This window comes from Sphingomonas sp. 22R3R2A-7 (assembly GCF_036856055.1).
GTDB lineage: Bacteria > Pseudomonadota > Alphaproteobacteria > Sphingomonadales > Sphingomonadaceae > Sphingomonas.
Window position 1 is genome coordinate 1,973,037 of record NZ_JASPFR010000001.1, and the last position, 229,010, is coordinate 2,202,046.

Below are 229,010 nucleotides of genomic sequence, written 5' to 3' on the forward strand. Positions count from 1 at the left end.
GTACGCCGCACCGGCGCCGCAGGCGACTGCGGCCGATGCCGCACCGGCGGGCGCTGCCCAGGCCACGCCTGACGCGGCGGCCCCGGCACCGCAGGCCGCAGCAGGCCCGGCGGGCGTGTCGAACACCGCCCCGACCACCGCTGCCGCGACACCGACCGCCGATCCGGCAAGCCCCGCGCTCGCGGTCGACGGCGCCTATGGGCTGACCGCGACGCCTGGCGTCGGCCAGCCGACCCCGGGGGTCGTCGGGCTCCAGCCGCAGGTCACCAAGAACGGTGTGTTCGCGCACTGGATGCACAACGCGATCCTGATGCCGACGATCACCGCAGTCTCGCTGCTGGTGCTCGCTTTGCTGTTCTGGGTGGTGTTCCGCTATCGCCGCGCCGCCAACCCGGTGCCGTCGAAGACCAGCCACAACACCGTGATCGAGATCATCTGGACGCTCGCGCCGGTCATCATCCTCGTGCTGATCGCGGTGCCGTCGATCGGGCTGCTCTCCGCGCAGTTCAAGCCCGCGCCCGCGGGTGCGGTGACGATCAAGGCGATCGGCAACCAGTGGTACTGGACCTACCAGTATCCGGATAACGGCGGCTTCGAAGTCACCGCGAACATGCTAAAGGAAGCCAAGGACGTCGGCGCGGGTGAACGCGCGCGCACCGATGCCGACGGCCCCCGCCTGCTCGCGACCGACAACCGCATCGTGCTGCCGGTCGGCGTACCGATCCGCCTGATCACGACCGCGAACGACGTCATCCACAGCTGGGCGGTCCCCGCCTTCTGGATCAAGCTCGACGCGATCCCGGGTCGCCTGAACGAGACCAGCTTCACGATCGACAAGCCGGGCCTGTATTTCGGCCAGTGCTCCGAGCTGTGCGGCGCACGCCATGCGTTCATGCCGATCGCGGTCGAGGCGGTCTCGCCCGCACAGTTCGCGGCGTGGGTCCGCGCCAAGGGCGGCACGATGCCCGCTCCGGGCAAGGCATCCGACAAGGTCATCCCGCAGCCCGGCGCCGACGGCTCCGCGGCGAAGGTCGAGGAGGCGGAGGATACCGCCAACGCCACCGGCCCCGTCGAGAACGTGACGACCCCCGCCAACGCAACCGCCCCTGCCACGACGCAGGGCGCCACCTCCAATCCGGCCGGCGCCGGTAACGCGGGACAGTAAGATGACCGACACCGCTCTCAACCCGTCGGCATTCGTTGCCCATGATGCGCACGAGCATCACCACGATGCCGATCACAAGCCCGGTTTCTTCGCGCGTTGGTTCATGTCGACCAACCACAAGGACATCGGCACGCTCTACCTGATCTTCGCGATCGTCGCGGGGATCATCGGCGGCTCGGTCTCGGGCCTCATGCGCGCCGAGCTCGCCGAGCCCGGCATCCAGTATCTGCAGGGCTGGGCCGGCATGCTCCACGGCGGCAGCGCCAGCCTCGACGAATCGCTCCACCTCTGGAACGTGCTCATCACCGCGCACGGCCTGATCATGGTGTTCTTCATGGTCATGCCGGCGATGGTCGGCGGGTTCGGCAACTGGTTCGTGCCGATCATGATCGGCGCGCCCGACATGGCGTTCCCGCGTATGAACAACGTGTCGTTCTGGCTGCTGATCCCCGCCTTCACGCTGCTGCTCGCCTCACCGTTCTTCGGTGGCGCTGGCAATGGCTGGACGCTCTACGCCCCGCTCTCGACCTATGGTGAGCCCGGGCCGTCGACCGACATGGCGATCCTCGCGCTGCATCTCGCGGGTGCGTCGTCGATCCTCGGCGCGATCAACTTCATCACGACGATCTTCAACATGCGCGCGCCGGGCATGACGCTGCACAAGATGCCGCTGTTCGTGTGGTCGATGCTCGTCACCGCGTTCCTGCTGCTGCTCGCGCTCCCGGTCCTCGCGGCCGCGATCACGATGCTGCTGACCGATCGCAACTTCGGCACGACGTTCTTCGATCCGGCCGGCGGCGGCGATCCCGTCCTCTACCAGCATCTGTTCTGGTTCTTCGGCCATCCCGAAGTCTACATCATGATCCTGCCGGGCTTCGGCATCGTCAGCCAGATCATCTCGACGTTCAGCCGCAAGCCCGTCTTCGGCTATCTCGGCATGGCCTATGCCATGGTCGCGATCGGCGTGGTCGGGTTCGTCGTCTGGGCGCACCACATGTTCACCACCGGTCTGTCGGTGAACACCAAGATGTACTTCACCGCGGCGACGATGGTCATCGCGGTCCCCACCGGCATCAAGATCTTCTCGTGGATCGCGACGATGTGGGGCGGGTCGATGACCTTCAAGACGCCGATGGTGTGGTCGATCGGCTTCATCTTCATGTTCACCGTCGGCGGCGTGACCGGCGTCGTGCTCGCCAATGGCGGCATCGACGACTACATGCAGGACACCTATTACGTGGTGGCGCATTTCCACTACGTGCTGAGCCTCGGCGCGGTGTTCTCGCTGTTCGCGGGCTTCTACTACTGGTTCCCCAAGATGTCGGGCAAGATGTACAACGAGTTCCTCGGCCAGTTGCACTTCTGGGTGTTCTTCATCGGCGTGAACGTGATGTTCTTCCCGATGCACTTCCTGGGCCTCCAGGGCATGCCGCGCCGTTACCCGGACTATCCCGACGCCTACGCGCACTGGAACTATGTCGCGACGGTCGGCTACATGATCATGGCCGCGGGCATGGCGATCTTCTTCGTCAACCTGATCTGGTCGCTGATCGCGGGCAAGAAGGCGGCGGACAATCCGTGGGGCGAAGGCGCCACGACGCTCGAATGGACGATCTCGTCGCCCCCGCCCTATCACCAGTTCGAGACGCTCCCGAAGATCGACTAAGGCGGATCAGGGCATAAAGCCCCCGCCCGGCCGGCGCGGCAACGCCGCGTCCGACGACACGGGACTAGCTCCCGTGTCGGGGCCAGCCAGGACAAAGAACGCCTCGGGGAAACCCGGGGCGTTTTCCATTTCCAGCCCCCCCCACCGGTCATCCTGACGAAAGTCAGGACCCAGAGCCACGCACGCCCCGGCCTCCCGGAAAATCCGTCCCACCCCGGCACGCCCGGAAATCCCCCGCTAGCCAAACCACCCCGGCGTCCCCACACAGGGCGGATGCCCACCCGCCAGCATCTCGCCGCCACGATTCTCGGCCTCACGCTCGCCGGCGGCACCGCGATCGCGCTGACCGGCGCGCGCCCCGTGACCGCCGCGCCCGACCCCGCCTCGCCGCGGATCGCGCCAAAGCCCGCCCCGCGCTGGCCACGGCCACCGCGCCCGCGCAGAGCCCCTCGGCGGCTCCCGCCCCCGACCCCGCCGCCTACACCGTCAAGCGCATCCTCCAGATCCCAGGGCCCATGCGGCAGGGCGACCATTACTGGGACGAGACCGGCGCGCCCCCGGGCCCCGTCGTCGTCACCGTCGACCTCGCCGCGCAGACCGTCTCGGTCTTCCGCGCCGGCTACGAGATCGGCACCGCGGTCATCATCTACGGCGCCGACGACAAGCCGACCCCGCTCGGCGTCTTCCCGATCACGCAGAAGGACGCGGATCACGTGTCAAACCTCTACAATGCGCCGATGCCGTACATGCTGCGGCTGACCAATGACGGCATCTCGATCCATGGCAGCGAGGTCGGCGACGGCTATGTCACGCATGGCTGCATCGGCGTGCCCAGGGCGTTCGCGAAACGGATCTTCGACGCGGTGAAGCTCGGCGACCGGGTGATCGTCACGAACGGCGAACGGCTCGATCTGGGCCAGCCGATCACCGCCGCCTGATCGCCGTCCGGCCGGACACCATACCCGGTCTTCGATTTATCGCGCCGAACCATGGCTTTCCCCCGAGGCCCCGGTCGCGTATAGCCGTCCGCAATCATGACCACCGCGACGCCCCTGCTTCCCCCGCCGAATGGCGCGACTTCCTGGCGCTGACCAAGCCGCGGGTGATGACGCTCGTCGTGTTCACCGGGCTGTGCGGCATGCTCGCCGCCCCCGTCGGCATCCATCCCGTGATCGGTTTCACCGCGATCCTGTGCATCGCGCTCGGCGCAGGCGCGGCGGGCGCGCTCAACCAATGGTATGAATCCGATATCGACGCGGTGATGCGCCGGACGCAGAAGCGCCCGCTTCCTGCGGGCCGGATGGATCGTCAGGCCGCGCTGCATTTTGGCGTCGGGCTCGCAAGCTTCTCGGTCCTGCTGATGGGGCTCGCGGTCAACATCGCCGCGGCTGCGATCCTGACCGTCTCGATCCTCTTCTACGTGCTCGTCTACACCGTCTGGCTCAAGCGCCGCACGCCGCAGAACATCGTGATCGGTGGTGCGGCGGGCGCGTTCCCGCCGCTGATCGGCTGGGCCGCCGCGACGGGCGACGTGGCACTCCTCCCGCTGCTGCTGTTCGGGCTCGTCTTCCTGTGGACGCCGCCGCATTTCTGGGCGCTCGCGCTGTTCGTGAAGACCGATTACGCCAATGCCGGCGTGCCAATGCTCCCCGTCGTCGCGGGCGAGCGCGTCACCCGGACGCAGATCGGCCTCTACACCATCCCGATGGCGGCCGCCGCGGTGCTTCCCTGGCCGCTTGGTCTGGTCGGCAACTTCTACGGCGTCGTCGCGACCGTCCTGACGGGCATCTTCGCCTGGCTCGTGGTCGTCGTCGCGACGCGCACGACCGGCCCCGACGACGCGATGAAGCCCGAGCGGCGGCTGTTCAAATATTCGATCCTGTATCTCTTTGCGATGTTCGGCGCGCTCGTCGTCGATAGGTGGCTGGCATGAACGACGACAAGACCCGCGAAGACCTGATCCGCCGCCGCCAGAATGGCCGCGCCAGGGTCATGGCGCTGCTGCTCGGCGCGTTCGTCATCCTCGTCTTCGCCATATCGATCGCCAAGATCCAGGCGGGGATGCCGCACTGATGCGCATCGAACGCACGACGCGGACCGCGCTGCTCGCGGTGCTTGGCATCTGCTTCATGACGGGGCTCGCCTTCGCCAGCGTGCCGCTCTACCGCCTGTTCTGCCAGGTGACGGGGCTCAACGGCACGACGCAGCGCGGTCTCGCCGCGCCCGGCGCGACCGATCGCCAGATCCGCGTCGATTTCGATGCCAATGTCAGTCCTAAGCTCCCGTGGAAATTCGCGCCCGAAAACCCGTCGGACACGATCGCGGTCGGGGCACGCGACATGGCGTTCTTCACCGCGACCAACACGTCGAACCGCCCGGTCACCGGCACCGCGACGTTCAACGTCACGCCCGCGCAGGCCGGCAAATATTTCACCAAGATCCAGTGTTTCTGCTTTACCGAGCAGACGCTGAAACCCGGCGAGACCGCGCGGATGCCGGTGATCTTCTTCGTCGATCCGAAGATCCTGAAGGATCCCGACGCGGCAGATATCCAGACGATCACGCTCAGCTACACGTTTTACCCGGTGGATTCCGCGAAAGACGCAAGCTAGGACAGCCGTTAAAGAGAATAGGGGAGTTACATGGCCGGCGCCAAGAACCACGATTATCACATTCTTCCCCCCAGCGTCTGGCCGCTGGTCGGATCGATGTCCGCGCTCGTGATGGCGGTCGGCGGCATCATGTGGATGCATGGCGGCCATGTCGACAAGCCCAATGGCGGCGGCTGGATCTTCTTCATCGGCCTCGCAGGCCTGCTCTTCACCTTCTACAGCTGGTGGGCGCAGGTCATCGCCGAGGCACGCGCGGGCGACCACACCCCCGTCGTCCAGCTTCATTTCCGCTACGGCATGATCCTGTTCATCGCCTCCGAGGTCATGTTCTTCGTCGGCTGGTTCTGGGCGTTCTTCGACTTCTCGCTGTTCCCGACCGCGATGACGATCGTCGATGGCCAGGTCGAACGTGCGGTCGAGGGTGCGGCCGCGGTCGCGGCGCAATGGCCGCCAAAGGGCCTGACGGTCATCAACCCGTTCGAGCTCCCGCTGCTCAACACGCTGATCCTGCTGACCTCGGGCACCACCGTCACCTGGGCGCACCATGCGCTGATCCACAACCAGCGCGGCGGCGAGAAGACCGGGCTGTGGGGCATGATCGGCGTCGGCAACCGCGACGGCGTGCTCAAGGGGCTGTGGCTGACCGTCATCCTCGGCGCGCTGTTCAGCGCGATCCAGGCCTATGAGTATGTCCACGCACCGTTCCCGTTCAAGGGGATCAACTTCGGCGCGGCGTTCTTCATGGCGACCGGGTTCCACGGCTTCCACGTGCTCATCGGCACGATCTTCCTGATCGTCTGCCTCGTGCGCGCCTATAAGGGCGACTTCACCCCGCGCCAGCATTTCGGCTTCGAGGCCGCCGCCTGGTACTGGCATTTCGTCGACGTCGTCTGGCTGTTCCTGTTCGTCACCGTCTATGTCTGGGGCGGCTGGGGCGCCCTCGTCCACGGCGGTTGAGCACCGCCCGTTCCACTAGCCTCCCCCCGGCGAAGGCCGGGGTGGTGACACCTGGCGAGACACGCGCCCTCCCACCCTGTTCTCCCGCGCAGGCGGGAGCCCAGTCTGGATCCCCGCCCTCGCGGGGATCCACGGACGGACACGCTGACCGCATGACCGAAGACCCCTACCCCCTCGCCGCGGCCCCGCCCGTCGCGGAGGTCGCGCTCAAGGGCCTCTGCCCGCGCTGCGGCAAGCCCACGCTCTTCGCCAGATGGGCCGAATTCGCCGAGCGCTGTCCGAATTGCGGTCTCGATTTCAGCAAGTTCAACGTCGGTGACGGCCCTGCCGCGTTCCTGACGCTGATCCTCGGCGCGATCGTCGTCGCGCTCGCGATCACGCTCGAGCTGACGCTGCATCCGCCGCTCTGGCTGCACATGCTGATCTGGATCCCGTTCACCGCCGGGGGCGTCATCCTGTCGCTCCGCGCCGCCAAGGGTGCGCTCATGTCCGCCGAATATCGCAACGCCGCGCGCGAGGGCCGCAGCCAGCCGTGACGACGACCCGGCGTTTCCCCATCCTCCCGACGCTGCTCGTCACGCTCGCGGTCGCGGCGATGATCGCGCTCGGCCTGTGGCAGCTGCTCGACCGCCTCCCGAAGAAGGAGGCGTTCCTAGCCCAGCTCGCCGCCAACCCCGCGCGCCCGCCGATGGCGTTCCCGCGCTTTCCCGACGAGACACTGCTGTTCCGCCGCGCCTCGGGCGTCTGCCTGCAGCCGACCGCGATCCGTCTCGCCGGCGCGGGCAAGGCGGGTTTTCGCGTCATCGCCGACTGCCGCACCGGCGCCGAGGGCCCCGGGATGATCGTCCAGCTCGGCACGACGCGCGACCCGAAGCTTAAAGTCCAATGGCCCGGCGGCCCGGTCTCGGGCTATATCACCCACGCCCCCGACGGCCGCTCGCTGATCGGTTCGCTGTTCGACCCGACCCCGGCGCGGCTGATGCTCGTTGCCGACACGCCGCCCGCCGGTCTCGCCCCCAACGGCAAGCCCGACCTCGACGCGGTTCCGAACAACCATCTCGCCTATGCCGGCCAGTGGTTCTTCTTCGCTGCCATCGCCGCCATCATTTATGTCCTGGCACTGGGCAGACGCGGCAAACTTGTGTCGAAAGCTGCGTCCCGCTAACCGGCTTGGCCATGCGTTACATCAGCACCCGCGGCTCGGCCCCCGTCCTCGATTTCGAAGCGGCGACGCTCGCCGGTCTCGCATCCGATGGCGGGCTCTACCTCCCCGAGACATGGCCGACGATGACCCGCGACGAGATCGCCGCGCTCGCGGGCCTCTCCTATGTCGACACCGCGGTCGCGGTCATGGCGCCGTTCGTCGGCGACGCGATGACGCGCGACGAGCTGACGGCGCTCTGCGAGCAGGCCTATGGCCGCTTCTCGCACGCCGCCGTCGTCCCGCTGGTCCAGCTCGACCACGACCAGTGGCTGCTCGAACTCTTCCACGGCCCGACGCTCGCGTTCAAGGACGTCGCGCTCCAGCTGCTCGGCCTCTTCTTCGAGCGCTTCCTTGCAGGCACCACCAAGCGCCTCACGATCGTCGGCGCGACCAGCGGCGACACCGGCTCGGCGGCGATCGACGCGGTCGCGGGGCGCGAGGGCATCGACATCTTCATGCTCCACCCTGCCGGCCGCATCTCGGAGGTGCAGCGCCGCCAGATGACGACGGTGCTCAGCCCCAACGTCTACAACATCGCGATCGAAGGCAGCTTCGACGACGCGCAGGCGCTCGTGAAGGCGATGTTCAACGACCCCGCCTTCTCGGACCGGTTCGCGCTGTCCGCGGTGAACTCGATCAACTGGGCGCGGCTGATGGCGCAGGTCGTGTACTTCTTCTACGCCGCGGTCCGCCTCGGCGCGCCCGACCGCGAGGTCGCGTTCGCGGTCCCGACCGGCAATTTCGGCGACGTCTTCGCGGGCTATGTCGCCGCCCGCATGGGGCTTCCCGTCGCGCGGCTGATCGTCGCGACCAACGTCAACGACATCCTCCACCGCGCGCTCAGCAGCGGCGACTATTCGAAGAGCGGCGTCGAACAGACCCCGACCCCGTCGATGGACATCCAGGTCAGCTCGAACTTCGAACGCCTGTTGTTCGACCTCGGCGGCCGCGACGGCGCTGCGCTCGCCACACAGATGGCAGGCTTCGAATCCTCGGGCGCGATGCGCCTGACCAACGCGCAGTCGCAGGGCGCCGCGGCGCTGTTCCAGAGCGACCGTGTCGATCTCGACGACATGACGCTCGCGATGCGCTGGGCGCACGAGCATGCCGGGCAGGTGATCGACCCGCACACCGCGATCGGCCTCGCCGCCGCGCTGCGCACCGAGGTTCCGCCCGGCACCCCGATCGTCACGCTCGCGACCGCGCATGCCGCCAAGTTCGGCGACGCGGTCGAGCGCGCGACCGGCGTCCGCCCCTCGCTGCCGGCACGCGTCGGAGACCTGTTCCAGCGCGAGGAACGCTACGTCACGCTCCCTGCGACCTTCGACGCGATCACCGCCTACATCGCCGACCGTGCAAAGCCGTCGGCATGAAGACGCTCGACACGCTCATCGGCGAGCCCTGGGCGGATTACGGCCTGATCGATTCGGGCCACGGCAAAAAGCTCGAACGCTATGGCCGCTTCCGCTTCATCCGCCCCGAACCACAGGCGATGTGGGCGCCCGCCTCGACCGACTGGAAGGCACAAGGCGAATTCGTCCCCGGCTCGGACGAGGATGGCGGCGGCCGCTGGGAGTTCTCGGAGCCCGTGCCCCGCGAGGGCTGGACGCTCAAGTGGAACGAGGTGTCCTACACCGCGCAGACCACCCCCTTCCGCCATCTCGGCTTCTTCCCCGACATGGCACCGGTGTGGAGCTGGATGCGCGAGCGCGTCGCGGGGCTCGACAGCCCCGAATGCATGAACCTGTTCGGCTATACCGGCGTCGGCACGCTCGCGATGGCGACCAAGGGCGTCCGCATGGTCCATGTCGATGCGTCGAAGAAGTCGGTCGAGGCGGCCAAGGCCAATGCGCGGCTGTCGGGCATGGCCGACGCGCCGATCCGCTGGATGACCGACGACGCCGCGAAGTTCGTCGCGCGCGAGGTGCGGCGCGGCCGCCGCTATGACGGCATCCTGCTCGACCCCCAAAATATGGCCGCGGTCCCGAGGGCGAAATCTGGCGGCTCGAGGAGGACTTGCCCCGCCTCATCGCCGACTGCCGCAAGCTGCTCGACGAGAATTCGCGCTTCCTGTTCCTGACCGTCTACGCGGTCCGCATGTCTGCGCTCGCAATCGGCGAACTGCTCAACCAGGTCTTCGCCGACCTGCCCGGCAAGGTCGAGGCGGGCGAACTCGGCGTCCGTGAGGAAACCCGCGGTCTCACCCTCCCCACCGCCATCTGGGCCCGCTGGTCCCGCGACTGACGCGGGACCAGCCCCAAACCGTTCGTGCTGAGCGAAGTCGAAGCACACCCCGCCCCAAACCCCACGATCCGTTCGTGCTGAGCGAAGTCGAAGCACCTGCGACAACCCCAACCTACTCCATCCCGGCCCGCATCGCCGCCCCCGCCACGAACGGCGCCCCCGCGACGAGCACCAGGCTCACCGCGCCAAGCAGCTTGAACGCCCCCGCCCCGCCGACCGGATCGAGCGCGCCTGCGCCAAAGATCAGCAACGGCACCGCAAGCGGCAGCATCACCAGCCCCGCCACCGCGCTCCCGCTCCGCAACCCCGCGACCAGCGCGCCGGTCGTCACCGCTAGCGCCGCGAGCCCCGGCGTCCCGATCGCGAGCCCGATCTCGACCCGCGCCAGCGTCGCCCCCGACAGATCGAGCAACCCCGCCGCGATCACCGCCGCGAGCATCAACGGCGGCGCGAACGCGATCCAGTGCGCAACGATCTTCGCCGCCGCGACCAGCGCCAGCGACACCCCGCGCACGCGCAGCTGGTCGAGCACCCCGCTTTCCAGGTCGGGCGCAACCAGCCGCTCGACCGGCAACAGCGCCGCGAGCAACGCCGCCGCCCAGATGACGCCGCCCCCGACGCGCGCGAGCACGACCGCGTCGGGCCCGATCGCGAACGGAAACAGGATCGTCACGAGCAGGAAGAACGCGACGACCAGCGTCGCGCCACCCCCCGCATAGCCCCGCTGCACGTCGCGCAAGGTCAGCGCGAGCATCACGCCGCCCCCTCCCCCGACAGGCTGATGATCCGCGCATCGGGCATGGCAAGCGGTAGATGCGTCGCCGCGAGCACGATCCCGCCCGCGCCACGATGCCGCGCGATCAGCGCCTCGAGCTGCCCGAGCGACGCCGCATCGAGCCCGTTGCCCGGCTCGTCGAGCAGCCAGATCGGCGCGCCCGACGCGACCACGCGCGCCATCGCCACGCGCCGCCGCTGCCCAGTCGACAGCATCCGCACCGGCACGCCCGCGAGCGCCGCCAGCCCGACATCGTCGAGCGCACGCGTCACCGCCGCCGCATCCGCGCCGTCGAGCTTTGCCCAGAACCGCAACGCCTCGCATACCGTGCGCTCCGCATCGAGCGCCGCCGCCCCGACGAGCAGCGCGATGCGCCCGGTCACCGCGACTTCCCCCTCGGCGGGCGACAACAGCCCCGCGGCGATCCGGATGAGACTCGATTTGCCGACGCCGTTCGGCCCCGCGACGACCGCCGCCTCGCCCGCCGCCAGTGCGAACGACACCCCCTCGAACAGCCGCCGCGCGCCGCGATCGCAGGCGACACCGCGAAACGCCAGGCTCACGCCGCGGCGTCTTCCAGCGCATGCATGTCGTCGTCGCTCAGCCCGAAATGATGCCCGATCTCGTGGATCATGACATGCGCGACCAGATCGTCGAGCCGCACCCCCGTCTCGATCCATTCCTCGAGGATCGCGCGGCGATACAGGACGATACGGTCGGGCATCGCGCCTGTATCCATCGACGATTTCTCGCCAAGCGGACGCCCGTGATACAGCCCCGACAGGTCGAGCGGATGCTCGATGCCGAGCGCGGCCAGCGTCTCCTCGTCGGCGAATTCCTCGATGGCGAAGACGATGTCGCCCAGATGCACGCGAAATTCGGCAGGCAGCCGCGCGATCGTCGCGCGCCCGATCGCCTCGATCGCAGCCGCATCGGGCGCGAGCCCCTGCGTCCTGGGCGCGAGCCCCTGCGTCCTGGGCGCGAGCCCCTGCATATCATCATGGATTGTCGCTTGCTCGCTCATGGCTCCAGCCATACGCGTTGGCGATCCATAGCTGCAAGGGTACGCGAATGATCGAGGCACTGAACGAGACCGAGCGGGCCGAGGCGCTCGATGGGCTCGACGAGTGGGATTATGACGATGCGCGCGACGCGATCACGCGGACGATCGTGTTCGCCGATTTCGTCGAGGCGTTCGGCTTCATGACCCAGGTCGCGCTGATCGCCGAGCGCGCCAACCATCACCCCGAATGGAAGAACGTCTGGAACCGCGTCGAAATCCTGCTGACGACGCACGACGCAGGCGGCCTGTCCCCGCGCGACATCGAAATGGCCGAAGCGATCGACGCGATCGTCGGCGACGCCTGACGGCCCCACCGTCATCCTGACACCCCTCCCGTCATCCTGGCGAAAGCCAGGACCCAGAGCCCCAGGCGGCAACGTCCGTGACCCTGGGTCCCGGGTCAAGCCCGGGATGACGGACAGGGCGCAACGCCCCCACCCCCGTCATCCTGACGAAAGTCAGGATCCAGAGCCCCAAGCGACAACGTCCGTAACCCTGGATCCTGACTTTCGTCAGGATGACGCAACGCCCCCTACCGCGCACGCCCCCGTCGCATCTGCTTGCGCAGCGCGCCGGGCATCCAGCGGGCGGCGAACGCCATCCGCCGTGCGGTCTTGCCGACATAGGTGTGAACCGTGTCGCCGTGCACCGCCGCCCAAGCGGCTTCGGCGACCGTGTCGACCCCGGTCAGCTCGAGCCCCGCCCCCGTCACCGTCTCGCGGATCGACCGGTTGGTCCCCGCCGTGCCCGCGTTGAGCAGTGGCGTGTCGATGAAACTCGGCACGAGGTCGCGCACCTTGATCCCGTCCGCCGCCCATTCGCCGTCGAGCGCCTCGGTGATCGCGCGCACGCCGAACTTGGTCGCCGAATAGGGCGCGAGCCCCGACGAGCCATAGATCGCCGACGCCGACGCGGTGTTGAGCAGGCACGATCCCGGCGTCCGCTTCAGATACGCATGACCGATCTTCGCGCCGTTGAGCACGCCGACCAGATTGACCCCGATCACCCGGTCGATCTCCGCGAAATCGGTCAGCACGAGCGGCCCGCCGGTGCCGATCCCGGCATTGTTGAACAGCACGTCGAGCCGCCCGCCCGTCGTCGCGGTGAACGCCTCCAGCGCCTCGCTCCACGCGTCGCGGTCGCGCACGTCCATGACATAGGTCGACGCGCCCCCGGGCAACGCCGCCGCGGTCTCGGCCAGCCCCGCGACGTTGACGTCGGCGAGCCCGACGCGCCAGCCCTTGCGCGCGAACAGCAAGGCGGTCGCGCGCCCTATCCCCGACCCGCCACCGGTAATGAATATGCTTTGCTGGCTCATGGCCGATCCTCTCCGTTTGATTTTGCGGTATGTTTCCCGCATCCTGCGCTCAGATGCCAGATCATTCTCCAGCGCTCGCTTTCGAATGCGTCACCAAGCGGTTCGGCGCGACCACCGCCGTCGATGCGGTCTCGCTGGACATCGCCGGGGGCAGCTTCGTCGCGCTCGTCGGCACGTCGGGATCGGGCAAGTCGACGCTGCTGAAGACGATCAACCGCCTGATCGAGCCGAGCGACGGCCGCGTCACGATCGACGGCACCGACGTCGCGGCCGGGCCCGCGTCCGACCTGCGCCGCCGGATCGGCTATGTCTTCCAGAATATCGGGCTGTTCCCGCACATGACGATCGCCGAGAACATCTCGATCGGGCTGCGCATCGCGGGTCGCGCACAGGAGGCACGCATCGACGACCTGCTCGACCTCGTCGACCTGCCGCGCGCCATCGCCGGACGGCTCCCCGACGCGCTCTCGGGCGGTCAGCGACAGCGCGTCGGGATCGCGCGCGCGCTCGCGCCGGGGGCAAGGCTGCTGCTGCTCGACGAGGCGTTCGGCGCGCTCGACCCGGTGACGCGCGACGCGCTCGGCACGCGGATCCGCGATCTCCACGACCGGCTGGGCCTCACCACGATCCTCGTCACGCACGACATGGCGGAGGCGCTGCTGCTCGCCGACCGCGTCCTCGTCATGAAGGCGGGCCGGATCGTCGCCGACGCGACGCCCGCCGATCTCGTCGCGGGCAAGGGCGGCGACGACGCGCAGGCGCTCGTCCAGGTCCCGCGCGCGCAGGCCGAACGCCTCCAGGCACTCGTCGCATGAGCGCGTTCCTCGACGCGCTCACCCGCGTACCGCCGCTGCTCGCCAGTCACGTGCTGCTGTCCGCGGCCGCGCTGCTGCTGGGGATCGCGATCAGCCTGCCGCTCGGCGTGTGGGCGGCGCGCAACGCCGCGGTCGCGCGCGTGGCGCTGGGCTTTGCCAGCCTCGTCCAGACGATCCCCAGCCTCGCGCTGCTCGCGCTCTTCTACCCGCTGCTGCTCAGCCTGTCCGCGCTGGTCGGCGGCGGCATCCCCGCTTTGGGCTTCCTGCCCTCGCTGATCGCGCTGACGCTCTATGCGCTGCTGCCGATCCTGCGCAACGCGGTCGCGGGACTGCAGGGGATCGACCCCGCGATCGTGCAGGCGGCCGACGCGGTCGGCATGACGCGCGCGCAGAAGCTCCGCCTCGTCGAGGCGCCGCTTGCCGCGCCCGTGGTGATCGCCGGCATCCGCACCGCCGCGGTCTGGACGATCGGCGCGGCGACGCTGTCGACCACCGTCGGCCAGCCGAGTCTGGGCGACATGATCTTCGCCGGGCTCCAGACGCAGAACTGGGCGCTCGTTCTCGCCGGCTGCCTGTCCGCCGCCGCGCTCGCCTTGTGCGTCGACGCGCTGATCGGCGGGATCGAATTCGGGATCCGCACGCGCCGCCGCTGGCTCTGGATCGCGAGCGCCATCCTGCTCGTCGCGGGGGCCGCGGCCGCCACCGCCCCGCTCTGGCCGCGCGGCGGCGGCGGTGACCGGACCGTCGTCGTCGGCGCGAAGAACTTCGCCGAGCAATATATCCTCGCGCGCCTGATCGGCGACCGGCTCGAGCGCGCGGGCTACACCGTGCAATACCGCGACGGGCTCGGCTCGGCGGTCGTCTTCGGCGCGCTCGCGGGGGACGATATCGACGTCTATGTCGATTATGCAGGCACGATCTGGTCGAACGAGATGAAACGCCGCGACGTGCCCGATCGCGGCGCGATGGTCAGCGCGATCGGCGACTGGGCACGCCGCACGCACGGCGTCGGCCTCGTCGGCGCGCTCGGCTTCGAGAACGCCTATGCGTTCGCGATGAAACGCGACCCCGCGCGCGACCAGCGGATCGCCAGCCTCGACGACCTCGTCCGCGCCGCGCCGCGGCTCGCGCTCGGCAGCGATCTCGAATTTCTCGAACGGCCCGAATGGGCGGCGGTCAAGCGCGCCTATCCGCTGCGCTTCGCCCGGACGACGCCGTACAGCCCGACCTTCATGTACCGCGCGCTGCAGAGCGGGAACGTCGACGTGATCTCGGCCTTCTCGTCCGACGGCCGGATCGCCGCCGACCGGCTGACCGTCCTCACCGATCCGCGCCGTGCGATCCCGGGCTATGACGCGATCCTGATGGTCGCCCCGGCGCGTGCCCGCGACGCCGCCTTCCTCGCCGCGCTCAAGCCGCTCGTCGGCCGCGTCCCCGTCGAGGCGATGCGCACCGCCAATTATCAGGTCGACCGCGACACCGACAAACAGACACCCGAGGCCGCCGCCCGCTGGCTCGCGGCGAAAATCGGTCTGTAACCAGAAAGGTGACCTGCCCCCTCCTCCCGTCATCCTGACGAAAGTCAGGATCCAGAGCCAGGCAGGACAAAGCTCCGTCATCTGAAATCCCGACTTTCGTCAGGACGACGTCACGGACGACGGCCTCAGAAGAACAGCTTGCGCACGCTCAACCGCACCGTCCGCCCGAGCGGATCGAGATACCCCGGCTGATAGGTGTTCGGCACCACCCCCGTCGCGTCGGTCACCTCCTGACGCGTGTTGAACAGGTTCGCGACCGCCAGGCTGACGCGCATCCCGCGCAGCCACGGCCGCGCCTTCACCCATTCGAGCCGCTGCCCCAGATCGACGAACAGCCGTGCATCCGCGGTCGCGAGCCCGCCGAAATTGAGCGTCTCGGGCGCCGCCGCGGTCCCGCCATCGACCGTCGTCCCCGTCGCATAGCGTCCCGACAGCCGCACGCCGATGCCGTTGTTGCTATACCCCGCCTGCGCCTCGAACTCATGCCGCGCCTGCCCGCCAGTATTGCCGATCGCATCGCCGTTGAGCAGGTCGAGCCGCGGCCCGCCCTCCTGCACCAGCACGCGGTCGGTGAAGTGCCAGGTATGGTAGAGCGCGAACTGGACGCGCCCGCCTGCCTGTCCGCCGCGACCCCCGCCGCCGCGACCGAAGCCCCCGCCCCCGCGGCCGCCGCCACCACCGGGACCGCCACCGCCAGGACCGCCGCCCTCACGCGACGCATTCGCACCGCGCGCGCCGGGGGCATCGCCGCCCTCGCCGCGACGCCGCCCACCCGGCGGCTGCATCCCCTCGAACGGATTGGGGCCGGTCCCCGCGCGAAACGCCTCGAGCTCGCGCTGGACCTTCGACTTCAGCGGCGCGGAAAAATTGATCCCCCAGCGCAGTTCGGACCGCTCGCTGCGCGCGAAGTTGATCGGCCGCCGGTCGATCCGGAGCAACGCGCCCGATCCATCGCGCGTGAACCGGTCGGGGAACGCCGCCTCGATCGCCGCGGTCGCGGTCGGAAACGCCGCGATCGGATCGTCGGTGCGGCTGTCGACATAGTTCGCGGTCAGCGTCACGTCGCGCTCGCTCCACGGCTTGAGCGTCAGCCCGAGCTTCTTCACGCGGTTATTGTCCGCGATCAGCCCCGGATTGCCGCCGCTGATCGTCGTGACCGTCGCGGTCGTCCCCTGCACATAGTCGAATACGCGCACGTTGGGCGTCGTGATCGACGGGTTGCCGAGCTGTTGCGCGCTCGGCGCCTGGTCGGTGTCGGTCACCGATGCGATCACGCGCAGCGCGGGGATCGGCGACCAGTTCGCGCCATAGCCGAGCGTCGTCAGGGTCCCGAAGTCCGACAGGTGATCCTTCGCCAGGTTGAGATTGGCCGACAGCGTGCCAAGGAACGGCAGCACGTCCTTCGACCGGCTCGCGATCGGCAGATCGAGATTGACCTGCCCGTTGACCGTATCGCGCGACACCTCGCCGCGCTGCGTCAAGCCCGCGCGATACGAGCGGCTCTCGAACCCGGCGGTCTCCGCGCCCAGCTTGATCGTCGTCGAGACCGCGCCTGCGGGCAGCGCGAACAGGCTGCCATTGACCACCGCGTCGACCCCGCCGCTGTTCTGCGAGGCATAGGCGCGGTTGCCCGCCGCCGCGCCGATGTCGCCCGGCGTCAGCGGTCCGAACGGCTGCGCGCCCGGATCGCCCGCCGCGAGCCGCGCGTTGAACGCGGTCGCATCGACGCCGGTGTCGGTGAAGGTCTGCGTGTCGCTGCGATCGTAATTCCCCGTCAGCGTCCAGCGCCACGTGCCGACGTCGCCGTTCAGCGTGGTCCCCAGATGCGCCGCGATCGACGACACGCGCTGCGCGAGCGGCAGGAACCCGTCATCGTCGAGCGCGCGGTTGACGCTGCTCCCGTCCGCCAGCGTCAGCGCGGCGATCGGCAAGCCGTTCAGGCTGCGCGTGTCGGTCGATTCGACGCGTCCGTTGATCGTCGCGCCGACATTGCCGAAGATGTTGCGCGCATAGACGCTGTTCGCGGTAAAGGTGTTGCTCGACCCCAGCAGCGTCCGGAACGGCGTCGGGTCGACGACCGCCCCGCCCGCACCGACCGCCGCGCCCCCGCCGACCGCCCCGCTCGTGCCCCCGCTGTTCCCCGTGACGGGGACGATATCGCGCTCCGCCTCGGTCAGCGCCGAGGTCGAGCTGTATTCGGCGTGCAGGTTCACGCGCCGGTCGCGCGCGATCGTCAGCAGGTCGAGCTTGGCCTCCGGCGTGCTGCTGCCCCTCGGTCGGCATCCGGCCGATCGCCTCCGCGGTCACCGCACGGAAGCGGCGGCGCAGCACGAAGTTCACCACCTTCTGATCCGCGCGATAGCCGTATTTCAGCGCGACCTCCTCAGGCAGGATCTCGACGCGCTGGATCGCCTCGGTCGGGATGTCGCGGATCTCGGAAAAGCTCGAGATGCGCCGCCCGTTGAGCAGCACCACCGGCGCCCCCCGCTGCCGCGCCCGCTCGTCGTCTGCGGGCTGAGCTCAGTCAGCAGGTCGGAGATCGAGCTGACGCCGTACGACCGGATCTCCGCCTGCCCCAGCGTCTGGTCGGGCGGGATGTCGCCGACCACCGACCCCGGCAGCTTGCGCGATCCGGTGATGACGATCTCGTCCGCCTCGCCCGCCTCTTCGGCCTCCCCCGCCTCGGCGCCCGTCTGCGCCGCAGCCCCAGTCGCAGCCGGTGCGGGCACCGGCGCCTGTTGTGCCGCCGCGATCGAGGGCAGGCTCGCCACCAGCATCAGACCGAATTTACGCATATACTGGCACCCCGTTCGTCGAGCGCCCCGGCTAGCGGCCAATTGTCGCAGGATTATGCCCGACGCGCGGCACGCGCCCTCACGGCGCGACCGACGGCACGACGGACACCGGCGGCGCCGCGATCAGCTCCATCTTCGTCGTCGTCGTGCCGAGGTCGATCCCCGCCTCGCGGAACTGGCGCAACAGCGTGAACAGCAGGTCGCTGCGCACCGGATAGGTGTCGCGCGGGCTCGCGACATAGGCAAAGCAGTTGAGCTTGACGCGGCCCGCATCGATCGAGATCGATGAACACCTTGACCTCGGGATCGTCGAGCACCTCGGGCTTTTCCGCAAACGCCGCGAACAGCATCGTCCGCACCGCGTCGATGTCGCTTTCGAGCGGGACGGAGAATTGCAGCTGGATCCGGCCGATCGGCGCGGCGAGCGTCATGTTCTGGATCGTCTTGGTGATCAGCTCCGAATTGGGGACGATTAGCGTCGACCGGTCCGCGACCTGGATCTCGGTCGAGCGCACGTTGATCCGCTTCACATCGCCCTCCTGGTTGCCAATCCGCACCCAGTCACCGATCTTGACCGGCCGCTCGGCGAGCAGGATCAGACCCGAAACGAAGTTCTGCGTGATCGCCTGCAACCCGAAGCCGATCCCGACCGACAGCGCGCCGAGCACGACCGCGAGCTTCTCCATCCCGATGCCCAGCGCAGCGAGCGCCCACAGCACCGCGGCGATGATCCCCGCATAACGCGCGACCATCGTCACCGAATTCTGCGCGCCCGCATCCATCGCGGTCGTCGGCAGATAGCTGTTGACCAGCCAGTGCTGCAGCCCGCGCATGATCGCCAGCGCGACGAACAGCACCGCGAACGACCGCAGCACCGCCCCCGGCGAAATCGTCACCTCGCCGATCGTGACGCCGCCCGCGACCGTCCCGAACAGCTCGAAGACCGAGGTCACGCCCGCGCCGAACGGCGCCATCACCGCGCCGATCGCCAGCATGATCAGCACCAGCCGCAGCGCCGCCGACACCAGCACGCCGATCTGGTCGACCGTCCGGTTGCCGACGCCGAAGCCGCTGTTCGCGGTCCGCCCGATCCGGTTGGTACTCGACAGCGCCGCGCGCGACGCGTCGTCGGTGAACGTCATCAACAAATACAGCGTCGCGCCGACGATCGCGCCCCACAGCATCCACTGGCCGATCTTCAGCCCAAAATTGACATAACCGATCAGCGTCGCGACCAGCGCGACGACGACCGCGATCCACACCAGCAGCGCGACGATCGCGAGCACGCTGTTGCGCGCGGGCTTTTCGGGGTCGGGCAACGCCGCCGCGCGCAGCCGGCCGAGCGCCATCAGCACGCTCGCGATCAGCCCGAGGTGCAGCACCGCGATCAGCGCGTTCGCCGCGGTCGACGCCGCCGCGCTCGCGCCGATCAGCACGTTGCCCGCGATCAGCAGCTGCCCGGCAAAGATCAGCGCCGCCGCCGCCCAGGTATAGGGCCTGAGGCGCTGCGCGGCGGTATCGCCGATCGGCAGCAGCCGCCACGTCGGCTGCGCGCGCAGCAACAGTGCGCCGCCGAGCGACGACAGGAATGCGGTGAAGAACGACAGCCCGACGAAGCTCGACGCCAGCGTGTTCCACGGCGTCGACAACAGCGCCGACCAGCGCAGCGACGTCACCAACGCGAGCGCCGCGAACCCCGGCAACAGCGTCCCGATCACCACCAGCCACAGCGCATAGGCCGACCGCCTTATCCGCCCGCCCGGCGCATGGTTGGTCGCATAGCCGCGCCCCATCCGGTGCAGCGCGCCGCGTACCGGCCAGAGCAGCACCAGCGCGGCGAGCAGCCCGGCGAGCGCGATCGTCGCGGCGCGGCTGTCGAACCGCTGGACGAACTGCCGCGCCCCCGGCGGCGAACCGGTTGAGCCTGGCGGTGTCGCGCGGCAGGTGATCGACGATCGCGGTCCACAGCGTCGGCGACAGCGGCGACGGCGATTTCTCGGAGAGCTGCTGGCCGAGTTCCTCCGCCTCCGCCGCACCGATATCGTCGATCTGCTGCTTGGCCTCGACCCCGATCAGCCGTGCGCGCTTGATCGCCGAATCGAGCGCCGACTGGCTCTGCGCGAGCAGGCGGCGCTGCTGGCGGATCTCGGGTGCCTCGACCACCCCGGGCGTCGTCGCGCCGAGCTCGGTCACGCGCGCCTGGACCAGCGCCATCTCGGGCGTCAGCACGCGGACCGCGTCGGCGGCGGTCGCCTGCACCGCCTGCGCGCGCACGCGCAGCGCCTGCCGCGCCGCGTCGTCGCGCGCATCCACCGCCGCATCGTCGATCGCCTGGAGTTCCGCCGACGCGCGCGTCAGCCCCGCCGCGACGGTCGCGACCTTGGGCTCGTCCTGCGCCGTCGCAGGCAGCGCGGACACGAGAAGCAGCACCGCGGCAAGATAACGAAAAACGCTCATCCGTCCGGCTCTACAGCCTCGCGGTCAAAAACGGGAGGGGCAGCCGCGATGGCGCCCCGCCCTTACCCACCGCGCCCCTGTTCTCCCGCGAAGGCGGGAGCCCAGTCTGGGTCCCCGCCTCCGCGGGGACACAAGCCGCGTCTCCCCCTATTCCAGCTCGAGGATCACCTGATCCACCGCGAGGCTGTCGCCCGTCTTGGCCGCCACCGCCTTCACCACGCCCGTCTTCTCCGCGCGCAGGATATTCTCCATCTTCATCGCCTCGACCACCGCGAGCGCCTGCCCCGCCTCGACCCTGTCCCCCGCCGCGACGTCGAGCCGCACGAGCAGACCCGGCATCGGGCAGATCAGGAATTTCGACAGATCGGGCGCGACCTTCTCGATCATGTGCGCGGCATAGGGCGCGACCCGCGCGGGCAGCACGCGCGCGACATGGCTCGCGCCGCGCGTCGTCAGCTTGAACCCCGCGCGCGCCCTGGCGATGCGGATCGTGAGATGCTCGTCGCCCTCGACCACCACCATCCGGTCGCCCGGGGTGTATTCGAGCGACATATCGAGCTCCTCGCCATCGACCGCGATCCCGTCGGTCGACACCGAGACCGCATGGTCGACCGTGTCGATCGTCACCACCCAGTCGGCGGGCGGACGAAGCCGCTTGCCGAGCTGCCCGTCGACCCGCCGCGCGCGATCGGCCTCCGCGGTGGCGGCGAACGCGGCGACGGCGGCAAGCGTCCTGAGCAGGTCGGCATCCGCGGGCGCGCCGTGGAAGCCGTCGGGATATTCCTCGGCGATGAACCCGGTCGTCAGCGCCCCCGACTGGAAGCGCGGATGCTGCATGATCGCCGACAGGAAATCGATGTTGTTGCCCGGCCCCTCGAGCTCGAACGCGTCGAGCGCCGCGATCTGCGCCGCGACCGCCCCCTCGCGCGTCGGCGCCCAGGTGATCAGCTTGGCGATCATCGGGTCATAGAACATGCTGACCTCGCCCCCCTCGCGCACGCCGTCGTCGACGCGCACGCGGGGTTCGGCGGAGGCATCCAGACGGTCCGTCACCCCAGCGAACGCTGGGGTCTCCCCGTTCGAGCCGCGCGTGTCCCCACCGGAAGACCCCAGCGTTCGCTGGCGTGACGTCGAAGTCATGGGGGACGTCTCGGGCGGATTATACCGCACCAGCCGCCCGATGCTCGGCAGGAACCCGCGATACGGGTCCTCCGCATAGACCCGGTTCTCGATCGACCAGCCGTTGAGCTTCACGTCGTCCTGCGCGAACCCGAGCGGCTCGCCCGCCGCGACGCGGATCATCAGCTCTACCAGATCAAGCCCGGTGATCTCCTCGGTCACCGGATGCTCGACCTGCAACCGCGTGTTCATCTCGAGGAAGTAGAATCCCTCGCCGCTCGTATCCGCGCCCGACACGATCAGCTCGACCGTCCCGGCCGAATAATAGCCGACAGCCCGCGCCAGCGCGACCGCCTGCTCGCCCATCGCCTTGCGCATCTTGGGCGTCACGAACGGCGACGGGGCCTCCTCGACGACCTTCTGGTGCCGCCGCTGGATCGAGCATTCACGCTCGTTGAGATAGACGATGTTGCCATGCTGGTCGCCGATCAGCTGGATCTCGATATGCCGCGGGCTCTCGATGAACTTCTCGATGAACACGCGGTCGTCGCCGAACGACGCCAGCCCCTCGCGCTTGGTCGCCTCGAACCCCTCGCGGACGTCCTGCTCGCCATAAGCCAGCCGCATGCCCTTGCCGCCGCCGCCCGCCGACGCCTTCATCATCACTGGATAGCCGATGTCGCCCGCGATCCGCACCGCCTCGTCGGTGTCCGCGATCTCGCCCAGATAGCCCGGCACGACGTTGACGCCCGCCGCCTTGGCGAGCTTCTTCGATTCGATCTTGTCGCCCATCGCCGCGATCGCAGCGGGCGGCGGCCCGACGAACGCGATCCCCGCCTCGGCGCACGCCCGCGCAAAGCTCTCGCGCTCGGACAGGAAGCCATAGCCCGGATGGATACAGTCCGCGCCCGTCTCCTTGGCCGCCAGCAGGATCAGCTCGGCCTTGAGATAGCTCTCCGCCGCGGGCGCGGGCCCCAGCCTTACGCTCTCGTCCGCCATCAGCACGTGCGGGCTGCGCACATCGGCGTCGGAATAGACCGCGACGGTCTTGATCCCCATCGCCTTGGCGGTGCGCATCACCCGGCATGCGATCTCGCCGCGATTGGCGACCAGGATTTTCTTGAACATCTCTCGCCCTAAACTGTGCCGTCTCCCCGGCTTGGCGCCGGGTGCGGACGTGTATTTACTGGTACCAGATCATCGATTTGAGCTGCGCGGTCCGTGCCTTGGTCAGGTCGGTGCGACAGCCGGCGACCGTCATCCCCTGCGCCGATCCGCCGGCATATTGCCCGCCCTCGATCACGCACTGCGTGTCGCGGAACTTGAGCCACGCGCGCTGGCTCTCGAGCAACGCCGCGGCATAGCCGAACCCGCCGCCGCGCGACCCGTCCTGCCCGTCGCGTTGCTTCATATAGGCATAGGTCCGCTTCCACTGCGCGGTCATCGCCGCGTCCGCCTGCGCATAGCTGCCGCCCGCGGACCGGGTCATCTGCGCCTGCGACTGCATCGGCGCGGCGGCCATCAAAAGTGCGATCAGCAGCATGTCTTGGCCTCGCGCATCGGTTCGGCACCCGTCATCGGCGTCATCCCCAGCTTCGCCAGCAACGCCGCATCCGCGCTGTCGCCCGCATTGCCCGTCGTCAGCAGCGTGTCGCCGGTGAAGATCGAATTCGCCCCCGCCATGAAGCACAAGGCCTGCGTCGCCTCGGACATGCTCTCGCGTCCCGCCGACAGCCGCACCATGCTCAGCGGCATCGTGATCCGCGCCACCGCGACGGTCCGCACGAATTCGATGTCGTCGATCTTGGCGAGCGGCGTGTCGGCGAGCATGTTGCCGAGCACCGTCCCCTTGACCGGCACCAGCGCGTTCACCGGCACGCTCTCGGGATGCCGCGGCAGCGTGGCGAGCGCATGGACGAAGCCGACGCGGTCGCCGCGCGTCTCGCCCATCCCGACGATCCCGCCGCAGCACACCGAAATCCCCGCATCGCGCACGTTGGCCAGCGTCTCCAGCCGGTCCTCGAAGGTCCGCGTGGTGATGACGTTGCCGTAATTCTCCGGCGAGGTGTCGATATTGTGGTTGTAGTAATCGAGCCCCGCATCGGCGAGCTGCCGCGCCTGCTCCGCATCGAGCATCCCGAGCGTCATGCACGTCTCCAGCCCCATCGCGCGCACGCCCTCGACCATCGCCACGACCTTCGGCATGTCGCGCGCCTTCGGGTTGCGCCACGCCGCGCCCATGCAGAACCGCTGCGAACCCGCCGCCTTGGCATGCGCCGCGTCGGCGAGCACGGCATCGACGTCCATCAGCTTTTCCGCCTTCAGCTGCGTATCCGCGCTCGCCGACTGCGAACAATAGCCGCAATCCTCGGGGCAGCCGCCGGTCTTGATCGACAGGAGCGTGCAAAGCTGCACCTCGCTCACCGCATGATGCGCGCGGTGCACGGTCTGCGCCCGGTACATGAGTTCGTCGAACGGCAGGTCGAACAACGCCGCGATCTCCGCCCGCGTCCAGTCCATACGCACCGTGCCCCCCTCCCCTTCAGGGGAGGGGCTGGGGGTGGGGCCGGTCCGCATATCCGACGCAGCGTTCGCGGCGGAACCCCACCCCAACCCGTCCCCTGAAGCGGAGGGGCTCGTGCGGATCATCGTATCGGTCATTCTGCGGCTTCCTCTTGCGGGCCCATATTATGGCCGAGGAGCTTCAACACGTCCTCGGCGGCCTGGATCAGGTTGGTGCCGGGTCCGAAGATCGCCTGGACCCCGGCATCACGCAGCGCCTGATAGTCCTGTGCGGGAATAACGCCACCCGCGATCACCTTGATATCCGCGCGTCCCGCCTCGCGCAGGTGGCCGATCAGCTCGGGGATCAGCGTCTTGTGCCCCGCCGCGAGGCTCGACGCGCCGACCACGTCGACGTCCTTGGCGAGCGCCAGCGCGGCGACCTCCGCCGGGGTCTGGAACAGCGCGCCCGGCACGATCTCGAACCCCAGATCGCCGAACATCGACGAGACGAGATTGGCGCCGCGGTCATGCCCGTCCTGCCCCATCTTGGCGACCAGCATCCGGGGCTTGCGTCCCAGCCGCCGCTCGGTCGCTTCGACCCCGTCGGTCAGCCGCGTCCAGCGCGCATCGTCCTCATACGCGCCGCCATAGACGCCCGACACCGGCGTCGGCTGCGTGCCATAGCGCCCGAACACATCCTCCATCGCCGACGAGATCTCGCCCAAGGTCGCCCGCGCCCGCGCGCACTCGACCGCGAGTGCGAGCAGGTTCTCGGACCCCTTCGCCCCGTCGCGCAGGGCATCCAGCGCCGCCCGGCACGCCTCCTCGTCGCGCGTCGCCTTCACGCGCGCGATCCGCTCGACCTGGCCGGCGCGCACCGCGACATTGTCGACGTCGAGGATCTCGATCGCGTCCTGTTCGGCGAGCTTGTACTTGTTCACCCCGACGATCACGTCCTCGCCGCGATCGACGCGCGCCTGGCGTCCCGCGGCGGCCTCCTCGATCATCGCCTTGGGCCAGCCTGCCGCGACGGCCTTCGCCATCCCGCCCTCGGCCTGGATCCGCTCGATCAGCGTCCATGCGCCATCGACGAGGCTCTGCGTCAGGCTCTCGATATAATAGCTGCCGCCGAGCGGATCGACGACCTTGGTCATCCCCGTCTCTTCCTGCAGCACGATCTGCGTGTTGCGCGCGATCCGGGCGGAGAAGTCGGTCGGCAGCGCGATCGCCTCGTCGAGCGCGTTGGTGTGGAGCGACTGCGTGCCCCCCAGCATCGCCGCCATCGCCTCGATCGTCGTGCGCATGACGTTGTTGTACGGGTCCTGCTCGGTCAGCGAGACTCCGCTCGTCTGGCAGTGCGTGCGCAGCATCTTCGACCGCTCGTCCTGCGCGCCCAGCTGCGTCATCGCACGGTGCCACAGCACGCGCGCGGCGCGCAGCTTGGCGATCTCCATGAAGAAGTTCATGCCGATCGCGAAGAAGAACGACAGCCGGCCGGCGAACTTGTCGATGTCGAGCCCGGACGCGACGCCGTATTTCACATATTCCATGCCGTCGGCGATCGTGAAGGCGAGCTCGTGGAGCTGCGTCGCCCCCGCCTCCTGCATGTGATAGCCGCTGATCGAGATGCTGTTGAACTTGGGCATCTCGCGGCTGGTGTAGCCGAAGATGTCCGAGATGATCCGCATGCTCGGCTCGGGCGGGTAGATGTAGGTGTTGCGGACCATGAACTCCTTGAGGATGTCGTTCTGGATGGTCCCGTCGAGCAGGTGCCGCGGCACGCCCTGCTCCTCGCCCGCGACGATGAAGAAGGCGAGGATCGGGATCACCGCGCCGTTCATCGTCATGCTGACCGACATCTTGTCGAGCGGGATGCCGTCGAACAGGATCTTCATGTCCTCGACGCTGTCGATCGCGACGCCCGCCTTGCCGACATCGCCCGTCACGCGCGGATGGTCGCTGTCATAGCCACGATGCGTCGCCAGATCGAACGCGACCGAGAGCCCCTTCTGCCCCGCGGCAAGATTACGCCTGTAGAACGCGTTCGACGCCTCCGCGGTCGAGAACCCCGCATATTGCCGGATCGTCCACGGCCGCCCCGCATACATCGACGCCCGCACCCCACGCGTGAACGGCGCGAACCCGGGCAACCCCGGATCCGCAGTCACGTCCTCCGCGGTATAGAGCGGCTTGACGTCGATCCCCTCGGGCGTCGCCCAGGTGAGGTCGGCGCCCTTCACCTCTTTCGCGGCAGCAGCCTCCCACTCGGCAAGCGTCGGGTTCGGTTTGTCAGTCATACTCTAGTTCCCCGGCGAAGGCCGGGGCCCAGCCCTAAAATAAATCGCGCGCGGCAGCGCGTTCGATGCTGCGCATCGAGCCTGGGCCCCGGCCTCCGCCGGGGAACGAGAAGCGCGCGTGGTCACGTCCCCGTGAACACCGGCTTGCGCTTCGTCAGGAACGCGATCCCGCCCTCCATCGAATCCGCCGACCCGCGCGCCGCCCGCTGGTTGACCGCCTCGGCCTCCATCGCGCCCGCATAGTCGCTCGCATACGCAGCCGTGATCGCACGCCGCATCAGCCCCAATGCCACCGTCGGCATCGCCGCCAGCCGCTCCGCCAGCGCGAACGCCTCCGCGTCGAGCGCGTCGTCCGCGACGACCTTGTGCACCATCCCCCAGTCGAGCGCCTTCGCCGCGGGCACGCGCTCGCCCAGCATCATCATCTCGGTCGGCGCGACGAACGCCTGGAGGAAATACGCGCTCTCGCTCGCAACGCAGAAGTCCGCGGCGAGCGCGAGGCTGCACCCGATCCCCGCCGCCGGCCCGCGCACCGCGCTCACCACCGGCACGCCCAGATCGGCGATCGCCGCCATCGCCGGGTTATAGCTCCCCGTCAGCGCCGTGTAGGTCGCCGCACCCGGATCATCCGACCCCAGCGCCCCGCTACCGACATCCGCCCCCGAACAGAACGCGCGCCCCGCGCCTGCGATCAGCACCGCCCGCGCACCGTCGAGCGAGGCGACCGCCGCGGCGATCTCCTCGAACATCGCCGGCGGCGCCGCATTCAGCCGGTCGGGGCGGTTGAGCGTCAGCACCAGCACGTCGCCACGCCGCTCGCTCAGGATATGCTCGGCCATCAGTGCCCCCCTTTCGGTGTTTCCATGAGTTCGACGAGCATCCCGCCAAAGTCCTTCGGGTGGACGAACACGATCGGCGTGCCATGCGCGCCGATCCGCGGTTCGCCGAGCACCGTCGCGCCCTTCGCCTTCAGATCCGCGACCGCCGCCTGGATGTCGGGCACCTCGAAACACACATGATGCTGCCCCCCGCCGGGTTCTTGCGCAAAAACCCCGCGATCGGCGAGCTGTCGTCATAGGGTTCGATCAGCTCGATCTGCGTGTTGGGCGCATCGATGAAGCACACCTTTACGCCCTGCGCGGGCAGGTCGAACGGCTCCCCGATCGCGGTCGCACCGAGCAGCACCCGGTACGTCTCGACCGACTTCGCGATCGACGGCGTCGCGACCCCGACATGGTTGAGGCGGCCCAGAGGCGTGGCAAGAGTCATGAAGGGGTCCAATCCACGGTCGGTAGCATCATCGGCCGACCAATCCGGCGACGCGTGCCAGAGCGAGCGGGTTGTAGCCGGTTATCGTCGCGAGCGGAGCGCCTGACCGATCGAACACCAATGTACGGGGGATGAGCATGTCGGCCGCCTTGGTCAGTGATCGGATCTGGCTGTCCGGCAGCACGGCATAAGCATCCGGCGCCATGCCGTATTCGACCATATAGCGCGCGAGATCCTCTCGCGACGCACCCGGATCGCGGACATTGAGATAGATCAGATTAAGATCGCTGCGGCCGAACCGACGGCGAAGGTCAGCGATTTTCGGCGCTTCGCTCCGACAAGGTCCGCACCAGCTTGCCCAAAGCGTAATGACCGTCGGGGCGCCCGTATGCACGAGATCGCGGAGCAGCGCCTTTCGGCCATCGGGAAGCGTGATCGGCAATTTTCCGATCACGGCAAGCGCGGGCGGCGGCGGACCGTCATCAAATGATCGTACGACCAGAATTCTGCCGACCAAGACGACCAGAAGCGCTATCACGACACAGCCGAGCGCTCGCCACCATCGACGGCGCGGCGCACCGGGCGCGTCGGTATCGATGTGACGGCGTTTCACTATTCGCCCTCCGCCGCGGGCGGGGCAGGCGGCGGCGGTGGCACGACGCCAAGCGTATAGCCGCACACGCCGAGCACCTGGCGGACCATCGCATCGCTCGCCGGCGCGGCGAAATTGGCCTGCACCGCAAAGCCCGCGCCGTTGGTCGTCTCGACGCGCAACGTCTTCGATTTGACGAGGAACGTCGTCAGCCGCGTGATCGCCTCGGGATCGATGATATACGTCCCCGTCCCCGGAAACTGCCAGTTATAGGTAAACGCCGGCCCGCCATCGAAGCGCACCGCGACGGGCTTATCCGCGCCCTGCCCGAGCGACTGCGGCTGGATGAACTGGATCGACACGATCGGCTCGGTGCCGACGTCGCACTTCACGACGAACCGCGACAGCCCGTCATTGCCCGTGACCGACGCGGAGATGCTGCGCACCCCCGCCGGATTGGTCCGGTCGGCGAGCTTCCACGCGGGCGTTGCCCCCCGTGCCCGTCGCGACCGCAGCCTGCGCAAGCAGAAGCGCGATCATTGCTCGATCCTCGGGGTCGGCCGTATCCCGGACCGCATTTCCTCGAACGTTTCCAGACGGATCAGGCGTCCGTTGATCTGGATGACCGAGTCGACCACCCGTCGCACCTGCCCGTTGGTCGCGGCGAGTTCCTCGTTCAACCGCTCGACCTTGCTGCGGAGCAGGATGACGGATCTCGATCGTCCGCATCGCGTCGCCGATCATGCCCATGCGGTATGCTCCGCGTCGGACAACCCGGCCTCGCGCAGCCTGGCGTCGATATCGGCGCGCAGACGCTGCTGCCCCTCGATCGCCGCGTCGAGCGCGGCGTGCATCGCCGGGAGCGCCTCGTCGAGTTCGTGGATCAACAGCTTGAACCGATCGTCCTCGGTCATGTCGCCCTCCACGACATAACGCGAGGTCGCCTCGCGAACGACATGCCCGACCGACATGCCGTTGCTCGCCGCAAACGCGTCGAGTGCCGCTTTGTGATCGGGCGTGGTCAGAAACGTCACGCGTTCGGTCTGCATGTCACGACTCCTTCGCATGACATGATAATGTGCTTGGCATGCCCCAACAAGCCGCCCCTTCAGAGCGGGATGTTGTCATGCTTCTTCCACGGATTCTCGAGTCGCTTGCCGCGCAGCTTGCGCAGGCCCAGCGCGATCCGCCGCCGCGTCGAATGCGGCTGGATCACCTCGTCGATGAACCCCTTGGACGCCGCCACGAACGGATTGGCAAAGCGCGCCTCATACTCCGCGGTGCGCGCCGCGATCTCCTCGGGCGTCTTGCCGCGGAAGATGATCTCGACCGCGCCCTTCGCGCCCATCACCGCGATCTCCGCGGTCGGCCACGCATAGTTGAGGTCGCCGCGCAGATGCTTCGACGCCATCACGTCGTACGCGCCGCCGTACGCCTTGCGCGTGATGACGGTGATCTTGGGCACGGTCGCCTCGGCATAGGCGAACAGCAGCTTCGCGCCGTGCTTGATGATGCCGTTATGCTCCTGCGCGGTGCCGGGCAGGAAGCCGGGGACGTCGACGAACGTCACGATCGGGATCTCGAACGCGTCGCAGAAGCGCACGAACCGCGCCGCCTTCTTCGAGCTGTTGATGTCGAGCACGCCCGCCAGCACCATCGGCTGGTTCGCGACGAAACCGACGGTGCGCCCCTCGATCCGGCCGAACCCGGTGATGATGTTGGCCGCATGCGCCGGCTGCGTCTCGAAGAAATCGCCCTCGTCGACGACCTTCCGGATCAGCTCGTGCATGTCGTAAGGCTGGTTCGCCGAGGCCGGCACCAGCGTGTCGAGGCTGTTCTCGATCCGGTCCCAGTCATCCGCGGTCGGCCGCTCGGGCACGCCCGCACGGTTCGATCTGGGGAGGAAGTCGAAGAAGTCGCGCGCCGCGAGCAGTGCCTCGATGTCGTTCTCGAACGCGTTGTCCGCGACCGACGTCTTGGTCGTGTGAGTCACCGCGCCGCCGAGCGCCTCCTGCGTCACGACCTCGTTCGTCACCGTCTTCACCACGTCGGGGCCGGTCACGAACATGTAGCTCGAATCCTTCACCATGAAGATGAAGTCGGTCATCGCAGGGCTGTAGACCGCGCCGCCCGCGCACGGCCCCATGATCAGCGAAAGCTGCGGCACGACGCCGCTCGCGAGCGCATTGCGCTGGAACACCTCGGCATAGCCGCCGAGCGAGGCGACCCCCTCCTGGATGCGCGCGCCGCCGCTGTCGTTCAGCCCGATGATCGGCGCGCCGACCTTCATCGCGCTGTCCATCACCTTGCAGATCTTCTGCGCATGACGCTCGCTGAGCGACCCGCCGAATACCGTGAAATCCTGGCTGAAGACGAAGACCAGTCGGCCGTTGATCGTGCCAGAGCCCGTGACCACGCCGTCGCCGGGGATCACCTGATCCTGCATGCCGAAATCGACGCAGTTATGCTCGACATACATATCGAGCTCCTCGAACGATCCCTCGTCCAGCAGCACGTCAAGGCGCTCCCTTGCGGTGAGCTTCCCCTTGGCGTGCTGCGCTGCGATCCGCTTGATACCCCCGCCCACTCTTGCGGCTTCGCGGCGTCGTTCAAGCTCTTCGATCGTCGATGACATCGTCTCTCCGTCCTGCTGATGGCCTTCACAGAGCGGGACGCTTCGCGCAAATGCAATGTTGCAAACTTGTAGCGACCATGTTTGCAAACTAGGTTCGGGGTATGACCACACCCCCCGCCGCCTCTTCGTCGGACACCGGCTGCGCGACCTTCGCGGGACGCTCGGGATCAGCCAGGCGGCGATGGCGGTCCGGATCGGCATCTCGGTCAGCTATCTCTCGCAGATCGAGAATGGCGACCGCCCGGTCAGCGAGGCGGTGCTCGTCACATTGGCGCGCGAATTCCCCGCCGACTGGGGCAGCATCGACGCCGCCGACGACACCGCGTTGCTCGTCGCGACATTGGAGGCCGTCACCGACACCAGCGTCGCCGCACCGACGCTCGACGAAAGCGCGATCCGCCGCGCGGTCAAGCACCAGCCTTTGCTCGCGCAACGCCTCGTCGCGATGCACGACGCCTATCGCCGCGCGCAGGAACAGTTGCGCGCGCTCGACGACCGTCTCGTCGCCGGCTCGGGCGCACCCGGACTGCTCCCCTGGGAGGATGTCCGCGACTGGTTTCACGCCGCGGGCAATTATGTCGACACGCTCGACCGCCGCGCGGAGGAAATCGGCGAGACGCTCGGCAGCGACCGGATCGCAGCCCTCGAGGCACGGCTCGCCGCACGCGGCGTCTCGGTGACAATCTCGGGCGCACTCGCCGCGCCGTTACGCGACTATGACGGCGCGACGTTGCGGCTCGACGGATCGCAACCGGGCGAGACCACGCTTTTCTCGCTCGCGCATCAGGTCGCGCGCAGCGAGTTCGCCGACCTGATCGCCGATATCGTCGCCGCCTCCGACATGGCGTCGGAGACCGCGCGCGCGCTGCTGACCGCAGGACTCACCAACTACGCCGCGGGCGCGATCGTCATGCCCTATACGCGCTTCCGTAGCGAGGCGCGCAGCGTGCGCCACGATATCGACCGGCTGCGGCGGATCTTCGGCACCAGCTTCGAACAGACCTGCCACCGGCTCTCGACCTTGCAGCGCCCCGGAGCGCTCGGCATCCCGTTCTTCTTCTGCCGCGTCGACATGGCGGGCAACATCACCAAGCGTCACTCCGCCACCCGCCTCCAGTTCGCGCGCTTCGGCGGCGCCTGTCCGTTGTGGATCGTCCACGAGGCGGTGGCGATCCCCGACCGCATCCTCACGCAGCTGATCGAGACGACCGACGGCATCCGCTACGTCTCGATGGCGAAGGGGCTGGTGAAACCGTCCGAGACCTACACGCGCCCCGCCCGCCGCTATGCGGTGGCGCTGGGCTGCGAGGAGGCGAACGCCTCCGAATTCATCTACGCCGACGCGCTCGGCACCGGCGGCATCGCGACCCCGATCGGCTCGTCCTGCCGCATCTGCCTGCGCCCCGACTGCGACCAGCGCGCGTTTCCGCCGGCGGCGAGCGAAATCCGCGTCGACCCCAACCGCCGCGGCGCGGTCCCATACGAAGTGATGTGAGCGGCCCCCGGCCGCCCCAAACGCCCCCCCGGCGAAGGCCGGGGCCCAATTGGGGGACGGAAATAACGAGGGGCAGCGCGCCGTTACCACGACCTCCCCAATTGGCCCCGGCCTCCCCGGGGAGGCAGCCGTCCTGTCAGAACGCTCGCCCGAAAACCGTCATCCCCGCGAAGGCGGGGATCCAGACCGGCGAACGGCACTGACGCCCACAAAGGCCAGCCAGTCTGGCTTCCCGCCTCCGCGGGAATGACGAGGCTTGGCGAGAAGCCTCAGTCCTTCGGAAAGAACCGCTCCACCACATTACTCGCCAGTCGCGACGGCCGCAGCGTCTCCGCATCGAGACAGCACCAGCTCGACTTCACCTCGGCGAGCACATCCTCGCCGCGCTTGATGATCGTCTCGTAGAACGCGCGCGCGCCCTGCACCTTTTCGAGCAGCACCGTCGCGATGACGTCGTCGTCGAGGAACGCGGGCTTGCGGTACGTGATCTCGTGTTTGAGCGCGACCCACAGATGCCCCGCCACCGCATCCGCAGGCGCAAGCCGCTGCCAGTGATCGATCACCGCCGCCTGTACCCACTTCAGATAGTTCGCGTTGTTGACGTGACCCATGAAGTCGATGTCGGCCGGCTCGATGCCGATGGCGTAGGTGTGGGGAATGGCTGTTGACACGCAGGACATATAGCACGCGAAGCTGAACATAGCGATGACGCGCCGGCTTCGATACCGACAATAAACGCTATTCCAGCCACCGCGCGCCGCGCCTAGCATTGCGACAGCGCCCGCCTCTTGTGTTGCCCAAATGCAACACCATGTCTTGGCCAACACCGAACCCATCCCACAGGAATGCGTCATGAACATCGACAAATTCACCGACCGCGCGAAAGGCTTTCTGCAATCCGCGCAGACCGTCGCGATCCGCATGAACCATCAGCGGATCGCGCCCGAGCATCTGCTGAAGGCGTTGCTCGAGGACGAACAGGGCATGGCCGCGGGGCTGATCGCGGCGGCGGGCGGCGACGCGAAGCGCGCGACGTCCGAGACCGATCTCGCGCTCGCGAAGATCCCCGCCGTGTCGGGCTCGGGCGCGCAGACCACGCCGGGCATCGACAATGACGCGGTCCGCGTGCTCGACCAGGCCGAACAGATCGCGACCAAGGCGGGCGACAGCTTCGTCACCGTCGAACGCCTGCTCGTCGCGCTCGCGCTCTCGCTCAACACCGCCGCGGGCAAGGCGCTCAAGACCGCGGGCGTCACCCCCGAGGGGCTCAACACCGCGATCAACACCGTCCGCCAGGGCCGCACCGCGGACACCGCGGGCGCCGAGGACCGCTATGACGCGCTCAAGAAATTCGCGCGCGACCTCACCCAGGCGGCACGCGACGGCAAGCTCGACCCCGTGATCGGCCGCGACGAGGAGATCCGCCGCACGATCCAGATCCTCGCGCGCCGCACCAAGAACAACCCCGCGCTGATCGGCGAACCCGGCGTCGGCAAGACCGCGATCGCCGAGGGCCTCGCGCTGCGCATCGCGAACGGCGACGTCCCCGATACGCTCAAGGACCGCCGCCTCATGTCGCTCGACATGGGCTCGCTCATCGCCGGCGCGAAATATCGCGGCGAGTTCGAGGAACGGCTCAAGGGCGTGCTCGACGAGGTGAAGGCCGCCGAGGGCGACATCATCCTGTTCATCGACGAGATGCACCAGCTGATCGGCGCGGGCAAATCCGAAGGCGCGATGGACGCAGGCAACCTGCTGAAACCAGCCTTGGCGCGCGGCGAGCTCCACTGCGTCGGCGCGACCACGCTCGACGAATATCGCAAATATGTCGAGAAGGATCCCGCGTTGCAGCGGCGGTTCCAGCCCGTCATGGTCGGCGAACCCACCGTCGAGGACACGATCTCGATCCTCCGCGGCCTCAAGGAGAAATACGAGCTCCACCACGGCGTCCGCATCACCGACGGCGCGATCGTCGCCGCCTCGACGCTGTCGAACCGCTACATCACCGACCGCTTCCTACCCGACAAGGCGATCGACCTGATGGACGAGGCCGCAAGCCGGATCCGCATGGAGGTCGAGTCCAAGCCCGAGGCGATCGAAAATCTCGACCGCCGCATCATCCAATTGAAGATCGAGCGCGAGGCATTGAAGCGCGAGACCGACGAGGCGTCGGTCGACCGGCTCGACACGCTCGAGGGCGACCTCGTCAATCTCGAGGAACAGTCCGCCGAGCTGACGACGCGCTGGAAGGGCGAGAAGGACAAGATCAACGCCGAGGCCCGGCTCAAGGAACAGCTCGACGCCGCGCGCCTCGAACTCGAGCAGGCGCAGCGCTCGGGCGATCTCGCGAAAGCGGGCGAGCTCTCCTACGGCACGATCCCCGGTCTGCAACGCCAGCTCGACGAGGCGGCGGGCGCGAGCAAGGGCGCGATGCTGCGCGAGGAAGTCACTGCCGACGACATCGCCGGCGTCGTCAGCCGCTGGACGGGCATCCCGGTCGAGCGGATGCTTCAGGGCGAGCGCGACAAATTGCTCGCGATGGAGGCGACGATCGGCAAGCGCGTCATCGGCCAGGCGCATGCGGTCAAGGCCGTCTCGACCGCGGTCCGCCGCGCGCGCGCGGGGCTTCAGGATCCGAACCGGCCCTTGGGCAGCTTCCTGTTCCTCGGGCCAACCGGCGTCGGCAAGACCGAGCTGACCAAGGCGCTCGCCGAATTCCTGTTCGACGATCCCTCGGCGATGGTCCGCATCGACATGAGCGAGTTCATGGAGAAGCACGCGGTCGCGCGGCTGATCGGCGCGCCTCCCGGCTATGTCGGCTATGAGGAGGGCGGCGTGCTGACCGAGGCGGTCCGCCGGCGTCCCTATCAGGTCATCCTGTTCGACGAGGTCGAGAAGGCGCATGGCGACGTGTTCAACGTGCTGCTCCAGGTGCTCGACGACGGCCGCCTGACCGACGGCCAGGGCCGCACGGTGGATTTCAGCAACACGCTGATCATCCTGACGAGCAATCTCGGCAGCCAGTATCTCGCGAACATGGCCGAGGGCGACGACGTATCGTCGGTCGAACCGCAGGTGATGGAGATCGTCCGGTCGCACTTCCGCCCGGAATTCCTCAACCGGCTGGACGAAGTGATCCTGTTCCACCGTCTGGGGCAGGCGCACATGGCGCCGATCGTCGACATCCAGGTGTCGCGCGTCGACAAGCTGCTCGCGGATCGCAAGATCGTGCTCGACCTGACCGATGCCGCGCGCGCGTGGCTCGGCCGCGTCGGCTACGACCCCGTCTACGGCGCACGGCCGCTGAAGCGCGCGGTGCAGCGCTACCTCCAGGACCCGCTCGCCGACATGATCCTGCGCGGCGAGGTCAAGGACGGCACCACGGTCAAGGTCGACGAAGGCGACGGCAAGCTCGTGCTGCACGTCGCCTGACCCCGCGCCTGACCCCGCGGTCCCGGGTCGACAAAAAAGGGGCGACGGATCGATGATCCGCCGCCCCTTTTTTGCTCCCGAAGGATCGCTTACATGTCGATCGTCAGGCCGACGAACAGGTAGCGACCGATCGCGTCATAGATGCCCGGATAGGTGTTGCCGTTGCCGAACGAGCCGATCGGCGATGCCGTCGCGCTCAGGATCGGCGGCGTCTTGTCGAGCACGTTGTTGACGCCGAGACGATAGGTCACCTTGTCCGCAACGCGGATCGTGGCGGCGAGGTCGAAATAGTCCTGCGCCTTCACACGCGCGTCGTTGACGAAGAACGGCCCGGCCAGATCCGAGATCGCTGCTGGTGCGCTCGAACTTGGTCGCCGACAGGTGACGCCAGTTGCCCGACAGGCCGATGCCGCTGAGCGTGGTGAGCGACAGACGCGCCTGGTGACGCCACTTCGACATCGGATAACCGCACTGCGCGCCATAAAGACCCGCGCAATCGAACTTCGCGCCGACCTTGTCCGACGTGAACTTGTCGACATAGGTGCCGTTGAACGACAGCCCGATCGTGCCGATGCTGTCCGACCGGTAGGTATAGCCCGCCGACGTCTCGATACCCTGCGTCGTCAGCGTACCCGCATTGACGTTGGTATCGACGATGAAGCCGGCGTTACCCTGCCACAGCGTACCGTTGGCATCGCGGTTGATCGCATCGCAGAACTGCTGCTCGGCGGTCTGGAGGCACTGCGCGATGATCGTGTCGGCGCCGATGACGCCGATCCGGTCCTTCAGCTTGATGCGGAAGCCGTCGACCGACAGGTTGAAGCCCGGCAGGAACGACGGACGCAGGATCACGCCCGCGGTGAACGTGTCGGCCTTTTCGGGACGCAGGTTCGGGTTGCCGCCGAGCAGGCCGTTATACTGCTCCGACGGGTTGGCGGCGATCAGGCCGAAGCGGTTCGCAGGAACGCCGGTGAGCGCGCACTGTGCCGCGGTGTTGCCGTTGACCAGCCCGTTGACGGCGGCACCGGCGCAGGGATCGGTCGCACCGTCGAGCTGGACCGACTGCTGGGCGAACAGTTCCTGCGTGTTCGGTGCGCGGACCGCGCGGTTGTAGCCGCCACGGAAGCGGACGTCGGAGACCGGCGCCCAGACCAGCTCACCCTTGTACGAATGCGCCGAACCCGCGGTGCTGTAGCTCGAATAGCGATAGCCGCCATTCACCGTCAGCTCGTTGAAGAACGGACGGTCGCTGACCAGCGGAAGCTGGATTTCGCCGAACACTTCCTTGACGTTGTAGCTGCCGCGGATCGGCAGCGTCGCACCGCCCTGGCCGGCGAGATCGCCGCTCAGGAACGCGTTGTCGACTTCGAGGCTCAGCGATTCCTTGCGGTACTCACCACCGACGTTCAGCGCGATGCCCTCGCTCGCGAACGGCGACTGCACGCCATATTCGGCGCCCTTGAAGGTGAACGACGCGTTGACGACCGTTTCCTTGTTCTCGCCCGACTGGAAGCCCGGGGTCTGGACATAGTTCAGGGCTTCCGGCGTGATCGCCGCCGCGCCGAAGATGTTGAGCGGGACGCAGTTGGGATCGGTGCCGTCGACGACCGAGCGGCAGACCGCCTGACCGGTCGTTGCCAAGCCGGGACGCGTGTCGATGATCGCGTCGAGCGCGCGCGTCGTGCGGGCGATCGAGAATTCGTTGCGATACACCTGGTTGAACACGGTGCTGCCGAACTGGCCATAAGCCTCGTACGAAATGCCCTTGTCGATGTCGCCGGTCGCGCCTGCGACGAAGCGATACTGGGTGTGGCGGAGATCCGCCTGACGCCCGCCGCCCTCGACGTTGCGACGACCGATCCGGACGTTCGCCTGCTGATACGGCGACCCGTCAGGGTTGGTCAGGTCGATCACCGCACCAGTGGCGTCGGTCACCAGGTTGGACGCGCGGCAGAAGGTCGAGACCTGCGCCGCCGACAGCAGCGGGTTGTTGCAGTTCAGCACCGACGTGTTGTTGAAATCACCCGACGGCGCGATCTGCGCGACCGAGCGATCGTCCATGAACATGAAGTCGGCATAGGGCTTGAACGCGTCGCTGACTTCATACTTTGCGAGGAAGCCCGCGGTGTAGCGCGTGTCCGGACGCTGATAATAGTTCAGCGGGTTGGCGTTATACAGCGTCGTGCCGGGGATCAGTTCGCCCGCAGCGTTCAGCGTGTAGCCGGTCGGCGGCCCACCCTCGACCGCATCGCCGAGCGAGAAGTTCGCGGGGAACGCGGTGGCCGATCCGCCGCAGACATAATCGTTGCCGACATTGCCCCGTGGCGCGTTCAGACCGCACGAGCTGTAGTCGCGCGACCCCTGAAGGATCGCGCCGATCTTGCGATAGCCGCCATAGCCCACGACATGCCCGCGGCCGTCGCTGGTGCTCGCACCCACCTTGAAGTTGATGTCGAACTGCGTGCCGTCGAATGCCTGGCCGCTCGGCGCGGGATAGCCGCTCGCCGCCGACAGCGCCTGGAAGCGCTCGCTGCGGTTGTTGTGGTTGTTGATGCCGCCCGACACGTCGACGCTGAAGCCTTCGTAATCGGTGTCGAGCACGAAGTTGACGACGCCCGCGATCGCGTCCGACCCATAGACCGAACCGGCGCCGCCGGTCAGCACGTCGACGCGCTTGATCAGCGAGGCGGGGATCATGTTGACGTCGGCGGCCGCACTCGCGGTGCTGCTCGACGAGGGGTTGCCCGGCATCAGGCGGCGGCCGTTGATCAGCACCAGCGTGCGCGATTCACCCAGGTTGCGCAGGTTGATCGTCGCGGTCCCGGTCGAACCGTTCGACACCGACGAGGTCTGCGTCGCGAACGACGCCGGCAGGCTGTTGAGCACGTCCTCGATACGCGTCGCGCCGCGCAGCTTGATGTCGGCGGCGTTCACGACCGTGATCGGGCTCGCCGACGTCAAATTGGGGTTCGAGATGCGCGAGCCCGTGACGACGATGTCGCTGCTCTCGGCGGTACCCGCTGCGGCAGGATCCTCGCTCGGCGTGTTCGACACTGCAGGCGTCGTCGCCGCGGCGCCATCGTCGCTCGTCGTGCCCTGCGGCGCGGGCGCCGGTGCGGGCGCCGGTGCGGTCTGGGCAGCGGCCGGAAGCGCCATCACAACGCCCGCGATCATCGTCGATGCAAGCAGGCAATCTCGAAACATGAGGTTTCGCATGTATTTAATCCCCTTCCGCGCCGTCGATCCCTGGATGACTGACGCGAGTTACTTATGCGCACTTCAGCGCGCGACCGGCGGCGATCTCGCAAGTGGCAGCAGCATTGTCCAAAAGAAAATTGCACAGAAGTAACGGGTCGTCGCATTACCGATTCATTGTCACAAAATTACAACATGCCGGAATGGTCTCTTTTTGGCCTGCGATCGCGCGAACCGCTTGTCGTGCGCGACACCCCGCCCTATCGCCTGCCACCGGTAAAAGGGCGGGTTCGACGATGCGGAAATTGACGGTCCTGGCGCTGTGCAGCGTGATCGCCTCACCGGTGTCGCCGGCCTATGCGGCGCGCAAGGCGGGTGCCGCTCGCGCGCCGCTGCTGGTCGCGGTGACGCGGTGCCGCGCGATTACCGAGCCCGCCGCGCGGCTCGCCTGTTTCGACGAGTCCGTCGCCGCGCTCGACACCGCCGAGACGCGCCGCACGATCGTCGTCGTCGACCAGCAGCAGGTCCGCGAAACGCGGCGGACGCTGTTCGGGATCGCGCTCCCTGATACCGGGCTGTTCGGCAACGGCGAGGATCTGCCGCAGATCGAGGCGATTCTCGCGAGCGCGTCGGTCGACGATTTCGGCCGCTGGAGCTTCGTGCTCGCGGACGGCGCGCGCTGGATCCAGACCGACGACACCGTGATCGCCCGACGCCCCCGCGCCAACGACAAGGTCCTGATCAAACGCGCCGCGCTCGGCAGCTTCAGGCTGAGCGTCGCCGGCCTGCCCTCCGTCAAGGCCAAACGCCTCAACTGAGGCCGCCTGCTTATGGCGCGATAGACGCTTCGCCGCGAGCAGGCGGCTGACGATTGCCCAGGCGCCGCAGATAAGCGACGTCGAATCCCTCATAGCGGCAAATCATCCTCGAACGTACAGCCATGGCCGGCCGATACGTCGGTCGCTCCGAGATGCTGGTTCGCCTGACACGCAGCCTCGGCAGCCGGGATCTCGTCGATAGAGGGGAAGACGACGACATGTCGGCGGCCGAGCCACACGTGAGCGAGATCGCCGGTCGCACGTCTGGCGCAAGTCTCCAACCGGCTCGACGATGTGATCCTGCGCGGCGAAGTAAAGTCGGTGCGACCGTTACGGTCGACGAACGTGACGGCAAGGCCGTGCCGGTCGGGGGTGAACAAAAAGGGGACCAGCTTGCGCTGATCCCCCGTCTCGTGTTTCGAGCAGCTGGTTAGAAACCAACGCCCAGCTGGATACGTACCGAACGCGGTGCCTGGTAACCCGTGATCGTGCCATAATCGCGGCGCGGAGCCCCGGTAACATCAGTGCCGCGCTCTTCAAGATCGGTGATCGCCGACGTGTTCAATACGTTGAACACCGAGAAGCGAAGCGTCGCATCGAAGATATCGGTCGGGATCTTGATAGCGGCATCCAGGTTCAGGATGCCGACCCAATCGCCGCGCTCGCCCGTACCACGCTGCACGATCTGACGTGCAGGCAGAACTTCGGCAGGGATGAAGCCCGGCTGGCCCACGGTGCCGACTGCTGGTGTTCCAGGAATGGTACGGACCGTACCGTCCGCGTTCAGGTTACAATATGTCCCCTGAGCACCATAGGTCGATGCGCCGAGATCGCGGCTTGGCGGCACCGTGCCGATGCACCCGAACTTCTTTTCCGACTGGATCGAAAGATTGGCGCCAAGGTTGAGCCAATCATTGACCTGATAGGAACCGAAGGCCTTCAGGTTATGCCGCACGTCGTTCGGCAAATATCCGTAGGTGCCGTCGCCGAGACCCGGGAAATCGAAGTCGACCGTCGCGCCCGTATCCGACTGTCCGGTCGCATCCGACCGGACGCCGCCCTCGGTGTTCCCGACGAGCTTCGAGAACGTGTACGAGATTTCCGCCGACCAGACACCGTCGAATTCGCGGTTCAGCTGGAACGTCATCGACCGATAGTCACGCTTGGCGCGCTTGAGGTCGAGCTGCTCGGGCGTCAACGTTACTGTCCGTGCCGTCGTCTCGTTGCCAACCAGTCGATCAAGCTCGAACGTCGCGCTGCTGCCAGGATTGAGCAGCACATACTGGATGTTGCCAAGCTCGTTGTACGCAGTAGCGCAACCCGCGATGTTGTTCTGCTGGCAATAGCGGATGACCGCGCCATTGACGCCTGCATCCTCGAGCGAATTGTTAAGCGAGCGGTACGTGCCGTACACGTTGAAACGCAACCGCTGACCAAGCCGACGCTCGAACCCGACGATATATTCGTCGAGCGCCTGCGGCTTGAGATTAGTGGAGATCAGGCTGGCCGTGCTCCCCGCGGTCCCATCGCTGGTGATTGCGCAGGTCCCGCCGCCCTCGATGCAGGCAACGCCACCGGTCGGTACGATCTGCGCACCGAGGATAGGCACGTTGTTCGCGTCCAGACCCGAGAACCGGTAGAAGGAATTCTGATCGAGTTCTGCACCACCGAGACGGTTGTTGGTGCTTGCAGCCACGGGGAAGAAATAGCGGCTGAACGATCCGTAGACCTTCGTCTGGCCATCACCGATCGGGTCGAAGCTCGCGCCAAGGCGCGGACCCCACTGGCTCCCCGACGAGAAGTAGCTGACGCCTTCGATATTCTTGTTGACGAACCGGTCGTTACGGATCCCGAGGTTGAAGTTCAGGCGATTGTTGAACAGCGACCAGTTGTCCTGAATGTAGAACGCTTCGTTTTTCGATTTGAAGGTTCCCCCGTTACGGAACAGGCGGATCTGGGCGTAATCCCCGCTCAGGATGCCATATTGGTTGTTCGCCGAACCCGTAAGCAGCGTGATGGCACCATTGCCCGTCGACTGGGTGACGATGTCCGTCGTCAGGTTTTCACGATCGTAGCCACCACGAATGTGATGCGATCCCAGAATGTTGAAGAACAGATCGACGTCGCCGCGATAGAATTCACGCTTGTCGGAATTCAACGAAACCTGGCCCGTCGGGTTGCCGATGGCCGAGCTGGCACCACCACGGCTGTCGGTGACCGCAGGCAGGTTGGACGTGCCTTCGGTCGTGTCGCGATCCTTGTTCTGACCATAGGCGGCAGACACGGTGATCCACGGCGCAAACGTGCCGGTGTAGCGACCGACATAGTTTATGCCACCGGTGCGAAATACCGTCGAGGCTGCGTAGTTGCCGGGTGCGTTCGAGACCGGATCATAGCGAAGGCCCGATGCCGCCGTCCCATAGACGTTGCGCGTGGTCACGCTCCGCGTGTCGAATACCGTTGCTTCGAGGCGCTGACCGTCGACGATGACCGCATCGATCTTGCCGCCCCAGAACGGGCTGGAGGTGCGGTCGACGAGGAATTGCGTGCCGAGGATGTTGGTCGAGATCGGCGGCAGCCCGGCACGAAGCGCGGTCGTACCCTGCTTCGATGTAACATCACGGGACTGGTAGATACCGTAGAAGAACAGATGGTCCTTGATGATCGGACCGGACAGCTGGGCGATCGTGTCATGCCGATCGATGAACCGCGCGTCGTTGTCCTGTGTCAGCGTGCTGGGATTGTCGTCGCGCAGATCATCCGGCTCCCAGTTGAAGGTCAGGCTGCCGTGGAAGGTATTCGTTCCCGATTTGGTCGTCGCATTGACCAGACCGCCCGTCAGACGGCCATACTCGGCAGTCAATCCACCGTTCTTGATTTCGACGGTCTGGTAGAAATCGAACGGCACCGCGACCGAACCAAGACCGGTACGGAAATTGGTGATGTTCAGACCGTTCAGGAAGAAGGCGTTCTCCGCGACCGACGCACCCGAAATGTTGGCGAGGTTGCCGAATGCGGCATCGCCCTGGGTGGTGCCGGGCGACAACCGGATGACCGAGCTGATGTCGCGCGCGACAGGAACGCGCGTCGCGAGCTCGCCGAGGTCGATGACGGTACCCGTCGTATTGCGATCGAAATCGACGACCTGCGTACGACCAGCCGTAACGACGATATCACCACCGGCAGCGGCGCCGACCGGAGCCAGCGTGAACTGGTTTGCGGCACCCGCCTGCGTCAGAGCAACGTTGCTGTCGGTGAAGCTGTCATAGCCGTCGGCTGCGATAGTGAAGGTATATGTGCCCTGCTGCAACGCCTGTGCACGGAACGTGCCGTCGCCCCCGTCGTCACGGTCCGGCTCGTACCCTGCGCGTTCGACGTGATCGTCACCGTCGCGCCGGCGATCGGCTTGCCGTCGGTGCCCTGGATGCGGCCGGTCGCATTGACCTGGCTGTAATCCTGCGCCGATGCCGGTGCCACGACGGACAGCGCGGCCACGCCGGCCCCCATCAGCGCAAGCGCCTGCAGCGCGCTTCCGCCGCGCAGTGCCTTGCGTACGAAATTCGAAGTCCTGATCACGATTGGTCCATCCCTCGTTTGACCCTTGCAGCCGTTGTGACGGTCCGCAGCCGGTGTCTTTTCGCCCCTCCACCGCACACGTCGTGCGGCGCCCAAGAGACATGTGACATGGGATGAAGCGGTGCTCGAACGCTGTAAAGCGAGCATTCATCTCCGATACAGCTTTCCCGCATTGCTGTAGCGAAAATGACACAAGAATGGTGCAGTGCACCCGACGCACGCCTGTTTTTGAGGCAAATCCCTGCCGCGACGCACAATAATTAGGCTTTCGGCCTAACGCATCGCACCAGCGGCGAGCAGCGGATCGAGTTTCGCGTCACGCCAGCGCAGGCTCCAGTGGAGATGCGGCCCGGTCGCGCGGCCGGTCCTGCCGACCGCGCCGACGGGCTGGCCGCGCCGCACCGTGTCGCCGACGCGCACGTCGATCCGCGACAGGTGGAGGAACGCGCTGTTGAGCCCCATGCCGTGGTCGATCATCAGCAGGTTGCCCTCGAGCGTGAACGGGTGGTCGGCCGCGAGGATCACGACGCCGTCCGCGGGTGCGACGACCACCGCGCCCGTCTCGCGCGCGACGTCGACGCCCGAATGATAGGACCCCGCCTCGCCATTGGCATAGATGCGCTGCGACCCGAACAGCGTCGAGATCCGCCCGGTGACCGGCCATGCGAACGCCTGCCGCCATCCGTCGGACACCGAATCGCGCGCGCGTGCCGCGACGATCTGTGCGAGCTCGGGCGGGCGCAGCCGCGTGAACAGCGCCTCGGGGACGGGATATTTGGGCAGGCTCGACAGCCGCGAGATGGTCCACGCGCGCGGCGCGATCGCGAGCGGCTGGCGGACTTTTCCCCCGTCGCCGCGCGCATCCGCCAGCGTCGCGACCAGCACGGCCTCGGGCGGCGCATCGCGGTCGAACCCGACCACGAACCGGCCGTCGGTCGCGACCGCGACGGGGCGCGAATCGAGCGTCAGCGTGCGCGTCCCGCGCGGCGCGGTCCCGACGATCATCCCGCCCTGGCTCAGCGTCCCCGTCCACCGGAACGCCGCATCCTGCGCCCTACCCTGCGCCTCGGCGGGCGCCTCCGCGATGCCGGCCTCCGGCGGCAGTCTGGATGGCGGCAGCTGCGCGAAGACCGGCGGCGTCGCCAGCAGCATCGCCAGCATCGCCGCCCGCCCCGCGCGCCCCGCCGCTCCGCTCATCGCGGCGCCATCGCCTCGGTCGCGGCGGCGGCGGTGGCATAGGCCTCCTGCCCCGTGACGCTCCAGTAGCGCAGGTCCTCGAGCGCGATCCGGTGGCCGGTGACCGCGCACACGACATGGTCGCCCGGGTTCAGCACGCGGAACCCGTTGGCCATATAATGCAGCCGCGCGACGCGGTCGGTGTTGGACATCAGCATGATCGGACTTCCTTCTCTTACAGGTCGTTAAACAGCGTCGGCTGTGCAGGCGGGCGCACCGCCGCAGGTCTGGCGCGCGGCGCGTCGGCGGGTCTGGCCGGCGCGGGCGCGCGGGGCGACGCGCTGCCGTCGTCGACCAGCGCCTCGACCACGCCGTCGCGGAAGTGCAGCGCGAGCGCCCCCGCCGCGCGCGTGGCCCCCGCCGACGACAGCGTCGCACCGCCGTCGCGCGCGGTCACCCGCGCATAGCCGCGGTCGAGGATCGCATCGGGGTTGAGCGACTGGACCAGCCGCCACGTCGCGTCGAGCCGCGCGCGCGCGCCCTCGAGCTTGCGCTCGAGCGTCGCCGGGCGCAGCGCCGCCCCCGACCGGTCGAGGCTCCCGCGCGCGATCGTCAGCCGGCGTTCGAGCCCGCGGTCGAGCCGCTGCCCGAAATCGTCCGCGCGCTGCCGCTGCGGCCCGAGCAGCTGGTCGCGCTTGGGCAGATGCCGCGCGAGCGCCGCGAGCTGCTCGCGCCCGCGCTCGACATAGCGCCGCGCGCACCGCTCGGTCCGGTTGCGGTGGCTGTCGATCGTCAGCCTGAGGTCGGCGAGCACCGGCACCGCGATCTCGGCCGCCGCGGTCGGCGTCGGCGCGCGCAGGTCGGCGGCATAGTCGCACAGCGTCGTGTCGGTCTCATGGCCCACCGCGGAGATGATCGGGATCGAGCAGGCGGCGACCGCGCGGACGACGACCTCCTCGTTGAACGACCAGAGATCCTCGACCGACCCGCCGCCGCGCGCGACGATCACCAGGTCGGGGCGCGGCACCGGGCCGCCGGGCGCGATCGCATCGAACCCGCGCACCGCCGCGGCGATCTCCGCCGCCGATCCCTCGCCCTGCACCTTGACCGGCCAGACGACGACATGCGTCGGACAGCGATCCTCGAGCCGGTGGAGGATGTCGCGGATCACCGCGCCCGTTCCCGACGTGACCACGCCGATCACCTGCGGCATGAACGGCAGCGGCTTCTTGGCGGCGGCGTCGAACAGCCCCTCGCCCGCCAGCTTCGCCTTCAGTTTCTCGAGCAGCGCCATCAGCGCGCCCGCACCCGCCAGCTCCATCCGGTCGATCACGATCTGGTATTTCGACCGCCCGGGATAGGTCGTCAGCTTGCCCGTCGCGATCACCTCGACGCCGTCCTGCGGGACGAAGGCGAGCCGCGCCGCGCTCCCTTTCCAGATCACGCCGTCGATCACCGCCTGATCGTCCTTCAGCGCCATGTAGCAATGCCCCGACGCGACGCGCTTCCATCCCGAAATCTCGCCGCGCAGGCGGACATGGCCGAATTCGCCCTCGACCATCCGCTTCAGCTTGAACGCGAGTTCGCCGACCGACATGGCGAGTGCGTTGTCGCCGGCGACCGGCTCGGCTACCAGCCGCCCCATATCGCTCGCCAGCATGTCGCTGGACACGACGTCATCGGAAAAGGGATCGGGCATGAACGTCCTGCTGTTGGGCTCGGGGGCCGCGAACATGCGCTCGCGTGGAAGCTGGTGCAATCGGCCAGCTTTTCTCCAGGCCTCGATACGCTCTATGCCGCGCCGGGCAACCCCGGCATCGCGAGCCTTGCGACGCTCGTGCGTCTCGATGCGACGGATCACGCGTCCGTCGTCGCGTTCGTCCGCGACAAAGCGATCGGCCTCGTCGTGATCGGCCCCGAGGCGCCGCTCGTCGACGGCCTCGCCGATACCCTGCGCGCCGCCGCCATCCCCGTCTTCGGTCCGTCGAAGGCCGCAGCCCAGCTCGAAGGGTCGAAGGGCTTCACCAAGGATCTGTGCGCGCGCGCAGGCATCCCGACCGCGGGCTATGTCCGCGTGTCGACCCGCGCCGACGCCGATATCGCGCTCACCCGCACCTTCTCGCTCCCCGTGGTCATCAAGGCCGACGGGCTCGCCGCGGGCAAGGGCGTCGTCATCGCCTTCACCCGCGCCGAGGCCGATGCCGCGCTCGACGCGCTGTTCGCGGACGGCGAGGCCGAAGCGGTGATCGAGGAATTCCTCGAGGGCGAGGAAGCCAGCCTCTTCGTCCTCACCGACGGCACCACGCTGATGCCGTTCGGCTCCGCGCAGGATCACAAGCGCGTCGGCGAGGGCGATACCGGCCCCAACACCGGCGGCATGGGCGCGTACAGCCCCGCCCCCGTCCTCACCGCCGACCTCGAACAGCGCGCGCTCGACGAGATCGTCGCCCCCACCGTCGCGGCGATGGCGGCGGACGGGATCCCGTTCAGCGGCGTCCTCTATGCCGGCCTCATGCTCACCGCGCAGGGCCCCAAGCTGATCGAATACAACGCGCGCTTCGGCGATCCCGAGACTCAGGTGCTGATGATGCGGTTCGAGGGCGACCTGATCGCGACGATGCTCGCGGTGGCAGAAGGCCGGCTCGCCGACCTCCCGCCCGCGCGCTTCAGCGACGCCACCGCGCTGACCGTCGTGATGGCGGCGCAGGGCTATCCCGGCACGCCAAAAGCCGGCGGCGCGATCGTCGGCCTCGATTCGGCGCGCGCGGCGGGGGGCACCGTCTTCCACGCCGGCACGCGCCTCGAGGATGGCGGCCTCGTCGCCGCCGGCGGCCGCGTCCTCGCGGTCACCGCCACCGGCGACGACCTCGCCGCGGCGCAAGCCAACGCCTACCGCGCGGTCGGGGCGATCGATTTCCCCGAAGGCTTCTACCGCCGCGACATAGGCTGGCGCGAACTTACGAGGTAACCCGAAGCAAAAAGCCCCTCCCCTTCAGGGGAGGGGTTGGGGGTGGGGCGCATCCCCAACCGCACCACCAGCGATAGCGCCGAGAACCGCGCAATAAGTCTCGCCCACCCCGATCCACCCCGCTACTACAGGCAAATGAACGAAACTTCCGCGACGTCCGCCTCGGGCGACAGCCTGCTCCCCGACGGCATCACCACGCTGACGACGATCCATTTCGCGATCATCGCGGTGCTCGCGCTCTTCGTGATCGCGGGGCTGCTCTGGGGCATCAAGGCCAAGCGCAGCCGCGTAAAGGCCTCGCGCGACGTCATCGCCAACGCACGCGAAGCCGGCGTCGAGCCCGAACCCGCGCCTGAGCCAACCGCCGACAGCCCCGCGACGCCGCCCCCCGCCGCCGCCGCCCGCGAGACGCCCCCCGCGCCGACGCCAGCCCCGAAACCGACCCCGGCACCCAGCCAGTCGCAGGTCCAGACCGCGCCCACCCCGGTCGCGGCACCGGTCGCCCCTCCGGCCCCGATCCCGGCCCCGATCCCGGTTGCGCCCGCACCGCCGCCGATCGCCGACGCCCCCGCGCCGGGTCTCGCGCCCGCGCCGCTGTCCGACGAGCCGATCGCCGCCGCCAGCTTCGACGCCAACCCCGCCGCCGAGGCCGTCACCCCGACCGAGACGCCAGCCCCGGCACCCGCGCCGACGCCAGCGCCCGTCCCGGCGGTCGACCACGCCGCCGCCCCCGTCACGCTGCTCAAAGGCCTCGGCCCCAAGGTCGCCACTCGCCTCGCCGAGCTGGGCGTCACCACCGTCGGCCAGATGGCTGCGCTCTCCGAAACCGAAGCACAGAACATCGACGCGCAGCTCGGCGCCTTCACCGGCCGCATGGGCCGCGACCGCTGGATCGAACAATCCCGCCTCCTCGCCGCCGGCGACAAGCCCGGCTTCGAAGCCGTCTTCGGCAAACTCTGACGCACGGGCCGCGCGTCAGCGTTTTGCATCACGACTGAACATGGTGGGCGGGCTGGAAAGCTACCGAAGCGCCGCCTAGGGTGGCATATGGACTTCTTGGGCCTCCTTCTAATCCCCCTCGCGGCGGTCATTACCGCCTGCTGGATCGTCGGCGCCGCCCTACTGTCGAAACGACCGCCCAAGCTCCGGGGTCCGTTCCTGTTTGCTTATGGGCTTGGTGTACTTTCCATGCAGCCTTGGCTGATTTCGTCATGGCAGGACGCCGGCATGACGGGGCTCATGTTACTAATACTGGTGCTCTGGATAGCGGGTGGGTGCCTGATCGGCGCGATTCCCGGCATGCTTATCGTTGCGCTGGGTTCCAAGATCGGACGCCAACTGCATAGGTAAAGTTGATCCAAAACTTTGAGTTTTGCATCACGAACGGCTGGGTTTGGCGACTAAAGGACGTTGGCCGTGCAACCTCCTCCTGCTCATTGTTTGACGCGTCACAGGTAGGTCTGGAGAAATTGCATGGACGTTGGCCGTTCTGTTACCAAGACGATCGACGAGATCGAAAATGGCGATCTCGAGTCCGCAATGCTTCACGCTTGCAACGCCGTCGACGGTACCGCCGCCAAGGCGCTGCCGTTGATCCGTCGGTCCAACGAGCGGTTCACGGAATTTCTGCGCAGCAACTATGCCATTCTCGGGGCGACGGGCATGCCGGGGATCAATCTGAATGAGACCAGATTTCCGGTAGAAATGAAAAGCCCCACGGCATCGGGCGGCCAGCCCGACTTGGCCGATGTATTGTATAAAATACATCGCTGCACGCACGGACACGGTACAGAGATGCCAAAGGGTTTCGAGCTCATTCCAGACTTCGGGTCTGATTCCAAAGTTACGTCCGCCCTAATCGAAAAAGGCCGCATTCGCTTAAGCGACCGGATACTTTTCGGGTTGCTCGCAGTGGCAATCATGGCCCCCGAGAATATCGGACAACAGACGCCATCTGGCTATCATCTAACACTTGCTGGCGTGACCTATCAAATCAACGACTGGTGGGGAAAGCGCGTCGAGTTTGAAGAGGTGTGTAAGCCACTCAATGCGGTTCAGGTGAGAATGGATTTTGGTGACTGGATGACGTGATATGAGCAACGGAGTATTGCTTAATCACGGCAATTAGGCGTCAGCCGACCAGTCGCGTCGCGTCTTTGCGTGATGCACAACCACCAAGCCCCGCACCCCCAACCTCAAACCTCACTGACGAGCAGCTTGTCGATCCGTCGCCCGTCCAGATCGACGATCTCGAACTTCCATCCCTGCTCGACGAAGCTCTCGCCCTCGCCCGGCAAATGGCGGAACACCGCGAGCGCCAGCCCCGCGACGGTCGCGTAGTCGCGGTCCTCGGGCAGGTCGATGCCCAGCCGGTCGGCCAGCGCATCCGCCGCCATCGTGCCTGCGACCAGCAGCGAGCCGTCGTCGCGCACCACCACCGACGGCGAATCGTCGGGGTCGGCATCCGACTTGAACTCGCCCGCGATCGCCGCGAGCAGGTCGGCGGGCGTCACGATCCCCTCGAAATGCCCGTATTCGTCGTGGATCAGCGCCATCGGCACCTCGGCCTGGCGCAGCGCGATCAGCGCGTCCATCGCGTCGATCTGGTCGATCACCACCGGCGCCTTGCGCATCAGCACGTTGAGGTCGAGCGGCTCGCCGCGGAACAGCGCGGCGGCGATGTCGCGCGCCTGCACCACGCCGCGCACGCGGTCGATCGACCCGTCGCCGACCGGCAGTCGCGTATGCTGCGACGCGAGCAGCGTGTCGCGGATCTCGTCGGCATCCCAGTTGCAGTCGAGCCAGTCGATATCGGTCCGCGGCGTCATCACCTCGCGCACCGGCCGGTCGGCGAGCCGCACCACGCCCGAGATGATCGAGCGCTCATGCTCCTCGATCACGCCCGACTTTGACGCCTCGGCGACGATCAGGTGGAGCTCCTCGGCGGTGACGTGCTCCTCCGATCTCGCGGTTGAGGCGCAGCGCCTTGAAGATCAGCGCGCTCGTCGAATCGAGCACCCACACGATCGGCGCGGTGATGATCGCGAGCCAGCGCATCGGCAACGCCATGAACGAGGCGATGACTTCGGGCGATCGCAGCGCGAACTGTTTGGGTACCAGCTCGCCGATGATCAGCGACGCATAGGTGGTCAGCCCGATCACGATCGCGAAGCCCGTGGTCTCCGCCGTGCTCGCGCTCAGCCCCAGCGCCTGCAGCCGCGCCGCGGTCGGCGTGCCCAGACTCGCGCCCGAATAGGCGCCCGCGAGGATCCCGATCAGCGTGATGCCGATCTGCACGGTCGACAGGAACTTGCCGGGGTCGGCGGCGAGCAGCAGCGCGGCGCTCGCGCCCTTGCGCCCGGTCCGCGCCAGCGCGTCGAGCCGCGCACGCCGCGACGACACGATCGCGAGCTCGCTCATCGCGAATACGCCGTTCAACGCGACGAGCGCAAGGATGATCGCGACGTCGATCCAGGGAAAGGGGGAAGCGGTGCCATTGGCTCGATCGTCTCTTGGCGCACAATCGCGCGCTTCACAACCGGTCTCGACACTTATCGTAATCAGGAGTTCAGTGCGCAGGTGGAACAATCGCCGAATATGCCGGGTTATCTGCGGCATGATCAAAAGGGACAGAGACATGAAGGCCAAGGGTTTATTCATCGGCGCAGCGCTCGCCGCACTCGTCACGACGTCGGCCTGCACGACCGATCCGGAGACGGGCCAGCGCACGATCTCGAAGACCGCGCTCGGCGGCATCGGCGGCGCGCTCGGCGGCTATCTGCTCGGCGACATCGTCGGCGGGCGTAACGACCGCACCGAGAAGCTGCTCGGCGCCGGCATCGGCGGCCTCGCGGGCGCGGGCGTCGGCGCGTACATGGACAAGCAGGAGCGCGACCTGCGCGCACGCACCGCAGGCACCGACGTCCAGGTGATTCGCCAGGGCGACGACCTCGTCCTCAACATCCCGTCGGGCATCACCTTCGCCTATGACAGCGCGACCGTGCAGCCGCAGTTCCAGCGCACGCTCGACCAGGTCGCCTCGACGCTCGGCCAGTACAACCAGACCTATATCGACGTGTACGGCCACACCGATTCGACGGGCAGCGACGCGTACAACCAGACGCTGTCCGAACGCCGCGCACGCTCGGTCGCGGACTATCTGTCGAGCCACGGCGTCCAGTCCGCGCGCATCGGCACGCGCGGCTACGGCAAGACGCAGCCGATCGCCTCGAACGACACCGACGCCGGCCGCGCCGCCAACCGCCGCGTCGAGGTGAAGATCGTCCCGATCACGCAAAGCGACCTGCGCTAACCGCCACACCGGCCGCCCCCACCCGTCACCCCCTCCCGTCATCCCGGCGAAAGCCGGGACCCAGGGTTGCGAACGGACACGCTCCTGGCTTCAGGATGACGGGCAAGGGCGGAAAGACAGAAGAATTGGTTCACGCGGAGGCGCGGAGCCGCGGAGAAGATGCGGACGTCGCGGAGCGACCGCGCGATCACGTCCGACAGTGCAGAAGGTCAGGGTCTCCCGACCGAAGCGCTTGATGCACCCCTCCGCGGCTCCGCGTCTCCGCGTCTCCGCGTGAACCAATTCTTCTCAACGACTAAAAGCCCCCACCCACACCCGTCATCCCGGCGAAAGCCGGGACCCAGGGTCGCAAGCGCAAACACACATGGCCCTGCATCCCGGCGTCAGCCGGTTGAACAAGCGCAAGCCACGAGACAGAAGAAGTTTGGTTCACGCGGAGCCGCGGAGCCGCGGAGAGAATAGGCGTGTCGCGAAACGACCGCCCGATCACCTCCGGCAGCACGAAAGGTCAGGGTCTCCCGACCGAAGGGCTGGATGCATCATCTCCGCGCCTCCGCGCCTCCGCGCGAACCCATTCTTCCTCTACGGACGCCGCCCCCGGAAAAACCCCGTCAGCAACGCCGCGGCCTCGCCCTCGCCGATCCCCGCATAGACCTCGGGCCGGTGATGGCACGTCGGCTGCCCGAAGAACCGCGCCCCATGCTCGACCGCGCCGCCCTTCGCATCCGCCGCCCCGTAATAAAGCCGCGCGATCCGGGCGTGCGCGATCGCCCCCGCGCACATCGCGCACGGCTCGAGCGTTACCCACAGGTCGCAGTCCTCGAGCCGGTCGCGCCCCAGTGCCTGCGCCGCCGCGCGAATCGCGAGCATCTCGGCATGCGCGGTCGGATCGCACAGCGTCCGCGGCGCATTCGCCGCGGTCGCGATCACCGATCCGCGCAGCATCACGACCGCGCCGACGGGCACCTCGCCCGCCGCGGCGGCGGTACGGGCCGCGTCGAGCGCGCGGCGCATCGGATCGGGGAGCGGGAACATCGTCCCGCCCTGCCCCGCCGCCCCGTCAAGGTAAAGCGGCGGGGCGCGCACTCAGTTCGCCGGCGCCTGGCTGTTGGCGGGCTTCTCGACCGAGATCGTCGGGACCGCGACGGTCTTGGTCTCGGTCCCCAGCCGCACCTTGGCGACGTCCGCCTCGAACTTGGGCGTCTGGATCGCGCCCGACCGCGTCTGGTCGATGTTGATGATCCCGAAATACATCAGCGCGACGACGACGAGCGCGGCGATCGCGACGAGAGACAAGAGCATACGCATTGGACTTCCCCTTATATAAGGCCGCATCCCTGATAGCAGGCGACCGGTTCGATGGCGTAACAACGTCGCTCGAGCCCCGCCGGTTGCAAGCGCCGTTCGCCCGCCGTCAGACTGCCGATCGGCCGCGGCATCCACGGCGGCCCGTCGCCAAAAACGGGTGAATCGGTTGACGCGGGCGCTCGTGCCAGCTATCCGCGCGCCTTTCCGGGGTTCCTCCCGACACTTGATAGGTAGACAGATGTCGCGCATTTGCGAACTGACCGGCAAAGGCCGGATGGTCGGGAACAACGTGTCCCACGCCAACAACAAGACCAAGCGTACGTTCCTGCCCAACCTGCAGAACGTCACGCTGATCTCCGACGCACTCGAGCAGAGCGTGCGCCTGCGCGTCTCGACGCACGGCCTGCGCTCGGTCGAGCATAATGGCGGCCTCGACAACTGGCTGGTCAAGACCGCCGACGACAAGCTCTCGCTCAAGGCGCGTCGCCTGAAGCGTGACGTCGTCAAGAAGATCGCCGCCGCCGCCTAATCGCGACGACGTCCGAGTCTCCAGCGGCCCGTCCTCCCCAGCGGAGGGCGGGCCGTCGGCGTTTGTACGGCTCCTGCACGTCCTTTACGCCTGCTACCGCTCCAGCCGGAACTTCAGCAGCAGCGTGCGCTCGAGCACGGTCTCGTTGTCGTCCGACACGATCCACACCACCGTGTCGCGCGCGCCGGTCGCGCCACGCGGTTCGAGGCTGACCGCGATCCCCTCGAAATTGTCGTGGACCAGCGGCGCCGCGAGCCGCGCGATCTCGCGCCCGCGCACGACCGCGCCCGCGCAGAATCGCCCCGCGCTCGATCACGCTGATGCTGTTCGAAAAGGCGAAGGGCGGCGCGAACGCGCGGTTGAGCACGATCAGCCGCCCGTCGGGCAACGCCGCGACATCGGCGGGGCTGAACCCCGTCGGCGGCATATAGATAAAGCCGACCGGCTGAGTCGCGAGCGGATCGCCTGGAAACAGGATCGCGCGCCGCCCGGGGCCGCGCGTACCGTCCGCACGCCGGGGCCGCGCGGTCTCGGCGATCACGACGAATCGCCCGTCGCGCAGCCGGACCATGCTTTCGGGTCCGCCATTGTCGGGCCAGTCCGCCATCGCCTTCGGCCGCACCAGCCCGTCGAACCGCACCAGCGGCGTCCCGTCCCCGCTCGCGCGATAGCGCCCGATCGCGTTCCAGTGCTCGAACCCGACCCAGCCGGTCTGCGTCGCGGGATCGATCGTCAGCGATTCGCTGTCGCGGTCGCGCTTCGACCAGCCGCGTCCCGGCCCGCCGGGCAGCGCTGAGAACGCGATCGCGTGCGGGCGCCAGTCGGCGTCGAGGCGAAAGCGGACGATGTTGCCGCCGTCGCTCAGCAGCGTGACCTGCCCGCGATCGACCACCAGCGACGAATAGCCGCCGAACGCCGGATCGCGGCTGCGCAGCACCGCGCCGCCGAGATAGGTCAGCCCGTCGAGCCGACGCCGCGTCGGATCGACCGGGTCGAGCGGGACGCGCGTCACCGTCATCTCCGCCTTGTCGCGCAGCAGCGGCAACCGCGATTCGCCGCTCCACGCGGGGACGACCGCTTGCACGCTGACGAGCACGAACAGGATGATCGGGGCGCGGTGCACGCCGCCTCATACCCGCTGTGCCGCGGTGCGGAACCCTGAACCGTTGATAACGAGCGCATTCAGGCTCGGCTCAATGCGACTCGACCATAAGGCTGTCATCAGGATCGAAGGGCCCGCCTCCAGCGCGCATCCCGAGGTCCCAAATGGGAGACGCACGATGTTCAAGACTTTCACTCTCGCCCTCAGCGCGCTCGCAATGGGCGCCTCGACCCTGGTGCCGGTTGCTGCCGAGGCGCAGCGCTACGGCTATGATCGCGGCTATGACGGCCGGGGCTATGACCGCGGTTACGACCGGCGCGGCTACGACCGTCGCGAATATCGCGGCAACGACCGTCGCTACAATTACCGCAACGACCGCAACAACCGCCGCGGCTGCGACAACACCGGCGGCACGATCGTCGGCGCGCTCGCGGGCGGCCTGCTCGGCCACACGGTCGCCGGTCGCGGCAACGGCACGATCGGCGCGCTGCTCGGCGCAGCGGGTGGCGGTCTCGCCGGCAACGCGATCGATAAGTCGGACAACCCCCGCTACTGCCGCCGCTAACCGCGGCGCAGGCGCCCAGTTCCCCAGTTCCCTCGCGTAGCGTATCGAGGGCAGAGGCCGGTTTCCGCAAGGAAGCCGGCCTCTTGTTCGTCCAGGGGGCAGCGCGAGCGGCGTATGCGCCCCTCAACGGCCCGGCGAATGACGCCCGCACCAACCGGACCGACGCCAAGCCTGCCTAAGCCCAACCCTCCCGTCATCCCCTCCCGTCATCCCGACGAAAGTCGGGACCCAGGCTACCACCCGCAACGCCCGCGGCTCTGGATCCTGACCTTCGTCAGGATGACGGCGTGATGTGATGAATGTGACGCCCCCCCACGTCATCCTGACGAAAGTCAGGACCCAGAGCCCAACAGCGCCACCCCTCGCAACCCTGGGTCCTGACGGTCGTCAGGATGACGCGCGAAAAGACGGCGATCCCCGTCATCCTGACGAAAGTCAGGATCCAGGATACCACCCACCGTCCCAACCGCGCATCGACGCTTCCGCAACCACGCCGTCCGTCCTACGCTGCAACCGCCCCGCAGCCGGAGACGCCCGTGACCCGCACGCTCCTCCTCGCCAGCCTGTCGATGCTCCCGATACTCGCCGGCTGCGCGGCCGGCCGACAGCGCGAAAAGCCCGTCCTCACCGCGCGAGCGGTCGCGCGGATCGCCGCGCAGTGCGGCGCGGTCCGCAGCAAATTCCACCCCGGCCGGACCGGCCTGCCGAGCGCTGATTTCACGCTGCACGCCGGCGACGACGGCGATGCCGAATCGTCCCCCGCGGTCCGGTGCATCGGCGCCGCGCTCGACGCCTACCGCCACGCCTATTTCGGCTTTCGCCCCGACACGGCCCCATCCCCGTCATCCTGACGAACGTCAGGAGAGCCCAGGCCACCGCCCCCGGCCGGTTGACCGACGGGTGCCCCGCACCCGCCGCTCGCCCGTCAGTACATATGCTGCCCGCCATTGATGCTCAGCGTCGAGCCCGTCACGAACCCGCCCTCTTCCGAACACAGGAACGCGACGCCGCGCGCGATCTCGCTCGCCTGGCCGAGGCGGCCGACCGGGATCTTGGCGACGATCTTTTCCAGCACGTCCGCGGGCACCGCCGCCACCATGTCGGTGTCGATATAGCCCGGCGCGATCGCGTTGACGGTGACGCCCGCGCGCGCGCCCTCCTGCGCCAGCGCCTTGGTGAAGCCGTGGATCCCCGACTTCGCCGCGGCATAGTTGACCTGGCCATATTGCCCGGCCTGCCCGTTGATCGAGCCGATATTGACGATCCGCCCCCATTTGCGCGTCCGCATGCCCGGGAACACCGCCTTGGCCATGTTGAAACAGCCGCCCAGATTGGTGTCGATGACCGCCTTCCAGTCGTCGTGGCTCAGCTTCAGGATCGTGCCGTCGCGCGTGATTCCCGCGTTGTTGACGACGATGTCGACCTCGCCCAGCTCCGCCGCGACCTTCGCGCAGCCCGCCTGGCAGGCGTCGTAGTCGCCGACATCCCATTTATACACCGCGATCCCGGTGCGCTCGGAAAAGGCCTGCGCGCGCTCGTCATTGCCCGCATAGTTCGCGGCGACCTCGATGCCCATGTCCTGCAACGCGAGGCTGATCGCCTCGCCTATGCCGCGCGTGCCTCCGGTTACGATTGCCACGCGTGCCATGCTTCTCTCCTGTCTTTTTTTACAGTCGTGGCGAGGCTAACCGCGTGCGACCCAACCTTCAAGCTCGCGTGCAAGCAGCGCGCGCAGCATCGCGAGTCCCGCCGGCCCGTCGTTGAGGCACGGCAGATACGCGAAGTGCGTCCCCCCGGCCTCCTCGAAGCTCTCGCGCCCGCGGATCGACAGCTCCTCGAGCGTCTCGAGGCAGTCCGCCGAAAAGCCCGGTGCGAAGATCGCGACCCTGGTCTTGCCCGCCTGCGCGAGCGCGACGAGCGTTTCGTCGGTCGCCGGCCCCAGCCATTTCTGCGGCCCGAACCGCGACTGGAACGCGATCGTCAGGTCGCGTCCGGTCTTCTCCGACAGCAGCCGCGCGGTCTTCTGGCAATGGCAGTGATAGGGATCGCCGAGCTGCAGCGTCCGCTTGGGCATCCCGTGAAAGCTCGCGATGATCGCGTCGGGGGTGAAGTCGAGCGCGGCGAGCGACGTCTCGAGATCCTCCGCGAGCGCATCGATGTACAACGAATCGTCATAATAAGGCGGCAGCGTCCGGATCGCCGGCTGCCAGCGCAGCCCCGCCAGATACGCAAACGCCTTGTCGTTCGCGGTCGCGGTCGTCGCCGCGCAATATTGCGGATACAGCGGCGCGAGCAGGATGCGCTCGCATCCCGCCGCCTTCATCGCCGCGAGCCGGTCGGCGATCGCCGGATTGCCATAGCGCATCGCCCAGTCGACGAGCACCTCGGGCCCGAACGCGTCCTTGAGCGCGGTCGCCTGCAACCGCGTGATCGCGGCGAGCGGCGATCCGTCCTCGCGCCACACCTGGCCATAGGCGTGCGCCGATTTCTTGGGCCGCGTGTTGAGGATGATCCCGCGCAGGATCGGCTGCCATGCGATCGCGGGGATCTCGACCACGCGGCGATCCGACAGGAACTCGCCCAGATAGCGTTTGACCGACCGCGCGTCCGGGCCGTCGGGCGTGCCGAGATTCATCAGCAGGACGCCGATCCGGGGCTTGGGGATGGCGGGATGATCGGGGGGCATAATCATGCCGATGGTCTTAAAGGCAAATTGCGGATGCGGAAGCCCGTTGCCGAGAATAGCGCGTTGGCGATCGCGGGGGCGACCGGCGGCACCGCCAGCTCGCCGACCCCGCCCGGCGCCTCGTCGCTGCGGATCAGCTCGACGGTGATGTCGGGTGTGTCCGCCAGCCGCGGCAGCGCGAGGTCGGCGAACCCGCGCGCGTCCGCGAGGTTGCGCGTGAACCCGGTCGCCGCGCCCAGCGCGGTCGCCATCCCGAAGATCAGCCCGCCCTCGATCTGCTGGCGGATCAGGTCGGGGTTGATGTGCGCGCCGCAATCGACCGCCGCGACCAGCCGCTCGACCACCGGCCGCCCGTCCGCGCCCGGATGCGCCTCCGCCATCACCGCGATGAAGCTCCCGCGAAAGGCGTGGCAGGCGATCCCCTGCCCGCTGCCCGCGACCCCGCCGTCCCAGCCGCCCAGCGACGCCGCGGTCGACAGGCATCGTGCCAGCCGCGCGCCGCCGCCCAGCATGCCGATCCGGTACGACATCGGCTCGGTTCCCGCGACGCGCGCGAGCTCGTCGACGAACGATTCGGTGAAGAACGCGGTATAGCCATGCGCCCCGCCGCGCAGGTGCCCCGTCGGCACGCCGAGATCGGCGACGTGGTGGTCGATCGCATAGGCGGGGATTGCATAGGCCGGCAGCGCGCCGCCGACCGCATAGGCATCGCCGCGCGCCATCGCCGTCGCCGCGCGCGTCGTCGCGCCCGGCATGATCCGCCGCGCGAGCTCGGCGCCCGTCGACGGCGCCGCGATCTGCGCGCGCCATGCCAGGATCCGGCCGTTGGGCGCGAGCCGCGCCGCCATCCGCGCCGCCGCCGCGGGGCGATAGCGGTCGTGCAGCAGGTCCTCGCCGCGCGACCAGACAAGGCTGACCGGGCGCTTGAGCGTGACCGCGAGCACCGCCGCCTGCTCCGCCGCGTCATGCTCGAGCGCGGCGCCGAACGACCCGCCGACCGGCATCGGGTGCACCACGACCTGCGCCTCGGCAATCCCCGCCGCGCGCGCCGCCGCCGCGCGCGCCAGCCCCGGTGCCTGCGTCTGCACCCACAGCTCGAGCCGTCCGTCGCGGTACGACGCGGTCGCACTGCGCGTCTCGATCGCGGCATGCACGCCCAGCGCGACGCGGTACGCCGCGGTCACCACGCCCGCGCCGCGCAGCGGTCCCGCGACGTCGCCCGCCTTCGCCATGCCGATCCCGGGCGCATCGAGCGCCGCGGTCAGCGCGCGGTCGATCGACGCGCTGTCGACCACCCCGCCGCGACCCGGCTCGAGCCCAGTCGCGAAACGCGGGTGCATCGCGTCGAGCGCGCGCTGCGCCGCCCAGCCCGTGGTCGCGACCGCCGCGACCCAGCGCGGCGTCTCGACCACCTGCACGACGCCGCGGATCCGCTCGGCGGCGGCGCGGTCGACGCCGACCAGCCGGCTGTCGCCGACGGGGCCCTGCCGGATCGCGGCATGCACCATGTCCGCCAGCCGCACGTCGCCCGCGAAATTGGCCGATCCGTCGACCTTGGCGGGTGTATCGATCCGCGGCACCGACGTCCCGACCAGCCTGCCCGCGCCCTGCACCCCGAAGGCGAGCGGTTCGGGCAAAGTCTCGCGCGCGGCCTCCTCGGCGAGTGCGGCGAACCGGAGCTTTTTCGCGCCCGCGACGACGAAGCCCGCCTCGGTCCGGCACTGCGCCCAGTCCGCGTCCCAGCGCCGCGCCGCCGCCTTGCACAGCAGCACGCGCGCCGCCGCGCCCGCGGTCCGGCACGCCTCCTCGAACATCCGTATCGTGCTCGACCCGCCGGTCAGCATCGGTGCCGGGCCCGCGACCGCATCGGGGATCGCGCCGAGCATCCCCTCGAACAGCGCGTTCAGCCCCACCGGATTGGCATAGAGCGGGTTCAGCGGCGCGGGCTCGACGCCGACCGTCCGCCAGTCCGCGCCAAGCTCGTCGGCGACGATCTGCGCGAGCGCGGTATAGGCGCCCTGGCCGTGCTCGGCCTGCGGTACCGCGACCGTGACATGCCCGTCGCTGCCGATCTTCAGCCACGCCCCGAACGCGGTCTCGCCGGGATTGGCGACGAGCGTCGGCGCATAGTCGCGCGGCCACAGCCCCCAGGCGACGACCAGCCCGATCCCCGCACCGCCCCCCGCCACGATCCCCCGCCGACTGATCATCCCGCGCCCCTACCCCGTCTCCCCCCGGGGTGAAGCCGCCACAACGCCCCTGCGGCGACGCAGACCAACAGGCGGCAATTCTGCCGGACCCTGGATCCTGACTTTCGTCAGAATGACGGAAGAAACGAGGCATCCCCACACACCCCGTCATCCTGACGAAAGTCAGGATCCAGAGCCCCAAAACGCCACACCGCCGCACCCCGAAACCCGCCCGCGCCCACCACCTCAAGCCAGCGCGCGATAGCGTTCCCGGATCGTCACCTTGTCGATCTTCTCCGTCCCCAGCCGCGGCAGCGGCGCGTCCGCGATCCACACCCGCTGCGGCACCTTGAACGCAGCGATATGCTGGTGGAGGAACGCGCACAAATCGTCGGGCGTCAGCGTTTCGCCGTCGCGCAGCACGACCACCGCGCCCGGCACCTCGCCGAACCGCTCGTCCGCCAGCCCGAACACCGCCGCCTCCGCCACCGCGGGGTTCTCGTACAGCGCCGCCTCGACCTCCTGGCACGAGATGTTCTCGCCGCCACGGATGATGATGTCCTTCTTGCGGTCGACGATGAACAGATAGCCGTCCTCGTCGAGAAACCCGATATCGCCCGTCCGGAAATAGCCGTCCGCGGTGAACGCCGCCGCGGTCGCCTCGGGCCGGTTCCAGTAGCGGGTGAAGTTGCACACGCTGCGGATGCACACCTCGCCGCGCACGCCCGCGGGCTGCGCGCGCCCGTCGTCGTCGAGGATCGCCAGATCGACCAGCGGCGCGCTCGCCCGCCCCGCCGAATTGGGCTTGGCGAGATAGTTGCTCCGCCAGTTGCCCGTCCCCACCGCGTTCGTTTCGGTCAGCCCATAGCCGATCAGCGGCGCGCTTCCGCCCATCTCCTCGCCCAGCCGCCGGACATGCTCGACCGGCCGCGGCGCGCCGCCCGCGGCGAAATCGGTCACCGTCGACAGGTCGTAGTTCGCCCGATCGGGATGGTTGAGGATCTCGAAGCTCATCAGCGGCACGCCGACGAAATAGGTCACGCCCTCCGCCGCGATCAGCCGCATCGCCTCGCGCGCATCCCATTTGGGCATCAGCACCAGTTTCCGCCCCATCGCGAAGCTCTGCAGGAACACCGGCACCTCGCCGGTGATGTGGAACAGCGGGATCGTCAGCAGCGTGACCGGCTGGCCGACCGGCGGATTGCCCTGCGCGGTCGCGATCCCGACCATCATCATCGCCTGGCCGAGATAGTTGAACACCGCCTGCACGATCGCGCGGTGCTCGCACACCGCGCCCTTCGACTGCCCCGTCGACCCGCTCGTGAACAGGATCGTCGCGTGATCGTCGGGCGCCAGCATCGGCAGCGCGGCCGCGTCGTCGTCCTCGGCCAGCACCGCGGCAAGCGCGGTCGCCAGCGGCTGCGTATCGTCGATCTCGACCACCGGCGCGCTCAGCCCCGCGATCTGCGCGAGCCGCCTGACGCGCGGCGGGTCAGCGAACACCAGGCCGCAGTCGACGTCGCGGATCGCCGCCTCGAGCTCCTCCGACTGCCACCAGCCGTTGAGCAAGGTCGCGATCCCGCCCGCCATCACGATGCCCATGTACAGCACGATCCACGACGGCGAATTGCGCATCGCGATGCCGATCCGGTCGCCCTTCGCGACGCCGTGCGCCGTCACCAGCGCGCGCGCGACGCGCGTCGCCGCGGCATGCACCTCGCCGAACGTCAGCCGCTCGTCGCCCGCGACCAGGAACGTCAGATCGCGGTGCTCATTGGCATAATGCGCGAAATAATAGCTCAGCGCAGGCGGTGCCGCGGCGATCGTCGGCAGCGTGACCCCGAACCGCTCGACCGACCCGAGCGCGAGCGGCGCGCCCTCGGCGGTCAGCGCGGCCATCGTCGAATCCATCGCCGCATCCAGCTCGGTCCGCATATCGCTCTCCTACTTGGTCTTATCGTTGACCACCTTTATGCAGGCGCGAACGCACGGGGAAAAGCCTTTGATCTTGCCAACCATTACGGCTGCCGCCGGCAGCCATATCCGCTTCGAGGACCTGGGGCTCCACCCCGACGTCTTCTCGATCGGCTTCTTCACGCTGCGCTGGTACAGCCTCGCCTATATCGGCGGGATCCTGCTCGGCTGGTGGTATCTGCTGAAACTCCTCGCACAGCCCGGCGCACCGATGGCGCGGCGTCACGCCGACGACCTCGTCTTCTACGCGACGCTCGGCATCATCCTCGGCGGGCGGCTCGGCTATGTGATCTTCTACGCCCCCGAGATGATCCTCCAGCCGCTGCGTATCCTGCGGCTCTGGGACGGCGGGATGTCGTTCCACGGCGGCGTGATCGGCGTGTCGCTCGGGCTGATCCTGTTCGCGCGCAAGCACCAGCTCAACTGGCTGCGCGTCCACGACTATATCGCCTGCTGCGTGCCGTTCGGGCTGTTCTTCGGCCGGCTCGCCAATTTCGTCAACGGCGAGCTCTGGGGCAAGCCGACCGACGTCGCCTGGGGCATCGTCTTCGCGCGCACCGTCCCCTTCGGCATGATCGAACCCGCCCGCCACCCGAGCCAGCTCTACGAGGCGGGGCTCGAGGGGCTCGCGCTGTTCGCGCTGCTCTGGTTCGCCTTCTGGAAGACCAAGGCGCGCTATGATCCGGGCAAGCTCGTCGGGCTGTTCGTGCTCGGCTACGGCGTCGCGCGCTTCACCGTCGAATTCTTCCGCGAACCCGATTCGCAGCTGCGCGCCTTTGCCGAGAAGACCGGGCTCCACATGGGCCAGTGGCTCTGCGTGCCGATGATCCTCGGCGGCCTCTTCCTGATCCTCACCGCCGCCAAACGCCGCGTCCGCGTCGAACCGATCGCCGGCACGCAGAGCGTCGCGTAACGGACTCCCCACCCTCACCCCCACCCCGGCGAAGGCCGGGGCCCAGTTGGAACGTCCCTCGTGACGGGCGGCGCGCGTCGTTACATCGCCCTCCCAACTGGGCCCCGGCCTCCGCCGGGGAGGCAGAGAGCTTTACGATGACTGAATCCACCCCCGACACCGCCCTCCCCGAACGCCTCGCCCGCGCGATCACCCTCGCCGGCCCCGTCCCCGTCGCGCAGTACATGGCCGCCGCCAACGCGCACTATTACGCGACCCGCGACCCGCTCGGCACCGCAGGCGACTTCACCACCGCGCCCGAGATCAGCCAGATGTTCGGCGAGCTCCTCGGCCTGTGGTGCGCCGACCTGTGGGACCGCGCCGGGCGCCCGGACGTCGCCTGGGTCGAGCTCGGCCCCGGCCGCGGCACGCTCGCCGCCGATGCCTTGCGCGCGATGGCCAAGGCCGGCCTCGTGCCCCCCGTCCATTTCGTCGAGACCAGCCCCGCACTCCGCACCGCGCAGGCCGAGCGCGTCCCCGCCGCGACCTGGCACGACGCGATCGACACGCTCCCGACCGAGCTTCCGCTGATCGTCGTCGCGAACGAATTCTTCGACGCGCTGCCGATCCGCCAGCTGCTCAAACGCGAGGACGCGTGGCACGAACGTCTCGTCGCCGCGCAGGACCTGCTGTTCCTCCCGATCGCGGGCAAGCCGCTTCCCGACGCCGTCATCCCCGAACCCTTCCGCGACGCGCCCGCCGGATCGATCCTCGAGACCGCCCCCGCCGCGGTCGGCATCGTCCGCGCGCTCGCGAAACGCCTCGTCGCGCAGGGCGGCGCGCTGCTCGCGATCGACTACGGCTATGAAGGCCCCGCGCTCGGCGACACGCTCCAGGCAGTCCGCGCGCACGCCTATGCCAACCCGTTCGAATTGCCGGGCGAGCACGACCTGACCGCGCATGTCGATTTCACCACGCTCGCCGCCGCCGCGCAGGCCGAGGGCGCGGTCGCCTGGGGCCCCGTCGCACAGCGCGACCTGCTCGGCGGTCTCGGCATCGACACGCGCACCTCCGCGCTCGCCAGGGCCACCCCGACCGTGCCGAGGCGCTCGCTGCCGACCGCCGCCGGCTGATGGACGACATGGGGACGCTGTTCAAAGCGCTCGCGATCACGTCGCCCGGCTGGCCCAACCCGGCCGCCTTCGCATGATCACCTACCGCGACGCAGTCCCCGCCGACGGCCCCGCGCTCGCCGCGATGGCGCGCGCGTCGTTCACCGAGACGTTCGGCACGCTCTATCGCCCACAGGATCTCGCGACGTTCCTCGACCAGGCGTTCGGGCCGCAAGGCCTGCCGTCGCAGATCGGCGACCCCGCCTTCCGCATCCACGTCGCGCTCGACGAGGGTGCGATCGTCGGCTTCGCGAAGACCGGCCCCGTCGCCTTCCCCGGCGACTGGCCCGTCACCGCGGTCGAGCTCTACCAGCTCTATGCCCGCGCCGACCAGCACGGCGCGGGCGTCGGCCCCGCGCTGATGGACTGGGCGCTCGCCACCGCGCGCGCCGAGGCGCGGACCGAGATGATCCTCAGCGTCTATGTCGACAACCACCGCGCGCACCGCTTCTACCAGCGCTACGGCTTCACCGAGATCGGCCGCTACGTCTTCATGGTCGGTGAAAAGGCCGACGACGACCGCATCATGCGCCTGGCGCTGTGACCAGCCACCCAACCTCCACCCCGGCGAAGGCCGGGGCCCAAGTGGAACGTCCCCGGTAATGAAGCACCGCCCCTCGTCACACCCGTCCCCCAACTGGGCCCCGGCCTTCGCCGGGGTGGTGCTGGACGACAGACAGGACTCACGCGCATGACCCCCACCCCCATCCGCGCAAAATCGCTCGGCGCGATCCCCCACGGCTTCCTCGGCCGCACCGGCGGAGTCTCGACCGGCCCGTACGCCAGCCTCAACACCGGCACCGGCTCCGACGACTCCTCCGCCGCAATCGCAGAGAACCGCCGCCGCGCGACCGACGCCGTCCTCCCCGGCGCGCGGCTCGTCGGCCTCTACCAGATCCACTCCGCCGAGGCGGTGACGATCACCGCCCCCGTCGACGAGCGCGTCCGCCCGCGCGCCGACGCGCTCGTCACCGACCGCCCCGGGCTCGCGCTCGGCATCCTCACCGCGGACTGTGCGCCCGTCCTCTTCGCCGACAGCGAGGCGGGGATCGTCGGCGCCGCGCATGCCGGCTGGCAGGGCGCACTCGGCGGCGTCACCGACGCGACCCTGCTCGCGATGGAGGCGAAAGGCGCGCGCCGCGACCGGATCGTCGCCGCGGTCGGCCCGTGCATCGCGCGCGCCAGCTACGAGGTCGACACCGGCTTCCTCCGCCGCTTCTGCGAGGCCGATCCCGAAAACGAACGCTTCTTCGCCGACGGCCGCACCGACCATTACCAGTTCGATCTCGAGGCCTATGTCGTCAACCGCCTCGCCGCCGCGGGGGTCGGCCGCGTCGAGGCGCTCGGCCGCGACACCTACACCGAGGACGACGCGTTCTTCAGCTATCGCCGCGCGACCCATCGCGGCGAACCCACTTATGGTCGCCAGATCAGCATCATCGGCCTCTGACGCCTCCCCAAAGCGCGCGCGCATCGCTAGGCTCGCCGCATCGGCCCGCACCAGACGGGCCACGCAGGAGCCCAGAATGTCCGATACGCCCAGTGAAATCCCCGCCGCGACTGCCGCCGGCACCGAAGCCGATCTGACCGGCGTCGCCGCGCGCGTCGCCCCCAAGCCGCAGGTCGAGAAGATCGGCGGCCGCAAGCTGAAGCCCTCGACACTGATGATGGGCCATGGTTACGACCCGTCGCTGTCGGAAGGGTCGCTCAAGCCCCGATCTTCCTCACCTCGACCTTCGTCTTCCCCAATGCCGCCGCGGGCAAGCGCCATTTCGAGGGCGTCACCGGCAAGCGTCCGGGCGGTGCCGAAGGCCTCGTCTATTCGCGCTTCAACGGCCCCAACCAGGAGATCCTCGAGGATCGCCTCGGCGTCTGGGAAGAGGCGGAGGACGCGCTCGCCTTCTCGTCCGGCATGTCCGCGATCGCCACCTTGTTCCTCGCCATGGTCAAGCCCGGCGACACGATCGTTCATTCGGGCCCGCTTTACGCCGCGACCGAGACGCTGATCGGCCGCGTGCTTGGCAAGTTCGGGGTCAAGTGGCTCGACTTCCCCGCCGGCGCGACGCGCGAGGAGATCGACGCGGTGATGACCGAGGCCGCGACCGGCAATGTCGCGCTCATCTATCTCGAAAGCCCCGCCAACCCGACCAACGCTCTGGTCGATGTCGAGGCCGTCGCCGCCAGCCGCGACGCGATCTTCGGTGACGACAAGCCGCCGATCGCGATCGACAACACCTTCCTCGGACCGCTCTGGTTCCAGCCGCTCAAGCACGGCGCGGACATCGTCGTCTATTCGCTGACCAAATATGTCGGCGGCCATTCGGATCTCGTCGCGGGCGGCGTGCTCGGCACCAAGGCGCACATCAACACGATCCGGACGATGCGCAACACGATCGGCACGATCACCGATCCCAACACCGCATGGATGCTGCTGCGCAGTCTTGAGACGCTCGAGCTCCGCATGAGCCGCGCGGGCGAGAACGCGGCCAAGGTCTGCGCCTATCTGCGGCATCACCCCAAGGTCGAGCGCGTCGGCTATCTCGGCTTCCTCGCCGACGAACCCGGCGCCGAGCGTCAGGCCGACATCTATCGCCGCCACTGCACCGGCGGCGGCTCGACCTTCTCGCTCTACCTGAAAGGCGGCGAGCGCGAGAGCTTCGCCTTCCTCGACGCGCTCAAGATCGCGAAACTCGCGGTCTCGCTCGGCGGCACCGAAACGCTCGCCAGCCACCCCGCCGGCATGACGCACCTCTCGGTCCCCGACGCGCGCAAGCAGGCGCTCGGCATCACCGACAACCTGGTGCGCATCTCGATCGGCGTCGAGGATGCCGACGACCTGATCGCCGACTTCACGCAAGCCTTGGAGGCGATCTGACCAACCCGGCGCCCGCCAAAAACGGCGGGCGCCCTCTCCTCTTCCCGTCATCCTGACGAAAGTCAGGACCCAGAGCCCAGCAGCGCCGCCCCTCCGAACCCAAACCCGAACCCGATCCGATCTGGCCCCAGCGCCCCCCACCCGTTAAAGCGCAACGGATGCCGATCTTCACCCCCATCCCGCAGGACGACTTCGTCGCCGCGATCCACGTCCTCGCTGCCCAGCTGCGCGCGGACGCCGACTGGACCCCCGATTTCATCATCGGCATCGGCCGCGGCGGTCTCGTCCCCGCGGTCTTCCTCAGCCACGCGATCGGCCTCCCGACGCTCTCGGTCGACTATTCGAGCCAGGTCGAGGATTTCGCCGACCAGCCGCTCGTCAAGCTCGCCGCGCGCACCCAGTCGGGCGAGCGCCTGCTCTTCCTCGACGACATCAACGATTCGGGCCGCACGATCACCCATCTGCGCACCGCGCTCGCCGCCGCGGGCGCCGTCCCCGGCGCGATCCGCTTCGCGACGCTGATCGACAATCTCAGCTCCGCCGAACGCATCGACTACACCGCGCGCACGATCGACCGCCGCGAGACCAAGGACTGGTTCGTCTTCCCCTGGGAAGCCGTCGCCCCCGCCGCCACGATCGAACACGACGCCGCCGAAGTCCCCGACCGCATCGCGTAGCGCGCGCCCAACCCCGTCATCCTGACGAAAGTCAGGATCCAGGGTCACAGGCGCCGGACTCCGTGGCTCTGGATCCCGACTTTCGTCAGGATGACGGAAGAGAATTGGCCAGGCAGGCGCCAAAAGCAGCGTCGCCGGCCACCCACGGTCCTCAAGCGGCAAGCCACCACGCCCCCCAACCCGTCATCCTGACGAAAGTCAGGATCCAGGGTCACAGGCGCCGGACCCCGTGGCTCTGGATCCTGACCTTCGTCAGGATGACGGAAGAGACTTGGCCAGGCAGACGCCAAAAGCAGCGTCGCCGGCCACCCGCGGCCCTCAAGCGGCAAGCCGCCACGCACCCCCATCCCCGTCATCCTGACGAAAGTCAGGATCCAGGGTTACGAGCGCCGCACGCCGTGGCTCTGGCTCCCGACGTCCCTCAGGAGGACGGCGGAAAGAGCCTCACCCATCACTCGCCCGCTCGATATCCGCGCCAACCGCGCTCAGTTTCTCCTCGAGCCGCTCATACCCGCGGTCGAGATGGTACACGCGCCCGACCGACGTCTCCCCATCCGCCGCGAGTCCCGCCAGGATCAGGCTCATCGACGCGCGCAGGTCGGTCGCCATCACCGGCGCCCCCACCAGCTTGTCGACGCCGCGCACCACCGCGGTGCGCCCGCGCACCTGGATGTCCGCGCCCATCCGCGCCAGCTCGGGCACGTGCATGTAGCGGTTCTCGAAGATCGTCTCGGTCAGCACGCTGGCGCCGTCCGCCTTGCACAGCATCGCCATGAACTGCGCCTGCATGTCGGTCGCGAACCCCGGATAGGGCGCGGTCGACAGCGTCAGCGGCTGGAGCGGTCCGGTCGCGGCGATGCGGACGCCGTCGCGCGTCGGCGTCACGCTCACCCCCGCCTCGACCAGCGCGTCGAGCGTCGCGCCCATGTCCGCCTGGCTCACCCCGACCAGCTCGAGGTCGCCGCCGGTAATCGCCGCCGCACAGGCATAGCTGCCCGCCTCGATCCGGTCGGGCATCACCTTGTAGGTCGCGCCGTGCAGCCGGTCGACGCCCTCGATCTCGAGCGTCTCGGTCCCGATCCCGCTGATCCGCGCGCCCATCGCGACGAGGCAGTTGCACAGGTCGACGATCTCGGGCTCGCGCGCCGCATTCTCGATTCGCGACGAACCCTTCGCCAGCACCGCCGCCATCACGACATTCTCGGTCGCGCCGACCGACACGATCGGGAAGCGATACCGCCCGCCCGTCAGCCGTCCGCCCGGCGCGGTCGCCTTCACATAGCCCGCCGCCATCTCGAGCTCGGCACCGATCGCCTCGAGCGCGCGCAGATGCAGGTCGATCGGCCGGTTGCCGATCGCGCAGCCGCCGGGCAGCGACACCGTCGCCTCGCCGCTGCGCCCGAGCAGCGGCCCGAGCACGAGGATCGACGCGCGCATCTTGCGCACGATGTCGTACGGCGCCTCGGTCGAGGTCAGTTTCCCGGCGCGGATCGTCATCACGCGGCCGAACTCGTCGGGGCGCGTCCCCTCGATCGCGGTCGACGCGCCGAGCTGGTTGAGCAGATGCCCGAACCCGTCGACATCGGCGAGCCGCGGCAGGTTGCGCAGCGTCAGCGGCTCGTCGGTCAGCAGCGCGCACGGCATCAGCGTGAGCGCGGCGTTCTTCGCGCCGGAAATGGGCAGGCGCCCGGTCAGGCGATTGCCGCCGCGGATGAGAATACGGTCCATGTCCGGCTGTCTATCGACCCGCACGATCCGCGCAAGCCACCCGTCGTCCGGCGATACGACGTGGCGGGGCACGCGCGGGCCAAAGTCGCCGCGCCCGCCGCCGGGCGGGCCGCCGCGCGGGCCGCCGCGAGAGGCACGCTACGGTGCTCGCACGCGACCGCATCCGCCGCAGACCCGCGGCCCCGCCCGCCTTGTAAGGAATACATGCGCGTTCCTGCGGCTGCTACCGCTAACGTGGCACGGCCAGGCAGACGGCTTGATCGACTTTAATGCACGAAAACCAAGTGTTTGCTCTGGTCTTCCTCTGGAACGGGGGGCCTTGCCGAGTGCCGCATAGCTGCTTCGCCGAACGTTTCGGCGATCTTATTGACCTGACGGCGAGCGAAACGGCGGCCCTGGTGCGCCTCGAGGAGCGTCCCCGCGACCTGCGTCGCGACACGATCCTGCTCCGCGAGCACGACCCGATGTCCGAACTCTTCATCCTCCAGCGCGGCATGGCGATGAGCTATGTCCTGCTCGACGACGGCAGCCGCCAGATCCTGCGCTTCCTCTTTCCCGGCGACATGCTCGCGGTGTCGGCGTTGGTCTATCGCGACTCGCCCGAGACGATCGTCGCGATGACCGACGTCACCGTCTGCCCGTTCGACCGCACGCTGATGGCGACGTTGCTGATCGAGCATCCGCGACTGGCCGCGGTGATCATGGTGATCAACCAGATGGAGAAGGTCGCGCTCACCGACCGGCTCGCGGCGCTCGGCCGGACCTCGGCGAAGGCGCGCGTCGCCGCGCTGCTGCTCGAGATCCGCAACCGCGTCCGCCACACGCAGCAGGCGAGCGCTACCAGCTTCATCCAGCCGCTGACGCAGGAGGAGATCGGCGACGCGACCGGGCTGACCGCGGTGCACGTCAACCGGATGCTGCGCCAGCTCGAGGAGGACGGCATGATCGCACGCGGTCAGGGCCGGATGACCTTCACCGACGAAGGCGCACTCGCGCGCGAGGCGAACTACATCAACCGGTTCGACGGTCTCGACCTTAGATGGCTGCCCGCCGCACGCTAGGCCGTCCGGTCATTTGTCGGGTCGGCAGGGCCTGACGCTCCACCAGAGCCGGGGTCACGCCTTTTCGAGCGTGCACTGCAGCGGGTGCTGGTTCTGCTGCGCGAAATCCATCACCTGGCTGACCTTGGTCTCGGCGACCTCGTAGGTGAACGTCCCGCACACGCCGACGCCCTTCTGGTGGACGTGCAGCATGACGCGCGTCGCCGCCTCCATGTCCATCCGGAAGAACCGCTGGAGGCACAGCACGACGAATTCCATCGGCGTATAATCGTCGTTGAGCATCAGCACGCGGTACGGCGTCGGCTGCTTGGTCCGCGACCGCGTCTTGGTCGCGACACCGATGCCGCTGTCTCCGCCGCCACCACGCCCGCCATCGGTATCGTCGGGGCGGTCGTCGCCCCCTTCAGCCACGGATTCGGCCATGGTCGGAACCAGTCTGTTGGGGTGTGAAAGCATCATCGGAAAATATGGCAGTTGGATAGCGAAGGACAAGCCCCCTGACGACATGGACGACATGCCCGTGTCCCGCCGTCGCAACGCGCACTGGTCGACCTGCGCGCGCGGCACGACAAGCGATGCCCGTGTCGCGCCTAGGCCCCGAAAACGAGACAGGGGGACGATTCGCCCCCCTGCCCCGCTGTATCCCGTCACCATCGTCAGACGCGTCGTACATCGACGCGCAAGACGGTCAGGCCGACAGCTTCAGCTTGTTGGTCGCGACCGCGACGCGGTTCGAGATCGGCTGCGTGATCTCGCCCATCATCTTCATCATCATTTCGGTCGAGCGCGCGCTGTCGGCGATCAGCGTGTCGAACGCGGTGCGGGCATAGTCGCTCTGCAGCTTCATGAACTCGGTCGGCGACTTGGCGGTGGCGAGCGTCTTCATCGCGTCGGTCGCGCTCTCGAACGAGGTCTTGGCATAGGCCGCGACGTCATGGCCCAGCGTCTCGACGCTCTTGGCGGCGAGCTTCGACGATTCGACGACGGCTTCGATATTGCCCTTGTTGAACGCGGAGACGTCCTCGAACATCGCGGCGCCCTTTTCCATCGCACCCTTGGCGCGGTCGTTCAGGTCGGAGAACAGCGCCTGCGCCTTGTCGGCGGGGTTCTTCTCGGCAGAGATCGTGTCGAAGCTCATCGTGACGTCCTTTCCTGGTGAAACCGCCAGAGGGGCGGCGGGTAGCGAAGGTAAAACGGGTGCCGGCTCGGGCGACGCAGCGGGCTGCGCGTCGACCGCGGGTTCGGCCGAGACCGCAGCCGGAACATCGACCGATGCCGGCGCTGCAACCGGCGGCGTTGCAACCGGCGGCGCAATCACCGGCGGCGCAATCACCGGCGGCGCAGTCGCTGACGTCGCGGCGAGCGGCGCTGCCGGAACGCTGCTGGACGTCTTGGACACCGGACTCGCTGCGAGCGCTGCTGGCGGCGCGTCAGGCGCGGCCTTGCGCGCGAGCACCGCCGGTATGACCGGTGGGGCGACGGGCGCTGCGACGGCGGGGGCGACGGGTGCCGGGACGGCCGCAGCGGCATCGCTCGCAGCGGACCGGACCTTGCGCGCGCCGCGCTTTCCAGCGGCGGTACGCGCGTTCGACGACACGGATTTCGGCTCGGCCATTGCAAACTCTCCGCACTATTATGCTGCGTTGCAGAATAGTCCGAATCACCCCTCGCCGCAAGCTTTTTGTGCAGTGCAGCATTTGTACAAAGTTAAACGTCTACAATCTGATACAGATTAATTATCGCATCCGGACATAGTCCCCCGGTGCGTCGCCCAGCGCCGCCAGCGCGCCGCCGCCGGGGACCCGCGCGCCCGTCGCCGCGACCCGCTTCGCGCCCTCTGCCCCTGCCTGTTCGCCGAGCCATGCGACCCAGTCGGGCCACCAGCTCCCCTTGGTCTCGACCGCGCCCGCGATGAAGTCCGCGAGCGATTCGACCGCCGCCGGGTTCGTCCAATACTGATATTTCCCCGCCGCGGGCGGATTGACGACGCCCGCGATATGCCCCGACCCCGCCAGCACGAACTTGACCGGTCCCGCGAACAGCCCGGTCAGCTTCCACACGCTCTCGGCGGGCGCGATATGATCCTCGCGCCCCGCCTGGACATAGCTCGGCGTCGTCACGCGACCGAGGTCGACGGGCGTCCCGCCGACGCTGATCGCGCCGGGCTTCACCAGCAGATTGTCGCGGTACAGGTCGGTCAGATACGCGCTGTGCCATTTCGCGGGCAGGTTGGTCGTGTCGCCGTTCCAGTGGAGCAGGTCGAACGGGACATAGTCCTTGCCGAGCAGGTAGTTGTTGGTGACATAGTTCCAGATCAGGTCGCGCCCGCGCAGCAGGTTGAACGTCGCCGCCATATAGCGCCCGTCGAGAAACCCCTCGGGCGACAGCGTGGCGAGCAGTCCGATCTGCTCGTCGTCGACGAAATGCTGCAGCTCGCCCGCATCGGCGAAATCGACCTGCGCGGTGAAGAAGGTCGCGCTGGCGACGCGGTCCGCCTGCCCGCGCGCGCTCAGCACCGCAAGCGTCGCGGCGAGCGTCGTCCCCGCGACGCAATAGCCGATCGTGTGCACCGCGGGCACGTCGAGCAGCGCGCGCACCGTCTCGATCGCGTCGATCTGCGCGGCGACGTAATTGTCCCAGACCACGTCCTTCATGCTCGCGTCGGCGGATTTCCACGACACCATGAACACGCTCAGCCCCTGCTCGACCGCCCAGCGGATGAAGCTCTTCTCGGGCGTCAAATCGAGGATGTAGAACCGGTTGATCCACGGCGGAAAGATCACCAGCGGCGTCGCCTGCACCGCGTCGGTGGTCGGCGCATAGTGGATCAGTTCGTACAGCGGCGTGCGGTGGACGACCTTGCCCGGCGTCATCGCGAGGTTGCGGCCCAGCTCGAAACTGCCTTGAGCGGTGTGAGTCAGCTGCCCGCGGCCGATGTCCGCCATCATGTTCTGCAGCCCCTGCAGCAGGTTCTCGCCGCGCGTCTCGATCGTCCGCTCGATCACCTCGGGGTTGGTGAACGCGAAGTTGGTCGGGCTCATCGCATCGACGAAGCCGCGCGTCGCAAAGCGCAGCTGCTCCTTCTGCTTGGGCTCGAGCCCCTCGACCGCGTCGACGCTGCGCAGCATGTGATCGCCGATCGTCTCGTAGCTGCGCCGGATCAGGTCGAACACGGGCTCGCGCCACTGCGGCGCCTTGAACCGCTTGTCGCCCGGCGCGGGCTTGCCGTCCCCCGCGCCGGGCGCAGCACTCCGCGCCGACGGGTCGAGCGCCTGCTGCCAGAACGCGAAGCCGTCGCGCCAGAAATCGCGCACCCGCCCCAGCGTCGCCGGATCGTTGAACCCCGGCACCACCATCGTCTCGGGGACGATCCCCTCGAGCGGCGTCGTGATCGCGTCGAGCCCCTGCTCGAGCATCATCTGCTGCGCGCGCCCCATCACCCAGGTCCAGTGCTGCAGCTCGGCCAGCGTCGGTGCGGCGATCCCCGGCGGCGTCTCGGACATGGGCAAGCTCTCCTTTTCCCAAGCCTATCCCACTCCCCCCCAGCGAAAGCACCCCGTCACCCGGTCCCGCCGGTCCGCCGGTCATCCCAGGTCAAGCCCGGGACGGGAGGGGAGAGCCGCCCCACCCCCACCGTCATCCTGACGAAAGTCAGGACCCAGAGCCAAGCAGCGCCACCCCCTGCAACCCTGGATCCCGGGTCAAGCGCGGGATGACGGGAGGAGAGAGCCGCCCCCACCCCACCCCGTCATCCTGACGAAAGTCAGGATCCAGAGCCAAACAGCGCCGCCCCCTGCAACCCTGGATCCTGACTTTCGTCAGGATGACGCCGAAGAAACGTCAGGAGGACGACGAAGGATCGTCAGGATGACGACGGAGAACCATCACGACGACGATCGAAAATCGCACGCACGCGGCGGATGACGGCCCCCGCCGCATACGGTACAGCGGCGCTTCCTCCAGCTGGGGTCCGTCATGTCCGAAGACTTCTACCGCATCAAACGCCTGCCACCCTATGTCATCGCCGAAGTGAACGCGATGCGGGCGGCGGCGCGCGCGGGCGGCGAGGACATCATCGACCTCGGCATGGGCAATCCCGACCTGCCGCCCCCCGAGCACGTCATCGAAAAGCTCGTCGAGGTCGCGCGCAAGCCGAGCGCGCACGGCTATTCGCAGTCGAAGGGCATCCCCGGCCTCCGCAAGGCGCAGGCCAATTACTACGGCCGCCGCTTCGGCGTCGACGTCGATCCCGAGACCGAGGTCGTCGTCACGATGGGATCGAAGGAGGGGCTCGCCAGCCTCGCCACCGCGATCACCGCGCCCGGCGACGTCGTGCTCGCGCCCAACCCGTCCTATCCGATCCACACCTTCGGCTTCATCATCGCCGGCGCGACGATCCGCGCGGTCCCGACCACCCCCGACGAGGCCTATTTCGAAAGCCTCGAGCGCGCGATGGCGTTCACCGTGCCGCGCCCGAGCGTGCTCGTGATGGGCTATCCCTCCAACCCGACCGCCGAAGTCGTCGACCTCGCCTTCTACGAACGCGTCGTCGCGTTCGCCAAGAAGCACGAGCTCTGGGTGATCTCCGACCTCGCCTATTCCGAGCTCTATTACGACGGCAAGCCGACCCCCTCGATCCTCCAGGTGCCCGGCGCCAAGGACGTCGCGATCGAGTTCACCTCGCTCAGCAAGACCTATTCGATGGCGGGCTGGCGGATGGGGTTCGGCGTCGGCAACAAGACGCTGATCGCGGCGATGACGCGCGTGAAGAGCTATCTCGATTACGGCGCGTTCACGCCGATCCAGGCCGCCGCCTGCGCCGCGCTCAACGGCCCGCAGGATATCGTCGCGCGCAACCGCGAGCTCTATCACAAGCGCCGCGACGTGCTCGTCGAGAGCTTCGGCCGCGCGGGCTGGGACATCCCCTCGCCGCGCGCCTCGATGTTCGCCTGGGCGCCGCTCCCGCCCGCGCTCGCGCACCTGGGCAGCCTCGAATTCACCAAGCAGCTCCTCACGCACGCGCATGTCGCGGTCGCGCCGGGCGTCGGTTACGGCGAGAATGGCGAGGGCTATGTCCGCATCGCGATGGTCGAGAACGAGCAACGCCTCCGCCAGGCCGCACGCAACGTGAAACGCTATCTCCAGAGCATGGGCGTCAACACCCCCGCCCAGGGCACCGGCTGACGCCTCGCCCGCTGCTCTGGGTCCTGGATCAAGTCCAGGATGACGGCGTGGAGAACGACACCCCCACCCCGTCATCCTGACGAAAGTCAGGACCCAGAGCCAAGCAGCACCACCGCCCGCCGCCCTGGATCCTGGATCAAGTCCAGGATGACGAGGGAGAGCGACACCCCCACCCCGTCATCCTGACGAAAGTCAGGACCCAGAGCCAAGCAGCGCCACCGCCCGCCCCTCTGGATCCTGGATCACGTCCAGGATGACGGCGTGGAGAACGACACCCCCACCCCGTCATCCTGACGAAAGTCAGGATCCAGAGCCCAGCAGCACCACCCCCGCCACTCCGGGTCCCGGGCCAGACCCGCAATGACGACGTGCCCCCCCCAACCTTGACGCCACCCCCGCCCCCGCCATCCCCCGCGCATGACCCGCCCCGGCTTCGTCTTCTCCACGCGCCTGCGCGTCCGCTACGCCGAGATCGACGGGCAGCGGATCGTCTTCAACTCGCGCTATCTCGAATATGCCGATGTCGCGGTCACCGACTTCTGGGACTGGACGGGGATCGCCGCCGCGGTCCCCGGCTGGGCGGACACCGAATTCAACGTCCGCCGCACCGAGATCGACTATCTCAGGCCCTTCCGCCTCGGCGACACGATCGAGGCGTTCGTCCGGATCGACCGGGTCGGCACGTCGAGCCTCACCAAGCGCTTCGAGCTCGTCGACGCGGACACCGGCGCACTGCACACCGTCATCACGATGGTCAGCGTCCATGTCGACCTCGCGAGCGGTCGCCCCGCGCCGCTCCCCGACGCGATCCGCGCGCACATCGCGGGCTTGCCGACCGCCGGCTGACCCGCGTCAGGCGGCGGGATCGTCCGCGACGTCCCCCGGCAGCGCCCAGATCAGGTCGCCCCGCCCCAGCACGCGCCCGTCATGCGCCAGCACCGCCACCGCGGCGATCGGCCGGCGGTCGCGCGTATCGACGAGGATCGGGAACGCCGGAACGCGCGTCTCCCACCGCTCGCCCCATTGCCGCAGCGCGACCATCGTCGGCAGCAGCGCAAATCCTTTTCGGTCAGCGCATAGGCGATCTTGCGGCGATCGTCGGGCATCCGCTCGCGCGCGAGGATGCCGTGATCGACCAGCCGCGCGAGCCGGTTGGCGAGGATGTTGCGCGCGATCCCGAGCTCGGACTGGAGCTCCTCGAAATGGTGCAGCCCGTTGAACGCCGCGCGCAGGATCAGGAACGACCAGCGCTCGCCCATCGCCTCGAGCGCCGCGGGCAGGCTGCATTCCCTCAAAGGCTCGCGCAATCGCCCCATGATCGTCTCCCCCGATCCCGCCCCCCGATCTTGCCCCCGGATGGCCCCCCGGTGGTCGCGTCGGCCGCCGACCGTACCGCATTCCGCGACGCGACGGAATGCGCGCCTCCCCCGCCGCCGCCCCCGCCGCCACAAAGCTCCGCAATCTAGCCGCTCGATCACACTGACTTGACGCTTTTGATTGCAAAGCGGCGCGTTGCGGCCCCATCTAGCAATCGTGTTGCGCCAATATGAACTCGTCGATCGAGTCCTCGATTACGATCCCGATGCCGACGAGGCCCTGCTGAATCGTGCCTATGTGTTCTCGATGCAGGCGCACGGGTCGCAGAAACGCGCCAGTGGCGATCCGTATTTCAGCCACCCGATCGAGGTGGCGGGGATCCTGACCGACCTGCATCTCGACGACGAGACGATCGCCACCGCGATCCTCCACGATACGATCGAGGATACCGTCGCCACGCCCGAGGAGATCGAGCGGCTGTTCGGCCCGTCGGTCGCGCGGCTCGTCGACGGCGTCACCAAGCTCAGCAAGATCGAGGCGCAGACCGAGAACGAACGCGCCGCCGAAAACCTGCGCAAGTTCCTGCTCGCGATGTCCGACGATATCCGCGTGCTGCTGGTCAAGCTCGCCGACCGGCTGCACAACATGCGCACGCTGCATCATATCGCGAAGCCCGAGAAGCGCCGTCGCATCGCCAAGGAGACGATGGACATCTACGCGCCGCTCGCCGAGCGGATCGGCATGTACGAGTTCATGCGCGAGATGCAGACGCTCGCGTTCGAACAGATCGAGCCCGAAGCCTCCGAATCGATCAACCGCCGGCTCGAGCAGCTCAAGAACGGCGACGGCAACCGCATCGCCAAGATCGCGTCGGGGCTCAGGCTGGTACTGTCGCGCGCGGGGATCGAGGCCGACGTGTCGGGGCGCGAAAAACACCCCTATTCGATCTTCCGCAAGATGTCCGAACGCCATATCAGCTTCGAACAATTGTCCGACGTGATGGCGTTCCGCGCGATCGTGCCGACCGAGGCGGACTGCTACGCCGCGCTCGGCATCATCCACCAGCGCTGGCCGATGGTGCCGGGCCGGTTCAAGGACTATATCTCGACGCCCAAGCGCAACGGCTATCGCTCGCTGCACACCAGCGTCATCCATGCGGACAATGCGCGGATCGAGATCCAGATCCGTACCGAGGCGATGCACGCGCAGGCCGAATTCGGCCTCGCCGCGCACTGGGCGTACAAGCAGAAGAGCGGCGGCCAGACGATCGGCGGCGGCGAGCATCAGGTCAGCTGGATCCGCGATCTCGTCGAGATCCTCGACACCGCCGAAAGCCCCGAGGAGCTGCTCGAACACACGCGGATGGCGATGTACGCCGACCGCATCTTCGCCTTCACCCCCAAGGGCGAGCTGATCCAGCTCCCCAAGGGCGCGACGCCGATCGACTTCGCCTATGCGGTCCACACCGATCTCGGCGACCAGGCGGTCGGCGCGAAGATCAACGGCCGCGTCGTGCCGCTGTCGACGGTGATCGAGAACGGCAACCAGGTGCAGATCCTGCGCTCGAAGGGCCAGTCGCCGCAACCGCACTGGCTCAACGTCGCGACAACGGGCAAGGCGCTCGCCGCGATCCGCCGCCACCTGCGCCACAAGGAGCGCGTCGAGCAGGAATCGCTCGGCCGCACGCTGTTCGACGACATCGTCACGCGGCTCCCCGCGCAGATCGCCGCGGACGCGACCGAGCATGCGCTCAAACGCCTCAAGATCGCCGACGAGGGCGCGCTGATGGTCGCGATCGCGCGCCGCACCGTGTCCGACGAACAGGTGATGGAGGCGCTGATGCCCGGCTCGACCGGTGCCGATCTCGGCCACGCGGTCGCGCCGCAATCGAGCGCGATCTCGATCAAGGGACTGACGCCCGGGGTCGCCTACGACCTCGCCATCTGCTGCCATCCGGTCCCCGGCGACCGCATCGTCGGGCTGCGCCGCCCCGATGCGGGGATCGAGGTCCATGCGATCGACTGCCGCGTGCTCGCCGAACTCGCCGAGCGGACCGAGAACGAGACCGACTGGGTCGACGTCGCCTGGGGCGAGAAGACCGAGGGCGCGGTCGCGCGCATCTCGGTGATGGTCAAGAACGAACCCGGCTCGCTCGGCGTGGTCGCGTCGATCATCGGCACGCACATGGCCAACATCATCAACCTCCGCCTCGACACGCGCGACACCAGCTTCCACACCAACGAGATCGACGTCGAGGTCCACGACGTCCAGCAACTCATGCGCCTCATGGCCGGCCTCCGCGCCGCCGACGCCGTCAACACCGTCGAACGCGTGTAACCCGCCGGCGTCCTCCGCCCCCGTCCGCGCCGCAACCGCCGTCCCGTCCCCCCTCCGCCGTCATCCTGACGAAAGTCAGGACCCAGAGCCAAGCAGCGTCACGCCCCCGCAACCCTGGATCCTGGGTCGAGCCCAGGATGACGGCAGGGGAGTGCCACCCCCACCCCACCGTCATCCTGACGAAAGTCAGGACCCAGAGCCAAGCAGCACCACGCCCCCGCAACCCTGGATCCTGGGTCAAGCCCAGGATGACGAGAAGGGAGTGCCGCCCCCACCCCCCGTCATCCTGACGAAAGTCAGGATCCAGAGCCAAACAGCGCCACGCCCTGCAACTCTGGATCCTGGGTCGAGCCCAGGATGACAAGAAGGAGGGCCGCCCCCGCCCCCCGTCATCCTGACGAAAGTCAGGATCCAGAGCCAAGCAGTGCCCCGCCCCGCAACCCTGGATCCCGGGTCAAGCCCGGGATGACGACGACACCCCCCGCTTGCCCCGCACAATTCCCCGGCTACTATCCCCCCAACACCCCGGGGGACCCATCACATGAACCGTCGCGCCTTCCTCTCGTCCGCGAGCATGCTCGCCACGCTCGCCCTCGTCCCGCGCGCAGCCCTCGCCGCGGGCGCCACCCCCGGCGACGCGAAGCTCGACGCGCTGCTGACCTCGATCTTCGACGCGAACCTCAAATACGCCCCCGAATTCGCCACGCAGCTCGGGCTCGACAAGGGCGCCAACGCCGCGCTGAAAAGCCGGCTCGGCGACTACACCCCCGGCGCGGTCCGGGCGAACCTCGCGCGCACCACGCGCGCGATCGCGCAGATCGAGGCCGTCCCCCCGCCACGCTCTCCGACGCCGGCCGCCTCAACCGCGAGGTCGTGCTCTATTCACAGAACCAGCAGCGCGCCGCCGCCAAGCGGTTCGGGGTCGGCTCGCCCACCAACCCCTATGTCATCAGCCAGCAGGACGGCGCCTATTTCGACGTCCCCGACTTCCTCGACAGCGCGCACGTCATCAAGACCGCCGCCGACGCGGACGCCTATTGCGCGCGCCTCGCCGCGTTCGCGACCGCGCTCGACGGCGACACCGCGACGCAGGCCGAGCGCGCGAAACGCGGCCTCGTCGCCCCCGGCTTCTCGCTCGACCTCGCACTCGGCCAGATGGCGGCACTCCGCGCCCCCGCGCCCGCACAAAGCGGCCTCGTCACCTCGGTCGCGACGCGCACCAGGGCGGCCGGGCTGACCGGTGACTGGGATCGCCGCGCCACTGCGCTCGTGACGGACAAGGTCTATCCCGCGCTCGACCGCCAGATCGCGCTCGTGAAACAGCTCCGCACGAAGGCGCGCCCCGAGGCGGGGCTCTGGGCGGTCCCCGGCGGCGACGCGATCTACGCCGCCGCGCTCGCGCAGGCGACCACCACCAACTTCACCCCCGACGAGGTTCACAAACTGGGCCTCGAGCAGGTCGCGCAGATCAGCGCCGAACTCGACACCATCCTCAAGGCGCAGGGCCTGACCAAGGGCAGCATCGGCGCGCGGCTCGCCGCACTCAACGCCAGCCCCGCACAGCTCTATCCCGACACGCCGGCGGGCCGCACCGAGCTGATCGCCGGGCTCAACACCGGGCTCGCCGCGATGCAGGCCAAGCTCCCGCGCGCGTTCATCGACCCGCCGTCCGCCCCGCTCCAGATCCGCGCGGTCCCGACCGATATCCAGGACGGCGCCTCGAACGGCTATTACCGGCTCGCCGCGCTCGACGGCTCGCGCCCGGCGATCTACTTCATCAACCTCAAGAGCGTCGCCGACTGGCCCAAATACACGCTCCCCTCGCTCACCTATCACGAGGGCGTGCCGGGGCATCACCTCCAGCTCAGCCTCGTCGCCGGGCTCGACACGCCGCTGCTGCGCAAATTCTCGTTCTTCGGCGCCTATGTCGAGGGCTGGGCGCTCTACGCCGAACAGCTCGCCGACGAGCTCGGCGGCTATGCCGGCGGAATCGAACGCGCCGGCTATCTCCAGTCCTTCCTCTTCCGCGCCGCGCGGCTCGTCGCCGACACCGGCCTCCACGCCAAGCGCTGGACGCGCGAACAGGCGACCGACTATTTCGTCGACACCGTCGGCTTCGCCCGCCCCCGCTCGCAGCGCGAGATCGAGCGTTACTGCACGATGCCCGGCCAGGCGTGCAGCTACAAGCTCGGCCACATCAGCTGGCTCCGCGCGCGCGACACCGCGAAGAAGATTTTGGGCGACAAGTTCGATGTGAAGCAGTTCCACGAAGTCCTGCGCGACGGCGCCGTCCCCCTCACGATCCTCGAACGCCTCGTCGAAGCCCGCGCGACGGCCCTCGCCAAGGCCTGACCAATAAATCCTCCCCCGCAAGGGGGAGGTGGGCCGCCCTTGCGGCTCGGAGGGGGAGGAAAGGGACGAACTCACCGAGGTCCCCCTATCCTCCCCCTCCGTCGCCTACGGCGCCACCTCCCCCTGGCGGGGGAGGATCGAGACCGAATATCCGACGATGACGCCGCCCGCACACCCGGCTAAAGACCCCGCATGCACCGTCCCGCGCTCTCCGTCGTCGTCCCCTGCTACAACGAGGCCGCGTGCCTCGACCTCCTCCACGCGCGCATCTCGGGAGCGGCGCAGAGCGCGGTCGGCGACGATTACGAGATCGTCCTGATCAACGACGGCTCGCGCGACGACAGCTGGTCGGTGATGCAGCGTCTCGCCGCCGCCGATCCGCGGCTCGTCGCGATCAACCTGTCGCGCAACCACGGGCATCAGCTCGCGCTCACCGCCGGGCTCGACCTGTGCGCGGGCGCGCAGATCCTGATCATCGATGCCGATCTCCAGGATCCCCCCGAGCTCCTCCCCCAGATGCGCGCCGCGATGGCCGAGCAGCAGGCCGACGTCGTCTACGCGGTCCGCCGCCAGCGCGCGGGCGAGACCGTGTTCAAGAAGGCCACCGCCGCCGCCTTCTACCGGCTGCTGACCAAGATGACCGACACGCCGATCCCGGTCGATACCGGCGATTTCCGGCTGATGAGCAGGCGCGCATTGGACGCGTTCCTCTCCTTGCCCGAACAGGCGCGCTTCATCCGCGGCATGGTCGCCTGGATCGGTTTCCGCCAGGTCCCCTTCGCCTATGACCGCGCCGAGCGGCATGCGGGCGAGACCAACTATCCGCTCGCCAAGATGATGCGGCTCGCCTTCGACGCGATGACCGGCTTCTCGACCGCCCCCTTGCGCTTCGCCAGCCATGCCGGCCTCGCGCTCACCGGCGTCTCGCTGCTGCTGTTCGTCTACATCGCGATCGGCTGGCTCTCTGGCAGCGCGGTGCAGGGCTGGACCTCGACGATGCTGGTGACGGTGTTTCTGGGCGCGGTGCAGATGTTCGTGCTCGGCATGATCGGCGAATATCTCGGCCGGTTGTACGTCGAATCCAAACGCCGCCCGCTCTACATCGTCGCCGACATCGCCGGCCCCATCCAGGGCAAGGCCACCCTCGGCTTCCGCGCCGAACCCACGGAAACCCCCGTTACGTAACCAAAAAGCCCCTCCCCTTCAGGGGAGGGGTCGGGGTGGGGCGAACCCAGCAAGCCGACGTCTCGGAAAGCCCCCACCCCGGCGAAGGCCGGGGCCCAAATGGGATAGCCAGAATAACGAGGCGCAACCGCCGTCACGACGGTCTCCAACTGGACCCCGGCCAACGCCGGGGAGGAATTGAGGATACGTCGCGTGCGAACCACACCCAACCGCAGCGCCGCCCCACCCCCCGTTCGTGCTGAGCGAAGTCGAAGCACCGCCCCCGCACACACCCTTCGACTGCGCTCAGGGCGAATGAACAAAAGGCGCCGCTTTCGCCCAGTTGCGGACGTGGCATCACCGTGCGACCATCTTGGTCATGGCACGAATGCTTCCTCTTCTAGTGACAAGCATTACCTGCTCTGCAGTGGCGTTCGTCACTGGATACGTGGTTGGTGAGCGCCACGAGGCGCTGAAAAAGACCGATCCAGCAGCTTGGAAAAGTAGCCGCTACGCCGACCAGCCGATAGTTAAGGACGCTATTCAGCGCTGGAGCCTTAAGAACCGAGAGACGCCCACGCGCGCGATGGAAAACCGGCTGGTTGGCTGGATGAGGTTTCCAGATCGCGATTGCGTCAGTCTGCAACTCACTCCGGGGTCGATTGGTGGTGTTCCAATCTATTGCTATGCGGATGATAAGCTGGTGTTTGAACACAGCGATGTCGAGTGACCGTTTCCCACCAAACCCAGACATCCACCAAACGCGCCCAAACCCTACCCCGGCACCGCCAGCGTCACGATCGAAACCCCCGGCGTCATCGGCACGCGCCCGACCAGATGCCGCTCGAGCCGGAAGATCCGCTCGAACAGCGCGTTGAGCGGCTTGGCGGGCGGCGAGTCGTCGCTGTCGTCGCGACCCGACAGCCGCCCGGCGATCCGCGCCGCCGCCGCCAGCGGGAACAGCAGCGAATTGAAATAGCCGAGCTTGTCGGGCTTCAGCCCCGCCGCCGCGATCGCCGTCTTCAGCGTCGTCTTCGAATAGCGCCGGTGGTGATGGTTGACCGTGTCGTGCGCGCTCCACAGCCACTGGTGCGCAGGCACCGCGATCAGGATCTTGCCCCCGGGCGCGAGGCACTGCGCCATCGCCTTCAGCGCCGCGACGTCGTCCGCGATATGCTCGACCACATCGAGCACCGCGATCAGGTCGTAATGCCCGCGCGGCACCCCCGGCAGCTCCGGCAAAGGCGCCGCCCCGACCGGCTTGCCGAGCCGCGCGCTCGCGATCTCGCGCGCCGCCGGGTCGATCTCGATCGCGTCGATCTCGCCGAACCCCGCGAGCATCGGCAGATTATGCCCCGTCCCGCAGCCGATCTCGAGGATCTTCGCCTGCGCGGGCAAACCGCCATAGCGCGTCAGATAATCCGCGAGGATGTCGCGGCGCGCGCGGTACCACCAATGCGTGGAATCATGCGCGGCCATCCGGTCGTAAACGATGCGGTCCATCAGCAATCGGCCATAATCAAGAGAATACCCAGAAGCGGTTGAGCACGAACGTCACGATCGCCGCAAGGAACACCGCAGGGACCAGCGGCACCCAGGGATGCAGATGGAGGAACGCGGTCCCCACCCAGGTGATCAGCGCGTTGAGCGCGAGCCCCGTCCCCTGCACCAGCACGAACTTGACGTGCTTCGCCCCGCCCGGCTCGGCGGCATGCCCCTTGAAGCTCCACCGGCTGTGCAGGAAATAGCCCGCGGTCACCGCCACCGCAAAGGCGAACGGGACCGCCGCGACCGCCTGTTCGGGCGGAAACACGAACTTGGTCAGCGGCAGATAGACGAGCGAATAGATCACGCTCGACAGCCCGCCCGCAATCCCGAAGCGGAGGAGCTGGCCGAGCACGCCGCTCGCCCGCATCTGGTCCATCTGTCGCCTGATCGCCTGCATGCCCGCCTTGTTCTTTGTACGCGCGTCGATACAGCGGCGCTCACGATAGCCCCGCGCATTAGTCCGCGCGCGGTCAGGAGGAAAGCGTTTTGGATCAGCCCCAACAGTCCCCACGGCAGCGGTGGCTCGACCTGCTCGACCGGCACTGGATCGCGCTGACGCTGATCGCATGGGTGGGGGTCGCGGCGTGGTCGGTGTTCGACCGCTGGGGCCAGGTCCGCTGGCTGTCGCTTGGCGACACCGACGACAACATGCGGCTGATGCAGGTCCGCGCATGGCTCGGCGGTCAGGGCTGGTACGATCTGCGCCAGTACCGGCTCAACCCGCCCGTCGGGTTCGACATCCACTGGAGCCGGATCGTCGACCTGCCGATCGCGGGGCTGATCCTGTTCTTCCGCCTGTTCACGAGCAACAGCTGGGCCGAGCGGCTCGCCTGCGGGATCGCGCCGCTGCTGCCGCTGTCGATCGCGATGCTCGGGATCGGCGCGACGGTGCGGCGGCTGGTCCACCCCTATGCCTGGCCGCTGTCGATCGTCTTCCTCGTCGGCGCGACCGCGACGATGCTGATGTACATGCCCGAACGCATCGATCATCACGGCTGGCAGCTCGCGATGCTCAGCCTCACGCTCGCCGGGCTCTGCGATCCGCAGGCGCGGCGCGGCGGCGCGCTCGTCGGGATCGCGAGTGCGGTGTCGCTCTCGATCGGGCTCGAGCTCCTCCCCTATGCCGCGATGGCGGGCGCGATCATCGGCCTGCGCTGGGTGTGGGACCGCACCGAGGCACCGCGGCTCGCGGTCTATGCGCTGACCTTGGGCGGCGGCAGCACGCTGGGGTTCGCGCTGTTCGCCTCGAACGCGAACCAGGCGATGCGCTGCGACGCGCTGACCCCCGTGTGGCTCAGCGTGATGATCGCGGCGGGCATGCTCCTCTTCCTCCTCGCCCGCTTCGGACCTGCGTCGCGCGGCGCGCGGCTCGCGCTCGCGGTCGCGGCGGGCGCGGGAATCGTGATCGGCTTCGCGCTGATGTTCCCGCAATGCCTCGCCCGACCCGAGGGCGTCTCGCCCGAGCTCCAGCGCAACTGGCTCGACAATGTCCGCGAGGCGAAGCCGATCTACAAGCATAGCTGGCGGACCGGGGTCGCGCTCGCGACGCTGCCGATCATCGGGCTGATCGGCGCGCTCGTCGCGGCGTGGCGCGCGCGGCGCGAGCGGCGCGCGATCGGCTGGGTCGCGGTCGCGCTGTTCACGACCTTCGCCGCGGCGATGCTGCTGTGGCAGGTCCGCGCGGGCCCCGCGGCGCAGCTGCTCGCGGTGCCGGGGATCGTCGCGCTTGCCTGGTTCGTGCTGCCCTGGCTGCTCGGCCACCGCTCGGTCTTCGTCCGCGTGTTCGGGACGGTCGGCGCGATGGTGATCATCTCGGGGTTCTTCGTCGGGATCGCGCTCAAATACGTCCCCGTCGGCCGCCCCAAGGCGTATGAGAAGCGCGTCAACATGGCGACGGGCAACTGCCTGCGCACGACGGTGCTGCTCGCGCTCAACAAATACCCCGCGCAGACGGTCTTCACCTTCGTCGACATGGGCCCGCGGCTGATCACGATCACGCACCATGATGCGATCGCCGGCCCCTACCACCGCAACGGCGCGGCGATCCTTGACGTCCAGCACGCCTTCGGCCGCAGCCCTGACGCGGCGCACGCGATCATCAAGCGCCACGGCGCGACCTTGCTGCTGCTCTGCCCCAACGCGGCGGAATCGACCAACTACAAGGCGCGCAGCCCCAACGGCTTCTACGCGCGGATGGCGAAAAACGAGGTCCCGGCCTGGCTCACCCCGCTCCCCTCCCCGCAACTCCCCGCTGCGGCTGTTCAAGGTCGACTGACGCACCCGTCATCCTGACGAACGTCAGGACCCAGAGCCAAACACGTAACCCTGGATCCTGGGTCAAGCCCAGGATGACGAAGAAGGGGCACCTCCCCGTCATCCTGACGAAAGTCAGGACCCAGAGTTACACGCGCAGTCGGTTTTGGCTCTGGGTCCTGACGTTCGTCAGAATGACGGCAATCGGCGCACCACGGACGCCTGCCCAGCCTAGCGCATCACCGCCGAAACCCCGTCGAGCACGAACTGCACCGCCAGCGCCGCGAGCAGCACGCCGAGCAGCCGCGTGATCACCGCCTCGATCTTCGCCCCCAGGATCCGCATGATCGGCCCCGCCGCGAGCAGCGCGGCCAGCGTCAGCAACAGGATCGTCACCATCGCGCCCAGCACGACGAGGCTGCGCTCGAGCCCGCTGTTGCGGCTCATCAACAGCATAACCGACGCGATCGACCCCGGCCCCGCGATCATCGGCATCGCCATCGGGAAGATCGAGACGTCCTCCGCCTCGGGGTCGCTCGCGACCTTGGCGGCGCGATCCTCGCGGCGCTCGGTGCGCTTCTCGAACACCATTTCCAGCGCGATCAGGAACAGCATGATCCCGCCCGCGATGCGGAAGCTGGCCAGGCTGATCCCCAGCCCTTTGAGCAACGCCTCGCCGAACAGCGCGAACACGAACAGGATCGCCGCCGACACGCCGACCGCGCGGATCGCCATCGCGCGCTTCTGCGCCGCGGATGCGCTCGCCGACAGCCCGGCATAGATCGGCGCGCAGCCGGGCGGATCGATGACGACGAAGAACGTGATCAGCGACGAGACGAACAGCTCGATCACAGCGCGGCCTCGTCGATCGCAACGCCCGCGCGGCGGCCTGCGGACACCAGGGTGTTGCGGAGCAGGCACGCGATCGTCATCGGCCCGACGCCCCCCGGCACCGGCGTGATCGCACCCGCGACCGCGACCGCGCTCGCAAAGTCGACATCGCCGACCAGCCCCGTCTCGGTCCGGTTGATGCCGACGTCGATCACCGTCGCGCCGGGTTTCAGCCAGTCGCCCTTGATCATTTCGGGAATGCCGACCGCCGCGACGACGATATCGGCACGGCGGACATGCGCGGGCACGTCCTTCGTCCGGCTGTGCACGACCGTCACGGTGCAGCTCTCGCGCAGCAGCAGCTGCGCCATCGGCTTGCCGACGATGTTCGACCGCCCGACGACCACCGCCTCGAGCCCGCTCAGGCTCGGCAGCACGCTTTTCAGCAACAGCACGCAGCCGAACGGCGTGCACGGCACGAACCCCGGCAGCCCCGTCGCGAGCCGCCCCGCGTTGATCGGATGAAACCCGTCGACGTCCTTGTCGGGATCGATCGCCGCGATCACCGCCTGCTCGTCGATATGCCTGGGCAACGGCAGCTGGACGAGGATGCCGTCGATCGCGGGATCCGCGTTCAGCGCCCCGACGAGTGCGAGCAGCTGTTCGGCGGGCACGTCGGCGGGCAGCCGGTGCTCGATGCTCTCCATCCCCGCCTCGCGCGTCGCCTTGCCCTTCGAGCGGACATAGACGCTGGACGCGGGATCCTCGCCGACCAGCACCACGGCGAGCCCGGGCGCACGCCCCGCCTCCGCCCGAAAGGCGGTGACGCCGTCTGCGATACGGGCCCTGAGGCCGGCGGCGAAGGCCTTGCCGTCGATGATGGTCGCGCTCATGCCCGCGGTCCTTAAAGACCGGCGGCGATTTCCGCCAGCGCGGGCGTGTCGCCGGCGACATGCAGGCGCTTGAGCCGCGCGGTCTCGCCCGCGACGATCCGCAACGCGCGCTTCGCCACGCCGAACCGCCGGGCGACCAGCGCGATCAGCGCGGCATTCGCGGCGCCATCGACGGGCGCCGCCGCGAGCCTTGCGGCAAGATGCTCGGGCGTCCCCGCCGTCAGCGCGTCCCGCCCGCCGCGCGGCGTCACGCGGACCGCGATCGCCAAGCCGCCGTCGACGACGCGCCAGGCGGCCGCCTCGTTCACAGCGTCGGAGCGAGCAGGCTCTGCGCGATGTTGGGGACGACGATGTTCTGCAGGATGTACAGGATCAGCAGCACGACGAGCGGCGACAGGTCGAGCGCGCCGAAATCGGGCAGGATCCGCCGGATCGGCCGGTACATCGGCTCGGTGATCCGCTGCAGCGCGTTCCACACCGACCGGACGAAATCGCTGTGCGTGTTGATGACGTTGAACGCGATCAGCCACGACAGGATCGCCTGGATGACGATCACCCACCAGACGAGGTTGAGCAGCAACTGGACGATCTGAAGAAGGGCGAGCAAGGCAAGGGTCTCCGCTGGTGTACCCCCGATATAAGGCAGCCGAACGACAACGAGAACCCCGCACCGCAAACACCCCGCCCGTCATCCTGACGAAAGTCAGGACCCAGAGCCAAGCAGCGTCACCCCCCGTAACCCTGGGTCCCGGATCAAGCCCAGGATGACGAAAGAAGAGCACCCCCTGCCCCAACCCCGTCATCCTGACGAAAGTCAGGATCCAGAGCCAAGCAGCGTCACCCCCCCGTAACCCTGGATCCTGGGTCAACCCCGGGATGACGAAAGAAGAGCACCCCCCTGCCCCAACCCCGTCATCCTGACGAAAGTCAGGATCCAGGGTTACGGGCGGCGTCCCCCATGGCTCTGGATCCTGACTTTCGTCAGGATGACGGAAGAAGGCCCCCTACCGCGCGCCGCCCTTCGCGCTCACCAGCGTCCCTGCGCCCTGCTTCGTGAAGATCTCGAGCAGCATCGCGTGCGGGACGCGCCCGTCGATGATCACCGCCGCGTCGACCCCCGACCCGACCGCGGCGACGCAGGTCTCGAGTTTCGGGATCATCCCGCCCGTGATCGTCCCGTCGGCGCGCAGCTCGGCGATCTTCGCCGGATCCAGATCGGTCAGCAATTCGCCCTGCTTGTCGAGCACGCCCACCACGTCGGTCAGCAGGAAGAACCGCGCCGCGCCCATCGCCGCGGCGATCGCGCCCGCCATCGTGTCGGCGTTGATGTTGTACGTATGCCCGTCCGCCCCGATACCGATCGGCGCGATCACCGGGATGATGTCCGCCTTGATCAGCGTGTCGAGGATCGTCCGGTCGACCGCGATCGGCTCGCCGACGAACCCCAGGTCGACATGCCGCTCGATCCCCTGCAGCTTGTCGGGCTCGCGCCCGTGGCCGACCTTCTGCGCGAGGACGAGCCCGGCGTCCTTCCCCGAGATCCCGACCGCGCGGCCGCCCGCCTGGCCGATCCAGCCGACGATTTCCTTGTTGATCGAACCCGCCAGCACCATTTCGGCGATCTGCGCGGTCTCCGCATCGGTCACGCGCAGCCCGTCGACGAACCGCGATTCGACCCCGAGCCGCTTGAGCATCGCGCCGATCTGCGGCCCGCCGCCATGCACCACGACCGGGTTGATCCCGACCGCCTTCAACAGCACCATGTCCTCGGCGAAATCGCGCTGCAGCTCGGGGTCGCCCATCGCGTGCCCGCCATATTTCACGACGAAGGTCTTGCCGGCATAACGCTGCAGATAGGGCAGCGCCTCGGTCAGCGTCTCGGCCTTGGCGAGCAGGGCGGGATCGGGCGTATGATCGGTCATCGCGCCCCCTTAGCCAGTGCGAGGGGTTAGCGAAAGCAGGACCGCGCATCGCCAACTCCGTCATCCTGACGAAAGTCAGGACCCAGAGCCAAGCAGCGTCACCGTCCGCGACCCTGGATCCTGACGTTCGTCAGGATGACGGACCGCGTCAAACCCGGTCGAGCCGCCGCCCCAGCCCCACGAAGAACGTGATCATGAACGGCACCAGCACGATCGACAGCACGACCTTGGTCAGCATCTGCCCCTCCATCAGCGCGAGGATCGGGCGTTCGCCCAGGAACGAGATCGTGATGAACAGGATCGTGTCGATCACCTGCGACACGATGCTCGCGATCATCCCGCGCAGCCACACCAGCTTGCCCGCGCCGCTCCCGACCTGCCCCGACAGCTTGGCGAAGATCAGCACGTTGAGCGTCTGCGAGATGCCGTAGGAGATCAGCCCCGCGATCATCATCCGCGAACTCTGCCCGACGACGATGGGGAACGCCTCGATCGCGGGCGGGTACATCCCCGGATCGTGCGGCAGCGCGAGCACGAGGTGGATCAGCGCCGCGGACACCAGCAGGGGGATGAACCCCAGCCGCACGAGGAACGTCGCGGTCTTCTGCCCGTGCAGCTCGGAGATCGCGCTGCTCAGCACGACGAGCAGCAGGAACCCGAAGATCCCCGCCTCGACCGCGAGCGGCCCGAGCGCGACCTGCTTCACCCCCAGCACGCCGGCGATGCACACCATGCCGCCGTAAAGGACCGAGAAGACGAAGAGCGAGCGCGGAAAGGCGGGCGCCGGATTGGGGGGATAGTCATCGCGCGGGACGCTAGCGAAAACACGCGCGGCGTCAAACACCTCCCCGCAATTCACTGGCGACGACCATCCTCCCGTGTCATGTCGCTCGCTTGCGCTGCCGGGGGGCCGCGTGTGACATTCGAAAAGAGCGCAAGGGCGTCCATGGAAAGATTAGTCATCGGCCTTGCCGGCATCGCCGTCATCCTCGGCATCGCCGTGCTGCTCTCGAGCGATCGCCGCGCGATCCGGCTGCGGATCGTCGGCGCCGCCTTCGCGCTCCAGGCGGGCATCGCGATCCTCGTGCTCTATTCGAGCTTCGGCAAGGTCGTGCTCGGCAGCATGTCGGGCGGCGTCGCCAATCTGCTCGGCTATTCGCAAAAGGGCACCGAATTCCTGTTCGGCAAGATGGCGACCCCCGAGATCGGCGGCCAGAGCTTCGCGATCGCCGCGCTCCCCGTCATCATCTTCTTCGCCAGCCTCGTCTCGATCCTCTATTATCTCGGCATCATGCAGTTCGTCGTGCGCTGGGTCGGCGGCGGGATCGAGAAGGTGATCGGCGTGTCGAAGGTCGAATCGCTCTGCGCGGCGGCGAACATCTTCGTCGGCCAGAGCGAATCGCCGCTCGTCATCCGCCCCTATCTCGCGGGCCTCACCCCCGCGCAGCTCTTCACCGTGATGACCAGCGGCATGGCGGGCGTCGCGGGGACGATCCTCGCGGCCTATGCCTCGATGGGGATCCGCATCGACTATCTGCTCGCCGCCAGCTTCATGGCCGCGCCCGGCGGGATCCTGATGGCGAAGATCATCATGCCCGACCGCGTCACGCCGCCCGAGGGCGAACTCGCGCTCGGCGACCTGCCCGGCGAATCGTCCGCGGGCGAACCCATGCCGCAGGCGACGCATGACGAGGAAAAGCCCGCGAACCTGATCATGGCCGCCGCGCAGGGCGCACAGACCGGCGTCCGCCTCGCGGTCGCGGTCGGCGCGATGGTGCTCGCCTTCGTCGCGCTGGTCGCGCTCGCCAACGGCCTGCTCGGCGGGCTCGGCAACATGATCGGGCTGCCGGGGCTGAGCTTCCAGGGTCTGCTCGGCTATGTCTTCGCGCCGATCATGTTCCTGCTGAACGTGCCGTGGAGCGAGGCGGGGATCGCCGGCGGGCTGTTCGGGCAGAAGATCGTGCTGAACGAATTCGTCGCCTATATCTCGCTCGGCACGCAGACGGGGCTCAGCCCGCGGACGATCGCGGTGATCACCTTCTCGCTGTGCGGCTTCGCCAATTTCTCCTCGATCGCGATCCAGATGGCGGTGACCGGCAGCCTCGCCCCCAACCAGCGCCCGATGATCGCCAAACTCGGCCTCCGCGCGCTCGCCGCGGGCAGCCTGGCGAACCTCATGTCCGCCGCGCTGGCCGGCCTCCTGATCAGCTGAAAACCCCGTCATCCTGACGAAAGTCAGGACCCAGAGCCAAACAGCGCCACGCGCCATAACCCTGGATCCTGACTTTCGTCAGGATGACGAAGAGCCAAACCCCTCTCCCCCCGGGGGAGAGGGAGGGCCCACGCGAAGCGTGGGAGGGTGAGGGCAAGTGAGGCGCGAAACCCCACCCCACCCGTCATCCTGACGAAAGTCAGGACCCAGAGCCAAGCAGCGCCACGCACCGTAACCCTGGATTCTGGGTCAAGCCCAGGATGACGGTGAGCGCCAAACCCCTCTCCCCCAGGGGGAGAGGGAGGGGCCCACGCGAAGCGTGGGAGGGTGAGGGCAAGTGAGGCGCGAAACCCCACCCCACCCGTCATCCTGACGAAAGTCAGGACCCAGAGCCAAGCAGCGCCACGCACCGTAACCCTGGATTCTGGGTCAAGCCCAGGATGACGGCGAGGGGCGCACACATCCCCCACCCCCGTCACCCCGCCAGCGCAGCGCGCGTTACGGCAGCATCACCGTGTCGATCACGTGGATCATGCCGTTCGACTGGCGCACATTGGCGATCGTGATCCGCCCCTTGTGCCCCTTGCCATCCATGATCCCCCAGCCGCCGCCCGACTTCGCGAACATCAGCGGCTCGCCCTGCACCGTCGTATAGCTGGCCGTCCCGCCATCCGCCTTCGCCTTGGCCGCGATGTCGGCGGCGGTGATCGTCCCCGGCACGACGTGATAGGTCAGCACACCCGCCAACTGAGCCTTGTTCTCGGGCTTGAGCAGCGTGTCGACGGTCCCCGCGGGCAGCTTCCTGAACGCGGCATTGGTCGGCGCGAAGACCGTGAACGGCCCCGGCCCTGACAGCGTCTCGACCAGGTCGGCGGCCTTGACCGCGGCGACCAGCGTCGTGTGATCCTTCGAGTTGATCGCATTGTCGACGATCGTCTTGGTCGGGTACATCGCGGCGCCGCCGACCATCGGGTTGGTCTGCGCGGCGACGAGCGCGGTGCCGCCGACAGCGATAGCGGCGGCAACGATCGTCGTACGGAACATGGGGGTCATGGCACATCTCTCCTGATCGGCGCCGATGATCCGGCTGCCGCGACGAAGATACGGCCACCCGGACCGCAACGATGCACGCGCTTCCTTACATTGGGTTGCGCAATGTTTCCCAGGCGGCAATTTCCTCGTCATGCCGCCGCGTGATCACCAGGTCGCGCGCGCCCGACTCCACGCCCGACTCGCCCGACTCGAGATCGACCGTCACCGACCCGCTCCATTCGACCGTCGCATTCCCCGACAGCGTCACCATGCCGTCCGCGCCCGCATCGGCGCGCACCAGCCCGCCCTTGTTGAACACCGTCGTCGGCGTGTCGTACGCGATCCGTCCGGTCAGGCATGCGGCATAGGTCGATGCCGCCATCGCGCTGCCGCAACTGTCGGTCAGCCCGACGCCGCGCTCATGCGTGCGAACGAACAGGTCGGTCCCGCGCACCTCGACGAAGCTCACATTGGCGCGGTTGGGCAGCCAGTCGGGCGCCGCCTCGCATGCCTCGCCGACGCGGACCAGCTCGGCATCGTCGACCGCCTCGACGAACGCCACCAGATGCGGGTTGGGCATCGCCACCGCGGTGAACGCGCGCGTCGAGGGCAGTCCGGCCAGTGGCGTCTCGACGATCTGGTCCGCATCGACATGCATCGGCCACGCCGCCACGTCGAGCGACGCCGGCCCCGCGGTCTCGCGCACCGTGAACACGCCCGGCGCAATCTCCGCGTCGCGCACGACCAGCGCATCGCTCGTCTTCAGCCGAGCGGTCGCGCGCGTCAGCCCGGTCGCGGCGAAGCCCGCACGCGCGACGCAGCGCAGCCCGTTGAGGCACGTCTCCGATCTGCTCCCGTCCGAATTGAACATCCGCATCCCGAATGCCCGCCCGTCCTCGTCACCCGCGGTCAGCAGCAGCAGCCCGTCGCCGCCGACCGGCCCCGCGCGATCCGCCAGCGCGCGTGCGACGCGCGCCCAGTCCGCATCGCCCAGCGACAGCGCACGCGCGTCGATCAGCGGGAAATCGTTGCCGGAGCCATGACATTTGATCAGATCGAAGCGCATGCCGCGCCCTTACCCGCGTCGCCGCGCAAAGGCGAGCCGCCGCCCCCCTCGCGCCCTCTGACGTCCCCGCCCTCATAATGTGTCGCCAGCCGGTCGAGCGCGAGCGTCAGCACCAGCCGCCCCGCGCGCGCCGGCCAGGACAGCGCGCGCTCCGCCGCGGGCAGCCCCTCGCCCGCGCACACCACGCGCCACAATATGTCCGCGAGCCCCGGCCCCGCCGCCGCGATCGCCGCCTCGAACCGCCGCTTCGCCGCGATCTGCGCGCTCGTGGGATCGAGCCCGTCGCGACCGCCGCCATCGACGCGCGGCGTCCAGCGCATCGTCACGCTCGGCGCGATCGACGCGGTCTCGTACGCCGCGCGCAACCGTTCGCCCGCCGCATAGTGCCGCGCGTCGATCAGCCCGCGCGACCGCAGCCAGGTCAGCGGCGACTCCGCCCGGTTGACCGTCACGCTCCGTCCGCCCCGCGCGACACCTTCCCTCTGCACCTCCCGCTCGACCACCCTGTCAGCGTCCCGCTCACCTTCCCTGTCAGGCTCCCGCCGCATGCCCTGCCCGTCGATCGCGACCTCGATCAGCTCCTGCATGCGCCGCCCCTTTCCATTTGCCGAATATGGTTTTCTTTGCCATATTCGATCAGAAAATGCAAGCGAAACTAACCTGTTTGGTTTGTACAAGCGACGGAGCCTGTCGATGATCACTGCTATCCGTGCCGTCCGCCGTGCCAAGGGGCTGACGCTCGACGACGTCGCAAGGCGTTGCGATCCCCCGACAACCGCGCAGACGATCGGCCGGCTTGAGACGGGGACGCGGACCGTTTCGGTCGGCTGGCTCAACCGGATCGCTGCCGCGCTCGACGTCGCCACGGTCGATCTCGTCACGATGCCCGAGCGCGCCGACCTGCCCGTGGTCGCGATCCTGGATCTCGACGGGAATACAGGCGCCTACGCGTCCCAACCTCGCCACGCCGCCACAGGCCGCGCCGGGCCAGGTCGCGCTGACCGTCGCGGCCGGGATCGGCGATTATCGTGCGGGCGACGTACTCTGGTGCACCACGCTCGCGCCGGCCGAGTTCGACACCGCGCTCTACCGCGACGTGCTCGTCCCGCGCCCCGCCGGGCGCTTCGCCTTTGGCCGGCTCGTCACGATAACCGACGGCAGCGCCACGATTATTCCGCCCGGCCACGGCACCGAACCGCAGACGATCGACCGCCCCGTCTGGATCGCGCGCGCGGTCCGCCTGATCCGCGAACTCTGATTCCTCGCGGCCGATCTCGTCCGTTGACGCCCCCCGCCCCCGGCCCATCGCTGGCGCATGATCCGCTCGCTCCTCCTCGCGCTCGGCCAGCTCGGCGACCCGCCGATCCTGCGCGTGTTCGCCAAGTGCATGGCCTTGACCTTGCTGATTTTTATGGTCGTCGGGATCGGCGTGTGGTGGGGGACGCAGGCGATGCTGGCGACCTGGTTCGGCGCGCAGTCCGCCGACATGAGCTCGGGAATCGCCGCGCTTTTCGCGCTGTTCGTCACCGCGCTCGCGCTCTGGCTCGTGTTCCGCGTCGTCGCGATCGCGGTGGTCGGCATCTTCGCCGACGACGTCGTCGCGGCGGTCGAGGCGCGGCATTATCCCGCCGCGCTGGCGACCGCCCGCCCCGTCCCGTTCGCGCGCGGCGTCGCGATGGGGCTGCGCTCCGCGCTCCGCGTCGTGCTGGTCAATCTCGTCATGCTCCCCGTCTATGTCGCTCTGCTCGTTACCGGAATCGGCACCGCCGCGGCGTTCTTCGTGGTCAATGGCTGGCTGCTCGGCCGCGATCTCGGCGACATGGTCGCGGCCCGTCACATGGATGCCGGGGCGATGCGGGGCTGGCGTGCGACGACGCGCTTGCGCCGGTTCGTGCTGGGTCTTGCGAATACCGGGCTGTTCGTGGTTCCCGTGCTCAATATCGCGGCCCCGGTCCTGGGTGCCGCGATGGCGACGCACGACTATCACGCAAACCGCGGCACACGCCGCGTCGGGGGACTGGATCAATGACGGCATCGGCAAAACTGGCGGTCGGTCTCGCGCTCGGGCTGGGGCTGGCCGCGTGCGCCGCACCCGTCGCCAAGCCCGTCGTAGGCCGCACCGTCATTCCCTATACAAGCGTGGGTTTGGAACGGGTTGTGGGCCAGGACGCCGCCGGATTGACGCGGCTGTTCGGCGAACCCGATGCCGATGTCCGTGAAGGCACCGTGCGCAAATTGCAGTTCCAGAGCGGCATCTGCGTGCTCGATGCCTATCTCTACCCGAGCGGGTCGGGCGAGCCCAAGGTCACCTATCTCGATGCCCGCGAACCCGATGGCAGCACGATCGACCGCGCCAGCTGCGTCGCCGCGCTCACGCGTCGCGACGGCGGCCGCTAACGGATCTCGGGCACTGGCGCGGGTGCCGGATCCACAGGCACCGTCTGGTCGGCAGGGGCCGGTTCGGTCGCACCCGACGACGGCACCGCCGCAGACGGGACGGCGGTCGGAGCGGTGAGTGGAACGGCGGGCGGTACGGGGGGCGGTACGGGGGCGGTACGGGGGGCGGCGCTCCGACGGGGGTCGGATCCACCGTCCCGTCGCTGTTCGGCGTCAACCGCCGCGTCGCGGGCAGCGCATCCTCGCAGAACGGCGCGGGCGCGGGTGGACGGCGGTGGAGATGGTCGATCTCCGCCTGACGCCGGTGCAGATAAAAGGCGCGCGACGAGGCATAGGGATCGGACGCGTCGTCATGCAGGCATTTCAGCGTCTCGTCGAAATCCGCGCGGTGATCGAGCGCGCCGAGCACCCCCGCCGGCGCGGTATAGCTCGTATCGGTGAACGGCGAACCGACCGCCGCCGGCAACAGCAGCCGGTCGAGTGTTCCGCCCACAAGATCGCGCACCGTGGTCGGCCCGACCAGCGGCAGGAACAGGAACGGACCGTTCTTGACGCCGTGATAGCCCAGCGTGTTGGCAAAGCCGTTCGACCGGCGCGGCAGGCGGAACGGACGCTTCTTGGCGACGTCCAGCACCCCCGATGCCTGCGGTCGTATTGACCAGGAACCGCCCGACCGTCTCCGCCGCCTTGCCCGGCTTGAACTGGAGCAGGAAGTTCACGAACACGATCGGCTCGCGCAGATTGTACAGGAAATTGTGGATTCCCCGGCGGATGGGGCTTGGCACCTTGCGTTGATAGACGCGCGCGACCGGCCCGACCACGGCCTTGTCGACCGCCTGCGTCGCGCCGAACGCCTGCGCATTGACCGACCGCAGCGGGTCACCGGGATCGCGCTTGCGCCCCACCACGACGATGTCGCTCGCGGCATTGGACGCCCCCGCCCTGCCGGATGTCTGCCGCGGCCTCGTCGCAACGGGCGGCACCGCGCCGGTCGGCCGCGTCTGGTCCTGGGCCGGCGTGATAGCGGGCGCGGGCGTGGGCGTAGGCGTGGGCGTGGGCGTAGTCGCGGGCGCGGGCGTAGTCGTGGTCGCGGGCATTTCGACCGGCGTGGTCACCTGCGTCATCGGTAGGGCGTCCGCAACCGATCCCGACAAGGCGGCAATCATCGTTGCGGTCGTAAATGCCAACATCAGAACTCGTCGCCTTCCCGGTCGCCGATGCCCAGGCACCGACGCTACGCCTGCATCGGTGTGGCGATTGTCCGCGCAACGCAAGCGGCGAATGGCGTCGGCGCGATCTTGTGCAGAAGAATCGCGCGCTACGCCGGCCGACCTACTGGCGGTCCCATTCCGCCCGAACATCCTCGTCCGGCTCGACGGCCATTCGCGCCGCGCGCTCGGTGTCCCAGACCGAGCGATCGAGCAGTCGCAGCGCCCAGACCGCGGCGCCGCGAACGACCGCGTGCGGATCGTCGAGGAGCGCCGTGACCACCCCGATCAGCGCCGCCTCGCCGCTGTTTCCGGCCGCGATCAAGGCGTTGCGCGTCATCTTGACGCGACCGATGCGCTTGATCGGCGATCCCGCAAAGACCTGTCGAAACCCGGCATCGTCGAGCGACAGCAGATCGGCAAGGCTGGGCGCGACGAGTTCCGCGCGGGGTGCGAAGGCCAGGTTCGCCTTGGCCGACGCCGCGAACTTGTTCCACGGACAGACCGCAAGGCAATCGTCGCAACCATAGATGCGGTTGCCGATCGCGCGCCGGAATTCGTGCGGGATCGCACCCGAATGCTCGATCGTCAGATACGAAATACACCGCCGCGCATCGAGCCTGTAGGGCGCCGGAAACGCATCGGTCGGGCACGCGCGCTGGCACGCATCGCAACTGCCGCAGCTATCGGTACCAGCGCGATCGGGCACGAGGTCGAGCGTCGTGTAGATTGCTCCGAGGAACAGCCAGCTGCCCTCGGTACGGCTGACCAGATTGGTATGCTTGCCCTGCCACCCGAGCCCCGCGGCCTCGGACAGGGGTTTTTCCATGACGGGCGCCGTATCCACGAACACCTTCAGGTCGAAATCGCCGGGCTCCTGCCCTGCATCGACCGCGAGCCAGCGACCGAGCGCCTTCAGCTGACGCTTGATGACATCGTGATAATCCGGCCCCTGCGCATACACCGAGATCCGGCCGATTCCGCCCTCGTCAGCCAGGCGGAGCGGATCGTCCTTCGGCGCATAGCTCATCCCCAGCGCGATCACGCTGCGCACCTCGGGCCAGAGCCCGGCCGGACTTTCGCGGTGGTGCTTGCGCTCCTCCATCCAGATCATGTCGCCGTGCCGTCCCTCGGCGAGCCACTGGTGAAGGCGCTCGCCTGCACGCGGCGCGGCATCCGCCCGCGCGATCCCGCAGGCCGCGAAACCCAGCTCGGCGGCCTTCGCCTTCAGACGTGCTTCAAGTTCCAATCGGTCCGGTCCAATGACTTGTATTGGTGGAGTGCTCGCCGCTACCACAGGCCAGGGGTTTGAAGGAAGTTGCGCGTGGACGAGAAGTGGGCGGTCAGCGCGAGCGGGCTGGTGAAGATGTTCGGAGACCGGCGCGTCGTCGACGGGGTCGACATCGCCGTGCCGACGGGGTCGATATACGGCGTGCTCGGGCCCAATGGGGCGGGCAAGACCACCACGCTGCGCATGCTGCTCGGCATCATCGAACCCGATTTTGGCCACCGCTCGCTGCTCGGTCACGACCGCCCGCGCGATGCGAGCGACCGCGTCGGCTATCTGCCCGAGGAACGCGGTCTCTACCCGGCGATGAAGGCGCGCGAGGCGATCGCCTTCATGGGGGCGCTACGTGGCCTCGACTGGAAGACCGGACGCGCCCGCGCCGTGACGTTGATGGAGGGCGCAGGCCTGGGCCATGCCGTCGACGAGAAGATCTGCAAACTCTCCAAGGGGATGGCGCAACTCGTCCAGCTGCTGGGGTCGGTGGTGCACCAGCCCGATCTGCTGGTGCTCGACGAGCCGTTTTCCGGGCTGGATCCGGTCAACCAGGAACGACTCGAGAAGCTCATCCTCGTCGAGCGCGACCGGGGCGCGACGATCCTGTTTTCGACGCATATCATGAGCCACGCGGAGCGTCTGTGTGACCGGTTGGCGATCATCGCGGGGGGCAAGCGCCGGTTCGAGGGCACCGTCGATGACGCGCGCGGGATGCTGCCGCAACGCGTCCGCTATACACCGCACCGCCCGGATCCGGCGATCCGCGGCATATTGCCCGGCGACGCGGTCGCAGACGGTCCGGTGGGCGCAGGGGGCTGGAGCTTCCAGCTTCCCGGCGAAGGGATCGAGGCGCTGCTCGTGCGGCTGATCGATGCCGGGTACGGCATCTCCGGCCTGTCGATCGAGAGACCCGGGTTACACGAGGCATTCGTCCGCATCGTCGGCGAGCAGGACGTCCAGCCATGAGCCCCTTTCGCCGCATGCTTCGCCAGACGATGACGATCGCCCGCCGCGATTTCATCGCCACGGTCTTCACCCCGATCTTCCTCCTCTTCCTCTTCGCCCCCGTCATCATGGGCTCGTTCGGCGCGATCGGTGGCCTTGGGGCCGCCAGTGTCAGCGATGGCGCGCAGGACAAGGCGCGTATCATCGCGATCGTTCCCGCCGGAACCGCGCCGGTCATTCAGCGCGGCGACGCCCGGCTTCGCGCCATGTTCCGCCGCGACGAGACACCGCCCGCGCTCATGACGGTCACCCCGGGGCGCGATCCCGCTGCCCAGGCGCGGGCTGCATTTGACGCCAAAAATATCGATGCCGCAGCCGTGCTTTATGGCCCGCTGGACGCGCCGCAGATCCTGTACGGATCGCGTGATGTCCGCGCCGCCGACTATCTCGCGACACTCGCGCAGGTGACGCTGGCGACGGAACGACTTGGCGGGACGCTGCCAGCCAGCAACCCGACCAAGATCCGGATGACGCGCACGGGGACCTCGATCGGTGGTCAGCACCAGTCGGCCTTCTTCGCGGTGTTCGGGATCTTCTTCCTGACGCTGTTCCTCTCCGGCCAGGTCGTCGGCACGATGGCCGAGGAGCGCAACAACAAGGTTATCGAGGTGCTTGCGGCCGCGGTCCCGCTCGAATCGGTCTTCTTCGGCAAACTGATCGGCATGTTTGGCGTCGCGGTATTGTTCGTCGCCTTCTGGGGCACCGTGGTGGGGCAGATCACGTCGCTGCTTCCAGCTGGCGCGGCGGCGGCGATCGGCGACCTCACCCCGGCCGTTGGCGGCCCTGCGTTCATGCTGCTGTTCGCCGCCTATTTCTCGATGGCCTATCTGCTGCTCGGATCGGTATTCCTCGGCGTCGGCGCACAGGCCTCGACGATGCGCGAAATCCAGATGCTCTCGCTGCCGATCACGATCCTTCAGGTCGGGATGTTCGGCCTGTCGTCGGCAGCAGTCTCGCGTCCGGACAGCTGGCTTGCCACGTTTGCCGAAATCTTCCCCCTGTCATCGCCCTTCGCGATGGCGGGCCATGCCGCCAATTCACCCGAGCTGTGGCCGCATTTCGCAGCGCTGGCATGGCAGGCCCTGTGGGTGACGATCTTCATTGCGGTCGGCGCGCGGCTGTTCCGGCGCGGCGTGCTGCAATCGGGCAGCGCCCGCCCGTTCTGGCGCAGGCGACGCAGCTCCGACTGATCCAACGCTGTTGACAGGAATGTCAGCAGGCGATCTCCTGCGCAAAACGCTAGGAGAGCAACGATGGCCTCGATTCCGCAGGATACCGCGCAGGCACCCCCGCGCGTCTATCCGATCGATCCTCTCGATGTCAGCCGCGCCGAACTGTACCGCGACGACGTGTGGCACGCGCCCTTTCGAACGCTGCGCACGTCCGCGCCGGTCCATCACGTGCCGCGGTCGGGCTATGGCGCATATTGGTCGGTCTCGACCTACAAGGGCATCGTCGAGGTCGAGTCGCTGCCCGAGATCTATTCGTCGGAAGCAGGCGGCATCACGCTCGCCGATTTCGACGAGAACCGCGACGTCCGCATGCCGATGTTCATCGCGCGCGATCGCCCCGTGCACACCAGCCAGCGTCGTACGGTGGCACCCGCCTTTACCCCCAGCGAGATGGCCCGGATGGCCGCCGATATCCGTCGGCGAACCGCGGATATTCTCGACAGTCTGCCCTGGAATACGCCGTTCGACTGGGTCGATACGGTTTCGGTCGAACTGACGACGCAGATGCTTGCGATCCTGTTTGATTTTCCCTGGGCCGATCGGCGGAAATTGACGCTCTGGTCCGACTGGGCAGGTGATATCGAACTCGTCCGGGACGAGACGACGCGCAAGCAACGCCTCACGCATATGTTTGAGTGCGGCGCCTATTTTCAGAATCTGTGGAATGCGAAGATCGGCAAGGATCCGACCCCGGACTTGATCTCCATGATGATCCACTCGGATGCCATGGCGCATATGGAGCATCACGAATTCATCGGGAACCTGATCCTGCTGATCGTTGGCGGCAACGATACGACGCGCAATTCGATGTCGGCACTGGCGTATGGCCTCGACCGATTTCCCGATGCCCGCGCGATGCTCGAGGCGGATCGAGGCCACATTCCAAACGCCGTGAGCGAGATTCTGCGCTGGCAGACGCCGCTCGCGCATATGCGCCGGACCGCAACCCGTGACACGGAATTGATGGGCCAGTCGATCAAGGCGGGGGACAAGCTGGCGCTGTGGTATCTGTCGGCCAATCGCGACGAGACCGTCTTTGGCGACGATGCCGACTCCATTCGGGTCGATCGCCCGAATGCCCGCCGCCATCTGGCATTCGGCCACGGGATCCACCGCTGCGTCGGCGCAAGGCTCGCGGAAATGCAGATCGCGATCCTTCTCGAGGAGATGGCGAACCGGCGGATGCGCGTCAACGTGATTGCCGAGCCGGAGCGGGTGGCCGCCTGCTTTGTCCACGGTTACCGTAGCTTACCCGTCGAGATCAGCCGATATTGATCGACACATCCTGTTGCCGGGCGAGATCGTACTTACATCATGACCATGACGCAGACATCTTCAGATCGCCGCACGTTTCTGACAATCGCAGGCGCCGGTACAGCCGGCTTCGCGCTCTGGGGTTGCAGCGCACAGCCCGCCGAAGCCGCCGAGCGATCTCGAGATCCAGCTGACCGATGCCGAGTGGCGCAAGCGGCTCTCGCCGGACGCCTATGATGTGCTGCGCAAGGAGGGGACCGAGCGGCCCTATTCGAGCGCGCTGAACGGCGAACATCGTGCCGGGATCTTCCGGTGCGGCGGCTGTGCGCTGCCGGCGTTTTCGTCGAAGACCAAGTTCGAGAGTGGCACCGGATGGCCGAGCTTCTGGCAGCCCCTGCCGAATGCCGTCCGAAACCGTGTGGATCGCACGCTCGGCATGGCGCGGACCGAGGTGCATTGCCGCCGGTGCGGCGGTCATCTGGGCCATGTGTTCGATGACGGGCCCAAGCCAACGGGCAAGCGCTATTGCATGAACGGTGACGCGCTGACCTTCAAACCGGCATAGACGACGCGCATTGCGTCACGTCTCAGAAGCGCGAGTCGACGAGCGTGAAGATGTGGCGCGGATCGCTGAAGCCGCCGCGTGATGCGCTCGAGGCCGCTGCGGATACGGCGTTGGCGCGCGCAGTGGCGGATGTGGAGGTGTCGATCGATGCCATCTGCATTGCCGGCTGGGTCTCGGTATCGAGAGCGGGTGCACGGCCCGAATAGATAAAGCCCTTGGTCGGATAGGCCGAGGTGCCGAGGTCGCCCTGCGGGCCATACCACACCTTGACCATGCTCCAGTCGCCCGCGCTCGAGACGTCGATCGCGCGGACATTGGTCTCGATCGCACCGCGACGCGACCAGTTGGCGTGGGTGAGGAGGACTTCGCGATCGCTGACGACCTTCGAAACCATCGCGACATGGCCGACGCGCATGCGCGACGTCGGCGAGAAGGCGAGGACCGAACCGGCCTTCGGGGTATGGCCGCGCTCGTAGCGACCCTCGGCCTGGCTCCACCAGGTGTTCGCGTTGCCGCGGATCTCGATGCCGGACGCCGAGCGCGCAAAGGTCACGCACTGCCAGAACTGTGCTGCTGCCGGTGTGGCCGTCATCAGGCCGCACGATACCATCAGCGCAACACGCGCTGCTAACGCCTTGAAATTCATCGAGACCCCCGGTCAAAACCCGTTCGTCACAGTCTGGCTACGGGAGCAGCGATTTAAATGAAAGTCGCTGCGGAACCATATCCGACGAAGCGTGTTACCGCACCGACGAGTTCCTTTTTGCGACAGCGACACTGGCGTCCTGAACCGGCAGATGCGGCTTCTGACGCACCACTGCCTCTCGTCTGGCGCCGCGCGCAGCAACGGCACGGATCTGAAGCGGGCGGGGCAGGACACGGCCAGTTTCCGATATTTCCGACCGGAGTATGGAAGCGCGACCCGTCAATCAGACACTATTTGAAAATCGGGTTTGCGGCGGGCGGCGGGCGGCGATACCAGTCGAAAAACACCGGAGGATGCCGCATGGATACGACCACCCTGTTTCGCCTGGACGGCCGCGTCGCGCTGATAACCGGCGGCAGTCGCGGAATCGGCAAGATGATCGCGGCGGGCTTCATCGCGCAGGGGGCGAAGGTCTATATCTCGTCACGCAAGGCCGATGCCTGCGAGGCAGCCGCGGCGGAGCTCGGCCCCAACTGCATTGCGTTGCCGCAGGACGTGTCCACGGTCGCCGGCTGCAAGGCGCTCGCGGCGCAGTTCGCCGAGCATGAGAGCCGGCTCGACATTCTCGTCAACAATGCGGGCGCGGCCTGGGGCGTGCCGTTCGAGGAGTTTTCGGAAGTCGGCTGGGACAAGGTCATGGACCTCAACGTCAAGTCGCCCTTCTTCCTGACGCAGGCGCTGCACGCGGCGCTCAAGGCGTCGGGCTCGCGCGACCGGCCGGCCAAGGTCATCAACATCACCTCGATCGACGGCCAGCGGCTCAACCCGTGGGAAACGTACAGCTATCACGCGTCGAAATCGGCGCTGATCTATCTGACCAAGCGGATGGCGGCGCGGCTGGTGACCGATCTCGATCAACGTCACCTCGATCGCCCCCGGCGCGTTCGCCAGCGACATGAACAAGGCGGCCCGCGATCACGGCGACGCGGTCGCGCAAGGAATTCCGGCCAAGCGCGTCGGCATCGACGAGGACATGGCCGGCGCCGCGATCTACCTCGCGAGCCGCGCCGGCGATTACGTGATCGGCGAGACCATCACCGTCGACGGCGGCCTCGTCCACGCCTCGCTAGGCACCAGCATCGACGCCTGAGCAAAACCCCTCTCCCCCCGGGGGAGAGGGAGGGGCCCGCCGCGAAGCGGTGGGAGGGTGAGGGCACGCGCCGCCTTCCCTCCCGTGCCCTCACCCTCGCGCGCTATGCGTGCTTTCCCTCTCCCCGCCGGGGAGAGAGCCTGCCTGTCAGCGCGCGATGCCGCCCGCCGCGAGAACCGCCAGCGTGACGAGTTCGCTTGCGGTTGAGGTCATCGGCGCGACCTGCACCGGCTTCTCCATGCCGATCAGCATCGGCCCGATCACCGAATCCCCACCCAGCTCGCGCAGCAGCTTGGCCGAGATATGCGCGGACTGGAGACCCGGCATGATCAGCACGTTCGCCGGCCCCGAAAGCCGCGCGAACGGATAGTTCGCCAACTGCTTGGGGTTGAGCGCAACGTCGGGTGCCATCTCGCCCTCATATTCGAACCCGACCTGGCGCCCGTCGAGCACGGTCACCGCGTCGCGGATATTGTCGAGCCACTCACCCTTCGGATTGCCGAAGTTCGAATAGCTGAGGAATGCGACGCGCGGCTCATGTCCCATGCGACGCGCGACCGCGGCGGTCTGCTCGGCGAAATCGGCGAGCTGTTCGGCGGTCGGACGTTCGTTGACCGTGGTGTCGGCGATGAACACCGTGTGACTTTGCCCGACGAGCAGGTGGATGCCGAACGGCGTCTTGCCCGCTGCCGGATCGATCACGCGGTAGATCTGGCGCATCGTCTCGCCGTACGTACGCGTGATGCCGGTGATCATCGCATCGCCCTCGCCGAGCTGCAGCAGCAGCGCGCCGAAGATGTTGCGATCCTGGTTCACCATCCGCTCGCAGTCGCGCCGCAGATAGCCGCGACGCTGGAGGCGGGCATAGAGCAGCTCGACCATCCGCGGCACCAGCGGCGAGACGCGGCTGTTGTGCAGCTCGAAGCTCTCTGGATCGGTGACGCCCAGAGCGCGCAACCGGTCCGGCACATCGTCGCGGCCGACCAGCACCGGGGTGCCATAGCCGCCCTCCTTGAACGCGATCGCCGCGCGCAGCACGACCTCTTCCTCGCCCTCGGCGAAGATGACGCGCTTGGGATGCGCCCGCGCGCCCTCATAGGCCATCGACAGCACCGAGGTGGTCGGGTTGAGGCGCGCGCGCAGCGATTGGCGATACGCCTCGATGTCGAGGATCGGCTTGGTCGCGACGCCCGATGCCATCGCCGCCTTGGCGACCGCGACGGGAACGACCTCCATCAGCCGCGGATCGAACGGCGCAGGAATGATATAGGCCGGACCAAAACTGTGGCTGACGCCGTACGCCAGCGCCACTTCCTCGGGCACACGCTCGCGCGCCAGCTCGGCGATCGCGTTGGCCGCGGCGATCTTCATCGCGTCGTTGATCCCCGTCGCGCGGACGTCGAGCGCACCGCGGAAGATGAACGGGAAGCACAGCACGTTGTTGACCTGGTTCGGATAATCCGACCGGCCCGTCGCGACGATCGCGTCGGGGCGTGCGGCCATCGCCAGCTCCGGGCGGATTTCGGGCTCCGGATTGGCCATCGCGAAGATGATCGGCGCCGCCGCCATGTCCTTGACCATCTCGGGCTTGAGCGCACCCGCCGCCGACAGGCCGAGGAACACGTCGGCCCCGACCAGCGCCTCGGTCAGCGTACGTGCCGAGCTGGTCGTCGCATGCGCCGACTGCCACTGGTTCACGTCGTCGCGACCCTGATAGATCACGCCCGTACGGTCACACATGATGACGTTGTCGGGGCGGACACCCATCGCCTTCATCAGCTCGGTGCACGCGATCGCCGCGGCCCCCGCGCCGTTGACGACCAGCTTGATGTCGCCGAGCTTGCGCCCGGTAACCCGGCAGGCGTTGATCAGCCCCGCCGCGCAGATGATCGCGGTCCCGTGCTGGTCGTCATGGAACACCGGGATGTTCATGCGTTCGCGCAGCGTCTGCTCGATGATGAAGCATTCGGGCGCCTTGATGTCCTCGAGGTTGATGCCGCCGAACGTCGGCTCCATCAGCTCGACCGCATCGATGAAGCGATCGACGTCCTCGGTCTTCAGCTCGATATCGATCGAGATCGACGTCGGCGAAGCGCTTGAAGAGCACCGCCTTGCCCTCCATCACCGGCTTGGACGCGAGCGCGCCGAGATTGCCCATCCCGAGGATCGCGGTCCCGTTCGAAATCACCGCGACCAGATTGCCCTTGGCGGTATAGTCATACGCGGTTGAGGGATCGTCGGCGATCGCCTGCACCGGGATGGCCACGCCGGGCGAATAGGCAAGCGCGAGGTCGCGCTGCGTCGCCATCGGTTTCGACGCAATGATCTCAAGCTTCCCGGGACGGCCTTCCGAATGGAACAGCAGCGCTTCGCGTTCGGAGAACTGGAGATTATTGTCGTCGGACATGCGCGGGGCCTCGGAGGTATCTGCGGGGGAGCCCATGCCTTTACGGAACACGTGGCTGTTCGTCACCCCTTGAGCGGTCCATGCGAGCGCTATTGGAGCCTGACGCGTCTTTCGCTACCCCGCGGCAATGCCCACTCCTGCCCCTACCCCCATGATGACGCAATATCTCGGCCTGAAGGCGGAGGCCGACGACTGCCTGCTATTCTATCGCATGGGAGATTTTTTCGAACTGTTCATGGACGATGCGCGGATCGCCGCGGCCGTGCTCGACATCGCCCTCACCGCAAGGGGCGAACATGACGGCAAGCCGATCCCGATGTGCGGCGTTCCGGTCCACGCCGCCACCGCCTATCTCCAGCGCCTGATCAAGGCTGGCCACCGCGTCGCAATCGCCGAGCAGGTCGAAAGCCCGGCAGAAGCCAAGGCGCGCGGCGGATCGAAGGCACTTGTCGCGCGCGCGATCGTCCGCGTCGTGACGGCGGGGACGCTGACCGAGGAAGCGCTGCTGGACGCGCGCTCGGACAATTGGTGCGTCGCGATCGGCGAGGCGGGCGGCACCGTCGCGATCGCCGCCGCCGACGTCTCGACGGGGCGGTTCGAGATCGTCGAAGTCGCAAGCGACGCGGTTGGCGCCGAACTCGCGCGATTGGGCGCTGCCGAAGTCGTCGCATCGGAGACCGGCGGATACGAAGAGGTTGCCACGACCTTGCGCCCCAAGACGGACTTTGACAGCAACGCAGGCGAGGCGCGACTGAAGCGCCTGTACGGCGTCGCGACGCTCGACGGTTTTGGTCAATTCGGACGTGCAGGACTCGCCGCGGCGGGCGGTCTCGTCGCGTATCTCGAACATAACGCGAAGGGCGCGCTGCCCTTTCTACGGCCGCCGCGGATCGGTCGTGCTACCGAAACGATGGCGATCGATGCAGCGACGCGCGAGAGCCTCGAACTGACCTGCACGACGGGTGGCGCTCGAAAGGGCAGTCTGCTCGATGCGGTCGACCGTACGGTGACCGGCGCGGGGGCACGATTGCTGGGCGCCGATCTGGGAGCCCCGCTCATGGACAAGGCCGCCATCGACGCACGGCTGGATCTAGTCCGGCTGTTTCATGAGGATCAGGGCCTGCGCGAACGGTTGCGATCAACGTTGCGTGCACTGCCTGACATTGGCCGCGCACTGGGAAGGCTGGCGGCGGGACGCGGTTCGCCGCGCGATCTTGGCCAGTTGCGCGATGGGCTGGACGGTGCGTGGAACCTCGGCGAACGACTGGATGACATCGCCGATGGACCGCAGCTGCTCAGCGAGATCGCGCCGCAGCTGCGCGGACATGGCGCGGTGATCGACCTGTTGAAACGGGCGCTCGTCCCTTCGCCGCCGATCGAGGCTTCCGATGGCGGCTATATCGCGGCGGGGTATGACGCGGCACTCGACGATCTCCGCGACACGGGTGCGGGTGGCAGGCGCGCGATTGCAGCCCTCGAGGCGGAGTTCCGGACGGCCACCGGCATCGCTGCCCTGAAGATCCGCCACAATGGCGTGCTCGGCTATCACGTCGAGGTTCCGGCGCGCGTTGCCGACCCGTTGATGAAACCTGAAAGCGGCTTCACGCACCGCCAGACGCTCGCCGGCGTGGTGCGCTTCAATACCCCCGCGCTTCACGAGGTCGCAGCGAAGGTCAGCCAGGCGGGTGCACATGCGCTGGCGGCGGAATCGGCCCATCTCGAGGATCTCACCGCCCGGGCACTGGCCGTTCGTGAGGCCATCGCCGCGACAGCGGACGCACTCGCTCGCCTCGACGTCGCGGCGGGGCTCGCCGAACGTGCAGCCGAGGGGGGCTGGGCACGCCCGACGCTGGTCGATCACGCCTGTTTCGAGATCGAGGGCGGGCGGCATCCAGTCGTCGAGGCGGCGGTCGCCAAGTCCGGCGACCGGTTCGTTGCTAACGACTGCAACCTGTCCGAATCGTCGCGACTATGGCTCGTTACCGGGCCGAACATGGGCGGCAAGTCGACGTTTCTCCGCCAGAATGCGTTGATCGCGGTCCTTGCGCAGGCGGGAAGCTACGTCCCTGCGAGCAAGGCGACGCTTGGGCTCGTCGATCGGCTGTTCAGCCGTGTCGGGGCATCGGATAATCTTGCACGCGGCCGATCGACATTCATGGTCGAGATGGTCGAGACTGCCGCGATCCTCGCGCAGGCGACGCCGCGCTCGTTCGTGATCCTCGACGAGGTCGGGCGCGGTACATCGACCTATGACGGGCTCGCGATCGCCTGGGCGGTGGTGGAGGCGATCCACGAGGATAATCGCTGCCGATGCCTGTTCGCCACGCACTATCATGAGCTGACGCGTCTTGCCGAGCGGTGCGACGCGCTTTCGTTGCACCACGTTCGTGCGCGCGAATGGAAGGGCGAGCTCGTCCTGTTGCATGAACTCGCCGACGGTCCGGCCGACCGCAGCTATGGTCTTGCGGTCGCGCGGTTGGCGGGCATGGCGCCGGTCACGGTGCAGCGGGCCAAGGCCGTTCTCGCCAAGCTGGAGGCGGGCCGTGCGAAGACGGGCGGACTTGCCGCCGGCCTCGACGACCTCCCGCTGTTCGCCGCAGCCGCGCAGGTCGAGGAGGTGGCGTGCGACCTGCTTCGCGAGGATCTGGCAAAGCTCGATATCGACGCGATGAGCCCGCGCGATGCGCTCGAGGCGCTGTATCGCCTTAAGGCGCTTGCCAGGGAGGACGCGTAGCAACCCTATCGGTGCATATGGTGGGCGCTGACGGGTTCGAACCGCCGACCTACTCGGTGTAAACGAGCCGCTCTACCAGCTGAGCTAAGCGCCCTCACGAGGACCAGGCCCCGGAGACCCATGCCCGATGCCAAAGCGCGGGCCTGGGGGCAACCCCCAATGCGACCATCTGTCAGGCAATCCGCAATTCCTCGCGCAGGACGCTCGTCATATAGCCGTGCATCGCGGCGCGCGCTTGCGACGACAGCGCCATATAGGCGCGGCGGCGGTCGTGCGGGTCGCGCTCGCGTTCGAACAGGCCGTCGTCGGTCATCCGCGCGATCCAACGTAACGCCGTCGTCGCCGCTACGGCGGATGCGATGCACAGACTCGACACCGATACGCGCCGGCTTTCGAGTTCGGCTGCATAGAGATCGAGCAACATGTCCCAGCCCGGATCCTCGAACAATGTCTTCGTGAAGAACTGGTCGCGCATTCGCCGCGTGCGGATGGCGCGGCGGATTTCGGGGGCGCCATGCGACGGAATGGCGGGTGGCGCACCGTACCGATCGATGCGGTCCCCGACGATTGACGGCGGCCGGCGATCGCTTTCCTGTTCGGTCCGCGTAAGGCGCGCCAGCGCCTCGGCGATACGGCTCACCTCGACGTTCAGTCGCTCGAGCCGGGCGCTATCGCTTTCGCGATTAATATCGAACACGCTGTCGGGACCCCGCGCCTGCTCGATCGCCTGCGCCACCGCGCCGACGCATTCGCCGATCCCGGGGTTCACCAGCAGCGCGGTTCCACCACCGAGCGTCACCGCGGCGATCGCATCGATCTGCTCGGGTGCAAGCGCGATGACCAGCGCGGCGCGGTCGCCGGCAGCCCAGGCAACGATCGCACCCAGACGCTCGGCGATCGTCCCGGGTTCGATCCCCGCCGCATCGACGAGCACGACCCGCGGTACGGTCTGTCGTTCCAGCGAATCATGCCAGCCGATCCGTCCCGCCATCCGTCCGCCCAGCGCAGTGAACGCCGTCGCCAGCCGGTCGCTCCCGGCATCTCGCGAAGACAGAAACGTGGACGGGTCGGCGATCAGAACCGCTTCGACACCGTTGTCGTACCGAATGTCGTTCGCTGGCTCGTGCATCGCCATGGCCGCCCCTTCCGTCTCGATCGGAACGGGCAATAGGCCATGAAACAGACCGTGGTTACACCCGAACTGGATCAGATCCCGGCGGACTTCGCGATGCCCGGGCCGGGATCGCGGCCGACATCGTCAGCGCGTCAGTCGAGCGCCTTGACGATTTCCTCGACCATCTTCTTCGCGTCGGCGAGCAACATCATCGTATTGTCGCGGTAGAACAGCTCGTTATCGACGCCGGCGTAGCCCACACCGCCCATCGACCGCTTGATGAACAGCACCGTCTTCGCCTTCTCGACGTCGAGCACGGGCATGCCGTAGATCGGCGAGGACTTGTCCGTCTTCGCAGCCGGATTGGTCACGTCGTTCGCGCCGATCACGAACGCGACGTCGGTCTGCGCGAACTCGCTGTTGATGTCCTCGAGTTCGAAGACGTCGTCATAGGGCACGTTCGCCTCCGCCAGGAGCACGTTCATGTGCCCCGGCATCCGCCCCGCAACCGGGTGGATCGCGTATTTCACGCGGACCCCCTCGGCCTTCAGCTTGTCGCCCATCTCGCGCAGGACGTGCTGGGCCTGCGCGACCGCCATGCCATAGCCGGGCACGATGACGACCTGCTCGGCCTGGCTCATTAGGAACGCCGCATCCTCCGCCGAGCCGCGCTTCCAAGGCCGATCGCTCGCGGCCGCGGGTCCGCCCGCGTCCGCGGACTGCCCGAAGCCGCCCGCGATCACGCTGATGAAACTGCGGTTCATCGCGCGGCACATGATGTAGCTGAGGATCGCGCCCGACGATCCGACCAGCGCGCCGGTGATGATCATCGCGGTGTTGTGCAGCGTGAAGCCCATCGCCGCGGCCGCCCACCCCGAATAGGAATTGAGCATGCTGACGACCACCGGCATGTCCGCGCCCCCGATCGGCACGATCAGCAGGAAGCCGATGACGAAGCTGAGCACCGTGATCGTCCAGAAGATCCACGGCGCCTGGTCGGTCACGAAATAGGCGATGAGCCCGAGGATGCCGGCGAGCAGCGCGATGTTGATGACGTGGCGACCGGGCAGCATGATCGGCTTGCCGCCCATGTTGCCGTTGAGCTTCAGGAACGCGATGACCGAGCCCGAGAAGGTGATCGCACCGATCGCGACGCCCAGGCCCAGTTCGATCCGGCTGACGGGCCGGATGATCGCGACCGGATCGCCGAGTAGCGGGATCATCAGGTCGGAAATGCCGAACGCCTGAGGGTTGAGATAGGCAGCGATCCCGACCAGCACCGCGGCAAGCCCGACGAGCGAATGGAACGCAGCGACGAGCTGCGGCATCGCGGTCATCGCGATCCGCCGCGCGGTCACGAGCCCGATCGCGGCACCGATCCCGATCGCGACGACGATCTCCCAGATCCCGACGTTGAGATGCGTGACGAGCGTCGTGACGACCGCGATCGTCATGCCGATCATCCCGAACCGGTTGCCGCGCTGGCTCGTCGCCGGGCTCGACAGACCGCGCAGCGCGAGGATGAAGCACACGCCTGCGACAAGATAGGCCAGCGCCACCCACGGGTTTACCGCCACGTCATGCATCACTCAGTTCCCCTCGGATCCGTGACGGTCACTTGGCGACCGGCCGTTCCTTTTTCTTGTACATCGCCAGCATCCGTGCGGTGACCGCAAAGCCGCCGAAGATATTGACGCTCGCCAGCACGACCGCGAGCAGCCCGAGATACTTGGCCACGGGCGAGCCGGCGGCAGCCGATGCGATCAGCGCGCCGACGATGATCACGCTCGAGATCGCATTGGTCACCGCCATCAGCGGCGTGTGGAGCGCCGGCGTCACCGACCAGACGACGTAATAGCCGACGAAGCAGGCCATCACGAAGATCGACAGGATCCCGATAAAGTCCATGTCAGCTCCCGCGCCGCGCGCTTAAGTTGAGGAAGTCGAGGGTCTGGCACTGTCTCAACATTCGATACCTCTCATCTGGCCCGCCGCATGAAGAGGTAAGCAGAACCGGCCGATGTAGGACAGCATTATCGTATCCCCGTGCACCCGCCAGCCGAGGCGCGGGGTCATGCGAGCAGTCGCGCATTGACCACCTTGCCGTCCCTGGTCAGCCGGATCGCGTCACCGATCTCCGCGTCGAGGACCGGGCGGCCCGCATCCTTGTCCCAGAAGGCACTGAGAAAGTTGAACAGGTTTCGGCTGAACAGCGCGCTGGCATCGGCGGCAAGGCGGCTCGGCACGTTGCGGTGACCGACGATCTCTGACGCCGTTCACGTCCACGATCTCGCCGGCGATGGCGCCCTCGACATTGCCACCTTGTTCGACCGCGAGGTCGACGATGACCGAACCGGGCTTCATGCTCGCGACCTGCGCCGCCGAGATCAGCCGCGGCGCGGGGCGGCCGGGGATCAGCGCGGTGGTGATCACGATGTCCTGCTTGGCGATATGCCCCGACACCAGTTCGGCCTGCGCCGCCTGATATTCGGCGCTCATCTCGCCGGCATAGCCGCCCGCCCCCTCGCCCTCGATCCCGGCAACGGTCTCGACGAAGATCGGTTTGGCCCCCAGTGACTGGATCTGTTCGCGAGTCGCCGCGCGGACGTCGGTGGCGGACACCTGCGCGCCGAGCCGGCGGGCGGTCGCGATCGCCTGGAGTCCCGCGACTCCGACCCCCATCACGAACACCCTGGCGGCACTGATCGTGCCGGCCGCGGTCATCATCATCGGAAACGCACGGCCGTATTCGGCAGCGGCGTCGAGCACCGCCTTGTACCCCGACAGGTTCGACTGCGAGGAGAGGATGTCCATCGACTGCGCGCGCGTGATCCGCGGCATGAACTCCATCGCCAGTGCCTCGTAACCCGCCGCGGCATAGTCGTCGACGCGCGCGCGTCCGCGATCCGGCCCGGTGCCGAACGGATCGAGGCTGGCGACAATCCAGGCGCCGCGCGAAACGCCCGTCAGCGATGACGCAGCCGGCCCCTGCACCCCGAGCACGATGTCGGCACCTGCGAGCGTCGCGGCACGATCCCCGACGCTCGCGCCCGCATCGCGGTACGCGGCATCGGCGATCGAGGCGGTGTCACCGGCGCCCGTCTCGACCGCCAGCGTCGCGCCCAGCGCCGCGAATTTCCGGACGGTTTCCGGCGTTGCGGCAACCCGCCGCTCGCCGTCCGCATGTTCTTTCAGGACGGCGATTTTCATCGGGTTATGCAATCAGCCAGATGACAATCGCGACAAGCAGCGCGCAGGCCATCGCGCCCCATTTCATTACGCCGATCATGCTGCCATAGGTCGCCACATGGCTCTTCATATTCGTATCGTCAGCCATGATCCCGTCCCTTGCGCCATTTTGCTCTGCGCGGACCTTATCCGGGCAAACCCTGAGCCTCAACCCCTACCCCCGGCAAAGCACTCGCCAGCGGCCGGTAGGCCGGGCATGAATCGTTCATGCGCTTAAGGTGCCCTTTACCTGTCCCGTTTAGGGACCGTCCTGCTATGGGACGGGATATGCCATGACGCGCAACGGGCAGCGGCTGTTACTTCTGATCGACGACGAGACGGCGCAACGGCGACTCGTCGCGGCGCTGGCAGCACGCGGGGGTTGGCGCGCGATCTTTGCGGATGATGGCGAAGCCGCGATCGCGACGCTGGCCACCGACGACGGCGCGCAGCTCGATGCGATCATCCTCGATCGCTCGGCCCCCGACGACGACGCCGCCGCGCTGATCGCGGAATTGCGGACGCGACGCCCCGCGCTGCCGATCCTGATGCTGACCGCCGACGGATCGGTCGAACAGGCGGTCCGGGCGATGCGCGCCGGCGCGACCGACTTCCTCGTCAAGCCGCTCGCTCCCGAACGCCTGCTCGCCTCGCTCGACGCAGTGATGGCAGGCACGACGGCGGGCGAGTTGCGTCCGCTGACCGAGAAGATCCCCGCGCTGCTCGCGTTCGACGAGATCGTCGGGTCATCCCCCGATTTCCGCGCCGCGTTGGCGATCGCCGCAAAGGCCGCGCGGGCGCGTGTCGCGGTCCTGCTCGAAGGCGAGAGCGGCGTTGGCAAGGAAGTCATCGCCGAGGCGATCCACGCCGCATCGCCGCGCGCGAAAAGCCGATGATCAGCGTCAATTGCGGCGCCATCTCCGCCAATCTGGTCGAGAGCATGCTGTTCGGCCACGAGAAGGGCGCGTTCACCGGCGCGTTCGAACGGCGGGTCGGCTGTTTCCAGGAGGCCGATGGTGGGACGTTGTTCCTCGACGAGATCGGCGCGATGCCGCTCGCCGCGCAGGCCAAGCTGCTCCACGTACTGAACACCGGCGAGGTCCAGCCGCTCGGCGGCCGGCACCTCCAGCAGGTCGACGTGCGGGTGATCGCCGCAACCAACACGACGCTGCTCGACGAGGTCGATGCCGGACGGTTCCGCGAGGATCTCTGCTATCGGCTGAACGCGGTGCAGGTCACGATCCCGCCGCTGCGCGAACGCGCGGGCGACATTCCTGCGCTTGCCCGCCACCTGCTCTCGCGAATCGCGCAGCAGCCGGGGTTGCGACCGCTCGGCATCACCGACGACGCGCTCGCGTTGCTCGTGCAATATGACTGGCCGGGCAATGTCCGCCAGATGCAGAACGCGCTCTTCCGGGCCGCAGTGCTCTGCGAGGGCGATGCGTTGACCCGCGCCGACTTTCCGCAGATCGCCGCGCTCGGCACCCGGCAGCGGCATACCAAGCCATCGGTCGCGAGTGGCGGGGGCGTCACGTTGTTCAATGCCGACGGGCATCTGCGGACGCTCGAAGAGATCGAGGCTGACGTCATCCGCCTCGCTATCGGCCATTATCGCGGCCGGATGACGGAGGTAGCGCGTCGCCTTGGAATCGGCCGGTCGACGCTCTATCGCAAGCTCAGCGAGCTCGGGATCGACAACGCGGCGTGATTACTGCGGCCGCGGTTCCGGCGCGATTGCCCCGGAACCGTCGCCACCCGCGTTCTACCAGAGCACGCCCTTGACGGGGGTCAGCGGCTTCGGCGCCTCGTCGCCGATCGACTGAAGCAGATCGATCTCGATGGTGCGGCACATCGCGTTGAGCGGCACGTCGTGAATCGTGTCCGCGAACGGATCGACCAGATCGTCACCGATCTGCAGCACGGCAAGGAACATCAGCCCAGCGATCGTCGAGCCGATCGGCGTTGCGAAGCCCAGCGTCTCGACCAAGCCGATCGGCAACAGCACGCAGAACAGTCGCGTGAACAGGCTGGGGAAGAAGCGAAACTGGTTGGGCAGCGGCGTGTTCTTGATCCGCTCCATCCCGCCCTGTGCATTCGCGATATCGACGAGGATGCTTTCGAACTGGGTCTGCTGGATGGTATCGATCCAGCCGTTGCGGCGCGCGATGTCGATCCGGCGACCGGTGCCGTCGAGCAGGCCGTTGGCGGGATTGGTCCGGGCCAGCGCATAGGCCGCCTCGTCCTCCGACAGGAAGCGCAGCACCTCGGGCGCGATCGGCTGGCGGCGGAGTTGGCACCGCAGTGCGTTCACATAGGCGATCTGGCGGAGCACGATCGTGCGCTTGAGATCATGCCCCTCGGGCTCGGGCAGCATGTTGCGCGTCATACGCGCAAGACTGCGCGAGGCATTGGTCATCAGCCCCCAGAGCCCGCGGCTTTCCCACCAGCGCTGATAGGCGGAGTTGTCGCGAAACCCGAGAAACAGCGCGAGCGCGGTACCGAACAGCGTCAGCGGCAGCGACGGCGCGTGAAATGGCAGGACATAATAGGTGACCGTCACGATCACGTCCCAGACGAACAGTCCGAGCAGCGGGCGCCACACCTCGCTGAGGATCTGACTTAAGCGAGGGGTTGCGGTGACGATCAACGGGCAGCTCCTTGTTTACGCGCCTCTAATGCGCGAAGACCGGTTTCGCTGCAATGCAGCGGTGACCAGCCCCAGCCAAGCGACTGGCCGCGGAATCGCGCCACGTCGCCGGGCCCCGGACACGCCGCGGCGATCAGCCCCCGCTCAACGACTGGTCGCGCAGTCCACGCCACACCTTGAGCGCCTGAACGGTCTCGGCGACGTCGTGAACGCGCAGGATCTGCACCCCGGCATCTGCCCCCTTGATCGCCAACGCAAGCGATCCGGCCAGCCGCTCCCCGACCGGCGCCTCGTTCGACAGCGCACCGATCAGCCGCTTGCGACTTGCCCCCAGCATGATCGGGCAACCCAGGCCGTGGAACAGCGCGAGCCCGTTGAGCAGCGCGAGATTATCGGCAAGCGTCTTGCCGAAGCCGATGCCCGGATCGACGAGGATCCGCGCCCGGTCGACCCCGCCCGCGACGACCGCGGCGATCCTCGCCTCGAGCCAGTCGAACACGTCGGTGACGACGTCGCGGTAACCGATCCGGCCATGGCCGCCGTCCTTGGGATCGGGCGAGTGCATCAGCACGACGGGGCAGCCGCTCGTCGCGACGACCTTGAGCGCGCGGTCGTCCCACAGCAACGCGGCGACGTCGTTGACGAGATGCGCCCCGGCGGCGAGCGTCGCCTCCATGACGCCCGCCTTGCGCGTGTCCACCGAGACGATCGCGCCCGCGCGCGTGAGCCGGGTGACGACGGGGACGAGCCGCGCGATCTCGTCGCCCTCCCATATGGCGGGTGCGCCGGGCCGCGTCGATTCGCCGCCGACGTCGATCATCGTCGCGCCCGCCGCGGCCATGTCGATCCCCGCGGCGGCGGCAGCGGCGGGATCGCCGACATGCTTGCCGCCGTCCGAAAAGCTGTCGGGGGTGATATTGAGGATGCCCGCGACGAGTGGCTGGTCGAAGCGCAGCGTCCGCTCGCCGAGCCGGAGCGCGGAGCGCGGGGCGGTGATGGCGTCGTGGAGATGCGCGGCGCGCGCGCCCAGCGTCGCGACGTCGGCGACCGGCACCGTGCGCCGGTCACGCCCCTCGATCACCTCATAGGCGGCGAACCACTGCATCCCGCCCGCGAGCCGCGCGACGCTGCCGTCGGGGTGGCCGATCGGCGTGTCGACGAACTGGACGGGGCGGAGGTGGAGGCTGGTCATGATCCCCTTTTCCCCAAATCCGTCGCTCGATCAAACCCACGCCGTTCGTCTCGAGCAGACATCGAGCTTGTCGAGATGGCGTATCGAAGGACATGTCCCTCGATACGAGCCCTCGACTATGCTCGGTCTCTACTCGCCACGAACGGAACTTTGCTCAGACCGTCGTCGCCAACAAATAAGTCTGGCGGAGGTCGTCGATCGGCTTGAGCCCCTTGTCGCTCTCGTAATGCCAGAAGCTCCAGCCGTTGCAGGCGGGCGCGTTCTGGAGCGTCGAGCCGAGCTTGTGGATCGAGCCGATCGTGCCGCAGTCGCTGAGCAGCGAGCCGTCCGCGCGGATCGTTGCGCGCCACCGCCGCTTCGAATCGGTCAGCACCGTGCCGGGCGTCAGATACGCATTCTCGACCAGCACGCCGAACGCGACCTTGGGCTGCGTGCGCGGGCTCATCATCGTGCGGATCGCGGATTCGTCGAGCGGTAGCGCGGCCTCGATCCGCTCGTGCGCGGCCTCGATATAGTCGCCCTCGCGGTCGATCCCGATCCAGCTGCGCCCCAACCGCTTGGCGACCGCGCCGGTCGTGCCGGTGCCGAAGAACGGATCGAGCACCACGTCGCCGGGCTCGGTGCAGGCGAGCAGGATGCGGTACAGCAGCGCCTCGGGCTTCTGCGTCGGATGGACCTTGGTGCCGTTCTTCTTCAGCCGCTCGGCGCCGCCGCAGGTCGGGAATTCCCAGTCGCTACGCATCTGGAGCTCGTCGTTGAGCGTCTTCATCGCGCGGTAGTTGAAGTGGTACTTCGCCTTCTCGCCCTTCGATGCCCAGATCAAAGTCTCGTGCGCGTTGGTGAAGCGCGTGCCGCGGAAATTGGGCATCGGGTTGGTCTTGCGCCAGACGATGTCGTTGAGGATCCAGTAGCCGAGATCCTGCACCGCCGCGCCGACGCGGAAGATGTTGTGATAGCTGCCGATCACCCAGAGCGAGCCGTCGTCCTTGAGGATCCGACGTGCCTCCTTGAGCCAGGCGCGGGTGAAGCGGTCATAGGCGGCGAAGGTGTCGAACTTGTCCCAGTCGTCGGTGACCGCGTCGACATGGCTGCCGTCGGGGCGATAGAGTTCGCCGCCGAGCTGGAGATTATAGGGGGGATCCGCAAAGATCATGTCGATCGAGTTCGACGGCAACGCCTTCATCCGCTCGATACAGTCGCCGCGCAGGATCTGGTCGAGCGGAAGAACCGGCTGAACCGCCGGTTCCGCTACCTTCTTTGCCGCGCGCGGCCGCGCGATCGTGTCGATCAAACCCATGTTTTCCGCCCCTTGTCGGCCTGCATAGCGGCGGAATTGTCCGACTCCGTCAAGCAAACAATCGTTAACGGCTTCCCCACGCGATTCGGCGGATGCGACCAATCGAGTCGCCGTCCTCCAGATATTGAGTCGTGGAAGACGTGCGCCTCAAGCCCTTGGGGTGTGGCGCAAAAGACTCAGCTCGTCGTTTCCTTTACGAAGAGTCCCTCGCGCGCCAGGTAGGCCGCGGCGACGGGCGCGAAACTGCGGCGGTGAATCGGCGTGGGGCCGTGGTTGCGCAGCGCCTTCATGTGGTGCGCGCAGCCATAGCCCTTGTTCGAATGCCAGTTATATTCGGGGTGGAGGTCGGCGGCGGCGATCATGATTAGGTCGCGCGTGTGCTTGGCGACGATCGAGGCCGCGGCGATCGACAGCGATTTGACATCGCCGCCGACCAGCGGGGTGGCGGGGTAGGTCCAGCGCGGCAGGCGGTTGCCGTCGACAAGGACATGGCCCGGCGCGTGGCCGAGTTCTGTGGCGAGCGCATCGACCGCAAGCGTCATAGCCTTCATCGTCGCCCAGTAGATGTTGAGCGTGTCGATCTCGTCGGGCTCGACGATGCCGATACCGACGATCGCACAGCCCTTCAGCCGCGCGCAGAGCCGTTCGCGTTCGGAGGCGGAGAGCTTCTTCGAGATCGTCGATGCCGCGGGGGACGCCTTTGGCGGGCAGGATCACCGCGGCCGCGACCACCGGGCCGGCGAGCGGACCGCGGCCAGCTTCGTCGACGCCGGCGACGGGGCCAACGCACAGCTTTTCGTGTTTCATGCCGGGCATTTGCGGTCTTTCAACTGGTCGAACGGGCTGACGCCGAGCGCGTGCCCCATCGGCCCGTGCCCTGCACCCAGCCCCGGCGGCTGTGCAAGCGCGGCGCGGACGAACGCGATCGCGCGCTCAATCGCCGCGTCGAGCGGCATGCCCTGCGCCAACCCCGTGGCGATGCCGCTGGCGAGCGTGCAACCGGTGCCGTGCGCGTGGCGGGTTTCGATGCGGGGGTTGGTCCAGCGCGTGTCGCCGGCGTCGGTGACGAGGCGGTCGGTGATCTGCTCACCCTCGCCGTGCCCACCCTTGATCAGCACGGCCGGCCCGAGCGCGCGCACCGCCGCCTCGCCGCCAAGGGCGGCGAGCTCGGGGAGATTGGGGGTGACGAGCGTGGCGACCCGCATGAGGCGGGCGAACGCACCGATGGTGTCGGGGGCGGCGAGCACCGAGCCGCTGCTGGCGATCATGACCGGGTCGAAGATGATGGGGATGCTTTTGGCGAGGCGATGGTCCTCCCCGCCATGTTCTCCCGCGAAGACGGTCAGGCGGTCGGCGACGGCGTTGGCAGTTTCTGCCGAGCCGATCATGCCGATCTTTACCGCGTCGACGCCGATGTCGGACACGACCGAGTCGATCTGCGCGAGGACGATGCTGGTGGGCACCGGGTGGACCGCCTGAACGCCGAGCGTGTTCTGCGCGGTGATCGCGGTGATGGCGGTCATCGCATGGCCGCCGAGCATCGTCACGGTCTTGATGTCCGCCTGGATGCCGGCGCCGCCGCCTGAATCCGAGCCGGCGATGATGAGGATTCTGGCGGTCATTGGCGGTGCCGGGCGGGGTTGGAGGTCATGGGCTGGGCTATGGCATAGTCGGTGCGGTACGGGACAGGGGCCATGCCTTCACCACCGCCCCGGCGGAGGCCAGGGCCCAACCGGGGGCTGCTGCTGGCAGAGGGCAGATCCGTTACCGACGCCTTTCCAATTGGGCCCCGACCTTCGCCGGGGGTGGTAGAGGTTGGAAAGGTGTTTAGTGCCGCCTGCCCGACGCCGGCCTTTGCGGGGGCGCTTCGCCCAACCGCGTCGGGCGGTCGAGCAGTTCGCCGCCGCAATTGGGGCAACGTTCGTCGAGCGCGTCTGCACAGGTCGCGCAGAAGGTGCATTCGAACGAGCAGATGAACGCGCCGGGCGCATCGGCCGGAAGCTCGGCGGCGCAGCGTTCGCAGCTGGGGCGCATCTCGAGCATCAGGCGGCCACCTTGCGCACCGCGTCGCAGATCCGGTCGACGACGCGCTCGACCTGACCGGGATCGTCGCCCTCCGCCATGACGCGGATCACGGGTTCGGTGCCCGACGGGCGGATGACGAGCCGTCCCTTGCCGACAAGCTCGTCCTCCGCCTGCGCGATCACGGCTTTCACCGATTCGTCGTCGAGCGGCTTGCCGCCGCCGAACCGGACGTTCTTGAGCAACTGCGGCAGGGGCTCGAAGCGGTGCAGCACTTCGCCCGCGGGCGCGCCCGAGCGCTTGACCTCGGCGAGGATCTGGAGCGCCGCAACGAGCCCGTCGCCGGTCGTCGCATAATCCGACAGGATGATATGCCCCGACTGCTCGCCGCCGACATTATAGCCGCTCGACCGCATCTTCTCGAGCACATGGCGATCGCCCACCTTGGTGCGGATCAGGCCCAGTCCCTGCGCGGCGAGATGCCGTTCGAGGCCGAGGTTGGACATGACCGTGGCGACGAGGCCGCCGCCTGCGAGCCGCCCCTGTCGCGCCCAGCTCGCCGCGATCGTCGCCATCAGCTGGTCGCCGTCGACGATCGTGCCGGTCTCGTCGACCACGATCAGCCGGTCCGCGTCGCCGTCGAGCGCGATGCCGATGTCCGCGCCGCTCGCCACCACCGTCTCGGCGAGCGCCTGCGGTGCGGTCGAACCGACGCCGTCGTTGATGTTGATGCCGTTGGGGGTGACACCGATCGCGACGACGTCCGCGCCGAGCTCCCAGAGCGCCGACGGTGCGACCTTGTAGGCGGCGCCGTTCGCGCAATCGAGCACGATCCGCATCCCGTCGAGCCGGAGATTTTCGGGGAAGGTCGACTTGGCGAAATGGATATAGCGTCCCTGCGCGTCATCGATCCGGCGTGCGCGGCCGATGGCGCTCGACGCGACGAGCGGCACGTCGCCGTCGATCAGCGCCTCGATCGCGGCCTCCGCCTCATCGGATAGCTTGTAGCCATCGGGGCCGAACAGCTTGATCCCGTTATCGGCATAGGGATTGTGGCTGGCGGAGATCATCACGCCGATATCCGCGCGCATCGACTGCGTCAGCATCGCGACCGCGGGCGTCGGCATCGGCCCGACCATGACCACATCCATGCCGACGCTGGTAAAGCCCGCGACCAGCGCGGATTCGAGCATATAACCCGACAGCCGCGTATCCTTGCCGATCACCACCCGGTGGCGGTGATCGCCGCGCAGAAAATAGGCGCCTGCCGCCATGCCGACCTTCATCGCCATCTCCGCGGTCATCGGCGACAGGTTGGTGGCGCCACGAATGCCATCGGTGCCGAAATATTTCCTTGCCATTCGTTATGCTTTCCGTCCGGTATCGGGGTCTGGCGGCGTTGATAGCGCGGTGTCACACGAAGGGCGAGCATGTCGCAGGCTACACGGATTCTTCTCTCCCTGATCATCGGGCTGGCCGCGGGCATCGCGCTCGCCGCGTTCGCCCCCGGCAGCGTCGGTCCGGTGATCACCGTCGCACAGCCGATCGGCAGCGCCTGGCTGAACGCGTTGCAGATGACGATCGTCCCGCTGGTGGTCTCGCTGCTGATCACCGGCGTCGCAGCGACCGCGGAGGCGGCGCAGGCCGGGCGGCTCGCGGGGCGGGCGATCGCGCTGTATGTCGCGCTGCTCGCGCTGTCGGCAACCGCGGCTGCGCTGGTGACGCCGCTGCTGCTCGCGCTGTTCCCGATTCCCGCCGACTCCGCCGCCAGCCTGCGCGCGGCGATCCCCGGGCTGCATGCGATGAGCGCGGCGCCGCCGCTGGGCGAGTTCCTGGCCGCGATCATCCCGACAAACATCGTCAAGGCGGCGGCCGAGAACGCGTTCATCTCGCTCATCATCTTCGCGCTGATCTTCGCGTTCGCGATGACGCGGATCGATGCGAAGGGCCGCGCGCTGCTGACCGCGTTCTTCACCGCGGTGCGCGACGCGATGCTGGTGGTGATCGAATGGATCCTGTGGATCGCACCCGTCGGCGTCTCTGCGCTCGCGCTCGTCGTCGGCGCACGCGCGGGCACCGGCGCGTTCGGCGCGCTGGTCCATTATATCCTGATCGTCGCCGGCGTGGGCGTCATCGTGTCGCTTGCCGCCTATCCGATCGCGGTGTTCGGCGGGCGCGTGCGGATCGGCGACTATGCGCGCGCCGCGCTGCCGAGCCAGGCGGTCGCGATCAGCACGCAGTCGTCGATCGCCTCGCTCCCGTCGATGGTCGAGGGGGCGAGCGCACTTGGCGTCCCGGTCGCCACGTCGGGGATCACGCTGCCGCTGGCAGTGGCGATCTTTCGCGCGACCGGGCCGGCGATGAACCTCGCGGTCGCGATCTATGTCGCCTTCTGGTTCGGCGTGCCGCTGTCGCCCGCGGTGCTCGCGGTCGGCGTCGTCGTCGCGACGCTGACCTCGCTCGGGTCGGTCAGCCTGCCGGGCACGATCAGCTATGTCAGCGCGATCGCGCCGATCGCGGCGGCGATCGGGGCACCGGTCGCGCCGCTGGGGCTGCTCGTCGCGGTCGAGACGATCCCCGACATCATCCGGACGCTGGGGAACGTTATGATGGATCTCGCGACCACGGTGACGCTCTCGCGCCGCGGCGGAGCCCGTGACAGTGAAGGATGACACCGCCATGATATATCGTACGCTCGGACCCGATTTCGAAGTCTCTGCGCTCGGGCTCGGCTGCATGCCGATGGCCGGGATCGGCAAGGGCATGTACGGCGAGGCGAACGCGGACGAGAGCATCGCGACGATCCACCGCGCGATCGAGCTTGGCGTGACGCTGTTCGACACCGCCGAAATCTATGGCCCGCTGATCAACGAGGAACTGCTCGGCAAGGCGATCCGCGGCAAGCGCGACGGCGTCGTGATCGCGACCAAGTTCGGCTTCCGCTATGACGAGAACGGCATGACCGGGGTCGACAGCACGCCCGCCAATGTCCGGCGCGCATGCGAGGGATCGCTGAAGCGGCTCGGCGTCGAGACGATCGACCTGCTCTACCAGCACCGCGTCGATCCGGGCGTGCCGATCGAGGATACGGTGGGCGCGATGGCCGAGCTCGTGCGCGAGGGCAAGGTGCGGCATCTGGGGCTGTCGGAGGCCGGGCTCGACACGATCCGGCGCGCCGCGGCGACGCATCCGATCGCGGCGCTGCAGAGCGAATATTCGCTGTGGGAGCGTGGGGTCGAGGACGAGATCCTGCCGTTGTGCCGCGAGCTGGGGATCGGGTTCGTGCCCTATTCGCCGCTCGGCCGCGGGTTCCTGACCGGGCAGATCACCGCGCGATCTGAACTGCCCGAGGGCGATTACCGCCGCAACGACCCGCGCTATTCGGAGGAGAACTTCGCCACGAACATGGAAATGGTCGCGGTGGTGAAGGGGATCGCGGACACGCATGGTGCGAGCCCGGCGCAGGTCGCGCTGGCGTGGCTGCTCGCGCAGGGTGGCGACATCGTGCCGATCCCGGGGTCGAAGCGCCGTGTCACGCTGGAGGACAGCATGAAGGCGGCGGAGATCACGCTGTCGGCGGACGATCTGGCCAAGCTCGATGCGGCAGCTCCGAAGGGTGGCACGGCCGGGCCGCGCTACGGCGAGAAGGCATTGTCGATGACGCGGATCTGACCGGGTCCTACCCTCTCATAATCGTCATCCCCGCGGAGGCTGGGATCCAGACTGGCCAGCCGTGGTCTATCACGAACCACAGAGTGTCTGGATCCCCGCCTTCGCGGGGATGACGGATCATTTAGGCGATGACGGATCATGGGGAATGATCCGTCGGTAGGTCCAGCAGCCTTACTGAACCCCGTGCATCCACTTCTTGATCAGCGGCGAGATCAGCAGCAGCAGCACGCCGATCCCCGCCGAGACCAGCCCGATCGTCCAGAACACGCCGGCATAGGTGTCGAGGCTGACCTTCAGATTGGTCACCTGCCCGCCGACCGTCTCGACGCTGGCAACCTGCGCGACGATGCCCGCGACATATTGCGCGACCGAGATCGACAGGAACCACACGCCCATCATCAGCCCGACGACGCGCGCGATCGACAGCTTGGTGATCATGCTGAGCCCGACCGGCGAGATGCAGAGCTCGGCGAACGAGTGGATGAAGTAGAGCCCGGCGAGCCACCAGATCGCGACCTTGAACGTCGGCCCGACCATGCTCGCGCCCCAGACGAGGAACAGGAAGCCGACGCCGACGCCGATCAGCGCGATGCCGAACTTGACCGGGATCGACGGCTCGATGCCCCGGGCGGCGAGCTTGGTCCACAGGATCGACATCACCGGCGCGAGCGCGACGATGAAGAACGCGTTGAAGAACTGGGTCTGCCCGGCCGAGATGCTGAACAGCCCGAACACGCTGAGATCGGTGTTGCGATCCGCAAACAAGGTCAGCGACGACCCGGCCTGCTCGAACAGCGTCCAGAACACGACGTTGAACACGATCAGCACCATCGCCGCGAGCATCATCTGGAACTCGCGCCGATCGCCATTGACGAACGACCAGATCAGGATGCCAGGCACCGCCACCAGGAACGTGCCGAACAGCAATTTGCCCATCAGCGACAGCGAGACGATGTAGCCGATGATCCCCGATCCGGGGACCGGCGGCTCGGCGTTCATCAGGTTGACGAACAGCAGATAGAAGATCGGGATGCCGAGCAGCGCGAGCGCATAGATGCCGAGCGCGCGATCGGGACCGCTGCGCACCGGCGGCTCGCCGTATCCGTTCAGCTTGCCGCCATCGAACTGGATCAGCGTCCACGAGAACAGCATGCCGATCGCCGCCAGCCCGAAGCCGGCCCACCAGCCGAACGCGACCGCGAGGAACGGGCAGAGCAGCTGCGAGAACAGCGAGCCGAGGTTGATCCCCATGTAGAAGATCGTGAACCCGGCATCGCGCCGCTTGTCGCCCTGTGCGTAGAGCTCGCCGACCATCGTCGAGATGTTGGGTTTGAAGAAGCCGTTACCGACCGAGATCATGCACAGTGCGAGCAGCATGATCGTGACGTAGAACTCGCTGCGTTCGGCACCCGACGCAAAGCCACCCTTCTCGACGGTGCGCGCGACCGAGCCGTCGGCGGCGAGCAGCGAGACGGTGCCGTCGTCGTTACCCTTGATCTGAAGGCGCCCGGCGGGATCGGCGAGATAGCGGACCTCGCTGCCGTTGCGCTCCTCGACCTGGATCTCGTAGCGCTGGCTGGCGATCGTCGCATAGGGCTTGGCGGTCTCGCCGCCGAAGCAGAGCAGCAGATACCCCATCGCCATGATGATCGCGCCGAACTTCACCGCGCGCTTCGAACCCAGATACTGGTCGGCGAGATAGCCGCCGACGAGCGGCGTCAGATACACCAGCGCGGTGTAGCCGCCGTACAGCCCGGTCGCCTCACGGTCGCCGAACACGAAATGCTTGGTGAGGTACAGCGTGAGCAGCGCGCGCATGCCGTAATAGCCGAAACGCTCCCACATCTCGGTGGTGAACAGTCGCGCGAGCTGGCGGGGATGGCCGAACCACGTCTCCCCGCTGGCGGGGTTCACGTGGGTGATATCCGGCTCTCGCGGTGTATCCGCGGTCGGGGTGTCCACCATCTCTTACGCTCCCTGCTACGCTGGGCCGCCGTCGAACGCGGCGGCTTCATTGCCGCCTTACCTAGCGGCAAAGCCGGGACTGTAAATATCGGTGGCCGCGGGACCGCCTGCTAAATCGCGGATGCGGCTGTAAATCGCCGCGCTACGTGCCTATCTGCGGGGCGATGTTCAACGACACTTCCAGTCCGCTCGCACTGCTCGCGACCCGCCGCTCGGGCAAGCCGCGCGACCTTGCCGCCCCCGGTCCCGACGCCGACCAGTTCGCGCAAATTCTCGCGATCGCCGCGCGGACCCCCGATCACGGCAAGCTGGCGCCATGGCGCTTCGTCGTGGTCGGGCAGGACCAGCGGACCGCGCTGGCTGCGCTGATCATCGATGCGTACCGCGTCGAGCGCCCCACCGCGTCGCGCACCGAGATCGAGGCGCTCGACCAGTTCGCGCATCAGGCCCCCGCGCTCGTCGTCGTGCTGTCGTCACCCAAGCCGAGCCACATCCCGGTATGGGAGCAGGAATTGTCAGCGGGGGCCGCGTGCATGAACCTGCTCCACGCAGTGCATGCGCTCGGCTTTGCCGGCGGCTGGCTGACCGGGTGGCCGAGCTTTTCGGATGCGGTTCGCGATGCGTTCGGCGAGCCGCACGAGCGCATCGCCGGATTCATGTTCATCGGCACGCCATCGCGCGCGCTCGACGAACGGCCCCGCCCCGATATGGAACGCGTCGTCTCGCGCTGGCGGCCGTAGGACTCGACGTATCGCCGAATTGCTGTATTAGGGGAGCATGACAGCGCTCAGCAGCGACGACAGCCCGGTATATCTCCGCCTCCGCAGCACGATCGCGGCCGGGATCCTGCGTGGCGACTATCGTACGGGCGACCAGCTGCCATCGGTGCGCGCCTTTGCCGCGGAACATGGCGCCAATCCGCTGACGGTGGCCAAGGCCTATCAGAGCTTTCAGGACGACGGCTATGTCGAGGTGCGCCGCGGCGTCGGCATGTTCGTGATGCCGGGCGCCGCCGAAGCGCTGCGCGTCGCCGAGCGCGAGAACTTCGTGACGACGCAGTGGCCGCGGATCCTCGGACATATCGAACTGCTTGGGCTTGACGCGCACGACCTGCTGGAGCGCGAGCGGATCTGACCTGCCGCGCCGGTCGCCCGGGTGGCCGGCCTAGAAGATTCCGAGTGCGGCGACATCCTCGACGCTGAGATCGATCCCGAACAACAGGCTCATCCGGATCCGGTACACGCGCGGATCGGTGATCTCGCCAGCGGTGGTGTCGGTGCCCGACCGGCGGCGATAATTGCGGCCGATCAGCGAGGCAAAGCCGTTCGGAAGGACGATGCTCGCGATCGGCGTATGCGTGAAGCGGCTGGCCGGCGCGGTCGAGGTCCAGTGGTTCCCCATCGCCAGATCCGCGTCGAACACCTCGGCCAGCGTGAAACTGTATTGCGGCTGGAACCCGCCCGTCTCGCCGCGGCCATCGGTGGACATCGGATCGCCGTCACGCAGCAACAGCCAGCCCTGCTCGGTCGCGTCGAGCCGGAACCGCGCGCCGTCCGGCGCGGTCGCCTCGGCCCCGTCCGCCAGCGGGAGAACGGGCGTGTAGCTGCCGCCGAAACCGGTGTCCGCGATCCAGTCCTGCCCGTCGATCGTCACCAGCGCGAACGTATGCGTCAGCGGCGGAACGTCGGTCGCGGCAATCCAGACGCGCGCGAGGAGCGGCCGCGCAGTAAAACCGAGTTCGGCGAGCGCATCGAGGAACAGCCCGTTATGCTCGAAACAATAGCCGCCGCGGCGCGCAGTGACGAGCTTGGCGAAGACCGGGGCGCTGTCGATCGCGACACCGCGCCCGAGCACGACGTCGAGATCCTCGAACGGGATCGCCAGCCGGTGCGCCTGTTGCAGGCGACCGAGCCCGATCGAATCGAGCGTCGGCCGCGCGGGCATGGCGACACGGGTGAGATAGGCGTCGAGGTCGAACATCTGGTTTTCTGTATCCCTTTTCCGACCCCTATACCGTTCGTGCTGCGCGAAGTCGAAGCACCTGCGTGCAGGACCTGCCCTGCGGCTTCGCTCAGGGCGAACGGCCGGTGGAGGATCGAACGGGGGGTAGAGGAGAATATGCAAGGGCGGGCCCCTACCCCTCCGTCATCCTGGGCTCGACCCAGGATCCAGAGCCACGGACGCCGGCGCGCGTCACTCTGGATCCTGACTTTCGTCAGGACGACGGGGCTTGATCGCGCGGCTTAGGCGGCGAACAGGTCCGCCTCGATCGAGTAGAGCACCGCCGCGCTGGCATTGGCGGCCGCGTTCAGCCCCATCGCCTCGGGGACGATCTGGTCGAGGTAGAACCGCACCGCCGCCGTCTTCATCCGGCCGAAATCGTCGATGCCGGCAACGCCGCCCTGCCGCTCCATCAGCCAGCCGCAGGTCGCGACCGACAGCATCGTAAGGAACGGATAGCTCGCCGCGAGCTTGTCGTCGGCATCCGCGGTCGCCAGGCGACGTCCGATCGCCTCGCACGCGTCGACCAGCGCCAACAGCCGCTCGTCCTTCGCCTCCGCGCGGATATCGGCGATCAGCGCGGCGAACGCGCCGCCATTGTCGAGGCCGAGCTTGCGGCCGACCAGATCGGCGGCCTGGATGCCGTTGGTGCCTTCGTAGATCGGCGTGATGCGCGCATCGCGGAAATACTGCGCGGCGCCGGTTTCCTCGACATAGCCCATGCCGCCATGCACCTGGATGCCAAGCGAGGCGACCTCGTTGCCGAGATCGGTGCCGTGCGCCTTGGCGAGCGGGGTCACGAGTTCGAGCCGGTTGCGCGCGGCGTGATCGCCCAGATTGGCGCGATCGACCTGCCCCGCGGCGTAATAGACGAGCGCGCGCGCCGCCTGCGTCTGCGCCTTCATCCGCATCAGCATGCGGCGGACGTCGGGATGCTCGACGATCTTGACCGACTCCTTGTTCGGCGAGCCCGCGCGTGCCGACTGGACGCGGTCGAGCGCATAGGCGACCGCGCCCTGAGTCGCACCCTCGGCGATCTGGACGCCCTGAAGCCCGACGTTGAGGCGCGCATTGTTCATCATCGTGAACATCGCGCGGATACCGCCCAGCTCCGCGCCGATCAGCTCGCCGATGCAGTCGTCATGGTCGCCGAAGCTCAGCACGCAGGTCGGCGAGGCGTGGAGCCCCATCTTGTGCTCGATCGACACGACGCGGACGTCGTTGAAGTCGCCCGGGGTGCCGTCGTCCTTGAGGCGGTATTTCGGCACCAGGAACAGCGAGATGCCCTTGGTGCCCGCAGGCGCGCCCGGTGTCCGCGCGAGGACGAGGTGGACGATGTTCGGCGCCATGTCGTGATCACCGAACGAGATGTAGATCTTGGTGCCCTTGATCGACCATTTGCCGTCACCCAGCGGCGTCGCGGTCGCGCGGAGGGCGCCGACGTCGGAGCCTGCCTGCGGTTCGGTCAGGTTCATCGTGCCGGTCCATTCGCCGGTCGCGAGATGCGGGAGGTAGAGCGCCTGCTGTTCGGGACTGCCGTGATGCTGGAGCGCCTCGATCGCGCCGACGGTCAGCGTCGGGCAGAGCGCGAAGCCCATGTTCGCCGAACCCAATGTGTCGAGCACCGCGGTCTGGATCGCAAACGGGAGCCCCTGCCCGCCCCATTCCTCCTCGACGCCGATCGTTCCCCAGCCGCCCTCGACATAATCCGTGTACGCCTGTGCGAAGCCGTCGGGCATGACGACGCCACGGTCAGTCCATTTCGCGCCGACGGTATCGCCGGTGCGGTTGAGCGGCGCCCATTCGCCGGCGGCGAGCTGCCCGACGCCTTCGAGCACCGCGTCGACGACGTCGTCGCTCGCGGCGGCATAGCGTTCGGTGTCCGCAAGTTCGCCGATCCGGACGACGTGATCGAGCACGAAACGCTGTTCGGTGGTTGCCGGTGTGAAGGCCATCGCATCCTCTTATCGCTACGGTTTGGACCCGCTATACGCCTGTGAAATGACCCGTCCACACCCTCGGATTTTACCCTACGGCATGGCCACGATCGCCGAGGCCGCAACGCTGATTCGCGCAGGCGGTATCGTCGCGGTGCCGACCGAGACGGTCTATGGCCTCGCCGCGGACGCGACCAATGCCGAGGCGGTGGCGCGCATTTATGCCGCCAAGGGCCGTCCGAGTTTCAACCCGCTGATCGTGCATGTCGCCGATCTGGCGGCGGCGAAGCGGATCGCGGTGTTCGACGCAGACGCGCGCGCGCTGGCCGCGGCGTTCTGGCCGGGGCCGCTCACTTTGGTGCTGCCGGTGCGGGCGAAGTCGGGGATCGCCGCGCTGGTGACCGCTGGGCTCGACACGATCGCGATCCGGGTGCCGCGGCATCGGGCTATGCAGGGCCTGATCGCAGCGTCGGGCCGGCCGCTCGCGGCGCCGTCGGCCAATGCGAGCGGGGGGATCAGCCCGACCACGGCCGCACATGTCGCGGCCAGTCTGGGGGGAACGTGCCGCTAATCCTCGACGACGGCGCGACCGAGGCGGGGCTGGAATCGACGATCGTGGCGGGGCGGTCGGTGTTGCGGCCGGGGCCGGTGACTGCGGACGCGCTCTTGAACCACCTCCCCGGCGAAGGCCGGGGCCCAATTGGCACGTCGGCTGTAACGGGGTGCAACGCGGATCATCACCGTCCCCCAATTGGGCCCCGGCCTTCGCCGGGGGGCGTGCGGTTACTGCGCCGGGGCAGCTTGATAGCCACTACGCGCCGAGCAAGGTGCTCCGGTTGAACGCGATCAATGCGGACCGCGATGAGTGGCTGATCGGGTTTGGCGATGTGGCGGGGGACGTATCGCTCTCCGCATCGGGAAACCTCGTCAAAGCCGCCGCGAGGTTATTCGACCTGCTCCACGCCGCCGACGCGAATGCGAGCGCGCGGATTGCTATCGCGCCGATCCCGTTCGACGGCATCGGCGAAGCAATCAACGACCGCCTGCGCCGCGCTGCGCATCACTGACCCCTCGTCATCCTGACGAACGTCAGGACCCAGAGCCACGAGCGACACCCCCGTCATCCTGACTTTCGTCAGGATGACGGGGGTGTGGCTCGTCCGACCGGTTCAAGGCTTACGCGCTCACCGCCGCCTTCGACCGTGCGGCGAAGCTCTTGCGCAGTTTCTGCAGCTTGGGCGGGATCACCGCCATGCAATAGGGGTTCGAGCGGCCCGACGTTTCCCAATAATCCTGGTGATAGCCTTCGGCCTCGTACCAGGTGGTCATCGGCTCGATCGTCGTGACGATCGGCTTGGCGCTGTCCGCCTGTGCACGCTCGAGCGCGGCCTGCATCTCGGCCTTCTGCGCGTCGTCGGCGGGGAACATTGCCGAACGATATTGCGTGCCGACGTCGTTGCCCTGCCGGTTGAGCGTCGTTGCATCGTGCGTCGCGAAGAAGATGTCGAGCAGGTCGCCAAGCTTCAGCTGTTCGGGATCGAAGCCGATCCGGATCGCCTCGGCATGGCCGGTATCGCCGCCGCACACCTGTTTGTAGGTCGGATCAGGCACATGCCCGCCGATATAGCCGCTCTCGGCGCTTTCGACGCCGATCACGTCCTTGAACACGGCCTCGGTGCACCAGAAGCACCCGCCCGCCAGCGTTACATAATCCGTCATCACGATCTCCTTTCCGCCAAGATAGGAAGCCGCTACCCCGCAACAAAGAGGAGACGCATGTGATCGACGGTCCAAGGCTTGATGGCAGGGTGATGGTAACGGGCGGCGCCGGCTATATCGGCAGCCATGCGGTCCTGGCGCTGCTCGACGCAGGCCATGAGGTGGTCGTGGTCGACAATCTTGTCACCGGGTTCGACTGGGCGGTCGATCCGCGTGCGACGCTGGTCGAGGCGAACGTCGCCGACGATGCGAAGGTCCGCGCGGCGATCCGCGATCACAAGGTCCGCGCGATCATGCATTTCGCAGGCTCGGTCGTGGTGCCCGAATCGGTCAGCGACCCGCTCAAATATTACCGCAACAACACCGCCGCCAGCCGGTCGCTGATCGAGAGCGCGGTGGCGGAAGGGGTGCCGCACTTCATCTTCTCGTCGACCGCGGCGACCTATGGCACGCCCGAAAAGGTGCCGGTCGCCGAGGGCGATCCGACGGTGCCGATCAATCCCTACGGCATGTCGAAGCTGATGACCGAGGCGATGCTGCGCGACGTCGCGGCGGCGCACCCGATCAACTATGCGGCTTTGCGCTATTTCAACGTCGCGGGCGCGGATCCGCAGGGGCGCAGCGGCCAGTCGACGGTCGGCGCGACGCACCTGATCAAGATCGCGGTCGAGGCGGCGACGGGCAAGCGCAGCCATGTCGGCGTCTATGGCACCGATTTCGACACGCCCGACGGTACGGGCGTGCGCGACTATATCCATGTCAGCGACCTTGCCGCCGCGCATGTCGCGGCACTCGACCTGCTGGTCGCCGAGCCGGGCAAGAGCCACACGCTCAACGCGGGCTATGGGACGGGCTTCTCGGTGCTCGAGGTGCTCGATGCGGTCGACAAGGTCACCAACATGACGATCGACCGCCGCCTCGAGGGGCGTCGCGCAGGCGATCCGGCGATGCTGATCTCGGACAACAGCGCGATCCTCGCGACGCTCGACTGGCAGCCGCGCCATGCCGATCTCGACGGGATCGTCCGCGATGCGCTGGCCTGGGAACGCACGCTCGCCGAACGCCAGCGCTAGGGTCTCCATCCTCAGTTCTCCCCGCCAGGGGGAGGGCTGAAGAAGGAGATCAGGCGTCGGCCGGCGGCGTACCAAAGGCGTGACGTTCGCCGCCGATCGCCTCGCGTGCGCGCGCGGTCGCGAGCCACCAGCCAAGCGCCCATAACGTCCCGAAGCTCCAGCCGGCGAGCACGTCGCTTGGCCAGTGTACGCCGAGATAGACGCGGCTGCAGCCGATCGCTCCGACCATGATGATCGCCATCACGAGGATATAGCGGCGCGCGGCGGCGGATACGGTGACCTGCGAGGCCAGCCCGGCGAGCGTCAGATAGACGATCGCGCTGTTTGCCGAATGGCCGCTGGGGAAGCTCATGTTCGACACCTGAACGAGGTGATCGACAAGATCCGGGCGCGGACGTGCGACCTCGGTCTTGACCAGGCTGACGACGAGGCCGCCGCTGATGCTCGCCGCAAGCGTCGCCGCCGCACTGAGCCAGAGCCGCTGGACGGCGAGCAGACCCGTGGCAAGCAGGACGACGATCGTCAGGATGACGCCGCCGCCAAGCGCGGTAACGTCCGCGGCGACCTTGGGCAGCCACGACGGGCCACCCCAATCGCGCAGACCGACGATGATCGCGCGGTCGAACGCAAACGGCCAGTGACCGATGGCCAGACCGATGAGAAGGACGACCGCGATCCCCGCCGCGCCGACCGACGCGCCCGCCAGCACGACGGGCAGGCGACGCCGATGCGGACCGTCGTCCACGCCGCTATGCTGGCTAACGACGGAGCTTACTCCAGATCGCCCTCGTCGATCACGACGAGCGATGCCGATGGCTTTTTCATCGCCGCCTCGGCGCAGACATCGATGATCTCGTCGCTGAAGCGTTCGAACAGTTCGAGCGCATCATCCTCGGGCTCATCGCCGCTCAGTTCCTTCAGCACGGCATATTTCACCGCGAAGTCGCGGTCGTCGCCATCGATCTCGGCGGTGAATTCGACCTGCCGCTCGCGGTCGTTGTCGGTAAGGCTGTTCTGGTCGATTACGAGGCTGCTGGCCATGTCTGTGGACTCCCGGGGGTTGCGCGAATGTCCCTGCCCGCGCCCCTCGCATGGGGCAACCCCGGAAAACGCCTTCGCGCGTCGCCGGTGCGGGGTAGGTCTGGCAGCGATAACCCGTGAGTGCCGGCTTTGATCCGGATGACCCGGACGGTACGCGCGGATAGCGCCGTACGCCTGGATTACGCACGCTGGTGCGACTGGCTCTAATTCCTGACGTTCGTCAGCATGACGGAAAGGGGCTCGGGCGGGAGGCCGGCAGCGCTCAGGCGCCCCATTCGGGCCCGTCCTCATCGGGATAGAAACCGTCGCTCCGGTCCGGCGCGGGTGGAGCCGCCCGGCGACCCGCATCCGCGACCGGCGACGGCAGCGTCGGGTCGCCGCCACCGAAACGGATGCGGATATACGCGCCGCCGCCATGCATCGCCTGGAACACCGCGACCGTTTCGTCAGCCTGCATGCGCTGGCCGATCAGCGGCGCGCGCTCGGCGCTGATATAGCCCATCTGGATGCCGCGCTCGCTCCACACGCCGACCGCATTCGGATCATGCGGGTTCTTGGGCTCGCGGCGCAACGTCACGCGGTCGCCGGGCGCGCAGAGCAGGATTTCCATCCGCCGGTTGCTCCGGCTCTTGTCGGTATTGGGAAAGTCGATCCCGACGATCGACGTGGTGAGTTCGTCCATCGCGCGACGATGCGCGCACCGCCGCCGCGGTGCAACCGGTGCGAATCGGGGGTCTGCGAGAGGATAAGGTGCCGATGGTGGGTCCGCCGGGGCTCGAACCCGGGACCTCTCGATTAAAAGTCGCTTGCTCTACCAACTGAGCTACGGACCCGTGCATCGGCTGCGAGCCACTAGGGGCGCAGCCGCGGTCGGTCAACCTTGTGCGCGAGATGACGGACGCTTTGCCCGGTCAGCGGGTCGCGCCAGCGCGGCGCGATCCGCGCGAGCGGCGCCAGCACGAAGTCGCGGTCCCGGTAGGCGGCGTGCGGCACGCTCAGCCCCGGCCCCCGCCATGCGCCGCCGGACCACAGGATGATGTCGAGATCGATCACCCGCGATCCCCAGCGACGCCCGCGCCGCCGACCGAACGCAGCCTCGATCGCCTTCAGCCGCACGAGCAGCACGGGCGGCGACTCGCGCGTCTCGATCAGCGCGACCGCGTTGGCATAGCGACGGATCGACGGCCCGAGCGGCGCGCTCGCGATGATCGGCGACACGGCGACGACACCGCCGACGGCCGCCAGCGCGGCATGGATCGTCGCCGCCGGCGCACCGTGGATTCCGCGCCGATCTCGATCCGAGCGCGATCGCATAGGTTGTCCGCTCCATCCGACCCGCCTAACGCACCGCGATGAACTTCGCACCCTCCCCGCTGCCCGAAACCGAGCCGCCGCACGACTGTCCCAATTGCCCGCGTCTCGTCGCCTTCCGCAACGAGCTGCGCGCCGAATTTCCGACCTGGTGGAATGCCCCCGTCCCCGCGTTCGGCGATCCCGATGCGTGGCTCGGCATCATCGGCCTCGCGCCCGGCAAGCACGGCGCCAACCGCACCGGGCGTCCGTTCACCGGCGATTTCGCGGGGCAATTGCTTTACGACACGCTCGGCAAGTTCGGGCTGGCAGACGGCGTGTTCGCAGCGAAACCCGATGACGGGCTGAAGCTGAACGGCGCGATCATCATCAACGCAGTCAAATGCCTGCCGCCGCAGAACAAGCCGACGCCGGAGGAAATCCGCACCTGCCGCCCGTTCGTCGAGAACCAGCTCGCGGAGTTGCCGAAGGCGCGAGTCTTCATCGCACTCGGCCAGATCGCGCACCAGACCAGCGTGAAACTGCTCGGCGGGCGGCTGCCCAAGGCGAAGTTCGGGCATCTCGCCGAGCATGTCATGCCCGACGGTCGTATCCTGATCGATAGCTATCACTGCTCGCGCTACAATCAGAACACGCGCGTCCTGACCCCCGACATGTTCGAGGCCGTATTCGCGCGGGCGCTGGAACTGAAGGATGCTGTTACGACCTGATATCAAGCGTCCGGTATCAGCGTCTCGACGCCCTGCGCGGCGACCGCCCAGCGATAAACAGCGTCGGCAATGTAGAGACGGAACTGGGTCGGATCGAACGACACGGTCTTCGCGTCGCCAACGCAGATCTGCGCGCCATTAACGATCGCATCCTCGAATCGCCCAATCTGCGTAGGCGTCAGATCCGTCGTTGCGAGCCGCGACGACAGCACCGGCTGAAGCCGGACCATGCAGACGGCGACCTCAAAATACCGGTAGTCAGCAGGCAACCGGTAGCGGTTACGTGGCGTTTCTCGGACATTGAAGCGCGCCTGAACGACCGGATTGTCAGTGTCCGCGCGGGTCAATCTAAGGTTCGGGGTAAAGGCCTTCATCGCCTCGATCATCAGCGCGCCGCGATCGTAGATCGACCGGCCGAGTAGCTCGTCGGAGAAAGAAAGCAGCGCTGAACTTTCGCTGCATGTAACATTGATTTGCTTGATTCTCTGCTGCGCGAAGACTTGGGTCGAGCCATTGGGAGGGCCATCGACGGCTGCCCGCAATTGCGAAATCTTGGACAGGCGTGCGCGCACCGCACATTTAGCGATCCGTTCGGAAAATTCGTACTTTCGACGGTTGGCGATAACCGTCTCCTGGGGATTTGACCCACTCAAATCTCGCCCCCGCGACGCCGTCGTATTGGGGTTCGCGCCTGGCACTTCTAGAAGCCCCTCCACGACGATCTCGTCGGAAGCATCGACATCGGGAGCGCGAGAGGCTTGCGGCTCGACCATGCGATCCTGCGCGACACTTGGCACGGCTGCCATGACCGTCATGAAGCAGGCCAGCATGATTGTACCAAGTCGCTCACCTCTAAACGTCGTCGCCATGCCAGCATCCAAGCAAAGAGGAGCTCCTTACTTATCAGACATCCTGTACAAGTCTTCCGTAAAGATCGGGGCGCCGGTCACGGAAGAATCCAAAAGCGGCGCGGTGGCGCTTGACGATGTCGAGATCGATCGTCGCGGTGATCACGCCCTCGTCGTCGCGACCGAGTTCGGCGAGAATGTCGCCGCGCTCGTCGGCGATGAAGCTGGTGCCGTAGAAGGTCTGGCCATGCTCGACGCCGACGCGGTTGGCGGCGACGATCGGGACAACGTTGCTGACCGCATGCCCGACCATCGCACGCCGCCACAGCCGCGCGGTGTCGAGGCTGGTATCATGCGGCTCGCTGCCGATCGCGGTCGGATAGAACAGGACCTCGGCGCCCATCAGCATCATCGCGCGCGCGGTCTCGGGATACCATTGGTCCCAGCAGACGCCGACGCCGAGCGTCGAGCGCCCCTGCGCCGCGGCATGCGGCCAGACCTTGAAGCCGGTATTGCCGGGGCGGAAATAGAATTTTTCCTCATAGCCCGGGCCGTCGGGGATGTGGCTCTTGCGATAGACGCCCTGCACCTCGCCGTCGGGGCCGATCATCGCGAGGCTATTATAGTGATGCGGGCCATCGGCTTCGAAGAAACTGGTCGGGATCGTGACCTTGAGCGCCTCGGCAAGCGCCTGCATCGCGAGCACCGCCTTGTGCTCGCCGACGGGGGCGGCATTGGCGAACAGGCCCTCGTCCTCGACACGGCAGAAATATTCGCCCTCGAACAATTCGGGCGGCAGGATCACCTGCGCGCCACGCGCCGCGGCTTCGCGGACCAGCCGCGAGACATTGGCGATGTTCTTGTCGATATCGGCAGTGAAACCGAGCTGGAGCGCGGCGACGGTGATCTCGGTCATGCGAATTCCTAGAGCGTCACGCCGAAGCGCGCCGCGATTGCAACGACCGCGAGATAGAGAAGGATCGTCAGGACGCAACCGGCAGCAAGCGAAACCCAGAAGCCGACGCCGTGCCGCAACAGCGCCGGGATCAGCAGGAACATCGGCAGCGACGGCAGCACGTACCAGAAGGTCGCCTCGGCATGCGCGGCCAGCCGGACGCGGTCGCCGGTGTCGTGCCACAGCCAGATCATGCCGAGCACCGACAGCAGCGGCAGCGACGCGACCAGCGCCCCTGCCGCCGGATTCCGCCGGGCAACCGCCGCGATCAGCGCGACGATGATCCCGGACAGGACCGCGCGGACCGCGAAGGCGAGCATCAGCCGGGGATTTGCTGGCTGATGCAGTGGAAGCTGCCGCCGCCGGTCAGGATGTGGTCCGCACGCTGCCCGACGACCTGACGATCGGGGAAGATCGCCTGGATCGCCGCGACCGCGGCGTCGTCATTCTCCGCACCGTAGAGCGGCACGACGACGGCGGCATTGCCGATGTAGAAATTCATGTAGCTGGCGGGCACGATCTCCTCGTCGCGCAGCACGCGGCCGGGCGACGGGATGCCGACCACCGTCAGGCCGGCGCGTTCCGCAGCGCGCTTCGCCAGCTGATAGACCTGCCAGTTGGGGTCGTTCTCGGCTGCCTCGGGGATCGCGACGCGACCCTCGCCGACGAAACGCGCGAGATTGTCGACATGGCCGTCGGTATGATCGTTGACGAGCCCGTCGCCGAGCCACACGACCTGGCTGAAGCCGAGATCGGACTTCAGCCGCGCCTCGATCCCCGCCTTGTCGAGGTCGGGGTTGCGGTTGCGGTTGAGCAGGCACTGCTCGGTCGTGACGACCACGCCGGTGCCGTCGCCATCGACCGCGCCGCCTTCGAGCACCCAGTCGAACGCCGCGAGCGTCTTGCCGCGACTCTCGGCCAGACGGCGGCCGATCGTGTCGTCACCGGGCAGGTCGTATTTGCCGCCCCAGCCGTTGAACACGAACTGGTGCGCGGTGCCGTCGCCGACGATGATCGGCGCGGTGTCGCGCAGCCAAATGTCGCCGAACGGCTCGACCACGACTTCGGCAAACGGCGCGAGCCGGCGCGCGGTCCGCGCCGAGCCCTCGTCCGCGGCAACCAGGATCACCGTCTCGCCCTTGCCGTCGGCATGGACTGCGGAGGCAAAGGCGACGACCTCGTCACGCGCGGGTTCGAGATCGTCGAGCCACAGATCGGCATGGCTCGGAAAGCCGATCCACACGGCCTTGTGATGCGCCCATTCGGCGGGCGGGGGAGTGTCGTCACTTACTTGGCTCCTGCGCGATCTTTGTCGCGGATGTTGCGGAATTCGGCGGTCTTGTACCAGTTGGGCCACAGCCCGGTGTCGTCGGCGAGCTTGCGGCCGAGCCCGTAATAGATCGTCAGATCCTCGACCGCACCCGACCAGTCCCATGTGGCGTCATATTCGTCCGCGGGCTTGTGATAGCGGTTGGCGACATAGTCTTCGCGCGCGGCATGACCCGCCGCGGTGCCGCCGACGACGAGGTCCTCGCCGCTGCCGCCGTCGAGCATCGGCACGCCGAGCTTGGCGAAGCTGAAATGGTCCGAGCGGTAATAGCCGCCGCGTTCGGGGTTGGCCTCGACGCCGATCACGCGGCCCTGCGCGGCAACGAACGGCTTGACCAGATCCTCGATCTCCGACTTGCCCGCCCCCGTCAGCACGAAGTCCTTCACGCGGCCGTCGACGTTCAGCACGTCCATGTTCACGCCGCCGACCGTCCGCGCGAGCGGATAGATGGGATGCTCGGCATAATAGCGCGAGCCGAGCAGCCCCGATTCCTCCGCGGTCACCGCGAGGAACGCGAGCGAGCGCTTCGCCGGGCCGGCCTTCACATGCGCCTGTGCGAGCGCGATCAGCCCCGCGGTGCCCGTCGCATTGTCCGCCGCGCCGTTGCAGATGTCGTCGCCGCCCACCGCATCGCAGCGGCCGAGATGATCCCAGTGGGCCGAATACAGCACATAGTCGTTCGGTGCGGTCGTCCCCGGCAGCACGCCGATGACGTTCTTCGACGCCTGGCGCCGGATCGTGTTGACAAAGCCGGTCGACAGCTTGAGGCCGAGCGGTACCGCCTTGAAGCCCTTCACCTTGGCCGCCTCGGCGAGCGCCGCATAATCCTTGCCCGCACTCGCGAAAACGCGCTCGGCGGCAGGCTTCTGCATCCAGCCGACGACCTGCGACTGGTCGAGATGATCGCCCTTCTCGTCGAGCTCGAGCTGCGGCCCGGTCCAGGACGACTGCACCACCGCCCATGGATAGGCCGCGGGCTCGGTATCATGGACAATGATCGCCGCCGCCGCGCCGTGCTTCGCCGCATTCTCGAACTTGTACGGCCAGCGGCCATACCAGGTCATCGCGCGGCCCTCGAACGGCCCCTCGCGACCCATCGTCTGCCAGTCGGCGTCGTTGATGAGGATGACGACGGTCTTCCCCTTCACGTCGACACCCGCATAATCGTCCCAGCCCTTTTCGGGCGCGGTGATCCCGTAGCCGACGAACACGACGTCGCTGTTCGTCACGGTCGCGGTCGGCGCGACGCGGTAGGTGCCGGCGACCATGTCGGTGCGATAGGCGAGGCTGACGGGGGTCTTGCCGCCGGTAAAGACGAAGGGCTTCACGTCCTTTGCGGTGATCTCGACCATCGGCACGTCCTGGGTCCAGCTGCCCCTGTTGCCGGGTTTCAGCCCCGCGGCCTTCATCTGCGCGACGAGATAGGCGACGGTCTTCGCCTCGCCGGGCGTGGTTGGCGCGCGGCCTTCATACGCGTCGGACGACAGCGTCTGCGTGACGGTCTTGAGCGTCTCGACCGAGATCGCGGGCGCGGTCTGCGCCGATGCGGCGGTCCCGAGAAGGAGCAGGGACAGAAGGGCAGCGCGCATAGGGATCTCCCGAGTGAATGCCGCGCGTCTCTGGCAAAGCGCGATCGCTATGTCCACGCAACGAAAAAGGGCGGCCCCGAAGGACCGCCCTTTTCTGTTTCGGACCGCGCCGTGGCAAAGCCACGTCGTCGGACGTCGCTTGAGCGACGCCGGCCGGTCTCGCGTCGCTCGACTTAGCGCGAGTAGAATTCGACGACGAGGTTCGGTTCCATCTTCACCGGATAGGGCACTTCGTCGAGCGTGGGCACGCGCGTGAAGGTGACCTTGGCCGCACCATCGGGAGCGACATAGTCAGGGATTTCGCGCTCGGCGAGGCTCTGCGCTTCCATCACCAGCGCCATTTCCTGCGCCTTCGAACCCAGCGTGATCTCATCGCCGACGAAGCAGCGACGCGAGGCGATGTTGCACTTCACGCCGTTGACGCGGATGTGGCCGTGCGAAACGATCTGGCGTGCCGCGAAGATCGTCGGCGCGAACTTGGCGCGGTAGACGATCATGTCGAGACGCTGCTCGAGCAGGCCGATCAGGTTCTGCGAGGTATCACCCTTCAGACGAGCCGCCTCATGGTAGCACGCGCGGAACTGCTTCTCGGTCACGTCGCCGTAATAGCCCTTGAGCTTCTGCTTGGCGCGCAGCTGGATACCGAAATCGCTGACCTTGCCCTTGCGGCGCTGGCCGTGCTGGCCCGGGCCGTATTCGCGCTTGTTGACCGGCGACTTGGGACGGCCCCAGATGTTCTCGCCCATACGGCGATCGAGTTTGTACTTCGCGCTTTGACGCTTCGACATGATAAAACCTTTGCAAATGCAAACAACGTTGGTCCCGGTATCGCTCTGCTGGTCGTCGTTTAGGACAAGGCAGGGCCACCGCTTCACCGGGGTGCAGGGCCATTGCGAAGGCGGGCGCCTAGACGGAGGGCGCCCCAGAGTCAAGCTGGACAGGCTGCGGGTCGCTCGGCAAGAGGCGCGCATGACCATCCTATCCGGACCCGACTGCACCACCATGACCGAGGTCCGCGCGGGCGTCGACGCGCTCGATCGCGAACTCGTCGCGATGCTGGCCAGACGCTTCGCCTATATGGACGCCGCCGCGCGCATCAAACCCGAACGGGGGCATGTGCGCGACCAGGCGCGAAAAGCGCAGGTGATCGAGAATGCGCGCGCGGAAGCCGCACGGCTGGGGTTGCCGGATGCGGCGATCGCGGATCTGTGGGAGGGATTGGTCGAGGCGTCGATCGCGTATGAGCTGGCGGCGTTCGACCGGCGCTGAGACGGGCTGCGGAGGACGCCGCCGCCCCGCTCCCGTCATCCTGGACTTGATCCAGGATCCAGAGCCACAAACGCCGCCCTCTCTGGCTCTGGATCCTGGGTCGAGCCCAGAATGACACAGGTCAACCCCGGGGCTTCTTCCCCGCCAGCGACGACAACACCCCGCGCATCGTCCTGATCTCCTGGCTCGACCAGCCGGGCTTGGTCAGCAGCGTACGCAGCGTGCGGCGCGTCGTCTGGATCTTGTCGGGCGGATAGAAGAATCCCGCCCCCATCAGCATCGTGTCGAGCTGCCCGATCATCCCGTCGAGCTCCTCCTGCGGTGCGGGCGGCATGATCGGGTTGATCGACGGCTGGCTGAGCTCGCGCTCCGCGGTCAGCCCCTTCGACCATTCATAGGCGACGAGGATCACCGCCTGGGCGAGGTTCAAGGACCCGAATTCGGGATTGATCGGCACCGTGATGATCGTCCGCGCGACCGCGACGTCGTCGGTTTCGAGGCCCGAGCGCTCGGGTCCGAACAGGATGGCGGAGCGGCCGGGGGCGGCGTGGATTTCGGTCGCGGCCTGTTCGGGGGTGACGACCGGCTTGGTCACGCCACGCTTGCGGACCGTAGTGGCGAAGACCTGCGCGCAGTCCGCAGTGGCGGCCGCGACGCTGTCGTAGACCTGCGCGTTCTGGAGGACGATGTCGGCACCACTAGCGGCCGGGCCGGCGGAGGGGTTGGGCCAGCCGTCGCGCGGGGACACGAGCCGCATCTCGACGAGCCCGAAATTGAGCATCGCGCGCGCGGCCTTGCCGATGTTTTCGCCGAGTTGGGGGCGGACGAGGACGATCACCGGGGGTGGGGCTGCGACTCCCCATCCCGTTCGTCCCGAGTAGAGGTCGAGCTCGTCGAGACCTCGTATCGAGGGACAGGTTCGGCGCGCTCCGGCTTGCGCGCCGCCGCGGACACTGCCGCCCAGTCGTCGCGGAACAGCGCCTCCTTCTTCTTGCGCGACCAGTCCTTGACCTGAAACTCGGCCGCGAGCGCCTCCTGCCGCGAGGGGAATTCCTGGCTCCACATCAGCTCGACCGGGCGTCTTGTCTGCGTGTAGCCCGGAATCTCGCCAAGGTTATGCTGGCCGACCCGGCGCTCCAGATCGTCCGTATGTCCGGTATAATAACTGTCGTCGGCGCAGCGCACCACATAGGCCCAGAATGTCATCGGCGGGGCTTATCCCTCGATACGCCGTCTCGACAAGCTCGACGTCTACTCGGGACGAACGGGCATGGGGCAGGTCGCTAAGAATATTGGCACAATGCAGCCGTTCGTCCCGAGTAGCGATCGCGCGAAGTCGAGAGCGCGTACCGAAGGACAGGCCCGGATCACTCCGCCCGCCCGACCTCCTCGACACTCCCGGCAAACGCCTCGAAGTCCTTCGCCTCGCTGAAGTCCCGGTACACACTCGCAAACCGGATATACGCGACCGAATCGAGCCCCTTGAGCCCGTCCATCACCATTTCGCCGATCCGCTTCGACGTCACGTCGTTCTCGCCCAGCGTTTCGAGCCGGCGCTGGATCCCGCTCACGAGCTTCTCGATACGCCCCGCCTCGATCGCGCGTTTCCGCGTCGCGATCGACAAGGACCGCAGCAATTTCTCCCGGTCGAACGGCTCCCTGCGCCCCTCGCTCTTCAGCACGAACAGTTCGCGCAGCTGGATGCGTTCGAACGTCGTGAAACGCGCGGCGCAGCCCTCGCACTGGCGCCGGCGCCGGATCGCCGCCCCGTCTTCGGTGGGGCGGCTGTCCTTTACCTGGCTGTCGTCATGTCCGCAAAAGGGGCAGCGCATTCAGACCTTCTTCTTGCCCTTGTAATAGGCATAGCCCGCGCCGGCGAGCGCACCGAAGATCGGCCCGATCACCGGCACTGGGATCGCCACGACCGCGCCGAGCGCGCTCCACTTGGCCATGCTCTTGCCGAGGCCGGGGGTCGCGTTGATGTCGTTCTGGATTTCGTCGATCTTCGACATGCTCATCATCCTTGATAGATCGGGAAGCGCGCGCACAGCGTGCGAACACGCGTCCGAACGTCCGCCTCGACCTCCGGGTCCCCATGCTCGCCCTTTTTCGCGAGCCCGTCCAGCACGTCGGCGACCATGTTGCCGATCTCGCGGAATTCGGCCGGGCCGAAGCCGCGCGTCGTGCCCGCCGGCGAACCGACGCGGATGCCGCTGGTCTTCATCGGCGGCAACGGATCGTTGGGGATGCCGTTCTTGTTGCAGGTAATCCCCGCGCGCTCGAGCGCCTCGTCCGCATCGCGGCCGGTGATGCCGAGCGGCGTGAGGTCGATCAGCGCGAGGTGCGTGTCGGTGCCGCCCGAAACGACGTCCGAACCGCGCTCCTTGAGCGTCGCCGCGAGCACCTTCGCATTCTCGACGACGGCGGCGATATAGCTCTTGAAGTCGGGCTGGAGCGCCTCGCCGAACGCGACCGCCTTGGCTGCGATCACGTGCATCAGCGGCCCGCCCTGGAGCCCCGGAAACACCGCCGAGTTGATCTTCTTCGCGATGGCCTCGTCATTCGTCATGATCATGCCGCCGCGGGGGCCGCGCAGTGTCTTGTGCGTGGTCGTCGTCACGACATGCGCATGGCCGAACGGCGTCGGGTGCAGGCCGGCTGCGACGATCCCGGCGAAATGCGCCATGTCGACCATGAAATACGCGCCGACCTTGTCCGCGATGCTGCGGAAGCGCGCGAAGTCGATGACCCGCGGATAGGCCGAGCCGCCCGCGATGATCAGCTTTGGCTGATGCTCGACCGCCAGCGCCTCGACCGCGTCATAGTCGATCAGGTGCGTGGTCGCATCGACGCCGTACTGGATCGCGTTGAACCACTTGCCCGACTGCGCGGGCTTGGCGCCGTGCGTCAGGTGGCCGCCCGCATCGAGGCTCATGCCAAGGATCGTGTCGCCGGGCTTGACCAGCGCGAGCATCACCGCGCCGTTCGCCTGCGCGCCCGAATGCGGCTGGACGTTGACGAACCCGCAGCCGAAGATCTGCTTGGCGCGCTCGATAGCTAACGTCTCGACCGTGTCCGACGGCGCGCAACCCTGATAATAGCGCTTGCCCGGATAGCCTTCCGCATATTTGTTGGTGAACACCGAACCCTGCGCCTCGAGCACCGCCTTCGAGACGATGTTCTCGGACGCGATCAGCTCGATCTGCGTCTGCTCGCGGTCGAGCTCGGCGGCGACGCCGGCGAACACTGCGGCATCCGCGTCGGCGAGACCGCGGGTGAAAAAGCCGTCCGGCTGGACGTCATGGAGCGTGTTGGGCTGGGTGCTCATGCGGGGACCTTTGCTGAAACGCTGTCGATGGCGGAGAGCTTGTCGACACGGTGTTGATGACGGCCGCCGGCGAAATCGGCGGACAGGAAGGCTTCGACGCACGCCTTGGCCATTTCCTCGCCGATCAGCCGCGCGCCGATCGCGATGGCGTTGGCGTCGTTGTGGATCCGCGCGAGGCTCGCCGACAACGGCTCGGACACGAGCGCGCAGCGGCAGGCGGGGTTGCGGTTCGCGGCGATCGAGATGCCGATCCCCGAGCCGCACAGCGCGATCCCGCGCTCGGCGCGACCGTCTTCGATCGCGGCGGCCAGCGCATAGCCATAATCGGGATAATCGACGCTCGCGGTGCCCTGGGGTCCGAGATCGAGCACGTCGTGCCCTGCCTCGGTCAGCCACGCGGCAAGCACCGCTTTCAACGAAACGGCGGCGTGGTCGGACGCGATGGCGATGCGCACCTGGCGTATTCCTGTGATCGGGATCGGGTGCCCAGCCCCTTACCCACCCGAGCCGGAATTTGCCACACCTGTTCGCGCGATGCGCCTGGAGGCGCGAACGATCCTCCCCCTGCCGCAGGAGGATTGCAATGACCGCCCTGCTGCGGTCAAGGATACGCCATGAACGCCTTTAACCTTCTCGCCGCCCCTGCCCTTGCCTTGACCTTTGCGCTTGCCGCCTGCTCCAAGCCCGCGCCCGAGACGCGTAGCGAGCCGGTCGCGACGTCGGCAGGCGCGACCGAGACCACCCGCCCGGAAAAGGTCGTCGCGCCGCAGACGCGCGACCTGTCGGGGCGGTGGATCGGGGTCGAGGGCATGGTCCTCGACATCACCCCCGCAGCGGCCCCGGGGCGCTTCCGTCTCGCGATGCAGTGGGATCTCGACAACAAGGGCGAGTTCGACGGGCAGGCGGTCGGCGACACGATCGTCTTCACGCGCGGCGGCGTGCGCGAAATCCTGCGCCCGACCGATGGCGACGCTACGGGTCTGAAATATCTGGCCGGCAAGACCGACTGCCTGACGGTCAAGACGGGCGAAGGCTATTGTCGCGACGGATCAGCACGCTAGTGTCCGCTGCGTGACACTGTCCAAGCCCCAGGCCGATGCCGCCCGCGCCCATCTCTCCGCCGTCCTCATCCGGACCGGACAGGAAGACCGTGATGCCTTTCGCGAGCTTTATGCGCTGACCCAGGCGAAGCTTTTCGGCATCACCCTGCGTATCTGCGGCAATGCTCAAGCCGCGGAGGATGTGCTGCACGACGTCTATCTCACGATCTGGAAGCGCGCGGGGGCGTGGGAGCCCGGCCGTGCGAGTCCGATCACCTGGCTGGCGACGATCGCCCGCAACCGCGCGATCGACTGGCAGCGCGCGCAGACGCTGCGCCGTGCAGCGCCGCTCGAGGACGCACCCGAGATTGCCGATCCCACGCCGACCGCGGAAACGCTGTTGCTCGCGGACGAATCGACGCGCCGGCTGCATGGCTGCCTCGACGGTCTGGACGCGCAGCACCGCGATGTCATCCGTACCGCGTTTTTCGACGGCGTGACCTATGCCGAGCTCGCAATCCGGCGCGCCGTCCCGCTTGGCACGATGAAAAGCTGGGTCCGCCGCGGGCTCGCGCGACTGAAGGACTGCCTTGGTGCCTGATCGCGACCCCCTTGCCGGCGAATTCGCGCTGGGCCTGCTCGAGGGCGAGGACCGCGCGGCGGCGCTGCGCCGCGTGCTCGCCGATCCGGATTTCGCCGCCGACGTCGAATGGTGGCGCACGCAATTCGCCGCATTGTTTGACCTATGGCCCGAACATGACGCGCCACCGCACCTCGTCGCGCGGATCGAGGCCAGCCTCGACGCGGTACGCCGCGCCGAGGCGACCGGAACCGTGTCCGCGATACCGACGCGCCGGTCGCCATGGCCGTGGCTCGCCGCGGCAAGCAGCGCGGTCGCGGCCTGCCTGCTCGTGTTCATCGCGGTCGAACCCCGCGAATCGCCCCCCGTCTCGCAGCCGATCCCGGCGGCCCGCCCGAGCAGCGTGCTCGTCGCGATGCTGGGCGACGCGAAGTCGCCCGTCGCGGCGGTGTTCGATCCCGCGACCGGCGCGTTGCGCGTCGCAGCGGGGCCGGGCGTTCCCGATGCGCGTGTCGCACAGCTCTGGGTGATCGGCGGCGACGGCGTGCCGCATGCGCTCGGCCTGCTCGCAGCGCAGCCGACCGTGCTCGCACCGGCAGGCGTCGACCGCCGCCGCATCGTCGCGGGCGCGACGCTTGCGATTTCGGTCGAGCCGCTGGGTGGTTCGCCGACCGGCCTGCCGACTGGTCCAGTCGTCGCGACGGGCGTCGTCGCACGCGTATGATGACCAAGCCGGCCGCGCCGGGCGGTATCCCGCGTATCGCAGCCTTGCTCGGTCTCTCGGGGCTGTTGCCGCAGCTGGGTGCGGTCGCGCTCCTGCTCGGCAATGATCCCGCCAGCCGGTTTTCCGCGCTCGCCGTCGCCTACGCCTATGCCGCGCTGATCCTGAGCTTTCTTGGCGGGCTGTGGTGGGGGCTTGCCGCCCGGACCGAGGCGCCGCCGCGCTGGCTGTGGTTTGCGAGCGTCGCGCCTTCGCTGATCGCGCTCGTGACGGCATGGCCGTGGATGGTCGGGCTGCGCTGGCCGGGGCCGTCGCTGGTCGTGCTGGGGATCAGCCTGATCGGTGCGCTGCTGGTCGACCGCGCGCTCGTCCGCGCCGGGATCGCACCACCGGGATGGATGGCGTTGCGCGCGCCGCTGTCTCTGGGACTCGGCGTCCTGACCCTCGCGGCGGCGGCGCTCTAGGCCGGTCCGGCTCAGGCGGCCTTGCGCAGGTCCAACCGACTCCAGATCTCGACCAGCGCGTCGGTCAGTTCGCGCATCATCGCCTCGGTATGCGCAGGCCCCGGCGTGAAGCGGAGCCGTTCGCTGCCGCGCGGCACGGTCGGATAGTTGATCGGCTGTACGTACACGCCGTATTCGGCGAGCAGCACGTCGCTGATCTTCTTCGCCTTGACCGGATCGCCGACCATCAAGGGCACGATATGCGTGTCGCCGATCATCACCGGCAGCCCGGCGTCCTTGAGCATCGCCTTGAGCATCGCTGCCGACGCCTGCTGCCCGTCGCGCTCGACGCTCGACGCCTTGAGGTGCCGCACGCTGGCAAGCACGCCCGCGACGAGGACCGGCGACAGCGAGGTCGTGAAGATGAACCCGGGTGCGTAGCTGCGGATCACGTCGACGATCGTGCGATCGGCGGCGATATAGCCCCCCATCACGCCGAACGCCTTGCCCAGCGTCCCCTCGAGGATCGTGATCCGGTGCGCGACCTGATCGCGCTCCGAAATGCCACCGCCGCGCGCGCCGTACATTCCGACCGCGTGCACCTCGTCACAATAGGTCAGCGCGTTGTACCGGTCGGCGAGGTCGCAGATCGCCGAGATCGGCGCGATGTCGCCTTCCATCGAATAGACGCTCTCGAACGCGATCAGCTTCGGCGCGCTGGGGTCCTCGGCGGCGAGCAGTTCCTCGAGATGCGCGAGGTCGTTGTGACGGAACACACGCTTTTCGCAGCCCGAATTGCGGATTCCCGCGATCATCGACGCGTGGTTCAATTCGTCCGAAAAGATGATGCAGCCCGGCAGGACCTTGGCGAGAGTCGCGAGCGTCGCCTCGTTCGAGACATAGCCGCTGGTGAACAGCAGCGCGGCTTCCTTGCCGTGGAGATCGGCGAGTTCGCCCTCCAGGTCGACATGGTAATGCGTGTTGCCGCCGATGTTGCGCGTGCCGCCGCTCCCTGCGCCGACATCGTGCAGCGCCTCTTCCATCGCCGCGATGACCTTGGGGTGCTGGCCCATCGCGAGATAGTCGTTCGAGCACCAGACGGTGATCGGCTTGGGGCCATTATGCCCGGCAAAGCAGCGCGCGTTCGGAAACGCGCCCTTGTTGCGCAGGATGTCGATGAAGACGCGGTAGCGGCCTTCGGCGTGCAGGCGATCGATGGCCTGCGTGAACACGCGCGAATAATCGACTCGCGGTTCCAGACCATGCGTCTTGGTGGCGTCCGTACTCATGACCTTGGGCACTACGCCTCACCTTCGCTCATTTCCAGTGCGATCCCGTGATAACGGTGATCGCTTTCCCCGTCCTTATAGAACATTGCCATGAGACCGCGCCGAAGCAAGCGGGCATATTGTCCCAGCGTCTGGTCCCAGGATCGGGCTCAGAGCTGTTCGAGCGTCGCGAACCCGTGCGCGGCGAGCGCCGGCGCCAGCGCGCGGTCTTCGTCACCCAGCCGCGTGACGACCGCGATCCCCGCGCCTGCCCCGCCCGACGGCCAGGACTGCCCCTGCGTCAGATGGGTGATGCGGGCGGCGATGCCGGGGCCGCCGTCGACGAACGCGATACCGGGCGCGACGGCGGCGAGCTCGCGCTCGACCAGCGGGAAATGCGTGCAGGCGTTGACGATCACGTCGATCCGGTCGCCGCCCGGCTGTGTGAACAGCCCGTCGAGCACCGCACGGTACCGCTCCGCCGCGACGGGGCGTCCGTGCAGCTTGGCCTCCGCCATCTCGACCAGGGCCGCCGATCCGTGTCGCAACACCGTGCAGTCGCCCGCGAAGCGCGCCGCAAGGTCGTCGACATAGGCCTGGCGCACCGTCGCCTCGGTGCCCAGCACGCCGATCGTCCGCGTCACGGACAGCGCGGCGGCGGGCTTGATCGCCGGGACCGTGCCGACCACCGGCAGGTCGAGCGCCGCGCGTACCACGGGCAGCGCGATCGTCGAGGCGGTGTTGCACGCGATCACGATCAACCGCGGGCGATAGCGTTCGGCGAGCCGTCCGAGCAGCACGGGCACGCGCGCGGCGATCTCCGCCTCGCTCCTGGTGCCATAGGGGAAGCCCGCGGTGTCGGCGGCGTAGACGAACGGCGCATCGGGAAGCGCGGCGCGGGCGGGCGCGACGATCGACAGGCCGCCGACGCCCGAGATCGAAGAACAGGATGGGGCGCTGGTCCATCTGGTTGCCTTAGGACGGATCACGCGTCGTAAACCAGCGCCATGCGCGCTATCGCCTGCAACGCGGGGTTCGGGGTTCGGGCGGTCGGGATGCGGGTGGCACAGTCGCGGTCGTCGCCCGTCGCAGGCCATTTGCCGTCTGCTCCGCGTCGTTTATAAGCACCGGCGAAACGGGGGAGCAGTTTGCAGACGGAAATACTCTGGGTCGCGCCGACGCTCTCGCTCCTGCTCAGCTATCTGCTCGGCGCGATCCCGTTCGGCGTCATCCTGACGCGGCTCGGCGGCGCGGGCGATCTGCGGACGATCGGGTCGGGCAATATCGGCGCGACCAACGTCCTGCGGACGGGGCGCAAGGGGCTCGCGGCCGCGACGCTGCTGCTCGACATGGCCAAGGGTGCGGTCGCGGTCCTGCTGGTCGCGCACCTCTTCCCCGGCAACGCGCTGCTGGCGGCGGCGGGCGCGTTCGTCGGGCATTGCTATCCGGTCTGGCTCAAGTTCCGCGGCGGCAAGGGCGTTGCGACGCTGATGGGTATCGTCGTCGCGCTCCATTGGCCGCTCGGGCTAATCTATGCGGTGGTCTGGCTGGGGCTGCTCGGGGGGCTGCGGATCTCGTCCGTTGCGGGCATCGCCGCGGCGCTGAGCGCGCCGTTCTCGGCGGCGCTGTTCGGGCGGTTCGACCTCGTCCTGCTGCTCCTCGCGCTCGCGCTGATCGTGCTGTTCAAGCACCGCGACAACATCGAACGCCTGTTTGCGGGGACCGAGCCGCGGATCGGCCGTTCCAGCCGGCAACCGGGTGGCTGACCCGAGGCTTGCACGGCTTCGGCTCATCCGAACGACCGGGATCGGACCGGTCACCTATCGCCAGTTGATGATGCGGTTCGGCGGTGCGGATGCCGCGATCGCGGCGCTGCCGATGCTGGCCGCGCGCGGCGGTGGACGCACGCCGCCGCTCGCCGACATCGCGACGATCGAGCGGGAGATCGCCGCCACCGACCAGCTGTCGGCGCGCTATCTGTTCGTCGACGACGCGGACTATCCGCGCCTGCTCGCCGAGATCGAGACGGCGCCGCCCGCGCTCATCCTGCGCGGTGACCTCGCGCTTGCGACACGCTCGTGTGTCGCGCTGGTCGGCGCGCGCAATGCATCCGCGGCGGCATGTCGGTTCGCCCGACAGCTCGCATACGAACTCGCCGAGCAAGCGACGACGGTAGTGTCGGGGCTGGCGCGCGGGATCGACACCGCGGCGCATATCGGCGCGCTCGGCAGCAGGCCCGATGGAGCAACGATCGGGGTCATCGCGAGCGGGATCGACATCGCCTACCCGCCCGACAACAGCGCGCTGCAGGAGCGGATCGCCCGCGAAGGCCTGCTGATCGCCGAACAGCCCCCGGGAACCGAGCCCAAGGCGCGCAATTTCCCCTCGCGCAACCGCATCATCGCAGGGCTGGCGATCGGCACCGTGGTGGTCGAGGCGGTGCCGAAATCCGGGTCGCTGATCACCGCGCGCCTTGCGAACGAGGCTGGCCGCGAGGTGATGGCGGTCCCCGGCAGCCCGCTCGATCCGCGCGCACAAGGGTGCAACCTGCTTATCCGCGAGGGCGCGACGCTGGTGCAGAGCGCCGCCGACATCCTCGAACAGATCCGCCCGTTCGATGCGCGCTCCGTCCGCGCCCCGGGCAATACGTATGACGCACCCCCGCCGGCGGATGCGAGCGATGCCGACCGGCGCGCGGTCATCGACCTGCTCGGTCCCGTCCCCGTCGCGGTCGACGAACTCATCCGCCAGTCGCACCGCCCCCCGGCGGTCGTGCAGCTGGTGCTGCTCGAACTCGAGCTCGCGGGTCATATCGACCGCCACGCGGGCGGTCGCGTCAGCCTGATCTAGCCGCGGCGGTGGATCAGCACCGGTCCACCATGATCGGCCCGCACCGCCAAACCCGCTGCAAATATCGTCGATCGTCTCGGAAACCAGTCGGCAGCGCGAAACCGGCCGGTGACAGGCGCGAGGAATGCGATGTCCGCCCGTCCTGCCGTCGCGGACCCTGTCTGGTCGAAACGCAGGCGCACCGGCAAGGGACATTGATCGCTCATGATGATGGAGACTAGGTCCGCCGCGGCTTGCGCAAAATCCGGGAAATACCCTGGCCCTGGCCCGTCGTTTGAACGGAAACGGGCGGATCGTTCAGGCCGGCGCTGCGGCGTTCGCCGCATCCGGCGCCTGACATTCGGGCATCGCGTCCCCATCTGACGCGTCGACACCCGCCAACCCCACGCTTGACGGCACCGCCCCGACGCCGTCACGCTCGTACGCGTACACGTAAGGACCCCGGTTACCCCATGCAGCTTGTCATCGTCGAATCGCCCGCAAAGGCGAAAACCATCGAGAAGTATCTCGGCAGCGACTATCGCGTGCTGGCCAGCTACGGCCATGTCCGCGACCTGCCGCCCAAGGACGGCTCGGTGGATCCCGACGACCAGTTCGCGATGACGTGGGAGAACTACGCCGACAAGTCGAAGCAGCTCAAAGCGATCACCGATCTCGCCAAGACCGCGGACCGCCTGATTCTCGCGACCGATCCGGATCGCGAGGGCGAAGCGATTTCGTGGCACGTCCGCGAGGTGCTGCGTGCGCGCAAGGCACTGCCGAAGGAGGTCGAGCGCGTCACCTTCAACGCGATCACCAAGGCGACCGTCACCGAGGCGATGCGGAACCCGCGCGAGCTCGACGACGACCTGATCGACGCATACCGCGCGCGCCGCGCGCTCGATTACCTCGTCGGCTTCACGCTCTCGCCGGTGCTGTGGCGCAAGCTGCCCGGCGCCAAATCGGCCGGCCGTGTCCAGTCGGTCTCGCTGCGCCTGATCGTCCAGCGCGAGCGCGAGATCGATGTGTTCAAGCCGCAGGAATATTGGTCGGTCACGGCCGAGATGGAGCATGACGGCACCGCGTTCCAGGCGCGCCTGACGCAGTTCGAGGGCGCCAAGCTCGATCGCCTGTCGATCGGCAACGAAGGCGACGCGCTGCGCGCCAAGCAGGCGGTGCTCGACGGCAATTTCTCGGTCCAGACGGTCGAGACCAAGCCCGCCACGCGCAACCCGCCGCCGCCGTTCACCACGTCGACGCTGCAGCAGGAGGCGTCGCGCAAGCTCGGCTTCTCCGCCGACCACACGATGCGGATCGCGCAAGGCCTCTACGAGGACGGCGCGATCACCTATATGCGTACTGATGGCGTGCAGATGGACGGCAGCGCGATCAGCGCCGCGCGCCTCGCGGTCGCGAACCGCTTCGACGCGAGCTACGTCCCCGACAAGCCGCGCCAGTATCAGTCGAAGGCGAAGAACGCGCAGGAAGCGCATGAGGCGATCCGCCCGACCGATTTCGGCAAGGACAAGGCCGGCGGCGGCGATCATGCGCGGCTGTACGACCTGATCTTCAAGCGCGCGCTCGCCAGCCAGATGGCGTCGGCACGGATGGAGCGCACCACGGTCGAGATGGCCGACGGCACGGGGCGCAACATTCTGCGCGCGACCGGTCAGGTCGTTCTCTTCCCCGGCTATCTTGCGCTGTACGAGGAAGGCGCGGACGACACTCAGGACGAGGACGCGCGTCGCCTGCCGCGGATGCGCGAGGGCGATGCCCCCGCCAAGAAGAAGGTCGACGCCGAGCAGCACTTCACGCAGCCGCCGCCGCGCTTCTCGGAGGCCTCGCTGGTCAAGCGGATGGAGGAGCTCGGCATCGGCCGCCCGTCCACCTACGCCTCGATCATCAAGACGCTGAAGGATCGCGCGTACGTCCGGATCGAGAAGAACCGCTTCTTCGCCGAGGAGTCCGGGCGCCTCGTGACGGCGTTCCTCGAGCGCTTCTTCGAGAAGTACGTCGGCTATGATTACACCGCCGAGCTCGAGGAGGAACTCGACGACGTCTCGGGCGGCCGCGCGCAGTGGCAGTCCGTGCTCGACGCGTTCTGGCGCGATTTCAAGCCGCGCACCAACGAGGTGATGGAGCAGCAGCCCAGCGCGATCACCGCCGAGCTCGACACCTTCCTCGCGCCCTATCTGTTCCCGGCCAAGGCGGATGGCGGCGATCCGCGTCTCTGCCCGAATTGCGGCGAGGGGCAGCTCGCGCTGCGCGGCGGCAAATTCGGCGCGTTCATTGCGTGCTCCAACTATCCCGAATGCAAATATACGCGCCGCTTCGCGCAGCCCGGCGGCGAGGCGGAGGGCGACACCGGCCCCTCGACGCTCGGCGTTGATCCGGAAACGAACCTGCCCGTCGAGCGCAAGTCGGGACGCTTCGGCCCGTATATCCAGATCGGCGAGGGCGAGGCGCGCAAGATGGCGTCGATCCCCAAGGACATCGGCGAGCTCGACCTCGAATGGGCGCTCAAGCTGTTGAGCCTGCCGCGGACGATCGGCACGCATCCCGAGACGGGCGAATCGATCACCGCGGCGATCGGCCGCTATGGTCCGTATCTCAAGCACGCGGGCAAATATGCGCGGCTGACCTCGACCGCCGACGTGTTCGAGACGGGGATGAACGCGGCGGTCGTCAAGCTCGCCGAGGCGGCGGCCGGGGGCGGACGCCAGCAGCGCGGCGCGCAGGCCCCGCTGAAGGTGCTCGGCAACCATCCGCGGACCGAGGCGGAGATCAAGCTGATGGAAGGCCGCTACGGCCCGTACGTCACCGACGGCACGACGAATGCGACGTTGCCCAAGTCGATCGAGAAGGACCAGCTGACGCTGGAAGAGGCGGCGTCGCTGATCGACGCGCGTGCAGCTGCGGCACCGGCGAAGAAGAAGAAGAAGGCGCCCGCCAAGAAGCCCGCGGCGAAGAAGGCCCCCGCCAAGGCTGCCGCGGCGAAGGACGGCGAGGCGAAGCCGGCGGCCGCGAAGAAGGCGCCGGCCAAGAAGGCGCCCGCGAAAAAGGCCGCCCCGAAGAAGAAGGCCGCAGCCGAATAATACCTGGCCTCCGATCCTCCCCCGCCAGGGGGAGGATCGCGTGGGAGATGGCTTATGCCGCGCGGCGCTGCGTCAGCTGCAGCCAGTCGCGCGCGGCGCGCTGTGCGACCGAAATCTCGCGGGCGGTCATGTCCTCGGCGATCTGCGCGCGGCATTCCTGTGCGGCGATGTTCCCCGACACGGCCGCGAGGTTGAACCACTTGTGCGCTTCGATCAGGTCGAGCACGACGCCCGCGGTTCCCGTCGAATACACCATCCCGAGCTCGTAACAGGCCCGCCCGTCGCCGCGCGCGGCATCGGCGAGTCGCCGTTCGATCAGGAAATTCGTGGTCTTGAGCCTGCTAGCCATGGTCGGTCCCCAATGTTCATGCGGACAGACTGGACCGATTCGCCCTGCGAAATGGTTAATGGGTTAATGCGTAGAACTGCCTATTCGACGGCAATATTGTCGATAAGCCGCGTCGACCCCATCCGCGCCGCCGCGAGCAGCCGTCGCGGACGATCCGCTGCGGGATTGCCGGCCAGAGTCTCGGCATCGGCGAGCGCGACATAGTCGATCGCGAACCCCGCCCCCACCAGCGTCGTGCGCGCATCGTCGAGCACCGCCTCGACATCCTCGCCCTTCGCGATCGCGCGCGCGGCGACACCGAGCGCACGCGGCAGCGCGACCGCCTGACGGCGCTGGTCGTCGTCGAGATAGATGTTGCGCGACGACATCGCGAGCCCGTCATCGTCGCGTTGCGTCGGCACGCCGACGATCTCGAGCGCGAAGTCGAGGTCGGCGACCATCCGGCGGATCACCGCGAGCTGCTGGAAATCCTTTTCGCCGAAATAGGCGGCGTCGGCCCCCACCTGGTTGAAAAGCTTGGCAACGACGGTCGCGACACCGTCGAAATGCCCCGGCCGTGCGGCACCGTCAAAGCCCTCGCTGACGCCCGCGACAGCGATGTTCGTCGCGAAACCCTCGGGATACATCACGTCGACGCCCGGCGCCCAGAGCAGGTCGCAGCCGACCTCGTTCAGCAGGCGCACGTCCGCCATTTCGCGCCGCGGATAGCGCGCGAGATCCTCGTTCGGGCCAAACTGCTTGGGGTTCACGAAGATCGACGTGACGACCTTCGTCCCCGGTCGTTTCGCCGCCTCGATCAGCGCGACATGGCCGGCATGGAGCGCGCCCATCGTCGGGACAAGCGCGACGCGCTGCCCCGCCGCGCGGAAGGCGGCGACGCTTTCGCGAAGCATATTCAGGTCCCGAACGGTCTGCACGTCAAACTCCTACTCGATAAGTGCGGTCGCGGCTTCTATGAAGGGTGACACTGTCGATCAATAAGGAAACGCGCGTTGGCCACGGGCCCGGATTCCCCTCATGCTGCCCCCCAGACGTCCCCGCACGTCATCGTGTTCGCCAACGAGAAGGGCGGCACGGGCAAGTCGACGACCGCCGTCCATGTCGCGATCGCGCTGGCCGCACGCGGTGCGCGCGTCGCCTGCCTCGATCTCGATCATCGCCAGCGGACCGTCGGCCGCTATCTCGACAATCGTGCAGAGACGATCAAGCGGACGGGGTCTCCGCTGCCGATGCCACGTCACGCCACGCTGTCCGCGCAGACCGAGGACCAGTTCGAGGATCTGTGGCATTCGCTGTGCGAGGGGTCGGATTTCCTCGTCGTCGACACGCCGGGTCGCGACGACCCGTTCGCGCGCACCGCGGCGGCGCTCGCGAACACGCTGGTCACGCCGATGAACGACAGCTTCGTCGACTTCGACCTGATCGGCCAGGTCGATCCCGAGACGTATCAGGTGACGCGCCCGAGCTTCTATTCCGAACTCATCTGGGATGCGCGCAAACAGCGCGCGCGCGCCGACGGCACGACGATCGACTGGGTCGTGCTGCGCAACCGCCTCCAGCATATCGAGGCGCGCAACATGCGCCGCGTGTCGGATGCGCTCGCGCAACTGTCGAAGCGCGTCGGCTTCCGGATCATCCCCGGCCTCGGCGAGCGCGTGATCTACCGCGAGATGTTCCCCGCCGGCCTGACGATGATCGATCTGAAGGCGTTTGGTAGCATGGGCCTCGCGCATGTTGCCGCGCGCCAGGAACTGCGCGAGATGATGGCCGCACTGCAATTGCCCGATGATGTCGGCGAGCAGGCGCAGACGGCCGCGGCAGGCCCCGTCGCCGGCGTCGCTGCGTGAAGCTGATCGCCGTCGCGGTCCTGCTCTGGCTGGCCTGGCATTATCTGCGTCCCAAGCCGAAGTCGAAGCGCGTGACGGACGAGGCAGAGGCACGGTCGATCCTCGGGCTCGGTCACGATGCCGACGCGGATGCGATCCGCAGCGCGCACCGCCGGCTGATCGCCTCGGTCCATCCCGACCGCGGCGGGTCGAGCGATCTGACGCGACGGGTCAATGCGGCACGCGACCTGCTGCTCAAGCGCGCGCCGAAATAAGTCGATACGCAAGCGGATGACGCATCAGTTCGACCCGACCTCGCTGCGCGAATATGACATTCGCGGGATCGTCGGCAAAAGTCTTGGCCCAAGCGATGCCACCGCGATCGGTCGAGGTTTCGCCACGCGGGTCCGCGCGATCGGCGGCACGCGCGTCGCGGTCGGCTATGACGGCCGAACATCGTCCCCCGACCTCGAGGCCGCGCTCGTCGCGGGGTTGCGCGCGGGCGGCATCGACGTCGTCCGGATCGGTCTCGGCCCCTCGCCGATGCTCTATTATGCGGAGGCGACGCTAGAAGTGGATGGCGGCATCCACGTAACCGGCAGTCACAATCCCGCCGAGTATAACGGCTTCAAGATGGTACTTCGTCATGCGCCATTTTTTGGCGATGACATCACCGATCTCGCCCGGCTGGCCAGGGCGGGCGACTGGTCGACCGGCGACGGCGCCGTGACCGATGTCGCGATCATCGACGCGTATGTCGCGCGTCTCTTTGCCGGCTATGCGGGCGGCAGCTATCGGATCGGCTGGGACACCGGCAACGGCGCCGCGGGACCGGTGATCGAGAAGCTCGTCGAGCTCCTCCCGGGTGAGCATCATCTGCTGTTTACCGATGTCGACGGCAAGTTTCCGCATCATCATCCCGACCCCACTATCGAGGCGAACCTTGCGCATCTGAAGCGTCTGGTCACGGACAACAAGCTCGATTTCGGTGTCGCGTTCGACGGCGATGGCGACCGGATCGGCGTCGTCGACGCGCTGGGCCGCGTGCTCTGGGGCGATCAGATCCTGTCCATTCTGGTCGAACCTCTGCTCCGCGAGCGGCCCGGCGCAACCGTCGTCGCGGACGTGAAGTCGAGCCAGGCGCTGTTCGACCGCATCACCGCGCTTGGCGGCATTGCGGTGATGGCGCCGACCGGGCACAGCCTGATGAAGACCGCGATGACGCGTACCCGCGCGCCGCTGGGCGGCGAGCTCAGCGGGCATCTGTTCTTCGGCGGCGAATATTACGGGTTCGACGACGCGCATTACGCCGCCGTCAGGCTGATCCGCGCGGTGCATCTGTCGGGACGGTCGCTGACCGAACTCCACGACGCCATGCCCGCGCTGGTGGCGACCCCCGATCTGCGGTTTGCGGTCGACGATGACCGCAAGTTCGCGATCGTTGACGCGGTGATCGACCGGCTGACGTCGGAGGGCGCGCAGATCGACCGCACCGACGGCGCGCGCGTGACCACGCCCGATGGCTGGTGGCTGCTGCGCGCATCGAACACGCAGGCGATGCTGACGGTGCGCGCGGAGGCCCGGGACGCGGCCGCGCTCGACCGGCTGCTCGCGCAGGTTGACGCACATCTCGCGATCGCCGGAGTGACGCGTCAGCGCGATTGACAGGGTGGACCCGACGGCTACCTTCGCGCCGTCTCTGGGAGTGCGACGTGGAACGGCAAGTCGATGAATTCCGCTCGAGCACGCGCCGCTGGCTGCTCGGCAGCTTTGCCGGCTGGGGCACGATGCTCGCCTGTGTCGTCGGCGTCGGGTTCGTGCTCATCGCGCTGCGCTGGCTCAGGAACCGGAGTGCGCGCTATGCGGTGACCGACCAGCGGCTGATCGTCAGGCGCGGCATCCTGTTCAAGACGATCGACGAGATCGAGCTGTACCGGATCAAGGACGTCCGGCTCGGCTATTCGCTGCTCAACCAGATGACCGACATCGGCACGATCACGCTGACGTCGAGCGACCGCACGACCGGGGGCGGCGAATTCGTCCTGCGCGACGTGCCGATGGCGCGCGACCGCCGCGAGGGGCTGCGCACGCTGGTCGATCGCGCACGCGCACGCCGCGGTGTGCGCGAGGTCGATATCGACGATGCGCACGCGTACGCGCTGGATTAGGTGCGACTTTATCCCCACATGGCAGGAATGGCGCCATCCTATTCCAAGCCCAAGCCCCAGCCGCAGCTCGTCCGGGTCATCGATCTCGAGACGACAGGGTCCGCCCCGCCCGCGCACGGCGTCTGCGAGATCGGCTGGCAGGACGTCGCGCTCGGCGAAGACGGGCGCTGGGAGCTTTACGGTGAAGGCGGCAATCTGCTCGTCAATCCGGGTCGGCCGATCCCGCCCGTCACGCAGGCGATCCACCATATCCTCGACGAACATGTCGCGGATTCGCCGTGGTGGCACGACTGTGCGCGGCCGGTGCTCGATCCCTGGCCACGCCGGCTTGCACTGGCGGCGCATCGTGCGGATTTCGAGCAGAAATTCTGCACCCCGCGCTGACGCGCGACGCGGAATGGATCTGCACGTGGAAATGCGCGCTGCGGCTGTGGCCCGATCTCGCCGAGCTTTTCGAACCAGGTGCTGCGCTATTGGCGCAAGCCCGAGGGGATGGAGCACGAACGCGGGCTGCCCGCACACCGCGCCTTTCCCGACGCCTATGTCACCGCGTTCCACCTACGTGACATGCTCAACGAGGCGAGTCTTGCACAGCTGATCGAATGGTCGCGCGATCCGGGGCTCATCCCACGCGTCCGCTACGGTCCCGACCGCGGCAAGGAATGGTCCGAGCTCGATCATGAGACGCTGATGGCGTTCCTGACCGATCGCGATCCCGATATCCGGTTCACCGCCAATCACGAGATGGATCGTCGCAGCGGCGGCGGGCGGGTCGGCAAGGCCAGCGCGCAGGACCTGCTGCTCTAGATCAGGTTTTCAGCGGTATCGCTGGCGTAACGACCGGGCATCGCATAGACCGGTGCCTATGGTTCGCGTACAATTGCACTTGCCCCAGTCCGAGGGCCGCGTTGCGCGGTGGCTCGTCGCGTTCATGACACTGGGATTCGTGGCGCTGGTGGCGGCGTCGGTGGCGATCGCGTGGATCACTGTCCGCAACCGTGCCTATACCAATGAGATGTCGCATACGCAGGACGTGCGCCAGACGATCGCGGCGGTCCAGATCCAGATGGAACAGTCCGAGACGGCGCGGCGCGGCTATATGCTGACGGGCCTGCCGCTGTTCAGCCAGGCCTATGACCGGACCGCGCGCAATCTGTCTCCGTCGATCGCGGCGCTGCGCCGGCTGACGCAGGACAATCCGACGCAGACCGCGCGGACCGACCTGATCAACGCGCGGTTCGATGCGCTGCTGGCGCTTCGCACCCAGTCGATGGAACTGGTCGCGGCGGGGCGCATCACTGAGGCCCGCCGGCGTTTCAGGATCGACGCGAGCGTCCCGCTGATGCGGAGCATCCGGTACCGGCTGCAGGCGATGGCGGCCGAAGAGGTGCGGTTGCTCGCGATCCGCAGCGAGCGGCAGCAATGGTCGAGCGTCCTGTTCCTGTCGGTTGCCGCCATCGCCGCGCTGCTGCTGTTCGCCGTCGCCATCCTCGCGGTCCTCGTGGTCCGCCGCTACACCGCGGACATCGGCGCGTCGCGCGATCGGCTGCACGAACTGAACGAGACGCTCGAGGATCAGGTCGCCGAGCGCACCGCCGATCTCAGCCGCGCGAACGAGGAGATCCAGCGCTTCGCCTATATCGTCAGCCACGATCTGCGCTCGCCGCTGGTCAACGTGATGGGCTTTACCGCCGAACTCGCCGAGGCGACGGTCCCGCTCGCCGCGCTGATCGACCGTGCCGAAGCGATCGCGCCCGAGATCGTCACCAACGAGGCGCGGCTGGCGGCGCGCGAGGATTTGCCCGAGGCGATCGGCTTCATCCGCGCATCGACGCAGAAGATGGACAGGCTGATCAACGCCATCCTCAAGCTGTCGCGCGAGGGACGCCGTTCGATCACCCCCGAGACGGTCGATCCCGCCGCGGTCGGCGAGGCGATCGTCGCGTCGATCCAGCATCTGGTCGACGATCGCGGCGCGACCGTCACGATCGATCGCCCGCTGCCGTCGATCGTCACCGACAAGCTCGCGCTCGAGCAGATCCTGTCGAACCTGATCGAGAACGCGACCAAGTATCTGCAGCCCGGGCGTCCCGGTCTCATACGCCTGAGCGGCCGGCGAGAGCGGCAGCGCGTGATCCTGTCGGTGATCGACAATGGCCGGGGCATCGCCGCCAGCGACCATCAGCGCGTCTTCGACCTGTTCCGGCGCGCCGGCGCACAGGACCAGGCGGGCGAAGGCATCGGACTCGCGCATGTCCGCGCGCTCGCCTATCGCCTTGGCGGAACGGTCGACCTCGTCTCGACACTCGGCGAAGGCTCGACCTTCGTGCTCACCCTGCCTGCCGACATACGTCACAAGGATATTCCCGCATGAATGATCACAAGTCGGTCGGCATCGTCATGATCGAGGACGACGAGGGGCATGCGCGTCTGATCGAGAAGAACATCCGGCGCGCGGGCATCCTCAACGACATCCGCCATTTCACCGACGGCACCACCGCGCTCGAATTCCTGTTCAACGCGCCCGACGGCCCCGCCAAGAGCGGCCCGGCGCTGATCCTGCTCGACCTCAACCTGCCCGACATGAGCGGCACCGACATCCTCGCGCGGATCAAGTCGGAGACCAGCCCGCTGCGCCGCGCACCCGTCGTCGTGCTGACGACGACCGACGACAAGATCGAGATTCAGCGCTGCTACGACCTGGGCTGCAACGTCTACATCACCAAGCCCGTCAATTATGAGAGCTTCGCGCAGGCGATCCGCCAGCTCGGGCTGTTCCTGTCGGTCATCCAGGTCCCGTCGGCCGAGATCTGAGTGACCGGCCAGCGCATCCTCTACATCGACGACGACGCGGGTATCCGGCGTCTGGTCGGGCGTGCGATGGAGCGCCGCGGCTATCGGATGACGCTCGCCGAATCGGGCGCGGAGGGCATCGAGCACGCGACGGCAGAGCAGTTCGACCTGATCGCGGTCGATCATTACATGCCGGGGATGGACGGGCTCGAGACGCTCGAACGGCTCCGCCTGCTGCCCGATACCCCGCCCGTCGTCTATGTCACCGGATCCGATGAGGGCCGGATCGCTGTCGCCGCGCTGAAGGCCGGCGCGGCGGACTATGTCGTCAAGACGATCGGCGAGGATTTCTTCGATCTGCTCGACGCGGCGTTCGACCAGGTCGGTGCCCGCGCCGCGCTGCACCGGGCGAAGGTCGCCGCCGAGGCCGACCTGCGCGCAAGCAACGCGCGGCTTGAGGCGCTGCTGGCCGAGGTCAACCACCGCGTCGCCAACTCGCTGCAACTCGTCTCGGCGATGGTCAGTCTTCAGGCGGGCGCGCTCGCCGATCCGGTGGCCCGCGAGGCACTGGCCGATACGCAGCGCCGGATCCAGGCGATCGCGCAGGTCCACCGCCGTCTCTACACGAGCAACGACGTCGAGAATGTCGACATGCAGGAATATCTCGGCGCGCTGGTCGACGAGCTTGCGGATACCTGGTCGAGCGAGGCGCAGCCGCGCGCGCTCAGCCTGGCGGCGGAGCCGATCCGGCTTGCGACCGATCGCGCGGTATCGCTCGGCGTGATCGTCACCGAGCTCGTGACCAACGCGTGCAAATACGCTTATCCCAACGGGCCGGGCGAAGTCCGCGTCGCGCTGACGCGGACCGCAGAGGGCGAATTCCTGCTGGCGGTCGAGGATGATGGCTGCGGAATGCCCGCTGATGCCGCACCGCGCGGCACCGGGCTCGGCACCAAGCTTATCCGCGCGATGGCGCAGAGCCTGCAGTCGATCGTCGAATATGACCGCACGCACAATGGTGTCCGTGCGACGCTGCGGGCGGCGGTCCTTTAACGACCGCCGCCGCGACGCCGATCAGTCGAGATCGTTCTCGCTGATCGTGACCCGGTCCTGATCGGGATTGCGGGCAAGCGCGCGAACGCCGATCATGGCGATCGTCTCCTGATGCGCGCGGAAGAGCGCCATCGCGTTGCTGACGGGCGGCACCGCGGCCAGCGCTTCGAGAACGTCGTACTGAACCGCAAAACGATAGCGTTCGCCGCTGACGTCGGCGTCGAATTCAACGCGTCGCTGGTCGGTGTTGTCGTCGATCGTCGCTGTATCGATGGTCAACCGGTCTTCGGCCATGAGGAGATCCTTGGTCGTCGCGCGGGGAGGCGCAAGTGTGTGGCGTGGATCGCCAGCTCAGCGCGGCGTTTCGATCTGGTCGAGATAGGCGCCATAGCCCTCGGCCTCCATCGCGTCGCGGGGCACGAACCGCAGCGATGCCGAATTGATGCAGTAGCGCAGGCCGCCACGATCGCGCGGACCGTCTTCGAACACATGCCCCAGATGGCTGTCGGCGCCGGTCGAGCGGACCTCGGTGCGGACCATGCCATGCGTGTCGTCACGCAGCTCCTCGACATGCTCGGGCGTGATCGGCTTGGTGAAGCTCGGCCAGCCGCAATGCAGATCAAACTTGTCGGCGGACGCGAACAGTGGCTCGCCCGAGACGATGTCGACGTAGAGCCCCGGCTCCTTCGTGTGCAGATATTCGCCCGTTCCCGGACGCTCCGTGCCGCTTTCCTGCGTCACATAATATTGCTCGGGCGTCAGCTTGGCGATCGCCGCGTCGGTCTTGGTATAGTCTGCCATGCGTTCCTCTGACGCGTTCGCCGCGCCGTTTGGCCGGTCGGGGCGGACGATGCCGCAGCCGATCGGCGGGTTGCCCGTCTGATATAGGAACCGGCCGCGCGATGGGAATGACCGCCGGACGCGTGGTCCCGTCGATCCGCGGCACGCCGCGCTGTACCCCGAGGACGCTCCCGCGCGTTGCGGGCCCATATTCCTCTTTCGGAGACGCTCATGCTCGCCTCGTTTCTCATCGGTCTTGTCGGCGGTCAGCGCGCGATGACCCCGCTCGCTGCAGTTGCGATCGCCGCCGCGCGCGACGAACTGCCCGTCGACAATGGCGCACCACGGCTGCTTGCAGATCCCGTCGTTGCGGCGGGTGCGCTGGCGCTCGCGATCGGTGAAATGGCGGGCGACAAGCAGAAGACCGCGCCCGACCGGGTCGTGGCGATCGGGCTCGCCGCGCGGTTCGTCACCTCCGCGATTGCGGGCGCCGCGCTGGTGCCACGCCGCCAGCGCTGGCTTGGCGCAGCGATCGGCGGCGTCACCGCGGTAATTGCGTCCTATCCCGGCTGGCGCGCGCGGATGGCCGCCATCCCGGGCTATGGCCAGACGCCGACGGGTTTTGTCGAGGATGCCGCGGTGCTCGGCGGCGCCGTCGCGATCGTCCGGTCGCGGGCGGCGTGACGACCGGCCCGTGACGCGAGTCACGGGCCTTTGGTCTCAGACGTCGAGGTTGGCGACGTTGAGCGCGTTGTCCTGGATGAACTCGCGGCGCGGTTCGACGACTTCGCCCATCAGCTGCGTGAAGATCTCGTTCGCGCTCTCGGCATTGACCGCGGTGACGCGCAGCATCGAGCGGACCGACGGATCGAGCGTGGTTTCCCAGAGCTGTTCCGCGTTCATCTCGCCCAGACCCTTGTAGCGCTGGATCGCGAGACCCTTGCGGCCGGCGGTCAGGATCGCGTCGAGCAGATGGCTCGGGCGCGACACCTGCGTCGAGCCGCGCGCGGCGACGGCGGTGACCGAGCCGATGACACCGGCACCAGCCTCCGCGGCGCCGTCCTCCGCCTCGGGCTCTTCGGCCTGCGATGCCTTGCTGGCGGGAACGAGGTTCGAGGTCTGCGCATAGCTGTCGGCGTGTTCGCCCGACAGCGCATGGAGTTTGCGTGCCTCGGCCGAGACGAGGAAGCTCGCTTCGATGATGTGATGATCGGTGACGCCGCGCCACGCACGCTGGAAATGGATGCCGCCGTCTTCGGTCAGCACCGCGGTCCAGCGCGCATCGCCGTCGTCGAGTTCGAGACGACGCGTGACGATCTCGAGCCGCGAGGTGCGATCCGCGACCGAGGCCTCCGGATCGAACACGCCGCCGAGTGACAGCGCCTCGATCATGCCGGCATCATAGCGCTTGGGGACGTAGCGCATCAGCGTGCGCATGCGGCGCGCGTGATCGACCAGATCCTTCAGGTCGCGCCCCGAACGCCCGCCGCCGGGGCCGTCGAGCACCATGGTGCCGACGCCGGCATCGACCAGATATTCGTCGAGCGCCGCATCGTCCTTGAGATACACCTCCGACCGGCCCTTGGTCGCCTTATACAAAGGCGGCTGGGCGATGTAGAGATAGCCGCCCTCGATGATCTTGGGCATGTGACGGTAGAACAGCGTCAGCAACAGCGTGCGGATGTGCGCGCCGTCGACGTCTGCGTCGGTCATGATGACGATCTTGTGGTAGCGCAGCTTGTCCGCGTTGAAGTCGTCGCGGATGCCGGTGCCCATCGCGGTGATGAGCGTGCCGATCTCGCGGCTCGACAACATGCGATCCTCGCGCGCGCGCTCGGTGTTGAGGATCTTGCCGCGCAGGGGGAGGATCGCCTGGAAATGGCGGTCACGGCCCTGCTTGGCCGAACCGCCGGCCGAGTCACCCTCGACCAGGAACAGCTCGGACTTGGCGGGATCGCGCTCCTGGCAGTCGGCGAGCTTGCCGGGCAGCGAGGCGATGTCCATCACGCCCTTGCGGCGAGTCAGTTCGCGCGCGCGCTTGGCGGCTTCGCGCGCGGCGGCGGCGTCGATGATCTTGGCGACGATCGCCTTGCCGTGCGCGGGGTTCTCCTCGAGCCATTCGGCCATCTTGTCGGCCATCAGGCTTTCCAAGGGCTGGCGGACTTCGGACGAAACGAGCTTGTCCTTGGTCTGGCTGCTGAACTTCGGATCGGGCAGCTTGACCGAGACGATCGCGGTGAGACCCTCGCGCATGTCCTCGCCGGTGAGTTGGACCTTCTCCTTCTTCAACATGCCGCTCTTCTCGGCATAGTTGTTGAGCGTGCGGGTCAGCGCGGCGCGGAACGCGGCCATGTGCGTGCCGCCGTCGCGCTGGGGAATGTTGTTCGTGAAGGCGAGGACGTTTTCGTAATAGGAGTCGTTCCACTGGAGCGCGACGTCCATCGTGACGTCGTCGCGCGTGCCCGAAATCGCGACCGGCTCGGGCATCAAAGGCACCTTGGCGCGATCGAGATACTTCACGAACGCGGCGATGCCGCCCTCGTAATAGAGCTCGACGGTCTTCATCTCCTCGTGCCGCGCGTCGGAGAGGAACAGGCGGACGCCCGAGTTGAGGAAGGCGAGCTCGCGGTAGCGATGCTCGAGCTTGTCGAAGTCGAAATCGGTGATCTTGAAGGTGGCGGGCGACGGGAAGAAGGTGACTCGCGTGCCCTTCTGGCCTTCGGCCGCGTCGCCGACGATCTTGAGCGGCATCACCGCGTCGCCGAACGCGAAGCGCATGTAATGCTCCTTGCCGTCGCGCCAGATCGTCAGGTCGAGCCATTCGCTGAGCGCGTTGACGACCGAGACGCCGACGCCGTGCAGGCCGCCCGAGACCTTGTACGCGTTCTCGTCGTTGGTGTTCTCGAACTTACCGCCGGCGTGGAGCTGGGTCATGATGACCTCGGCGGCCGAGACGCCTTCCTCGGTGTGGATGCCGGTCGGGATGCCACGGCCATTGTCGGTGACGCTGACCGAACCGTCGGCGTTCAGGACGATGTCGATCCGGTCGCAATGCCCGGCGAGCGCCTCGTCGATCGCGTTGTCGCTGACCTCGAACACCATGTGGTGGAGGCCCGACCCGTCGTCGGTATCGCCGATATACATGCCGGGGCGCTTGCGCACTGCGTCGAGGCCCTTGAGGACCTTGATCGAGTCGGCGCCATAGTCGCCCTGGTTGGGCAGGTTGGGATTATTGGTTTCGGGGTTGGATGCCATGCCCAGCATATAGGCATCGGACGCCCGAAACGGAAGCGAAATGGCCTGTGGGGACAGGGTCGTGGCGCCTGCCCCTCTCCCCTCGGGGGAGAGGGAGGGAGGAGCCGCAGGCGACGGAAGGGTGAGGGGGAGTTGGGGCGCGCTCCCGAGCCTCAGGCCCCCTCACCCTTCCCACGGCCAAGCGGCTGCGGGCCCCTTCCCTCTCCCCCGAAGGGAGAGGGCGTTGGTGCTTAGAAACGATCGGCGCGTTGGCCGAGCAGAGTCACTTCGACGCGGCGGTTGAGGCGCATGCCGGCCGCGGTCGTGTTCGTCGCGACTGGCTGGCTTTCGCCGTGGCCGACGACGCTGAAGCGCGCGCGGACGACGTCCATGTCGTCGAACGCCTGGCGGACGCTCGCCGCGCGGCGCTCGGACAGGTCCTGGTTGTGCGCGTTGGTGCCGCGCGAGTCGGTGAAGCCGTCGATCGCGACGCGGACGCCCGGATTGCCGCGCAGATAGCCGGCGAGCGGGCGCAGCTTCTCGATCGCGCCGGGACGCAGCACCGCGCTGTCGGTGCGGAACAGCACGTCTTCCTGCAGCGTCAGCGTCGCGCCACGCGGGGTCTGGCGGAAGCCGTAGTTGCGCATCGCGCGGCGGTCCCACGTCGTGGTGGTTTCGACGACGGTCGTACCGCCGCGATAGCCGCGCGGGTCACGGCCGTACGCGTCCCAGTCGAACCGGTCGCGGCGCGGGCCGGCGATGCGTGCGAATTCGCGGTTGGCATCGTCGGCTTCGCGGCGGTTGATGCGGCCGTCGCCGTTCGCGTCGAAATTGGGCATCACGAACGCGCGGCCGCGTGGCGTATTGCGCAGTTCGGGGAACAGGACCGGCACGCCCGCACCCGCCAGCCGGAAGCCGGGACGCGACCAGGGCGGGTTGCTCATGTCGTAGCGTGCGCGCTCGCCGGCTTGGGCAAATGCCGGTGCGGTCGTCGCCGCGATCATGACCAGCCCGAATGCAGCGCGTGCGATTGTCGTCTTCATCATCTTTCTCCGTCGCCCCCGCTGTGGACCGGGGCGCGATGGACCGGGATTTGCCCGCGTCTGCTTGAATGCCTCGTGACGCGGGTCGACAGCGCGCGTTCAGGCGAGCCCGACCGCGATCCGCGTCGCCTGGGGGTCGATCGCCTCGAACAGCGCGTCCTCGGTACCCGTCATCCACACCTGCCCGCGCCCTGCGAGCCGGTCGAACAGCGCCGCGCGCCGCGCCGGATCGAGATGCGCGGCAACCTCGTCAAGCAGCAGCACCGGCGGCTGCCCGGTCCGCTCCGCCACGAGATCGGCATGCGCGAGCACGATGCCGAGCAGCAACGCCTTCTGCTCGCCGGTCGAGGCAAGCGACGCGGCGCGCGCCTTGTCGCGGTGCGTGACGATCAGGTCGACGCGGTGCGGCCCCGACAGCGTACGCCCCGCGGCGGCATCGCGCGCGCGGCCCTGCCCGAGATCGGCCTGCAGGCGCGCGGCATCGCCCGCCCATCCCTCGAGCGCGAGCCCCGCACGCGGGAAGGGACCGTCGGATTGTCCCGCGAGCCGGGCGCCGAGCAAGCCGACCGTCTCGCGCCGGGCGGCGTCGACGGCGGCACCATGCTCGGCCATCTGCGCTTCGAGCGCGGAGAGCCATTCGCCGTCGGGCCGGCCCTCGTCCGCGAGCAGCCGGTTGCGCGCGCGCATCGCCGCGTCGTAGCGCGCGGCATGGTGCGCGTGCGCCGGCGCGAGCGCCAGCGTCAGGCGGTCGAGAAACCCCCGACGCTCGCCCGCGGGCGCGACGAACAACCGGTCCATCGCGGGCGTGAGCCACAGGATGGTGAGCCACTCGGCGAGCGCGTTGGCGGTGGTGGTAGCACCCTGGACGCGGACGATGCGGCGCTCCGGGGCGGCGGCGAGCGCGCCGGTCGCGACGTCCACCTCGTCGATCGCCGGGGCTTGCGGCGCGGTTTCCTCCGGGCCCGGTGGGCCATCGACCAGACCCTCCCCGACCCGGCGCGCGCGGGGAACAGCCGCGCGGCGACACCGAAACCGCCCGCCCCGCCCTGCCGCGCCATTTCGCCAAGTGCAGCCCGGCGCAATCCACGACCGGGGGCGAGCAGCGACACAGCCTCGAGGATATTGGTCTTGCCCGCGCCGTTCTCGCCGGTCAGCACGACGAACCCCGGCCCCGGCGTCAGCGTCAGGTCGGCGTGATTGCGGAAATCGGTAAGGACGAGGCGCGACAGCATCGCACCGGCCTTAGCGGCAATCTCCGCCCGCTGTCAGCCTCCGCGTCAGGCGGCAATCCGCTCGGGGACCGCACCCGCCCCGGTCTTCTGCGTGCTGAGATACGAGGCGAGCGCGGGGCCGAGTTCGCGTTGCGCGCGCAGATAGGCGACCGGCGTGACGATCCCGAGCCGCGCCCGCGCCGCATCGAGCGGTTCGTTCAGCAGCGTGAGATAGTCTTCGCCCGAAATCCACCGTGCCTTGCGGCCGTTGCGATACCCCTCCCAGACCGCCTTGGCGAACAGCATGCTGCCGGTGACGCGGATGCTCTTCAGCGCCGCCGCCGTGCCGATCAGCGCCCATCCCAACCCGCCGACCTGCGCATAGCTGAACGCGACGAGCGACGCCTCGCCCATGCTCTCGTCCGCCTGATAGCCGGTCAGCACGTGCCAGATGTCGTGCGTGTCGCGCACCCGCCGCCCGAACCAGGCATAGGGATGCGCAAGGTCGTCGACACTCGGCTCGACGCGCGACACTGCGACGAGGCCGTCCGCCGAATAGCCGGTCGTCTCGAGGAAATGCCGATACGCCGCCCCCACCGTCCCCGGCGCGAACCCTGCGACGAACGCCGGATCGGAGAAACGCTGCGCCAGTTCGACCCGGTCATAGGCGATCCGCCCGCCCTGCCCCGTCGCGATCAGCCGCGCATAGTTCATCGGCGCATTGCCGACGTTGAGCGCGCGCATGATGCGGAACACCTGCGTCGTATCATCGCCGTTCGCGAGCAGTTTCCGGATCGCATCGAACGCCGTTCGCCAATCGCGACGACCGGTGGTGCCGGGAAACGGAGGAAGTACAGCCATCGAGTCGACTCCTTACTGACACGATTGTCAGTATCAGATCCGCAAGGCGCTTCAAACGAAAAAGGCCACCCCGCAGGATGGCCTTTCGATCGATCATCAGCGCGTGACGGTCAGACGCGCATCGGCATCAGCACGTAGAGCGCGGGCGACTTGTCGTTTTCGCGGATCAGCGTCGGCGCTGCGGCGTCGGCGAGGTGGACCTCGACCATGTCGCCGTCGATCTGCGCGAGGATGTCCATCAGATAGCGGCTGTTGAAGCCGATCTCGAACGGGAGCGCGACGTAATCGCCGGGGACTTCCTCGGCGGCGGTGCCGTTTTCGGGCGAGGTCACCGACAGCGTGATCTTGTCGCGATCGAGCGCCATCTTGACTGCGCGGGTCTTCTCGGTGGCGATGGTCGAGACGCGGTCGACGCCTTCCATGAAGCTCTTGGGGTCGATCTTGAGGATCTTGTCGTTGCCGGTCGGGATCACGCGGCTGTAATCGGGGAAGGTGCCGTCGATCAGCTTCGAGGTCAGGATCGCCTGGCCGAGGTCGAAGCGGATCTTGGTCGGCGACAGCGACACGCCGACCGAGCCGTCGACCTCGTCGAGCAGTTTCCGGAGCTCGCCGATGCATTTGCGCGGGACGATCACGTCGGGCATCGATTCGGCGCCCTCGGGCCGTGGCAGCGTGACGCGCGCGAGGCGGTGACCATCGGTCGCGGCGGCCTTGAGCACCGGGTTCGAGCTGTCACCGTCCGCCACATGAAGGAAGATGCCGTTGAGATAATAGCGCGTCTCTTCGGTCGAGATCGCGAAGCGAGTCTTGTCGATGATCTGCTTCAAGGTCTCGGCGGGCAGTTCGAACTGAGTCGGCAGCTCGCCTTCCGCGATCACCGGAAAATCGTCGCGCGGCAGCGTGCCGAGCGAGAAGCGCGCGCGGCCCGCGACGATGCTCATCCGGCCTTCCGACGCGGCGAGCTGGACCTGGCTACCCTCGGGCAGTTTGCGCGCGATGTCGAACAAAGTGTGCGCGGACACGGTGGTCGCGCCGGGCTGATCGACCGCAGCGGCGATCGATTCGTTGATCTGGAGATCCAGATCGGTCGCCATCAGCTTGAGCGTACCTTCGGCGGTCGCCTCGATCAGCACGTTCGACAGGATGGGGATGGTGTTGCGCCGCTCCACCACGGACTGGACATGGCTCAGCCCCTTGAGGAGCGTTGCGCGTTCGATCGTCGCCTTCATCAAAATTCCCCGGCCTCCACAGCCGGACTCGGGGCTGGGGGCAATCCGCTAATGGCTTACCCAACAACAAAGGGTCGGAGCAAGCGCCCCGACCCTTCTTTGATCACGGTAAACGTCGCGTTAAAACACGATCAGAAGCGGAAGCCGTAGCTTGCGACGACCTGGTGGCGATCGGTGTCGACGTCGAATCGGCCGCTCGTACCGCCCGTCGCGTAATCGATGTTGCTGCGCTCATAGTTCGAATAGCGATATTCGAGCTTGGCATAGCTGTTCGGGCCAACCGCATGCTCGGCACCCGCGCCGATCCGCCAGCCGTCGAGGTTGAAGTCGGTGTCGGTGGTCTGGTTCGTGTCGCCCGCCAGCACGTTCAGCTTGGCGTTGGTGTAGCCGCCCTTTGCGTAGAGCATCGTCGTCGGCGCGACGACATAGCCGACGCGGCCACCGACATAGATGTCACGGCCCTGCTTGACGCGCCCGAAGCCGAAGTCGCTTGTATAGTCGTTGCGGCCGCTCTTCGACGTCGAGCCGGTCAGTTCGGCCTCGGCACCGAGGACGATGTTGTCCGAGGTCGCGATGTCGTAGCCGATGCCGCCGCCGTACAGCAGGCCGTCGATCTTCTGGTCGTCACGCCCGTTGTCGTTGGACACGCTGCTGCCGGCGCCGGTGTGGTCATAGCCGAGCGTGGCCTCGACGCGCGGGCCGGTGAAGGTCGGGTTGGTCTGCGCGAGCGCGGGGGCTGCGCCAACGGTCAGGGCCGCGGTGGTGGCGAACAGCGAGGCGGCGATAAGCTTACGCATTGGGATACTCCATAATGTCTTCGTCATCCCCGAACGCGGGATGGACAGCCCCAATGGACCAGCCGGCGGCACGTTGCATGAACCCCAGATAAACACGGAAATCCGTTGCTTTTGCGCCACAGGGGGTTGAAATGCAGCCCATGATTCCAAGCCATCGGCAGGATGCAGCGGACGCCGGTCCAACCGAAAAACCGCGCATTCGGCGTGGGCGGGATTTCGTCGCGCGGCACGGCGAAACCGTCTTCAACGCCGCGCACCGGCTGCAGGGCGATGCCGCGCATACCCCGCTGACGCGCGCCGGGTTCGCGCAGGCGGACGAGCTTGGCCGCGCGCTGCGGAACCTGCTCGGGGCGAAGCCCGCGCTGACCCTGTGGGCATCGCCGACCGGGCGCGCGCTCCAGACGCTGGCGGTGGTCGCCGAGCATCTCGGACTCGACTGGCATGCCGCGCGCACCGACGCGCGGCTGGTCGAGATCGACATGGGGTGCTGGGGCGGGCGCTATTATGCCGATCTTGCGGCGGAGGTCGGGTCGATTGTCCAGCCCGGCGGCACGCTGCGCGCCGCGCCCGACGGCGAAACCTATCCGCAGATCGCCGCGCGTGTCGGCGGCTGGCTGGCGGATACCGCAGCCGATGCCGGCGACCGGCTGGTGATCATGCACGGCATCTCGAGCCGCGTGATGCTCGGCGTGATGACCGGCGCTCCGGTCGACCCTGTACTTGGCGCGCCGATCGCGCCGGGACTGCCGCAGGGGTCGGTCACGCTCGTCGAGGCCGGACGCGCAACCGTCCCGCACCGCGGCACCGGCTTTGCACCGGCGTGAACCGCAGCGCGTGACGCGTGCCATCCTGCTGTTGCTCGCCGTCGCCACGCCCGTGGCAGCGCGCGACACGATCGGCATCTACACGGGATGGGGTGCGTTCCGCGATGCGACGCCGCCGCGCTGTTACGCGATCGCACGGCCGGTGATGGCGGGGGGCCGATCGACCGGGTTCGCCAGCGTCGCCACCTGGCCCAGACGCGGCCTGCGCGCGTCGCTCCACATCCGGCTCAGCCGCGAGCGCGATCGGTCCGCCGGGGTGACGCTGACGGTGGGCGAACGCCGATTCGCGCTGGTCGCAAACGGACTGGACGCTTGGGCGAGCGATGCCCCCAGCGACCGCGCGATCGTCGCCGCGCTGCGATCGGGTCGCAGCATGAGCGTCGAGGCGGTCGGCGTCGGCGGGCGGCCGTTCGCGGATGTGTACGCATTGTCGGGCGCGGCGACGGCGATCGACGCTGCGGTACTGGCGTGCAGCGGGGGATAGCTCCCCTCTCCCTTCTACCACCCCGGCGGAGGCCGGGGCCCAATTGGGAGACGCACGTGACGACGCTCCCCGCATCGTTACGCCCACCTTCCAATTGGGCCCCGGCCTTCGCCGGAGGGCTGATGTCGGGGGGCGTTCTGCATCACATCGCCGACCAATCCCCTTCTTCCACACCCTGTAGAAAAATCGGCAAAATTCCGCTATGCGCCCGCCCATGCAGACCGCCGCGAACCTCATGCCCATCCCCGGGCACATCGATCCCGTGCCCGTTCCCCGCAGCTTCGTGCCGCGCAGCGATGGGCGTATCGACCTGCTCGGGCTGTCGCTCGCCGATCTGCGGATGGCGCTGGAGACGTCGCAGCTCGAGGAGAAACAGGCCAAGCTGCGCGCGAAACAGCTGTGGCACTGGATCTACAATCGCGGCGCGACCGAGTTTTCGGCGATGACCGACATCTCGAAGACGATGCACCCGTGGCTCGAGCAGCGCTTCGTCATCAGCCGGCCGAACGTGGTCGAGGCGCAGGTGTCGACCGACGGCACGCGCAAATGGCTGCTGCGCTCGGACGACGCGCAGGATTACGAGATGGTGTTCATCCCCGACGCGGATCGCGGGACTCTGTGCGTGTCGAGCCAGGTCGGCTGCACGCTCAACTGCACCTTCTGCCACACCGGCACGATGCGGCTGGTCCGCAACCTGACCCCCGCCGAGATCGTCGGCCAGGTGATGCTCGCGCGCGATCTCGCTCGGCGAATGGCCGAGCCAGCCCGAGGGCCGCATGCTCACCAACATCGTGATGATGGGGATGGGCGAGCCGCTGTATAATTTTGAGAATGTCCGCGATGCGCTGAAGCTCGTGATGGACGGTGCGGGGCTCGCGCTCAGCCGCCGCCGGATCACGCTGTCGACGAGCGGCGTGGTACCGATGATGGCGCGCGCGGGTGCGGAGATCGGCGTGAACCTCGCCGTGTCGCTCCACGCGGTGACCAAGGAGGTGCGCGACGAGATCGTGCCGCTCAACCGCAAATACGGCATCGAGGAATTGCTGCAGGCGTGCGCTGATTATCCCGGCACGAACAATGCTCGGCGGATCACGTTCGAATACGTGATGCTGAAGGACAAGAACGATTCGGACGCCGATGCGCATGAACTCGTCCGGCTGCTGCGCAAATACGAGCTGCCCGCCAAGGTGAACCTGATCCCGTTCAACCCGTGGCCGGGTGCCGTCTATGAATGCTCGACGCCCGAGCGGATCAAGTCGTTTTCGAGCATCGTGTTCGGCGCGGGCATTTCCGCGCCGGTGCGCACCCCGCGCGGCCGCGATATCGATGCGGCGTGCGGCCAGTTGAAGACCGCGTCGGAGAAGAAGAGCCGCGCACAGCTCGATCGCGAGGCCGCTGCCGAGTCCGACGCTTTTGCTTGAGTGGAGTGGGGCTGCGCTGGCGGCAGGAGCGGGCGTTCTCGGCGGCGCGATGAACGCGCTTGCCGGGGGCGGCAGCTTTGCGACGATGCCCGCGCTGATCGGGCTCGGCGTGCCGTCGACCTTTGCCAACGCGACGAGCAACGTCTCGCTCCAGCCGGGCGCGATGGCGAGCGCGTGGACGTATCGGCATGGGCTGGAGCCCGTGTCCGGCGTCGGCATGCGGACGATGGCGGGGATCACATTCGTCGGCGGACTCGTCGGCAGCCTGTTGCTCGTTGCGACCTCGGCGCGCGCGTTCGACCTGATCGTGCCGTGGCTGTTGCTGTTCGCGACGCTGGCGATCGCGTTCGGGACGCAGGCTTCCTTATGGCTGAGGTCGCGAGTCGCGATCGGGCCGAAATCGCTGGTCGCGGTGCAGGCGATGCTGGGCGTCTATGGCGGCTATTTCGGCGGCGGGGTCGGGCTGATGCTGACCGCCGCTTGGGGGCTGTTGTCAGGCGCGACACCCGCCATGCTTGCCGCACCGCGCACGCTGATGCTCGCGGTCGCCAACCTCGCGGCGACGATCATCTTCATCGCCACGGGCATGGTCTATTGGGCGCTGTGCGTGCCGATGCTGCTCGGCGGGATCGTCGGCGGGCATTTCGGCGCGAAGCTCGGGCTGGTGATGTCGGCCAGGGTCATTCGCGTGTGGACGCTGCTGGTGACGATCGCGACGACGATCGTGTTCTTCTGGCGGGCGTACGGCTGAGAATTGTTTCCCCGCGAAGGCGGGGACCCAGTCTGGGCACCCGCCTTCGCGGGTGAACATACTTGCTCCGCTCAACCCGGCCGGCGCATCTTGAAGAGCGACTCCTCGGTGATCGCGAAATAATCCGCCGGGCCGCCGCCGCGCAGGATCGGTTCGCCGCGCGCGGTTTGGTACACGCCGTCGTCGAGCATCGCCGCGTCGATATGGATCGCGACCGCCTCGCCGAGCACCAGCCACTGGTCGAGTTCGCGGCCCTCCTTGGTTTCCAGCCGGACGATCTGCGTCACCTTGCATTCGAACTGCGCACGGCTCGCGGCGACGCGCGGCGGCTTCACGTGCAGCGACGCGAGCGTCTCGAGCCCCGCGAGCGCAAACTCGTCGACGTCCGCCGCTACATTGGCGGCGGTCGCGTTCATCGCATCGCCAAGGTCGCGCGTGACGAGGTTCCAGACGAATTCGCCCGTCGCCGCGATGTTGGCGACGCTGTCCTTCCACCCCATCGACGAGAAGCCGATCAGCGGCGGATTGTAGTTGAACAGGTTGAAGAAGCTGTACGGCGCAAGATTGGGCACGCCCTCCGCCGACAGCGTGCTCACCCAGCCGATCGGACGCGGCGCGACGATCGCGTTGAGCGGATCATGCGGCAGGCGATGGCCGCTCGCCGGTTCGTAAGAATGCCATTCGGTCATACGCTTATCCCTGCTATGGTCGGAGCTTGTCGGCTAAAGCGAAGGCCAAGCATGAACGATCCCGCCCGCCCTATCACCAGCGCCCCTGTCACCGTCGTCAAACGCCACCGGATCGCGACGCGGCTGTGGCACTGGATCACCGCGGTGACGATGTTCATCATGATCGGCAGCGGGATCGGCATATTGAAGGCGCATCCGCGTTTCTACTGGGGCCGCTACGGCGCGAACTTCGATCAGGCGTGGACGACGCTCGACCAGTGGCCGGGCTGGGTCGTGACGCTGATCAACCTGCTGACGATCCCGGCAAGCTACAACCTCGCCATTTCGCGACGCTGGCACCTGCTCTTCGCGCTCATCCTGTCGTTCGCGTTGCTCGGCTTCATGATCGTCAGCCTGTTCAACCGGCATTTCCAGCGCGATCTCCGCGTCCGCGCGGGCGAGCTGGCGCCGCACGAGGTGGCGCATGACGTGCGCGAGCATCTCGCGCTGCGCTTCCACGATCCGAAGCGGCCCGCCGCGTACAACATCCTGCAGAAGCTGGCCTATGTCGCGACGATCTTCATCCTGCTGCCGGTGATGATCCTGACCGGGCTGGCGATGTCGCCGGCGATGGATGCCGCGTGGCCGTGGCTGCTCGAGATCTTCGGCGGGCGGCAGTCGGCGCGGTCGATCCACTTCATCGCGATGGTCGCGCTCGTGCTGTTCATCATCGTCCATCTCGCGCTCGTCATCCTGGCGGGCGCGTGGAACGAGGTGCGATCGATGATCACCGGGCGCTTTCACGTCCCGGCCCACCAGCCGGAGGACGTCGCATGAGCAGCATCATCACCCGCCGCGCGCTCGTCGCCGGCGCGGCGGTCGGCGCCGGCGCGCTGCTCACCGGGTGCGACAAGATCATCCAGCACCCCGAAGCGCGCAAGATCCTGTTCATGGGCGAGGACATGAACCGCGGACTGCAGCGCGCGCTGACCAATCGCCACGCGCTGGCCCCCGAATTCAGCCCGGCGCAGATGTCGCCGATCTTCCGCTCGAACGGGACGAGCAACCCGGGGACGCCCGCGTACGACGCGATGGTCGCGACCAATTTCGCGGACTATCGGCTTCGCGTCGGCGGGCTCGTCGACCGGCCGCTGTCGGTGACGTTGCCGCAGCTGCGCCAGATGCCCGCGCGTGCGCAGATCACGCGGCACGATTGTGTCGAGGGGTGGTCGGCGATCGGCAAATGGCAGGGGCCGAAACTCGCCACGCTGTTGCAGGCCGCGGGGATCCGCGACGCCGCGCGCTACATCGTCTTCACCTGCGCCGACCTGTATCGCGGCACGCCCTATTACGAGTCGATCGACCTGATCGATGCGTTTCATCCGCAGACGATCCTTGCCTGGGCATTAAATAATCAGGTCCTCGACGTTGCGCACGGCGCGCCCGTCCGGTTGCGCGTCGAGCGCCAGCTTGGCTACAAACATGCCAAATATATCATGGCGATAGATGCGGTCGCCAGCCTCGAGGGGATCGGCAAGGGCAAGGGCGGCTATTGGGAAGATAACGTGGATTACGACTGGTATGCAGGAATCTGACGCCACCCGGGGGTGGCGCATTTCCGTACCAGTCATTAGCTAACGCGGCATGGCTCTTTTCGATCGTTTCCTGGCCCGGCAGGTAAAAACCGGCGAACTCACCCTGATCCACGCGGACGGCACGACCAAGCAGTTCGGCAAGCCCGATCCCGCCTATAATCCCGTCACGATCCGCCTCACCGCCCCCGGCGTTGCGGGCGCGATCATCCGCCACCCCGCGCTGGGCGCGGCGGAAGCGTTCATGGACGGACGCCTCGTCATCGACCGCGGCGATATCCGCGACCTCGTCAACCTGCTCAAGGGCAACAGCCCGTGGGAGCGCGGCGGCGGGCTCAATCCGTCGCTGCCGATCAAGCTGCTCGACAAGGTCGTCCACCGCGTCGACCGCGTGAACATGGCGCGCCGGTCGAAGAAGAACGTCGCGCATCACTACGACCTGTCCGACCGGCTCTACGACCTCTTTCTGGACGCGGATCGCCAGTATAGCTGCGCGTACTTCACCGATCCCGGCAACAGCCTGGAAAAGGCACAGTCCGACAAGAAGGCGCACATCGCCGCCAAGCTCGCGATCGAGCCGGGGATGCGCGTGCTCGACATCGGCTGCGGCTGGGGCGGGATGGCGCTGTACCTGCATGCGAAGACCGGCGCGGAGGTCCTCGGCGTGACGCTGAGCGAGGAACAGCTCAAGGTCGCGCGGCGCCGCGCCGAGGAGGCGGGCGTCGCCGACAAGGTGAAATTCGAGCTGATCGACTATCGCGCGCTGACGGGGACGTTCGACCGGATCGTCTCGGTCGGGATGTTCGAGCATGTCGGCCCGCCGCAGTACAAGGCGTTCTTTCGCAAGTGCCGCGACCTGCTGAGCGCAGACGGCGTGATGCTGCTCCACACGATCGGCCGGATGGGCGGGCCGGGCGTCACCGACACGTTCACGACCAAATATATCTTCCCCGGCGGCTACAACCCCGCGCTGTCGGAGATCGTGCGCGGCTATGAGGGGCTGAAGTTCTTCCCGACCGATATCGAGGTGCTGCGCGTCCATTACGCGCGGACGATCGACCTCTGGTACGACCGGACGGTCGCGGCAAAGGACGCGATCGTCGCGCTGTACGACGAGCGCTTCTACCGGATGTGGACCTTCTACCTCGCGGGTGCCGCGGCGGCGTTCCGCACCGGGGGGATGGTCAACTACCAGATCCAGCTGTCGAAGAGCCGGATGACGCTGCCGCTGACGCGCGACTATATGTTCGAGGGCGAGCGGGCGTTGCGCGAGGGGTGACGTCGGGCCGATCGGCGCCACGTGATGTCCGGCCGTTCGTCATCCCCGCGGAGGCGGGAACCCAGACTGGCGGGCTCCCATGATAGAGCCGTTACGGTAGCCAGTCTGGATCCCCGCCGTCGCGGGGATGACGGCCCTAGAGGGGTGACCGCCTCACAGGTCTGACCTCAGCGGCCGCCCTGCATCTGCGACTTCGCGGCGGAGCGTTCGTCGCCGCCGATCTTGCCGTCCTTGTTCGCGTCATATTTCGCAAACGTCGCGGCAAGCAGTGCCTGCGCCTCGGGCTGCGTGACCTTGCCGTCCTTGTTCGCATCGGCGCTGGTGAACCAGAGATCGGCGAGCCGCTTGGCGTGCACCGGGTCGGGGCGGCCCGGTCCGACCTTCATGTTGCCGATCCGCGCCTGCACCTCGGCGCGCGTCAGCACGCCGTCCTTGTTTGTGTCGGACGCCGCGAATTCGGCCTTGAACTTGGCGGCGGCGGACGCGCGCGTTTCCTGTGCGGCGAGCGGGGTCGCGAGACCGGCGAGAACAAGAACGGTTAGCGTTTGGCGTAGCACGGTCGGAACACTCCAATGAAACTGGGGGCGCTTAGCGCGGGCTGGTTGTACGCGCCATGAATGCGCCCGGTTGCACGCGGGCCGTCCAGCGCATAGGGGCGCGGACATTGGATATTGCCCGAAGGACCATGCCCGTGACCGATCAGATCAACCGCGCCGCCGGCGACGCCGGCATCAATCGGGTGGTTCTCGCCTATTCCGGCGGCCTCGACACCAGCGTGATCCTGAAATGGCTTCAGCAGACCTATAACTGCGAAGTCGTCACCTTCACCGCCGATCTGGGCCAGGGCGAAGAGCTCGAGCCCGCGCGCGCCAAGGCCGAGATGATGGGCGTGAAGCCCGAGCACATCTTCGTCGACGACCTGCGCGAGGAGTTCGTGCGCGATTACGTGTTCCCGATGATGCGCTCGAACGCGCTGTACGAGGGGCTGTATTTGCTCGGCACGTCGATCGCGCGGCCGCTGATCGCCAAGCGCCAGATCGAGATCGCCCGGATGGTCGGCGCCGACGCAGTCAGCCACGGCGCGACCGGCAAGGGCAACGACCAGGTCCGCTTCGAGCTCGGTTATTATGCACTGTCGCCCGACATCAAGGTGATCGCACCGTGGCGCGAATGGGACCTGACCAGCCGCACCAGGCTGATCGAGTTCGCCGAGCAGCACCAGATCCCGGTCAGCAAGGACAAGCGCGGCGAGGCCCCCTTCTCGACCGATGCGAACATGCTCCACACGTCGAGCGAGGGCCTCGTCCTCGAGAATCCGTGGGACGAAGTGCCGGACTATGTCTATTCGCGCACGGTGAATCCCGAGGACGCGCCCGACGTCCCCGAATATATCACGATCGATTTCGAGCGTGGCGACGGCGTCGCGATCAACGGCGAGGGGATGAGCCCGGCGACGCTGCTGTCGACGCTCAACGACTATGGCCGCCGTCACGGCATCGGCCGTCTCGACCTGGTCGAGAACCGCTTCGTCGGCATGAAGAGCCGCGGTATGTACGAGACGCCCGGCGGCACCATCTATCACCTTGCGCACCGTGGCATCGAACAGCTGACGCTCGACCGTGGCGCGGCGCATCTGAAGGACGAGCTCGCGCCGCGCTATGCCGAGCTGCTGTATAACGGCTTCTGGTTCTCGCCCGAGCGCGAGATGCTCCAGGCAGCGATCGATCACAGCCAGGAAAAGGTCTCGGGCACCGTCCGGCTGAAGCTGTACAAGGGCGGCGTGTACGTGGTCGGCCGCAAGTCGCCCAACTCGCTGTACTCGGAAAAGGTCGTGACGTTCGAGGACGACCAGGGCGCGTACGACCAGCGCGACGCCGCGGGCTTCATCAAGCTGAACGCGCTGCGCCTGCGCCTGCTCGGCCGCCGCGACCAGGTCTGAGCCGCGACGTTCCCCCGGGCGCCCTGCGCGGCACCCGGGGCCGGACGTTCGGCCATGGTGACGCCTGCAGCGAATTCCGTCGCAACCGCGCAACGTCGACGCTTGTCGAAGCCCCCTCCCGGCGCTAGGCGTCGAGGGATGGCGCGGGGGACAACCACGGAACTTCACTGGTGGCAGACGCGCACGTTCGTCGCGTGCGTCGCCTTGGCCTCGATCATCCCGCTGTTGTGGCCGGAGATCCCGCCACTGGTCGACCTGCCCGGGCACATGGGGCGCTACCGCGTCCAACTCGCGATCGGCGACAATCCGTGGCTGAGCCAATGGTATGATTTCCGGTGGCAGCTGATCGGCAATCTGGGCGTCGATCTGCTGATCGAGCCGCTTGCGCCGATCTTCGGCCTCGAGCTGGCGGTCAAGCTGATCATGATGGCGATCCCGGCGCTGACGGTGACCGGGTTGTTGTGGATCGCGCGCGAGGTCCATGGCCGGATCCCGGCGACCGCGCTGTTCGCGCTGCCGCTCGCGTACAGCTATCCCTTCCAGTTCGGCTTTGCCAATTTCGCGCTGGCGATGGCGCTCGCGCTCAACCTGTTCGCCTTCTGGGTACGGCTCGGGCGGCTGGGCAAGCTACGGTTGCGCACGATCCTGTTCGTCCCCGCCTCGTGCCTGTTGTGGCTGTGCCATACGTTTGGCTGGGGCGTGCTCGGCGTGCTCGCCTTCTCCGCCGAGCTGATCCGCCAACACGATATCCGCAAGGACGCGATCCGCGACAGCGGCGCGTCGCATGGCTGGGTCAGCGCGATCATCCGCGCCGGGATCAACTGCATCCCGCTCGCGCTGCCGATGGTGATGATGGTGCTGTGGCGGTCGGGCGACCACGTCACCGGCAAGACGCAGGACTGGTTCAACTGGCGCTGGAAGATGAACTGGATCACGATGGTCCTGCGCGACAGGTGGATGGCGTTCGACATCGCCTCGGTCACCGTGCTCTTCATCATCCTGTTCCGCGGCATCCGCGACCAGACGATCGAATATTCGCGCAACCTGTCGCTGTCCGCGCTGTTCCTGCTGCTGGTCTATATCCTGTTGCCGCAGATCGTGTTCGGATCCGCCTATGCCGACATGCGGCTCGCGCCGTTCATGCTCGCCTTCGCGATCATCGCGCTGCGCCCGCGGCACGGGCTGTCGCTGCGCGGCGCGGCGGTGCTCGCGGTGCTCGGGTTCAGCTTCTTCGCGGTTCGACTGGCGGGCACGACGATCAGCTACCTGATCTACGACCGGTCGTACGACCAGGCGATCGCCGCGATCGACACGCTGCCCGAGCGTGCGCGCGTCGTCTCGTTCGTCGGCCGGCGCTGTCGCGACGACTGGGCCTATTCGCGGCTCGAGCATGTGCCCGGGCTGTTGCTCGAGCGCCGGCTGGCGTTTGCCAACGATCAATGGTCGATGGCGGGCGGACAGCTGATGACGACACGCTATCCCGCCGCGCGCGGCTTTTCGCACGACCCGTCGGAAATCGTGTCCGACATCCGCTGCCGTGGCCAGTTCTGGCGACCGATCTCGACCGCGCTCGAGCATTTTCCGCGCGCGGCGTTCGACTATGTCTGGCTGATCCACCCGCCGGCGTTCGACCCGGCGCTGATCCACGACCTGACGCTGATCCGCCGCGACGGCACCAGCGCGTTGTTCAAGGTCAATCGGACGGTGACGCCCCGCCCCGCCGAAACGGAGTGAGTTCGCCGAGATAGTCGCGATCGGCGGCGACCGCCTCGCGCTCGCGTTCGAGGAAGTCGGCGATCGCCCGGCGGAACCCCGCGTCGGGAATATAATGCGCGGAATAGGTCGCGACGGGCGCATAGCCGCGCGCGAGCTTGTGCTCCCCCTGCGCGCCCGCCTCGACCGTCTGCAGACCGCGCGCGATCGCAGCGTCGATCGCCTGATAATAGCAGAGCTCGAAATGGAGGAACGGCACCTCCTCGGTCGCGCCCCAATAGCGACCATAGAGCGTGTCCTCGCCGATCAGGTTCAGCGCCCCCGCGATCGGTACGCCGTCGCGCTCGGCGAGGATCAGCAGGATCCGGTCGCCCATCGTCGCGCCGATCGTGTCGAAGAAACCCCGCGTCAGATAGGGCTGGCCCCATTTGCGGCTGCCCGTGTCCTGATAGAAGACCCAGAACGCATCCCAGTGCGCGGGCGTGATCTCGGCCCCGCTCAGGTGGCGGATCGTCAGCCCTTCGACCGCCGCCGCGCGCTCCTTGCGGATCGCCTTGCGCTTGCGGCTGGCGAGCGCGGCAAGGAAATCGTCGAAGCTCGCATAGCCCGCGTTCCGCCAGTGGAACTGCGTGCCTTGCCGGATGAGCCAGCCGGCCGCCTCGAACGCGGCGACCTCGTCGGGTGCGATGAAGGTCGCATGCGCCGACGACAGCCCGCTCTGGTCGGTGACGGCCTCGACCGCGGCGATCAGCGCCGGCGCGAGCGTCGGATCGCGCAGCAACAGCCGCGGGCCGGGCACCGGGCTGAACGGCGCGCACAGCTGGAGCTTGGGATAATAGCGCCCACCCGCGCGCTCCCAGGCGTCCGCCCAGGCGCGGTCGAAGACATATTCGCCCTGGCTGTGGCTCTTGGCATAGGCCGGGGCGATCGCGGCGGGCGTACCGTCGTCATCGTCGATGACGATCGGGAGTGCCTGCCACCCCGAACGCCCGCCGACGCTGCCCGAGGTTTCGAGTGCGGCGAGGAAGTCATGGCCGACAAAGGGATTGCCCTCGCCTGCGCACGCGTTCCAGTCCTTGGCGGCGATTGCGACGACGCCTGAGGCGATGCGGGCTGAGAGGGCGGTCATGTGCCCCTAAAATAGGGGCACATGCGTCAGGCTCAAGCGGCGGAGACCTGGACGATCGCGTCGATCTCGACCGCGGCGCCGAGCGGCAGGACGGGCACGCCGACCGCCGAGCGCGCATGCTTGCCGGCATCGCCGAACAGCTGGACCATCAGGTCGGACGCGCCGTTGGCGACCTTGGGCTGGTCGGTGAAATCGCCGTGCGAGTTGACGAACACGCCGAGCTTCACGATCCGCTCGACACGGCCGAGCGAGCCGAGCGCCGCCTTCATCTGCGCGACGAGCATCAGCGCGCAACGCTGTGCCGCATCCTGGCCGTCCTCGAGCGAGACGCCGTCGCCGAGGCGCCCGGTGACGATCTGGCCGTCCTTGAAGGGCAGCTGACCCGAGATGTGGAGCAACCCGTTCGCCTCGACGGCGGGGACATAGGAGGCGACGGGGGCGGCGGCCTGCGGCAAGGCGAGGCCAAGCTCTTCGAGCTTGCGGTCGATACGATCGGTCATGTCCGCGGTCTCACCACAAGCGCGGGGCTCCGGTCAAGCGGGGGACGCATCAGTCGATCCGCATCGCCTCGGCCGCCAGCGCCTCGGCCTCGACGAGCAGCGCGTCGTCGGCGGTGTTGGTCGCGACCTTCTCGCGCCCGATCAGCGTGAGCACGGGCACCGCGAGCGGGGTCACGCGGTCGAGATCGACGTGCAGCATCGTCGCCGCCGCGCGGTCGAGCAGCCCGGCGAGGCGGCCGACATCGGTCATCCGCGCGCGCGCATCCGCCCATGCCGCTTCGAGCAGCAGGTGCGTCGGCTCGTATTTGCGCAGCACGTCGTAGATCAGGTCGGTCGAGAAGGTGACCTGCCGTCCGGTCTTGCGCTTGCCGGGATGCTGGCGCTCGACCAGCCCGCCGATCACCGCGACCTCGCGAAACGCACGCTTGAGCAGATGCGACTGCTGCACCCAGTCGACGAATTCGTGCTCGAGGATATCGGCGGAGAACAGCGCGGCGGGGTCGGTGATCTTCTCGAGACCGTAGACGGCGAGCGCATAGTCGTTCGCGACGAAGCCGAGCGGCTTCAGTCCGAGCGTCTCCATGCGCCGGGTCACGAGCATGCCGAGCGACTGGTGCGCGTTCCACCCCTCGAAGCTGTAGGCGATCATGTAATGCCGCCCCTCGCGCGGGAACGTCTCGACCAGCAACTGCCCGGGTTCGGGCAGGACCGAGCGCAGCCGCTGATATTCGAGCCATTCGCGGACGTCGTCAGGGAAGCGCGCCCATTCGCCGGGATGCGCGAGAAAGCCGCGGACGCGGTCGGCGAGGTTAGTCGACAGCGGCATGCGGCTGCCGCCATAGGTCGGGATGCGCGCGGGTTTCGACGTCGCGCGGACGACGAGATCCTCGGTATCGATCTTCATCACCTCGAGGCTCAGACCCGCGAAGAAGAAGGTGTCGCCGTGGCTGAGCTGTGCGGCGAACCCCTCCTCGACGCGGCCTAGCGCGCGGCCATTGCCGAACCGGACGTTGAGCATCGTCGCCTCGACGATGATGCCCGCGTTGAGGCGGTGCTGCGCGATGAACTTGGGGTGGCTGATACGCCAGGTGCCGTCGGGATCCTGCGTCAGCCGCTTGAACCGGTCATAGGCCTTGAGGCTGTAGCCGCCGTCGCGGATGAAGCCGAGCACCCGTTCGAACGTCTCGGTCGGCAATGCCGAATAGGGCAGCGCGGACCGGATCTCGTCGAGCAGGTCGGCTTCGCGGAACGGTGCGGCGCACGCACAGGCCATGACGTGCTGCGCGAGCACGTCGAGCGCGCCGACGCGGAACAGGTCGGGATCGAGCTCGCCCGCCTCGACCGCATCGAGCGCGGCCCGCGCCTCGAGATATTCGAACCGGTTGCCGGGGACGAGGATCGCCTCGCTCGCCTCGTCGAGCCGGTGGTTCGCGCGGCCGATCCGCTGGAGCAGCCGCGACGAGCCCTTGGGCGCCCCCATCTGGATCACGCAGTCGACATTGCCCCAGTCGACCCCCAGGTCGAGGCTGGCGGTGGCGACCAGCGCGCGCAGCTTGCCGTCCGCCATCGCGCCCTCGACCTTGCGTCGCGCCTCGCGGGCGAGGCTGCCGTGGTGGACGCCGATCGGCAGGTTGTTCGCGTTCACCTTCCACAGGTCCTGGAAGATCAGCTCGGCGAGGCTGCGCGTGTTGCAGAACACGATCGTCGTGCCGTGCGATTCGATCTCGGCCATGACCTGTTCGGCGGCATAGCGACCCGAATGTCCCGACCACGGGATGCGGCCCTCGGGCAGCAGGATCGCGATGTTCGGGTCCGCGCCGGGCTCGCCGTCGACCATCGTGACCTGGTCGATGTCGCCATCGGGCGCGAGCCATGCACGGTAGCCGTCCGCATCCGCGACCGTCGCCGACAGCGCGACGCGGCGCATTCCCGGCGCGATCTTCTGCAGCCGCGCCATGCACAGCGAGAGCAGATCGCCGCGCTTGCCGGTCGCAAACGCGTGAACCTCGTCGACGATGATCGTCCGGATCCCCGCGAACATCGTCAGGCTGTCGGGATAGCTCAGCAGCAGCGACAGCGATTCGGGCGTGGTCAGCAGGATCTGCGGCGGCTTGATCCGCTGTCGCGCCTTGCGGTCGGACGGCGTGTCGCCGGTCCGCGTCTCGACGCGGATGTCGACGCCCATTTCCTCGATCGGCGTCAGCAGATTGCGCTGGACGTCGACCGCGAGCGCCTTCAGCGGCGAGACATAGAGCGTGTGGAGCCCCTCGGTCGGCGCGTCGATCAGCTCGGCGAGCGTCGGCAGGAACCCCGCGAGCGTCTTGCCCGCACCGGTCGCGGCAACGAGCAGCGCATGCTCGCCCGCGCGCGCGGCATCGAGCATGTCGCGCTGATGCCGACGCGGCTGCCACCCTCGCGTCGCGAACCAGCTTTCAAGGGGCAAGGGCAGTTTGGTCACGCAACGTTCACGCATCGTCGTCATATGGGGGCGGTGCGCCCCATCGCCATGGACCCTGTTGCTATGGATCTCATAGGCATGGACCTCATCGGCATGGTTGGCGCCCGGCGATCGAGCCCGATCGGCGTCGGATGGTTTCTCGCAACGAAAGGCTCCTGGTGTCGCTCTATCGCTACCTTCTGCCCCTGCCTCTCCTCGCGCTGCTGCCGCTGGCGAATGCGACCGCGGCGTCGCAGTCGTTCATCGGCGCGGGCGGACTGATACGGCTGAGCCATCCCTCGAGCCTGCAGCCGACGCGGAATTTCGCCGGACGCGCGCTGATGAGCGCGGGCTGGCGGCTGATGTGGGACGGGACCCCGGTCGGGCGCGGCGTCGGCGTGGTCCGGTTCTGGCAGGTCGCAAAGCCGACCGACGGCCAGGGCCAGGTGACCGAGATGATCCAGGTCGGTTTCAGCCGCAGCGCCACAGTGATCGCCACATGCGGCACCGCGGGCACGCGGTCGGGCAGCGGGCGACGGTTGCCCGACCGGATGCTCGGCGGCCATCGCTGGACGGTGTATGCGAACGGCGATGCCGGGATGAGCCAGGCGGTCCGCGCCACCAATTTCCGCACCGTGGTCAACGGCGCCTGCTATGCGATCGACCGCGTCACCTATTCGGCCGCGGCCGCCCCGCCGCCGCGGCGCAATGCCCCGCCACAGGCCGTCGCCGCGGCACGGATGGATGCCATCCTGGCGACGATCAAGATCGGGCGGCGGCGCTGATCGGCCGGCGGCGCGCGCCGATCCGCGCGGTCGCCTGATCATCGCGGTCGTCGGGCGTGGAGCTGACGGCACCACCGCCTCGCTCGCGCGTACTAGCCCCATGGCAAGACTCGGCGACTGGCTCGAACCGCATCCGCACGGCATCCTGGTCAAGCCGATCGATGCCTGGATCGATCCCTCAATCCCCAGCGCGAAGGCGCTCGTGACGCATGGCCATGCGGACCATGCGCGCGGGGGCACGCGGCGGTCTGGGCGACGCCCGAGACGCTGGCGATCATGGACGCGCGCTATGGTCCGCAAACCGGCCACCCGGTCGCATATGGCGAGACGATCCGGATGGGGGGCGGAGCGGATGGCGCAGGCGACGGGGTTGATATCGGCTTCGTGCCCGCGGGGCATGTGCTCGGCTCGGCGCAAATCATTCTCGATTATCGCGGCGAACGCGTCGTCGTGTCGGGCGATTACAAGCGCCGCAGCGATCCGACCTGCGTCCCGTTCCAGCCGGTGAAATGCGACGTGTTCGTCACCGAGGCGACGTTCGGCCTGCCGGTGTTCCGGCATCCGGACACGGGCGACGAGATCGACAAGCTGATCACCGCGCTCCACGCTAATCCCGAACGCTGCGTGCTCGTCGGCGCCTATGCGCTGGGCAAGGCGCAGCGCGTGATCTGCGAACTGCGCGAACGCGGGCACGAGGCGCCGATCTATATCCACGGTGCGCTGCAACGGCTGTGCGACCTGTATGCCGAGCATGGCGTGCGGCTGGGCGAGTTGCGCCCCGTCGCCGACGCGAAGAAGGCGGAGATGGCGGGGCATGTCGTGATGTGCCCGCCGGGTGCGCTCAACGATCGCTGGTCGCGACGGCTGCCCGATCCGATCACCGCGATGGCGAGCGGCTGGATGCGCGTACGCGGACGCGCGCGGCAGAAAAACGTCGAACTGCCGCTGATCCTCAGCGACCACGCCGACTGGGACGAACTGACGGAGACGCTCGCCGAGATCGCGCCGCGCGAGGTCTGGGTGACGCATGGGCGCGACGACGCGCTGATCCACTGGTGCATGACGCGACAGATCAAGGCGCGTGCGCTTGCGCTCGTCGGGTTCGAGGACGAGGACGACTAGGCGGGCTCAAGGCGTCCCCGGGACTCGGCGCGCGGTTTGCGCCAGGCCAGCCTGCGCCGCTCGATCAGCGACCGCCACGCCCATTCCACGGGGGCGATCGTGAAGCGCGTCAGATACGCATTGGCCAGCCACAGCAGCGCCACGTCGATGACCAGCGCGGTCGCCATCAGTTCCGCCCAGCCCAGCCGGCCATAGAGACCGAGCGCGAACGGCGGGAACAGGATCCACAGTCCGACGATCGTCTGCAGCACATAGATCGACAGCGCGGTCCGGCCCGCCGCGACGAACGGGCGCAACAGCCGTGCCCCGACAAGCGTCCCCACCAGCAGGTTGACCGCGCCGACATGACCGAGCGTCATCGCCTGGCGTGCGATTTCCGTCGTCGCCCACAGCGTCTTGGCGCTGGTGTCGAATCGCATCTGTTCGGCGGCACCGATGATCCGCAACGGGATCGCGACACCGTAGGCGATGACCGTCATCCGCCAGTAGAACGCCCGCGAGCGGCTGCCCTGGAGGATGCCCAGCCTGTAGAGCGCCGCGCCGATCAGCATCACGCCGGCGGCCTCCCAGACGAACAGCAGTTCGAGCCCGCGGCTTTCGAGGTACGCGGTGACGCTCCACTGATAGGCCGCCCATGTCCTGAAGTTGCCCGTCCGCGCCTTGTCCTCGGCGACGATCCTGGCCTTGTCCTCGGCCTTGCTCTTCGCGCGCGCGGCCTTGTTCTTGGCGATCTTGGCGAGAAACGCCCGGTCCGCGGCCTCGACCGGCCGCCCCGCGCCGCGCGCGGCTTCGATGGCCGCGACCCTGGACTGCGTCTGCACCGTCGACACATAGCCATAGGTCCCGCCCGCGAACTGCAGCACCGCGGCGGCCAGCCCGAACACGATCAGCAGGCGCGGACGGAGCCGGCGGAACAGGAACGCGACCAGCGCCGCAAGGCCATAGGTGTGCAGAATGTCGCCCGGCCACAGCAGGATGAAGATGTGCACGAGCCCGAACGCGAACAGCAGCAGGTTGCGGACATAATAGCGCTTCATCACGACGCGCGTGCCGACCGCCAGCGCGGCGCGATCGGTCAGGATCACCATCCCGGCGCCGAACAGCATCTCGAGCATGCAGCGCGCGGTTCCGTTCGCGATCACCTCGCGCAGCCACCACGCGACCTGGTCCTGCGTCGCCCAGCCGAAATGACGGACATCGTCGAACGACGCGAACAGCGAGCCGCCCATGTCGTTGATGTTCATGAACAGGATGGCGAGGATCGCGATCCCGCGCAGGATGTCGAGGACCGCGATCCGCGGCGCGCCATCGGGCTCCGCCGCGGTCATCGCCGGCGAGGTCCCGCCGATTGCATGTCCGGCGTGCGTGATGTCGGCGGCATCGTCGGCGGCGGCGCTACCAGCAGTCTGATCGTTCATCGGTCTGGGCCCCCCGTGATGACGACGCGACGCTACGCCGTTGCAGGCAGAAGGCAAGCGTCAGCCGGTGCCCTCGAGCGTGCGCGCGCGGCGGCGTTGTACCGAACTGCCGATCCCAAGCGACTCCCGGTATTTCGCGACCGTCCGCCGGGCGATGTCGAAGCCCTTGCCGTCGAGCAGTTCGACCAGCGTGTCGTCCGACAGGATCTTGGCACCCTCGTTTGCGATCAATGCCTTGATCGCGCTTTTGACCGCCTGCGCGGAGACCGCGTCGCCGCCGTCGGCCGACTGGATCGCCGACGTGAAGAAATATTTGAGTTCGTACAGGCCGCGCGCGCACGAAACATATTTGTTGCTCGTGACCCGGCTGACGGTCGATTCGTGCATCTCGATCGCATCGGCCACCATCCGCAGCGTCATCGGCTTCAGGTGCGCGACGCCGTGGAGGAAGAACGCCTCCTGCTGCTTCACGATCTCGGTCGCGACCTTGATGATCGTCCGCTGTCGCTGGTCGAGCGCCTTGACCAGCCAGTTCGCGCTGGCGAGGCAGTCGCTGAGCCATGCCTTCGACGCCTTGTCCTGCTGCCCGCTCGCCAATTCGGTATAATAGCTGCGGTTGACGAGCACGCGCGGCAGCGTCGCGGCGTTGATCTCGATCGCCCACCCGGCCTTGGTCCGCGCGACGAACAGGTCGGGGACCACCGCCTGGCTCGGCTCGCCGCCGAACCGGCAGCCGGGCTTCGGATCATAGCCGCGAAGCTCGCGGATCATGTCGGCGATATCCTCGTCGTCCACCTCGCAGATCCGCTTCAACCGGCCAAGTTCTCCGCGGGCGAGCAGGTCGAGATTGTCGATCAGCCGCGCCATGCACGGATCGTAGCGGTCGGCCTCGCGCGCCTGGATCGCGAGGCATTCGGCGAGATCGCGCGCGCCGACGCCGGTCGGGTCGAACGTCTGGATGATCGCGAGAACATGCTCGGTACGGGCGAGCGGCACGCCGAGCCGCGTCGCCATGTCGAGGAGCGGGGCCGTCAGATACCCCGCCTCGTCGATCTGATCGATCAGATGCGCGGCGATGAACGCATCGTCCGCGGCGATCGCGGGACCTGCCTGCGCCATCAGGTGATCGGCCAGGCTGAGCCCGGTATCGGCGAACGCGTCGAGATCGGGGCCGTCCTCGCCCCCTGCCCCGCCCGCACTGGCACCGGTCATCGACAGCGCGCCGTCCATCCCGCTGCCGCCATCGGCGACGCTGTCCTGCTGATGGCTCTCGGTCGCATAGTCGACGTCGAGCGCGGGCTCGTCGCCGCCCGCCGCGCCCGAGACGAGGTCGTCTGCCGCGACGCGTTCGTCGCGCGGCGTCTCGGGCGCCGGCTCCTGGCCGGGGTCACGATCGGGGCCGTCGCCATCGTCGGCTGCGCCCGCCTCGAGCAGCGGGTTTCGCTCGATCTCCTCGGCCAGGAACCCCTCGATCTCGAGGTTCGACAGCGCCAGCAGCTTGATCGCCTGCTGCAATTGCGGGGTCATCACCAGCGATTGCGATTGGCGAATGTCCAGGCGAGGCGCGAGGCTCATGACACTAGAGCGAGAAGCCTTCGCCCAGATACAGGCGGCGGACGTTCGCGTCGGCGACGAGCTCGGCGGGGCTGCCCGAGAACAGCACGCGACCGTCATAGATGATGTAGGCGCGGTCGACGATGTCGAGCGTCTCGCGGACGTTGTGATCGGTGATCAGCACGCCGATGTCGCGCCGCTTCAGATCCTTCACCAGATCGCGTATGTCGGCGATCGAGATCGGGTCGATCCCCGCGAACGGTTCGTCGAGCAGCATGATCGACGGCTCGGCGGCGAGCGCACGCGCGATTTCCGCGCGGCGGCGTTCGCCCCCCGACAGCGCCATCGCGGGCGAGGTCCGCAACCGCGTCAGGCCGAATTCGTCGAGCAGCGTATCGAGCTTGCGCTGACGCTCGGCTTTGTCGGGTTCGGCGAGCTCGAGCACCGTGAGGATGTTCTTCTCGATCGTCAGCCCGCGAAAGATCGACGTCTCCTGCGGCAGATAGCCCAGGCCTAGGATCGCGCGCCGGTACATCGGCAACCGCGTGATGTCCTCGCCGTCGAGCATGATGCGGCCCGGATCGGGCTTCACCAATCCCATCACCGAATAGAAGCACGTCGTCTTACCCGCGCCGTTCGGCCCCAGCAGCCCGACCACCTCGCCCCGCCCGACCGACACCGAGACGTCGGTCAGTACGGTGCGCTTGTCATAGGACTTGGCGATCGACACGACCTGGAGGCCGTCGACCACCGGCGATTCGACGATCGGCTCGCCGTGCGCGCCGGCATTGTCGATCGGGGGCAGCGTGGAGGCATCCATCAAGATCGGCCTTCAGATAATAAGGGAGCGGCAGAAACGGGAACGGTGCGCATCGGCAGCGGGGAAACGGAAGGCGTGAATCCGGTCTCCGATCGCGAGAGCCCGGTCTTCGATCGCGAAAGCCATGTCATGCCGGGCGAGATCGATCAGTTGCGCTTGGGGACCGAGAAGGTCCCGGTCACGCGGCCGCCGGTCTGCGTCACGGTACCGCCGCTCGCCGCCGCGCCGTTGCTGCCGCGTACCGACGATCCGTCGATGACCGCACGGCCCGTGTCGAGGTTCATCGTCAGACGCCCCCCGTTGACGGTGTTGCCGCCCTGGGTGAGCGTGACGGCGCCCAGCATCGTGATCACGCGCTGGTTGAGATCGTAGATCGCATATTGGCTTTTCGCGGTCTGGTCCGGGCGCCGGACGGTGACGCCGCCCGATGCGTCGAGCCGCGAGACCTGCGGATTGCCGCCGATCACCTCGCCCGTATACGCGACCGTCATCCGCGCCGAATTGAGCGTCATGTCGGCCTGCTTGACCGACACGCTGCCGCTCAGCACGGCGCGATTGGCCTTGTCCTGCAATTCGATATGATCCGCGCCGAAGTCGATCGGCGCGTTGGAATTATGGGCACGCTGCGCGGAGACGCCGGTTGCGGCGAATGCCAGGAGCATCAGGAGGGTGGGGGCATGAAGGGCGCGCATGGCCGCTATTTCGGCCCTCGCGGCACGATCCGCAAGCGGGCATTGCCATCAAGCCTGACGGTTCGTCCCTCGAGGTCGGCGTGCAGCTTGTTCGCGCTGAACCGCCCCTGCGGCACGGTGCCCGTCACCGCGCTCCCGCTTTCCATCGTCCGCGCGCGCAGATCGAGCGTCGCATTGGTCGTGCGCAGGTCATACCCGCGCGGTGCGGTGACGTTGAGCGGACCGTCGAGACGGACCTTCTCGGTATCCATGTCGTAGCGCCCGGTATTCGCCTTCACCGTGGCGGGACCGTCGGAAAGCTGCAGCAGCGCACTCAGACGCGTCATGTCGACGACGGGCTCGGCGGAGCTCTTCTGGATCGCCGATCCGGCATCGAGCGAGAACGCCTGCCCCTTCGAATCCTGCCCGCGATATTGCGCCGCCTGGAGCTTCATCCGCTCCTGCGCGACCTCGACCTTGTTCTTGTCGAGCACGAACGACACGTCGCCGCCCGCGGTCAGCGGCGCCATGACCAGAAACGCGGTCAGCACGCCGATCGCGGTCGGCAGGCCGATGCGTGCGAGCCCGACGACGCGGTCGTGGCGGCTGCCCGGCGCCGCCCAGACCTGCCGCGGCGACCGCACCGGCCGTCGCGACGGCCCTCCGGCAGGACGTGGCGTCCGCACCATCTCAGGCGTGCGCGAAGATATCGATCTCGGGCCATCCGGCGAGATCGAGCGCCGCGCGCGTCGGCAGGAAGTCGAAACAGCTCTGCGCGAGTTCCATTCGGCCCTCACGGATCAGGCGGCGGTCGAGTTCCTCCTTCATGCGGTGGAGGAAACGGACGTCGGACGCGGCATAATCCTTCTGCGCCTCGCTCAGCACGGGGCTGCCCCAGTCGGACGATTGCTGCTGCTTCGAGACGTCCTGCCCCAGGAGCTCGCGGACGAGTTCCTTCAGCCCGTGCCGGTCGGTATAGGTCCGCACCAGCCGCGACGCGATCTTCGTGCAATAGACGGGTGCGGCGACGACGCCCAGATAATGCTGGATCGCCGCGATATCGAACCGCCCGAAATGATAGAGCTTGAGCCGTTCGGGATCGCTCAGCAGCGCCTTGAGATTGGGCGCGGCATAGTCGCTGTCGGCTGCGAATCGGACGAGATGCTCATCCGGCCCGCCATCCGAAAGCTGGACCACGCAGAGTCGATCCCGCGGCGTGATCAGCCCCATCGTCTCGGTATCGACCGCGATCGAGGCGCCGGGTGCGAAGATCCCGGACGGGATATCGCCCTCATGAAGATGAACTGTCATCCCCCGGCCCTAGCGGGGGTCGCCGCGCCGCTCAATGGGTATGCGGTCATCCCCCTGCGGCGCACAGCCGCCCAGACGGCCGACAAACCCCTGATCCGAAGCGCTTGCGAGCGCTTGGCGATGACGCACCAGACGCCCTGCCCAGAGCCGGCCTGCACGAACCCGTCGACCGTGAATGCCGTGCCGCCGTCCGATGCCTCTCTTTCGCCGTGATGCTGGGCGATGATAGAATTGCCCACAAGATTCTGTTCGCGGTGACTTGATTTTTGCGCTATGCCTCGATCACGGCGCAAAAGGTTTCGCGCCCGAAGGCCCGCGTTCGTCGTCCGGACACGCCGGTTTTCTGGAGAGATTTTGCGGGCGAACCGGGAAGACGATCAGGGCTTATGGGTTTCGATAAAGGTGGCCGCGGGAACCGTGGCGGGCGTGGCCGCGACAAGCGTGACAGCTTCGGCGGCGGCAGCGACGATTTCGGCGGCGGCAGCAGCTTCGGCGGCGGCGGCGACCGGTTCGGCGGCGGCAGCAGCTATGGCGGCGGCGGTGGCAGCAGCTACGGCGGCGGCAGCAGCTTCGGCGGCGGCGGTGATCGCTTCGGCGGCGGCGGCGGTGGCGGCGGTGGATACCGCGGCGGCGGTGGCGGCGGCTTTGGTGGCGGCGGCGGCGGCGGTGGCGCCGGTCGTGGCATGCCCCCGCAGGTTGTCGGCGAAGGCACTGGCGTCGTAAAGTTCTTCAACGCGCAGAAGGGTTTCGGCTTTGTCGTGCGTGATGACGGCGGCGAGGACGTGTTCGTGCACATCAGCGCAGTCGAGCAGGCCGGCATGGTCGCACTCGCAGAGGGTCAGCCGCTCGGCTTCACGCTCGTCGACCGCGGTGGCCGTATCTCGGCGACCGACCTGAAGATCGATGGCGAGCCGATGGCCGTTACCGATCGTGGTCCCCCGCGTGATCGCGACGAAGGCCATGGCGCCCCCGTGGTGGCGATCGTGGTGCAGGCGGCGCGCCGCAGCGCCAGCTGACCGGTGAGAAGGCGACGGGCACCGTCAAGTTCTTCAACGCGATGAAGGGCTTCGGCTTCATTCAGCGCGACGATGGCCAGCCCGATGCATTCGTGCACATCTCGGCCGTCGAGCGTGCCGGCATGGCGACGCTGAACGAGGGCGACAAGCTCGAGTTCGAGCTCGAGGTCGATCGCCGCGGCAAGTACGCAGCCGTCAACCTGAGCGCAGGTGGCTGATAACGGTTCGGTCGAACAGCGCGGTTTTCGGACACGCATGACGATCGAACGGTATGTGATCGCGGCCGGTCTCGCACTCGCGGGGCCGGCCGCTTTCTTTGCGCCCCTCCCCTGGCGGCAGACGCGGCCGCGCGCGGGTACGACGAGAGTCGTCAGGCGGGCGTGGCCGTCGGCAAGCCGGTCACGGATCGTTCCGGCCGGACGGACGCACCTGTCGCTGCGCCGCAAACGCCACGAGCGGCGAACCCGAGGACTAGCCCAGAGCCCGCCCGCCCTACGGTCGGTCCGGTCCCGATCCTGTCCGTCCGCGTCGTCGCCCGTTATCCGCATGATCGCACCGCGTTCACCGAAGGGCTGTTGTGGCATGACGGGGCGCTGTTCGAGAGCACGGGCAAGGAGGGGGTGTCCGACGTCCGGCGCGTCCGCCTCGCCGATGGCCGGGTGCTCAAGAAGCAGGCGATCGATTCGCGTCAGTTCGGCGAGGGTCTCGCGCTGTGGAACGGCGATCTGATCAGCCTGACATGGCATGACGGCATCGCGCATCGCTGGGACGTGCGCAGCCTGACCCCCAAGGGCACGAATCGCTATAGCGGCGAAGGCTGGGGGATGACGACGCTCGGGGAGACGTTGATCCAGTCGGATGGTTCGTCGTCGCTGATCGTCCGTGATCCCACGACGCTGGCAGAACGCCGCCGTATCGCGGTGACGATCGACGGGCGTCCGGTGTCGCAGCTCAACGAGCTCGAATATGTCGACGGCGCGATCCTCGCCAATGTCTGGCAGACCGGCTTTCTGGTACGGATCGACCCCGGCACCGGCGAGGTGAACGCGATCATCGACCTGCGCCCGCTGGTCAAGGAAATCGGCGCGGCCGACCGCGATGCGGTGCCCAACGGCATTGCCTGGGACGCCCGGCGCAAACGGTTGTTCGTCACCGGCAAGCTGTGGCCGACGCTGTTCGAGATCACGATCGACGCCGACGAGGCCGACGAGGGCAGCGCTATCCGTCGATGATCATGCGCCGCAGCGTATCGATCCGGTCCGCCTCCGCCGCGGGCTTGTCGGTCCGGATCCGCGCGATACGCGGGAAGCGCATCGCCACCCCGGACTTATGCCGCTTCGACCCGTGCAGCGAATCGAACGCGATCTCGAGCACCATCGTCTTCTCGACCTCGCGGACAGGGCCGAAGCGGTTGAGCGTGTTCTTGCGCACGAACGAGTCAAGCATGCGCAGTTCCTCGTCGGTTATCCCCGAATACGCCTTGCCGACGGGCAGCAGTTCGCCGTCTTCGGTCCAGCATCCAAAAGTATAGTCGGAATAATAGGAGGACCGCCGGCCGCTCCCGCGCTGCGCGTACATCATCACGCAGTCGGCGGTCAGCGGATCGCGTTTCCATTTGTACCACAGCCCCGCGCGGCGCCCGCCGACATAGGGCGAGATCGCGCCGCTTGAGCATGACGCCCTCGATCGCCGAGTCGCGCGCCCCCGCCCGGACGGCCTCCAGGCCGGTGAAGTCCTTTGCCTCGATGACCTGGCTGAGGTCGAACCGGTCGGGGTCGAGGCGCGGCATGAACGCCTCGAGCCGCGCGCGCCGATCGGTCCAGGGAAGCGCCCGCAGATCCTCGCCATCGTCGATCAGGAGGTCGTAGACGCGGACGAAGGCGGGATAGTCGGCAAGCATCTTCGCCGACACGGTCTTGCGTCCGAGGCGCTGCTGCAACGCGTTGAAGCTCGCCGCCCCGCCACCTTCCTCAAGCGTCCCCCCTTGATGCTCGCCTTTCACGAGCAGTTCGCCGTCGATGGTCGCGGAGGTCGCGAACGCCCCCGCAATGTCGGGAAAGCTCGCGGTGACGTCGTCGCCAGTGCGGCTGTACAGGCGCGTCTGCCCGGCGACATGGACGATCTGGACGCGGATGCCGTCCCATTTCCATTCCGCGGCATAGTCCGCGAGATCGACGCGAAGGTCCTCGAGCCCGTGTGCGAGCATGAACGGGCGAAATACGGGGACGTCGGCGGGCGTCGGCTGTGGGCCCTCGCCCTCTGCCCAGGCGAACAGCGTCGCATAGGGAGGCGAGAGGCCATGCCAGACCTCCTCGACCGCATCGACGTCCAGACCGAACGTCTCCGCCAGCGCGGTCTTGGCCAGCCGCGACGAGACGCCGATCCGCAGCGCACCCGTCGCCATCTTGAGCAACGCGAATCGCTCCTCCGGGTCGGATTGATCGAGCATCTCGGCGAGCGCTGCCGGCGCGTCGGACCGCGAGACTTGCATGAGCCGGTCGACGACCTGCGAGATCGACAGCGGCGAAGCCGATACCGGCGTCACCGGCTCGGGCCACAGCAATGCGACCGTCTCTGCGGTGTCGCCGACATAATCGCGGCTCATCCGGAACAGGACGGGATCGACGCGGGCCTCGATCAGCGAGCGGATGACCGCCGACTTGATCCCGGGAATGTCGAGGTCGCCCGTCAGCGCCGCCATCGCCCAGCCCCGGTCGGGATCGGGCGTGATGCGCAGATAATCGCCGATCAGCTTCAGCTTCGCATTGCGCGAGCGCGTGTAGGTGAGCGAGTCGAGCAGGGCGGCGAAGGCATGCATGATGCCCCAACGCTCGGCATGGCCGCTGTGCTCCAGGATCGCGATCGGTCGAGCGACGGGACGCCCACAACGAAAAAGGCCCCCGGGTCAGCGAGGGCCTTCCCGTCCTTGGTCCACGGTTCGGCACGAGGCAGCGCCGTGTCAGTCTATCGCGTTCTTGATCCCCTTGCCGGCGAGCAGGCCGAGCACGAGGAACACGACGAACAGCGCGATCGCGATGAAGAACAGGATCTTCGCGATGCCGATAAAGGCGCCGCCGACGCCACCAAAGCCGAGCAGCGCGAGGACCAGGCCAATGACGAGAAACGTGACGGCAAGCTTCAACATGTTCAATCTCCTGTTGAAAGCTAAACCATGTTAATTCGCATCGGTTCCGGCCTGCGCTTGGGGACGCCGTCGCGGCGATCCGATCAGCCCTTGCGGCTGGCCTCGAACAGAAACCATGCGCGCTCCTCGGCGTGATCGGTCCATTCGTCGACGATCCCGCTGGTCGCATTGTCCTTGGCTTCGTCCGAGGCATCCTTGACGACGCGGAACTGCTCGACGAGCCGCAGATTGTCCTCGCGCAGCTCGGCGAGCATCTCGGTCGGGCCGACAAAGTCCTTGTCGTTGTCCGAGATCGACTGGTGCCGCGAGATATCGCCGATCGAGCGCAGCGTCGTGTTGCCCGTCTTGCGGACGCGCTCGGCGATCGCGTCGGTCACGCCGAGGATCTGCGCGGCCTGATCGTCGAGCAGCAGGTGATAGTCGCGGAAGTGCGGACCCGACATGTGCCAGTGGAAATTCTTCGTCTTGAGATACAGCGCGTAGCAATCGGCGAGCGCCGCGTTCAGCGCGTCGGCAACCGACTTGGTGCTGTTGCTGACGAGGTCAGTGGGGGTGTCGAGCGCTGGGTTGGTCTTCGGCATGGGAGGACTCCGATTCAAAGGATCGTTGCGTAAACGATCCGATACACGAAACGGTCCGCTAAAAGGCGTACGACTTTCCGGCTCAGTCTGATCGATGCGCTAGATCAGGCGAAGCGCATCGAGCGCCATGACCGCACCGGCGACGAGGAACAGCGCGCCCGTGCCCCGGCGGATCAGCGCGAGCGGCAGACGCTGCCACCGCGACGCGCCGAGCATGACGGCGGGGATGATCACGGCCAGCGATCCGATCGTGGCACCGATCGCGGCGAGCGCGGGGATCGTGCTCCGCGCCGCCAGCGTGAACACGATGAACTGCAGGCCGTCGCCGAACGCCAGGATGAACAGCCCGAGGATCGCGGTGGCGGCCGGGCCGATCGTCCATCCGCGCAACGGGTCGGGGGCGGTGACCGTCAGCATCGCGCCCCCGCCCTGCAGCATCAGCGCGAGTGCAAGCATCAGCAGGCGCGCATTGGGCGTCAGCAACGGGGCGAGCATCGCACCGCCTGCTGCCGCAATCCCGCTCGCCGCCAGCAGCGCGATCGCCGCGGCAAGGATGACGAGCCCGGGTCTGCGATACCGGTCGGCGAGGATCGCGGACAGCCACGCGGTCCGATCGCCACATTGCGCGAACGCGGCGGCGACCAGCGCCGCCATCAGCGCATCCATGGAAACCGCATCGTCATCGGATCAGGTCAGGATCCCGACAGGCGTACGGAGCAAAGCGCGGCAAATGCATGGCACGCCTGGACATCCTGTCGCTCGCTGCCGATCGCGTCCTTCAGCGTCGCCAGCCAGCCATGGACGAGCGGGCCGTGTTCGCCCCGCGCCAGCGCCGAGATCGATGAAATGCGCGACCGTCACCGCCGGGTTCATGCCGGCGCGGTGGGCGATCAGGCGGATCGCGTCGACATCGGGGGCGAGATCGCATGCGCGGGAATAGGGTGCGCGAACGTCGATCGCGGCGATCCGCGCTTCCAGATCGGCGCGGATCGGTGCCAGATCGACTGTTTCCGCGACTCGCTTGCCCGCCATCCCCATGATCCCGCCTTTCGACTCCATCGTTGCATATCAGCATGCACCCCTGCCGATAAAGATGCGGTTAAATACCCGCCTCGTCGCGATTCGGGGGTGATAAGCCGGCAAATACGGGCGATATGGTTGACTTGCCCGCGCGCTTGCGCCATGCGCCGCGACAGATCGGGCGGTGGCATTCGTGCTGCCGCCCTAGCATTTTCAGCCTTAAGGATTGGGCTCATGGCCAAGCCGACTACCGTCAAGATCAAGCTCGTCAGCACCGCAGACACCGGCTTCTTCTACGTCACCAAGAAGAACCCGCGTACCAAGACCGAGAAGCTCTCGTTCAGCAAGTACGATCCCGTCGTGCGCAAGCATGTCGAGTTCAAGGAAGCCAAGATCAAGTAATTCGCGCGACGGCGTCTGCCGTCGTTCGTATTGCATGGGACCGCAAGGCCGTGGGTAGCGATACCCGCGGCTTTTGCCGTTTATCCGCCCGCGGCGTTCGGCGTTCTTTTCGGCGCCGTTCGTCCGGGACTAGCCTCGCGCGATGGATCAGATCAGCGCGCCGACGGCTTCCATGAAGCGGGCCAGGCTGATCGGCTTCGAAACATAGGCATCGGCGCCCGCGGCGCGGATCCGCTCCTCGTCCTCGCGCCCGGCATAGGCGGTGACCGCCATGACCGGGATCGACCGGAGCGCGTCGTCGGCCTTGAGCTCAAGGATGATCTCGTAGCCGGTCACGTGCGGCATCTGGATATCCATAATGATCAGGTCGGGGGCGAAATCGCGCGCGCGCGCGACGGCGTCCCGCCCGTCCCGCACCGGCTCGGCAAGATAGCCGTGCGCGCGCAGGAGGTCGCAGAAAAGTTTGAGGTTGAGTTCGTTGTCCTCGACAACGAGCACCTTCTTTGCCACGCGAGCCACCATTCGTTTCGAGAAGGACCACGATAGGCAATGCGCGGCGTCGATACAAATGAAGACGCCGAGGCGCTCGCGCTCCGTGCGCTGGCCTGGACCCTGGCAGAGCCCGACCGCGCGACTCGGCTGCTGTCGGTGACCGGGCTCGAGCCATCGGACCTGCGCACCCGCGCGGGCGAGACCGCGGTGCTGGCCGCCGTGCTGGGCTTTCTCGAGGCGCACGAACCCGACATGATCGCGTGTGCCGCAGCCCTCGGGATCAAGCCCGAGACGCTCGCGCGTGCCCGGATGACGCTCGAACCGGGATATGAGTCATGAAGCCGCTGCTGATCAGCGATTGCGACGAAGTGCTGCTGCACATGGTCCGGCATTTCGGGACGTGGCTGGACGAGGCGCACGAGATCGACTTCTCGATCGGGCATGGCGATTTCGCGAACAGCATGACGCGACGCGATGGCGGCCCCGCGCCGACACGCGAGGATATGTGGGCGCTGCTCGGCGGGTTTTTCCCGGCGGAGATGCACCGCCAGACGCTGGTGCCGCATGCGCGCGAGGCGCTGGCCCGGCTGGCGGAGACGACCGACATCGTCATCCTGACCAACCTCCAGGACCAGTGCCGCCTGCCCCGGATCGAACAGCTCGCGGCGTTCGGGATCGCGCACCGCGTCGAATGCAACCAGGGCGGCAAGGGCGAGCCGGTCGCGCGGCTTGTTGCCGAATATGGGAACCCGGTGACGGTGTTCGTCGACGACCTCGCCGTGCACCATGATTCGGTTGCGCGACATGCCCCCGAGGTCCACCGCCTCCACATGATCGCCGAGCCGGTCCTTGCCGCGGCCGTGCCCAAGGCACCCGCAGCGCATGCCCGGATCGACGACTGGCGCGACGCGCACGACTGGATCGTCGCGCAGTTCGCCGCGGGCCCCAGCAAGGATCCCACACCCCCGCCCGCGTGACGGCAATCCGGTTGCGCCCCCGATATTCCCTGCGACGCTACGCGCTCGGGCAAGGGGATGGCGATGCGAACAGCGTGGTTGATGACGGCGGCGATACTGACGGCGCCGATGACGGCGCCCGGGACGGCACAGGCGCAGTCGCGACCCGACCAGAAGGCGTTCCTCGGCCTCTACAAGGAACTGGTCGAGACCAACACGACGCTGTCGTCGGGCAGCTGCACGCAGGCGGCGGCGCAGATCGGTGGGCGACTGAAGGCCGCCGGCTATGCGGATGCCGACATCACCTATTTCTCGGTGCCCGAGCATCCCAAGGACGGCGGGCTCGTCGCGGTGCTCAAGGGATCCGACGCGTCGATCAAGCCGATGCTGCTGCTCGCGCATCTCGACGTGGTCGAGGCGAAGCGCGAGGACTGGGTGCGCGATCCCTTCACGTTGATCGAAGACGGTGGCTATTATTACGCGCGCGGCGCGGTCGACGACAAGGCGCAGGCGGCGATCTGGTCCGATGCGATGATCCGGTTCAAGACCGGCGGATACACGCCCAAGCGGACGATCAAGCTCGCGCTCACCTGCGGGGAGGAGACCACGTTCGCGTGGAACGGCGCACAGTATCTGGCCAAGGAGAAGCCCGACCTGATCGCCGCCGAATTCGCGCTCAACGAGGGCGGCGGCGGGCGACTCGACGATACCGGCAAGCGCCAGCTGCTGGCGATCCAGATCGGCGAGAAAGCAGCGCAGAACTATACGTTCCTTGCCACCAACCCCGGCGGACACAGCTCGCAACCGACACCCGACAACGCGATCTACGAACTCGCGGACGCGGTGAAGGCGGTGCAGGGATATGAATTCCCGGTAAGGTTCACCGATACGACCAGGGCGTTCTTCGCGGCCAGCGCCAAGGCGATGCCGGGCGCGATGGGAACGGCAATCACCGCGCTGCTCGCCGATCCGGCGGACAAGGCGGCGGATGCGATCGTGAGCCGCGACAAGGCGATGCATTCGACGCTCAGGACGACGTGCGTGGCGACGCTGCTGAGCGCCGGACATGCCGAGAACGCGTTGCCGCAGCGCGCGACGGCGAACATCAACTGCCGGATCTTTCCGGGCGAGACGGTGGACGGCACGCTGGCCAAGCTGAAGGAACTCGCCGGCACGAAGGTCGCGGTGACGGCGAACCAGCCGGTACGTCCGACCGCGATCCCGCCGACGCTCGACCCGAAGATCATGGGACCGGTGACGAAGGTCGCGGCAAAGCATTTCCGCGGCATCCCGATCCTGCCGCTGATGTCGACGGGCGCGACCGACGGGATCTTCTTCGAGGCGATCGGCATCCCGGTGTACGGCGCGCCCGGCGTGTTCATCGACAAGGACATGGGGGGTATCCACGGCCTCAACGAACGCATCCGCGTCGAATCGCTGTACGACGGCCGCGACTATCTGTTCGATCTGGTGAAGGCGTTCGCGGGATAACCGGCCGCGCCCCTCTCCCCGGCGGGGAGAGGGCGGTTACACCGTGACCTGCTCGCCGAGCTCCAGCACCTTGCCGGGCGGGATCTTCAGGAAGTCGGTCGGGTCGCTCGCATTGCGCTGCAGGAACATGAAGATGCGGTCCTGCCAGGGCGGCATGCCCTTTTCCGCGTCGGGCTTGAGCGTGTTGCGCCCGATGAAGAACGACGTGCGCATCGGATCGAGCCCGAGCTGTTCGGTCTTCGCACCAACGCCCAGATCGCGCGGCACGTCGGGCGACTCCATGAACCCATAGGTCAGCACGACGACCGAGAAATTCTCGTCGACGCGCTCGGTACAGACGCGCTGCAGAATCGTCGACGAACGGGCGATCGGCGGTGCGAATGCTGACGATCAGGTTGGTCTCGTGGAGCACCTTGTTGTGCTTGAGATTGTGCAGCAGCGCACCCGGCGTCGCGTAGGGGTTGGCGGTCAGGAACACCGCTGTGCCGGCGACACGCTCGGGCGGGCGCTTTTCCAGGGCCGCGGCGAGATCGGCCAGCGGGATGCTCTGACGCTTCTCGAACGCGCTGACGATCTGTTTCCCCGGACCCAAGTGAAGATGATCAGGCCGATCGACGCGGCAATGACCAGCGGCACCCAGCCGCCTTCGATCACGCGCAGGATATTGGCGCCGAAAAAGATCAGGTCGAGCGTCAGGAACGGCAGGATCGCGGCGAGGGCGAGCGGGCGCGACCAGTTCCAGCGATGCCGCACGACGATGTACGCAAGCAGCGTGGTCACGACCATCGTCCCGGTCACCGCGATGCCGTACGCCGCCGCCATCGCCGACGACGTCTTGAACTGCACCACCAGCACCAGCACGCCGATCAGCAGCAGCCAGTTGATCGCGGGCAGATAGATCTGCCCCGCGAACACCGCCGATGTCTGGCGGATCCGCAAGCGGGGGAGCAGGCCGAGCTGGATCGCCTGCTGCGTCAGGCTGAATGCGCCGGTGATGACCGCCTGGCTGGCGATCACGGTGGCGAACCCTGCGAGAATGATCAGCGGACCGCGCAGGCTTTCGGGCGCCATGAGGAAGAACCAGTCGCGGTTGGCGAACGGCACCCCGCGCGTCGCCGCATCCTCGAGCGCGGCGAGCGCGAACGCGCCCTGCCCCAGATAGTTGAGCGCGAGCGCGGGGAAGACGAGGAAGAACCAGCCGAGGCGGATGGGAAGCTTGCCGAAATGCCCCATGTCGGCGGTCAGCGCCTCGGCACCGGTGACCGTGAGGAAGACCGCACCGAGCACGAACAGCCCCGTGACGCCGTGGGTCATCAGGAAGGCAACGCCGTAACTGGGCAGGAAGACGCGCACGATCGAGGGTTCGTCGGCGATGTGCCACACGCCGAGCCCGCCGATCGCCAGGAACCACAGGATGCAGACCGGGCCGAACAGCTTGGAGACGTGCGCGGTGCCGCGCGCCTGGATCAGGAACAGGCCGATCAGGATCGTGATCGTCAGCGCCCGCACGGTCGATTCGCTGAAGATGTGCGCGGCGCTGGGGATCGTGCGCAGCCCTTCCATCGCCGACAGCACCGACAAGGCCGGCGTGATGATCGCATCGCCGTAGAACAGCGACGCGCCGGCCGCGCCGAGCACGATCGCGATCTTCGAGCGGACGCCCAAGGCGCGGCGTGCAAGCGCGGCGAGCGCGAGCACGCCCCCTCGCCCTGGTTGTCCGCGCGCATCAGGAAGATGACGTATTTGACGGTGACGACGAGAAACAGCGACCAGAGCGCGAGGCTGAGGACGCCCAGGATCTCGCTGGCATCGATCCCGCCCGCGGTCGTCTGGCCAAGCGCCTCGCGGAACGCATAAAGCGGGCTGGTGCCGATATCGCCGAACACCACGCCGATCGCGCCGACGGTCAGCGCCGCCAGCGCAGGGTGCGCGTGCGATGACCCCGCGGGGTGCGCGGCAGACGGCGGGGTAATTTCACGGGTTCCGACGACGGACGACATGGCGCGGGAAGCGCTCCTCATGGAGGGACGGCGCGCTTTACGCCGATTGCAGCGATGCGCAAGTGCGCACCCCTGCACTGCACAATCGCTTGATTCGCGACTCGAGCAGCGGCATGGCGGCGGAATGGTTCCCTTTTCGTTCGGAGGGCATACGCTTTTGGCGTTGCCCCAAGGCGCGCTGTTCTGGCCGTCGCGCGGTGCGCTGCTGGTGGCGGACCTGCATTTCGAGAAGGCGAGCTGGTACGCCAAATCCGGCCAGATGCTGCCACCCTATGATTCTGATCGCGACGCTCGCGGATCTTACCGCCGTGGTCGACGCGACACGCGCACGCGAGGTCTGGTGCCTCGGCGACAGTTTCCACGACAGTGACGGGTGCGCACGCCTGCCCGACCGAGCGCAGGACCTGTTGCGCGGGCTGACCAGCGCGACCGACTGGACATGGATCACGGGGAACCACGATCCCGAGATCCTTGACCGCTGTGGCGGCCGCGTCGTCACCGAGGCGGTGGTCGACGGACTGGTGCTGCGGCACGAGGCGGATCGCGGCGAGGACCGGCCCGAACTGTCGGGCCATTTCCATCCCAAGCTACGCCTGCGCGTACGCGGCAAGAATGTCGCGCGGCGGTGTTTCGTGGCGACACAGACCAAGCTGATCCTGCCTGCCTTCGGCGTGCTGACCGGCGGTCTTGACCCCAATCACCCGGAGATCCTGCGCGCGGTCGGCCTGGGTGCGCAGGCGCTGATCCCCGTTGCCGACCGGCTGTTGCGCTTCCCGATCGCGGCGTAGGACGTCAGCTAGCGATCGTCGGAAACGCCGCGCGAAATGCCGCAAGCTTCGGCTTGTCCCAAGCGACGATGTACGGATGCGTCGGGTTCCGGTCGAAGAAATTCTGGTGATAGGCCTCGGCGGGGAAGAAATTGCCGGCCTCGACCCTGGTGACGATCGGACGCGGAAACGCGCGCGTCTGGTCGAGTTGCGCGATATAGGCGCGGGCAACCTTCGCCTGTTGCGGTGATTGCGGGAAGATCGCGGAACGATAGCTGGTGCCGCTGTCGGGGCCCTGGCGATTCAGTTGCGTCGGGTCGTGCGCGATCGAGAAATACACGCGCAGCAACGTTCCGTAGCTGACCGCGCGCGGATCATAGCTGATCCGGATCGCCTCGGCATGCCGCGTCGTCTCGGTCGAGACCTTGTCGTAGCTTGCGGTATCCCTGGTCCCGCCGGCATAGCCCGCGGTGACCGCCTTGACGCCCTTCACATGTTCGAAGACCGCCTCCATCCCCCAGAAGCACCCGCCTGCAAGGATCGCCGTCTGGATCCCGGGCGTCGGTGCGACGTCCGCCTTGACCGCCGGGATGATCACCGCACGCTCGGCCTGCGCTGTCCCGGATGAGATGACCGCGCCGGCGATACCGAGGACGGCGAGTGTGGCGATGAGGGGCGTTTTCATGTCATCCTATGTGGTGAGCACGCAGATGATTTCCAAGCCGTTGTAAACAAAGGCCGATCAGCGTTGACCCTGAACGATGCTTGTCACGTGACGCTCGAAATCATGCTTCGCCTCGGCGGGCTGAAGTGCAAGCAGACCAAGTGCGCCCAGCATGAAACCACCGGTGAACTGCCAAAGAAAGCTCGACTTGATAAGACTGCGCATCATGCGCTCCTGTTGAATTGGTACCGGCGTCATCGTGAAGATCACGTCAGCTACGTACCGGCATGTCGGTTAGACGCCGGGTTTCGACAATGCCGTTTTTAGAAACTCTCGATTAACGCGGCATGGCCGATCGGTTCATCTACCGGCAGGGTTGCCGGCAGATGTCGCGACGTGTCGCCAATGTTGCGGAAGCGGGCCCGATCGTGTCAGCCCGCCGCCATCGCCGCTGCCGTGGTCAGGCCCTTACCGCAGCGCGGCGCACGCCGTCTGGATCCGCGTGCACGCCTCGCGCAGCAGCGCGTCCGAGGTCGCGTAGCTGATCCGGAACGCCGGGCTGAGCCCGAACGCCGCACCCTGCACCACCGCGACCTTCGCATCGTCGAGTAGATAGCCGACCATCGCCTCGTCGGTATCGATCAGGCGACCACTCGGCGTCGTCTTGCCGATCAGGTCGGCGAACGACGGGTAGACGTAGAACGCGCCCTCCGGCGTCGGGCAGTCCATGCCGTCGATCTGGTTGAGCATCGACACGACCAGATCGCGCCGGCCCTGGAACGCGGTGTTGCGCTCGGCAAGGAACGACTGGTCACCGTTGAGCGCGGCAACCGCGGCGGCCTGCGCGATCGAGCAGGGGTTGGAGGTCGACTGCGACTGAAGCTTGGCCATCGCCTTGATCAGCCACGCCGCGCCGCCGGCATAGCCGATCCGCCAGCCGGTCATCGCATAGGCCTTCGAGCAGCCATTGACGGTCAGCGTGCGCTCGAACAGCTCGGGGCACGCCTCGGCGATCGTCGCGAACTTGAAGCCGTCATAGACGATATGCTCGTACATATCGTCGGCGAAGATCCAGACGTGCGGGTGCTTCGCCAGCACCGCGCCGAGCGCCTTGAGTTCGTCGATCGTGTAGCCGGCGCCGGTCGGGTTCGACGGCGAGTTGAGGATCACCCACTTGGTCTTCGGCGTGATCGCCGCGTCGAGTGCGGCGGGATCGAGCTTGTAGCCGACCTCGGGGCCTGCCTTGACGATCACGGGGACGCCGCCGGCGAACTGCACGACGTCGGGATAGCTGACCCAGTAGGGCGCAGGAATCACGACCTCGTCGCCCGGATCGATCGTCGCGACCATCGCGTTGAACAGGGTGTGCTTGCCGCCGACGTTCACGCTGATCTGATCGGTGGTGTAGGTCAGGCCGTTGTCGCGTGCGAACTTGGCGACGATCGCCTGCTTCAGCTCGATCGTGCCGTCGACGTTGGTGTATTTGGTCTTGCCGTCGCGGATCGCCTGGATCGCGGCCTCCTTGACGAAGTCGGGCGTATCGAAATCGGGTTCGCCCGCGCCCAGCCCGATCACGTCGACGCCCGCGCGCTTCAGTTCGAGAACGCGGCTGGTGATCGCGAGCGTCGGCGAAGGGCTGATGCGACCGAGCGCGGCGGATGCGTGCATGATGGAACCTTTGCGGTTGTCCGCAGAGCTCGCCTGCGGCATTCGCGGCGGCTATACCCCCCGATCGGCGGATTTCGCAACCGCAACGATCGCGGGAATGAGGCCGCGCACTGCATTTCCCATGTAGAAACCATGCCTGAGGTCTGCTCTCGTCAGCGGCCCCTCGACCGCCGTGCCGTTCGCGATCAGCTCGGCGCGCAGGATCCCGGGGAGCAATGCGCCGGCCGGCGGTGTCACGAGCATGCCATCGGCGCGCGGGACGAAGATCGACGTGAAGCTGCCTTCGGTCAGAAACCCCTGTGGATCCTCGAACACCACTTCGAACGTGCCCGCCTGCCGGCGCGCGTCTTCATAGAATGCGCGGTCGCTGGTCTTGTGGCGCAACCGGATGTCCGCGGTCGGGACCGGCAGCGGCATGACCGTCACCTCGATCCGCGCGGGCGAGACCGGCATCGGGCCGACCTGGATCGCGACGGCGCCCGATGCGGCGACGAGCAACCGGATCCGCCGGGGGCCGCGCAGCCGGAACGTCGCCGCCTGGAGTTCATTGCGCGTGCCATGCCGATCGAACGCGAAACCGAGTGCGGCGGCGCTGGCACTCAGCCGCGCGAGATGACGCTCGAGGCGCAACAGCCCGTGATCGGGGTCGAACGCCATCGTCTCGATCAGGTCGAGCGGCCGTCGGCCTGCGGTGAGAAACGCCGCCTTGTCGAGGCATTCCTGCCATTCCTGGTCTGCAACGCTGTCCGCGACGATCCCCGATCCGAGCCCCATCACCGCGTGGTCGTCCTGGATCGTCAGCGTGCGGATCGCGACGTTGAACATCGCGTCGCCATTCGCGTCGATGCACCCGATCGCGCCCGTGTATGCGCCCCGGTCGCGTCCCTGCTCGACCTCCGCGATGACCTCCATCGCGCGCTGCTTCGGCGCGCCGGTGATCGATCCGCAGGGAAACAGCGCCGCGATGACGTCGACCGCGTCGCGCCCGGAGTCGAGCGTCGCGGTCACGGTCGACGTCATCTGGTGGACGGTCGGATAGGTCTCGATGCTGAACAGGTCGGGGACCGCGACGTCGTGCGCGACCTGCGACAGGTCGTTGCGCATCAGGTCGACGATCATCAGGTTTTCGGCGCGCTGCTTCGGATCGGCGGCAAGCCCAGACGCGGCTGCGCGATCGGCATCGGGCGTCGCACCGCGGGGGCCGTCCCCTTCATCGGCCGGCAGGTCAGCCGGTCATGCTCGAGACCGAAGAACAGCTCGGGCGACAGCGACAGGATCGCCTGCATCCCGGTATCGATCAGCGCGCCATAGCCCGCCCGCGCCTGACCGCGCAGGCTGGCGTAGAGCGCAAGCGGATCACCCGCATAGGGTACGACCGCGGCAAAGGTCAGGTTCGCCTGATAGATGTCGCCCGCGGCGATCAGCGCGAGGACACGCGCGATCTGCGCATCGTACGCGTCGCGATCGATCTGCGGTTGCGCCGTGCCGACCCACGCGCCCGCCGGATTGGGCAGGCGCCGCGCGACCGCGTCGGCGGCGATCGTCTCGTACCCGTCGAACAGCCCGAACCACAGCAACGGCGCACGCGCGGGGCGGTCCGTCTCGGCGCTCTCGGGGTCGGCCCCGTCCGGGCGGATGCTGCGCGGGGCGAGCGCCAAGCCGGCCTCGTAACTCATCATCCCGGCGGCGTGGAGGCCCTCGGCCGTGGCGGCGCGCAAGGCCTCCAGCGCCGGACGAACCGCTTCCGGAGTATCGGCCCGCACGATCTCGTACCGGCGCGCGGTACAGGCGTGCGGGTGCCCCATTCTCGCGGGCATCGTCGAGCAGGACAAAAGGCGCGGTAAACATCGCTGTCCCTGTTGCACGGGCGGAGCGGCCGACCGCAAGCGGCGATTGCCCGAAACCGTCCAACGACCTATTTTGCACATATGACACAGACGCCCACGCCCCCCGCCGTTCCGCCGCTTCGCGCCGCGATTGTTCCGGTCACGCCGATCCAGCAGAATTGCACGCTGATCTGGTGCACGAGCACGATGAAGGCGGCGGTGATCGATCCGGGTGGCGACCTTCCGCGGATCAGGGCCGCGATCGCGCAGGCGGGCGTGACGGTCGAAAAGATCCTGCTGACGCATGGACATATCGATCATGCAGGCGAGGCAAGGGCGCTTGCGGACGACCTGGCGGTGCCGATCGAAGGTCCGCACGAAGCCGATCGGTTCTGGCTGCAGCGGCTCGATCAGGACGGCCCGAAATACGGCATCGCCGGCGTCAATTTCGAACCCGACCGCTGGCTGGTCGAGGGCGATGTCGTCACGATCGGCAATCTTTCGCTCGATGTCTACGAGACGCCCGGGCACACCGAAGGCCATGTGATCTTTCACCACGCGCCCTCGAAGTTCGCGCAGGTCGGCGACGTGCTGTTCCAGGGATCGGTCGGGCGATCCGACATGCCGGGCGGCAATCACCAGATTCTCATCAAGTCGATCGTCGAAAAGCTTTGGCCGCTCGGCAGCGACACGAGCTTCATTCCCGGACACGGCGCGGCGAGCACGTTCGCGCACGAGCGGGCGAACAACATGTTTGTGAGCGACCGGGCGCTCGCCGCCTGACGCCCGCGCGGTACCGCCAAGCGTTCCACGCCCGTGAAGGCGGGGGTGGGACGCCTGCCGCACGGCGACCTACTTGCGTTCGCCTGCGCTTTCGGCGCGGATCGCCTTGAACTCCGACCCTTCGCGCCATTCGGGCCAGGCCCGGCCGTTCGCAAGCGTCGTCCCGATCGTCTGAAACAGCGCAACGTCCTGCGCCGCGCCGCGCAGGTCCCAGTCCTTGCTCCAGGCATCGCAGGTCTGGTGATAGCATTTCATATAGCCGTCGAGCCACGCCTGCCCGGCAGGACGACCGCCCGTGACGAGATCCGACGCGCCGCTGATCGCCATCAGTAGCAGCGTCGGCACACCGCGACGCGCCACCGCGAAATGGTCCGCGCGGTAGAACAGCCCGCGCTCGGGAAGCGCCTCGGGCGTGACCACCCGGCCCTGCGCCTTGGCGGCATCGCCCAGCATGTCCTCGAGGCTGTTCTGCCCCGCACCCACCAGCAGGACGTCGCGGGCGGGGCCTGCGGTCTGGAGGATGTCCAGCGTCAGGTTGGCGACGGTCTTCGCCGCCGGATAGACCGGATCGACCGCATAGGTTTCCGAGCCGAGCAGGCCCCGTTCCTCGCCGCTCCACAGCGCGAAGACGAGGCTGCGGTCGGTGCGCGGGCGCTTTGCAAAGGTCCGCGCGAGTTCGAGCACGCCCGCCACGCCGAGTGCGTCGTCGTTGGCGCCGGGCCGGATCGTGCTCCCCTGCGCATCGGGTGCACCGATACCATAGGCGTCCCAGTGCGCGCCGAACATCACGACCTCGTCCAGATGCGTCTTGCCGGGCAGCTTGGCCAGCACGTTGCGACTTTCGGCGGTGTCGTGCTGCACGGGCAGGTCGACGCTGAACGCCTGCTTCAGGACCACCGGGCGGAAGTCGCTGCGCCGCGCCGCCTTTCGCAGCGCCGCGAGGTCCTGCCCCGATTCGGCGAACAGCCTGGTCGCGGCGGCCCCCTCGATCCAGCCCTGCAGCAGGACTCGCGAGCTCGGGTCGCTGCGGACGATGTCGTAATTCTCGCCGGCGGGCGCCTTGACCGTATCCCAGCCATAGCCCGCCCCCGCGGTGTCGTGCACGATCAACGCCGCGACCGCACCGCGGCGCGCCGCCTCCTCGAACTTGTAGGTCCAGCGGCCGTAATAGGTCATCCGGCGGTCGCCGAACCGACCCTTTGAATCGTCGCCGGCCGTCGCCTCGAAATCGGGATCGTTGACGAGGAAGACCGCGACCTTGCCCTTGAGGTCGAGCCCCTTGAAGTCATCCCAGCCACGCTCCGGCGCGGTCACGCCATAGCCGACAAAGACCATCGGTGCGCTGGCGATGGCGACGCGGTCGACCCCGCGCACGGTGCTGAGATAGACGTCGCGCGACTGAGTCAGCGTCTGCGTGCCCGCGGTGACCGTACCCGTTCCCATCCGCGTGTGGACGAGCGGCACGGCCTGCGTCCAGCTGCCGTCCGGACCGCCGGGCGCGAGTTTCATCGCCTTGAACTGGGCGACGAGCCAGTCGATCGTCTTGGTCTCGCCGGGTGTCCCCGGCGCGCGGCCCTCGAACGCGTCGGACGCCAGCGTCTTCACGTCCGCCGACAGCCGTTCGGGCGAGACCGTCTGCTGCGCGAGTGCTGGCGCCGCGATCGCCGTCGCCGCGATGGCGAGGGCCGTGCCGAGGAAACGATGCGACCGGGTCATGCGCGCCCCCCGTCGGAACGAGCTGGAAGGTCGTTGCCGCCGGTACGACATGCCCCTGATAGGCGATCGCGAGCGCCCAGCCCGCGAGCAATGCCATCACCGCCCACGTCACCAATGCGCCGAACGCGCGTGGCAGATTGGAGGTCGGGCGGTCCATGCCGAACGCATGCGCGACACGCGCGAGGACGAAGGCGACGCCCGTGATCCACAACAGCGTCGGCGACCCGCCGCCCAGTTCGATCAGCGCGAACAGGATCAGGATGAACGGCGCATATTCGACGAAATTGGCCTGCGCGCGCATCCGTCCCTGCAACAACGTGTTGCCATCGTCGCCGAGCAGGATCTTGTTCTTCAGCCGTGTCGGCACGATCCGGAAGGCGAGCCAGAGATTGACGATGGCCGCCGCGGCGGCGATCGTCAGCGTTACGGGCAGGATCATGCTGGTCGTTCCTTGATTTTTGCAGTGCCGTACCCCGTGCCACCCCGCCACGATGCTTGCAACGCAGGCGATTATCGCTATAGCGCCACGCTTCGCGATGCGTCAGGCCGTATGGTAGCTCACGCGGCCGACCTTAACAGTCGGTTGCCGACTTCCACGTCCGGGCCTATCGGAGCCCCGACCTTTTAAAAGAACAAGGTGCCGAAATGGCCGTCCCCAAGAGAAAAACCTCGCCCTCCAAGCGCGGCATGCGCCGTGGCCACGATTCGCTGACGATCGCGGCATTCCAGGAGTGCCCGAACTGTGGCGAACTGAAGCGCCCTCACAACCTCTGCACGTCTTGCGGCCACTATAACGGTCGCGAAATCCTTTCGGTCGAGGGCTGAGCCCTCACCTGAGCGAAGGACGTGAGCATGCCCGACAGCGCCTGGATCGCCGTCGATGCGATGGGTGGCGATGACGGGCTGGCGGTGATGCTGGCTGGCGTAGCGCGTGCGCGACGCCAGTTCGACGGCATGCGCTTCCTGTTGGTCGGCGACGAGTCGGCGATCTCGCGAAGGTCTCAAGGACCATCCGAATCTCGAACAGAATTCCGAGATCGTCCACGCGCCCGGTGTCGTCGGTTCGAGCGACAAGCCGAGCCAGGCGATTCGGCGTGCCAAGACGACGTCGATGGGAATCGCCATCGATCTGGTGAAGAAGGGTCGCGCTGCAGCAGCGGTGTCGAGCGGCAACACCGGTGCATTGATGGCGATGGCGAAGCTGTCGCTCCGGACTCTCCCTGGGATCGATCGGCCTGCGCTGGCCGCACGATTGCCGACACTCGGCGATACCGACATGGTCATGCTCGACCTTGGCGCGAACACCGAGTGCGACGCGCGCAACCTCGTCCAGTTCGCGGTCATGGGTGCCGCCTATGCCCGGACCGCGCTCGATATCCCGCACCCCCGCGTCGCGCTGCTCAATATCGGCAGCGAGGACATGAAGGGTACCGACGAGATTCGCGAGGCCGCCGCATTGCTGCGGACCGCGGCCAAGCTCGACATGGACTTTAAAGGCTTCATCGAAGGTGACCGCCTGTCGCGCGGCGATGTCGACGTCGTCGTCTGTGACGGATTTTCCGGCAACATCGCGCTGAAGACGGCGGAGGGAACCGCACGGTTCGTTGCCGATCTGCTCAAGCGGGCATTTCGTAGTTCGGTCCGTTCGAAGCTGGGGTTCCTCATCTCGCGGCCGGCAACCGAACTGCTGCGCGATCATCTCGACCCCAATAATCACAACGGCGCCGTCTTTCTCGGGCTGAACGGCATCGTCGTCAAAAGCCATGGCGGCGCGAACGAGCGCGGCGTGGCGACGGCGATCGGCAATGCCGCCAAGATGGTGCGCAACGATCTGGTCCGCCGCATCAGCGACGACCTGGGCAACGTCAAGGAAGCCGCATGATCCGCTCCGTCGTCACCGGTACCGGGTCGGCGCTGCCCGCACGCCGCGTATCGAACGCGGAACTCGCGGCGCAGGTCGATACCAGCGACGAATGGATCGTCGAGCGTACCGGCATCCGGTTCCGCCACATCGCGGGCGAAGGCGAGACGACCGCGACGCTTGCGGCCGATGCATGCCGTGCCGCGCTGACCGCAGCGGGTATCGACGCGCAGGGCATCGACCTGATCGTGCTGGCGACCGCGACACCCGATCAGACATTCCCCGCGACCGCCACCAAGGTCCAGGCGATGCTCGGTATCGACGACTGCGTCGCGTTCGACGTCGCGGCAGTCTGCTCGGGCTTCCTCTACGCGGTGCAGGTCGTCGACAGCATGATCCGCAGCGGCGTCGCCAAGCGCGCGCTGGTGATCGGCGCCGAGACGTTCAGCCGCATCCTCGACTGGGAGGACCGGACGACCTGCGTGCTGTTCGGTGACGGTGCGGGCGCGATCGTGCTCGAGGCACAGGACACCGCCGACGAGGGCGGCCGCGGCATCCTGACGACCAAGCTTCACGCCGATGGCCGGCACAATCAGCTGCTGTACGTCGATGGCGGCGTCTCGACGACCGGGACCGTCGGCAAGCTGCGCATGAAGGGCCGCGAGGTGTTCCGCCACGCGGTCACCAACCTGGCATCGGTCATGACCGAGTCGCTCGCGATGGCGGGGCTGTCGGCGGATCAGGTCGACTGGGTCGTCCCGCATCAGGCGAACGCACGCATTCTCGATGCGACCGCGCGCAAACTCGGGCTCCCCGGAGCGCGTCGTCGTCACGGTCGACCAGCATGCGAACACCTCGGCCGCCTCGGTCCCGCTCGCGCTCGACGTCGCAGTCCGCGATGGACGCATCCGCGAGGGGCAGATCGTCGTGCTCGAGGCGATGGGCGGCGGCTTCACCTGGGGGGCAGCGGTCATCCGGTTCTAATCGCAATTGAAACCCATTTGCGATTTGTCAGATATAGCACTTCCGATGATCCCGGCGCTTGTGTAGATACGGGCTGGGTGTGGGAGTTTGCGGAATGACAATGACGGGTACCCTAACGCGTGCGGATCTCGCCGAGTCCCTCCATCGCGAGGTCGGCCTGTCACGGGCGGACGCATCGAAGGTCGTCGAGCAGATCCTCGTCGAGATGTGCGAAGCGCTTTCCAGCGGCGAGAATGTCAAGATTTCCGGCTTCGGCACCTTCGTCCTGCGCGACAAGGGCGAACGCATCGGCCGTAACCCCAAGACCGGCGTCGAGGTTCCGATCGCTCCGCGTCGCGTCCTGACGTTCCGCGCCAGCCAGATGATGCGCGAGCGCATTGTCGGCGCGGACTAGACGTCCGACGATGCCGGAGACCTCCGGCAAGGCCCCTACCGCGTTTCGGACGATCGGCGAGCTGTCGGTCGAGACGGGCCTGCCGCAACATATCCTGCGCTACTGGGAAACACGGTTCCCACAGCTGCGGCCGCTGCAACGTGCCGGCAACCGTCGCTACTACAGGGTCGAGGACGTCGCACTGGTGCGGCGGATCGACCAGCTGCTCAACCGCGACGGCTACACCGTGCGCGGCGTCCAGCAGTTGCTGGCGGGCGAGAAGAGCACCCCGCCTGCGATCCCCGGCCCCGCCGAGATCATCGCGCAGGCCGAATCGCCGATCCCCGCGCTGCGCGCCATCCGCGCCATGCTGGCCGAGGCGCTGGCGGCGGACTGACCCCCGACCACCCGGTTAGCGGTCGCAGCCCCTTACCGCTCGCGCGTCGCGGCGAAGCGGATCTTGGGATAGCGATCGGCGATGTAGTTCACCTCCCACGCGCTCTTGGCGAGGAACACCGGGTTTCCGTCGCGATCCTTCGCCATCGCGCCGCGGTTGATCTCGGCGAAGGTCTTGAGTTCCTGCGCGTCTTCCGCGGAGATCCAGCGCGCGGTCTCGTACGGCGCGGGCTCGAGCCCGGCGGCGACCTTATACTCCGCGTCGAGTCGGGACAGCAGCACTTCGAGCTGAAGCTGCCCGACGACGCCGATAATCCAGTTCGAGCCGATGTCGGGGTAGAAGACCTGAGTCACCCCCTCTTCCGCCATGTCGTCGAGCGCCTTGCGCAACTGCTTGGTCTTGGTGAAATCCTTCAGCACGACGCGGCGCAGGATTTCGGGCGCGAAGTTCGGCAGCCCGGTGAAGCGGATCGCTGCCTTTTCGCTCAGCGTATCGCCGACGCGCAGCGTGCCGTGGTTGGGGATGCCGATGATATCGCCGGGGAACGCTTCGTCGGCCAGCTCGCGATTCTGCGCGAAGAACAGGATCGGCGAGTGGACCGCGATCGGCTTGCCGTGGCCCGTGGGGGTCAGCTTCATGCCGCGCTTGAACACGCCCGAGCACAGCCGCATGAACGCGATCCGGTCGCGGTGGTTGGGGTCCATGTTCGCCTGCACCTTGAAGACGAAGCCGGTAACTTCGGGCTCGTCGGGCGAGACGGGGGCGGGATCGGCGGGCTGGGCGCGCGGTGGCGGGGCATAGTCGGCGAGCGCGGCGATCAGTTCGGCGACGCCGAAATCCTTGAGTGCCGAGCCGAAATAGACCGGCGTCAGGTTGCCCGCGCGATAGGCTTCGGCATCGAAGCTCGAATAGCCGCCCTGCGCGAGTTCGGCCTCGTCGTTCAGGCGGATCATGGCTTCGGGGCTGAGGATCTCGGCGAGCTTGGGGTCGTCGATGCCCTCAAAGGGGATCGCCTTGCCCATGAATTCGCGGCTGTCGCCCTCGGGGCGGCTCAGCGTGTTGGCGTAGAGATCGTAGACGCCTTCGAATTCGCCGCCCATGCCGACCGGCCAGCTCATCGGGCAGACGTCGAGCTGGAGCATCTCCGCCACCTCGTCGAGCAGCGAGAACGGATCGCGGCCCTCGCGATCGACCTTGTTGACGAAGGTGATGATCGGCACGTTGCGCAGGCGGCAGACCTCGAACAATTTGCGCGTCTGCGGCTCGATGCCCTTGGCGGCGTCGATCACCATGACCGCCGAATCGACCGCGGTCAGCGTGCGGTAGGTGTCCTCGGAAAAGTCTTCATGGCCCGGCGTGTCGAGCAGGTTGAAGGTGATGCCCTGGCGTTCGAACGTCATCACCGACGAGGTGACCGAAATCCCGCGCTGTTGCTCGATCTTCATCCAGTCGGAGCGCGCGCGCCGGTTCTGGCCGCGCGCCTTCACCTCGCCGGCGAGATGGATCGCGCCGCCGAAATACAGCAGCTTCTCGGTCAGCGTGGTCTTGCCGGCGTCGGGATGCGAGATGATCGCGAAGGTGCGGCGGGGAAATTGGGTCATGGCGTGGATCCGGGGAGCCGAGTCGGGGCTCGGAAGGTAAGGAAGTTCAGGCTACGTACCGCTCGGAATCCCCTCCCCGCGCGGGGCGCGGCGGGGTCGGGAGGAGGAGGCTTGCAGCGATCATCGCGTGCTATTGGCAGATGCGGGGCGTGTAGGACAGAGGGGCGCGTCCTTCCCAAGACTGAATACATCTGACCGTTCGTGCCGAGTAGGCTTCGAGCCTGTCGAGAAGCCGTATCGAGGGACATGTACCTCGATACGAGCCCTCGACTTCGCTCGGTCTCTACTCGGCACGAACGGAATTGGCGAGGTCAGGCCATCAGCGTGACGCGGAGCGCGATGCGTTTGGCGGCGCCCGGCGCCACCTCGAACACACCGGGTTTGTCGCGGAAGTCGCCGTCATAGCCCTCGGGATCGGCGATGCCGTGCCACGGCTCGACACAGACATAGGCGGCGCCAGGCTTGGTCCAGATGCCGAGCATCGGCGTGTCGGGGAAGTCGATCCGCAGCCGCGGGCCGTGCTCGGCCCCATAGGTGACCGAGTCGGAGCGGACCGAGTCCCAGACGAGCGCATCCTTGGCGAACAGGTCGTCGCGCAGGCGCAGCGTCCGACCCTCCAGCGGTGAGGCCCGCTCACCCTCGGCGATCGTGCCGTCGTCGGCGATCATGCGCAGCGCATCGGGCTCGTCGGCCGAGAAGACGATACGGTGGTCGGCGCGATCCTTCCCGCAAGGCAGCGGCCAGGCGAAGGCGGGATGCAAGCCGAAGCTCGCCGGAAGCGGCTGCGCGGCGGGGTTGGTGATCGCGACGTCGACGCTCAGCGTCGCGTCGACCAGCGCGAACGTCACCGTCAGCCGGAAGTCGAACGGATAGACTGCGCGTGTCTCGGGCGTCGCCTCGAGCGTGAAGGCGACCGATCCGGGCTGCTGCTCGGACACGGCGAACACCATGCGCCGTGCAAAGCCGTGCTGCTTCATCGGGTATTCGGTGCCGTCGATGCGGATAGTGTCGCGGTAGGGGCGGCCGACGACGGGGAAGAGGATCGGTGCGTGGCCGGTCCAATAGGCCGGGTCGGCGTTGGTCATCAGCTCGCGGCCGGCCGCGTCCTTCAGCGACGTGAGTTCGGCGCCGAGCGGGTTGATCTGCGCGGTCAGGTGGTCGTTGGCGATCGTGATCAGGTCGGTCATGGGGGTCCTTCCTTCGAATTCATGCCCTCACCCTCGCCGCCTTCGGCGTCTCTCCCTCTCCCCTTGGGGGAGAGGGAAGGGGCCCGCGGCCGCTTGGCCGTGGGAAGGGTGAGGGCACGCTTACCCGCGCAGGCTCGCGCCTTGTTTCGCGGCTGCGGCGACGACCTTGTCGGCGATCGCCTTGATCTCCTCGTCGGTGAAGCTCTTGGCGGTGGGTTGCAGGACGATCTCGACCGCGACGGACTTGTGGCCGTCTTCCACCCCTGCCCCGGTGAACACGTCGAACACACGCGCCGAGACGATCGCGGCCTTGTCGGCGCCCTTCACCGCGCGGACCAGCGTGTCGGTGGCGAGCGCCGCCGGCACGAGGAACGCGAAGTCGCGGCGGACCGCCTGCAACGCCGGCGGCGTGTAGGCAGGACGCGCGAAGCCGGACGCGCGCTTGGGGGAATCGCGTCGAGATAGACTTCGACGGCCGCGACCGCGCCGTCGAGGTCGAACGCCTTCAGGACCAGCGGGTGGAGCATGCCGAAGCTTGCCAGCACGGTCTTCGGCCCGAGGCGGAGCGTGCCCGACTGGCCCGGGTGCCAGGCATCGCCCGCCTCCCCCATGACCTGCAGATTGTCGACCGGCGCGCCCGAGGCGGCGAGGAGCGCGATCGCCTCGGCCTTCGCATCATACGCGTCGAAGCTCGCAGCCTTGCCGTCGCGCCAGCCGCGCGGGCGGCGGTCGCCCGCCAGCACCACACCGAGCGTCGCGCGCTCGGCGTCGGCGAGGTAGCGGCGGCCGATCTCGAACAGGCGGACGCTTTGCTGGCCGCGCTTGAGGTTGCGCCCCGTCGCGGCGAGCAGGCCGGGGAGCAGCGAGGGGCGCATGACCTTTAGGTCTTCGCTGATCGGGTTGGCGAGCGTCCAGGCGCCGCCGCCGAACGGTGCGGCTTCGGCCTCAGAGAGGAAGCTCCACGTCACCGCCTCGTCGAGCCCGCGGGCTGCGGCGGCACGGCGCGCGCGACGCTCGAGCTTCTGCTCGGGGGTGGCGGTGGGCTTGGCGACGCCGGGCATTCGCGGGAGCGGCGTCGAAGGGATGCTGTCGATGCCTTCGATCCGGACGACTTCCTCGACGAGATCGGCGGGGCCGTCGACATCGCGGCGCCAGCTCGGGACCGTGACCGGCCATTTGCCCTCGATCGTCGAGAACAGCGCGTCGCTGAACGCGTCCGCGCTCTTGATCGCGCCGATCGTGAAGCCGAGCGACAGCAGCGTGCGCGCCTGCCGCTCCGGCGCCACGTGCAGCCCGCCGAGGTCTGTGCTGAGGCGCGGGTCGTAGTGGATCACGCGCGGCTCCGACGGCGCTTCGCCCGAGCGGGTGACGGCGCTCGCGGTGCCGCCACAGATGTGGAGCACGAGCGCGGTGGCGATCGCGAGGCCGTCGTCGAGGAACGCCGGGTCGACGCCGCGTTCGAAGCGGCTGCGCGCGTCGGAGGTGAGCGTGAGTTTCTGGCCGGTGCGCGCGATATGGTCGGGATCGAAATAGGCGCATTCGATCAGCACGTCGGTGGTGTCTGCCGAGACGCCCGAATGCTCGCCGCCCATGATGCCGCCGATGTCGTGCACCGCCACGTCGTCGGCGATGACGGTCATGGTTTCGTCGAGCGTGTAGGTCTTGCCGTTGAGCGCGACGACCTGTTCGCCGTGCTTGGCCTTGCGCGCGACGAGGTCGCCCGACAGCTTGGCGCGGTCATAGACGTGCAGCGGGCGGCCGAGGTCGATCATCAGGTAATTGGTGATGTCGACGAGCGCGGAGATCGGTTTCTGGCCGATCGCGATGAGGCTGCGGCGCATCCACTCGGGGAGTCGCCGTTGGTCACGCCGGTGACGGTCTGCGCGAAGAAGGCGGGGCAGCCGGCGGTGTCTTCGGTGCGGACCGATGGCCCTGCCCCGTCGGTGACGATGGGATCGAAGATCAGCGGCGTTAGCGTGCCCATGCCGGCCGCAGCGAGGTCTCGCGCAATGCCGCGGACGCCCATGCAGTCCTGGCGGTTGGGCGTGATCGCGACGTCGATGACGGGATCGGTGAGCCCGGCATAGTCGGGGTACGGCGTGCCGATCGGCGCGTCCTCGGGCAGCTCGATGATGCCGTCATGGTCCTCGCCGAGCTCCAGCTCGCGCGTCGAGCACATCATGCCGTTCGATTCAACGCCGCGGATGCTCGCGAGCTTCAGCGTGACGTCGAGACCGGGGACATACGCGCCGGGCGCACCGAACACGCCGACCAGCCCCGCGCGCGCGTTGGGCGCGCCGCAGACGACCTGGAGCGGGCCGTCTCCGGCGTCGACCGACAGGATCTGGAGCTTGTCGGCCTGCGGATGGCGTTCGGCGCTGAGCACCTTGGCAATGCGGAATGCGGCAAGCTTCTCGCCGGGATTCTCGACGCCTTCGACTTCGAGGCCGATACGCGTGAGCGCATCGACGATCTGGTCGAGCGTGGCGGTGGTGTCGAGGTGCTGCTTGAGCCAGCTGAGCGTGAACTTCATGCGCCGACTCCTGCCGACAAAGTGGGGACGTCGAGGCTCGAGAAACCATAATGTTTCAGCCAGCGGATATCGCCGTCGAAGAACGGGCGGAGGTCGTCCATGCCGTATTTGAGCATCGCGAGCCGGTCGATCCCGCAGCCGAACGCAAAGCCCTGCCACTCGTCGGGATCGAGCCCGCACGCCTCGATCACTTTCCGATGAACCATGCCGCTGCCCAGAATCTCGAGCCAGCCATCGGGCTCCGCGCCGCCGACGACGCGCTTGCCCTTCACCAGCGTGTAGCCGACGTCGATCTCGACCGAGGGTTCGGTGAACGGGAAATAGCTCGGGCGCATCCGGAGCACGATGTCGTCGCGCTCGAAGAACGCCTTCACGAAGGTTTCGAGCGTCCACTTCAGATGGCCGAGCGTGATGCCCTTGTCGATCACGAGGCCCTCGACCTGGTGGAACATCGGCGTGTGCGTGGCGTCCGAGTCCGAGCGGTAGGTGCGGCCCGGCGCAATGATGCGGATCGGCGGCTTCTGCGACAACATCGTGCGGATCTGGACGGGCGAGGTGTGCGTGCGGAGCAGCGAGAAGGTCGTCTTCTCGTCGGCGGTGCCCGCGGCCTTCGCGTCGATCCCCTGCTGGAGATAGAAGGTGTCGTGCATCGCGCGCGCCGGATGCGTCTCGGGGATGTTGAGCGCGGAGAAATTGTGCCAGTCGGTCTCGATCTCAGGCCCGGTCGCGACCGCGAAGCCGAGGTCGGCGAAGATCTCGGCGAGTTCGTCCATGACCTGGCTGACCGGGTGGATCGTGCCGGCGGGCGTCGTGTCGGCGGGGAGCGTCATGTCGAGCGTTTCGCTGGCGAGCCGCGCGTCGAGCGCCGCGCGTTCGAGCGTTGCCTTGCGCTCGGCGATGCCGTTCGCCACGGCTTCGCGCAGCCCCTGGATGAGCGGGCCCTGCACGAGGCGCTCGTCGGGGGTCATCTTGCCGAGCGTCTTCAGCAGCGCGGTGATCGTGCCCTGCTTGCCGAGCGCCTCGACCCGGCACGCCTCCAGCGCGTCGAGGCCGGATGCCGCGGCGATCGCCGTCAACATGTGTTCGCGCATCTGGTTCAGGTCTTGCGTCACGTCATACTCCCAGGGCGGGTTCGGTCGGCAGATCGGGTAGGCGGGGCAGCCCCAGACCGATACCCAGATCGTCCCAATTTTCGTTGCGCGCTTCGATCAGTTCGATCTTCCACGCTCTTCGCCATTCCTTCAGCCGCTTTTCGCGAACGATCGCGGCCTCCATACTGTCGAACATCTCGTAATAGGCGAGACGCCTGATGCCGTACCGGCGAGTGAAGCCGGGGATCAACCCCTCGCGGTGCTGAACGAGGCGCGCGATCAAGTTTGAGGTGACGCCGATGTAGAGCGTGCCGTGGCGGCGCGAGGCGAGGATGTAGACGCAGGGCTGGAAGGTTTCGCGCATTTCTGGTGCTCCCCTTTGCGCCCGCTTCAGGCTTCCTTAGCTCCGTCATCCCGGCGGACGCCGGGACCCATGGTTGCGGGCCGGGTGATGGTAGCACGCTTTCGCCGGGTCCGCCGTAACCATGGGTCCCGGCGTTCGCCGGGATGACGGAAAGGGGGCGGGGACGACGAATGTGGGGATGGGCTTACGGATGTCGGGCGTTCACTCCGCCCGAAACGCGAAAAGGGCGCCGGTGGTTTCCCACCGGCGCCCTTTTCGAACCCAACCTCAGTCGCGGATTACGCGGCCTGGGGAAGTGCTGCCTTTGCCTGTGCGACGATCGCGCTGAAGGCTGCGCCCTCGTGCATCGCGATGTCGGCCAGGACCTTGCGGTCGAGTTCGATACCCGCAAGCTTCACGCCGTGCATGAACTGCGAGTAGGTCAGACCCTCGGCGCGGACGCCGGCGTTGATGCGCTGGATCCAGAGGCCACGGAACGTGCGCTTCTTAACCTTGCGGTCACGATAGGCGTACTGGCCGGCCTTTTCGACGGCCTGACGGGCGATGCGGATGGTGTTCTTGCGACGGCCATAATAGCCCTTCGCCTGAACCAAAATACGCTTGTGCTTGGCGCGGGTGGTAACACCCCGTTTTACGCGTGCCATTGTCTAATTCCTTCTCAGCTCAACGCAGGCCGTAAGGCGCCCAGGCCTTCACTGCTGCGGTATCGGCCTTGGACAGCAGCTTGGTGCCGCGGTTCTGACGGATGTACTTGCCGTTGTGATGCGCCAGACGGTGACGCTTGCCGGCGACGCCGTGCTTGAGCAGGCCGGTGGCGGTGAGCTTGAAGCGCTTCTTGACGCCGCTCTTGGTCTTCAGCTTGGGCATTTTTATCCTTTCGGTTACGAAGGAGGACGCTGAAATCGCCGCGGCAGCCCACACTGGCCGGGCGATTCGTCGAACGCGTTCCCTTCGAGGAAGCGGCGCGCATAGACGGGCGTGGCGCCATTGTCCACCATTTGGAACCGCAGCGCCCGCCATGCGATACGTTCTTTCATGGACCAAAGCGCGCCGCAGCCGATCGCCTCCCCTGCCCCGACCCAGGCGCGTCCGCGCCGGGTGCGGCGGATCGTCCGCAACGTCCTGATCGGGATCGTCGCGGTGATCGCGGCGATCTGGCTGGTGCTCTACATCACCAAGGGCCGCTTCCTGAAGCATCCGTTCGAGCGGATCGTCGGGTCGCTGACTCACCGCACGGTCAGCGTCCGCGGCGATTTCCAGCTCTATTTCGCGCCGTTCCGGATCAAGTTCTACGCGGAGCGCTTCACGCTCTCGAACCCCGACTGGGCGAGCCGCCCCAACCTGTTCCAGGCGGAGAAGCTGGACACGCGGATCGCGCCGCTGTCGCTGATCTTCGGCAAGCGGCGGCTCTACTGGCTCGATCTGGTCGACGGCGCGGTCGATCTGGAATGGAACGCCGCGCATAGCGCTAACACCTGGACGTTCAGCGACAAGAAGGGCGGCAAGCCGCTCGAATTTCCGCGGATCGACGTCGCGACGGTGACGGGCACGAGCGTGCGCTATCTCGATCCGCGGATGCGCGTGCTCGCCAATCTCGACGTCGCCGATATCCGGTCGGTCGACGCGACGATCGGTCGCGCGGTCGGACTGAAGGGCACCGGACGGCTGCGCGAGACGCCGTTCACGGTGACCGCGCAACTCCTGTCGCCCGACGCCACCGCCAACCGCGGGCAGAACAAGCTCGTCGCGCGGATGCGCGCGGCCGGGAATGTCATCGATGTCGCCGGCACGCTGCCCAGCATCGCCGATGTCGAGAACGTGCCGCTCGCGGTGACCGCACGTGGCGCCAACCTGTCGACGCTGCTCGGCGTCATCGACGTGGCGATCCCCAACACACGGACCTATCGCCTGCGCGGGCAGATGGTGAAGACCGGCGAGGAATACCGCTTCACGCGGATTACCGGCATCGCTGGCAAGACCGATCTGGCGGGCAAGCTGACCATCACCAATGGCGACCGTATCCATCTCGATTCGGTGCTGGCGACCAAAAGCCTCGACATCGTCGATGCCGCGCCGTTCATCGGCTATAATCCGGATATCGTCGAGACGAAGGGCGCGGTGGCCGCCGCCGCGGCGACGGGTGCGGGGACCGAGCGTCTGCTGCCCGATGCGAACTTCCCGATCGAGACGATGCGGATCTTCGACGCCGATCTGAAATGGACGATCGGCGTGGTCCGGTCGAAGAACATCCCGATCTCGAACGTCGACCTGACGCTCGACCTCGAGCGCGGGCGGCTCGCGCTGTCGCCGCTGACCTTCGCGATGGCGCGCGGCAACGTCGCCTCCGACGTGGTCTTCGACACGCGGTCGCGGCCAAGCGCGGTGTCCTACGACATCCGCCTTGCCCCGACGCCGCTGGGGCGGCTGCTCAAGGGCTATGGCTTGGCCGAGGCGGGGACGACGGGGACGATCAAGGGCCGGATCAAGCTCGATGGTCGCGGCGATTCGATCCATGATTCGCTGGCGTCGTCGCGCGGGCGTATCGCGTTCGTGATGCCGTCGGGCGCGCTGTCGGTGCGCAACGTCCAGCTCGCCGAGCTCGACATCGGCACATTTGCGCAGCGGATGTTCCAGGGCAAGCTCGACGAACCCGTGCAGGTCAATTGCGGGCTGATCGGCTTTACGGTGCGCAGCGGCGTCGCGGCGGCAGACCCGATCCTGATCGACACGCGCAAGAACGTGATCGTCGGCCGCGGCGGGTTCAGCTTCCGCAACGAGGCGGTCGACCTCGCCTTCCGCGCCGATCTCGAAGAAGTTCAGCCTGTTCGCCGGACAGTCGCCCGTGGGGTTCGGCGGCGTGTTCGCGGCGCCCAGGATGAGCGTCATCTCGAAGGACCTGCTCGCGCGGGTCGGCAGCGGGCTGGGACTCGCGCTGGTGGCGACGCCGGTGGCGGGGATCCTCGCCTTTGTCGATGTCGGCGATGCGAAGGCCACCGCGTGCGGCCCGGTGCTGGCGGGTGCTACCGCCAAGGCACAGCGGACGACCAAGGGCGAGGCGCGTGATGATGTCGGCCGGGGAACGACGGCCAAGGCCGAGGATGGCAAGACGTCGGAGGCCGAGAAGAAGGGACAGAAGAAGAAGTTTCTCGGGATCTTCTAAGGCGGCGGGTTTGGTCGCAGCCGCGCCGCTCACCTCACCTTACTGGCCCCCGTCACCCCGGCGAAAGCCGGGGCCCATGGTTTCGGCCAGCGCGGTTAGCGACCGTTCCGTGTCCGTGGGTCCCGGCTTTCGCCGGGATGACGGATATCAGACTGGGTACGAGGCCTGACGACCGTCGGCCGCCAAGACGGCCTCAGTG

General features: G+C 67.6%; 195 protein-coding genes, 2 tRNA genes and 34 pseudogenes (2 of these 231 cut by a window edge). 99 read left to right on the forward strand and 132 right to left on the reverse strand.

Annotation, left to right across the window (positions count from 1 at the left end; translation table 11 throughout):
• The 11 genes and pseudogenes from coxB to QP165_RS09390 form a co-directional block, all read left to right on the forward strand.
• Nucleotides 1-1,165, forward strand: the 3' portion of a protein-coding gene (gene coxB, locus QP165_RS09340) for a cytochrome c oxidase subunit II (protein WP_333995354.1). 44 nt of this gene lie to the left of the window's left edge; the window shows 1,165 of its 1,209 coding nt (coding positions 45-1,209); the start codon falls outside the window, past its left edge; it ends in the stop codon at nt 1,163-1,165.
• A 1-nt stretch (nt 1,166) separates the two neighbouring features.
• A complete protein-coding gene (ctaD, locus tag QP165_RS09345) occupies nt 1,167-2,831 on the forward strand; it encodes a cytochrome c oxidase subunit I (protein ID WP_056017547.1) in 1,665 nt (554 codons plus the stop codon).
• Nucleotides 2,832-3,346: 515 nt separating this feature from the next.
• Nucleotides 3,347-3,769, forward strand: coding sequence for a L,D-transpeptidase family protein (locus QP165_RS09350; protein ID WP_333995357.1), 423 nt, complete (start codon nt 3,347-3,349; stop codon nt 3,767-3,769).
• Between the two features lie 80 nt (nt 3,770-3,849).
• Complete coding sequence (locus tag QP165_RS09355; RefSeq protein WP_333996988.1) at nt 3,850-4,764, forward strand: heme o synthase; 915 nt, start codon at nt 3,850-3,852, stop codon at nt 4,762-4,764.
• Nucleotides 4,761-4,904 (forward strand): hypothetical protein, encoded by a 144-nt coding sequence (locus QP165_RS09360; RefSeq protein ID WP_200916166.1) that lies wholly within the window; start codon nt 4,761-4,763, stop codon nt 4,902-4,904. Before QP165_RS09355 ends, QP165_RS09360 begins: the two co-directional genes overlap by 4 nt.
• Complete coding sequence (locus tag QP165_RS09365) at nt 4,904-5,443, forward strand: cytochrome c oxidase assembly protein (RefSeq protein WP_056017555.1); 540 nt, start codon at nt 4,904-4,906, stop codon at nt 5,441-5,443. Before QP165_RS09360 ends, QP165_RS09365 begins: the two co-directional genes overlap by 1 nt.
• A 30-nt stretch (nt 5,444-5,473) precedes the next feature.
• On the forward strand, nt 5,474-6,400 hold the full coding sequence (locus QP165_RS09370) for a cytochrome c oxidase subunit 3 (protein ID WP_333995360.1): 927 nt from the start codon (nt 5,474-5,476) through the stop codon (nt 6,398-6,400).
• A gap of 152 nt (nt 6,401-6,552) precedes the next feature.
• The gene (locus tag QP165_RS09375; RefSeq protein ID WP_333995361.1) at nt 6,553-6,936 is read left to right on the forward strand and encodes a DUF983 domain-containing protein; all 384 of its coding nucleotides are present in this window, start codon (nt 6,553-6,555) and stop codon (nt 6,934-6,936) included.
• On the forward strand, nt 6,933-7,565 hold the full coding sequence (locus QP165_RS09380) for an SURF1 family cytochrome oxidase biogenesis protein (RefSeq protein ID WP_333995363.1): 633 nt from the start codon (nt 6,933-6,935) through the stop codon (nt 7,563-7,565). The genes QP165_RS09375 and QP165_RS09380 overlap by 4 nt, the downstream gene beginning before the upstream one ends.
• 11 nt (nt 7,566-7,576) lie before the next feature.
• Nucleotides 7,577-8,977: a threonine synthase gene (gene thrC, locus QP165_RS09385; RefSeq protein WP_333995365.1), complete on the forward strand. Its 1,401-nt coding sequence runs from the start codon at nt 7,577-7,579 to the stop codon at nt 8,975-8,977.
• Nucleotides 8,974-9,848, forward strand: a pseudogene (locus QP165_RS09390) (class I SAM-dependent methyltransferase). Before thrC ends, QP165_RS09390 begins: the two are co-directional and overlap by 4 nt.
• 112 nt (nt 9,849-9,960) lie before the next feature.
• On the opposite strand, the gene QP165_RS09395 reads toward QP165_RS09390, so the two are convergent.
• Genes QP165_RS09395 through QP165_RS09405 form a run of 3 tightly spaced genes read right to left on the reverse strand, consistent with a single transcriptional unit; the run spans nt 9,961 to nt 11,617 of the window.
• A complete protein-coding gene (locus QP165_RS09395) occupies nt 9,961-10,602 on the reverse strand; it encodes a heme exporter protein CcmB (RefSeq protein ID WP_333995367.1) in 642 nt (213 codons plus the stop codon).
• Nucleotides 10,602-11,186: a heme ABC exporter ATP-binding protein CcmA gene (ccmA, locus tag QP165_RS09400; protein WP_333995368.1), complete on the reverse strand. Its 585-nt coding sequence runs from the start codon at nt 11,184-11,186 to the stop codon at nt 10,602-10,604. The genes QP165_RS09395 and ccmA overlap by 1 nt, the downstream gene beginning before the upstream one ends.
• A complete protein-coding gene (locus QP165_RS09405; protein WP_333996989.1) occupies nt 11,183-11,617 on the reverse strand; it encodes a metallopeptidase family protein in 435 nt (144 codons plus the stop codon). The genes ccmA and QP165_RS09405 overlap by 4 nt, the downstream gene beginning before the upstream one ends.
• Nucleotides 11,618-11,694: 77 nt before the next feature.
• Between QP165_RS09405 and QP165_RS09410 the strand changes: the two genes are divergently transcribed.
• Entirely contained in the window at nt 11,695-11,991 is a 297-nt protein-coding gene (locus tag QP165_RS09410) for a 4a-hydroxytetrahydrobiopterin dehydratase (RefSeq protein ID WP_056019031.1), read from the forward strand.
• Between the two features lie 227 nt (nt 11,992-12,218).
• On the opposite strand, the gene QP165_RS09415 is transcribed toward QP165_RS09410, so the two are convergent.
• Nucleotides 12,219-13,004 (reverse strand): SDR family oxidoreductase, encoded by a 786-nt coding sequence (locus tag QP165_RS09415; RefSeq protein ID WP_333995370.1) that lies wholly within the window; start codon nt 13,002-13,004, stop codon nt 12,219-12,221.
• Between the two features lie 53 nt (nt 13,005-13,057).
• Here QP165_RS09415 and QP165_RS09420 point away from each other — a divergent pair, with 53 nt between their 5' ends.
• Together QP165_RS09420 and QP165_RS09425 are read left to right on the forward strand one after the other, a co-directional pair.
• On the forward strand, nt 13,058-13,819 hold the full coding sequence (locus QP165_RS09420; RefSeq protein ID WP_333995372.1) for an ATP-binding cassette domain-containing protein: 762 nt from the start codon (nt 13,058-13,060) through the stop codon (nt 13,817-13,819).
• Nucleotides 13,816-15,357, forward strand: a complete 1,542-nt coding sequence (locus tag QP165_RS09425) for an ABC transporter permease/substrate-binding protein (RefSeq protein ID WP_333995374.1) — start codon at nt 13,816-13,818, stop codon at nt 15,355-15,357. Before QP165_RS09420 ends, QP165_RS09425 begins: the two co-directional genes overlap by 4 nt.
• Before the next feature lie 125 nt (nt 15,358-15,482).
• On the opposite strand, the gene QP165_RS09430 is transcribed toward QP165_RS09425, so the two are convergent.
• The 4 genes from QP165_RS09430 to QP165_RS09440 all read right to left on the reverse strand — a co-directional run bounded on the left by QP165_RS09430 (nt 15,483) and on the right by QP165_RS09440 (nt 20,315).
• Nucleotides 15,483-17,570, reverse strand: a complete 2,088-nt coding sequence (locus tag QP165_RS09430) for a TonB-dependent receptor (protein WP_333995376.1) — start codon at nt 17,568-17,570, stop codon at nt 15,483-15,485.
• Nucleotides 17,571-17,726: 156 nt separating this feature from the next.
• Nucleotides 17,727-18,152, reverse strand: coding sequence for a hypothetical protein (locus QP165_RS09435; protein WP_333995378.1), 426 nt, complete (start codon nt 18,150-18,152; stop codon nt 17,727-17,729).
• A 53-nt stretch (nt 18,153-18,205) separates the two neighbouring features.
• The gene (locus QP165_RS20015) at nt 18,206-18,820 is read right to left on the reverse strand and encodes a mechanosensitive ion channel family protein (RefSeq protein WP_443019362.1); all 615 of its coding nucleotides are present in this window, start codon (nt 18,818-18,820) and stop codon (nt 18,206-18,208) included.
• Nucleotides 18,714-20,315, reverse strand: a complete 1,602-nt coding sequence (locus QP165_RS09440) for a DUF3772 domain-containing protein (RefSeq protein WP_443019363.1) — start codon at nt 20,313-20,315, stop codon at nt 18,714-18,716. The genes QP165_RS20015 and QP165_RS09440 overlap by 107 nt, the downstream gene beginning before the upstream one ends.
• Here QP165_RS09440 and QP165_RS09445 point away from each other — a divergent pair.
• Nucleotides 20,209-20,595 (forward strand): hypothetical protein, encoded by a 387-nt coding sequence (locus tag QP165_RS09445; RefSeq protein ID WP_333995381.1) that lies wholly within the window; start codon nt 20,209-20,211, stop codon nt 20,593-20,595. The two genes, QP165_RS09440 and QP165_RS09445, sit on opposite strands and share 107 nt — an antisense overlap.
• 161 nt (nt 20,596-20,756) lie before the next feature.
• On the opposite strand, the gene QP165_RS09450 is transcribed toward QP165_RS09445, so the two are convergent.
• The 11 genes and pseudogenes from QP165_RS09450 to QP165_RS09500 form a co-directional block, all read right to left on the reverse strand.
• On the reverse strand, nt 20,757-22,856 hold the full coding sequence (locus QP165_RS09450) for an acetyl/propionyl/methylcrotonyl-CoA carboxylase subunit alpha (RefSeq protein WP_333995383.1): 2,100 nt from the start codon (nt 22,854-22,856) through the stop codon (nt 20,757-20,759).
• A gap of 55 nt (nt 22,857-22,911) precedes the next feature.
• Nucleotides 22,912-23,271 (reverse strand): lysozyme inhibitor LprI family protein, encoded by a 360-nt coding sequence (locus tag QP165_RS09455; protein ID WP_333995384.1) that lies wholly within the window; start codon nt 23,269-23,271, stop codon nt 22,912-22,914.
• Nucleotides 23,262-24,305: a biotin synthase BioB gene (gene bioB, locus QP165_RS09460; protein WP_333996990.1), complete on the reverse strand. Its 1,044-nt coding sequence runs from the start codon at nt 24,303-24,305 to the stop codon at nt 23,262-23,264. The genes QP165_RS09455 and bioB overlap by 10 nt, the downstream gene beginning before the upstream one ends.
• Nucleotides 24,306-24,385: 80 nt before the next feature.
• Nucleotides 24,386-26,530, reverse strand: a complete 2,145-nt coding sequence (gene scpA / locus QP165_RS09465; protein ID WP_333995385.1) for a methylmalonyl-CoA mutase — start codon at nt 26,528-26,530, stop codon at nt 24,386-24,388.
• Nucleotides 26,531-26,652: 122 nt separating this feature from the next.
• Nucleotides 26,653-27,369: an enoyl-CoA hydratase-related protein gene (locus QP165_RS09470; RefSeq protein WP_333995386.1), complete on the reverse strand. Its 717-nt coding sequence runs from the start codon at nt 27,367-27,369 to the stop codon at nt 26,653-26,655.
• A pseudogene (gene mce, locus QP165_RS09475) lies at nt 27,369-27,799 on the reverse strand (methylmalonyl-CoA epimerase). Before mce ends, QP165_RS09470 begins: the two are co-directional and overlap by 1 nt.
• Nucleotides 27,800-27,827: 28 nt before the next feature.
• Complete coding sequence (locus QP165_RS09480) at nt 27,828-28,478, reverse strand: TlpA family protein disulfide reductase (protein ID WP_333995388.1); 651 nt, start codon at nt 28,476-28,478, stop codon at nt 27,828-27,830.
• Nucleotides 28,412-28,915, reverse strand: coding sequence for a hypothetical protein (locus QP165_RS09485; RefSeq protein WP_333995389.1), 504 nt, complete (start codon nt 28,913-28,915; stop codon nt 28,412-28,414). Before QP165_RS09485 ends, QP165_RS09480 begins: the two co-directional genes overlap by 67 nt.
• Before the next feature lie 12 nt (nt 28,916-28,927).
• Nucleotides 28,928-29,071 (reverse strand): hypothetical protein, encoded by a 144-nt coding sequence (locus tag QP165_RS09490; protein WP_333995391.1) that lies wholly within the window; start codon nt 29,069-29,071, stop codon nt 28,928-28,930.
• A 60-nt stretch (nt 29,072-29,131) separates the two neighbouring features.
• The gene (locus tag QP165_RS09495; RefSeq protein ID WP_333995394.1) at nt 29,132-29,440 is read right to left on the reverse strand and encodes a hypothetical protein; all 309 of its coding nucleotides are present in this window, start codon (nt 29,438-29,440) and stop codon (nt 29,132-29,134) included.
• 59 nt (nt 29,441-29,499) lie between these two features.
• On the reverse strand, nt 29,500-31,026 hold the full coding sequence (locus tag QP165_RS09500; RefSeq protein WP_333995396.1) for an acyl-CoA carboxylase subunit beta: 1,527 nt from the start codon (nt 31,024-31,026) through the stop codon (nt 29,500-29,502).
• A gap of 55 nt (nt 31,027-31,081) precedes the next feature.
• On the opposite strand from QP165_RS09500, the gene QP165_RS09505 reads away from it, so the two are divergent.
• Nucleotides 31,082-32,521, forward strand: coding sequence for a helix-turn-helix domain-containing protein (locus tag QP165_RS09505; protein ID WP_333995398.1), 1,440 nt, complete (start codon nt 31,082-31,084; stop codon nt 32,519-32,521).
• Nucleotides 32,522-32,790: 269 nt separating this feature from the next.
• Here QP165_RS09505 and QP165_RS09510 read toward each other — a convergent pair whose 3' ends face one another.
• Complete coding sequence (locus QP165_RS09510) at nt 32,791-33,192, reverse strand: acyl-CoA thioesterase (protein WP_056019034.1); 402 nt, start codon at nt 33,190-33,192, stop codon at nt 32,791-32,793.
• 181 nt (nt 33,193-33,373) lie between these two features.
• Between QP165_RS09510 and clpB the strand changes: the two genes are divergently transcribed.
• Nucleotides 33,374-35,953, forward strand: coding sequence for an ATP-dependent chaperone ClpB (gene clpB / locus QP165_RS09515; protein WP_333995399.1), 2,580 nt, complete (start codon nt 33,374-33,376; stop codon nt 35,951-35,953).
• 135 nt (nt 35,954-36,088) lie between these two features.
• On the opposite strand, the gene QP165_RS09520 is transcribed toward clpB, so the two are convergent.
• Nucleotides 36,089-39,169: a TonB-dependent receptor plug domain-containing protein gene (locus QP165_RS09520; RefSeq protein ID WP_333995401.1), complete on the reverse strand. Its 3,081-nt coding sequence runs from the start codon at nt 39,167-39,169 to the stop codon at nt 36,089-36,091.
• A 275-nt stretch (nt 39,170-39,444) separates the two neighbouring features.
• Here QP165_RS09520 and QP165_RS09525 point away from each other — a divergent pair, with 275 nt between their 5' ends.
• Nucleotides 39,445-39,966 (forward strand): hypothetical protein, encoded by a 522-nt coding sequence (locus QP165_RS09525; protein WP_333995403.1) that lies wholly within the window; start codon nt 39,445-39,447, stop codon nt 39,964-39,966.
• A gap of 430 nt (nt 39,967-40,396) precedes the next feature.
• Here the strand turns inward: QP165_RS09525 and QP165_RS09530 are convergent, their stop codons facing one another.
• The 5 genes from QP165_RS09530 to xseA form a co-directional block, all read right to left on the reverse strand.
• Nucleotides 40,397-43,276 (reverse strand): TonB-dependent receptor plug domain-containing protein, encoded by a 2,880-nt coding sequence (locus tag QP165_RS09530; RefSeq protein ID WP_333995405.1) that lies wholly within the window; start codon nt 43,274-43,276, stop codon nt 40,397-40,399.
• Nucleotides 43,201-43,542, reverse strand: coding sequence for a carboxypeptidase-like regulatory domain-containing protein (locus tag QP165_RS09535; protein ID WP_333995407.1), 342 nt, complete (start codon nt 43,540-43,542; stop codon nt 43,201-43,203). The genes QP165_RS09530 and QP165_RS09535 overlap by 76 nt, the downstream gene beginning before the upstream one ends.
• Before the next feature lie 273 nt (nt 43,543-43,815).
• Entirely contained in the window at nt 43,816-44,739 is a 924-nt protein-coding gene (locus QP165_RS09540; protein WP_333995409.1) for a M23 family metallopeptidase, read from the reverse strand.
• Nucleotides 44,736-44,936 (reverse strand): DUF2093 domain-containing protein, encoded by a 201-nt coding sequence (locus QP165_RS09545; RefSeq protein ID WP_056017641.1) that lies wholly within the window; start codon nt 44,934-44,936, stop codon nt 44,736-44,738. Before QP165_RS09545 ends, QP165_RS09540 begins: the two co-directional genes overlap by 4 nt.
• Before the next feature lie 17 nt (nt 44,937-44,953).
• Complete coding sequence (xseA, locus tag QP165_RS09550; RefSeq protein ID WP_443019277.1) at nt 44,954-46,417, reverse strand: exodeoxyribonuclease VII large subunit; 1,464 nt, start codon at nt 46,415-46,417, stop codon at nt 44,954-44,956.
• Between xseA and purD the strand changes: the two are divergent.
• From purD to QP165_RS09565, 3 genes and pseudogenes are all read left to right on the forward strand, one after another.
• Nucleotides 46,416-47,686 (forward strand): annotated as a pseudogene (gene purD / locus QP165_RS09555) (phosphoribosylamine--glycine ligase). The gene xseA and the pseudogene purD sit on opposite strands and share 2 nt — an antisense overlap.
• A 135-nt stretch (nt 47,687-47,821) precedes the next feature.
• The gene (locus QP165_RS09560) at nt 47,822-48,646 is read left to right on the forward strand and encodes a hypothetical protein (RefSeq protein WP_333995410.1); all 825 of its coding nucleotides are present in this window, start codon (nt 47,822-47,824) and stop codon (nt 48,644-48,646) included.
• A gap of 513 nt (nt 48,647-49,159) precedes the next feature.
• Complete coding sequence (locus tag QP165_RS09565; protein WP_333995413.1) at nt 49,160-49,777, forward strand: hypothetical protein; 618 nt, start codon at nt 49,160-49,162, stop codon at nt 49,775-49,777.
• A gap of 104 nt (nt 49,778-49,881) precedes the next feature.
• On the opposite strand, the pseudogene QP165_RS09570 reads toward QP165_RS09565, so the two are convergent.
• A pseudogene (locus QP165_RS09570) lies at nt 49,882-51,183 on the reverse strand (hemolysin family protein).
• Nucleotides 51,184-51,323: 140 nt separating this feature from the next.
• Here QP165_RS09570 and QP165_RS09575 point away from each other — a divergent pair.
• Nucleotides 51,324-51,998, forward strand: coding sequence for an OmpA family protein (locus QP165_RS09575; RefSeq protein WP_056017659.1), 675 nt, complete (start codon nt 51,324-51,326; stop codon nt 51,996-51,998).
• Nucleotides 51,999-52,580: 582 nt separating this feature from the next.
• Here QP165_RS09575 and QP165_RS09580 read toward each other — a convergent pair.
• Both QP165_RS09580 and QP165_RS09585 read right to left on the reverse strand, forming a co-directional pair.
• The gene (locus tag QP165_RS09580) at nt 52,581-53,012 is read right to left on the reverse strand and encodes a nucleoside deaminase (protein ID WP_333996992.1); all 432 of its coding nucleotides are present in this window, start codon (nt 53,010-53,012) and stop codon (nt 52,581-52,583) included.
• 72 nt (nt 53,013-53,084) lie between these two features.
• Nucleotides 53,085-53,306, reverse strand: a complete 222-nt coding sequence (locus QP165_RS09585) for a hypothetical protein (RefSeq protein WP_333995414.1) — start codon at nt 53,304-53,306, stop codon at nt 53,085-53,087.
• 238 nt (nt 53,307-53,544) lie between these two features.
• On the opposite strand from QP165_RS09585, the gene rpmB reads away from it, so the two are divergent.
• Nucleotides 53,545-53,835: a 50S ribosomal protein L28 gene (gene rpmB / locus QP165_RS09590; RefSeq protein WP_056017665.1), complete on the forward strand. Its 291-nt coding sequence runs from the start codon at nt 53,545-53,547 to the stop codon at nt 53,833-53,835.
• Here rpmB and QP165_RS09595 read toward each other — a convergent pair.
• The gene (locus tag QP165_RS09595) at nt 53,810-54,958 is read right to left on the reverse strand and encodes an esterase-like activity of phytase family protein (RefSeq protein WP_333995416.1); all 1,149 of its coding nucleotides are present in this window, start codon (nt 54,956-54,958) and stop codon (nt 53,810-53,812) included. The genes rpmB and QP165_RS09595 overlap by 26 nt on opposite strands.
• A gap of 157 nt (nt 54,959-55,115) precedes the next feature.
• Between QP165_RS09595 and QP165_RS09600 the strand changes: the two genes are divergently transcribed.
• The gene (locus QP165_RS09600; RefSeq protein ID WP_056017667.1) at nt 55,116-55,502 is read left to right on the forward strand and encodes a glycine zipper 2TM domain-containing protein; all 387 of its coding nucleotides are present in this window, start codon (nt 55,116-55,118) and stop codon (nt 55,500-55,502) included.
• Between the two features lie 536 nt (nt 55,503-56,038).
• Nucleotides 56,039-56,353, forward strand: a complete 315-nt coding sequence (locus tag QP165_RS09605) for a hypothetical protein (RefSeq protein ID WP_333995418.1) — start codon at nt 56,039-56,041, stop codon at nt 56,351-56,353.
• Nucleotides 56,354-56,427: 74 nt separating this feature from the next.
• Here QP165_RS09605 and phbB read toward each other — a convergent pair whose 3' ends face one another.
• The 4 genes from phbB to QP165_RS09625 all read right to left on the reverse strand — a co-directional run bounded on the left by phbB (nt 56,428) and on the right by QP165_RS09625 (nt 62,312).
• Nucleotides 56,428-57,150: an acetoacetyl-CoA reductase gene (gene phbB, locus QP165_RS09610; protein ID WP_333995420.1), complete on the reverse strand. Its 723-nt coding sequence runs from the start codon at nt 57,148-57,150 to the stop codon at nt 56,428-56,430.
• A 36-nt stretch (nt 57,151-57,186) separates the two neighbouring features.
• Nucleotides 57,187-58,194: a ferrochelatase gene (gene hemH, locus QP165_RS09615; protein WP_333995422.1), complete on the reverse strand. Its 1,008-nt coding sequence runs from the start codon at nt 58,192-58,194 to the stop codon at nt 57,187-57,189.
• The gene (locus QP165_RS09620) at nt 58,191-60,398 is read right to left on the reverse strand and encodes a xanthine dehydrogenase family protein molybdopterin-binding subunit (RefSeq protein WP_333995424.1); all 2,208 of its coding nucleotides are present in this window, start codon (nt 60,396-60,398) and stop codon (nt 58,191-58,193) included. The genes hemH and QP165_RS09620 overlap by 4 nt, the downstream gene beginning before the upstream one ends.
• A gap of 225 nt (nt 60,399-60,623) precedes the next feature.
• The gene (locus QP165_RS09625; protein ID WP_333995426.1) at nt 60,624-62,312 is read right to left on the reverse strand and encodes a class I adenylate-forming enzyme family protein; all 1,689 of its coding nucleotides are present in this window, start codon (nt 62,310-62,312) and stop codon (nt 60,624-60,626) included.
• A 37-nt stretch (nt 62,313-62,349) separates the two neighbouring features.
• Between QP165_RS09625 and lgt the strand changes: the two genes are divergently transcribed.
• From lgt to QP165_RS09655, 6 genes and pseudogenes are all read left to right on the forward strand, one after another.
• On the forward strand, nt 62,350-63,264 hold the full coding sequence (gene lgt / locus QP165_RS09630; RefSeq protein WP_443019364.1) for a prolipoprotein diacylglyceryl transferase: 915 nt from the start codon (nt 62,350-62,352) through the stop codon (nt 63,262-63,264).
• 137 nt (nt 63,265-63,401) lie between these two features.
• A pseudogene (locus tag QP165_RS09635) lies at nt 63,402-64,453 on the forward strand (class I SAM-dependent methyltransferase).
• Entirely contained in the window at nt 64,450-64,959 is a 510-nt protein-coding gene (locus QP165_RS09640; protein WP_333995427.1) for a GNAT family N-acetyltransferase, read from the forward strand. The pseudogene QP165_RS09635 and the gene QP165_RS09640 overlap by 4 nt, the downstream one beginning before the upstream one ends.
• A 147-nt stretch (nt 64,960-65,106) precedes the next feature.
• Nucleotides 65,107-65,865, forward strand: a complete 759-nt coding sequence (gene pgeF, locus QP165_RS09645; RefSeq protein WP_333995429.1) for a peptidoglycan editing factor PgeF — start codon at nt 65,107-65,109, stop codon at nt 65,863-65,865.
• A gap of 76 nt (nt 65,866-65,941) precedes the next feature.
• Nucleotides 65,942-67,290, forward strand: a pseudogene (locus tag QP165_RS09650) (cystathionine gamma-synthase family protein).
• A gap of 158 nt (nt 67,291-67,448) precedes the next feature.
• Nucleotides 67,449-67,967 carry a phosphoribosyltransferase gene (locus QP165_RS09655; protein ID WP_333995431.1) on the forward strand — a complete coding sequence of 173 codons (519 nt, stop codon included), beginning with the start codon at nt 67,449-67,451 and terminating at the stop codon, nt 67,965-67,967.
• A gap of 444 nt (nt 67,968-68,411) precedes the next feature.
• On the opposite strand, the gene murA is transcribed toward QP165_RS09655, so the two are convergent.
• Nucleotides 68,412-69,695: a UDP-N-acetylglucosamine 1-carboxyvinyltransferase gene (gene murA / locus QP165_RS09660; RefSeq protein WP_056017700.1), complete on the reverse strand. Its 1,284-nt coding sequence runs from the start codon at nt 69,693-69,695 to the stop codon at nt 68,412-68,414.
• A 326-nt stretch (nt 69,696-70,021) separates the two neighbouring features.
• Between murA and QP165_RS09665 the strand changes: the two genes are divergently transcribed.
• Entirely contained in the window at nt 70,022-70,756 is a 735-nt protein-coding gene (locus tag QP165_RS09665) for a Crp/Fnr family transcriptional regulator (protein ID WP_333995432.1), read from the forward strand.
• Nucleotides 70,757-70,810: 54 nt separating this feature from the next.
• Here the strand turns inward: QP165_RS09665 and clpS are convergent, their stop codons facing one another.
• The 3 genes from clpS to QP165_RS09680 form a co-directional block, all read right to left on the reverse strand.
• Nucleotides 70,811-71,179 carry an ATP-dependent Clp protease adapter ClpS gene (clpS, locus tag QP165_RS09670; protein ID WP_333995434.1) on the reverse strand — a complete coding sequence of 123 codons (369 nt, stop codon included), beginning with the start codon at nt 71,177-71,179 and terminating at the stop codon, nt 70,811-70,813.
• A 265-nt stretch (nt 71,180-71,444) separates the two neighbouring features.
• On the reverse strand, nt 71,445-72,371 hold the full coding sequence (phaP, locus tag QP165_RS09675) for a phasin family protein (RefSeq protein WP_333995435.1): 927 nt from the start codon (nt 72,369-72,371) through the stop codon (nt 71,445-71,447).
• Between the two features lie 121 nt (nt 72,372-72,492).
• Nucleotides 72,493-74,259 (reverse strand): PHA/PHB synthase family protein, encoded by a 1,767-nt coding sequence (locus QP165_RS09680; protein WP_333995436.1) that lies wholly within the window; start codon nt 74,257-74,259, stop codon nt 72,493-72,495.
• Nucleotides 74,260-74,731: 472 nt separating this feature from the next.
• Between QP165_RS09680 and QP165_RS09685 the strand changes: the two genes are divergently transcribed.
• Together QP165_RS09685 and QP165_RS09690 are read left to right on the forward strand one after the other, a co-directional pair.
• Nucleotides 74,732-75,940 (forward strand): LL-diaminopimelate aminotransferase, encoded by a 1,209-nt coding sequence (locus QP165_RS09685; protein WP_056017712.1) that lies wholly within the window; start codon nt 74,732-74,734, stop codon nt 75,938-75,940.
• A 417-nt stretch (nt 75,941-76,357) separates the two neighbouring features.
• Nucleotides 76,358-76,786, forward strand: coding sequence for an acyl-CoA thioesterase (locus QP165_RS09690; protein ID WP_333995437.1), 429 nt, complete (start codon nt 76,358-76,360; stop codon nt 76,784-76,786).
• Nucleotides 76,787-76,792: 6 nt separating this feature from the next.
• Here the strand turns inward: QP165_RS09690 and QP165_RS09695 are convergent.
• Nucleotides 76,793-77,256 (reverse strand): annotated as a pseudogene (locus tag QP165_RS09695) (winged helix-turn-helix transcriptional regulator).
• A gap of 217 nt (nt 77,257-77,473) precedes the next feature.
• Here QP165_RS09695 and QP165_RS09700 point away from each other — a divergent pair.
• The 4 genes and pseudogenes from QP165_RS09700 (at nt 77,474) to QP165_RS09715 (ending at nt 83,840) form a co-directional block, all read left to right on the forward strand.
• Nucleotides 77,474-79,594, forward strand: a complete 2,121-nt coding sequence (locus tag QP165_RS09700; RefSeq protein ID WP_333995439.1) for a RelA/SpoT family protein — start codon at nt 77,474-77,476, stop codon at nt 79,592-79,594.
• 541 nt (nt 79,595-80,135) lie between these two features.
• Nucleotides 80,136-81,946, forward strand: a pseudogene (locus QP165_RS09705) (DUF885 domain-containing protein).
• 192 nt (nt 81,947-82,138) lie between these two features.
• Entirely contained in the window at nt 82,139-83,131 is a 993-nt protein-coding gene (locus QP165_RS09710) for a glycosyltransferase family 2 protein (RefSeq protein WP_333995440.1), read from the forward strand.
• Between the two features lie 406 nt (nt 83,132-83,537).
• The gene (locus tag QP165_RS09715) at nt 83,538-83,840 is read left to right on the forward strand and encodes a hypothetical protein (protein ID WP_333995441.1); all 303 of its coding nucleotides are present in this window, start codon (nt 83,538-83,540) and stop codon (nt 83,838-83,840) included.
• A 44-nt stretch (nt 83,841-83,884) separates the two neighbouring features.
• On the opposite strand, the gene QP165_RS09720 is transcribed toward QP165_RS09715, so the two are convergent.
• Both QP165_RS09720 and QP165_RS09725 read right to left on the reverse strand, forming a co-directional pair.
• On the reverse strand, nt 83,885-84,613 hold the full coding sequence (locus QP165_RS09720) for a class I SAM-dependent methyltransferase (RefSeq protein ID WP_333995442.1): 729 nt from the start codon (nt 84,611-84,613) through the stop codon (nt 83,885-83,887).
• Between the two features lie 16 nt (nt 84,614-84,629).
• Nucleotides 84,630-85,055, reverse strand: coding sequence for a GtrA family protein (locus tag QP165_RS09725; protein WP_333995443.1), 426 nt, complete (start codon nt 85,053-85,055; stop codon nt 84,630-84,632).
• An 89-nt stretch (nt 85,056-85,144) separates the two neighbouring features.
• Between QP165_RS09725 and QP165_RS09730 the strand changes: the two are divergent.
• A pseudogene (locus tag QP165_RS09730) lies at nt 85,145-86,933 on the forward strand (AcrB/AcrD/AcrF family protein).
• Between the two features lie 209 nt (nt 86,934-87,142).
• On the opposite strand, the gene QP165_RS09735 reads toward QP165_RS09730, so the two are convergent.
• The 6 genes from QP165_RS09735 to QP165_RS09760 all read right to left on the reverse strand — a co-directional run bounded on the left by QP165_RS09735 (nt 87,143) and on the right by QP165_RS09760 (nt 91,401).
• Nucleotides 87,143-87,763 carry a MarC family protein gene (locus QP165_RS09735; RefSeq protein ID WP_056017732.1) on the reverse strand — a complete coding sequence of 207 codons (621 nt, stop codon included), beginning with the start codon at nt 87,761-87,763 and terminating at the stop codon, nt 87,143-87,145.
• Nucleotides 87,760-88,635 (reverse strand): bifunctional methylenetetrahydrofolate dehydrogenase/methenyltetrahydrofolate cyclohydrolase FolD, encoded by an 876-nt coding sequence (gene folD, locus QP165_RS09740; RefSeq protein ID WP_333995444.1) that lies wholly within the window; start codon nt 88,633-88,635, stop codon nt 87,760-87,762. The genes QP165_RS09735 and folD overlap by 4 nt, the downstream gene beginning before the upstream one ends.
• Nucleotides 88,636-88,646: 11 nt before the next feature.
• The gene (locus tag QP165_RS09745) at nt 88,647-88,943 is read right to left on the reverse strand and encodes a DUF167 domain-containing protein (protein ID WP_333995445.1); all 297 of its coding nucleotides are present in this window, start codon (nt 88,941-88,943) and stop codon (nt 88,647-88,649) included.
• Nucleotides 88,940-89,242 carry a YggT family protein gene (locus QP165_RS09750; protein WP_056017741.1) on the reverse strand — a complete coding sequence of 101 codons (303 nt, stop codon included), beginning with the start codon at nt 89,240-89,242 and terminating at the stop codon, nt 88,940-88,942. The genes QP165_RS09745 and QP165_RS09750 overlap by 4 nt, the downstream gene beginning before the upstream one ends.
• Before the next feature lie 397 nt (nt 89,243-89,639).
• Nucleotides 89,640-90,557, reverse strand: a complete 918-nt coding sequence (gene argB / locus QP165_RS09755) for an acetylglutamate kinase (protein WP_056017745.1) — start codon at nt 90,555-90,557, stop codon at nt 89,640-89,642.
• Nucleotides 90,558-90,705: 148 nt separating this feature from the next.
• On the reverse strand, nt 90,706-91,401 hold the full coding sequence (locus QP165_RS09760; RefSeq protein ID WP_333995447.1) for a queuosine precursor transporter: 696 nt from the start codon (nt 91,399-91,401) through the stop codon (nt 90,706-90,708).
• A gap of 102 nt (nt 91,402-91,503) precedes the next feature.
• Here QP165_RS09760 and QP165_RS09765 point away from each other — a divergent pair, with 102 nt between their 5' ends.
• Nucleotides 91,504-92,769 (forward strand): NupC/NupG family nucleoside CNT transporter, encoded by a 1,266-nt coding sequence (locus QP165_RS09765; RefSeq protein ID WP_056017751.1) that lies wholly within the window; start codon nt 91,504-91,506, stop codon nt 92,767-92,769.
• 498 nt (nt 92,770-93,267) lie between these two features.
• Here QP165_RS09765 and QP165_RS09770 read toward each other — a convergent pair whose 3' ends face one another.
• From QP165_RS09770 to QP165_RS09780, 3 genes are all read right to left on the reverse strand, one after another.
• Entirely contained in the window at nt 93,268-93,822 is a 555-nt protein-coding gene (locus QP165_RS09770; protein ID WP_333995449.1) for a fasciclin domain-containing protein, read from the reverse strand.
• An 85-nt stretch (nt 93,823-93,907) separates the two neighbouring features.
• Nucleotides 93,908-94,867 carry a diaminopimelate epimerase gene (gene dapF / locus QP165_RS09775; protein ID WP_333995450.1) on the reverse strand — a complete coding sequence of 320 codons (960 nt, stop codon included), beginning with the start codon at nt 94,865-94,867 and terminating at the stop codon, nt 93,908-93,910.
• Nucleotides 94,852-95,415 carry a DUF6456 domain-containing protein gene (locus tag QP165_RS09780; protein WP_443019365.1) on the reverse strand — a complete coding sequence of 188 codons (564 nt, stop codon included), beginning with the start codon at nt 95,413-95,415 and terminating at the stop codon, nt 94,852-94,854. The genes dapF and QP165_RS09780 overlap by 16 nt, the downstream gene beginning before the upstream one ends.
• A gap of 145 nt (nt 95,416-95,560) precedes the next feature.
• Here QP165_RS09780 and QP165_RS09785 point away from each other — a divergent pair.
• The 3 genes and pseudogenes from QP165_RS09785 (at nt 95,561) to QP165_RS09795 (ending at nt 97,264) form a co-directional block, all read left to right on the forward strand.
• A pseudogene (locus QP165_RS09785) lies at nt 95,561-96,125 on the forward strand (helix-turn-helix domain-containing protein).
• Nucleotides 96,126-96,182: 57 nt separating this feature from the next.
• Nucleotides 96,183-96,896 (forward strand): EI24 domain-containing protein, encoded by a 714-nt coding sequence (locus QP165_RS09790; protein WP_333995452.1) that lies wholly within the window; start codon nt 96,183-96,185, stop codon nt 96,894-96,896.
• On the forward strand, nt 96,893-97,264 hold the full coding sequence (locus QP165_RS09795; protein ID WP_056017763.1) for a hypothetical protein: 372 nt from the start codon (nt 96,893-96,895) through the stop codon (nt 97,262-97,264). The genes QP165_RS09790 and QP165_RS09795 overlap by 4 nt, the downstream gene beginning before the upstream one ends.
• Here the strand turns inward: QP165_RS09795 and QP165_RS20020 are convergent.
• Both QP165_RS20020 and queG read right to left on the reverse strand, forming a co-directional pair.
• Nucleotides 97,239-98,625 (reverse strand): annotated as a pseudogene (locus tag QP165_RS20020) (MlaA family lipoprotein). The gene QP165_RS09795 and the pseudogene QP165_RS20020 sit on opposite strands and share 26 nt — an antisense overlap.
• Complete coding sequence (gene queG, locus QP165_RS09810; RefSeq protein WP_443019278.1) at nt 98,597-99,721, reverse strand: tRNA epoxyqueuosine(34) reductase QueG; 1,125 nt, start codon at nt 99,719-99,721, stop codon at nt 98,597-98,599. Before queG ends, QP165_RS20020 begins: the two are co-directional and overlap by 29 nt.
• Nucleotides 99,722-99,838: 117 nt before the next feature.
• Between queG and QP165_RS09815 the strand changes: the two genes are divergently transcribed.
• The 4 genes and pseudogenes from QP165_RS09815 (at nt 99,839) to msrB (QP165_RS09830) (ending at nt 103,810) form a co-directional block, all read left to right on the forward strand.
• Nucleotides 99,839-100,720, forward strand: coding sequence for an ABC transporter ATP-binding protein (locus tag QP165_RS09815; RefSeq protein ID WP_333996996.1), 882 nt, complete (start codon nt 99,839-99,841; stop codon nt 100,718-100,720).
• Nucleotides 100,717-101,949, forward strand: a complete 1,233-nt coding sequence (locus QP165_RS09820; protein ID WP_333995455.1) for an ABC transporter permease — start codon at nt 100,717-100,719, stop codon at nt 101,947-101,949. Before QP165_RS09815 ends, QP165_RS09820 begins: the two co-directional genes overlap by 4 nt.
• A gap of 63 nt (nt 101,950-102,012) precedes the next feature.
• Nucleotides 102,013-103,266 carry a cytochrome P450 gene (locus QP165_RS09825; RefSeq protein WP_333995456.1) on the forward strand — a complete coding sequence of 418 codons (1,254 nt, stop codon included), beginning with the start codon at nt 102,013-102,015 and terminating at the stop codon, nt 103,264-103,266.
• A gap of 45 nt (nt 103,267-103,311) precedes the next feature.
• Nucleotides 103,312-103,810, forward strand: a pseudogene (gene msrB, locus QP165_RS09830) (peptide-methionine (R)-S-oxide reductase MsrB).
• A gap of 22 nt (nt 103,811-103,832) precedes the next feature.
• On the opposite strand, the gene QP165_RS09835 reads toward msrB (QP165_RS09830), so the two are convergent.
• Nucleotides 103,833-104,456: a CHAP domain-containing protein gene (locus QP165_RS09835; protein ID WP_333995457.1), complete on the reverse strand. Its 624-nt coding sequence runs from the start codon at nt 104,454-104,456 to the stop codon at nt 103,833-103,835.
• 360 nt (nt 104,457-104,816) lie between these two features.
• Between QP165_RS09835 and QP165_RS09840 the strand changes: the two are divergent.
• A pseudogene (locus tag QP165_RS09840) lies at nt 104,817-105,606 on the forward strand (SDR family NAD(P)-dependent oxidoreductase).
• A gap of 147 nt (nt 105,607-105,753) precedes the next feature.
• On the opposite strand, the pseudogene QP165_RS09845 reads toward QP165_RS09840, so the two are convergent.
• Nucleotides 105,754-108,013, reverse strand: a pseudogene (locus tag QP165_RS09845) (NADP-dependent malic enzyme).
• A 151-nt stretch (nt 108,014-108,164) separates the two neighbouring features.
• On the opposite strand from QP165_RS09845, the gene mutS reads away from it, so the two are divergent.
• A complete protein-coding gene (gene mutS, locus QP165_RS09855) occupies nt 108,165-110,747 on the forward strand; it encodes a DNA mismatch repair protein MutS (protein WP_333995460.1) in 2,583 nt (860 codons plus the stop codon).
• A gap of 18 nt (nt 110,748-110,765) precedes the next feature.
• Here the strand turns inward: mutS and QP165_RS09860 are convergent.
• The 6 genes and pseudogenes from QP165_RS09860 to QP165_RS09885 form a co-directional block, all read right to left on the reverse strand.
• Nucleotides 110,766-110,841: transfer RNA gene (locus QP165_RS09860), tRNA-Val, on the reverse strand.
• Nucleotides 110,842-110,919: 78 nt separating this feature from the next.
• Nucleotides 110,920-111,882: a hypothetical protein gene (locus QP165_RS09865; protein WP_333995461.1), complete on the reverse strand. Its 963-nt coding sequence runs from the start codon at nt 111,880-111,882 to the stop codon at nt 110,920-110,922.
• Nucleotides 111,883-112,013: 131 nt separating this feature from the next.
• Nucleotides 112,014-113,447: an NAD(P)(+) transhydrogenase (Re/Si-specific) subunit beta gene (locus tag QP165_RS09870; RefSeq protein ID WP_333995462.1), complete on the reverse strand. Its 1,434-nt coding sequence runs from the start codon at nt 113,445-113,447 to the stop codon at nt 112,014-112,016.
• A 28-nt stretch (nt 113,448-113,475) separates the two neighbouring features.
• A complete protein-coding gene (locus QP165_RS09875) occupies nt 113,476-113,769 on the reverse strand; it encodes an NAD(P) transhydrogenase subunit alpha (protein WP_056017793.1) in 294 nt (97 codons plus the stop codon).
• Nucleotides 113,770-113,933: 164 nt separating this feature from the next.
• Nucleotides 113,934-115,071, reverse strand: a pseudogene (locus tag QP165_RS09880) (NAD(P) transhydrogenase subunit alpha).
• A 4-nt stretch (nt 115,072-115,075) separates the two neighbouring features.
• Nucleotides 115,076-115,198: an aa3-type cytochrome c oxidase subunit IV gene (locus tag QP165_RS09885; RefSeq protein ID WP_235532247.1), complete on the reverse strand. Its 123-nt coding sequence runs from the start codon at nt 115,196-115,198 to the stop codon at nt 115,076-115,078.
• Between the two features lie 184 nt (nt 115,199-115,382).
• On the opposite strand from QP165_RS09885, the pseudogene QP165_RS09890 reads away from it, so the two are divergent.
• Nucleotides 115,383-116,797 (forward strand): annotated as a pseudogene (locus tag QP165_RS09890) (sigma-54-dependent transcriptional regulator).
• Between the two features lie 54 nt (nt 116,798-116,851).
• Here QP165_RS09890 and QP165_RS09895 read toward each other — a convergent pair.
• The 7 genes and pseudogenes from QP165_RS09895 to glmM form a co-directional block, all read right to left on the reverse strand.
• Nucleotides 116,852-117,736: a bestrophin family protein gene (locus QP165_RS09895; RefSeq protein WP_056017803.1), complete on the reverse strand. Its 885-nt coding sequence runs from the start codon at nt 117,734-117,736 to the stop codon at nt 116,852-116,854.
• A 133-nt stretch (nt 117,737-117,869) separates the two neighbouring features.
• The gene (gene folP, locus QP165_RS09900) at nt 117,870-118,928 is read right to left on the reverse strand and encodes a dihydropteroate synthase (RefSeq protein WP_333995463.1); all 1,059 of its coding nucleotides are present in this window, start codon (nt 118,926-118,928) and stop codon (nt 117,870-117,872) included.
• A 154-nt stretch (nt 118,929-119,082) separates the two neighbouring features.
• Nucleotides 119,083-120,225 carry a site-specific DNA-methyltransferase gene (locus QP165_RS09905; RefSeq protein ID WP_333995464.1) on the reverse strand — a complete coding sequence of 381 codons (1,143 nt, stop codon included), beginning with the start codon at nt 120,223-120,225 and terminating at the stop codon, nt 119,083-119,085.
• A 176-nt stretch (nt 120,226-120,401) separates the two neighbouring features.
• Nucleotides 120,402-121,041 (reverse strand): annotated as a pseudogene (locus QP165_RS09910) (ribonuclease HII).
• Nucleotides 121,029-121,847, reverse strand: coding sequence for a bifunctional hydroxymethylpyrimidine kinase/phosphomethylpyrimidine kinase (thiD, locus tag QP165_RS09915; protein WP_333995466.1), 819 nt, complete (start codon nt 121,845-121,847; stop codon nt 121,029-121,031). The pseudogene QP165_RS09910 and the gene thiD overlap by 13 nt, the downstream one beginning before the upstream one ends.
• 205 nt (nt 121,848-122,052) lie before the next feature.
• Nucleotides 122,053-122,268, reverse strand: a complete 216-nt coding sequence (locus QP165_RS09920) for a DUF1272 domain-containing protein (RefSeq protein WP_056017817.1) — start codon at nt 122,266-122,268, stop codon at nt 122,053-122,055.
• Nucleotides 122,268-123,608 carry a phosphoglucosamine mutase gene (gene glmM / locus QP165_RS09925; RefSeq protein WP_333995468.1) on the reverse strand — a complete coding sequence of 447 codons (1,341 nt, stop codon included), beginning with the start codon at nt 123,606-123,608 and terminating at the stop codon, nt 122,268-122,270. The genes QP165_RS09920 and glmM overlap by 1 nt, the downstream gene beginning before the upstream one ends.
• A gap of 69 nt (nt 123,609-123,677) precedes the next feature.
• Here glmM and QP165_RS09930 point away from each other — a divergent pair, with 69 nt between their 5' ends.
• Both QP165_RS09930 and QP165_RS09935 read left to right on the forward strand, forming a co-directional pair.
• Nucleotides 123,678-124,919, forward strand: coding sequence for a dicarboxylate/amino acid:cation symporter (locus tag QP165_RS09930; RefSeq protein WP_333995469.1), 1,242 nt, complete (start codon nt 123,678-123,680; stop codon nt 124,917-124,919).
• Nucleotides 124,920-124,926: 7 nt separating this feature from the next.
• Nucleotides 124,927-125,919 carry an aldo/keto reductase gene (locus QP165_RS09935; protein ID WP_333995471.1) on the forward strand — a complete coding sequence of 331 codons (993 nt, stop codon included), beginning with the start codon at nt 124,927-124,929 and terminating at the stop codon, nt 125,917-125,919.
• 171 nt (nt 125,920-126,090) lie between these two features.
• Here the strand turns inward: QP165_RS09935 and QP165_RS09940 are convergent, their stop codons facing one another.
• Nucleotides 126,091-127,884 carry a peptide MFS transporter gene (locus QP165_RS09940; protein WP_333995473.1) on the reverse strand — a complete coding sequence of 598 codons (1,794 nt, stop codon included), beginning with the start codon at nt 127,882-127,884 and terminating at the stop codon, nt 126,091-126,093.
• 164 nt (nt 127,885-128,048) lie between these two features.
• Here QP165_RS09940 and QP165_RS09945 point away from each other — a divergent pair, with 164 nt between their 5' ends.
• Nucleotides 128,049-128,624, forward strand: coding sequence for a nitroreductase family protein (locus tag QP165_RS09945; RefSeq protein WP_333995476.1), 576 nt, complete (start codon nt 128,049-128,051; stop codon nt 128,622-128,624).
• A 37-nt stretch (nt 128,625-128,661) separates the two neighbouring features.
• Nucleotides 128,662-129,018, forward strand: coding sequence for a GntR family transcriptional regulator (locus QP165_RS09950; RefSeq protein WP_056017830.1), 357 nt, complete (start codon nt 128,662-128,664; stop codon nt 129,016-129,018).
• A gap of 30 nt (nt 129,019-129,048) precedes the next feature.
• On the opposite strand, the gene QP165_RS09955 is transcribed toward QP165_RS09950, so the two are convergent.
• Nucleotides 129,049-129,864: an arylamine N-acetyltransferase family protein gene (locus QP165_RS09955; RefSeq protein WP_333995479.1), complete on the reverse strand. Its 816-nt coding sequence runs from the start codon at nt 129,862-129,864 to the stop codon at nt 129,049-129,051.
• Between the two features lie 263 nt (nt 129,865-130,127).
• Complete coding sequence (locus QP165_RS09960; RefSeq protein ID WP_333995481.1) at nt 130,128-131,840, reverse strand: acyl-CoA dehydrogenase; 1,713 nt, start codon at nt 131,838-131,840, stop codon at nt 130,128-130,130.
• Nucleotides 131,841-131,886: 46 nt separating this feature from the next.
• Between QP165_RS09960 and QP165_RS09965 the strand changes: the two are divergent.
• Nucleotides 131,887-132,889: pseudogene (locus QP165_RS09965) on the forward strand (L-threonylcarbamoyladenylate synthase).
• Nucleotides 132,890-132,998: 109 nt separating this feature from the next.
• Here the strand turns inward: QP165_RS09965 and msrA (QP165_RS09970) are convergent.
• The gene (gene msrA, locus QP165_RS09970) at nt 132,999-133,541 is read right to left on the reverse strand and encodes a peptide-methionine (S)-S-oxide reductase MsrA (RefSeq protein WP_031395728.1); all 543 of its coding nucleotides are present in this window, start codon (nt 133,539-133,541) and stop codon (nt 132,999-133,001) included.
• A gap of 92 nt (nt 133,542-133,633) precedes the next feature.
• Here msrA (QP165_RS09970) and galE point away from each other — a divergent pair, with 92 nt between their 5' ends.
• Entirely contained in the window at nt 133,634-134,614 is a 981-nt protein-coding gene (galE, locus tag QP165_RS09975) for a UDP-glucose 4-epimerase GalE (protein ID WP_333996997.1), read from the forward strand.
• A 49-nt stretch (nt 134,615-134,663) separates the two neighbouring features.
• Here the strand turns inward: galE and QP165_RS09980 are convergent, their stop codons facing one another.
• The 5 genes and pseudogenes from QP165_RS09980 to folK form a co-directional block, all read right to left on the reverse strand.
• Nucleotides 134,664-135,359, reverse strand: coding sequence for a phosphatase PAP2 family protein (locus tag QP165_RS09980; RefSeq protein ID WP_333995483.1), 696 nt, complete (start codon nt 135,357-135,359; stop codon nt 134,664-134,666).
• Between the two features lie 26 nt (nt 135,360-135,385).
• Nucleotides 135,386-135,655 (reverse strand): DUF1488 family protein, encoded by a 270-nt coding sequence (locus QP165_RS09985; protein WP_056017843.1) that lies wholly within the window; start codon nt 135,653-135,655, stop codon nt 135,386-135,388.
• A gap of 262 nt (nt 135,656-135,917) precedes the next feature.
• Entirely contained in the window at nt 135,918-136,337 is a 420-nt protein-coding gene (locus QP165_RS09990; RefSeq protein ID WP_333995486.1) for an HIRAN domain-containing protein, read from the reverse strand.
• Between the two features lie 75 nt (nt 136,338-136,412).
• Nucleotides 136,413-136,488, reverse strand: a tRNA-Lys gene (locus QP165_RS09995).
• A gap of 19 nt (nt 136,489-136,507) precedes the next feature.
• Nucleotides 136,508-136,985, reverse strand: a pseudogene (folK, locus tag QP165_RS10000) (2-amino-4-hydroxy-6-hydroxymethyldihydropteridine diphosphokinase).
• 22 nt (nt 136,986-137,007) lie between these two features.
• On the opposite strand from folK, the gene QP165_RS10005 reads away from it, so the two are divergent.
• Entirely contained in the window at nt 137,008-137,676 is a 669-nt protein-coding gene (locus QP165_RS10005; protein ID WP_333995488.1) for a uracil-DNA glycosylase, read from the forward strand.
• Nucleotides 137,677-137,678: 2 nt separating this feature from the next.
• On the opposite strand, the gene QP165_RS10010 is transcribed toward QP165_RS10005, so the two are convergent.
• The 6 genes from QP165_RS10010 to rpsD form a co-directional block, all read right to left on the reverse strand.
• Nucleotides 137,679-138,545, reverse strand: coding sequence for a hypothetical protein (locus tag QP165_RS10010; protein ID WP_333995490.1), 867 nt, complete (start codon nt 138,543-138,545; stop codon nt 137,679-137,681).
• A gap of 34 nt (nt 138,546-138,579) precedes the next feature.
• Nucleotides 138,580-139,440 (reverse strand): N-carbamoylputrescine amidase, encoded by an 861-nt coding sequence (gene aguB, locus QP165_RS10015; RefSeq protein WP_333995492.1) that lies wholly within the window; start codon nt 139,438-139,440, stop codon nt 138,580-138,582.
• An 8-nt stretch (nt 139,441-139,448) separates the two neighbouring features.
• Nucleotides 139,449-139,799 carry a DUF3147 family protein gene (locus QP165_RS10020; protein ID WP_333995494.1) on the reverse strand — a complete coding sequence of 117 codons (351 nt, stop codon included), beginning with the start codon at nt 139,797-139,799 and terminating at the stop codon, nt 139,449-139,451.
• Nucleotides 139,799-140,722 (reverse strand): agmatine deiminase family protein, encoded by a 924-nt coding sequence (locus QP165_RS10025; protein WP_443019279.1) that lies wholly within the window; start codon nt 140,720-140,722, stop codon nt 139,799-139,801. The genes QP165_RS10020 and QP165_RS10025 overlap by 1 nt, the downstream gene beginning before the upstream one ends.
• A 44-nt stretch (nt 140,723-140,766) precedes the next feature.
• Entirely contained in the window at nt 140,767-142,398 is a 1,632-nt protein-coding gene (locus QP165_RS10030; protein ID WP_333995496.1) for a M28 family peptidase, read from the reverse strand.
• A 173-nt stretch (nt 142,399-142,571) separates the two neighbouring features.
• A complete protein-coding gene (rpsD, locus tag QP165_RS10035; RefSeq protein WP_056017869.1) occupies nt 142,572-143,186 on the reverse strand; it encodes a 30S ribosomal protein S4 in 615 nt (204 codons plus the stop codon).
• 181 nt (nt 143,187-143,367) lie between these two features.
• Here rpsD and QP165_RS10040 point away from each other — a divergent pair, with 181 nt between their 5' ends.
• Nucleotides 143,368-143,667 (forward strand): chorismate mutase, encoded by a 300-nt coding sequence (locus QP165_RS10040; protein ID WP_333995498.1) that lies wholly within the window; start codon nt 143,368-143,370, stop codon nt 143,665-143,667.
• A gap of 121 nt (nt 143,668-143,788) precedes the next feature.
• On the opposite strand, the gene QP165_RS10045 is transcribed toward QP165_RS10040, so the two are convergent.
• From QP165_RS10045 to rpiB, 6 genes are all read right to left on the reverse strand, one after another.
• On the reverse strand, nt 143,789-144,505 hold the full coding sequence (locus tag QP165_RS10045; protein ID WP_333995500.1) for an RNA methyltransferase: 717 nt from the start codon (nt 144,503-144,505) through the stop codon (nt 143,789-143,791).
• Complete coding sequence (locus QP165_RS10050; protein WP_333995502.1) at nt 144,502-144,873, reverse strand: GIY-YIG nuclease family protein; 372 nt, start codon at nt 144,871-144,873, stop codon at nt 144,502-144,504. Before QP165_RS10050 ends, QP165_RS10045 begins: the two co-directional genes overlap by 4 nt.
• Before the next feature lie 161 nt (nt 144,874-145,034).
• Nucleotides 145,035-145,499, reverse strand: a complete 465-nt coding sequence (gene nrdR, locus QP165_RS10055; protein ID WP_056017875.1) for a transcriptional regulator NrdR — start codon at nt 145,497-145,499, stop codon at nt 145,035-145,037.
• On the reverse strand, nt 145,500-145,679 hold the full coding sequence (locus QP165_RS10060; protein WP_333995505.1) for a hypothetical protein: 180 nt from the start codon (nt 145,677-145,679) through the stop codon (nt 145,500-145,502).
• A 5-nt stretch (nt 145,680-145,684) separates the two neighbouring features.
• Nucleotides 145,685-146,995, reverse strand: a complete 1,311-nt coding sequence (locus tag QP165_RS10065) for a serine hydroxymethyltransferase (RefSeq protein WP_333995507.1) — start codon at nt 146,993-146,995, stop codon at nt 145,685-145,687.
• Nucleotides 146,992-147,450 carry a ribose 5-phosphate isomerase B gene (rpiB, locus tag QP165_RS10070; RefSeq protein WP_333995509.1) on the reverse strand — a complete coding sequence of 153 codons (459 nt, stop codon included), beginning with the start codon at nt 147,448-147,450 and terminating at the stop codon, nt 146,992-146,994. The genes QP165_RS10065 and rpiB overlap by 4 nt, the downstream gene beginning before the upstream one ends.
• A gap of 159 nt (nt 147,451-147,609) precedes the next feature.
• Here rpiB and QP165_RS10075 point away from each other — a divergent pair, with 159 nt between their 5' ends.
• Genes QP165_RS10075 through QP165_RS10090 form a run of 4 tightly spaced genes read left to right on the forward strand, consistent with a single transcriptional unit; the run spans nt 147,610 to nt 149,800 of the window.
• Nucleotides 147,610-148,056, forward strand: a complete 447-nt coding sequence (locus QP165_RS10075) for a hypothetical protein (RefSeq protein WP_333995511.1) — start codon at nt 147,610-147,612, stop codon at nt 148,054-148,056.
• Nucleotides 148,057-148,066: 10 nt separating this feature from the next.
• Nucleotides 148,067-148,636: a sigma-70 family RNA polymerase sigma factor gene (locus tag QP165_RS10080; protein WP_056017887.1), complete on the forward strand. Its 570-nt coding sequence runs from the start codon at nt 148,067-148,069 to the stop codon at nt 148,634-148,636.
• Nucleotides 148,629-149,339 carry an anti-sigma factor gene (locus QP165_RS10085; RefSeq protein ID WP_333995514.1) on the forward strand — a complete coding sequence of 237 codons (711 nt, stop codon included), beginning with the start codon at nt 148,629-148,631 and terminating at the stop codon, nt 149,337-149,339. The genes QP165_RS10080 and QP165_RS10085 overlap by 8 nt, the downstream gene beginning before the upstream one ends.
• Nucleotides 149,339-149,800, forward strand: a complete 462-nt coding sequence (locus QP165_RS10090; protein WP_333995516.1) for a DUF3429 domain-containing protein — start codon at nt 149,339-149,341, stop codon at nt 149,798-149,800. Before QP165_RS10085 ends, QP165_RS10090 begins: the two co-directional genes overlap by 1 nt.
• An 11-nt stretch (nt 149,801-149,811) precedes the next feature.
• Here QP165_RS10090 and hemA read toward each other — a convergent pair whose 3' ends face one another.
• Nucleotides 149,812-151,068, reverse strand: coding sequence for a 5-aminolevulinate synthase (gene hemA / locus QP165_RS10095; RefSeq protein ID WP_333995518.1), 1,257 nt, complete (start codon nt 151,066-151,068; stop codon nt 149,812-149,814).
• Between the two features lie 149 nt (nt 151,069-151,217).
• Nucleotides 151,218-152,013: pseudogene (murI, locus tag QP165_RS10100) on the reverse strand (glutamate racemase).
• A gap of 182 nt (nt 152,014-152,195) precedes the next feature.
• On the opposite strand from murI, the gene plsY reads away from it, so the two are divergent.
• The 3 genes from plsY (at nt 152,196) to topA (ending at nt 156,971) form a co-directional block, all read left to right on the forward strand.
• The gene (plsY, locus tag QP165_RS10105; RefSeq protein ID WP_333995520.1) at nt 152,196-152,813 is read left to right on the forward strand and encodes a glycerol-3-phosphate 1-O-acyltransferase PlsY; all 618 of its coding nucleotides are present in this window, start codon (nt 152,196-152,198) and stop codon (nt 152,811-152,813) included.
• Nucleotides 152,806-153,897: a DNA-processing protein DprA gene (gene dprA / locus QP165_RS10110; RefSeq protein ID WP_333995522.1), complete on the forward strand. Its 1,092-nt coding sequence runs from the start codon at nt 152,806-152,808 to the stop codon at nt 153,895-153,897. The genes plsY and dprA overlap by 8 nt, the downstream gene beginning before the upstream one ends.
• A gap of 452 nt (nt 153,898-154,349) precedes the next feature.
• Nucleotides 154,350-156,971, forward strand: a complete 2,622-nt coding sequence (gene topA / locus QP165_RS10115) for a type I DNA topoisomerase (RefSeq protein WP_333995524.1) — start codon at nt 154,350-154,352, stop codon at nt 156,969-156,971.
• Between the two features lie 52 nt (nt 156,972-157,023).
• On the opposite strand, the gene QP165_RS10120 is transcribed toward topA, so the two are convergent.
• Together QP165_RS10120 and panC are read right to left on the reverse strand one after the other, a co-directional pair.
• Nucleotides 157,024-157,320, reverse strand: a complete 297-nt coding sequence (locus QP165_RS10120; protein ID WP_056017906.1) for a sel1 repeat family protein — start codon at nt 157,318-157,320, stop codon at nt 157,024-157,026.
• Between the two features lie 80 nt (nt 157,321-157,400).
• Nucleotides 157,401-158,237 carry a pantoate--beta-alanine ligase gene (panC, locus tag QP165_RS10125; RefSeq protein WP_056017909.1) on the reverse strand — a complete coding sequence of 279 codons (837 nt, stop codon included), beginning with the start codon at nt 158,235-158,237 and terminating at the stop codon, nt 157,401-157,403.
• A 75-nt stretch (nt 158,238-158,312) separates the two neighbouring features.
• Here panC and QP165_RS10130 point away from each other — a divergent pair, with 75 nt between their 5' ends.
• The 8 genes and pseudogenes from QP165_RS10130 (at nt 158,313) to QP165_RS10165 (ending at nt 165,160) form a co-directional block, all read left to right on the forward strand.
• The gene (locus QP165_RS10130; protein ID WP_333995528.1) at nt 158,313-159,167 is read left to right on the forward strand and encodes a division plane positioning ATPase MipZ; all 855 of its coding nucleotides are present in this window, start codon (nt 158,313-158,315) and stop codon (nt 159,165-159,167) included.
• Complete coding sequence (locus QP165_RS10135) at nt 159,164-159,421, forward strand: J domain-containing protein (RefSeq protein ID WP_333995530.1); 258 nt, start codon at nt 159,164-159,166, stop codon at nt 159,419-159,421. The genes QP165_RS10130 and QP165_RS10135 overlap by 4 nt, the downstream gene beginning before the upstream one ends.
• 16 nt (nt 159,422-159,437) lie before the next feature.
• Nucleotides 159,438-160,811, forward strand: a complete 1,374-nt coding sequence (pgmG, locus tag QP165_RS10140) for a phosphoglucomutase/phosphomannomutase PgmG (RefSeq protein ID WP_333995532.1) — start codon at nt 159,438-159,440, stop codon at nt 160,809-160,811.
• A 47-nt stretch (nt 160,812-160,858) separates the two neighbouring features.
• Nucleotides 160,859-161,314, forward strand: coding sequence for a PH domain-containing protein (locus QP165_RS10145; protein WP_333995534.1), 456 nt, complete (start codon nt 160,859-160,861; stop codon nt 161,312-161,314).
• A gap of 27 nt (nt 161,315-161,341) precedes the next feature.
• Nucleotides 161,342-162,121: pseudogene (locus QP165_RS10150) on the forward strand (exonuclease domain-containing protein).
• Nucleotides 162,122-162,245: 124 nt separating this feature from the next.
• Nucleotides 162,246-163,688, forward strand: coding sequence for a sensor histidine kinase (locus tag QP165_RS10155; RefSeq protein WP_235532250.1), 1,443 nt, complete (start codon nt 162,246-162,248; stop codon nt 163,686-163,688).
• Complete coding sequence (locus QP165_RS10160) at nt 163,685-164,128, forward strand: response regulator (RefSeq protein WP_333995537.1); 444 nt, start codon at nt 163,685-163,687, stop codon at nt 164,126-164,128. Before QP165_RS10155 ends, QP165_RS10160 begins: the two co-directional genes overlap by 4 nt.
• Complete coding sequence (locus tag QP165_RS10165; protein ID WP_056017932.1) at nt 164,129-165,160, forward strand: response regulator; 1,032 nt, start codon at nt 164,129-164,131, stop codon at nt 165,158-165,160.
• A gap of 21 nt (nt 165,161-165,181) precedes the next feature.
• On the opposite strand, the gene QP165_RS10170 is transcribed toward QP165_RS10165, so the two are convergent.
• Nucleotides 165,182-165,454, reverse strand: a complete 273-nt coding sequence (locus QP165_RS10170; RefSeq protein ID WP_056017934.1) for a DUF1488 family protein — start codon at nt 165,452-165,454, stop codon at nt 165,182-165,184.
• A gap of 57 nt (nt 165,455-165,511) precedes the next feature.
• On the reverse strand, nt 165,512-165,961 hold the full coding sequence (gene msrB, locus QP165_RS10175) for a peptide-methionine (R)-S-oxide reductase MsrB (protein WP_333995540.1): 450 nt from the start codon (nt 165,959-165,961) through the stop codon (nt 165,512-165,514).
• Nucleotides 165,962-166,171: 210 nt separating this feature from the next.
• Here msrB (QP165_RS10175) and QP165_RS10180 point away from each other — a divergent pair, with 210 nt between their 5' ends.
• On the forward strand, nt 166,172-166,624 hold the full coding sequence (locus QP165_RS10180; RefSeq protein WP_333995541.1) for a DUF4126 family protein: 453 nt from the start codon (nt 166,172-166,174) through the stop codon (nt 166,622-166,624).
• A gap of 36 nt (nt 166,625-166,660) precedes the next feature.
• Here QP165_RS10180 and gyrB read toward each other — a convergent pair whose 3' ends face one another.
• The 6 genes and pseudogenes from gyrB to QP165_RS10210 form a co-directional block, all read right to left on the reverse strand.
• Entirely contained in the window at nt 166,661-169,195 is a 2,535-nt protein-coding gene (gene gyrB, locus QP165_RS10185) for a DNA topoisomerase (ATP-hydrolyzing) subunit B (protein WP_443019366.1), read from the reverse strand.
• A gap of 230 nt (nt 169,196-169,425) precedes the next feature.
• Nucleotides 169,426-170,217, reverse strand: a complete 792-nt coding sequence (locus QP165_RS10190) for an OmpA family protein (protein ID WP_333995544.1) — start codon at nt 170,215-170,217, stop codon at nt 169,426-169,428.
• A gap of 99 nt (nt 170,218-170,316) precedes the next feature.
• A pseudogene (recF, locus tag QP165_RS10195) lies at nt 170,317-171,449 on the reverse strand (DNA replication/repair protein RecF).
• Between the two features lie 45 nt (nt 171,450-171,494).
• The gene (locus QP165_RS10200; RefSeq protein WP_333995545.1) at nt 171,495-172,289 is read right to left on the reverse strand and encodes a Coq4 family protein; all 795 of its coding nucleotides are present in this window, start codon (nt 172,287-172,289) and stop codon (nt 171,495-171,497) included.
• Nucleotides 172,290-172,399: 110 nt separating this feature from the next.
• Nucleotides 172,400-173,518 (reverse strand): DNA polymerase III subunit beta, encoded by a 1,119-nt coding sequence (gene dnaN / locus QP165_RS10205; RefSeq protein WP_056017955.1) that lies wholly within the window; start codon nt 173,516-173,518, stop codon nt 172,400-172,402.
• 131 nt (nt 173,519-173,649) lie between these two features.
• Nucleotides 173,650-174,315 carry an outer membrane protein gene (locus QP165_RS10210; protein ID WP_333995547.1) on the reverse strand — a complete coding sequence of 222 codons (666 nt, stop codon included), beginning with the start codon at nt 174,313-174,315 and terminating at the stop codon, nt 173,650-173,652.
• 140 nt (nt 174,316-174,455) lie between these two features.
• Here QP165_RS10210 and QP165_RS10215 point away from each other — a divergent pair, with 140 nt between their 5' ends.
• The 4 genes and pseudogenes from QP165_RS10215 to QP165_RS10230 all read left to right on the forward strand — a co-directional run bounded on the left by QP165_RS10215 (nt 174,456) and on the right by QP165_RS10230 (nt 177,795).
• Nucleotides 174,456-175,139: a histidine phosphatase family protein gene (locus tag QP165_RS10215; protein ID WP_333996999.1), complete on the forward strand. Its 684-nt coding sequence runs from the start codon at nt 174,456-174,458 to the stop codon at nt 175,137-175,139.
• 10 nt (nt 175,140-175,149) lie between these two features.
• On the forward strand, nt 175,150-175,623 hold the full coding sequence (locus QP165_RS10220; protein WP_333995548.1) for an invasion associated locus B family protein: 474 nt from the start codon (nt 175,150-175,152) through the stop codon (nt 175,621-175,623).
• A gap of 214 nt (nt 175,624-175,837) precedes the next feature.
• Nucleotides 175,838-177,044 (forward strand): annotated as a pseudogene (gene rlmN / locus QP165_RS10225) (23S rRNA (adenine(2503)-C(2))-methyltransferase RlmN).
• On the forward strand, nt 177,037-177,795 hold the full coding sequence (locus tag QP165_RS10230; protein ID WP_082445806.1) for a sulfite exporter TauE/SafE family protein: 759 nt from the start codon (nt 177,037-177,039) through the stop codon (nt 177,793-177,795). The pseudogene rlmN and the gene QP165_RS10230 overlap by 8 nt, the downstream one beginning before the upstream one ends.
• Nucleotides 177,796-177,866: 71 nt before the next feature.
• Here QP165_RS10230 and QP165_RS10235 read toward each other — a convergent pair whose 3' ends face one another.
• Nucleotides 177,867-178,484, reverse strand: a complete 618-nt coding sequence (locus QP165_RS10235) for a flavin reductase family protein (RefSeq protein ID WP_333995550.1) — start codon at nt 178,482-178,484, stop codon at nt 177,867-177,869.
• Between the two features lie 51 nt (nt 178,485-178,535).
• Here QP165_RS10235 and QP165_RS10240 point away from each other — a divergent pair, with 51 nt between their 5' ends.
• Genes QP165_RS10240 through QP165_RS10250 form a run of 3 tightly spaced genes read left to right on the forward strand, consistent with a single transcriptional unit; the run spans nt 178,536 to nt 181,334 of the window.
• A complete protein-coding gene (locus QP165_RS10240; protein ID WP_333995552.1) occupies nt 178,536-179,300 on the forward strand; it encodes a cytochrome b/b6 domain-containing protein in 765 nt (254 codons plus the stop codon).
• Nucleotides 179,297-180,058, forward strand: a complete 762-nt coding sequence (locus QP165_RS10245; protein ID WP_333995554.1) for a molybdopterin-dependent oxidoreductase — start codon at nt 179,297-179,299, stop codon at nt 180,056-180,058. Before QP165_RS10240 ends, QP165_RS10245 begins: the two co-directional genes overlap by 4 nt.
• 49 nt (nt 180,059-180,107) lie before the next feature.
• Nucleotides 180,108-181,334 (forward strand): cyclopropane-fatty-acyl-phospholipid synthase family protein, encoded by a 1,227-nt coding sequence (locus tag QP165_RS10250; RefSeq protein WP_333995555.1) that lies wholly within the window; start codon nt 180,108-180,110, stop codon nt 181,332-181,334.
• A gap of 167 nt (nt 181,335-181,501) precedes the next feature.
• On the opposite strand, the gene QP165_RS10255 is transcribed toward QP165_RS10250, so the two are convergent.
• The gene (locus QP165_RS10255) at nt 181,502-181,891 is read right to left on the reverse strand and encodes a hypothetical protein (RefSeq protein WP_056017976.1); all 390 of its coding nucleotides are present in this window, start codon (nt 181,889-181,891) and stop codon (nt 181,502-181,504) included.
• Between the two features lie 128 nt (nt 181,892-182,019).
• On the opposite strand from QP165_RS10255, the gene QP165_RS10260 reads away from it, so the two are divergent.
• Complete coding sequence (locus QP165_RS10260) at nt 182,020-183,273, forward strand: argininosuccinate synthase (protein WP_056017978.1); 1,254 nt, start codon at nt 182,020-182,022, stop codon at nt 183,271-183,273.
• Between the two features lie 138 nt (nt 183,274-183,411).
• The gene (locus QP165_RS10265; RefSeq protein WP_333995558.1) at nt 183,412-185,007 is read left to right on the forward strand and encodes a hypothetical protein; all 1,596 of its coding nucleotides are present in this window, start codon (nt 183,412-183,414) and stop codon (nt 185,005-185,007) included.
• Here the strand turns inward: QP165_RS10265 and QP165_RS10270 are convergent.
• The 3 genes from QP165_RS10270 to QP165_RS10280 are packed head-to-tail and all read right to left on the reverse strand — an operon-like array spanning nt 184,967 to nt 189,073.
• The gene (locus tag QP165_RS10270) at nt 184,967-186,115 is read right to left on the reverse strand and encodes a GNAT family N-acetyltransferase (RefSeq protein WP_333995560.1); all 1,149 of its coding nucleotides are present in this window, start codon (nt 186,113-186,115) and stop codon (nt 184,967-184,969) included. The genes QP165_RS10265 and QP165_RS10270 overlap by 41 nt on opposite strands.
• A 32-nt stretch (nt 186,116-186,147) precedes the next feature.
• A complete protein-coding gene (locus tag QP165_RS10275) occupies nt 186,148-186,615 on the reverse strand; it encodes a RidA family protein (protein ID WP_056017981.1) in 468 nt (155 codons plus the stop codon).
• 49 nt (nt 186,616-186,664) lie between these two features.
• Nucleotides 186,665-189,073: a ligase-associated DNA damage response DEXH box helicase gene (locus tag QP165_RS10280; protein ID WP_443019280.1), complete on the reverse strand. Its 2,409-nt coding sequence runs from the start codon at nt 189,071-189,073 to the stop codon at nt 186,665-186,667.
• A gap of 158 nt (nt 189,074-189,231) precedes the next feature.
• Between QP165_RS10280 and QP165_RS10285 the strand changes: the two genes are divergently transcribed.
• Nucleotides 189,232-189,837 carry a hypothetical protein gene (locus QP165_RS10285; RefSeq protein ID WP_333995563.1) on the forward strand — a complete coding sequence of 202 codons (606 nt, stop codon included), beginning with the start codon at nt 189,232-189,234 and terminating at the stop codon, nt 189,835-189,837.
• 100 nt (nt 189,838-189,937) lie between these two features.
• Nucleotides 189,938-190,959 (forward strand): annotated as a pseudogene (locus tag QP165_RS10290) (ligase-associated DNA damage response exonuclease).
• Here the strand turns inward: QP165_RS10290 and QP165_RS10295 are convergent.
• From QP165_RS10295 to QP165_RS10320, 6 genes are all read right to left on the reverse strand, one after another.
• Entirely contained in the window at nt 190,956-192,377 is a 1,422-nt protein-coding gene (locus tag QP165_RS10295) for a DUF418 domain-containing protein (protein ID WP_333995564.1), read from the reverse strand. The pseudogene QP165_RS10290 and the gene QP165_RS10295 sit on opposite strands and share 4 nt — an antisense overlap.
• A 60-nt stretch (nt 192,378-192,437) precedes the next feature.
• On the reverse strand, nt 192,438-193,952 hold the full coding sequence (gene rpoN, locus QP165_RS10300) for an RNA polymerase factor sigma-54 (protein WP_333995565.1): 1,515 nt from the start codon (nt 193,950-193,952) through the stop codon (nt 192,438-192,440).
• A gap of 4 nt (nt 193,953-193,956) precedes the next feature.
• Nucleotides 193,957-194,751: an LPS export ABC transporter ATP-binding protein gene (lptB, locus tag QP165_RS10305; protein ID WP_333995566.1), complete on the reverse strand. Its 795-nt coding sequence runs from the start codon at nt 194,749-194,751 to the stop codon at nt 193,957-193,959.
• Between the two features lie 146 nt (nt 194,752-194,897).
• A complete protein-coding gene (locus QP165_RS10310) occupies nt 194,898-195,443 on the reverse strand; it encodes an LptA/OstA family protein (RefSeq protein ID WP_056017991.1) in 546 nt (181 codons plus the stop codon).
• Nucleotides 195,444-195,448: 5 nt separating this feature from the next.
• The gene (lptC, locus tag QP165_RS10315; RefSeq protein ID WP_333995568.1) at nt 195,449-196,111 is read right to left on the reverse strand and encodes an LPS export ABC transporter periplasmic protein LptC; all 663 of its coding nucleotides are present in this window, start codon (nt 196,109-196,111) and stop codon (nt 195,449-195,451) included.
• Nucleotide 196,112: 1 nt separating this feature from the next.
• Nucleotides 196,113-196,733 (reverse strand): ribonuclease D, encoded by a 621-nt coding sequence (locus QP165_RS10320; protein ID WP_056017994.1) that lies wholly within the window; start codon nt 196,731-196,733, stop codon nt 196,113-196,115.
• A 386-nt stretch (nt 196,734-197,119) separates the two neighbouring features.
• Here QP165_RS10320 and QP165_RS10325 point away from each other — a divergent pair.
• Together QP165_RS10325 and QP165_RS10330 are read left to right on the forward strand one after the other, a co-directional pair.
• Nucleotides 197,120-197,967, forward strand: a pseudogene (locus QP165_RS10325) (cold-shock protein).
• A 162-nt stretch (nt 197,968-198,129) separates the two neighbouring features.
• Nucleotides 198,130-198,981: a glutaminyl-peptide cyclotransferase gene (locus QP165_RS10330; RefSeq protein ID WP_333995569.1), complete on the forward strand. Its 852-nt coding sequence runs from the start codon at nt 198,130-198,132 to the stop codon at nt 198,979-198,981.
• Here QP165_RS10330 and QP165_RS10335 read toward each other — a convergent pair.
• The 5 genes and pseudogenes from QP165_RS10335 to QP165_RS10355 form a co-directional block, all read right to left on the reverse strand.
• Nucleotides 198,968-200,567 (reverse strand): annotated as a pseudogene (locus QP165_RS10335) (cisplatin damage response ATP-dependent DNA ligase). The gene QP165_RS10330 and the pseudogene QP165_RS10335 overlap by 14 nt on opposite strands.
• A 141-nt stretch (nt 200,568-200,708) precedes the next feature.
• Entirely contained in the window at nt 200,709-200,894 is a 186-nt protein-coding gene (locus QP165_RS10340) for a DUF1328 domain-containing protein (RefSeq protein WP_056018000.1), read from the reverse strand.
• 83 nt (nt 200,895-200,977) lie between these two features.
• A complete protein-coding gene (locus QP165_RS10345; RefSeq protein WP_056018002.1) occupies nt 200,978-201,475 on the reverse strand; it encodes a Dps family protein in 498 nt (165 codons plus the stop codon).
• Between the two features lie 99 nt (nt 201,476-201,574).
• Nucleotides 201,575-202,141: a TMEM165/GDT1 family protein gene (locus QP165_RS10350; RefSeq protein WP_333995571.1), complete on the reverse strand. Its 567-nt coding sequence runs from the start codon at nt 202,139-202,141 to the stop codon at nt 201,575-201,577.
• 21 nt (nt 202,142-202,162) lie between these two features.
• Entirely contained in the window at nt 202,163-202,507 is a 345-nt protein-coding gene (locus tag QP165_RS10355; protein WP_333995573.1) for a hypothetical protein, read from the reverse strand.
• Between the two features lie 222 nt (nt 202,508-202,729).
• Between QP165_RS10355 and rpmG the strand changes: the two genes are divergently transcribed.
• Entirely contained in the window at nt 202,730-202,897 is a 168-nt protein-coding gene (rpmG, locus tag QP165_RS10360; RefSeq protein ID WP_017977469.1) for a 50S ribosomal protein L33, read from the forward strand.
• A gap of 147 nt (nt 202,898-203,044) precedes the next feature.
• On the opposite strand, the gene QP165_RS10365 is transcribed toward rpmG, so the two are convergent.
• Entirely contained in the window at nt 203,045-203,407 is a 363-nt protein-coding gene (locus tag QP165_RS10365) for a response regulator (RefSeq protein WP_056018006.1), read from the reverse strand.
• A gap of 39 nt (nt 203,408-203,446) precedes the next feature.
• Here QP165_RS10365 and QP165_RS10370 point away from each other — a divergent pair, with 39 nt between their 5' ends.
• The 3 genes from QP165_RS10370 to QP165_RS10380 all read left to right on the forward strand — a co-directional run bounded on the left by QP165_RS10370 (nt 203,447) and on the right by QP165_RS10380 (nt 205,836).
• Nucleotides 203,447-203,728: a DUF3572 family protein gene (locus QP165_RS10370; protein WP_056018008.1), complete on the forward strand. Its 282-nt coding sequence runs from the start codon at nt 203,447-203,449 to the stop codon at nt 203,726-203,728.
• Nucleotides 203,725-204,366 (forward strand): HAD family hydrolase, encoded by a 642-nt coding sequence (locus QP165_RS10375; RefSeq protein ID WP_333995577.1) that lies wholly within the window; start codon nt 203,725-203,727, stop codon nt 204,364-204,366. The genes QP165_RS10370 and QP165_RS10375 overlap by 4 nt, the downstream gene beginning before the upstream one ends.
• 63 nt (nt 204,367-204,429) lie before the next feature.
• On the forward strand, nt 204,430-205,836 hold the full coding sequence (locus tag QP165_RS10380) for a M20/M25/M40 family metallo-hydrolase (protein ID WP_333995579.1): 1,407 nt from the start codon (nt 204,430-204,432) through the stop codon (nt 205,834-205,836).
• Between the two features lie 36 nt (nt 205,837-205,872).
• Here QP165_RS10380 and QP165_RS10385 read toward each other — a convergent pair.
• A pseudogene (locus QP165_RS10385) lies at nt 205,873-207,836 on the reverse strand (potassium transporter Kup).
• 124 nt (nt 207,837-207,960) lie between these two features.
• On the opposite strand from QP165_RS10385, the pseudogene pdeM reads away from it, so the two are divergent.
• Nucleotides 207,961-208,624: pseudogene (gene pdeM, locus QP165_RS10390) on the forward strand (ligase-associated DNA damage response endonuclease PdeM).
• Between the two features lie 4 nt (nt 208,625-208,628).
• Here the strand turns inward: pdeM and msrA (QP165_RS10395) are convergent.
• The 4 genes and pseudogenes from msrA (QP165_RS10395) to pabB all read right to left on the reverse strand — a co-directional run bounded on the left by msrA (QP165_RS10395) (nt 208,629) and on the right by pabB (nt 212,783).
• Nucleotides 208,629-209,288: a peptide-methionine (S)-S-oxide reductase MsrA gene (gene msrA, locus QP165_RS10395; protein WP_333995580.1), complete on the reverse strand. Its 660-nt coding sequence runs from the start codon at nt 209,286-209,288 to the stop codon at nt 208,629-208,631.
• Nucleotides 209,289-209,345: 57 nt separating this feature from the next.
• The gene (locus QP165_RS10400) at nt 209,346-209,537 is read right to left on the reverse strand and encodes a hypothetical protein (protein WP_162235441.1); all 192 of its coding nucleotides are present in this window, start codon (nt 209,535-209,537) and stop codon (nt 209,346-209,348) included.
• Nucleotides 209,538-209,735: 198 nt separating this feature from the next.
• The gene (locus QP165_RS10405) at nt 209,736-210,935 is read right to left on the reverse strand and encodes a pyridoxal phosphate-dependent aminotransferase (protein WP_333995581.1); all 1,200 of its coding nucleotides are present in this window, start codon (nt 210,933-210,935) and stop codon (nt 209,736-209,738) included.
• Nucleotides 210,936-210,986: 51 nt separating this feature from the next.
• Nucleotides 210,987-212,783, reverse strand: a pseudogene (gene pabB, locus QP165_RS10410) (aminodeoxychorismate synthase component I).
• Between the two features lie 80 nt (nt 212,784-212,863).
• Here pabB and QP165_RS10415 point away from each other — a divergent pair.
• Nucleotides 212,864-213,544: an MBL fold metallo-hydrolase gene (locus tag QP165_RS10415; protein ID WP_333995582.1), complete on the forward strand. Its 681-nt coding sequence runs from the start codon at nt 212,864-212,866 to the stop codon at nt 213,542-213,544.
• A 69-nt stretch (nt 213,545-213,613) separates the two neighbouring features.
• On the opposite strand, the gene QP165_RS10420 is transcribed toward QP165_RS10415, so the two are convergent.
• Both QP165_RS10420 and QP165_RS10425 read right to left on the reverse strand, forming a co-directional pair.
• Nucleotides 213,614-215,260, reverse strand: a complete 1,647-nt coding sequence (locus QP165_RS10420) for a M28 family metallopeptidase (RefSeq protein ID WP_333995583.1) — start codon at nt 215,258-215,260, stop codon at nt 213,614-213,616.
• Between the two features lie 130 nt (nt 215,261-215,390).
• Nucleotides 215,391-215,699 (reverse strand): annotated as a pseudogene (locus QP165_RS10425) (MAPEG family protein); the annotation flags it as partial.
• Nucleotides 215,700-215,905: 206 nt separating this feature from the next.
• Between QP165_RS10425 and rpmF the strand changes: the two are divergent.
• From rpmF to QP165_RS10450, 5 genes and pseudogenes are all read left to right on the forward strand, one after another.
• The gene (gene rpmF, locus QP165_RS10430) at nt 215,906-216,085 is read left to right on the forward strand and encodes a 50S ribosomal protein L32 (protein ID WP_031438822.1); all 180 of its coding nucleotides are present in this window, start codon (nt 215,906-215,908) and stop codon (nt 216,083-216,085) included.
• Nucleotides 216,086-216,112: 27 nt separating this feature from the next.
• Nucleotides 216,113-217,142, forward strand: a pseudogene (gene plsX / locus QP165_RS10435) (phosphate acyltransferase PlsX).
• Nucleotides 217,139-218,105: pseudogene (locus QP165_RS10440) on the forward strand (beta-ketoacyl-ACP synthase III). Before plsX ends, QP165_RS10440 begins: the two co-directional pseudogenes overlap by 4 nt.
• A gap of 94 nt (nt 218,106-218,199) precedes the next feature.
• Nucleotides 218,200-218,499, forward strand: a complete 300-nt coding sequence (locus QP165_RS10445) for an integration host factor subunit alpha (protein WP_056018029.1) — start codon at nt 218,200-218,202, stop codon at nt 218,497-218,499.
• 10 nt (nt 218,500-218,509) lie between these two features.
• Nucleotides 218,510-218,875, forward strand: coding sequence for a MerR family transcriptional regulator (locus QP165_RS10450; RefSeq protein ID WP_056018030.1), 366 nt, complete (start codon nt 218,510-218,512; stop codon nt 218,873-218,875).
• A 32-nt stretch (nt 218,876-218,907) separates the two neighbouring features.
• On the opposite strand, the gene QP165_RS10455 is transcribed toward QP165_RS10450, so the two are convergent.
• The 7 genes and pseudogenes from QP165_RS10455 to rpmI form a co-directional block, all read right to left on the reverse strand.
• Nucleotides 218,908-220,476: a peptide chain release factor 3 gene (locus QP165_RS10455; protein ID WP_333995586.1), complete on the reverse strand. Its 1,569-nt coding sequence runs from the start codon at nt 220,474-220,476 to the stop codon at nt 218,908-218,910.
• A gap of 311 nt (nt 220,477-220,787) precedes the next feature.
• Complete coding sequence (locus QP165_RS10460; RefSeq protein WP_333995587.1) at nt 220,788-221,663, reverse strand: aldose 1-epimerase family protein; 876 nt, start codon at nt 221,661-221,663, stop codon at nt 220,788-220,790.
• Between the two features lie 120 nt (nt 221,664-221,783).
• A pseudogene (pheT, locus tag QP165_RS10465) lies at nt 221,784-224,196 on the reverse strand (phenylalanine--tRNA ligase subunit beta).
• Nucleotides 224,193-225,287 carry a phenylalanine--tRNA ligase subunit alpha gene (gene pheS, locus QP165_RS10470; protein ID WP_333997000.1) on the reverse strand — a complete coding sequence of 365 codons (1,095 nt, stop codon included), beginning with the start codon at nt 225,285-225,287 and terminating at the stop codon, nt 224,193-224,195. Before pheS ends, pheT begins: the two are co-directional and overlap by 4 nt.
• Before the next feature lie 22 nt (nt 225,288-225,309).
• The gene (locus QP165_RS10475) at nt 225,310-225,651 is read right to left on the reverse strand and encodes a GIY-YIG nuclease family protein (RefSeq protein WP_333995588.1); all 342 of its coding nucleotides are present in this window, start codon (nt 225,649-225,651) and stop codon (nt 225,310-225,312) included.
• A gap of 278 nt (nt 225,652-225,929) precedes the next feature.
• Nucleotides 225,930-226,295, reverse strand: a complete 366-nt coding sequence (gene rplT / locus QP165_RS10480) for a 50S ribosomal protein L20 (protein ID WP_031395288.1) — start codon at nt 226,293-226,295, stop codon at nt 225,930-225,932.
• 19 nt (nt 226,296-226,314) lie between these two features.
• A complete protein-coding gene (gene rpmI, locus QP165_RS10485) occupies nt 226,315-226,518 on the reverse strand; it encodes a 50S ribosomal protein L35 (protein WP_031395289.1) in 204 nt (67 codons plus the stop codon).
• 168 nt (nt 226,519-226,686) lie between these two features.
• On the opposite strand from rpmI, the pseudogene QP165_RS10490 reads away from it, so the two are divergent.
• Nucleotides 226,687-228,811, forward strand: a pseudogene (locus QP165_RS10490) (AsmA family protein).
• Nucleotides 228,812-229,004: 193 nt separating this feature from the next.
• Here QP165_RS10490 and QP165_RS10495 read toward each other — a convergent pair.
• Nucleotides 229,005-229,010 carry the end of an inositol monophosphatase family protein gene (locus tag QP165_RS10495; protein ID WP_333995589.1) on the reverse strand. It continues 825 nt past the right edge of the window, so only the last 6 of its 831 coding nucleotides appear in the window; its start codon lies beyond the right edge, outside the window; its stop codon occupies nt 229,005-229,007.

Bases quoted from the DNA above. Each gene is read 5' to 3' on its own strand.
- ctaD (WP_056017547.1), top strand. From the start codon at position 1,167: ATGACCGACACCGCTCTCAACCCGTCGGCATTCGTTGCCCATGATGCG.
- QP165_RS09350 (WP_333995357.1), top strand. From the start codon at position 3,347: ATGCGGCAGGGCGACCATTACTGGGACGAGACCGGCGCGCCCCCGGGC.
- QP165_RS09360 (WP_200916166.1), top strand. From the start codon at position 4,761: ATGAACGACGACAAGACCCGCGAAGACCTGATCCGCCGCCGCCAGAAT.
- QP165_RS09365 (WP_056017555.1), top strand. From the start codon at position 4,904: ATGCGCATCGAACGCACGACGCGGACCGCGCTGCTCGCGGTGCTTGGC.
- QP165_RS09370 (WP_333995360.1), top strand. From the start codon at position 5,474: ATGGCCGGCGCCAAGAACCACGATTATCACATTCTTCCCCCCAGCGTC.
- QP165_RS09375 (WP_333995361.1), top strand. From the start codon at position 6,553: ATGACCGAAGACCCCTACCCCCTCGCCGCGGCCCCGCCCGTCGCGGAG.
- thrC (WP_333995365.1), top strand. From the start codon at position 7,577: ATGCGTTACATCAGCACCCGCGGCTCGGCCCCCGTCCTCGATTTCGAA.
- QP165_RS09395 (WP_333995367.1), bottom strand. From the start codon at position 10,602: ATGCTCGCGCTGACCTTGCGCGACGTGCAGCGGGGCTATGCGGGGGGT.
- QP165_RS09405 (WP_333996989.1), bottom strand. From the start codon at position 11,617: ATGCAGGGGCTCGCGCCCAGGACGCAGGGGCTCGCGCCCAGGACGCAG.
- QP165_RS09410 (WP_056019031.1), top strand. From the start codon at position 11,695: ATGATCGAGGCACTGAACGAGACCGAGCGGGCCGAGGCGCTCGATGGG.
- QP165_RS09415 (WP_333995370.1), bottom strand. From the start codon at position 13,004: ATGAGCCAGCAAAGCATATTCATTACCGGTGGCGGGTCGGGGATAGGG.
- QP165_RS09420 (WP_333995372.1), top strand. From the start codon at position 13,058: ATGCCAGATCATTCTCCAGCGCTCGCTTTCGAATGCGTCACCAAGCGG.
- QP165_RS09425 (WP_333995374.1), top strand. From the start codon at position 13,816: ATGAGCGCGTTCCTCGACGCGCTCACCCGCGTACCGCCGCTGCTCGCC.
- QP165_RS09435 (WP_333995378.1), bottom strand. From the start codon at position 18,152: ATGCGTAAATTCGGTCTGATGCTGGTGGCGAGCCTGCCCTCGATCGCG.
- QP165_RS09450 (WP_333995383.1), bottom strand. From the start codon at position 22,856: ATGTTCAAGAAAATCCTGGTCGCCAATCGCGGCGAGATCGCATGCCGG.
- QP165_RS09455 (WP_333995384.1), bottom strand. From the start codon at position 23,271: ATGCTGCTGATCGCACTTTTGATGGCCGCCGCGCCGATGCAGTCGCAG.
- bioB (WP_333996990.1), bottom strand. From the start codon at position 24,305: ATGCGGACCGGCCCCACCCCCAGCCCCTCCCCTGAAGGGGAGGGGGGC.
- scpA (WP_333995385.1), bottom strand. From the start codon at position 26,530: ATGACTGACAAACCGAACCCGACGCTTGCCGAGTGGGAGGCTGCTGCC.
- QP165_RS09470 (WP_333995386.1), bottom strand. From the start codon at position 27,369: ATGGCCGAGCATATCCTGAGCGAGCGGCGTGGCGACGTGCTGGTGCTG.
- QP165_RS09495 (WP_333995394.1), bottom strand. From the start codon at position 29,440: ATGCAGACCGAACGCGTGACGTTTCTGACCACGCCCGATCACAAAGCG.
- QP165_RS09500 (WP_333995396.1), bottom strand. From the start codon at position 31,026: ATGTCATCGACGATCGAAGAGCTTGAACGACGCCGCGAAGCCGCAAGA.
- QP165_RS09505 (WP_333995398.1), top strand. From the start codon at position 31,082: ATGTTGCAAACTTGTAGCGACCATGTTTGCAAACTAGGTTCGGGGTAT.
- clpB (WP_333995399.1), top strand. From the start codon at position 33,374: ATGAACATCGACAAATTCACCGACCGCGCGAAAGGCTTTCTGCAATCC.
- QP165_RS09520 (WP_333995401.1), bottom strand. From the start codon at position 39,169: ATGCGAAACCTCATGTTTCGAGATTGCCTGCTTGCATCGACGATGATC.
- QP165_RS09525 (WP_333995403.1), top strand. From the start codon at position 39,445: ATGCGGAAATTGACGGTCCTGGCGCTGTGCAGCGTGATCGCCTCACCG.
- QP165_RS09540 (WP_333995409.1), bottom strand. From the start codon at position 44,739: ATGAGCGGAGCGGCGGGGCGCGCGGGGCGGGCGGCGATGCTGGCGATG.
- QP165_RS09545 (WP_056017641.1), bottom strand. From the start codon at position 44,936: ATGCTGATGTCCAACACCGACCGCGTCGCGCGGCTGCATTATATGGCC.
- xseA (WP_443019277.1), bottom strand. From the start codon at position 46,417: ATGCCCGATCCCTTTTCCGATGACGTCGTGTCCAGCGACATGCTGGCG.
- QP165_RS09560 (WP_333995410.1), top strand. From the start codon at position 47,822: ATGAACGAAACTTCCGCGACGTCCGCCTCGGGCGACAGCCTGCTCCCC.
- QP165_RS09565 (WP_333995413.1), top strand. From the start codon at position 49,160: ATGGACGTTGGCCGTTCTGTTACCAAGACGATCGACGAGATCGAAAAT.
- QP165_RS09575 (WP_056017659.1), top strand. From the start codon at position 51,324: ATGAAGGCCAAGGGTTTATTCATCGGCGCAGCGCTCGCCGCACTCGTC.
- QP165_RS09580 (WP_333996992.1), bottom strand. From the start codon at position 53,012: ATGCGCCGCGCGCTCGACGCGGCCCGTACCGCCGCCGCGGCGGGCGAG.
- QP165_RS09585 (WP_333995414.1), bottom strand. From the start codon at position 53,306: ATGCGTATGCTCTTGTCTCTCGTCGCGATCGCCGCGCTCGTCGTCGTC.
- rpmB (WP_056017665.1), top strand. From the start codon at position 53,545: ATGTCGCGCATTTGCGAACTGACCGGCAAAGGCCGGATGGTCGGGAAC.
- QP165_RS09600 (WP_056017667.1), top strand. From the start codon at position 55,116: ATGTTCAAGACTTTCACTCTCGCCCTCAGCGCGCTCGCAATGGGCGCC.
- phbB (WP_333995420.1), bottom strand. From the start codon at position 57,150: ATGGCACGCGTGGCAATCGTAACCGGAGGCACGCGCGGCATAGGCGAG.
- hemH (WP_333995422.1), bottom strand. From the start codon at position 58,194: ATGATTATGCCCCCCGATCATCCCGCCATCCCCAAGCCCCGGATCGGC.
- QP165_RS09620 (WP_333995424.1), bottom strand. From the start codon at position 60,398: ATGATCAGTCGGCGGGGGATCGTGGCGGGGGGCGGTGCGGGGATCGGG.
- QP165_RS09625 (WP_333995426.1), bottom strand. From the start codon at position 62,312: ATGCGGACCGAGCTGGATGCGGCGATGGATTCGACGATGGCCGCGCTG.
- lgt (WP_443019364.1), top strand. From the start codon at position 62,350: ATGCAGGCGCGAACGCACGGGGAAAAGCCTTTGATCTTGCCAACCATT.
- QP165_RS09640 (WP_333995427.1), top strand. From the start codon at position 64,450: ATGATCACCTACCGCGACGCAGTCCCCGCCGACGGCCCCGCGCTCGCC.
- pgeF (WP_333995429.1), top strand. From the start codon at position 65,107: ATGACCCCCACCCCCATCCGCGCAAAATCGCTCGGCGCGATCCCCCAC.
- QP165_RS09655 (WP_333995431.1), top strand. From the start codon at position 67,449: ATGCCGATCTTCACCCCCATCCCGCAGGACGACTTCGTCGCCGCGATC.
- murA (WP_056017700.1), bottom strand. From the start codon at position 69,695: ATGGACCGTATTCTCATCCGCGGCGGCAATCGCCTGACCGGGCGCCTG.
- clpS (WP_333995434.1), bottom strand. From the start codon at position 71,179: ATGGCCGAATCCGTGGCTGAAGGGGGCGACGACCGCCCCGACGATACC.
- phaP (WP_333995435.1), bottom strand. From the start codon at position 72,371: ATGGCCGAGCCGAAATCCGTGTCGTCGAACGCGCGTACCGCCGCTGGA.
- QP165_RS09680 (WP_333995436.1), bottom strand. From the start codon at position 74,259: ATGTCCGAGACGCCGCCGGGGATCGCCGCACCGACGCTGGCCGAGCTG.
- QP165_RS09685 (WP_056017712.1), top strand. From the start codon at position 74,732: ATGTCCGAAGACTTCTACCGCATCAAACGCCTGCCACCCTATGTCATC.
- QP165_RS09690 (WP_333995437.1), top strand. From the start codon at position 76,358: ATGACCCGCCCCGGCTTCGTCTTCTCCACGCGCCTGCGCGTCCGCTAC.
- QP165_RS09710 (WP_333995440.1), top strand. From the start codon at position 82,139: ATGCACCGTCCCGCGCTCTCCGTCGTCGTCCCCTGCTACAACGAGGCC.
- QP165_RS09720 (WP_333995442.1), bottom strand. From the start codon at position 84,613: ATGGACCGCATCGTTTACGACCGGATGGCCGCGCATGATTCCACGCAT.
- QP165_RS09725 (WP_333995443.1), bottom strand. From the start codon at position 85,055: ATGCAGGCGATCAGGCGACAGATGGACCAGATGCGGGCGAGCGGCGTG.
- folD (WP_333995444.1), bottom strand. From the start codon at position 88,635: ATGAGCGCGACCATCATCGACGGCAAGGCCTTCGCCGCCGGCCTCAGG.
- argB (WP_056017745.1), bottom strand. From the start codon at position 90,557: ATGACCGATCATACGCCCGATCCCGCCCTGCTCGCCAAGGCCGAGACG.
- QP165_RS09765 (WP_056017751.1), top strand. From the start codon at position 91,504: ATGGAAAGATTAGTCATCGGCCTTGCCGGCATCGCCGTCATCCTCGGC.
- QP165_RS09770 (WP_333995449.1), bottom strand. From the start codon at position 93,822: ATGACCCCCATGTTCCGTACGACGATCGTTGCCGCCGCTATCGCTGTC.
- dapF (WP_333995450.1), bottom strand. From the start codon at position 94,867: ATGCGCTTCGATCTGATCAAATGTCATGGCTCCGGCAACGATTTCCCG.
- QP165_RS09780 (WP_443019365.1), bottom strand. From the start codon at position 95,415: ATGCGGCGGGAGCCTGACAGGGAAGGTGAGCGGGACGCTGACAGGGTG.
- QP165_RS09790 (WP_333995452.1), top strand. From the start codon at position 96,183: ATGATCCGCTCGCTCCTCCTCGCGCTCGGCCAGCTCGGCGACCCGCCG.
- QP165_RS09795 (WP_056017763.1), top strand. From the start codon at position 96,893: ATGACGGCATCGGCAAAACTGGCGGTCGGTCTCGCGCTCGGGCTGGGG.
- QP165_RS09815 (WP_333996996.1), top strand. From the start codon at position 99,839: ATGTTCGGAGACCGGCGCGTCGTCGACGGGGTCGACATCGCCGTGCCG.
- QP165_RS09820 (WP_333995455.1), top strand. From the start codon at position 100,717: ATGAGCCCCTTTCGCCGCATGCTTCGCCAGACGATGACGATCGCCCGC.
- QP165_RS09825 (WP_333995456.1), top strand. From the start codon at position 102,013: ATGGCCTCGATTCCGCAGGATACCGCGCAGGCACCCCCGCGCGTCTAT.
- QP165_RS09835 (WP_333995457.1), bottom strand. From the start codon at position 104,456: ATGAATTTCAAGGCGTTAGCAGCGCGTGTTGCGCTGATGGTATCGTGC.
- mutS (WP_333995460.1), top strand. From the start codon at position 108,165: ATGATGACGCAATATCTCGGCCTGAAGGCGGAGGCCGACGACTGCCTG.
- QP165_RS09865 (WP_333995461.1), bottom strand. From the start codon at position 111,882: ATGGCGATGCACGAGCCAGCGAACGACATTCGGTACGACAACGGTGTC.
- QP165_RS09870 (WP_333995462.1), bottom strand. From the start codon at position 113,447: ATGCATGACGTGGCGGTAAACCCGTGGGTGGCGCTGGCCTATCTTGTC.
- QP165_RS09875 (WP_056017793.1), bottom strand. From the start codon at position 113,769: ATGGACTTTATCGGGATCCTGTCGATCTTCGTGATGGCCTGCTTCGTC.
- QP165_RS09885 (WP_235532247.1), bottom strand. From the start codon at position 115,198: ATGGCTGACGATACGAATATGAAGAGCCATGTGGCGACCTATGGCAGC.
- folP (WP_333995463.1), bottom strand. From the start codon at position 118,928: ATGACCAGCCTCCACCTCCGCCCCGTCCAGTTCGTCGACACGCCGATC.
- QP165_RS09905 (WP_333995464.1), bottom strand. From the start codon at position 120,225: ATGGGTTTGATCGACACGATCGCGCGGCCGCGCGCGGCAAAGAAGGTA.
- thiD (WP_333995466.1), bottom strand. From the start codon at position 121,847: ATGACCGCCAGAATCCTCATCATCGCCGGCTCGGATTCAGGCGGCGGC.
- QP165_RS09920 (WP_056017817.1), bottom strand. From the start codon at position 122,268: ATGCTCGAGATGCGCCCCAGCTGCGAACGCTGCGCCGCCGAGCTTCCG.
- glmM (WP_333995468.1), bottom strand. From the start codon at position 123,608: ATGGCAAGGAAATATTTCGGCACCGATGGCATTCGTGGCGCCACCAAC.
- QP165_RS09930 (WP_333995469.1), top strand. From the start codon at position 123,678: ATGTCGCAGGCTACACGGATTCTTCTCTCCCTGATCATCGGGCTGGCC.
- QP165_RS09935 (WP_333995471.1), top strand. From the start codon at position 124,927: ATGATATATCGTACGCTCGGACCCGATTTCGAAGTCTCTGCGCTCGGG.
- QP165_RS09940 (WP_333995473.1), bottom strand. From the start codon at position 127,884: ATGGTGGACACCCCGACCGCGGATACACCGCGAGAGCCGGATATCACC.
- QP165_RS09945 (WP_333995476.1), top strand. From the start codon at position 128,049: ATGTTCAACGACACTTCCAGTCCGCTCGCACTGCTCGCGACCCGCCGC.
- QP165_RS09950 (WP_056017830.1), top strand. From the start codon at position 128,662: ATGACAGCGCTCAGCAGCGACGACAGCCCGGTATATCTCCGCCTCCGC.
- QP165_RS09955 (WP_333995479.1), bottom strand. From the start codon at position 129,864: ATGTTCGACCTCGACGCCTATCTCACCCGTGTCGCCATGCCCGCGCGG.
- QP165_RS09960 (WP_333995481.1), bottom strand. From the start codon at position 131,840: ATGGCCTTCACACCGGCAACCACCGAACAGCGTTTCGTGCTCGATCAC.
- msrA (WP_031395728.1), bottom strand. From the start codon at position 133,541: ATGACGGATTATGTAACGCTGGCGGGCGGGTGCTTCTGGTGCACCGAG.
- galE (WP_333996997.1), top strand. From the start codon at position 133,634: ATGGTAACGGGCGGCGCCGGCTATATCGGCAGCCATGCGGTCCTGGCG.
- QP165_RS09985 (WP_056017843.1), bottom strand. From the start codon at position 135,655: ATGGCCAGCAGCCTCGTAATCGACCAGAACAGCCTTACCGACAACGAC.
- QP165_RS09990 (WP_333995486.1), bottom strand. From the start codon at position 136,337: ATGGACGAACTCACCACGTCGATCGTCGGGATCGACTTTCCCAATACC.
- QP165_RS10005 (WP_333995488.1), top strand. From the start codon at position 137,008: ATGAACTTCGCACCCTCCCCGCTGCCCGAAACCGAGCCGCCGCACGAC.
- QP165_RS10010 (WP_333995490.1), bottom strand. From the start codon at position 138,545: ATGGCGACGACGTTTAGAGGTGAGCGACTTGGTACAATCATGCTGGCC.
- aguB (WP_333995492.1), bottom strand. From the start codon at position 139,440: ATGACCGAGATCACCGTCGCCGCGCTCCAGCTCGGTTTCACTGCCGAT.
- QP165_RS10020 (WP_333995494.1), bottom strand. From the start codon at position 139,799: ATGCTCGCCTTCGCGGTCCGCGCGGTCCTGTCCGGGATCATCGTCGCG.
- QP165_RS10030 (WP_333995496.1), bottom strand. From the start codon at position 142,398: ATGCGCGCTGCCCTTCTGTCCCTGCTCCTTCTCGGGACCGCCGCATCG.
- rpsD (WP_056017869.1), bottom strand. From the start codon at position 143,186: ATGTCGAAGCGTCAAAGCGCGAAGTACAAACTCGATCGCCGTATGGGC.
- QP165_RS10040 (WP_333995498.1), top strand. From the start codon at position 143,368: ATGACCATCCTATCCGGACCCGACTGCACCACCATGACCGAGGTCCGC.
- QP165_RS10050 (WP_333995502.1), bottom strand. From the start codon at position 144,873: ATGACATTCTGGGCCTATGTGGTGCGCTGCGCCGACGACAGTTATTAT.
- nrdR (WP_056017875.1), bottom strand. From the start codon at position 145,499: ATGCGCTGCCCCTTTTGCGGACATGACGACAGCCAGGTAAAGGACAGC.
- QP165_RS10060 (WP_333995505.1), bottom strand. From the start codon at position 145,679: ATGTCGAAGATCGACGAAATCCAGAACGACATCAACGCGACCCCCGGC.
- QP165_RS10065 (WP_333995507.1), bottom strand. From the start codon at position 146,995: ATGAGCACCCAGCCCAACACGCTCCATGACGTCCAGCCGGACGGCTTT.
- QP165_RS10075 (WP_333995511.1), top strand. From the start codon at position 147,610: ATGAACGCCTTTAACCTTCTCGCCGCCCCTGCCCTTGCCTTGACCTTT.
- QP165_RS10090 (WP_333995516.1), top strand. From the start codon at position 149,339: ATGACCAAGCCGGCCGCGCCGGGCGGTATCCCGCGTATCGCAGCCTTG.
- hemA (WP_333995518.1), bottom strand. From the start codon at position 151,068: ATGAGTACGGACGCCACCAAGACGCATGGTCTGGAACCGCGAGTCGAT.
- topA (WP_333995524.1), top strand. From the start codon at position 154,350: ATGCAGCTTGTCATCGTCGAATCGCCCGCAAAGGCGAAAACCATCGAG.
- QP165_RS10120 (WP_056017906.1), bottom strand. From the start codon at position 157,320: ATGGCTAGCAGGCTCAAGACCACGAATTTCCTGATCGAACGGCGACTC.
- pgmG (WP_333995532.1), top strand. From the start codon at position 159,438: ATGACGCATCAGTTCGACCCGACCTCGCTGCGCGAATATGACATTCGC.
- QP165_RS10155 (WP_235532250.1), top strand. From the start codon at position 162,246: ATGACACTGGGATTCGTGGCGCTGGTGGCGGCGTCGGTGGCGATCGCG.
- QP165_RS10160 (WP_333995537.1), top strand. From the start codon at position 163,685: ATGAATGATCACAAGTCGGTCGGCATCGTCATGATCGAGGACGACGAG.
- QP165_RS10170 (WP_056017934.1), bottom strand. From the start codon at position 165,454: ATGGCCGAAGACCGGTTGACCATCGATACAGCGACGATCGACGACAAC.
- msrB (WP_333995540.1), bottom strand. From the start codon at position 165,961: ATGGCAGACTATACCAAGACCGACGCGGCGATCGCCAAGCTGACGCCC.
- QP165_RS10180 (WP_333995541.1), top strand. From the start codon at position 166,172: ATGCTCGCCTCGTTTCTCATCGGTCTTGTCGGCGGTCAGCGCGCGATG.
- gyrB (WP_443019366.1), bottom strand. From the start codon at position 169,195: ATGGCATCCAACCCCGAAACCAATAATCCCAACCTGCCCAACCAGGGC.
- QP165_RS10190 (WP_333995544.1), bottom strand. From the start codon at position 170,217: ATGAAGACGACAATCGCACGCGCTGCATTCGGGCTGGTCATGATCGCG.
- QP165_RS10200 (WP_333995545.1), bottom strand. From the start codon at position 172,289: ATGGCTGTACTTCCTCCGTTTCCCGGCACCACCGGTCGTCGCGATTGG.
- dnaN (WP_056017955.1), bottom strand. From the start codon at position 173,518: ATGAAGGCGACGATCGAACGCGCAACGCTCCTCAAGGGGCTGAGCCAT.
- QP165_RS10210 (WP_333995547.1), bottom strand. From the start codon at position 174,315: ATGCGTAAGCTTATCGCCGCCTCGCTGTTCGCCACCACCGCGGCCCTG.
- QP165_RS10215 (WP_333996999.1), top strand. From the start codon at position 174,456: ATGATTCCAAGCCATCGGCAGGATGCAGCGGACGCCGGTCCAACCGAA.
- QP165_RS10235 (WP_333995550.1), bottom strand. From the start codon at position 178,484: ATGACCGAATGGCATTCTTACGAACCGGCGAGCGGCCATCGCCTGCCG.
- QP165_RS10240 (WP_333995552.1), top strand. From the start codon at position 178,536: ATGAACGATCCCGCCCGCCCTATCACCAGCGCCCCTGTCACCGTCGTC.
- QP165_RS10245 (WP_333995554.1), top strand. From the start codon at position 179,297: ATGAGCAGCATCATCACCCGCCGCGCGCTCGTCGCCGGCGCGGCGGTC.
- QP165_RS10250 (WP_333995555.1), top strand. From the start codon at position 180,108: ATGGCTCTTTTCGATCGTTTCCTGGCCCGGCAGGTAAAAACCGGCGAA.
- QP165_RS10260 (WP_056017978.1), top strand. From the start codon at position 182,020: ATGCCCGTGACCGATCAGATCAACCGCGCCGCCGGCGACGCCGGCATC.
- QP165_RS10265 (WP_333995558.1), top strand. From the start codon at position 183,412: ATGGCGCGGGGGACAACCACGGAACTTCACTGGTGGCAGACGCGCACG.
- QP165_RS10270 (WP_333995560.1), bottom strand. From the start codon at position 186,115: ATGACCGCCCTCTCAGCCCGCATCGCCTCAGGCGTCGTCGCAATCGCC.
- QP165_RS10275 (WP_056017981.1), bottom strand. From the start codon at position 186,615: ATGACCGATCGTATCGACCGCAAGCTCGAAGAGCTTGGCCTCGCCTTG.
- QP165_RS10295 (WP_333995564.1), bottom strand. From the start codon at position 192,377: ATGAACGATCAGACTGCTGGTAGCGCCGCCGCCGACGATGCCGCCGAC.
- rpoN (WP_333995565.1), bottom strand. From the start codon at position 193,952: ATGAGCCTCGCGCCTCGCCTGGACATTCGCCAATCGCAATCGCTGGTG.
- lptB (WP_333995566.1), bottom strand. From the start codon at position 194,751: ATGGATGCCTCCACGCTGCCCCCGATCGACAATGCCGGCGCGCACGGC.
- QP165_RS10310 (WP_056017991.1), bottom strand. From the start codon at position 195,443: ATGCGCGCCCTTCATGCCCCCACCCTCCTGATGCTCCTGGCATTCGCC.
- lptC (WP_333995568.1), bottom strand. From the start codon at position 196,111: ATGGTGCGGACGCCACGTCCTGCCGGAGGGCCGTCGCGACGGCCGGTG.
- QP165_RS10320 (WP_056017994.1), bottom strand. From the start codon at position 196,733: ATGACAGTTCATCTTCATGAGGGCGATATCCCGTCCGGGATCTTCGCA.
- QP165_RS10340 (WP_056018000.1), bottom strand. From the start codon at position 200,894: ATGTTGAAGCTTGCCGTCACGTTTCTCGTCATTGGCCTGGTCCTCGCG.
- QP165_RS10345 (WP_056018002.1), bottom strand. From the start codon at position 201,475: ATGCCGAAGACCAACCCAGCGCTCGACACCCCCACTGACCTCGTCAGC.
- QP165_RS10350 (WP_333995571.1), bottom strand. From the start codon at position 202,141: ATGGATGCGCTGATGGCGGCGCTGGTCGCCGCCGCGTTCGCGCAATGT.
- QP165_RS10355 (WP_333995573.1), bottom strand. From the start codon at position 202,507: ATGGCGGGCAAGCGAGTCGCGGAAACAGTCGATCTGGCACCGATCCGC.
- rpmG (WP_017977469.1), top strand. From the start codon at position 202,730: ATGGCCAAGCCGACTACCGTCAAGATCAAGCTCGTCAGCACCGCAGAC.
- QP165_RS10370 (WP_056018008.1), top strand. From the start codon at position 203,447: ATGCGCGGCGTCGATACAAATGAAGACGCCGAGGCGCTCGCGCTCCGT.
- QP165_RS10375 (WP_333995577.1), top strand. From the start codon at position 203,725: ATGAAGCCGCTGCTGATCAGCGATTGCGACGAAGTGCTGCTGCACATG.
- QP165_RS10380 (WP_333995579.1), top strand. From the start codon at position 204,430: ATGCGAACAGCGTGGTTGATGACGGCGGCGATACTGACGGCGCCGATG.
- msrA (WP_333995580.1), bottom strand. From the start codon at position 209,288: ATGAAAACGCCCCTCATCGCCACACTCGCCGTCCTCGGTATCGCCGGC.
- QP165_RS10405 (WP_333995581.1), bottom strand. From the start codon at position 210,935: ATGCACGCATCCGCCGCGCTCGGTCGCATCAGCCCTTCGCCGACGCTC.
- QP165_RS10415 (WP_333995582.1), top strand. From the start codon at position 212,864: ATGACACAGACGCCCACGCCCCCCGCCGTTCCGCCGCTTCGCGCCGCG.
- QP165_RS10420 (WP_333995583.1), bottom strand. From the start codon at position 215,260: ATGACCCGGTCGCATCGTTTCCTCGGCACGGCCCTCGCCATCGCGGCG.
- rpmF (WP_031438822.1), top strand. From the start codon at position 215,906: ATGGCCGTCCCCAAGAGAAAAACCTCGCCCTCCAAGCGCGGCATGCGC.
- QP165_RS10445 (WP_056018029.1), top strand. From the start codon at position 218,200: ATGACAATGACGGGTACCCTAACGCGTGCGGATCTCGCCGAGTCCCTC.
- QP165_RS10450 (WP_056018030.1), top strand. From the start codon at position 218,510: ATGCCGGAGACCTCCGGCAAGGCCCCTACCGCGTTTCGGACGATCGGC.
- QP165_RS10455 (WP_333995586.1), bottom strand. From the start codon at position 220,476: ATGACCCAATTTCCCCGCCGCACCTTCGCGATCATCTCGCATCCCGAC.
- QP165_RS10460 (WP_333995587.1), bottom strand. From the start codon at position 221,663: ATGACCGACCTGATCACGATCGCCAACGACCACCTGACCGCGCAGATC.
- pheS (WP_333997000.1), bottom strand. From the start codon at position 225,287: ATGCGCGAACACATGTTGACGGCGATCGCCGCGGCATCCGGCCTCGAC.
- QP165_RS10475 (WP_333995588.1), bottom strand. From the start codon at position 225,651: ATGCGCGAAACCTTCCAGCCCTGCGTCTACATCCTCGCCTCGCGCCGC.
- rplT (WP_031395288.1), bottom strand. From the start codon at position 226,295: ATGGCACGCGTAAAACGGGGTGTTACCACCCGCGCCAAGCACAAGCGT.
- rpmI (WP_031395289.1), bottom strand. From the start codon at position 226,518: ATGCCCAAGCTGAAGACCAAGAGCGGCGTCAAGAAGCGCTTCAAGCTC.